At 29.5% G+C, this 218,602-nt stretch carries 199 protein-coding genes, 1 other RNA gene and 2 other annotated features; of the genes, 169 read left to right on the forward strand and 31 right to left on the reverse strand.

Annotated elements, in window-relative coordinates:
- The 4 genes from ACX6CF_RS06130 to ACX6CF_RS06145 all read left to right on the forward strand — a co-directional run.
- The coding region (locus tag ACX6CF_RS06130; RefSeq protein ID WP_458784429.1) for a DnaJ C-terminal domain-containing protein at positions 1-233 on the forward strand (233 nt) is incomplete at its 5' end.
- Between the two features lie 154 nt (positions 234-387).
- Positions 388-1,542 carry an extracellular solute-binding protein gene (locus ACX6CF_RS06135; RefSeq protein WP_458784430.1) on the forward strand — a complete coding sequence of 385 codons (1,155 nt, stop codon included), beginning with the start codon at positions 388-390 and terminating at the stop codon, positions 1,540-1,542.
- Positions 1,490-3,187 (forward strand): ABC transporter permease, encoded by a 1,698-nt coding sequence (locus tag ACX6CF_RS06140; RefSeq protein WP_458784431.1) that lies wholly within the window; start codon positions 1,490-1,492, stop codon positions 3,185-3,187. Before ACX6CF_RS06135 ends, ACX6CF_RS06140 begins: the two co-directional genes overlap by 53 nt.
- The gene (locus ACX6CF_RS06145) at positions 3,184-4,206 is read left to right on the forward strand and encodes an ABC transporter ATP-binding protein (protein ID WP_458784432.1); all 1,023 of its coding nucleotides are present in this window, start codon (positions 3,184-3,186) and stop codon (positions 4,204-4,206) included. The genes ACX6CF_RS06140 and ACX6CF_RS06145 overlap by 4 nt, the downstream gene beginning before the upstream one ends.
- Positions 4,207-4,210: 4 nt before the next feature.
- Here ACX6CF_RS06145 and ACX6CF_RS06150 read toward each other — a convergent pair whose 3' ends face one another.
- The gene (locus ACX6CF_RS06150; RefSeq protein ID WP_458784433.1) at positions 4,211-5,089 is read right to left on the reverse strand and encodes a cation diffusion facilitator family transporter; all 879 of its coding nucleotides are present in this window, start codon (positions 5,087-5,089) and stop codon (positions 4,211-4,213) included.
- A 499-nt stretch (positions 5,090-5,588) separates the two neighbouring features.
- On the opposite strand from ACX6CF_RS06150, the gene ACX6CF_RS06155 reads away from it, so the two are divergent.
- Complete coding sequence (locus tag ACX6CF_RS06155) at positions 5,589-6,674, forward strand: HD-GYP domain-containing protein (RefSeq protein WP_458784434.1); 1,086 nt, start codon at positions 5,589-5,591, stop codon at positions 6,672-6,674.
- Between the two features lie 150 nt (positions 6,675-6,824).
- Here ACX6CF_RS06155 and ACX6CF_RS06160 read toward each other — a convergent pair whose 3' ends face one another.
- A complete protein-coding gene (locus ACX6CF_RS06160) occupies positions 6,825-8,060 on the reverse strand; it encodes a 6-phosphofructokinase (RefSeq protein WP_458784435.1) in 1,236 nt (411 codons plus the stop codon).
- Positions 8,061-8,435: 375 nt separating this feature from the next.
- Between ACX6CF_RS06160 and ssrS the strand changes: the two genes are divergently transcribed.
- Positions 8,436-8,616, forward strand: a non-coding RNA gene (gene ssrS, locus ACX6CF_RS06165) — 6S RNA.
- A 43-nt stretch (positions 8,617-8,659) separates the two neighbouring features.
- Here ssrS and ACX6CF_RS06170 read toward each other — a convergent pair.
- From ACX6CF_RS06170 to hisC, 5 genes are all read right to left on the reverse strand, one after another.
- The gene (locus ACX6CF_RS06170) at positions 8,660-9,325 is read right to left on the reverse strand and encodes an SGNH/GDSL hydrolase family protein (protein WP_458784436.1); all 666 of its coding nucleotides are present in this window, start codon (positions 9,323-9,325) and stop codon (positions 8,660-8,662) included.
- Between the two features lie 91 nt (positions 9,326-9,416).
- Positions 9,417-10,697: a 3-phosphoshikimate 1-carboxyvinyltransferase gene (aroA, locus tag ACX6CF_RS06175; protein ID WP_458784437.1), complete on the reverse strand. Its 1,281-nt coding sequence runs from the start codon at positions 10,695-10,697 to the stop codon at positions 9,417-9,419.
- Positions 10,698-10,722: 25 nt separating this feature from the next.
- On the reverse strand, positions 10,723-11,817 hold the full coding sequence (locus ACX6CF_RS06180; protein ID WP_458784438.1) for a prephenate dehydrogenase/arogenate dehydrogenase family protein: 1,095 nt from the start codon (positions 11,815-11,817) through the stop codon (positions 10,723-10,725).
- The gene (gene aroF, locus ACX6CF_RS06185) at positions 11,817-12,830 is read right to left on the reverse strand and encodes a 3-deoxy-7-phosphoheptulonate synthase (protein WP_458784439.1); all 1,014 of its coding nucleotides are present in this window, start codon (positions 12,828-12,830) and stop codon (positions 11,817-11,819) included. The genes ACX6CF_RS06180 and aroF overlap by 1 nt, the downstream gene beginning before the upstream one ends.
- A 297-nt stretch (positions 12,831-13,127) precedes the next feature.
- A complete protein-coding gene (gene hisC, locus ACX6CF_RS06190; protein WP_458784440.1) occupies positions 13,128-14,210 on the reverse strand; it encodes a histidinol-phosphate transaminase in 1,083 nt (360 codons plus the stop codon).
- 765 nt (positions 14,211-14,975) lie between these two features.
- Here hisC and fusA point away from each other — a divergent pair.
- From fusA to leuS, 7 genes are all read left to right on the forward strand, one after another.
- Entirely contained in the window at positions 14,976-17,051 is a 2,076-nt protein-coding gene (gene fusA / locus ACX6CF_RS06195; RefSeq protein ID WP_458784441.1) for an elongation factor G, read from the forward strand.
- A gap of 87 nt (positions 17,052-17,138) precedes the next feature.
- Positions 17,139-17,606, forward strand: a complete 468-nt coding sequence (locus ACX6CF_RS06200; protein WP_458784442.1) for a hypothetical protein — start codon at positions 17,139-17,141, stop codon at positions 17,604-17,606.
- 153 nt (positions 17,607-17,759) lie between these two features.
- A complete protein-coding gene (locus tag ACX6CF_RS06205) occupies positions 17,760-18,212 on the forward strand; it encodes a hypothetical protein (protein WP_458784443.1) in 453 nt (150 codons plus the stop codon).
- A gap of 141 nt (positions 18,213-18,353) precedes the next feature.
- Positions 18,354-18,854: a hypothetical protein gene (locus ACX6CF_RS06210; RefSeq protein WP_458784444.1), complete on the forward strand. Its 501-nt coding sequence runs from the start codon at positions 18,354-18,356 to the stop codon at positions 18,852-18,854.
- Between the two features lie 61 nt (positions 18,855-18,915).
- Positions 18,916-19,701 (forward strand): GNAT family N-acetyltransferase, encoded by a 786-nt coding sequence (locus ACX6CF_RS06215; protein WP_458784445.1) that lies wholly within the window; start codon positions 18,916-18,918, stop codon positions 19,699-19,701.
- Between the two features lie 60 nt (positions 19,702-19,761).
- Entirely contained in the window at positions 19,762-20,730 is a 969-nt protein-coding gene (locus tag ACX6CF_RS06220) for a hypothetical protein (RefSeq protein ID WP_458784446.1), read from the forward strand.
- A gap of 101 nt (positions 20,731-20,831) precedes the next feature.
- Positions 20,832-21,056: a binding site (T-box leader), on the forward strand.
- A gap of 62 nt (positions 21,057-21,118) precedes the next feature.
- Positions 21,119-23,530, forward strand: a complete 2,412-nt coding sequence (gene leuS / locus ACX6CF_RS06225; protein WP_458784447.1) for a leucine--tRNA ligase — start codon at positions 21,119-21,121, stop codon at positions 23,528-23,530.
- A 77-nt stretch (positions 23,531-23,607) separates the two neighbouring features.
- On the opposite strand, the gene ACX6CF_RS06230 is transcribed toward leuS, so the two are convergent.
- Together ACX6CF_RS06230 and ACX6CF_RS06235 are read right to left on the reverse strand one after the other, a co-directional pair.
- Positions 23,608-23,883, reverse strand: a complete 276-nt coding sequence (locus tag ACX6CF_RS06230) for a hypothetical protein (RefSeq protein WP_458784448.1) — start codon at positions 23,881-23,883, stop codon at positions 23,608-23,610.
- 58 nt (positions 23,884-23,941) lie between these two features.
- Positions 23,942-24,475, reverse strand: coding sequence for a hypothetical protein (locus tag ACX6CF_RS06235; protein ID WP_458784449.1), 534 nt, complete (start codon positions 24,473-24,475; stop codon positions 23,942-23,944).
- A gap of 189 nt (positions 24,476-24,664) precedes the next feature.
- Here ACX6CF_RS06235 and ACX6CF_RS06240 point away from each other — a divergent pair, with 189 nt between their 5' ends.
- Positions 24,665-25,171 (forward strand): hypothetical protein, encoded by a 507-nt coding sequence (locus ACX6CF_RS06240; protein WP_458784450.1) that lies wholly within the window; start codon positions 24,665-24,667, stop codon positions 25,169-25,171.
- A 92-nt stretch (positions 25,172-25,263) separates the two neighbouring features.
- Here ACX6CF_RS06240 and ACX6CF_RS06245 read toward each other — a convergent pair whose 3' ends face one another.
- Complete coding sequence (locus ACX6CF_RS06245; RefSeq protein ID WP_458784451.1) at positions 25,264-25,455, reverse strand: hypothetical protein; 192 nt, start codon at positions 25,453-25,455, stop codon at positions 25,264-25,266.
- Positions 25,456-25,936: 481 nt separating this feature from the next.
- Between ACX6CF_RS06245 and ACX6CF_RS06250 the strand changes: the two genes are divergently transcribed.
- Positions 25,937-26,869 (forward strand): S8 family peptidase, encoded by a 933-nt coding sequence (locus ACX6CF_RS06250; protein ID WP_458784615.1) that lies wholly within the window; start codon positions 25,937-25,939, stop codon positions 26,867-26,869.
- A gap of 191 nt (positions 26,870-27,060) precedes the next feature.
- Here the strand turns inward: ACX6CF_RS06250 and ACX6CF_RS06255 are convergent, their stop codons facing one another.
- Both ACX6CF_RS06255 and ACX6CF_RS06260 read right to left on the reverse strand, forming a co-directional pair.
- Positions 27,061-27,219 (reverse strand): hypothetical protein, encoded by a 159-nt coding sequence (locus ACX6CF_RS06255; protein ID WP_458784452.1) that lies wholly within the window; start codon positions 27,217-27,219, stop codon positions 27,061-27,063.
- A 119-nt stretch (positions 27,220-27,338) separates the two neighbouring features.
- A complete protein-coding gene (locus tag ACX6CF_RS06260) occupies positions 27,339-27,536 on the reverse strand; it encodes a hypothetical protein (RefSeq protein WP_458784453.1) in 198 nt (65 codons plus the stop codon).
- Positions 27,537-27,839: 303 nt separating this feature from the next.
- On the opposite strand from ACX6CF_RS06260, the gene ACX6CF_RS06265 reads away from it, so the two are divergent.
- The 3 genes from ACX6CF_RS06265 to ACX6CF_RS06275 all read left to right on the forward strand — a co-directional run bounded on the left by ACX6CF_RS06265 (position 27,840) and on the right by ACX6CF_RS06275 (position 31,800).
- The gene (locus ACX6CF_RS06265) at positions 27,840-29,759 is read left to right on the forward strand and encodes an aconitate hydratase (protein WP_458784454.1); all 1,920 of its coding nucleotides are present in this window, start codon (positions 27,840-27,842) and stop codon (positions 29,757-29,759) included.
- A 39-nt stretch (positions 29,760-29,798) separates the two neighbouring features.
- Positions 29,799-30,941, forward strand: a complete 1,143-nt coding sequence (locus ACX6CF_RS06270; protein WP_458784455.1) for an isocitrate/isopropylmalate family dehydrogenase — start codon at positions 29,799-29,801, stop codon at positions 30,939-30,941.
- A gap of 172 nt (positions 30,942-31,113) precedes the next feature.
- On the forward strand, positions 31,114-31,800 hold the full coding sequence (locus ACX6CF_RS06275) for a GntR family transcriptional regulator (protein WP_458784456.1): 687 nt from the start codon (positions 31,114-31,116) through the stop codon (positions 31,798-31,800).
- 20 nt (positions 31,801-31,820) lie between these two features.
- Here the strand turns inward: ACX6CF_RS06275 and ACX6CF_RS06280 are convergent, their stop codons facing one another.
- Complete coding sequence (locus ACX6CF_RS06280; RefSeq protein ID WP_458784457.1) at positions 31,821-33,755, reverse strand: ABC-F family ATP-binding cassette domain-containing protein; 1,935 nt, start codon at positions 33,753-33,755, stop codon at positions 31,821-31,823.
- Between the two features lie 216 nt (positions 33,756-33,971).
- Here ACX6CF_RS06280 and ACX6CF_RS06285 point away from each other — a divergent pair, with 216 nt between their 5' ends.
- From ACX6CF_RS06285 to gatB, 17 genes are all read left to right on the forward strand, one after another.
- Positions 33,972-34,367, forward strand: a complete 396-nt coding sequence (locus tag ACX6CF_RS06285; RefSeq protein ID WP_458784458.1) for a hypothetical protein — start codon at positions 33,972-33,974, stop codon at positions 34,365-34,367.
- Positions 34,368-34,798: 431 nt separating this feature from the next.
- Positions 34,799-35,434 (forward strand): redox-sensing transcriptional repressor Rex, encoded by a 636-nt coding sequence (locus ACX6CF_RS06290; protein WP_458784459.1) that lies wholly within the window; start codon positions 34,799-34,801, stop codon positions 35,432-35,434.
- 183 nt (positions 35,435-35,617) lie between these two features.
- Complete coding sequence (locus ACX6CF_RS06295; protein ID WP_458784460.1) at positions 35,618-36,232, forward strand: hypothetical protein; 615 nt, start codon at positions 35,618-35,620, stop codon at positions 36,230-36,232.
- Positions 36,229-36,594 (forward strand): holo-ACP synthase, encoded by a 366-nt coding sequence (gene acpS / locus ACX6CF_RS06300; protein ID WP_458784461.1) that lies wholly within the window; start codon positions 36,229-36,231, stop codon positions 36,592-36,594. The genes ACX6CF_RS06295 and acpS overlap by 4 nt, the downstream gene beginning before the upstream one ends.
- A 24-nt stretch (positions 36,595-36,618) precedes the next feature.
- Positions 36,619-38,163, forward strand: coding sequence for an NAD(P)H-hydrate dehydratase (locus ACX6CF_RS06305; RefSeq protein WP_458784462.1), 1,545 nt, complete (start codon positions 36,619-36,621; stop codon positions 38,161-38,163).
- A gap of 280 nt (positions 38,164-38,443) precedes the next feature.
- A complete protein-coding gene (gene alr, locus ACX6CF_RS06310; protein ID WP_458784463.1) occupies positions 38,444-39,601 on the forward strand; it encodes an alanine racemase in 1,158 nt (385 codons plus the stop codon).
- 262 nt (positions 39,602-39,863) lie between these two features.
- Positions 39,864-40,211 carry a type II toxin-antitoxin system PemK/MazF family toxin gene (locus tag ACX6CF_RS06315; RefSeq protein ID WP_339362017.1) on the forward strand — a complete coding sequence of 116 codons (348 nt, stop codon included), beginning with the start codon at positions 39,864-39,866 and terminating at the stop codon, positions 40,209-40,211.
- Positions 40,212-40,292: 81 nt separating this feature from the next.
- Positions 40,293-41,264, forward strand: a complete 972-nt coding sequence (locus ACX6CF_RS06320; RefSeq protein WP_458784464.1) for an AEC family transporter — start codon at positions 40,293-40,295, stop codon at positions 41,262-41,264.
- Between the two features lie 42 nt (positions 41,265-41,306).
- The gene (locus tag ACX6CF_RS06325) at positions 41,307-42,665 is read left to right on the forward strand and encodes an MATE family efflux transporter (RefSeq protein ID WP_458784465.1); all 1,359 of its coding nucleotides are present in this window, start codon (positions 41,307-41,309) and stop codon (positions 42,663-42,665) included.
- 81 nt (positions 42,666-42,746) lie between these two features.
- Positions 42,747-43,475, forward strand: a complete 729-nt coding sequence (locus tag ACX6CF_RS06330) for a YebC/PmpR family DNA-binding transcriptional regulator (protein WP_458784466.1) — start codon at positions 42,747-42,749, stop codon at positions 43,473-43,475.
- A gap of 170 nt (positions 43,476-43,645) precedes the next feature.
- On the forward strand, positions 43,646-44,692 hold the full coding sequence (locus ACX6CF_RS06335) for a hypothetical protein (RefSeq protein WP_458784467.1): 1,047 nt from the start codon (positions 43,646-43,648) through the stop codon (positions 44,690-44,692).
- Positions 44,685-44,873 (forward strand): hypothetical protein, encoded by a 189-nt coding sequence (locus tag ACX6CF_RS06340; protein ID WP_458784468.1) that lies wholly within the window; start codon positions 44,685-44,687, stop codon positions 44,871-44,873. The genes ACX6CF_RS06335 and ACX6CF_RS06340 overlap by 8 nt, the downstream gene beginning before the upstream one ends.
- Positions 44,874-45,096: 223 nt before the next feature.
- The gene (locus ACX6CF_RS06345) at positions 45,097-45,279 is read left to right on the forward strand and encodes a hypothetical protein (RefSeq protein WP_193774679.1); all 183 of its coding nucleotides are present in this window, start codon (positions 45,097-45,099) and stop codon (positions 45,277-45,279) included.
- A gap of 118 nt (positions 45,280-45,397) precedes the next feature.
- Positions 45,398-47,362, forward strand: a complete 1,965-nt coding sequence (ligA, locus tag ACX6CF_RS06350) for an NAD-dependent DNA ligase LigA (RefSeq protein WP_458784616.1) — start codon at positions 45,398-45,400, stop codon at positions 47,360-47,362.
- Positions 47,363-47,550: 188 nt separating this feature from the next.
- Positions 47,551-47,838: an Asp-tRNA(Asn)/Glu-tRNA(Gln) amidotransferase subunit GatC gene (gene gatC / locus ACX6CF_RS06355; RefSeq protein ID WP_458784469.1), complete on the forward strand. Its 288-nt coding sequence runs from the start codon at positions 47,551-47,553 to the stop codon at positions 47,836-47,838.
- 24 nt (positions 47,839-47,862) lie between these two features.
- Positions 47,863-49,323 (forward strand): Asp-tRNA(Asn)/Glu-tRNA(Gln) amidotransferase subunit GatA, encoded by a 1,461-nt coding sequence (gatA, locus tag ACX6CF_RS06360; protein ID WP_458784470.1) that lies wholly within the window; start codon positions 47,863-47,865, stop codon positions 49,321-49,323.
- Positions 49,324-49,369: 46 nt separating this feature from the next.
- Positions 49,370-50,815 carry an Asp-tRNA(Asn)/Glu-tRNA(Gln) amidotransferase subunit GatB gene (gene gatB / locus ACX6CF_RS06365; RefSeq protein WP_458784471.1) on the forward strand — a complete coding sequence of 482 codons (1,446 nt, stop codon included), beginning with the start codon at positions 49,370-49,372 and terminating at the stop codon, positions 50,813-50,815.
- Positions 50,816-50,882: 67 nt separating this feature from the next.
- Here the strand turns inward: gatB and ACX6CF_RS06370 are convergent, their stop codons facing one another.
- Positions 50,883-51,053: a hypothetical protein gene (locus ACX6CF_RS06370; RefSeq protein ID WP_458784472.1), complete on the reverse strand. Its 171-nt coding sequence runs from the start codon at positions 51,051-51,053 to the stop codon at positions 50,883-50,885.
- A 99-nt stretch (positions 51,054-51,152) separates the two neighbouring features.
- Between ACX6CF_RS06370 and ACX6CF_RS06375 the strand changes: the two genes are divergently transcribed.
- The 3 genes from ACX6CF_RS06375 (at position 51,153) to ACX6CF_RS06385 (ending at position 53,254) form a co-directional block, all read left to right on the forward strand.
- A complete protein-coding gene (locus ACX6CF_RS06375; protein WP_458784473.1) occupies positions 51,153-52,331 on the forward strand; it encodes an AAC(3) family N-acetyltransferase in 1,179 nt (392 codons plus the stop codon).
- A gap of 20 nt (positions 52,332-52,351) precedes the next feature.
- On the forward strand, positions 52,352-53,014 hold the full coding sequence (locus tag ACX6CF_RS06380) for a DUF4652 domain-containing protein (protein ID WP_458784474.1): 663 nt from the start codon (positions 52,352-52,354) through the stop codon (positions 53,012-53,014).
- Between the two features lie 102 nt (positions 53,015-53,116).
- Complete coding sequence (locus ACX6CF_RS06385) at positions 53,117-53,254, forward strand: hypothetical protein (RefSeq protein ID WP_458784475.1); 138 nt, start codon at positions 53,117-53,119, stop codon at positions 53,252-53,254.
- 68 nt (positions 53,255-53,322) lie between these two features.
- Here ACX6CF_RS06385 and ACX6CF_RS06390 read toward each other — a convergent pair whose 3' ends face one another.
- On the reverse strand, positions 53,323-55,065 hold the full coding sequence (locus ACX6CF_RS06390; protein WP_458784476.1) for an Rqc2 family fibronectin-binding protein: 1,743 nt from the start codon (positions 55,063-55,065) through the stop codon (positions 53,323-53,325).
- A gap of 485 nt (positions 55,066-55,550) precedes the next feature.
- Between ACX6CF_RS06390 and ACX6CF_RS06395 the strand changes: the two genes are divergently transcribed.
- The 23 genes from ACX6CF_RS06395 to ACX6CF_RS06505 all read left to right on the forward strand — a co-directional run bounded on the left by ACX6CF_RS06395 (position 55,551) and on the right by ACX6CF_RS06505 (position 82,029).
- Positions 55,551-56,906 (forward strand): citrate/2-methylcitrate synthase, encoded by a 1,356-nt coding sequence (locus ACX6CF_RS06395; RefSeq protein WP_458784477.1) that lies wholly within the window; start codon positions 55,551-55,553, stop codon positions 56,904-56,906.
- Between the two features lie 122 nt (positions 56,907-57,028).
- Positions 57,029-57,333 (forward strand) — a binding site (T-box leader).
- A gap of 110 nt (positions 57,334-57,443) precedes the next feature.
- A complete protein-coding gene (locus ACX6CF_RS06400; RefSeq protein ID WP_458784478.1) occupies positions 57,444-59,441 on the forward strand; it encodes a class I tRNA ligase family protein in 1,998 nt (665 codons plus the stop codon).
- A gap of 406 nt (positions 59,442-59,847) precedes the next feature.
- Positions 59,848-61,119: an ABC transporter substrate-binding protein gene (locus ACX6CF_RS06405; RefSeq protein ID WP_458784479.1), complete on the forward strand. Its 1,272-nt coding sequence runs from the start codon at positions 59,848-59,850 to the stop codon at positions 61,117-61,119.
- Positions 61,120-61,180: 61 nt separating this feature from the next.
- Positions 61,181-62,065, forward strand: coding sequence for a carbohydrate ABC transporter permease (locus ACX6CF_RS06410; protein ID WP_458784480.1), 885 nt, complete (start codon positions 61,181-61,183; stop codon positions 62,063-62,065).
- Positions 62,065-62,922, forward strand: a complete 858-nt coding sequence (locus ACX6CF_RS06415) for a carbohydrate ABC transporter permease (protein ID WP_458784481.1) — start codon at positions 62,065-62,067, stop codon at positions 62,920-62,922. Before ACX6CF_RS06410 ends, ACX6CF_RS06415 begins: the two co-directional genes overlap by 1 nt.
- On the forward strand, positions 62,919-65,441 hold the full coding sequence (locus ACX6CF_RS06420; protein WP_458784482.1) for a phosphodiester glycosidase family protein: 2,523 nt from the start codon (positions 62,919-62,921) through the stop codon (positions 65,439-65,441). Before ACX6CF_RS06415 ends, ACX6CF_RS06420 begins: the two co-directional genes overlap by 4 nt.
- A gap of 32 nt (positions 65,442-65,473) precedes the next feature.
- Entirely contained in the window at positions 65,474-66,511 is a 1,038-nt protein-coding gene (locus tag ACX6CF_RS06425; RefSeq protein ID WP_458784483.1) for a LacI family DNA-binding transcriptional regulator, read from the forward strand.
- Positions 66,512-66,558: 47 nt separating this feature from the next.
- Positions 66,559-67,773 (forward strand): hypothetical protein, encoded by a 1,215-nt coding sequence (locus ACX6CF_RS06430; protein ID WP_458784484.1) that lies wholly within the window; start codon positions 66,559-66,561, stop codon positions 67,771-67,773.
- 173 nt (positions 67,774-67,946) lie between these two features.
- A complete protein-coding gene (locus tag ACX6CF_RS06435) occupies positions 67,947-68,822 on the forward strand; it encodes a YicC/YloC family endoribonuclease (RefSeq protein ID WP_458784485.1) in 876 nt (291 codons plus the stop codon).
- Positions 68,823-68,845: 23 nt separating this feature from the next.
- Positions 68,846-69,124: an extracellular matrix/biofilm regulator RemA gene (gene remA, locus ACX6CF_RS06440; RefSeq protein ID WP_458784486.1), complete on the forward strand. Its 279-nt coding sequence runs from the start codon at positions 68,846-68,848 to the stop codon at positions 69,122-69,124.
- A gap of 61 nt (positions 69,125-69,185) precedes the next feature.
- Positions 69,186-69,818, forward strand: coding sequence for a guanylate kinase (gene gmk, locus ACX6CF_RS06445; RefSeq protein WP_458784487.1), 633 nt, complete (start codon positions 69,186-69,188; stop codon positions 69,816-69,818).
- A complete protein-coding gene (gene rpoZ, locus ACX6CF_RS06450; protein ID WP_458784488.1) occupies positions 69,819-70,064 on the forward strand; it encodes a DNA-directed RNA polymerase subunit omega in 246 nt (81 codons plus the stop codon).
- Between the two features lie 227 nt (positions 70,065-70,291).
- On the forward strand, positions 70,292-72,523 hold the full coding sequence (gene priA / locus ACX6CF_RS06455; protein WP_458784489.1) for a primosomal protein N': 2,232 nt from the start codon (positions 70,292-70,294) through the stop codon (positions 72,521-72,523).
- A gap of 58 nt (positions 72,524-72,581) precedes the next feature.
- Positions 72,582-73,034 (forward strand): peptide deformylase, encoded by a 453-nt coding sequence (gene def / locus ACX6CF_RS06460; protein WP_458784490.1) that lies wholly within the window; start codon positions 72,582-72,584, stop codon positions 73,032-73,034.
- A gap of 13 nt (positions 73,035-73,047) precedes the next feature.
- Entirely contained in the window at positions 73,048-73,983 is a 936-nt protein-coding gene (gene fmt / locus ACX6CF_RS06465; RefSeq protein WP_458784491.1) for a methionyl-tRNA formyltransferase, read from the forward strand.
- A gap of 4 nt (positions 73,984-73,987) precedes the next feature.
- Positions 73,988-74,689: a zinc metallopeptidase gene (locus tag ACX6CF_RS06470; RefSeq protein WP_458784492.1), complete on the forward strand. Its 702-nt coding sequence runs from the start codon at positions 73,988-73,990 to the stop codon at positions 74,687-74,689.
- Positions 74,682-76,088: a 16S rRNA (cytosine(967)-C(5))-methyltransferase RsmB gene (gene rsmB, locus ACX6CF_RS06475; protein ID WP_458784493.1), complete on the forward strand. Its 1,407-nt coding sequence runs from the start codon at positions 74,682-74,684 to the stop codon at positions 76,086-76,088. Before ACX6CF_RS06470 ends, rsmB begins: the two co-directional genes overlap by 8 nt.
- A gap of 23 nt (positions 76,089-76,111) precedes the next feature.
- Positions 76,112-77,164: a 23S rRNA (adenine(2503)-C(2))-methyltransferase RlmN gene (gene rlmN, locus ACX6CF_RS06480; RefSeq protein WP_458784617.1), complete on the forward strand. Its 1,053-nt coding sequence runs from the start codon at positions 76,112-76,114 to the stop codon at positions 77,162-77,164.
- 37 nt (positions 77,165-77,201) lie between these two features.
- Complete coding sequence (locus ACX6CF_RS06485) at positions 77,202-77,924, forward strand: Stp1/IreP family PP2C-type Ser/Thr phosphatase (RefSeq protein WP_458784494.1); 723 nt, start codon at positions 77,202-77,204, stop codon at positions 77,922-77,924.
- Positions 77,925-77,935: 11 nt separating this feature from the next.
- A complete protein-coding gene (pknB, locus tag ACX6CF_RS06490; protein ID WP_458784495.1) occupies positions 77,936-79,849 on the forward strand; it encodes a Stk1 family PASTA domain-containing Ser/Thr kinase in 1,914 nt (637 codons plus the stop codon).
- Positions 79,849-80,727: a ribosome small subunit-dependent GTPase A gene (gene rsgA / locus ACX6CF_RS06495; protein ID WP_458784496.1), complete on the forward strand. Its 879-nt coding sequence runs from the start codon at positions 79,849-79,851 to the stop codon at positions 80,725-80,727. Before pknB ends, rsgA begins: the two co-directional genes overlap by 1 nt.
- A gap of 1 nt (position 80,728) precedes the next feature.
- Positions 80,729-81,385 (forward strand): ribulose-phosphate 3-epimerase, encoded by a 657-nt coding sequence (rpe, locus tag ACX6CF_RS06500; protein ID WP_458784497.1) that lies wholly within the window; start codon positions 80,729-80,731, stop codon positions 81,383-81,385.
- A 2-nt stretch (positions 81,386-81,387) separates the two neighbouring features.
- Positions 81,388-82,029 (forward strand): thiamine diphosphokinase, encoded by a 642-nt coding sequence (locus ACX6CF_RS06505; protein WP_458784498.1) that lies wholly within the window; start codon positions 81,388-81,390, stop codon positions 82,027-82,029.
- A gap of 296 nt (positions 82,030-82,325) precedes the next feature.
- On the opposite strand, the gene rpmB is transcribed toward ACX6CF_RS06505, so the two are convergent.
- Positions 82,326-82,511 (reverse strand): 50S ribosomal protein L28, encoded by a 186-nt coding sequence (rpmB, locus tag ACX6CF_RS06510; protein ID WP_113674750.1) that lies wholly within the window; start codon positions 82,509-82,511, stop codon positions 82,326-82,328.
- 281 nt (positions 82,512-82,792) lie between these two features.
- Between rpmB and ACX6CF_RS06515 the strand changes: the two genes are divergently transcribed.
- The 7 genes from ACX6CF_RS06515 (at position 82,793) to ACX6CF_RS06545 (ending at position 89,254) form a co-directional block, all read left to right on the forward strand.
- Positions 82,793-83,146 (forward strand): Asp23/Gls24 family envelope stress response protein, encoded by a 354-nt coding sequence (locus tag ACX6CF_RS06515; RefSeq protein WP_458784499.1) that lies wholly within the window; start codon positions 82,793-82,795, stop codon positions 83,144-83,146.
- 35 nt (positions 83,147-83,181) lie between these two features.
- A complete protein-coding gene (locus ACX6CF_RS06520; protein ID WP_458784500.1) occupies positions 83,182-84,855 on the forward strand; it encodes a DAK2 domain-containing protein in 1,674 nt (557 codons plus the stop codon).
- A 103-nt stretch (positions 84,856-84,958) separates the two neighbouring features.
- Positions 84,959-87,013 (forward strand): ATP-dependent DNA helicase RecG, encoded by a 2,055-nt coding sequence (gene recG / locus ACX6CF_RS06525; protein WP_458784501.1) that lies wholly within the window; start codon positions 84,959-84,961, stop codon positions 87,011-87,013.
- Positions 87,014-87,201: 188 nt separating this feature from the next.
- Complete coding sequence (locus tag ACX6CF_RS06530; protein ID WP_458784502.1) at positions 87,202-87,393, forward strand: small, acid-soluble spore protein, alpha/beta type; 192 nt, start codon at positions 87,202-87,204, stop codon at positions 87,391-87,393.
- 231 nt (positions 87,394-87,624) lie between these two features.
- Positions 87,625-88,182, forward strand: coding sequence for a 16S rRNA (guanine(966)-N(2))-methyltransferase RsmD (gene rsmD, locus ACX6CF_RS06535; protein WP_458784503.1), 558 nt, complete (start codon positions 87,625-87,627; stop codon positions 88,180-88,182).
- Between the two features lie 37 nt (positions 88,183-88,219).
- Positions 88,220-88,702 carry a pantetheine-phosphate adenylyltransferase gene (coaD, locus tag ACX6CF_RS06540; protein ID WP_458784504.1) on the forward strand — a complete coding sequence of 161 codons (483 nt, stop codon included), beginning with the start codon at positions 88,220-88,222 and terminating at the stop codon, positions 88,700-88,702.
- 30 nt (positions 88,703-88,732) lie between these two features.
- A complete protein-coding gene (locus ACX6CF_RS06545) occupies positions 88,733-89,254 on the forward strand; it encodes a hypothetical protein (protein WP_458784505.1) in 522 nt (173 codons plus the stop codon).
- Between the two features lie 7 nt (positions 89,255-89,261).
- On the opposite strand, the gene ACX6CF_RS06550 is transcribed toward ACX6CF_RS06545, so the two are convergent.
- Together ACX6CF_RS06550 and ACX6CF_RS06555 are read right to left on the reverse strand one after the other, a co-directional pair.
- The gene (locus ACX6CF_RS06550) at positions 89,262-90,215 is read right to left on the reverse strand and encodes a hypothetical protein (protein WP_458784506.1); all 954 of its coding nucleotides are present in this window, start codon (positions 90,213-90,215) and stop codon (positions 89,262-89,264) included.
- 75 nt (positions 90,216-90,290) lie between these two features.
- Positions 90,291-91,553 carry a nucleotidyltransferase gene (locus ACX6CF_RS06555; protein ID WP_458784507.1) on the reverse strand — a complete coding sequence of 421 codons (1,263 nt, stop codon included), beginning with the start codon at positions 91,551-91,553 and terminating at the stop codon, positions 90,291-90,293.
- 340 nt (positions 91,554-91,893) lie between these two features.
- Here ACX6CF_RS06555 and pta point away from each other — a divergent pair, with 340 nt between their 5' ends.
- The 28 genes from pta (at position 91,894) to ACX6CF_RS06695 (ending at position 117,386) form a co-directional block, all read left to right on the forward strand.
- Positions 91,894-92,886, forward strand: coding sequence for a phosphate acetyltransferase (pta, locus tag ACX6CF_RS06560; RefSeq protein ID WP_458784508.1), 993 nt, complete (start codon positions 91,894-91,896; stop codon positions 92,884-92,886).
- A gap of 40 nt (positions 92,887-92,926) precedes the next feature.
- Positions 92,927-94,117: an acetate/propionate family kinase gene (locus tag ACX6CF_RS06565; protein WP_458784509.1), complete on the forward strand. Its 1,191-nt coding sequence runs from the start codon at positions 92,927-92,929 to the stop codon at positions 94,115-94,117.
- 134 nt (positions 94,118-94,251) lie between these two features.
- Positions 94,252-94,752, forward strand: a complete 501-nt coding sequence (locus tag ACX6CF_RS06570) for a YceD family protein (protein ID WP_458784510.1) — start codon at positions 94,252-94,254, stop codon at positions 94,750-94,752.
- Positions 94,753-94,764: 12 nt separating this feature from the next.
- Positions 94,765-94,941, forward strand: coding sequence for a 50S ribosomal protein L32 (gene rpmF, locus ACX6CF_RS06575; protein ID WP_458784511.1), 177 nt, complete (start codon positions 94,765-94,767; stop codon positions 94,939-94,941).
- A gap of 147 nt (positions 94,942-95,088) precedes the next feature.
- Positions 95,089-96,090, forward strand: coding sequence for a phosphate acyltransferase PlsX (gene plsX / locus ACX6CF_RS06580; protein ID WP_458784512.1), 1,002 nt, complete (start codon positions 95,089-95,091; stop codon positions 96,088-96,090).
- A gap of 29 nt (positions 96,091-96,119) precedes the next feature.
- On the forward strand, positions 96,120-96,356 hold the full coding sequence (gene acpP / locus ACX6CF_RS06585; protein ID WP_458784513.1) for an acyl carrier protein: 237 nt from the start codon (positions 96,120-96,122) through the stop codon (positions 96,354-96,356).
- A 91-nt stretch (positions 96,357-96,447) separates the two neighbouring features.
- Entirely contained in the window at positions 96,448-97,134 is a 687-nt protein-coding gene (gene rnc, locus ACX6CF_RS06590; RefSeq protein WP_458784514.1) for a ribonuclease III, read from the forward strand.
- A gap of 195 nt (positions 97,135-97,329) precedes the next feature.
- Complete coding sequence (gene smc, locus ACX6CF_RS06595; RefSeq protein ID WP_458784515.1) at positions 97,330-100,890, forward strand: chromosome segregation protein SMC; 3,561 nt, start codon at positions 97,330-97,332, stop codon at positions 100,888-100,890.
- A gap of 57 nt (positions 100,891-100,947) precedes the next feature.
- Positions 100,948-102,102 (forward strand): signal recognition particle-docking protein FtsY, encoded by a 1,155-nt coding sequence (gene ftsY, locus ACX6CF_RS06600; protein WP_458784516.1) that lies wholly within the window; start codon positions 100,948-100,950, stop codon positions 102,100-102,102.
- A 180-nt stretch (positions 102,103-102,282) separates the two neighbouring features.
- Positions 102,283-102,654, forward strand: coding sequence for a YlxM family DNA-binding protein (gene ylxM, locus ACX6CF_RS06605; RefSeq protein WP_458784517.1), 372 nt, complete (start codon positions 102,283-102,285; stop codon positions 102,652-102,654).
- 28 nt (positions 102,655-102,682) lie between these two features.
- Positions 102,683-104,026: a signal recognition particle protein gene (gene ffh, locus ACX6CF_RS06610; RefSeq protein ID WP_458784518.1), complete on the forward strand. Its 1,344-nt coding sequence runs from the start codon at positions 102,683-102,685 to the stop codon at positions 104,024-104,026.
- A gap of 70 nt (positions 104,027-104,096) precedes the next feature.
- Positions 104,097-104,342: a 30S ribosomal protein S16 gene (gene rpsP / locus ACX6CF_RS06615; RefSeq protein ID WP_458784519.1), complete on the forward strand. Its 246-nt coding sequence runs from the start codon at positions 104,097-104,099 to the stop codon at positions 104,340-104,342.
- A gap of 18 nt (positions 104,343-104,360) precedes the next feature.
- Positions 104,361-104,591 (forward strand): KH domain-containing protein, encoded by a 231-nt coding sequence (locus tag ACX6CF_RS06620; RefSeq protein ID WP_113674772.1) that lies wholly within the window; start codon positions 104,361-104,363, stop codon positions 104,589-104,591.
- 84 nt (positions 104,592-104,675) lie between these two features.
- Positions 104,676-105,185, forward strand: a complete 510-nt coding sequence (gene rimM / locus ACX6CF_RS06625; protein ID WP_458784520.1) for a ribosome maturation factor RimM — start codon at positions 104,676-104,678, stop codon at positions 105,183-105,185.
- On the forward strand, positions 105,182-105,910 hold the full coding sequence (gene trmD / locus ACX6CF_RS06630) for a tRNA (guanosine(37)-N1)-methyltransferase TrmD (RefSeq protein ID WP_458784521.1): 729 nt from the start codon (positions 105,182-105,184) through the stop codon (positions 105,908-105,910). Before rimM ends, trmD begins: the two co-directional genes overlap by 4 nt.
- A gap of 93 nt (positions 105,911-106,003) precedes the next feature.
- A complete protein-coding gene (gene rplS / locus ACX6CF_RS06635) occupies positions 106,004-106,354 on the forward strand; it encodes a 50S ribosomal protein L19 (protein WP_458784522.1) in 351 nt (116 codons plus the stop codon).
- Between the two features lie 208 nt (positions 106,355-106,562).
- A complete protein-coding gene (lepB, locus tag ACX6CF_RS06640) occupies positions 106,563-107,099 on the forward strand; it encodes a signal peptidase I (protein WP_458784523.1) in 537 nt (178 codons plus the stop codon).
- A 192-nt stretch (positions 107,100-107,291) separates the two neighbouring features.
- Positions 107,292-108,143 (forward strand): ribosome biogenesis GTPase YlqF, encoded by an 852-nt coding sequence (gene ylqF / locus ACX6CF_RS06645; protein WP_458784618.1) that lies wholly within the window; start codon positions 107,292-107,294, stop codon positions 108,141-108,143.
- Between the two features lie 113 nt (positions 108,144-108,256).
- Positions 108,257-108,946: an HD domain-containing protein gene (locus tag ACX6CF_RS06650; RefSeq protein ID WP_458784524.1), complete on the forward strand. Its 690-nt coding sequence runs from the start codon at positions 108,257-108,259 to the stop codon at positions 108,944-108,946.
- A 155-nt stretch (positions 108,947-109,101) separates the two neighbouring features.
- The gene (locus ACX6CF_RS06655) at positions 109,102-109,863 is read left to right on the forward strand and encodes a ribonuclease HII (RefSeq protein ID WP_458784525.1); all 762 of its coding nucleotides are present in this window, start codon (positions 109,102-109,104) and stop codon (positions 109,861-109,863) included.
- 46 nt (positions 109,864-109,909) lie between these two features.
- Positions 109,910-111,469 (forward strand): flagellar hook-length control protein FliK, encoded by a 1,560-nt coding sequence (gene fliK, locus ACX6CF_RS06660; RefSeq protein ID WP_458784526.1) that lies wholly within the window; start codon positions 109,910-109,912, stop codon positions 111,467-111,469.
- Between the two features lie 23 nt (positions 111,470-111,492).
- On the forward strand, positions 111,493-111,765 hold the full coding sequence (locus ACX6CF_RS06665) for an EscU/YscU/HrcU family type III secretion system export apparatus switch protein (RefSeq protein WP_458784527.1): 273 nt from the start codon (positions 111,493-111,495) through the stop codon (positions 111,763-111,765).
- A 92-nt stretch (positions 111,766-111,857) separates the two neighbouring features.
- Positions 111,858-112,214: a YraN family protein gene (locus tag ACX6CF_RS06670; RefSeq protein WP_458784528.1), complete on the forward strand. Its 357-nt coding sequence runs from the start codon at positions 111,858-111,860 to the stop codon at positions 112,212-112,214.
- 16 nt (positions 112,215-112,230) lie between these two features.
- The gene (gene pgeF, locus ACX6CF_RS06675) at positions 112,231-113,058 is read left to right on the forward strand and encodes a peptidoglycan editing factor PgeF (RefSeq protein WP_458784529.1); all 828 of its coding nucleotides are present in this window, start codon (positions 112,231-112,233) and stop codon (positions 113,056-113,058) included.
- Between the two features lie 26 nt (positions 113,059-113,084).
- Complete coding sequence (locus ACX6CF_RS06680; protein ID WP_458784530.1) at positions 113,085-114,398, forward strand: DUF512 domain-containing protein; 1,314 nt, start codon at positions 113,085-113,087, stop codon at positions 114,396-114,398.
- Between the two features lie 13 nt (positions 114,399-114,411).
- Complete coding sequence (der, locus tag ACX6CF_RS06685; protein WP_458784531.1) at positions 114,412-115,743, forward strand: ribosome biogenesis GTPase Der; 1,332 nt, start codon at positions 114,412-114,414, stop codon at positions 115,741-115,743.
- A complete protein-coding gene (gene plsY, locus ACX6CF_RS06690; RefSeq protein WP_458784532.1) occupies positions 115,744-116,355 on the forward strand; it encodes a glycerol-3-phosphate 1-O-acyltransferase PlsY in 612 nt (203 codons plus the stop codon). It abuts the gene before it with no gap.
- Positions 116,356-116,387: 32 nt separating this feature from the next.
- The gene (locus ACX6CF_RS06695; RefSeq protein WP_458784533.1) at positions 116,388-117,386 is read left to right on the forward strand and encodes an NAD(P)H-dependent glycerol-3-phosphate dehydrogenase; all 999 of its coding nucleotides are present in this window, start codon (positions 116,388-116,390) and stop codon (positions 117,384-117,386) included.
- An 86-nt stretch (positions 117,387-117,472) separates the two neighbouring features.
- Here ACX6CF_RS06695 and ACX6CF_RS06700 read toward each other — a convergent pair whose 3' ends face one another.
- The 4 genes from ACX6CF_RS06700 to ACX6CF_RS06715 are packed head-to-tail and all read right to left on the reverse strand — an operon-like array spanning position 117,473 to position 122,560.
- Positions 117,473-118,951 (reverse strand): M56 family metallopeptidase, encoded by a 1,479-nt coding sequence (locus tag ACX6CF_RS06700; protein WP_458784534.1) that lies wholly within the window; start codon positions 118,949-118,951, stop codon positions 117,473-117,475.
- Positions 118,952-118,960: 9 nt separating this feature from the next.
- Positions 118,961-121,312 carry a DUF3160 domain-containing protein gene (locus ACX6CF_RS06705; RefSeq protein ID WP_458784535.1) on the reverse strand — a complete coding sequence of 784 codons (2,352 nt, stop codon included), beginning with the start codon at positions 121,310-121,312 and terminating at the stop codon, positions 118,961-118,963.
- A 38-nt stretch (positions 121,313-121,350) separates the two neighbouring features.
- On the reverse strand, positions 121,351-122,169 hold the full coding sequence (locus ACX6CF_RS06710; RefSeq protein WP_458784536.1) for a hypothetical protein: 819 nt from the start codon (positions 122,167-122,169) through the stop codon (positions 121,351-121,353).
- A gap of 16 nt (positions 122,170-122,185) precedes the next feature.
- Positions 122,186-122,560 (reverse strand): BlaI/MecI/CopY family transcriptional regulator, encoded by a 375-nt coding sequence (locus tag ACX6CF_RS06715; RefSeq protein ID WP_458784537.1) that lies wholly within the window; start codon positions 122,558-122,560, stop codon positions 122,186-122,188.
- Positions 122,561-122,743: 183 nt separating this feature from the next.
- On the opposite strand from ACX6CF_RS06715, the gene ACX6CF_RS06720 reads away from it, so the two are divergent.
- The 28 genes from ACX6CF_RS06720 to ACX6CF_RS06855 all read left to right on the forward strand — a co-directional run bounded on the left by ACX6CF_RS06720 (position 122,744) and on the right by ACX6CF_RS06855 (position 156,960).
- Positions 122,744-124,801 (forward strand): WG repeat-containing protein, encoded by a 2,058-nt coding sequence (locus ACX6CF_RS06720; RefSeq protein WP_458784538.1) that lies wholly within the window; start codon positions 122,744-122,746, stop codon positions 124,799-124,801.
- A 9-nt stretch (positions 124,802-124,810) separates the two neighbouring features.
- Positions 124,811-126,883: a WG repeat-containing protein gene (locus ACX6CF_RS06725; RefSeq protein ID WP_458784539.1), complete on the forward strand. Its 2,073-nt coding sequence runs from the start codon at positions 124,811-124,813 to the stop codon at positions 126,881-126,883.
- Positions 126,884-126,975: 92 nt separating this feature from the next.
- Complete coding sequence (gene spoIVA, locus ACX6CF_RS06730) at positions 126,976-128,454, forward strand: stage IV sporulation protein A (RefSeq protein ID WP_458784619.1); 1,479 nt, start codon at positions 126,976-126,978, stop codon at positions 128,452-128,454.
- Positions 128,455-128,688: 234 nt separating this feature from the next.
- A complete protein-coding gene (gene rimP, locus ACX6CF_RS06735; protein WP_458784540.1) occupies positions 128,689-129,156 on the forward strand; it encodes a ribosome maturation factor RimP in 468 nt (155 codons plus the stop codon).
- Positions 129,157-129,242: 86 nt separating this feature from the next.
- Positions 129,243-130,355, forward strand: a complete 1,113-nt coding sequence (gene nusA / locus ACX6CF_RS06740) for a transcription termination factor NusA (protein WP_458784541.1) — start codon at positions 129,243-129,245, stop codon at positions 130,353-130,355.
- A gap of 57 nt (positions 130,356-130,412) precedes the next feature.
- Entirely contained in the window at positions 130,413-130,682 is a 270-nt protein-coding gene (gene rnpM, locus ACX6CF_RS06745) for an RNase P modulator RnpM (RefSeq protein ID WP_458784542.1), read from the forward strand.
- Positions 130,675-130,971 (forward strand): L7Ae/L30e/S12e/Gadd45 family ribosomal protein, encoded by a 297-nt coding sequence (locus ACX6CF_RS06750; protein WP_458784543.1) that lies wholly within the window; start codon positions 130,675-130,677, stop codon positions 130,969-130,971. Before rnpM ends, ACX6CF_RS06750 begins: the two co-directional genes overlap by 8 nt.
- Positions 130,972-131,143: 172 nt before the next feature.
- Positions 131,144-133,123 (forward strand): translation initiation factor IF-2, encoded by a 1,980-nt coding sequence (gene infB / locus ACX6CF_RS06755; RefSeq protein WP_458784544.1) that lies wholly within the window; start codon positions 131,144-131,146, stop codon positions 133,121-133,123.
- Between the two features lie 66 nt (positions 133,124-133,189).
- Complete coding sequence (gene rbfA, locus ACX6CF_RS06760) at positions 133,190-133,552, forward strand: 30S ribosome-binding factor RbfA (RefSeq protein WP_458784545.1); 363 nt, start codon at positions 133,190-133,192, stop codon at positions 133,550-133,552.
- Between the two features lies 1 nt (position 133,553).
- A complete protein-coding gene (locus ACX6CF_RS06765) occupies positions 133,554-134,516 on the forward strand; it encodes a DHH family phosphoesterase (protein WP_458784546.1) in 963 nt (320 codons plus the stop codon).
- Positions 134,513-135,412 (forward strand): tRNA pseudouridine(55) synthase TruB, encoded by a 900-nt coding sequence (truB, locus tag ACX6CF_RS06770; RefSeq protein WP_458784547.1) that lies wholly within the window; start codon positions 134,513-134,515, stop codon positions 135,410-135,412. The genes ACX6CF_RS06765 and truB overlap by 4 nt, the downstream gene beginning before the upstream one ends.
- Before the next feature lie 12 nt (positions 135,413-135,424).
- On the forward strand, positions 135,425-136,339 hold the full coding sequence (locus ACX6CF_RS06775; RefSeq protein WP_458784548.1) for a bifunctional riboflavin kinase/FAD synthetase: 915 nt from the start codon (positions 135,425-135,427) through the stop codon (positions 136,337-136,339).
- Positions 136,340-136,608: 269 nt separating this feature from the next.
- The gene (gene rpsO, locus ACX6CF_RS06780) at positions 136,609-136,869 is read left to right on the forward strand and encodes a 30S ribosomal protein S15 (protein WP_458784549.1); all 261 of its coding nucleotides are present in this window, start codon (positions 136,609-136,611) and stop codon (positions 136,867-136,869) included.
- Between the two features lie 247 nt (positions 136,870-137,116).
- Positions 137,117-139,213 carry a polyribonucleotide nucleotidyltransferase gene (locus ACX6CF_RS06785; RefSeq protein ID WP_458784550.1) on the forward strand — a complete coding sequence of 699 codons (2,097 nt, stop codon included), beginning with the start codon at positions 137,117-137,119 and terminating at the stop codon, positions 139,211-139,213.
- 151 nt (positions 139,214-139,364) lie between these two features.
- Entirely contained in the window at positions 139,365-140,627 is a 1,263-nt protein-coding gene (locus ACX6CF_RS06790) for a M16 family metallopeptidase (protein ID WP_458784551.1), read from the forward strand.
- Complete coding sequence (gene dut / locus ACX6CF_RS06795; RefSeq protein WP_458784552.1) at positions 140,615-141,064, forward strand: dUTP diphosphatase; 450 nt, start codon at positions 140,615-140,617, stop codon at positions 141,062-141,064. The genes ACX6CF_RS06790 and dut overlap by 13 nt, the downstream gene beginning before the upstream one ends.
- A gap of 93 nt (positions 141,065-141,157) precedes the next feature.
- A complete protein-coding gene (locus tag ACX6CF_RS06800; RefSeq protein WP_458784553.1) occupies positions 141,158-142,291 on the forward strand; it encodes an aldo/keto reductase in 1,134 nt (377 codons plus the stop codon).
- A gap of 185 nt (positions 142,292-142,476) precedes the next feature.
- Complete coding sequence (locus ACX6CF_RS06805; RefSeq protein WP_458784554.1) at positions 142,477-142,947, forward strand: VanZ family protein; 471 nt, start codon at positions 142,477-142,479, stop codon at positions 142,945-142,947.
- A 686-nt stretch (positions 142,948-143,633) separates the two neighbouring features.
- The gene (locus ACX6CF_RS06810) at positions 143,634-145,574 is read left to right on the forward strand and encodes a polysaccharide biosynthesis protein (protein ID WP_458784555.1); all 1,941 of its coding nucleotides are present in this window, start codon (positions 143,634-143,636) and stop codon (positions 145,572-145,574) included.
- A gap of 104 nt (positions 145,575-145,678) precedes the next feature.
- Positions 145,679-148,165: an S-layer homology domain-containing protein gene (locus ACX6CF_RS06815; protein WP_458784556.1), complete on the forward strand. Its 2,487-nt coding sequence runs from the start codon at positions 145,679-145,681 to the stop codon at positions 148,163-148,165.
- 85 nt (positions 148,166-148,250) lie between these two features.
- Positions 148,251-148,943: a hypothetical protein gene (locus tag ACX6CF_RS06820; protein ID WP_458784557.1), complete on the forward strand. Its 693-nt coding sequence runs from the start codon at positions 148,251-148,253 to the stop codon at positions 148,941-148,943.
- A 59-nt stretch (positions 148,944-149,002) separates the two neighbouring features.
- Positions 149,003-149,791, forward strand: coding sequence for a tyrosine-protein phosphatase (locus tag ACX6CF_RS06825; RefSeq protein WP_458784558.1), 789 nt, complete (start codon positions 149,003-149,005; stop codon positions 149,789-149,791).
- A 26-nt stretch (positions 149,792-149,817) separates the two neighbouring features.
- Complete coding sequence (locus ACX6CF_RS06830; RefSeq protein WP_458784559.1) at positions 149,818-150,504, forward strand: YveK family protein; 687 nt, start codon at positions 149,818-149,820, stop codon at positions 150,502-150,504.
- Positions 150,505-150,508: 4 nt separating this feature from the next.
- Complete coding sequence (locus ACX6CF_RS06835) at positions 150,509-151,228, forward strand: CpsD/CapB family tyrosine-protein kinase (RefSeq protein WP_458784560.1); 720 nt, start codon at positions 150,509-150,511, stop codon at positions 151,226-151,228.
- 363 nt (positions 151,229-151,591) lie between these two features.
- Complete coding sequence (locus ACX6CF_RS06840) at positions 151,592-152,674, forward strand: FAD-binding protein (RefSeq protein ID WP_458784561.1); 1,083 nt, start codon at positions 151,592-151,594, stop codon at positions 152,672-152,674.
- Positions 152,675-152,706: 32 nt separating this feature from the next.
- Positions 152,707-155,073: a hypothetical protein gene (locus tag ACX6CF_RS06845; protein WP_458784562.1), complete on the forward strand. Its 2,367-nt coding sequence runs from the start codon at positions 152,707-152,709 to the stop codon at positions 155,071-155,073.
- Positions 155,074-155,078: 5 nt separating this feature from the next.
- Entirely contained in the window at positions 155,079-155,687 is a 609-nt protein-coding gene (locus tag ACX6CF_RS06850; protein ID WP_458784563.1) for a class I SAM-dependent methyltransferase, read from the forward strand.
- A gap of 67 nt (positions 155,688-155,754) precedes the next feature.
- Complete coding sequence (locus ACX6CF_RS06855; protein ID WP_458784564.1) at positions 155,755-156,960, forward strand: hypothetical protein; 1,206 nt, start codon at positions 155,755-155,757, stop codon at positions 156,958-156,960.
- On the opposite strand, the gene ACX6CF_RS06860 is transcribed toward ACX6CF_RS06855, so the two are convergent.
- Positions 156,947-157,372, reverse strand: a complete 426-nt coding sequence (locus tag ACX6CF_RS06860) for a DUF1801 domain-containing protein (RefSeq protein ID WP_458784565.1) — start codon at positions 157,370-157,372, stop codon at positions 156,947-156,949. The genes ACX6CF_RS06855 and ACX6CF_RS06860 overlap by 14 nt on opposite strands.
- A 179-nt stretch (positions 157,373-157,551) precedes the next feature.
- Here ACX6CF_RS06860 and ACX6CF_RS06865 point away from each other — a divergent pair, with 179 nt between their 5' ends.
- From ACX6CF_RS06865 to ACX6CF_RS06875, 3 genes are all read left to right on the forward strand, one after another.
- The gene (locus ACX6CF_RS06865) at positions 157,552-158,727 is read left to right on the forward strand and encodes an anhydro-N-acetylmuramic acid kinase (RefSeq protein WP_458784566.1); all 1,176 of its coding nucleotides are present in this window, start codon (positions 157,552-157,554) and stop codon (positions 158,725-158,727) included.
- Positions 158,728-158,791: 64 nt separating this feature from the next.
- Positions 158,792-159,718 carry a S66 peptidase family protein gene (locus ACX6CF_RS06870; RefSeq protein WP_458784567.1) on the forward strand — a complete coding sequence of 309 codons (927 nt, stop codon included), beginning with the start codon at positions 158,792-158,794 and terminating at the stop codon, positions 159,716-159,718.
- 15 nt (positions 159,719-159,733) lie between these two features.
- A complete protein-coding gene (locus ACX6CF_RS06875) occupies positions 159,734-160,798 on the forward strand; it encodes a dipeptide epimerase (protein ID WP_458784568.1) in 1,065 nt (354 codons plus the stop codon).
- A 53-nt stretch (positions 160,799-160,851) separates the two neighbouring features.
- Here ACX6CF_RS06875 and ACX6CF_RS06880 read toward each other — a convergent pair whose 3' ends face one another.
- Positions 160,852-161,370 (reverse strand): GNAT family N-acetyltransferase, encoded by a 519-nt coding sequence (locus tag ACX6CF_RS06880; RefSeq protein ID WP_458784620.1) that lies wholly within the window; start codon positions 161,368-161,370, stop codon positions 160,852-160,854.
- 259 nt (positions 161,371-161,629) lie between these two features.
- On the opposite strand from ACX6CF_RS06880, the gene ACX6CF_RS06885 reads away from it, so the two are divergent.
- The 25 genes from ACX6CF_RS06885 to ACX6CF_RS07005 all read left to right on the forward strand — a co-directional run bounded on the left by ACX6CF_RS06885 (position 161,630) and on the right by ACX6CF_RS07005 (position 188,912).
- A complete protein-coding gene (locus ACX6CF_RS06885) occupies positions 161,630-162,523 on the forward strand; it encodes a dipicolinate synthase subunit DpsA (protein WP_458784569.1) in 894 nt (297 codons plus the stop codon).
- A gap of 21 nt (positions 162,524-162,544) precedes the next feature.
- Positions 162,545-163,132: a dipicolinate synthase subunit B gene (locus tag ACX6CF_RS06890; RefSeq protein WP_458784570.1), complete on the forward strand. Its 588-nt coding sequence runs from the start codon at positions 162,545-162,547 to the stop codon at positions 163,130-163,132.
- A gap of 129 nt (positions 163,133-163,261) precedes the next feature.
- On the forward strand, positions 163,262-164,461 hold the full coding sequence (dapG, locus tag ACX6CF_RS06895; RefSeq protein WP_458784571.1) for an aspartate kinase: 1,200 nt from the start codon (positions 163,262-163,264) through the stop codon (positions 164,459-164,461).
- 156 nt (positions 164,462-164,617) lie between these two features.
- Positions 164,618-165,352, forward strand: a complete 735-nt coding sequence (locus ACX6CF_RS06900; RefSeq protein ID WP_458784572.1) for a ClpP family protease — start codon at positions 164,618-164,620, stop codon at positions 165,350-165,352.
- The gene (locus ACX6CF_RS06905; RefSeq protein ID WP_458784573.1) at positions 165,352-165,552 is read left to right on the forward strand and encodes a YlzJ-like family protein; all 201 of its coding nucleotides are present in this window, start codon (positions 165,352-165,354) and stop codon (positions 165,550-165,552) included. Before ACX6CF_RS06900 ends, ACX6CF_RS06905 begins: the two co-directional genes overlap by 1 nt.
- A gap of 76 nt (positions 165,553-165,628) precedes the next feature.
- Complete coding sequence (locus ACX6CF_RS06910) at positions 165,629-166,501, forward strand: undecaprenyl-diphosphate phosphatase (protein WP_458784574.1); 873 nt, start codon at positions 165,629-165,631, stop codon at positions 166,499-166,501.
- 74 nt (positions 166,502-166,575) lie between these two features.
- Positions 166,576-168,978 (forward strand): FtsK/SpoIIIE family DNA translocase, encoded by a 2,403-nt coding sequence (locus ACX6CF_RS06915; RefSeq protein ID WP_458784575.1) that lies wholly within the window; start codon positions 166,576-166,578, stop codon positions 168,976-168,978.
- A 63-nt stretch (positions 168,979-169,041) separates the two neighbouring features.
- Complete coding sequence (locus ACX6CF_RS06920) at positions 169,042-170,712, forward strand: formate--tetrahydrofolate ligase (protein ID WP_458784576.1); 1,671 nt, start codon at positions 169,042-169,044, stop codon at positions 170,710-170,712.
- 68 nt (positions 170,713-170,780) lie between these two features.
- Positions 170,781-171,632 (forward strand): bifunctional methylenetetrahydrofolate dehydrogenase/methenyltetrahydrofolate cyclohydrolase FolD, encoded by an 852-nt coding sequence (folD, locus tag ACX6CF_RS06925; RefSeq protein WP_458784577.1) that lies wholly within the window; start codon positions 170,781-170,783, stop codon positions 171,630-171,632.
- 60 nt (positions 171,633-171,692) lie between these two features.
- Positions 171,693-173,030 carry a 30S ribosomal protein S12 methylthiotransferase RimO gene (rimO, locus tag ACX6CF_RS06930; protein WP_458784621.1) on the forward strand — a complete coding sequence of 446 codons (1,338 nt, stop codon included), beginning with the start codon at positions 171,693-171,695 and terminating at the stop codon, positions 173,028-173,030.
- A complete protein-coding gene (gene pgsA, locus ACX6CF_RS06935) occupies positions 173,014-173,547 on the forward strand; it encodes a CDP-diacylglycerol--glycerol-3-phosphate 3-phosphatidyltransferase (RefSeq protein WP_458784578.1) in 534 nt (177 codons plus the stop codon). Before rimO ends, pgsA begins: the two co-directional genes overlap by 17 nt.
- A 41-nt stretch (positions 173,548-173,588) precedes the next feature.
- Complete coding sequence (locus tag ACX6CF_RS06940) at positions 173,589-174,818, forward strand: competence/damage-inducible protein A (RefSeq protein WP_458784579.1); 1,230 nt, start codon at positions 173,589-173,591, stop codon at positions 174,816-174,818.
- A gap of 297 nt (positions 174,819-175,115) precedes the next feature.
- On the forward strand, positions 175,116-176,210 hold the full coding sequence (recA, locus tag ACX6CF_RS06945) for a recombinase RecA (RefSeq protein ID WP_458784580.1): 1,095 nt from the start codon (positions 175,116-175,118) through the stop codon (positions 176,208-176,210).
- A gap of 200 nt (positions 176,211-176,410) precedes the next feature.
- Positions 176,411-177,040, forward strand: coding sequence for a regulatory protein RecX (locus tag ACX6CF_RS06950; RefSeq protein WP_458784581.1), 630 nt, complete (start codon positions 176,411-176,413; stop codon positions 177,038-177,040).
- A gap of 151 nt (positions 177,041-177,191) precedes the next feature.
- A complete protein-coding gene (gene rny, locus ACX6CF_RS06955; RefSeq protein ID WP_458784582.1) occupies positions 177,192-178,757 on the forward strand; it encodes a ribonuclease Y in 1,566 nt (521 codons plus the stop codon).
- A gap of 181 nt (positions 178,758-178,938) precedes the next feature.
- Positions 178,939-179,202 (forward strand): stage V sporulation protein S, encoded by a 264-nt coding sequence (locus ACX6CF_RS06960; RefSeq protein WP_458784583.1) that lies wholly within the window; start codon positions 178,939-178,941, stop codon positions 179,200-179,202.
- A 495-nt stretch (positions 179,203-179,697) separates the two neighbouring features.
- Entirely contained in the window at positions 179,698-180,891 is a 1,194-nt protein-coding gene (locus tag ACX6CF_RS06965) for a pyridoxal phosphate-dependent aminotransferase (RefSeq protein ID WP_458784584.1), read from the forward strand.
- Between the two features lie 388 nt (positions 180,892-181,279).
- Positions 181,280-182,659: an adenylosuccinate lyase gene (gene purB, locus ACX6CF_RS06970; protein WP_458784622.1), complete on the forward strand. Its 1,380-nt coding sequence runs from the start codon at positions 181,280-181,282 to the stop codon at positions 182,657-182,659.
- A gap of 50 nt (positions 182,660-182,709) precedes the next feature.
- Complete coding sequence (gene proC, locus ACX6CF_RS06975) at positions 182,710-183,504, forward strand: pyrroline-5-carboxylate reductase (RefSeq protein WP_458784585.1); 795 nt, start codon at positions 182,710-182,712, stop codon at positions 183,502-183,504.
- A 27-nt stretch (positions 183,505-183,531) separates the two neighbouring features.
- Complete coding sequence (locus ACX6CF_RS06980) at positions 183,532-184,074, forward strand: NUDIX hydrolase (protein ID WP_458784586.1); 543 nt, start codon at positions 183,532-183,534, stop codon at positions 184,072-184,074.
- A 203-nt stretch (positions 184,075-184,277) separates the two neighbouring features.
- Complete coding sequence (locus ACX6CF_RS06985; RefSeq protein WP_458784587.1) at positions 184,278-184,901, forward strand: stage II sporulation protein M; 624 nt, start codon at positions 184,278-184,280, stop codon at positions 184,899-184,901.
- Between the two features lie 71 nt (positions 184,902-184,972).
- Positions 184,973-185,854, forward strand: a complete 882-nt coding sequence (gene xerD / locus ACX6CF_RS06990) for a site-specific tyrosine recombinase XerD (protein WP_458784588.1) — start codon at positions 184,973-184,975, stop codon at positions 185,852-185,854.
- 273 nt (positions 185,855-186,127) lie between these two features.
- Entirely contained in the window at positions 186,128-186,760 is a 633-nt protein-coding gene (locus tag ACX6CF_RS06995) for an undecaprenyl diphosphate synthase family protein (protein ID WP_458784589.1), read from the forward strand.
- 11 nt (positions 186,761-186,771) lie between these two features.
- Positions 186,772-187,476 (forward strand): M48 family metallopeptidase, encoded by a 705-nt coding sequence (locus ACX6CF_RS07000; RefSeq protein ID WP_458784590.1) that lies wholly within the window; start codon positions 186,772-186,774, stop codon positions 187,474-187,476.
- A gap of 80 nt (positions 187,477-187,556) precedes the next feature.
- Complete coding sequence (locus ACX6CF_RS07005; RefSeq protein ID WP_458784591.1) at positions 187,557-188,912, forward strand: glycosyl hydrolase family 18 protein; 1,356 nt, start codon at positions 187,557-187,559, stop codon at positions 188,910-188,912.
- Positions 188,913-188,948: 36 nt separating this feature from the next.
- Here ACX6CF_RS07005 and ACX6CF_RS07010 read toward each other — a convergent pair whose 3' ends face one another.
- Positions 188,949-189,191: a heavy-metal-associated domain-containing protein gene (locus ACX6CF_RS07010; protein WP_458784592.1), complete on the reverse strand. Its 243-nt coding sequence runs from the start codon at positions 189,189-189,191 to the stop codon at positions 188,949-188,951.
- 234 nt (positions 189,192-189,425) lie between these two features.
- On the opposite strand from ACX6CF_RS07010, the gene ACX6CF_RS07015 reads away from it, so the two are divergent.
- From ACX6CF_RS07015 to ACX6CF_RS07040, 6 genes are all read left to right on the forward strand, one after another.
- Positions 189,426-190,418: an ABC transporter permease gene (locus ACX6CF_RS07015; RefSeq protein WP_458784593.1), complete on the forward strand. Its 993-nt coding sequence runs from the start codon at positions 189,426-189,428 to the stop codon at positions 190,416-190,418.
- 17 nt (positions 190,419-190,435) lie between these two features.
- A complete protein-coding gene (locus ACX6CF_RS07020) occupies positions 190,436-191,959 on the forward strand; it encodes a sugar ABC transporter ATP-binding protein (RefSeq protein ID WP_458784594.1) in 1,524 nt (507 codons plus the stop codon).
- Between the two features lie 57 nt (positions 191,960-192,016).
- The gene (locus ACX6CF_RS07025; protein WP_458784595.1) at positions 192,017-193,006 is read left to right on the forward strand and encodes a substrate-binding domain-containing protein; all 990 of its coding nucleotides are present in this window, start codon (positions 192,017-192,019) and stop codon (positions 193,004-193,006) included.
- Between the two features lie 73 nt (positions 193,007-193,079).
- The gene (locus tag ACX6CF_RS07030; RefSeq protein ID WP_458784596.1) at positions 193,080-194,588 is read left to right on the forward strand and encodes a sensor histidine kinase; all 1,509 of its coding nucleotides are present in this window, start codon (positions 193,080-193,082) and stop codon (positions 194,586-194,588) included.
- Positions 194,573-196,141, forward strand: coding sequence for a response regulator (locus tag ACX6CF_RS07035; RefSeq protein ID WP_458784597.1), 1,569 nt, complete (start codon positions 194,573-194,575; stop codon positions 196,139-196,141). The genes ACX6CF_RS07030 and ACX6CF_RS07035 overlap by 16 nt, the downstream gene beginning before the upstream one ends.
- A gap of 2 nt (positions 196,142-196,143) precedes the next feature.
- A complete protein-coding gene (locus ACX6CF_RS07040; protein WP_458784598.1) occupies positions 196,144-197,175 on the forward strand; it encodes a uroporphyrinogen decarboxylase family protein in 1,032 nt (343 codons plus the stop codon).
- 46 nt (positions 197,176-197,221) lie between these two features.
- Here the strand turns inward: ACX6CF_RS07040 and ACX6CF_RS07045 are convergent, their stop codons facing one another.
- The 3 genes from ACX6CF_RS07045 to ACX6CF_RS07055 all read right to left on the reverse strand — a co-directional run bounded on the left by ACX6CF_RS07045 (position 197,222) and on the right by ACX6CF_RS07055 (position 198,954).
- Positions 197,222-197,872, reverse strand: a complete 651-nt coding sequence (locus ACX6CF_RS07045) for a DUF4367 domain-containing protein (protein WP_458784599.1) — start codon at positions 197,870-197,872, stop codon at positions 197,222-197,224.
- Entirely contained in the window at positions 197,869-198,414 is a 546-nt protein-coding gene (locus ACX6CF_RS07050; protein ID WP_458784600.1) for a sigma-70 family RNA polymerase sigma factor, read from the reverse strand. The genes ACX6CF_RS07045 and ACX6CF_RS07050 overlap by 4 nt, the downstream gene beginning before the upstream one ends.
- Positions 198,415-198,543: 129 nt before the next feature.
- Complete coding sequence (locus ACX6CF_RS07055; RefSeq protein ID WP_458784601.1) at positions 198,544-198,954, reverse strand: hypothetical protein; 411 nt, start codon at positions 198,952-198,954, stop codon at positions 198,544-198,546.
- Between the two features lie 206 nt (positions 198,955-199,160).
- Between ACX6CF_RS07055 and ACX6CF_RS07060 the strand changes: the two genes are divergently transcribed.
- Positions 199,161-199,442 (forward strand): hypothetical protein, encoded by a 282-nt coding sequence (locus ACX6CF_RS07060; RefSeq protein ID WP_458784602.1) that lies wholly within the window; start codon positions 199,161-199,163, stop codon positions 199,440-199,442.
- 180 nt (positions 199,443-199,622) lie between these two features.
- A complete protein-coding gene (locus ACX6CF_RS07065; RefSeq protein WP_458784603.1) occupies positions 199,623-200,039 on the forward strand; it encodes a YjdF family protein in 417 nt (138 codons plus the stop codon).
- Positions 200,040-200,060: 21 nt separating this feature from the next.
- On the opposite strand, the gene ACX6CF_RS07070 is transcribed toward ACX6CF_RS07065, so the two are convergent.
- Complete coding sequence (locus ACX6CF_RS07070; protein WP_458784604.1) at positions 200,061-200,813, reverse strand: hypothetical protein; 753 nt, start codon at positions 200,811-200,813, stop codon at positions 200,061-200,063.
- A gap of 360 nt (positions 200,814-201,173) precedes the next feature.
- Between ACX6CF_RS07070 and ACX6CF_RS07075 the strand changes: the two genes are divergently transcribed.
- Both ACX6CF_RS07075 and ACX6CF_RS07080 read left to right on the forward strand, forming a co-directional pair.
- Entirely contained in the window at positions 201,174-202,109 is a 936-nt protein-coding gene (locus tag ACX6CF_RS07075) for a DUF4349 domain-containing protein (protein ID WP_458784605.1), read from the forward strand.
- A 323-nt stretch (positions 202,110-202,432) separates the two neighbouring features.
- On the forward strand, positions 202,433-203,026 hold the full coding sequence (locus ACX6CF_RS07080) for a hypothetical protein (protein ID WP_458784606.1): 594 nt from the start codon (positions 202,433-202,435) through the stop codon (positions 203,024-203,026).
- A gap of 127 nt (positions 203,027-203,153) precedes the next feature.
- Here ACX6CF_RS07080 and ACX6CF_RS07085 read toward each other — a convergent pair whose 3' ends face one another.
- Positions 203,154-203,699: an NADH peroxidase gene (locus tag ACX6CF_RS07085; RefSeq protein WP_458784607.1), complete on the reverse strand. Its 546-nt coding sequence runs from the start codon at positions 203,697-203,699 to the stop codon at positions 203,154-203,156.
- Positions 203,700-204,118: 419 nt separating this feature from the next.
- Between ACX6CF_RS07085 and ACX6CF_RS07090 the strand changes: the two genes are divergently transcribed.
- From ACX6CF_RS07090 to ACX6CF_RS07105, 4 genes are all read left to right on the forward strand, one after another.
- Positions 204,119-204,724, forward strand: coding sequence for a TetR/AcrR family transcriptional regulator (locus tag ACX6CF_RS07090; RefSeq protein ID WP_458784608.1), 606 nt, complete (start codon positions 204,119-204,121; stop codon positions 204,722-204,724).
- 329 nt (positions 204,725-205,053) lie between these two features.
- A complete protein-coding gene (locus ACX6CF_RS07095) occupies positions 205,054-206,220 on the forward strand; it encodes a phosphopentomutase (RefSeq protein WP_458784623.1) in 1,167 nt (388 codons plus the stop codon).
- A 72-nt stretch (positions 206,221-206,292) separates the two neighbouring features.
- Positions 206,293-207,618 carry a pyrimidine-nucleoside phosphorylase gene (locus ACX6CF_RS07100; protein WP_458784609.1) on the forward strand — a complete coding sequence of 442 codons (1,326 nt, stop codon included), beginning with the start codon at positions 206,293-206,295 and terminating at the stop codon, positions 207,616-207,618.
- Positions 207,619-207,728: 110 nt separating this feature from the next.
- Positions 207,729-208,907 (forward strand): D-alanyl-D-alanine carboxypeptidase family protein, encoded by a 1,179-nt coding sequence (locus ACX6CF_RS07105; RefSeq protein WP_458784610.1) that lies wholly within the window; start codon positions 207,729-207,731, stop codon positions 208,905-208,907.
- Positions 208,908-209,006: 99 nt separating this feature from the next.
- Here the strand turns inward: ACX6CF_RS07105 and ACX6CF_RS07110 are convergent, their stop codons facing one another.
- On the reverse strand, positions 209,007-211,256 hold the full coding sequence (locus ACX6CF_RS07110) for a helix-turn-helix domain-containing protein (RefSeq protein ID WP_458784611.1): 2,250 nt from the start codon (positions 211,254-211,256) through the stop codon (positions 209,007-209,009).
- A 384-nt stretch (positions 211,257-211,640) separates the two neighbouring features.
- On the opposite strand from ACX6CF_RS07110, the gene buk reads away from it, so the two are divergent.
- From buk to ACX6CF_RS07125, 3 genes are all read left to right on the forward strand, one after another.
- Positions 211,641-212,720 carry a butyrate kinase gene (gene buk, locus ACX6CF_RS07115; protein ID WP_458784612.1) on the forward strand — a complete coding sequence of 360 codons (1,080 nt, stop codon included), beginning with the start codon at positions 211,641-211,643 and terminating at the stop codon, positions 212,718-212,720.
- A 65-nt stretch (positions 212,721-212,785) separates the two neighbouring features.
- Complete coding sequence (locus ACX6CF_RS07120; RefSeq protein WP_458784613.1) at positions 212,786-213,688, forward strand: phosphate butyryltransferase; 903 nt, start codon at positions 212,786-212,788, stop codon at positions 213,686-213,688.
- A gap of 533 nt (positions 213,689-214,221) precedes the next feature.
- Positions 214,222-218,602, forward strand: a 4,381-nt coding sequence (locus ACX6CF_RS07125; RefSeq protein ID WP_458784614.1) for an Ig-like domain-containing protein, incomplete at its 3' end; no start/stop codon positions are given.

The following is a 218,602-nucleotide window of genomic DNA, read 5'->3' on the forward strand; positions in this document are numbered from 1 at the left end:
CTTTTGGAGCGGAAATAGAGATTAGTACTTTAGATAAAAAATTAGAAATTAAAATACCTAAGGGAACACAATCAGGAAAAAAATTCAGATTAAAGAATAAAGGGCTAAAAGGCAAGAAAAAGACAGGAGATTTTTATTTCGTAGCTAAAATAGTAATACCAGAGAAGTTAAACAGAGAAGAAATTAAATTGCTTAAGAAATGGAAAGAAATATCTGAATGGGAAATTAGATAAAGATTATACAATTAGATGAGCGCTCGTAAAAGGGTGCTCATTTTATTATGTATAGAAAATAATTCCAATATAAGCTTGACATAAGTACATACTTGTAATATACTTTAAACGAATTTGATAGTCATTATCAGTAAAAAATAGGAGGGAAAATAAGGTGAAAAATAAAATTAATATTATTATGACATGCATGTTGATAATTTCTTTGATGCTTGTAGGGTGTTCGAAAGATAATGAAAATGATGTTATCTCACAAAATCCAAAAGTAGAAAATACAGGAAATGATGAAAGTCAGGCAAAAGATGAAAATCAAGTAGGGGATGATAATAACAAAAAAGATGAAAATGATAAAGGTGAATATCATGGTAAAGAAGGCAAAATAACAGTATATTTATCTGGTCCAGAACAAATGTTAAACAAGATAGAATCTGAATTTGAGACTGTAAATGGTGATGTCTTGGATCTAGTAATATTAGGTTGTGGTCCTCTTAGACAAAAGGTATGGACTGAAAAACAAGCTGGTCAAATCCAAGCTGATGTTGTATGGGGTTCGGATCCATTATTGTATTATGCTCTTCAAGATCAGGGAAATCTAGCGCAATATAGTCCGAAAGAGATTGATAAGTTAAAAGAAGAATATAAAGTAGAAGGTAACTACTACACAATTGTTAATGAGAGATATGCTGTTATAGCTTATAACAAAGATAATTTGAAAGGTGATGAAGTACCTTCTTCATTTGAAGATCTAAAGAATGAAGCATATTCTGGAGCTGTTGTAATGGCAAATGCTAATTATTCTTCAACTGCACTAGCAATAACTTCAGGTCTATATCAGATGAGTGGCAATAATTGGGATTATATAAAAGCTCTAAAAGATAATAAATTATTCTTTGCAAAATCTAATGGTCAAGTACCTTCAAAAATTCAAGAAGGAGAATTTGATGCAGGGATAGCTCCACATGATTCCGTATTAAGATTAAAGAAAAAGGCTAAGAAAGAAAAATATAAAACACCTATAGAGATTTGCTGGCCTTCAGAAGGAGCATTAAAAATTCAGAGACCAGTAGCAATTATTAAAGATGACTCACGACCAGCACAAAATCAAGAGATAGCAGAGAAATTTGTTGATTTCCTAGTATCTAAGAAAGTCCAAAATATTACTGTTGGAATGGGATTTGTTAGTGTAAGAGAAGACGTTTCATTACCACAAGGAATTGAGGCTGAAATAGTAACCAAGGATATTGACTGGAGGTTCGCTTATGAAAACGAAAGTATACTTAGAGAGGGAGTCAAAGAAATCATGGGCAACTAAGAGTATTAACTATACATCACAGTTTTTGAAAGAAACTGTGATGTATGTAATATTATGTATAATAATTTTTATTATCATAATATATCCGTTGCTGAATTTATTGACAAAAAGTTTTGATATAAATGTTTTTATTTCTTTGTTTGGAGATAAATCAATATATAAAAGTTTATCTAATACCTTGATAATAGGTATAGGTGTTACTTTTTTTTCTATATTATTTGGAGGAAGCTTAGCTTGGTTAGTTGTAAGAACAGATTTTAAATACAAGAAATTTATTAAGATATTTGCTTTAATAGGATTTATGATTCCTTCTTATATTCTTAGTGTATCTTGGATAGAAATTTTTTCGAAAAATGGTTACCTAAGTAGGTTACTAAAAATCCTATTCAATTATGATTATAATTTTTTTCCATATTCAATAATATCTGTTATTTTAGTTCTTTCAATCCATCTATATCCTTTAGCTTTTATGGCTATTTCTAATGCTTTAGAAGCATATTCAATGGATTATGAAGATGCGGCTTTTGTATGTGGAGCAAATCGAAAAAAGATAATGAAAACTATAACCTTTCCTATGATAATTCCTAGTATCCTATCTATAGGAATTTTAATCTTTAGTCGGTCAATGGCTAATTTTGGAGTTCCGGCAGCTTTATGTTTACCTATAGGAAAAGATGTAGTAACTACAAAGATATTTAGTTACTTATCTCATCTAGAGTTAGTAAATGCTACAGTATTATCTGTAATACTAATAATAATATCAGCATGTATATATATCATTAACTCAAAGATTATAAGTAAAAGGAAATATGCAAGTAGTACCAATAAGAAGTTTCGGAATCCTAAGATGATAAAATTAGGAAAGCATAGTAAAATAGTTAATTTCTTTGCAATAGCATTTTGTATTTGTGTAACAGGCATACCTTTGGTAAGTATTGTTATAACTTCCTTTCTTAAACGATGGGGCTTGAAAATACAATTGAAAAATTTAACTATCAACAATTATATCACTTTGTTTACTAATCCTTATACTAATAAATCATTCTTAAATAGTATGGTATATGGGATAGTAGGTGCAACAGCTGCGGTTATAATAGGCTGCCTTGTATTATATTTGTTCTATATCAATAAAAATAAATTAACGAGTTCGTTCATGATCATTGTTACATGGCCAATAGCTTTTCCTAATATCGTGTTAGCTGTTGCAGCTACCTTAAGTTTCATCAATAAACCATTAAAATTATACGGTACAAAATGGATTATTATAATTACATATATTGCATTATTTATACCTATTGCAGTTAAGAATATGAGTGGAATAATTGAAAATATAGATAAAAGTTTGATAAAAGCTTCGAGAATGTCTGGAGCTAGTATATTAGGTACATTAAAAACGATAATCATTCCATTGATAGCACCTGGAATGACTTCAGCTTGGATATTATGTTTTTTGATTGCACTAAGAGAAATTCCCATATCTCTATTATTATATAGTAGTGGAACAGAAACTTTGGGTGTCATGCTGTTTACATTACAATCTAATTCTTACGGACTTGAAATGACTTCTACTTTAGCAGTAGTGATAATAATAATGAGTTTAATAGGTAATTTAATAATAAAAAAGGTTAGGAGACGAAGTAAATGATAACTGCTGAACTTAATGATATTAGCAAGAAATATGGGGAGGTAAATGCTCTGAAAGGGGTAAGTCTAGATATTCATACAGGGGAATTGTTAAGTATTCTAGGTTCCAGTGGATGTGGTAAAAGTACATTATTGTATTCTATCGCTGGTCTAGAAAAACCTGATAGTGGAAATATAAGTCTGAATAATAGAGTTTTATTTTCAGCCCATTCAAGAACATTTGTACCTCCTGAAAAAAGAAATATAGGTCTTGTTTTTCAAAATTATGCACTTTGGCCACATATGAATATTTTTAAGAATGTAGCTTATCCATTACAAATAAGAAAAGTAAAGAAAACAATTATAAAAAAAGAGGTTTTACAAATACTTGATATGGTAGGTTTAAGTGGAAAAGAAAAAAATTATCCTCATGAACTAAGTGGGGGAGAACAACAAAGAGCTGCAGTAGCTAGAGGGTTGATTATGAAACCAGATATGTTATTGTTAGATGAACCGTTTTCCAATTTGGATGCAAAATTAAGAGAAAAAATGCAGGACGAACTAAAAAGAATACAAAAGCTTACTAAACTTACTATGATTCATGTAACCCATGACCAAGAGGAAGCAATGAGAATCTCAGATAGGATTGCTATCATGAATAACGGTAAATTACTTCAGATAGGTGAACCAAGTGAAATATATGATAGACCAGAAGATGTATTCGTTGCTGGGTTTGTAGGTAAATCTAATTTGATTTCATATGAATCTATAAAATGTTATTTACCAAGAAATGTTATAAATAGAGGTGAGAAAAAACAAAAAGGAGATACAATTCTAGTTAGACCAGAAGATATACTTATCACAGAAGCAAAAAATAACGCTATAAATGGCGTTATCACTAATAAATTTAATAAAGGAAGTGTATATTTATATAATATTAAAACCAATGTTCATGAATTTGTTATACAAACAGATAATAGATGTGATTATCCTATTAATTCTAATGTAAATATTAAGATAAAAAAAGGATGTGTCATATAGTGTTTTATCTGTGGTATTGAGCAGGGTTAACGTGTACAACAACATCTTCTATATGGTCAAATTCCATAAGTGTTTTCTTTATCTGTGCTGATATGGAGTGTCCTTCGTATACTGTCATATTAGCATCAACAGATATTTTTACAATTAATATAAAATTAAGACCTATTGGTTTTGAGTTAATATTATCAACATGGTCAAGCCCTTCTATTGTCATTATCTGTTTTTCCATTTCTTTATTCACTTTTGAATCAATATTAGTATCCATCAAAACAGTATATGATTGATTAAAAATAGAAACCCCTGTATAAGCTATCCATAAAGAAATCAAAATACCTACAACTCCATCAACAAAATATATATTATAATAGCCAAGGATGACACTGAGTAATGTTAAAGACGATAAAAATATATCGTTCCTGTGATCTTGAGCATTAGCTATAGCTAATAAACTATTATATTTTCTTCCTATATTGATAGAGTAAATGAATAGAACCACTTTTACGATTATTGAAGTTAAAGCAATATATATGAGCCATGGTGAATATTCAAATTCTTGTTTATTAATTAATGAATCAATGGACATTTTAAAGATGGAAAAGGAAACAAAAAATAATGAAAAACTAATTATCATAGAAAATATATATTCAGCTTTTCCATGACCATATGGATGTTCATCATCTCCTGGTGTTGAAGATATTTTATTCCCTATAAATGTAATAGTTGAAGCAAAAACATCACCTGCACTATTAAGCCCGTCTGCAATCATAGCTTGACTCTTAGTTAAAAACCCAATAACAAGTTTTATCACTAATAAAAAGATATTACCAAAAATGCCTGACAAAGCAACATTTTTAATTTTTGTATATTTATTAATATTATTCACCAATATTACCCCATTTTTTAATTATTATATTTATATTTAGATTAGCTTATTTCCTTAGATTACCATTATATATTATTTTAAATCATTTATGCAAGCTAAAAATATATAAAATCAAGGATAATATATTGAACTCATTGAAATGGGTATATAGATGTTTGAATTTAAGATATATAGGTATAATATATCTGATAAAGTAGTAATAGAGAGCCATAGAATATTATGAATAAACCCTTATTTAATAATTTGTAAGTTATTGAATTATTAAATAATAATGTTAGTCGTTAAAATATTTATTACCATATATAATTAAAAAATTACTAAATTGACTATTGAATAAAACAATATTATGTTATAATCTATATAGTCCATTTTAACTATTCAAATTATTTAAGTTTATGCAATAATAGATATTATGGATATAAAATATATATGTTTAAACTAAAGTTGATACAATTTATATGCTAAGGGTGTATACTTCAAAGTAGGGGTGACATAATAAATGAGATTTGTACCTGTTAACGGTTTAATGGAAGGTATGTTTGTAGGTAAGAGTTTATTTGATAAAAATAATCAATTATTACTAAGCAAGGGCAGTGTTATTCAGAAGTCATATATCGATAAAATATATAATATGGGGTATCAAGGAATTTATGTTGAAGACTATATTTCTGCAGACATTGAAGTTAAGGATATAATAAGTGATGAATTACGAAGAAATACAGTTAATACTATAAAAAATGTATTTATAGAGGCTGATGATAACAAGAAATCTAATAAAAAAACAAATAATATCAATGAAACAAAGTATCTGGTAACAAATATAGTGGATCAGATACTTGAAAACAAAGATACCATAGTTAATTTAATTGATTTGAAAATGTTTGATGATTATACATTCTATCATTGCGTTAATGTAGCAGTATTATCAATAGTCCTAGGTACTTCTATTGGACTAAATAAAGAAAAATTATATAATCTGGGACTAGGTGCTATATTACATGATATAGGTAAAATGTTTATTGACAGTAATATTCTTAATAAAAAGGGAAGATTAACTGATGAAGAATACAAGCATATTCAAAAGCATTCACAATACGGATATAATTATTTGAAAGAGACATTTGAAATACCTTTGTCTTCATATATAGGTGTATTACAACATCATGAAAAATATGATGGAACAGGATACCCATCTAATAGAGCAAAAGACGATATTTCTCTATTTGGAAGGATTATTGGTATAGCTGATGTCTATGATGCATTAACTTCAACTAGACCATATAGAAAAGCCTTACTTCCTTCAGAAGCTATAGAATATATCATGGCTAATGGAGGAATTATGTTTGATGTTAATTTAACCAAGTACTTTGTTAAAAAAGTAGCGCCTTTTCCAATTGGTACTTGTGTTGAGCTTAGTAATAGATATAAAGGTATTGTGGTGGAAAACTATGAGGAAGCATGTTGTAGACCTAAAATTAAAATTGTTTTAGATGAAGATAGTAATGAAGTTGATTCTTTTTATTATAATCTGAAGGATCAAAAAGATTTAAGAAATGTTACGATTATTTCAATAAGTAATTTATGATTAAGTAATACCTAATAACTCATAAGTTAATAAAGAAATCTTGAGTAAAAGGAAAACCTTCCTATTGTTAATAAAATACATAGGAAGGTTTCTTATATTAATAAAACAATCTAGACAATTTATCATTTCTGTTTTAAAAAGATTGATATATCATTTAGATATCAAATGTCTAATATCTAAATATACAGGAAGACCATTTTTATATGGAATATTAGGTTGCCCAAATGTTAATGGAGATATATATTCTATAAGTTCTTTTGTAATATCACCATTATCGGCATATATCCAATTTGTAGGGATTAATTTCTCCTTGTTGGCTACTTTTTCAATATCTACACAATCTATTTTATATGTATATGGAATATTATTAGTTCTAATAATAGATACCATTTGTCCTGTATAACCTTCTACAGCATATTCTACTGCTTTATTTCCAACCTCACAAGCTTCATTGATATCTTGTAATGATGCACTATGCATGGCACTTCTTTGTAATACATTAAGTTCTATTGATCTAACTTTACATCCCAAAGACTTACTTACTATGTGCTCTAGAGTTTTTCCTGTACCGCTTAATTTTGCATGTCCAAAAGAATCATCTAATGAATTCTCAGAAGCTGAAATATAATTACCATCTTTATCCTTAATACCTTCTGATACTGCAACAATAATATTTTTTTTTGTTTTTTGAATACGTTTTAGGTTACTTAAGAAATCATAGATTGAAAAAGGTACTTCAGGTAGATAAATCAAATCTGGAGAAGAATTGTATTCATTTCTAGCAAGTGCAGCAGAAGCAGTTAACCAACCAGCATTTCGTCCCATTATTTCAACAATAGTAACACTAGGAATGTCATATATATATGTATCATAAGATATTTCCAGTATAGTAGTTGCTACAAATTTAGCTGCAGATCCAAACCCAGGAGTGTGGTCAGTTCCAAATAAATCATTATCTATAGTTTTTGGTATTCCAATAATGTGCACATTTTTATTTTTTAGTTTAGCGTATCTTGATAGTTTTAGAACGGTATCCATGGAATCATTACCGCCAATATAAAAGAAAAAATTAATTTTTTTACGTTCAAATATATCAAAAATCAATTTATATTCCGTTTCATCTTCAGTAAAATCAGGTAGTTTATATCTACATGAACCCAAGAACATTGAAGGAGTTGTTTTCAATATTTCCAATTTGTTTTTTGAAGTTGCAAATATTGATGTTAAATTGATTAAATTATGATTCAAAACTCCTTGTATACCATTTATAGAGCCATATACAGTATGTATATTAGGGCTTTCTATGGCTGAATCTATAACACCACTTAAAGAGGCGTTTATTACAGACGTTGGACCACCGGATTGAGCAATAAGACAATTAGACATATGTAAATCTCCTTTTATAATTTTAAAAATTTAATATGAAATATTTTCCTCACAATTTAATATAATACAATATTTAATTTAGAAAAGCAATTACTAATTAAATTGAAGAGTATAATTAACAAAAACTAATGTATAAACATAATAAATATATTAATAGGTAAAATTTGATTGTATTAGTATAAGCAGCTATGCATATAATAATATCGTGACATAGCAATGGATGATATAATATACTTGTAAAATATAAGAAACAAAAAAATAATATTTCAGCTATCATTTATAGACAAAACAAACAAAAAAACCCATAAATATTTGCTGTAATTATCTTGCAAAATTTCTTGATATATAGTATAATTAGTTCACAGCAAAGTTAGATATTTCCTGGGATGTACGATAATCCTGATATTTTGAACCTACAATAGTACTTCGGGAGTTCTATATTTCAGAGTGGATGTCATGCCCTCATTATGGCGGGGAAGACAAAAGCTTTGGTGCGGACACCCACCTAACGCGAGTTAGGGATCAAAATACAGGAAACGGCATATCTGGGTATACATATTTAATTTAAAAAATAAGTTACTATGAAAATAGTAACTTTTTTATTTATCTTCTTTACCGATTGTTCTTTCTTTTAAAACTCCTTGAAAATTAATGTATTTCGTAAATTCAGCAAAAACAGTGTCAAATAATAGATCATAGCCATCTTCATTGAGATGTACACCATCATCTGAAATATATCTTTCGTAATTGTCTTGACAAAGTACTTTGTTGTAAAAGTCAATAAGTGGACAATTATAATCTTTAGAAAGAGTCTTAATTATATGTACGTATTGATTTAAACGTGAATTGTTACGTAAAGGTTTGGCAATTTCTTCGTTAACTGGAGGTGGTGTAATCATAATAGGAATAGGCGTACAATTATTTAAACCTGTTCTATTGTTATGTTGAGTGATTTTATTAATTATATTAGTCAAATTATCTTCAAATTCTTCTAATGATCTATATTTATTATTATTAGCACAATCATTATTGCCAAATTGTACAAAAACCATATTTGGTTGATGAACCAATACAGAAGTTTCAATAGTTTGTAACGCTTCTCTAGTGGTAATACCATTCTTACTAGAATTAACGATGTTCCAATATATGGAAGGATAATAGCTAGGTATATACTTTTCAAGCCTATTGATGTAACTATGGGCTTTATTAACGCCATACCCATTCGAAATACTATCTCCAAATCCAACAATTGTTGTTTTAATCATAAGATAACCTCCAGTTTGATTTTAACATATTAGCTTTAAACTATATAATAATACAAATTAAGAGTAATTCCAATAGTTTTTTAGAAAAAACTTAGAAATCACTAATATTTTGTAATGATTTGTAAAAACCTGGGAAAGATATATCGATACATTCACTTTGGGGGATGGTTGTTGTTCCTTTTGCTACAAGACCTGCTATGGCTAAAGACATTGCTACTCGGTGGTCATTGTAACTTTTAATTGTTGCGCCTATAAGGTTTGGAGAATGAGATATTATCATACCATCATCAGTCCCTATTATATTAGCATTCATTTTACTTAGTTCATTTACCATTGTCTCAATACGATTAGACTCTTTGACCTTCAATTCTTCAGCATCTTTTATTATTGTTTTACCCTCAGCAAAACAAGCAGCTACAGCAATTACTGGGATTTCATCTATTAGAGTAGGGATGATATCTTTATCGATTACTGTACCTGTTAGTACACTGGATTTGACATGGATATCAGCAACTAATTCCCCGTTAATTTCTCTTTGGTTAAGTAAAGATATATTACCATTCATTGCTTTTAAGACCTTAATGATTCCATCTCGTGTAGGGTTTATTCCAACATTTTTAATAACCAATTGAGAATTTTTAGTAATTAAACAAGCTACTATAAAAAATGCAGCTGATGAAATATCACCAGGTATAGCAATATCTTTTGCATATAATTCTTTCACAGGGGTGTTAATTATTGTAGAGCCATTCGTTGTAATATTACCTCCAAAATAATTTAGCATTATTTCAGTGTGATTTCTAGAAAGAACAGGTTCTACTATTCTAGTATCATTCTCGGTGTACAAACTTGCTAAAATTATGCATGATTTTACTTGTGCACTAGCTACCAGGGATTTGTACGTTATATTGTGTAGTTTGGTACCAGTAATTTTTAATGGTGCTTTATTGTTATCATCCATAGATACAATATTAGCACCCATTTTGGTTAATGGTTCAATAATTCTTTTCATAGGTCTATTAATTATTGAATCATCACCAGTTATGATACAATCAAATTTTTGTGGAGCAAGTATTCCAGACATTAATCTGAGAGTAGTACCACTATTGCCGACATATAATTCGCTTTTAGGTTTTTTAAGACCATGCAATCCTTTACCAGAAACAGTGACAATGGAATCATTAACATCAATATTGATTCCCATATCTCTAAAGCAACGAATGGTACTTAAACAATCTTCACCCATTAAAAACCCTTTTATATTTGTAATACCTTTTGATAGAGCACCTAGCATGATTGCTCTATGGGAAATAGATTTATCTCCAGGTACACTAATTTCACCGTGTATGCTTTTCATAGGATGTATTATCATATTTACCTCCAGTAGTTATTGTATTCTAGACATAAACTTTATAATTCATGCCAACCAGTATTTCGATACTTTTATTTTGACTTTCAAGGTCATAGAATATTATTTCTAATACACCTTCTTGGTGCTCTCTATTATTGTTAATTCCTATGTTTTTAATATTTATATTGTTATCACTTAATAAAGATGCTATTTCTGCAATAATACCAGGTTTATCAATAATATCAACGGTAATTTTATATGATTTCATAATAAAACCAGTATTCTTATCTGAGAATGAATTTCTATAATCTCTTGATGCAGAGAAAAATGAGTGTATATTTTTGTTATTGCACTCATCTATATATCCTTTTATTAATGATAGTTCTTGTTGAAATCTATCTATAACGTTAATTATTTGTTTATTATTGGTCAAACATATTTGCTGCCACATTTCTGGAGATGAAGATGCTATTCTAGTGATATCCTTAAATCCTCCAGCCGCAAGAGTATGCATATGTTTATCTGGTGTATCCAGTTTAGATACAAGATTAACAAGTGTAGAAGCAATAATATGAGGTACGTGGCTAATCGTTGCTGTAATAAAATCGTGATTGGTTGGTTCTACTATAATCGGTAAAGCACCAATTGCAGTAATTATTGTCTGTAACATAGTTATTTTATCGTCTGTAGTAGCAGGTAGAGGTGTTAATATATAATAAGCGTTTTCAAATAGATGGCTATCTGCAGCGGTAATTCCACTTTTTTCAGATCCAGCCATAGGGTGGCCACCAATAAAACAATTGTCACAGTTCATATTTATTGCAGCATCAATAATTTTTTCTTTTGTACTTCCAACATCTGTTATAATACAATCTTTATTAATAATTGGTAATAGTTTATTTAGAGCTTCTATATTATTTTCTACAGGTGCACATAAAAAAATAATCTGGCAATCACTAAAATTATTATCGATTACAGTAGTATAATTATCAATTGTTTTTCCGTTCAAAGCTGTTTTTAGTGAAGTAGTATCAATGTCACAAGCAATTATTTTGCATGTTTTATATTGAACTTTGATAGCTTTAGCTAACGAACCACCTATTAAACCAAGTCCGATAAAACCAATCTTATCTATATTCATTATAAAGTCTTTCCAACAAGCTTAGCGAAAGGTCTTAACTCATTGCATAATAAATCAAATTCTTTAGGGGGCAATGATTGAGGACCATCAGATAAAGCTACCGCAGGATTAGGGTGTACTTCAACCATTATACCATCAGCACCTACAGCTATAGAGGCTTTTGAAAGAGGATTAACATATGCTCTTTTTCCTGTAGCATGACAAGGATCTACTATTATCGGTAAGTGACTTTTTTGTTTGATGATAGGTATAGCACTAATATCAAGAGTATTTCTTGTAGCTGTTTCAAAAGTTCTAATACCTCTTTCACATAAAACAACATTTTTATTTCCTTCACTCATTATATATTCAGCAGCATTTAACCATTCATCTATAGTTGCAGATAAACCTCTTTTTAAAAGAACAGGAGTATTGGTTTTCCCAATCTCTTTTAGTAAATAGAAATTTTGCATGTTTCTTGCACCTATTTGGAACATATCAACATATTTATAAGCTGTTTCAACAGATTTTAAACTAGTGACCTCACATACTATAGGTAAACCTGTCTCTTCACGAGCTTTTGCCATATATTTTAATCCTTCTTCTTCTAATCCTTGGAATGAATAAGGGGATGTACGAGGTTTGTAAGCACCACCTCTAAGAATTGATGCACCTGCTTTCTTGATGGCATGAGCAGTTTCAATGATTTGTTGTTCACTTTCTATTGCACATGGTCCAGCCATAATTACAAAGTTATTATTACCAATTTCAACATCTCTTACTTTAATAACAGATGATATCATATTAAATTTTTTATTTGCCAATTTATAGGATTCAGTAACGGGGACGATCTTTTCTACGCCACTCATTAATTCAATATTACATTTTGATAATTTTGATTTATCTCCAACTATACCAACGATAGTAACTTGATCTCCAGTTGATAAATGAGTTTTAAGCCCATGATCTTCAACTAAGTTTATAACATTTTTTATATCTAGTTCATTAACATTTGGTTTCATTACAATAATCATTATTATACCTCCGTTTATATGCATATCAATATAGTATTATTTTCGTTATTATAAAGTCAAGGGATTGGCTTATAATAATGTTTTTTGGTGATATATTAAATAGGATAGACTCATTTAGGTAACCAAGCCCCAAAAGGCATAGCAAAGACCCCTTTTAATATGATTTTAAGGGTCTTCATAACTAAACAGAGTCTATCCGTACAATATAGTTAATATCTAATTAGATGTACTAAAGAAAAAGTCCCTCAATATCTATAGTATACCATAATCAGCTATAAACTAAAATAAATATCAGGTTTAAATCAACTGTTCAATGGCTTGGAAAAATATATCCATTTCTTCTTTTGTACCCAATGTTACACGTTGATATGTATCCATACCAAAGAAGAAACCAGGTCTTACTATAACGCCTTTTTTCTGTAGATCTATAAATAATTCCATGCTAGGTTTTTTAAAATCTATCATCAAGAAGTTACCATGACCTTTAATATACTCGATTCCTAATTCATCAAGTCTTTTATAAGTATATTCTTTAACTGCCTTATTTGATTCAAAAGTATTCTTAACGAATTCATCATCAGCTAGAGCAGCTAGTGCGCCTTCTTGAGCTCCAGTAGTTACGTTGAATGGTCCACGTACTCTATTGATATAATCTATTATTTGTGGATGAGCAATACCATAGCCAACACGTAAAGATGCAAGACCATACATTTTAGAGAAAGTTCGTAGTATAATTAAGTTATCGTATTCTTTTAATAGTGGTAATGACTCTGGATAATTATCATCGTACACATATTCATAATATGCTTCATCAAGTACTATCAGGATATTACTTGGTATTTTTTTAATAAATTCTAATTGTTCTTTTTCTGTAATAATTGTACCTGTTGGGTTATTAGGGTTAGCTATGAAAATAACCTTAGTACGATCTGTTACCTTATCAACAATTCCATTTAGGTCATAAGTATGATTAACTAGGGGTACTTGTATTATGTTACCTCCCATAGTTTTAACAGATGCACTGTATTGCGCAAAGCTAGGTGAACATGTTATAGCTTCATCTGAGGGACTAATAAAAGTACGACCTATTATTGATAATAGTTCATCCGACCCAGCACCAAAAACAAGTTGATTAGTTTCTATATCCATTTTTTTTGCTATAGCATTTCTTAATTTTGTACAGTTTCCATCTGGATATAATGATGGTGTTTTTAATGTTTCAATGATTGCTTTTTTTGCTTTTTCAGAACAACCGTATGGATTTTCATTAGAAGCGATTTTAGTAACTTGTTCAAGATTGAATTCTTTTTTAACATCTTCTATTGGTTTTCCTGGCACATAAGCTCTTAGAGATTCAACTTCTTTTCTACAATTAACCATTTTTAATATTCTCCTTCACAATTATATTCAAATTAATATGTGTAGCCTTATACTACGTTACTAATTTTATACGTATATTCTATCATATATATTATATTTATGTTGTTAAACTATATATTTTATTGAGTATATCATTAAATAAACTTAATTATTAAAGTTAATTCTTCAACATATTAATAAGATTAATCCACAAAAAATTAATAACATTAATGATCATAAAAAGAGTAAATGTATTTTATTTACATCTTTACATATAATATACAGGACAGGTTGACTTAAAACATATAATTATATGGTTTTATATATTTTACGCTTATTAGCTTTTTATGTCAACACTTTAAAGCCGCAAAGTGAAATAATTATTTATTGGGAAATATTCAGTGATGTTTAAATATTAGAATATATAATATAAAAATAATAATAAAATTAATTAAATATTATATTTAATACAAATGTTAATTAAAATATAACACGTAATTAGTAAAATAGTTTATTTTATTTGAGTTTGAGTTAATGAAATATGCACATAAGCATTTTAAGGTTGAACTGTAAAAAATGTTGTGCAAAATTAATAAAATTAATAAATATTTTTTGAAATTATTGAAGGAATTCAATGATTATAGTAGAATATTAACTATAACACATATTTAGTGTTATAGTTTAATAATTTAATAACAACTTTATTTTTTTAATAAAAAATTGAAAAAATATTTTGTTGTATTTACTAATTTTGTAAAAAATATTCCAATGATTGGGGGAAAATCCATGAAAATCTACTCATCTGAACAAATTCGTAACGTTGCACTCTTAGGTCATGGTGGAAGCGGTAAAACAACTTTAACAGAAGCTATGGCAAACGTTGCAGGAATATCTAAGAGACAAGGAAAGATTGAAGAAGGGAATACAATAAGTGATTTCGACAAAGAAGAAATTAGAAGAGGTTTTTCAATAAACACATCCTGTATTCCTATTGAATGGCAAGATTGTAAAGTTAATTTATTAGACACACCAGGATATTTCGATTTTATGGGAGAAGCAAAAGAAGCGACTAGAGTTGCTGATAGTGCAATTATTGTTGTATCTGGAAAGTCTGGTGTTGAAGTAGGAACTGAAAAAGCTTGGGAATATGCACTAGAGATGGAAATACCTAAAATGGTATTTGTTACTGATATGGATGATGACCAAGCAAATCTGAAAAATGTCCTTGACCAATTAAGAGATATTTTTGGGAAAAGTATCGCTCCATTCCAAGTTCCTATTAAAGAAGGAGAACATTTTATTGGTTTTGTTAATGTAGTTAAGATGCAAGGAAGAAAATTTGTTAAAGACCATGTAGAACAGTGTGATATACCAGAGGGTATGACTAGTGAATTAGAGCCAGTTAGAGAAATGATTCTTGAAGCAGTTGCTGAGAGTGATGAAGAGCTTATGGAGAAATATTTCGAGGGTGAAGAATTTACACTTGAAGAAATTCAAACAGCACTTCATAATGGGGTTATCGAAGGAACTATTGTTCCTGTACTATGTGGTTCCGGTATTTTGAATACAGGAGTACAAGTATTGCTTAATTCTATAATTAAATATATGCCAGCTCCAAAAGAAGAGAATACAGTAGTTAAGGGAATAAATCCTGATACGGAAGAAGAAATAGAAGTTATTTGTGACAAAGATGAGCCAATGAGTGCCTTGATATTCAAGACAATTGTAGATCCATATATTGGACGCTTATCGTTATTTAGAGTTTATTCAGGAGTATTAAAAGCAGATTCTATTTATTTGAATGTTAACAAAGATGATATTGAAAGAATTTCACATATTTATGTATTGAGAGGTAAAGAACAGATTGAAGTAAAAGAAATTAGAGCAGGTGATATTGGGGCTGTTGCTAAGATGTCAAATACTAGTACTGGAGATACATTATGTGATAAAAAAACTCCTGTCAAATTAAAAGGAATAAATTTCCCTGAATCTCTTGCATGTAGAGCAGTATTTCCAAAAACAAAAGGTGATGAAGAAAAAATATCATCGGGTCTTCATAAATTAATGGAAGAAGATCCAACGATTAAAATTATACTAGATTCGGAAAACCATCAAGAACTATTGTATGGTATTGGTGGTCAACATTTGGATGTAATAATTAGCAAATTGGAAGCTAAGTTTAAAGTGAGTGTGGATCTTAAAAAACCTAAAGTTCCTTATAGAGAAACAATTAAGAAAAAGGTTAAAGTTCAAGGTAAACACAAAAAACAATCTGGTGGTCATGGACAATATGGTGATGTTCATATTGAATTTGAACCATCAGGAGATAGAGAAACACCTTATATATTTGTAGAAAAGATATTCGGAGGATCAGTTCCTAGGAATTATTTCCCAGCAGTTGACAAAGGGTTACAAGAATCAGTGAATCATGGAGTTATTGCAGGGTATCCAGTTGTAGGTGTTAAAGCTACATTAGTAGATGGTTCTTATCATCCTGTAGATTCATCAGAAATGGCATTCAAGATTGCTACCACACAAGCATTCAAAAAAGGAATGGTAGAAGCTTCACCAATTTTATTAGAGCCAATTTTAAGTGTTAAAGTAATAGTACCAGATGCTTATATGGGAGATATTATTGGAGATCTCAACAAAAGAAGAGGTCGTGTGTTAGGTATGAATCCTGCAAAAGGTAAGCAAGAAATTATTGCTGAGGTTCCACAATCTGAAATGTATGGATATTCAACAGATCTTCGTTCAATGACACAGAGTAGAGGATTATTTACTCAGAAATTCGAGCGTTATGATGAAGCTCCTATGGATATTCAAGAGAAAGTAATTGAAGCTAAGAAAAACGAGGAATAAAAGGTTAAATGGCTGTCCATTATTGGATGGCCTTTTTATTTCTTATGGTTACTGAAAATATAATTTGTATGTTAAGGGGGATAAATTATGTTATTTATTTTTATGGGAGAAAGCTGTACAGGAAAATCTACTGTTGCTGAAAAAATAAGAGATATGGTTAATGCTGAAGTATATAGTGGAAAAGATTATCTGAAATTAGCTAAAAATGAAAATGATGCTTGGAATAATTTTTATAATAAAATGGTTGATGCTAGTGTAGATGTGAATACTTGTGTTAACAACATCATATATGTGATAACTGAAAAAGATGTAATAGCAAAACTTGATAATATTGATTGTGTTAAAGTTAAATTTATTGCAGACATTGATATAATTAAGACTAGATTTTCAAAGAGGATGAAAGGTAATTTGCCAAAACCTATCATAAGTATGATAGAAAGGAAATCACTAGAATGGAAAGAGGTAGAAGGGGATATAGTGCTTGATACTTCTAAAAATAATATTGAAGAAAATATCAATAAAATATTAGAAGTAACTTATAAAAAGAATGATTGAGTAGAAATTAACTTATGAAGAAATATTTCATGGGAGGAACTATAGTTTTATCTGTAGTAATAATATTTTTTGAATCATTAGCAATAGCAATAAAACTAATTAAGATATTGAGTTGAAAGTAAAATTATATAATCGGAAATGGTAAGGTGAGTTATGAAAAAGATAGTTGAAATTATAATAGTACTTAATTTGATTTTTATAATATTAGTTATAATTGGAAATATAATGATGAATAATAAGAATGTTAAAAAGATTGGAATTATATCTGTTTGGTCAGATTTTGAGAATAAACAATATGCTAAAAAAGAAGAGGTAATAGTGGATGATGAAAAAACTATTAAAAAAATACTTGATTTGATAAGGTCGGGAAATATTACTAAAAATATTTGTCTAGATAGGTTACCTGCTGAATACGAGTTGAAACTATATTATAATAATCATGTTATTGATGGTTATTATTGGTATAATGAACCGAATTATAATTTGCATTTAGATAATACTGATGGAGAAATATCAATTAATGGAGAAGAGATGGATAAACTAATACTTAGTATTACAGGAGAAAGAAGCAAAGAAAAGCTAGTAAGTCCCTATGAAAATAAATAATCAATAATAAAATAGAAGTAAATATTATAATTTTATATTAATTATGATATTGATATTGTTGATTTATTAGATATAATAGTTATAAGAAACTAAAATATTATTTTATAGTGTAATATTTATAAGTGAAGGGAGTATTAACAAATGAGGAAGTTAGGTAAATTATTAATTAGGGTTTTATCATTGTATTATTTTATTAAGGCTATTATCCTATTTAAGGAAATCATTATCTTATGTGTACCTGGGATAAAAAGAACTAATAGTGCTCTGCAGAATCTTGGAGTAAACAGTTCATTATATTTTATAATTAATTTTATTGTAATCTTAGGGATAGCTGTTTTGTTATGGATTTATACAGACAAGATTGTTTCAGCTATAATAGGAAATGATAGTAATGACAGTTTAAATATCAATGTAGAGTATAGGGAGTTATTAAGTATTGTATTATTGGTTTTAGGAATTATAATTGTAATAAAAACATTACCAGTTTTACTTACTCAAATACCATATTATTTTTTGGGTAATTCTCAAGGGTACACTTTTAATTTAAGATTGATAAGGTTCTTTGAAATATTTGGACCAGTGTTAAAATTAGCAATAGGTATTTATTTGATTGTTAAAAATAGAATGAATAAAAATGTGTGAAACAATAATGAAAAATTGTTAGATTAGCTGAATTAATACATTTAATAAGGGGAGATAAAACATGAAATCATTAATCAATAAAGGAAAAACATACAAATACAATTGCTTTGAATATGTTGATGAAGAAGATTTGGAGAATTCGTTAATATATAAAGAAAATGAGGAGTATTTAATAGTATATAAAGTTTTAATAGATAAAATTCAATTGTACTGGGCATGTAATTCTAGGGATAATTTTATTAAGGAATTCAACAATTTCTTAACTGAAATGAAAGGAAATAAAATATATGTAGAGTTTATACCAGAAGATTTTGTAGATGAGATGAATAAAATAGGATTTAATATAGAAAGTGAATTTATTGATCTATGGTATAAGGATTTAACTAAGTACATATGTAAGAGCAACAATAGTGTAGAGATAAGAGAATTAAAAGAATCCGAAACACAAATAGCTAGTTTACTTACTAAATCATGCAAAGGATTATCTAGAGGTTTTAAAGGAGAAGATGAAGAAGCAATAAAAGAATGGTACCAAACAGAACACTCCAAAATATTTATTACAGAAAAAGATAATGAAATCATTGGAGTCATATTAGTGAATATGTATGGATTTGATAGTGAAAAAGGGACTGTGGTATGGATTAGATTATTGGCGGTAGACCCTAAGTATCAACATCAAGGTATAGGCAAATCACTGTTGAATTATTGTATAAAGTGGGGTATAGAGAATGGTGCTGTAAGGAGTTTTATAGCAACTGATGTAGAGAATTATAATGCTCTAAAATTATATGAAGGTCTAGGATATGAAAGAAACGAAGGAAGAGGACAAATAAATATGGAAAATTAGTATTGTTATAAAAACTCTATTACCAGTGTTATTGATTTTATAATAAAAGAGGAGAGTGTAATGAAGTATAGTAGAGTATTAAATGTATCTATAGTATTAATAATATTATCAGTTATTATTATAGGATGTAGTAATAAAAATCAAGTAAACGAAGATCAAATTGTAATCAATAATAATGAGAATCAGAAAACACAGGAGAAATTGATTAACAATCTTAAGGATCAAATAGTGAAGCTGGAAGAAGAAAATAATAAACTTAATGAACAAATTGATGCCTTAGATGTAAATAATGATAACCAAGATAAAGCTGAAAATGGAGATGAAGACCTCATATACAGGGAAGATAGATATCAAAATATTGTAGGTGTAAAATCTTATGAAAGTGATTGTTCATTAATGATGTTTCCATATTCTGATTCAGAAATTATTGGGACAAGTCCAAAAGAGGTTAGGGTCATATCAACCGGAACAAATAATCTAGACGAAAAATGGGCTCTTGTTGAAGATTTAGGTTCTATCGCATGGAATAGATACGGTTATATTAAGATAGAAGGTTTGTCTGACCAAGTAGAAGGTAAATTTGACTATGATTCTATTGATGTAAAGATGAAAATTGGAGATATAAAAATAGGTGAAATGAAAGAAAAAGTCATTTCACTATATGGAACTGATTATGCCGTCATAAAAGATGGTAACGGCTTTTTAATCACCTATAATGATGAAGAAGGAATTGGTTTGGATATCACTTTGGACAGCAGATTATCAAGAGTTATGGGTGTAAGGACGAATAAAGAAGGATATCTGACTCAAGAGGGTTTTGGTGTAGGAGATAATGCGCTAAAGGTTTGTAATCATTATAAAACTATTTATAAATATGATTTTTCAGAAGCTTTATATTTTGACCTTGGTGATATGTACATAATGATGATTCAATTTGATACTGAAGAACTTAATGAGGCTAGTAAGATTACAAGAATTGATATTTTACCAGATTGGAATGGAATATTCAATACAGATAATCAAGAATAATATTCATATTAAATAACTTATAGTTTAAATTGATTTTGTTTGCATATTATGCCTTGATTTTACTCATTCAATATGTTATGATACGTTTAATTATATAATTATAATATACAATGAAAAGGATTAGTAGATATTTTATTGGTTATAGAGAGCTGTTGGATGGTGTAAAACAGTATCAATATGTATTGAACTCGCCTTGGAGTATCCTATCTGAAAATAAGTAAGTTAGGACGGTTACTTATCGTTACAAAGACAAAGAGTATTTCACATGAATGTAAATTCTTATGAGATAAAGTAGAGTGGTACCGCGAGAATATATCGTCTCTATGCATAAATTGCATAGAGATTTTTTAATGTTCTTGATAAGAAAGGTAATAAAGGAGGAAAAAAAATGAGCGCTGTTTATAATCATAAACAAATAGAAACAAAATGGCGTAATGTTTGGCAAGAAAATCCAATCAACAAAGATGAAGAAGGTAAAGAAAAATATTACTGTTTAGATATGTTCCCGTATCCATCAGGTAGTGGATTACATGTGGGACATTGGAGAGGATATGTACTTAGTGATGTTTGGAGCAGATATAAAGTACTTCAAAACTACTATGTACTTCATCCAATGGGTTGGGATGCATTTGGGCTTCCAGCTGAGAACTATGCAATTAAGATGGGAATTCACCCTTCTAAAGCTACATCAACAAATGTAGAAAATTTCAAAAGACAATTAAAAGAAATTAGTGCTATATATGATTGGACAAAGGAAGTAAATACAACAGACCCAAAATACTACAAATGGACTCAATGGATATTTGTAAAAATGTTCAAAGAAGGTTTGGCTTATGAGAAACAAATGCCAATAAACTGGTGTCCGGATTGTAAAACAGGTCTTGCTAATGAAGAAGTAATAAATGGTAAATGTGAAAGATGTGGTACTGAAGTTACTAAGAAAAATTTACGTCAATGGATGCTTAAGATTACTGCATATGCTGAGAGATTACTTGATGATCTACAAAAACTTGATTGGCCAGCAAAAGTTATCAAAATGCAAAGTGATTGGATTGGTAAATCCTATGGAGCTGAAATTGATTTTAAGATTAATGGTATAGATGAAAGCATAAAGGTATTTACAACTAGACCAGATACTCTATATGGTTCAACCTTTATGGTTCTTGCTCCAGAACATGATATGGTTAGTAAATTAGCTACTGATGAACAAAAAGAAGAGGTAGAAAAATACGTATTTGATACATCTATGAAATCATCAGTGGATAGATTACAAGATAAAGAGAAAACTGGTGTGTTTACAGGTAGTTATGCAATCAATCCATTAAATGGAGCTAAAGTTCCTATTTGGATTTCAGATTATGTATTAGCTGATTATGGTACAGGAGCCATTATGTGTGTTCCAGCACATGATGATAGAGATTTTGCATTTGCAAAGAATTTTGACTTACCAATAATTCAAGTAATTGCTGAAGATGGAAAAGAAATAGTGGATTTACAAGAAGCATATACTGGTGAAGGCGAAATGATTAATTCAGATGTGTTCAATGGAATGAAATCATCCCAGTCAAAAGAAGCTATTGCTAATTATCTAGAAGAACATGAAATAGGTAAGAAAACAGTTAATTATAAATTAAGAGACTGGGTATTTTCAAGACAAAGATATTGGGGAGAACCAATTCCAATTGTACATTGTGAAAAATGTGGAGCTGTTCCAGTTCCAGAGGATCAATTACCAGTAACCCTTCCAGATGTTAAGTCATATGAGCCAACAGGAACAGGAGAATCACCACTTGCTGATATTGATGAATGGGTTAATACTACTTGTCCAGTATGTGGAGGAAAAGCTAAAAGAGAAACAAATACAATGCCACAATGGGCTGGTTCATCATGGTATTTCTTAAGATATATTGATGTTAATAATGAAAATGAATTAGTATCAAAAGAAAAAGCAAAAGAATGGTTACCAGTAGATATGTACGTTGGTGGAATTGAACATGCTGTACTTCACTTATTGTATGCAAGATTCTACACTAAATTTTTATATGACATGGGTGTAGTAGATTTTGAGGAACCCTTCAAACGTCTATTCAACCAAGGTATGATATGTAAAAATGGTGCTAAGATGAGTAAATCTAAAGGAAACGTAGTTTCACCTGATGATTTGGTAGATAAATATGGTTGTGATTCATTAAGATTATATGAACTATTTGTTGGACCACCAGAATTAGATTCTGAGTGGGATGATCGAGGTATTGATGGCGTTTATCGTTATATAAATAAAGTTTGGAACTTAGTTAGTGAAAATAAAGATAGAGATGTAAAAGTTACTAATGAGCTAGAGAAGGTTAGGAATCAATTAATATATGAAGTGACTAACCGTCTTGATAGTTTCCACCTTAATACGGTAGTTAGTGCATTTATGGAATATACTAATAAATTGATTAGTATATCTAAGAACAATAGTGGTGTAGACAAAGAGACATTAGAAAATCTAATAATCTTACTTTCTCCTTTTGTTCCTCATATTTCTGAAGAATTGTGGCAAATGCTTGGTCATGATGAAAGCGTATTTACTAAGGGATGGCCAACATATGATGAGAATAAAATGAAGGATGACAAAGTTGAAATGCCAGTTCAAGTTAACGGAAAAGTAAGAGCTACAATTACTATTGATGTTGACGAAGCAAAAGATAGTGTGCTTGAAAAAGCTAGAAATGCTATAGAAAATAAACTTGATGGTAAGAATATCGTTAAAGAAATATATGTACCTAATAAAATTATTAATATAGTAGTGAAATAATTATAAAATCCATATATCCTTTAATTCATAATTAACATATTAATTATAGGAGGATATATGGATTTTTTGTTGATTGATTACATCATTTCCATCATAGTTACGACCATATCAAGTTTATTTCTATCAGTAGGAGATAAATTGTTTTTCATAGAATCAATAATCAGAGATGATTCTTGCTTTGTGAACTGTAAGCCGTTTTGTTTCATTTTTACTCCATAACTAAACAGTACCCTAACTTTTTGCTCCATAGGTTTTCCTGTCATATCATTAAGCATGTCAACCATGATCTTAAGTTTTTGTGGACTTATATCTTTAAAAGTTTCGTCATTCAATATGTGAGAACTATCGCTCATCAAATACACCCTTTCCATCAGAATTATTTATAATATAATAAAAGATATGTTAATTAACTTATGTATTTTGGCTTTGCTGCATCAATTGCTTTAATTTTTTAATCAATTCATCCTGATTTAGATTATCACTTGGAATGGAGTCATTAACACTATTATCAACAGGTTGGTACGTAGATTTACTATTCATAGTAGTAATCATTGATTGTATGTTCTTTATATTCAACATAATGTCTATAATTTGTTTGTTTTTATCTGAGCATCCTGAACGCAAGGCATGTAGCATATCTCTTTTGGTTATATTTGTTCTATTCAATTCAGGAATTTCATTTATTGTAGGGTTATTATATAATTTTACAGTCTTAATAAATTCCATAAATTTAACAAGTACTGCCATATTTCTTTGATTATCAAGGTTCATATATGGTATTGCTGCTTTTACAACATTCATTTCATTACTATTTATAATGGTATCAATCTCAAAATTAGAATCTCTAGAGTTATTAGAATCATTAGAATTAGAATTTTGTTTGAGCAGTTGTAACATTGTAGTAAGTGTATTGAAATTATTGTTGTTAGAATCGTTGGAATCCAAATCTCTTTGCCCCCTAAATCTATTATCTATAATATTGTATGTGAGTAATAGTTATTAATTTACAATTACTTTAAAAATAATACTTTTATCAATTTAATTAACTTATATATATTGAACTTATATAATATGTTACCAATAATTATGATATTACATATAGTAAATTAAGGAAGTATAGGAGATATTAGTTAAATGAGCAACAATGAAAATAATAATTCAATAAGTGATTATAATAAAATCGATATGACAGATTGCCTTGATAATATTAAACAAGCCATAATAGAAATTACTAGAGAACAATTAATTAATACCCTTTCTCTTACAATAAATGAATATAAAGAGAAATCAAAAGAAAATAATAAAGATAACTTACAACTACTTGAAGCCATAAAACCATTTATGGATAATGAGGTAGTTGAAAACATAGATAGATTATCAGGGGTATTTAATGATATTGATGCTCTAAGAATGTTACTCAGCAGTTTTATGAGTGATAACAAAAAGCATAAAGAAGATACTATAACAGATACTAAGGATAAAAAGATATTAGATCAACAAGGGGATTTGATTTTTGAAGATAATACAGTATATGAGATAGATAAAGAATGTAAGCCTACAATAAAATCTCAGAGTATATCAAAAGGTATTAACAATAACAATAGTATGGTTGCTATATTTTTGTATATGTTAAGTAAATAGCCATTCCAATTTTACAAAAAAACAAATGGTAAGAGGATTACTCATACCACTTGTTTTTTCTTATAGGAAAGTTCTACTAATTAAGATAAGTACTATAATCCACCACCATCGTTGCATAACATAAGCATAAGTATCATTAATAACATACTATTGTCTCCTAGGCCTCCCATACCGCCAGAGCCACATCCACAACTATTATTACCAGACATCATAAGGAATAACATAAGAAACATCATATTATTGTTACTTCCACCTAAATAACCGTTAGGAGCTACATCACTCATAAATTGCCTCCATATATACTTTCTTAATATTTTATGTTAAAAGGCTTGTTTTCTATGAATGATTTGAGGAAAGTTAATAAATAAATCATATAGTTACGCAATTTAGAATAAAATATATTAATCCAAAGTAGGTAGGTATAATATGAAAAATATAGGAATATTTCTTTTGCCTTTTTTATTTAAACAAGGATCAAAAAGAAAACAAGATAGTACTTATAAGGGTATTGAAATAGAAAAAAAAACTAGAAGAAATAATCTGAATGTTAATAATGATGATTTACAAGATAAAAAAGTTCAAGTTATTGTCAATTGTAGTATAAATGATAAAAATGAAAATGAATTAAAAAGGTTGGGAACTGTAAAATATAAACTTCCTATGATTGATTCATATGTATTAGAATTACCTGAAAAATATGTTGGGGAATTAGAGGGGATAAAAGGCGTTGAAACAGTAGAACATGATGCTCTAATAACAGCACAAATGGATTTAGCGAGACAAACAATCAATACCATATGGGCTGACGATAGAGGTGTATCAGGTAAAGGTATTGGCGTAGCTGTTGTTGATACAGGTGTCTATCCTCATAATGATTTAGTCAAAAACAAGAATAGGCTAGTTGGGTTTAAGGATTTTGTAGAAAATAAAGAATTTCCATACGATGATAATGGACATGGAACGCATGTGGCTGGAATCATCTGTGGAGATGGTTATGAATCTAATGGCAAATATAAGGGTGTAGCTGCAGATAGTAATATTATTGGAGTAAAAGTTTTAAATAAAAAAGGCTCAGGTAATATATCTGATGTTTTAGCTGGTATACAATGGATTTTAAATAATAAAAAAAGATTTAATATAAGGATAGTCAATTTATCAGTAGGAATGAAAGATATAGAAGGAGAAAAATCTGCTCTTGTAAGAGGTGTGAATGCAGCTTGGGACAGTGGATTGATTGTTGTTACTGCAGCCGGTAATAACGGACCAGATGAAGGAACGATTACGACTCCTGGTATAAGTCGTAAGGTTATAACTGTAGGTTCTTCAGATGATGCAGAAACTGTAAAAATAATGGAAGATTTGATATCTGATTATTCTGGAAGAGGTCCTACAAAAGAGTGTATAAAAAAACCTGATGTAGTAGCTCCAGGTTCTAATATAATTGCATGTAGTACTGATAAAGCCTATTCACCAAAAGATAAATATTATCCAGACAAAGAGGCAGGGTATACTAAAAAAAGTGGTACTTCAATGGCAACACCTATGGTAAGTGGGTGTATCGCTTTATTATTGTCTAAGTACCCAGAACTTACAGGGAAAGATATAAAACTTAAATTGAAAGAGTCCACTATTGATCTAGGGTTCTCGCAGGCTCATCAAGGATGGGGACTAATTGATGTGAAAAAATTATTAGAATAGGGCTCAAGAAAAGAGGCTATGCCTCGTCTATCGTAGGAAGTTTCAGTCGTTAGGAAAGTTTCCTTGACGCATATGAAAACGTTTCTATTTCATATGCTTAATTAGTAGAACGTTCCTATAAGATAAAAAAAGCCCTAAATGATTTTGTTCATTTAGGACAAGATATTTTTCTATGAAGAGGACAAATCGGGTTAGTAGTTACCACCCATTCCGCCACCCATAAGCATAAACATTAACATGTAAAGCATCATATTATTATCCATATATGAGCCTTTTCCTCCACAGGAACCTCCATCACTAGACATTGATAAAAGTAGTAATAGTAAAAGCATATTATTATTACATTGCATAGTAGCCCTCCTTTCAGAATTAAACTTTTCTTACAATTTCCTCAGTTTGTCGTAAGTATAATATATTTTATGAAGGAGTGTTTAAATGTGTGTTTGTATATATTTTTATTATAGGATCACTAATTCAGAAATATTTCCATTAGATTAGTTAATATATCGTTATCAAGTATTGAAGTATCATTATCCATGATAAATAATACCAATAGAAGTAAAAATATATCATCAATATCCTCTTTTTTACTAGACTTAATATTTGATTTTAGAAATTCATCTGGAATATCATTTAAAGAATAGTAAGTATTTATACTTTCTATCATATAAATTTTCCTTTCAATATTGGTAGTACTATAATAGCTAACCTTTTATTTTCCTATTACAATAGTTATGAAATAAATACACAGTATATTCATTTATCTAATACATTAGTTGGAAATAAATTCTAACAAACGTTTCTAGGAGTCTAATTGAAACTAATGTCTTAATAGAAGTTGCCTACAACCTATGAAACTATTGACATTCTAGGTATAATCGTATACAATAATACCATAATTGAATATATATAAAATTTTTTGCATATATAGTAAAAAATTTACTTAAAAAATAGATAAGGAGGATTTACAATGGGTTTTAATTTAACACAAAAGATTATTAAAGATCATTTACTTGAAGGTGAAATGATTCCAGGTAGTGAAATCGGTATTAAAATAGATCAAACTCTAACTCAAGATTCTACAGGTACAATGGCATATCTACAATTAGAAGCAATGGAAATTGATAAAGTGAAAACAAAGCGATCAGTTGCTTATATTGACCATAATATGCTACAGCAAGGATTTGAAAATGCTGATGACCATAAGTACATACAAACTGTAGCTTATAAACATGGAGTGTATTTTTCTAGACCAGGAAATGGTATATGTCATCAAGTGCACTTAGAAAGATTTGGAGTGCCAGGGGAAACTTTATTAGGCTCTGATAGTCATACACCAACTGGTGGAGGAATAGGTATGCTTGCTATTGGTGCAGGTGGTCTTGATGTAGCAGTAGCCATGGGAGGCGGAACATACTATATTACAATGCCAAAAGTGGTTAATGTTAAGTTAACTGGAAAACTTAGAACATTTGTAACAGCAAAAGATATTATTTTAGAAGTTCTAAGAATCATGAGCGTAAAAGGTGGAGTTGGTAAAGTAATTGAATATACAGGAGAAGGAGTTAGTTCTCTTAGCGTTCCTGAAAGAGCAACTATAACAAATATGGGTGCTGAACTTGGAGCTACCACTTCGGTATTCCAAAGTGATGACGTAACTCTTGAATTTTTAAAAGCTCAAGATAGAGAAGGACTCTGGAAAGAATTAAAAGCTGATGAAGATGCTGTTTATGAAGAGACTATAAATATTGATTTAAATGAACTTGAACCTCTTGTTGCTATGCCTCATAGTCCAGATAACGTAGAAAAAATATCTAACATAAAAGATTTAAAAGTGAATCAAGTATGTATAGGAAGTTGTACTAACAGTTCATATCTTGATATGATGAAAGTATCTAAGATATTAAAGGGTAAGACAGTTCATCCTGAAGTGAGTTTAGTTATAGCACCAGGTTCAAAACAAGTACTTAATATGTTAGCTGCAAATGGTGCATTAGCTGATATGATAGCAGCTGGAGCAAGAATATTAGAATCAGGATGTGGACCTTGTATAGGTATGGGGCAAGCGCCAGCAACAGATGCAGTTACACTTAGAACTTTTAATAGAAACTTTAAAGGACGTTGTGGAACAATTTCAGCAGGAGCTTATTTACTTAGTCCAGAGGCTGCTGCAGTTAGTGCATTATCAGGTGAATTAACAGATCCTACTAATTGTACTACTAATATAGAAGTTGCTATGCCAGATAAATTTTATATTAATGATAATATGGTTGTGCCTCCTGTAGAGGATGGTAGTGAAGTAAAAGTTGTAAAAGGACCAAATATTAAACCTTTCCCACTTAATGAAGAACTGAAAGATACTGTGGAAGGAAAAGCTTTAATAATTGTAGAAGATAATATTACAACAGATCATATTATGCCTTCTAATGCTAAGTTATTACCTTTTAGGTCTAATATACCTCACTTAGCTAATTATTGTTTAACACCATGTGATGAAGAGTTTCCTAAAAGAGCAATAGCAAATGGTGGTGGAATGATTGTTGGAGGAGATAATTATGGACAAGGATCTAGTAGAGAACATGCAGCCCTAGCGCCATTGTATCTAGGGATAAAAGCAGTTCTTGTAAAGAGTTTTGCTAGAATCCATAAAGCTAATCTAATCAATTCAGGTATTTTACCACTTACATTTATTAATATGAAAGATTACGATACAATAAGTCTTGATGATGATCTATCAATGGATAATGTAATTGAACAAGTAAAAACAGGAAAAGTAATTATTCATAATAAAACTAAAAAAGTTGATTATGAAATGAACATAGAATTATCAGACAAAGAATTAAAAATGGTTCTTGCAGGCGGTAAAATCAATTTTATAAAGAATTTGTAAAATAATCGTATATTAAACCAAGAAAGGAATGAAATAGATATGGATTATATTAGTAAATTTGAAGAACTTATTAAAGAACAAAAAGCCAGAGTTAAAATGATGAAAAAACAAGGTGATTTTGTTAAATATGATGAATTAGATGAGATAGTGATTGGTGTTGTAGGAGGAGACGGAATCGGACCAGCTATAACTGACCAAGCTCATAGAGTATTACAATATCTATTGAAAGATGAAGTTAAGAGTAATAAAGTAACTTTTAAGATTATAAGTGGATTAACAATAGAGAATAGAGCAAAAGCTAATAAAGCTATACCAGAAGATGTTTTAGAAGAACTAAAACAATGTCATGTAATATTAAAAGGACCAACAACCACTCCAAGGAAAGGTGACCAATGGCCTAATATTGAAAGTGCTAATGTTGCTATGAGAAAAGAACTTGATTTATTTGCTAATGTTCGTCCTGTTAAAGTTCCTGACCAAGGTATTGATTGGACTTTCTTTAGAGAAAACACAGAAGGTGCATATGTTCTTGGAAGTAAAGGAATTAATATTGATGATGACATTGCGCTAGATTTTAAAGTAATAACAACTGGTGGAGCAGAACGTATTGCAAGAGCTGCATTCGAATTTGCTAAGAAGAATGGGAAAAATAAAGTTACGATTGTAACAAAAGCAAATGTTGTTAAAACTACTGATGGTAAATTCTTGGAAATTTGTAAACAAATAGGAAAAGAATATGAAGGTATTGAAGTTGATGATTGGTATATCGATATTATGACTGCTAAATTAGTTGATGAAAAAAGAAGAACACAATTCCAAGTAATGATTCTTCCTAATCTATATGGAGATATCTTAACTGACGAAGCAGCTGAGTTCCAAGGTGGAGTTGGTACAGCAGGTAGTTCGAATATTGGTAAAAAATATGCGATGTTTGAAGCAATCCATGGTTCTGCACCTAGAATGGTAGACGAAGGTAGAGATATCTATGCTGATCCATCAAGTATTATCAGAGCGAGTGGTATGCTTTTAAGTCATATTGGCTATCCAGATAAAGCTGATAAACTATATAAAGCTCTTGAAATCTGTAATACAGAGAAAGAATTTGCTATTACTGGAAGAAATACTGGAGCAACTAATGAAGAATTTACAAATTATTTAATGAAAACAATTGAAAAATTATAAATTATGTGTATAATATATATGTTGCATACGAATTTTTATTTATACTTTACATAGGATAAATATTGTAATATTATTTAAAAGAGAATTAGTGTAATATATATAGCATACACAATTAATATATGGAAGACTTCATATTAATAAGTGTATCCTATAAATAAGAGGAGGCACACCAGTGAGCGAGTATAATCTTCACGAAGAAGTAACTGATAAATACTCTTTAAGAGGTAGAGTTTTTAACAAAATACGAGAAGATATATTAAAGGGTAGATATAAGAATAATGAACCTTTAAAAGAAACACAGATATCTAGAGAATTAGGGGTTAGTAGAACACCCGTAAGAGAAGCTATAAGACAACTAGAATTAGAAGGTCTAGTAACAATTATACCAAACAAAGGTGCAGTAGTTTCTGGAATTGATGCTAAGGATATACAAGATATCTATGAAATAAGGTCGTTGATTGAAGGATTATCTGCTAGATGGGCAACTACTAACATAAATGAAGAACAACTTGAATTACTAGAAGAGATTGTTTATTTATCTGAATTTCATTATAAAAAAGGACATTTAGATCAACTTTATGAATTAGATACCAAATTTCATGAGGCGTTATACCAAGCTTCACATAGTAAAATATTAAAACATGTTTTATCAGATTTCCATCATTATGTTCAAAGAATAAGAAGAGCTTCAATTTCATCTGAGGCAAGAGCTAAAAAATCAGTTGAAGAACATAAAGCGATTGTGGAAGCTATAAAATTGGGTGATGAGAATAAAGTAGAAGAATTAACTAATCTACATGTGAAAAATACATTGAAAAATGTAGTGGATCACAAATTAATGGATATAATAGGAAAATAACATAAAAGGGAGAATTTACTCTAACAGAGTAATTTCTCCCATTTTTCATATAGATTTTCTAAATCATTTTCATAAGTAGTTTTTTCATCAAGGAGCTTTGTAGCTTTTTCAGCATTCGTATATATTTCTTCAAGACACAACTGATCATCAATTGATGAAATATCGTTTTCAAGTTGGTGTATTTCAGTTTCTAATTTTTTTATCTGATTATTAAGTTTACGTTTATTTGCTTGTTCATCTTTACTTTTTAACCAGTCTTGTTTATTAGAAGTAGCAATAGGAATGTCGGTATATTTATTATTATCTATACTATTTTCTAATTCAAGTAATCGTTGTTTTTCTTCTTCTTGTTTCTTTTCTATTAAATAATTATAATTTCCTAAGAAACTATTTAATTTATTAGGGGTTAGTTCCAATACTCTTGTTGCTATTTTATTTATAAAATAACGATCATGAGAAATGAATAGAACAGTGCCGGTATAATTATTTATAGCTGATTCAAGAATTTCTTTCGATATAATGTCCAGATGATTAGTAGGCTCATCCAGAAGTAAGAAATTAGAATTTGATAACATGAGTTTAGCGAGTATCAATCTGCCTTTTTCACCACCGCTTAGACTAGATATTTTTTTAAAGACATCGTCACCAGTGAATAAGAAAGCCGCTAATGTATTTCGTATGTGTCCTGTGTTCATATTCGGATACTCATCAGATATTTCTTCAATTAAATTATTATTTGGATTTAGCGTTGTATGTTCTTGATCGTAATATCCTGTTTTTACTTTAGCTCCAAGTGAAATTTTACCGGTGTCCCCAGTTAATTCATTGCTTATAATACGAAATAATGTTGTTTTACCTGTACCATTATCACCAATAAGTGCAATTTTTTCACCTCGTTTAATTTGAAAATCAAGGTGAGAAAATAGATGTTTATTATCAAATGATTTGGAAACATCAGTGGCAGTAAGAACATCATTACCACTTATAACTCTGGGGGATAACTTAAGATTCATCTTATCATTAATTAATGTAGGTTTATCAATCATATTAATTTTATCTAGTTGTTTTTCACGACTTTGAGCTCTTTTGATTAGCTTATCCCTACCATGAGATCTAAGTTCACGAATTACCTCTTCTTGCCTTTTTACTTCTTTTTGTTGCTCTATATAATGTTTGACGCTAATATCTTGATTAATGGCCTTGTGCTTTATATAAAAGCTATAATTACCGTTATATATATGAGAATGAGTGTTATCTATTTCAATAACTTTATTCACTATTTTATCAAGAAAATAACGGTCATGTGAAATAATTATAACAGTACCTTGATAATTACATAAAAAACCCTCTAACCATTCACATGCGTTAATGTCTAAATGGTTAGTAGGTTCATCTAACAGTAATATATCTGGCTTTTCTAGAAGTATTTTTGCTAGGGCTACTCTTGTTTTCTGTCCTCCAGAAAGGATTGATATATTAGAGGAGAAGTCTTCTTCACAAAAGCCAAGACCTTTTAACACACCTTTTATATTACTTTTGTAGCCGTATCCATTATTGATTTCGAAAGTATGTTGAAGATCAGAATATGATTTCATAAGTGCATTTAGAGCTTCGCTACCATCATCTAATTCAGACATTTTGACTTCATAATCTCTTAGGGTATTTTCCATTTGGATTATTTCTTTACAGGTTAGCAGCATTTCATCATAAATAGTCTTCTCAGAAGATAGAGTACTATTTTGTGATAGATATCCAAGTTTGGTTAAACTATTAACTATAACTTGTCCAGAATCTGCTTCTAATTCATTGGTGATAATCTTAAATAGTGTTGATTTTCCAGCACCGTTAATACCTACAATAGCTGCTTTATCACCTTTTTCTAACCAAAAATTTATATTATCGAGTACTGTATTCGTTACAAATGCTTTGCATATATTTTTACATGATAAAATCATAGTTGCCTCCTATTAATATTAAAATTACCATACTATGATACCATTAATCACTAGTTTTGAAAAGTTAAAGGGTTTAAAATCAGAGGTTTTTGGTTAGTATATTAATAATTATGTGATTATTAAACGAGGTTTAACCTCTTTTGTTCATACATAAGAATAAATTTCTTTAGGACAACATATATATGATAAAAGAACTTTTCTAAAGGGGATGATGACTTGAGTCGTAATGCAGGTTATATGAAAAAATTGAGAAAAGCTCGTGTAGAGAGAAAACAATGTATAAGATGTGGTAAATCTTTATCACAAGAATCACTTATTAGAGGTGTTAAACAATGTGAAAAATGCCTTGATTATCAACGCAAAAGGAAATTAGGACAGATTAGTTCAAAAGTAAATACAACTTATTTCTATAATAGACAATATAAAAAGGATGAGATAAAGAGAAAAGAGTTAGGGAATTATATGGTTGAAAATAAAATAACCATTAAGGATCTAGCCAAAGAATCTAATTTATCTCAAAGAACTATACAAAGAATATTATATACTGATGCAAACTATACAAAAAAAACTAAAGATGCTATTAATAGATATCTAGGGAAAGAACTTTTATAGATAATAATAGTAGAACTGAATTCTATTTTTAAAATATATGGATAGAAATGTTTTTATATGCGCTGATAAGACTTTTTAAAGTACAAATTCGTTATACGAAATGAGGCGCAGCCTCTTTTGTTCTTTTATTACAATAAATATGTATGAATTTTAGGATATTAAAATTTTTTATAAGTACAATTTTCTAGAAAAAGCTGTAAAATATCAGGGTTTTGTGATATAATTTATAAAATATAGATTGAATACAAAAAACATTTAATTGTTTTTAACTATATTTACTAAATATAGGATTTGTGTTAATGATTTTTACTGTGATAATACATAAAGAATAAGGGTTTATCCGCATTTGATTATTTGACATAGATTTAACAACCATATATAATTATTTGTATAAAAGTTCCAAAATAGTATCAGGATTGGGGATTGATTATATGATACAAAAGAAAATATCAACGGCGGTAATTAAAAGATTACCAAAATACTACAGATACTTAGGAGACTTATTGGAAAACGATGTTGTAAGGATTTCCTCTAAAGAATTAAGTAACAGAATGGGTGTAACAGCTTCACAAATCAGACAAGATTTAAATAATTTTGGAGGGTTTGGTCAACAAGGTTACGGCTATAATGTTGAATATTTATATAACGCTATAGGTAAAATACTTGGTCTAGAGAATAAATATAATACAATTATTGTTGGAGCAGGGAACTTAGGTCAAGCCCTTGCTAATTATACTAATTTTGATAAAAGAGGTTTCGAAGTTAAAGGGCTTTTTGATGTTAACCCGAGGCTCGTTGGTATAACTGTAAGAGGTATTGAAATCAAAGATTTAGATGAAATGGGAGATTTCATAAAACAAAATAGCATTGATTTAGCAATTTTAACATTACCAAAACAGAAAGCACCAAAAGTTGCTAATGATTTAGTTAGTTATGGGATAAAAGGAATATGGAATTTTGCTCCTATTGACCTAAAATTATCTAATGAAAATGTTATTGTAGAAAATGTACATTTGTTAGACAGTTTGATGACTCTCTCATATAATATCAAAGGAGAATATAATTAAGCGTCTGTAATTTATGTTCCTTAAGAATGAATAACTATTCGTAGAGGTTATTAGGTACTCATGTATTTGGGTACCTTTTAATTATATTGTGCTATAGAATATTATATTTTGTTACGATATAATTAATATAGAAAAAATTTTATTATATGACTAGGTATATATAAATAATGAGGACGTGAATATATGTTTTTTGCAAAACAAAAGATTGAAAAGCCAATTAATATAGAAAAAAAAGTACATATCCTAACATTGGATAATAGATGGCATGAACTTTTTAAAAGCAATAATAAACCAAAAAAAATAGCTGATCTTGAAAAAAAGCTTAATAAACTAATTGGCGAACAAGGACAACTTACAAATGATCTGAAAGAATATACGTTACTTAAAAAGAAAATGATGGTGGATATAGTTGATAATATGAAAGAAGCCATTGAAGATGAAGATGATAAAGCCATAGGCGAAATGGAAAAAAGCAAGAAATACATCAATGACATTAAGGTTAAGCTAGATAAGATGGAATCTAGAATGGAAAACGTACCTAAAGAAATTGAAACCATCAATAAAGAATTATTAGAATATACCATGCAAGATTGTTATATGAGAATGTATAATACAAAAAATGAATTAGACGAATTACATGAATGGATTGAAAAAGTCAGGATAGAGTTGAAAGAAAAAGCTGTTAGACAGACTGAGGCAAAAGAAAAATATGATAAGATATATTCTTATATGCATGATTTAGTAGGATATGAAGTCATTGAATTATATGATAAAAAATATCTAGGAGGAAGTAAATGATAAAAGGAATAGGTAATGATATTGTTGAAGTTGATAGAATAGAAAAGGCTATTCACAATAAAAGATTCCTAGAAAAATTTTTTACATCCGATGAAAATAAATTATTTGCAGCTAAAAATTATAGAGGTGAAACAATAGCAGGCAATTTTGCTGTTAAGGAATCAGTTTCTAAGGTTCTTGGTACAGGTTTTGTACATTTTGCTCCTATAGATATTGAAGTCTTACGTGATGATAAGGGTAAACCTTATGTAATTTTATATAATGGTGCTAAAGATTTAGCACGACAACTTGATATTTCTATGATACATGTATCCATATCACATTCAAAAGATAATGTAATAGCTATAGCCATAGGGGAGTAACTTAATTAAAAGGAGATGCTTAAGTTGAAAGTTGTCAAGAGTTATGAAATGAAAGAAATTGATAGATATACAATTGAAGAAATTGGTATCCCTGGTATTGTTCTAATGGAGAACGCAGCAATGTCTGTTGTAAGTGAAACCATACAGATACTTAAAGGAAGTAGACATGTTGTTATTTGTTGTGGAATAGGAAATAATGGTGGAGACGGATTTGCAATAGGTAGAATATTAAGCTGTAATAATATAAAAGCGACTATAATCATAATAGGTGATTCTAGTAAAATCAAAGGTGATGCCAAAATAAATTATGATATCGCTAGAAAACTTGATATTGATATCTACGAATATAAGACCGAAAAACAGAGGTCTGAGATTAAAAAACTTATTAATGATTGTGATGTAATATATGATGCTATTTTTGGAACTGGGTTATGTAGAGAAATAACTGGACAGTACCTAGAAGTTATTAATATGATGAATTCTACTAATGCCTATAAAGTTGCGGTTGATATACCTTCTGGAGTGAATGCTGATAATGGCCAGATTTTAGGAACTTCTGTGTGTGCAGATAAGACAGTCACATTTTGCCTGCCTAAGGTTGGCTTGCTTTTATATCCAGGAGCTAACTATGTAGGAGATTTGGTTGTAGGGGATATCGGAATTCCAAATATATCAGTAGATAGAATTAATTCGGGTACTTCAATAATGGATGATAATCTAGCAAAATACTTTATGCCTAATAGAGTTAAAATGTCTCATAAAGGAACGTATGGTAAAGTATTAATAATTGCAGGTACTAGGAACATGATAGGGGCAGCAGTCATGACTTCTTTAGCGGCTTATCGTACTGGAGCAGGATTAGTTAAATCATTTATTGAAGAATCAGTCTCTAATGTTATAACAACAAAAGTACCAGAGGCAGTTATTGATACCTATAATAGAGATAATGACAAATTGTCTAGGGAAGATAAGGGTAAGTTGTTAGAAATGCTTAAATGGGCTGATACCATTGCCATAGGACCTGGATTAGGTAATGATAATATAACGAGAGAGATGCTTGAAATAGTAATTAGTAATTTTGGTAAAACGGTAGTTATAGATGCTGATGGAATTAATGCATTATCAAAAGATGTAGATATATTAAACAAACGAAATTGTGAGGTAATAATTACTCCTCATCTAGGTGAGATGTCTAGACTTACCAATTATGATATAGATGAAATAACAAACAATACAATAAAAGTTGCACAAGAATTTAGTAAAGAGTATAAAATTACATGCATCTTAAAAAGTGCTAGAACAATAATTTCTTCACCTAATGGTATGATCAATATTAATATCTATGGTAATTCTGGAATGGCTACAGCTGGTTCTGGAGACGTTTTAACAGGTATTGTTGTATCGTTATTAGGGCAAGGAATAAATGTTTCAGATGCGGCAATATTAGGTGTTTATATCCATAGCAAAGCTGGTGACAGGGCTAAAGATGATAAGGGAGAATATGGTCTTATTGCAAATGATCTAATAGGTAACATACCTTATGTAATGAAATCAAGTCTTAGTGAATAATAATATAATATAAAGTTTTATAATAAGTTAGGAAAGTAATAATACTATCCTAACTAAATTTTTATCATGAACTATACCATGGATGAATATTATATTTGTAAATAAATTAAGGTATACTATTATAAGTTTATAGTCTATAATACTAGCTAAGTTTAATTTATTAAGCTGGAGTCAACATTGCTGGCTTTAAATTAGAATAAGTAGTATAATATTAATGTTTTTATGTAATAAGATAAAGACTGTAAACTATATAAGTTGAATATATGGAGGAAGTATGAATATGTACAAAAGAGTATATGCCCGTATAGACTTGGATGCTATAATACATAATATTACTAATGTCAAGAATAGAATATCATCAAACAGTATATTAATGCCTGTTGTGAAGGCAGATGGTTATGGTCATGGTGCGGTTCCTATCTCAAAAGAACTAATTCATTGTGGAATTGACAGATTTGCTGTTGCAACTATAGAAGAAGGTATCAATCTAAGAAAAAGTGGTATTGATAAAAAGATACTCATTTTAGGATATACACCAATCGATTTAGCTGACAAACTGGTTGAATACGATTTGATTCAGACAGTATATAACTATACAGCAGCTAAAAACATATCAGATATAGCTTCAGAATATGGTAAAAAAAGTAGTATACATATTAAATTAGATACTGGGATGGGTAGAATAGGTTTTGTACCTAATGACGAATCTCTAAGTATAATAAAAAAAATATATAATTTACCTAACATCAAGATTGAAGGCGTTTATACTCATTTATCTAAAGCAGATGAACTAGATAAGACTTTTGCAAATAATCAATTAGAGATTTATAAGAGGTTCGTTGGTAAGTTAGAGAGTAATGGTATCTATATACCAATTAAACATGTTGCTAATAGTGCAGGAATAATTGACTTAGATAACACACATTTGGATTTAGTAAGACTTGGTATATCATTATATGGATTATATCCATCGGATGAAGTAATTAAAGATAATGTTAAATTACAGCCTGTTTTATCACTAATCAGCCATATTATACATATAAAAGAAGTAGAGGAAGGTACACCTATCGGTTATGGAGGGACATATATTACAAAAAGAAAATCCAAAATAGCAACTATTCCAGTTGGTTATGGAGATGGTTATGATAGGTTATTATCTTCAAAAGGGAGAGTATTGATTGGTGGGCAATTTGCGCCGATATTAGGTAGAATCTGTATGGACCAATTTATGGTTGATATTACAGATATACCTAATGTGGAAGACTTGGCTGAAGTGATTTTGATTGGTAAGCAAGGGCATAATGAAATTACGGCAGATGATATTGCTAAGATTAAAGGTACAATAAATTATGAAGTTGTTTGTCAGTTAGGTAAAAGAATACCAAGAGTGTATTATAAAAATAATAAATACATTTCAGCTATTGATTATTTTGATTAGACACTTTGCTGCTGATTATATTCCATTAATAATTTTAAAATTTACGTATTAATGTATATTAATAAAAATTTTGGTGATAATGGTAATATAAGAAAATAGGAGTTGAACTTTTACATAAAGTACGGTCTATTATAATGATAAATATATTAAGAACGTATTCGAAACTGCAAAGATACACATAAAGATAAATTATTATGAAGATGTGTTGTTATTTGAAGGTGAGGTTAAGAAGTTCAGCGAGATTTAGCGGAGAGTGAGTAATGTGGTAGTAAAACGTGGGGATGTATTTTATGCAGACTTAAGACCAGTAATTGGTTCTGAACAAGGCGGTATACGTCCAGTGCTTATCGTTCAAAATGATATAGGAAACAAATATAGTCCAACAGTTATATGTTCGGCAATAACATCGCAAATAAATAAAGCTAAGCTTCCAACGCATGTTGAAATAGAAGCAAAAAAATATGATTTAGTAAAAGATTCAGTTGTTTTGTTAGAACAAATTAGAACTATTGACAAAAAAAGATTGAAAGAAAAAGTGTGTCATTTGGAAGATAAAGTGATGGAAAAAGTAGATAAAGCATTAGTAGTTAGTTTTGGCGTTGATACATAGTTAAGAGACTTCCGAAAGGAAGTCTTAATTATTTGTAATTCTATAAAAATATCTCTTGCCTTTTTTGAGGATTTGTATATAATGGTAGATAATGATTATAGCAAATATATTTTAGCGAGAGGTCACATCATGGATTTTAATGCGATTATTAATCAAATACTAGTGCTGTTTATAGTGCTTTTTTTAGGTTATTTTATAAGAAAAATTAATATTATTGATGAACATGCAAGTAAAAAGATAGCTAGTCTTGTTGTCAAGGTAACTGCACCATGCCTTATCATTAATTCAATGATGAAGAAGACGGAACTTGGGAATAAAGAAATATTAGCGATGCTTGGATTATCTATTGCAGTGTACATATGTATGTTCATCATGACTTTTATAATACCTAAGTTATTAAAGATAGAAAAAAATAATATTGGTGTATATAGATTTATGATTATGTTTTCAAATGTTGGGTTTATGGGATTCCCAGTTATTGAATCCATTTTTGGTAAAGAAGCTGTGTTTTATGGGGCAATATATAATCTCCCGTTTTATGCACTTGTATATACATTGGGAATTTATTTGATTTCTATGGATAATCAGAAAAATATAAAGTTTAAGATAAAGGACATTTTTAACCCTGGTGTATGTGCTGTAATAATAGGGTTAATTATTTTTTCTTTTAAGTTGACATTACCTTATGTTGCAACAAAAACTATAGATATGATTGCTAATCTTACAACACCATTATCTATGATTGTTATAGGAGCATCATTAGCGGGTATTAGTATCAAAAATATATTTTCTAATACTAAACTATATATTTACAGTTTACTAAAACTTTTGGTTTTCCCAATTATCATTTTCATAATTGTTAGGCAATTGGGATTTAGTGGTATTATGGCTGGTGTACCAGTGGTTATTACTGGAATGCCTGTTGCTGCTAACGCTGTAATCTTAAGTAAAGAATATGAGGGAAATGACATTCTTGCATCGGAGGGTGTGTTTATAAGTACTATATTATCAATAATAACTATACCGATATTAGTATTTTTATTAAGCAATTAATCAGATATCAAAGAATTTGTTAATTATAGAGGTGATTGGAAAGTGGTTAACCGTATTATAAAAAATGACAAACATTTTTATTCTAAATTATTTGCAATAGGTATTCCTATTGCATTTCAAAACTTGATAACATCAGCACTTAATATGATTGATGTATTTATGATCAGCTCTTTGGGAGTCACTGCTGTTGCAGCTGTTGGTGGTGCCAACAAGCTATATTTTTTACTTAATCTATTCCTATTTGGAACCAGTAGTGGTACTGGTATTTTTTCTGCCCAATATTGGGGTAAAAAAGATGTTAAGAACATTAAAAGAATATTAGGAATATGTTTGATAATAAGTGTTTCGGGTGGAGCATTATTTTCTATAGTAGCTATATTTTTCCCCGAGATTGTTATGCGCTTTTTTTCTACTGATACAATAGTTATCATAGAAGGAGTAAAATACTTAAGAATAATTGGATTCAGTTACTGTTTTACAGCTATATCATTTGCATATATATTTGTGTTACGAGGTATGAATCAAGTTAAAGTTCCAATGTGTATAACTGTTATTAGTATACTTATTAATACATTTTTGAATTGGGTGTTGATATATGGTAATCTTGGATTTCCATCAATGGGAGTTAAGGGAGCTGCAATAGCAACTTTGATAGCAAGGACAGTAGAATGTTGTTTATTAGTTTCGAGTGTATATATATTGAAATTACCTATCGCAGGTAAAATCAAAGAAATATTTGATATAAGCAAGAGCTTCGTTTCAAAATATTTACATACAGTTGCACCAGTTATGTGTAATGAGATTATGTGGTCTCTTGGAGTAGCTATGTATTCTTTTGTATATGGTAGGATGGGTGAGGATGTTATGGCGACAATGACTCTGAATCAGACTATTGAACAGCTGTTTATGGTTCTGTTCTTTGGAATATCTAGTGCCTGTGCTGTGATATTAGGCAACGAAATAGGTAATAATAAGTTAGAAAGAGCTTATGAGTATAGTAAAAAATTCATTAAGATAACTGTTATGATATCTATTTGTATGAGTGTGCTTATCATAGGAACTTCTGGATTTATTGTGAGTCTATTTGATAATCTGACCGATGTAGTTAGATATAATTCTAGGTTGTGCTTAATTGTTTTTGGTTTATTTGTACCATTTAAATCACTGAATCTAATATTAGTAGTTGGTGTTCTGAGAAGTGGTGGAGATACTAGATTTACTATGTTTCTAGATATGGGTGGTGTATGGTTAATAGGAGTTCCATTAGCTTTTGTGAGTGGGCTAGTGTTTAAATTGGATATCCAATATGTTTATGCATTCATATTATCAGAGGAATTTTTCAAAATGATTTTTGCAGTAAAACGTATGTATTCTAAAAAATGGTTAAATAATCTTGTTTAGTGTATTCTAAAAACCTGGATTTGTAATATATTAGAAAACGTGATAAAATATTTGTGAAATTATTTTAAGGAGTGAATTTTTATGTCAGGCCATTCAAAGTTTGCGAATATAAAACATAGAAAAGAAAGACAAGATGCTAAAAAGGGAAAAGTTTTTACTAAAATTGGTAGAGAGATTGCAGTAGCAGTAAAAGAAGGTGGTTCTGATCCATCACTTAATTCAAAGCTTAGAGATATAGTTTTAAAAGCAAAAGCTAATAATATGCCTAATGATACTATTACAAGAAGTATTAAAAAAGCTTCTGGTGAACTTGGTAATATTAATTATGAGCATATTACATACGAAGGCTATGGACCAAGTGGGGTAGCTGTTATTGTAGATTGTTTAACAGAAAATAAAAATAGAACAGCTGCTAATATAAGACATGCTTTTTCTAAAAACAGTGGTAATCTAGGTACAACTGGTTGTGTCTCCTTTATGTTTGACAAAAAAGGTCAAATAATTATTGAACGTACAGAAGACATAGATGAAGACGAACTCATGATGTTAGCTCTTGACAGTGGAGCTGAAGATTTTGTTGCCGGAATTGATTTTTATGAAATTATAACAACTGAAGAAGAATTTAATACTGTAAACACAGCTGTTGAGGAAGCTTCAATTAAATCAGTATCAGCAGAAATTACAATGATACCACAAACAACTACTAATCTAACAAGTGAAGATGATATTAGCAAAATGGACAATTTAATTGATTTACTTGAAGAAGATGATGATGTTCAAAATGTATGGCATAATTTTGATGAAAATTAGAATTTAATAAAATAGTAAGTCATTTGCCCTTATATCTTTAAGATATGAGGGCTTTTTCTATTTTGCGCAATAATTAGACATCAGCTAAAAAATTTGTCTTAATAAATAATTAATTTAATATTTAAAATTTTATAATAATATGTTATAATAAAATTGGGGAGGGGTAGTATATGAAAATTTGTATGGTTTTTGTATTATGTGGACTGATTTATGGTGTATTTGTTGCGATTCTCTTCTGCCAAATAAGTGATAAAAGAAGAAGTATTGCATCTTTTGGTATCGGTTGTATAGTGAGTGCGTTTTTAGCTATATACAATATCTTTACTGATGAACATGCTATTAATAAAACGGATGTATTCATTTGGTTTGTATTATTTTTCATAATTGGTTTTATAGTATGTTTTGGAATATACATATATTGTTTAAATATACAGGAAGATAGAAAATATAAAGTAAAACCTATTGATATTCTTATGAATAACTATAATATACTTGAAGCACAGTACAAGGATATGGAATCAGAGATAGAAAGCAGAAATGATTTGAAGATTAAAGAATTATTAGCTAAAGAAACGGAAATACAATTGGCTAAGAAGGAATTAAGTACGCTAGATAGAAAGATAAGAGATCAAATAAATCAAGGTATATACATAAACATAGATAAACAAATTCCTATAACACAATATTTTATTGATAGACTTCCTGAATATGTTGAGAATGTAGCAAATTATACTATTGAACTATATGAAAAAACAAATATGTTTATTAAGAATTATTATAATCATAAAAATAATAAGGAGCAATTTGTACAAGGGTTTATATATGCAGTAGCTGTAATTACCTGTAAAGTTTTATTTGATACGAACAAAGATGTTAATGTCTGTATGAAATATTTTGCTAGAGAAGTTAACAATAAAGTGTTTACGGATGTTAGTAAAACTGAAAACATATATAAGGTAACAGGGGATAAAGCGGTATTTGCTAAGGGTGATGAAAATGTCAGTGCTAATTTTGGTAACTATGAAGATATTATGGTCATAGAATTCAATAAAGTGCATATAATTAGAATGGAGATAATGATTAGAAATAATTCGAAATATAAAGAGTTCACATGTTTCTTGAAGTATTGTAAGATTGACCAAATCATACAATTTTTCTTACTAGAATTTATTGATGCATGTGACATTATAAATAAAAGGGAGGCTAATAATGGCTAAGATTAACACAGTAGAGGCATTTATAAAGGCTTCTAAAATTATAAGCGAGACAAATGACCCTGTTATACTTCAAAGAATAAATAATATCTTATATCGTTCATTGAAACATAATGATGTATCCGATAATGCAGATTATATTTATTTAACTAGAGAGGAAAAGAAAATTTTTAGTTCTAGATGAATCAACTATAATTATGTTGGAATGATTATTACTAAAAAGTTATAATTAACTAACATAATTTACTAATTATGTAAAAATATTGATAAAATACCAATATTTGAATAGGTAATTAGACCTATTTGGTTAATTACTTGACATATTTTTCTAATAATTGTGTATAATTAATATATAATAATATATAAATTAAAGTACAGAGAAAGAAATAATTGGGATGGGTGTGGTCGTGATGTATGTAAATGACTTCGAAGTTAAAACTTTGGTTGAACTTACAGAACATTTTATTGACTTCTTGGACGTGCTATATAAAAAAGGAACCATAACAGAAAATCAATTTTTAGAAATGACCGAAAAGAAAATTGAATTTATTAATAAGATGAAAAATAATAATATTTCCTTAAAAGCATAGTCGTAATATACGACTATTTTTTTGTATAAAATAATGGTAATATATAAGTTGAATTAAATAATTAGAGTCAGAAAATATTTTGAAAAATTATTAACTAATATATAACAAGGAGATTAATATTATGAATCAACTAAACAGAATGAAAGAATTAGTTCAACTGTTAAATAAGGCAGGCAAAGAATATTATCAGAAGAATAATGAAATCATGAGTAATTATGAGTATGATAATCTATATGATGAATTAATCAAGCTAGAAGAAGAGACAGGAATAACAATGAGTGATAGTCCAACAATTAAGGTTGGTTATACTCTTTTAAGCTCCTTGCCAAAAGAAAAACATAAAACTAGAATGTTATCACTTGATAAAACTAAGGAAATATCCGCATTGAAGGAATGGATAGATGATAAAAAAGGAATGTTATCATGGAAATTAGATGGTTTAACAATTGTCTTAACATATAAGGAAGGTAAACTTGTCAAAGCAATCACAAGAGGAAATGGAGAGGTTGGAGAAGTAATTACTAATAATGCTAAAGTATTCAAAAACATACCTCTTAATATTTCTTATAAAGATGAATTAATTATTAGAGGAGAAGCGGTAATCAAGTATTCTGATTTTAAAATTATCAATGAGCGTATTATTGATAAAGATAAATACAAAAACCCTAGAAATTTATGTAGTGGGACTGTGAGACAGCTCAACAATGAAATTACAGCTAGTAGAAATGTACATTTTTTTGCTTTTACGTTGGTACAAGCAGATGAGGTTGATTTTGATGATTCGAAAATTAATCAATTAAAATGGTTACAATCTTTAGGTTTTGATACAGTGGAATACAGTATAGTAAGTAAAGAAAATATCGAGGATACAATAAAATTGTTTGAAGATAAAATTCAGCATAATGATTTTGGTTCTGATGGTTTGGTACTAACTTTTGATTCTATTTCATTTTCGAAAAGTCTTGGACAAACAGCTAAATTTCCAAGACATTCAATAGCATTCAAGTGGAGTGATGAAGTGAAAGAAACAAAACTTATGTATATAGAGTGGAGTGCTTCTAGAACTGGTGCCATTAACCCCATCGCAGTATTTGAACCTATTGAACTTGAAGGTACTACCGTAAAAAGAGCAAGTCTTCATAACCTTAGTATATTAGAGCAGCTGGAATTAATTGAGGGTGACTCGATTGAAGTTTACAAAGCTAACATGATTATACCACAAGTGGCTAATAATCTATCCAAAGAAAGTAAGGATAATACATCAAGGGAAGTCTTAATTCCTGGAGAATGTCCAGTTTGCGGTGGTGAAGTAGAAATAAAGCAAGTGAACGATGTAAAAGTTCTGTATTGTATTAATGAAGAGTGTCAAGCTAAGAAAATTAAGTCTTTTACTCATTTTGTTGGTAGAGATGCTATGAATATTGAAGGTTTATCTGAATCTACAATACAAAAATTTATTGATGAAGGTTTTATAAAAACTTTTGCTGATATATATAGAATTGAAAAATATAAAGATGTAATAATAACTATGGAAGGATTAGGTGAAAAATCTTATATTAATCTAATTAACTCCATTGAAAAAAGTAAAAAGGTATTACTTCCTAACTTTATTTATGCACTAGGAATAATTAATGTAGGATTAAGTAATGCAAAATTGATCTGTAAATATTATGATTATAATTTAAGTAGTATATTATCTGCTTCTGAAGAAGAATTAACGCAAATTGAGGGTTATGGAAGTATTATTGCTAAGTCGTTAGTTAAGTATTTTAGTAATGAAAAGAATATGGAAATAATTAATGATCTACTTAATTATATTAATATAGAAAAGGTAGAAAGTAGTGATAACAATATTTTGGAAGGTAAGACGTTTGTTATTACTGGAAATTTGACCAAATATGATAGTAGAAAAAAATTAAAGGAATTGATCGAAAGCTTAGGAGGCAAAGTTACAGGTAGTGTTACAGGTAATACTGATTATCTGATTAATAATAATGTTGCATCATCGTCTTCTAAGAATAAAAAAGCTAAAGAGTTAGGTGTACCAATTATAGATGAAGAAACTTTTGAATCTTTATTATAATATGTAGAAACTCAAAGAGTAATAAAGTATTGTGTTAAAGCATGCCTTATGGTAGAATATTATTTAAGAAATTTGTGACAATTATAGTTATAAATTCTTGTATGCTATATGTAGGTTTAATTGACTAGCTCATATGGTATATAAGAATTTTTACTTATATAGATATATCCAAAAAGGGAGGAATTAATGTGAAGATTACGAAAGAACAAGTTGAACATGTTGCTAATCTCGCCCGTTTAAATCTTACGGAAGAAGAAAAAGAACAAATGACTACAGATATGGAAGTTATTATTGAATTTGCAAATAGGATTAATGAAATAAATATAGATAATATAAATCCTACAGCTCATATTATACCTATTAATAATGTATTTAGAGAAGATATAGTTAATCCTTCTTTTTCTAGAGATGAGTTATTAAGTAATGCACCTAATAGGGCAAATGGATGTTTCAGTGTTCCAAGAATCGTTGAGTAAATTGAATAGTAGGGAGGCAAAACAATGGATTTAATTAAAATGACAGCCCATGAACTTAAAAATAAATTAGAATCAAAAGAAATATGTAGTGTAGATATCACTAAATCCTATATAGATAGAATTGATAAAGTAGAAAGTAGTGTAAATGCGTACATTACATTGACTACTACCCAAGCTTTAGCTAGAGCAAAAGAGATAGATGAAAAAAGAGCTAAAGGTGAGTCTTTGGGTTCGTTGGCAGGGATTCCTATTGGAATCAAAGATAATATGTGTACAAAAGGTATAAAGACAACTTGTGCATCTAAGATGCTTGAGAATTTTGTACCACCTTATAATGCAACTGTAACCCAGAAGTTACATAATGAAGGTGCAGTTTTATTAGGTAAGCTTAATATGGACGAATTCGCTATGGGTTCATCTAATGAAAATTCATATTTTCATAAGACAATGAATCCTTGGGATTTAAGTAGGGTTCCAGGTGGTAGTTCGGGTGGTTCTGCAGCAGCAGTTGCAGCTAATGAAGCCGTTTTTACTCTTGGTTCTGATACTGGAGGGTCTATTAGACAACCAGCTCATTATTGTGGAGTAGTAGGTATGAAACCTACATACGGAACAGTATCTCGTTATGGTTTAGTTGCATTTGCATCATCACTTGACCAAATAGGTCCTTTGACCAAAGATGTTGAAGATATGGCTCTTGTACTAAATACAATTACTGGATATGATAAATTGGATTCCAGTTCTTATAATAAACAATATGAAGATTTTGGTGAAGACCTTAAAAAAGATATAAAAGGAAAAAAAGTTGCACTTCCAAAAGAATATTTTTCTGAAGGAGTTCAATCTGAAATAAAAGAAAAAGTTATGAATGTAGCTAAAAAACTGGAAGAAATGGGTGCTATTGTTGAAGAAGTCAGTATGAACATGACTGATTTAGCATTACCTGCATATTATTTGATTTCTTCAGCTGAAGCGTCATCTAACTTAGCTAGATTTGATGGTGTGAAATATGGATATAGAGCTAAAAATTATGATAATCTAGTAGAACTGTACAAGCAAACTAGAGATGAAGGTTTTGGAAAAGAAGTTAAGAGACGTATTATGCTTGGAACATATGCATTAAGTTCAGGATACTATGATGCATACTACAAAAAAGCTCAGCAGGTAAGAACATTAATTAAAAATGAATTTGATAAGATATTTGAAACATACGATATAATACTAACTCCAACAGGACCATCTACAGCATTTAAAATAGGTGAGAAAATGAATAATCCTATAGAAATGTATATGAATGATATTTGTACAGTTCCTATTAATATTGCTGGAGTACCAGCGTTATCAATAAACTGTGGATTTGATAGTAATAATATGCCAATTGGTGTACAATTCATATCAAAAGCATTTAATGAAAAAACTATATTGCAGATGGCATATGCTTATGAACAAAATAGAGATTTACCTAATATGACACCACAGATTTAATTGTAGAAAAACAATAAATAATAGATTCTTAATAGAGGTGAAGAGATTGAGCTATTCAGATTATGAAGTAGTTATAGGATTAGAAGTACATTCCGAGCTAAAAACGAAAACGAAAATATTTTGTAGCTGTACAACAGAATTTGGGGGAGAACCTAATACCCATTGTTGTCCTATATGTACAGGAATGCCAGGTACATTGCCAAAACTTAACGAAAAAGTTGTTGAATATGCTATAAAAGCTGGATTAACAATGGATTGTAATATTAATGAATTCAGCAAACAAGATAGAAAAAATTATTTTTATCCAGATCTTCCTAAAGCTTATCAAGTATCACAATATGATCTTCCGTTATGTTACGAAGGTAAAATTGAGATAGAAGTTAATGGAGAGATGAAGAAAATCCGAATTAATAGGATACATATAGAAGAGGATGCTGGAAAACTTATTCATGAATCAGGAGAAGGTTCCATAGTAGATTATAATAGATGTGGAGTTCCACTCATTGAGATTGTTACTGAACCTGATTTCAGATCTTCAGATGATGTTAGAGTTTTCTTGGAAAAATTAAGAACGATTCTTTTATATGCTGATGTATCTGATTGTAAAATGAATGAAGGTTCTCTTAGATGTGATGTCAACTTATCAATTAGAAAAAAAGGTGATACTGAGTTAGGGACACGTACTGAGATGAAAAATATGAACTCTTTTAATTTTGCTGTTAAGGCTATTCAATATGAGGCTAAACGACAAATAAAAGTTATAGAAAATGGCGATAAAGTCGTTCAAGAAACAAGAAGATGGGATGAATCAAAAGGTATAACAGTTTCTATGAGAAGTAAGGAAGAAGCCCATGATTATCGTTATTTCCCTGAACCTGATCTCATGCCTATAATTACATCAAAAGAAAAAATAGAAGAAATAAGGAATTCATTACCTGAAATGCCAGATAGCAGAGTTAATAGATATGTAAAACAATATAAGATAACAGACTATGATGCTAGATTAATAGCTGCTTCAAGAAATATGGCAGATTATTTTGAAAAGGCTGTTATAAATGTTGAGAATAAGAAAGCGGTTGCCAATTGGATTATAACGGAAATATATAGTAGATTGGATGAAGATCAAAAAGAACAGGCTAAGATACCTTTTGGTCCTGATATTTTATCAGAACTCGTTAATTTAATCGAAGATGGTACTATTAGTAATAGTATCGGTAAAAAGGTTTTTGCTGAATGCTGGGATACCGGTAAACGTCCGGGTGAAATTGTTGAGGCGAAGGGGCTTAAACAAATTAGTGATGATGGTCAATTGCAAGGGTTGGTTCAAGAGGTTATAGAAGCTAATCCAAAAGCTGTCAATGATTATTTAAGTGGAAAACAAGCGGCACTAGGATCACTAGTTGGTCAAATGATGAAAGCTACTAAAGGTAAAGCTAATCCTAAGATGGTTAATGAGTTATTAAGAGAGGCAATTGGTAAGCTGAATAATTAGTAAAAATTGAAAAGGTGCTGTTCATAATGCATAAACAGTACCTTTTCTTATTCTGTGAAACTTTTGGTTAAGTACTAATAGAAGATTCTTTATCAATATCTTCTTCTTTTGAAATGTAATAAGGACAGTCAATATTGACGTTTTTGTTATTACTTATGTTGTTAAGAGTTACAGAAACAGATAAATTGCATTTTCCTTCTATTTGATAAATGCAGTTATGTGTGCAATTAATATCCATATAATAAATGCACCTCCTGTTATGGTATTTTATCCATAATTATTGAAATTAAACCAAAAATCATAGTTAAATATTTAAAAATTATAAAAGGTGATAAATATGTTAATATTTGGATGGGGACATAAAACAATTAAAAAATATGGTATTATCGGTAAAAGTAAATGTAACATTTGTAAGTTGGTAACCAATTGGCAATTAGTGAAGGTTACTACTTGGTTTACACTATTTTTTATACCTATTATACCTGTAAATGTAAAAAGAATGATTATATGTACTAATTGTAATGGTGGACATATAGTGGATAAACAAACTTTTGAAAAATTATTCAATATTATGAAATCCAATAAAGATAATATTAATCTACAAGATCTACAATATTATAATAAGACAGAAACACAAAAAAATTATTTGAAAGAGATGGAAGAGTTTAGAAAAAGTAAAGATAATAAAGATAAACAAGACGCAGATAAAAAGTATACAGTAAAAGATATAATAAATGAGACTAGCACACCAAACACAAGAAAGTCACTTAGAACACAATTTGAAGGTATGGGATTACAAAAAGGAATGACAGTAATTATACACTCTTCAATGAGTAAGATCGGGTGGATAAGTGGAGGACCTGTGGCGGTTGTACAAGCGTTAATGGATGTTATAACCAGTGAAGGAACTATTATTATGCCTGCACATACATCAGAGTATTCAGATCCTAAAGAATGGGAAAATCCACCAGTACCAGAAAGTTGGATTCCTGTAATAAAAGAGAATATGCCTGCTTTTGATAAATGTATCACACCAACTAATCAAATGGGGAAAATAGCAGAAACATTCAGAACTTTTCCAGGTGTATTACGAAGTGATCACCCACAAGTTTCATTTACTGCTTGGGGCAAATACGCAAAAGACATTACTAGGAATCACTCACTGGAATATGGTTTAGGAAGTGAATCACCATTAAAAAAAATATACGACTTAGATGGAATGGTTTTACTACTTGGTGTAGATTATGACAATAATACTTCATTTCATTTAGCTGAATATATGATTAGTAAAATCAAAGAAGAAAAATTAGGAGCACCTATACTTTTAGAGGGTAAAAGAAAATGGGTTGAGTATAAAGATATAGAACTTGATGTAGATGACTTTGATAAAATAGGAAATGAATTTGAAAAAATTGAGGATGTTATCACATATAAGATAGGGCGAGCAGAGTCCAAGTTATTCAGTCAAAAACTAGCAGTAGATTTTGCAAAAGATTGGATGGAAAAAAATAGATAATAATTAAGGAGTTATGTAGAATGAAATATATTAAGATGTCAATATTTCTTATGACACTTATTGTTACCACGGGTTGTTCAAAGCAAGTTGTCAAGGTAGAAGAAGATGTATACAATAAATCGCAGCAAATTCTTCCCGATGATACATACAAAATGTTTGATATTAACGATGATATTTCTCTTGTATATGGAGAAAGTAAAACAATATATATAAAAGTGGATAATGAATATATAGAAGTATGTAAAACTCTATGTTCATATCCTAAAATTGCACCTAATGAATCAGCAATGGCTTTTGTTACAGGTGAACCTGATTATCCAGGTGAATTATATCTCTATAATTTGAAGAATAATGAAAAAACAATGTTGTTAGGCAATGATGAAGGTAGCAATACCCCAAAAGATGTGGAATGGCTAGATAATAAAAGATTATTAGTCATCAAAGGGTATGGACATGGAACAGTTAGATTAGGTGGGGAAATATGTATTTATGACATTGATAAGAAAGAGGTTACCCCTTTATTAATGCCTGATGAATTATCCGAATATAGATCTATTATAAAGAAAGATGATTCCTTTGAGATTGAACAAGCAACATGGGAAGACGATACATTTAATAAAACAAATTCAAAAATCATAATATATAAAATATCAGAAATTGAAAAATTAGCTGATAAAGAATAAGAGATATAACATATAATCTTAATAAAAAAACTTAATATACATATAATAATGTTAATAGTATGAAATAAATTAGCTAGAATCACTAACAGAAAGGTAGATACCATGAAAAAATTTATTATGTTACTATTAATACTAGGTACTATGATTACATGTATAGGTTGTAATGGAAATAAAGTAGATAATGATACTTACAATAAAACTAAAGGCGTTTTCCAAGAAGAAATCTATCCAAGACAATAAAAATATAGTTGGTCGTACATAGCCCCATCCGTTAGGAGTTAAGGCAAGTAAAACCAACTATATTTTTTTTATATTAATGTAACTTTTTCATCACTAGGATTGACATACATAGAAAAGTTAGTATGATAGATAACATAACCAGGTACAGAGCCAGCTGGTTTTTTAATATGCTTTCTTAAGGTATAATCAACTGCTACTTTAGTTGAGTTATTAGCTTTACTGTAATAAGCAGCAAGTGCCGCAGCTTCTTCATAAGCTGTATCACTTAACTCTCTACCATCAGTTTTAACAATGACATGAGAACCAGGAACCTCTTTTGTATGAAACCACCAATCAATAGAACTAGCAGTTTTCATAGTCAATTCGTCATTTTGTAAGTTGTTCTTTCCTACATAGATGTCAAAACCATCAGATGATTTGTAATGGAAGGGTTTTGATTTCTGTAGTGCTTTTTTATTCTTGTTTTTTCTGAATCTAAGATAACCGTACTCCATTAATTCTTGACGTATTAAATGCAAATCTTCTTCAGCTTCAACAAAATTTAGCGAGTTTTGTATAGATTCAAGATGAGCTATTTCACTTTGGGTATCTTTTATGTGCTCAGTCAATGCATGGAACGTTCTTTTTAATTTATTATAACGGTTATAATATTTAGCTGCATTTTCCGATGGGGATAAATTAGGTTTTAGACTAATAGTAGTATCTTCATTAGTATAATAATTAAATGCTTTTAATTCTTTGTCTCCTTCTTTGATCGCATAGATGTTAGCAGTAATCAATTCACCTTTGATTTTATATTTATCTCTTGTTTCTGTGTCTTTTATTTGTTTTAATTGCAAATCTAATTTTTTATAACACCTTTCAAGATTGGTTGTGATTATTTTCTTTATATCACTTGATTTTTGACTGATTCTTGAGGTGTTAGAGCTTTTGGCATAATAATTATCTAAAACTCTAGATATGGATTCCTCTGGTATGGTTTTATAACCTGCATAGCTGTTTAACTTGATTGAAGAAAACTCTTTATAGGTTCCCTCTTCATCAGTGAGAATATTAGGGGTATAGCTATGTGCTTTAATTAAGTTAATCACTGATTGGAAGTTAGTATATAAATTATTAAAATCACTATCAGTCAACTCGCTGGTTGCGGTAGAACTATTGATACCAGCTTGATAGCATATTTCCTCTGAAATCATTGGACTTATGCCGTTAAAAGTAAAATAGAGTGCTTTGTGAACAATGGTATTCTTTTCGTTAAGTATATTAATAAACTCTTTCAAAGTAATATCGTCTAAAGGATTTATCTTATTTTTAGCTGGAGGATAAGTATATGTTCTGTTAGGGAGTACCTCTCTAACTGAACTGACATTAAGTGATACATGTTTTATACTATCTAATATTCTATTATCATCTTCACAAAAAATTATATTACTATGTCTACCCATTATTTCGATAATTAGCTTTTTAGTACATAGATCGCCTAATTCGTTAAGGTGTTCTAGATATATCTCTACTATCCTTTCAAAATTAGGTTGAGTTACATTTATTATTTTACCTCCAATGATATGTTTCCTTAATAACATACAAAAATTAGGAGGATTCAATGGATTCTTTTTTTGTATTTCTGTTAAGTGAATACGTGGCATATTAGCTAAAGCTGATAATAATAATTTATATGAATTTTTGTTATTTCTTATTGATATAATTAATTCGTCATTTTCAGGCTGATAAATCTTATCAATTCTTCCACCTATTATTAACTGATTAAGTTCGGATACAATATTGGAAAGTACTATTCCGTCTAGTGCCATAAATTAATCATTCCTTTCTTAGTATTATATTGAAGCAATTATAATCATCAGTATAACACTAAGTATATTAAAAAGGAAGTAATAGCTTAAATATATGGTTATGAGAAGCTTTTTATAAGTAATAAATTAGTGGGTATAAATATGCTGATAACTATTTATACATATAACAGAAAATTATGACAAATAAATTACTTTAAAATATTTAATTCGTTTTTATTATTATAGCTTGCAAAGTACGGCGTTTTATATTACAATAGTATACAAGTATAAAATTTATAGCGATTGTATTTTACAGGGATTAGTGGCTTCTAGAATATTTTGTATGATTGTATACAATTTATTGATGGCTGAAGTGAACAAGATACATTTGGTCATTTCAAGCAAATAAAAACCAATTACTTCTGCGGAACCAATTTTAATTTGTTAATATTTATGAATAAGAAATTATATTAATACAAAATTATATTATACAAGGAGTTGATATATTGAGTGATAAAGAAATATACAGGAGAATATTAAAATTTGCTAATTTAGCTGAAAATAATAACAAGATTGATTTTGAACTATATGATAAATTTGGAGTAAAAAGAGGATTAAGAAATAAGAATGGAACTGGTGTTTTAGCTGGTTTGACAGAAATTGGAGACGTAATTGGATATAAGTTAGAAGATGGTGAAAAAATTCCTGCAGAAGGACATTTGCTTTATAGAGGAATTGATGTTGAAAATATAGTTGATGGTTTTCAGTCTGAAGGAAGATATGGATTTGAAGAAGCATGCTATCTCTTACTATTCGGTTCTCTACCTACTGAAAGCGAATTGAGGGAGTTTAACGAAATTCTGGGAGAAAGTAGAGAAATACCAGAAGGTTTTACTGAAGATATGATATTAAAAGCTCCAAGTCCTAATATCATGAATAAATTAGCTAGAAGTGTTCTAGCAACTTATTCTTATGATGATAATCCAGATGATACAAGCATAGAAAATATGTTAAGACAATGTATAGAGTTGATAGCAAGATTCCCAATATTGGTTGCATATGCATTCCAAGCAAAATCACATTATTATGATAATAAAAGTCTCTATATTCACAATACCACAAGAAATCTAAGCACTGCTGAGAATTTCTTGCATATGTTACGTGCAGATAATAAATTCACTAAGTCAGAAGCTGAATTACTTGATCTATGTCTAGTATTACATGCGGAACATGGTGGTGGTAATAACTCAGCATTTACAGCCAGAGTAGTATCTTCTTCAGGGACAGATACATATTCTGCTATAGCAGCAGCAATCGGGTCACTAAAAGGACCTAAACATGGTGGAGCTAACAACAAGGTTAGACAAATGATGGATGATATCAAGGATAATATAAAAGATTGGGAAAATAAGAAAGAGATAGAGGATTATTTGACCAAGATATTAAAAAAAGAAGCAAATGATGGATCAGGTCTCATTTATGGAATGGGTCATGCAATCTATACAATATCGGATCCAAGAGCTGTTATGCTTAAGAAAAAAGCTTATAAATTAGCTATTGAAAAAGATATGATGAAAGAATTTAATCTATATGAAGCTATTGAGAATTTGGCTCCAGAAGTTTTTGCAAAAGTAAAAGGTTCTTCCAAAGATATATGCGCTAATGTTGATTTCTATTCTGGATTTGTTTATAGCATGTTACAAATTCCACCTGAATTATATACACCAATATTTGCTATTGCAAGAATTGGTGGATGGTGTGCACATAGAATAGAAGAATTCTATGGGGCTAACAGGATAATAAGACCTGCATATAAGAATATTACAGAGCCTAGAGAATATGAAAATCTAAATAAAAGATAATTATTAATAGCTGTCTCATGATATCATTTGGCTAACGTATTTTGAGACAGCTATTTTGATTTCTGAAAGCAATACAAAATAATCCTTGACAAAACCTTTATCTTTTAATATACTTTTAGAAAATAAAGGCGATGAAGAGAAGAGTAATTGATTAGAAGCTTACAGAGAGTTCCTAGTGCTGAGAAGGAATAGTGAATATTTAATGAACCAAGCCTCTGAGCTGCATACGGATCTTATTTACAATGCAGAATAGTATTTCTTTCCCTGACTTAGAATTTATCATACTACGAGTACACAATCTGCTATAATAAGTGATGATATGACGTTTGTTCACGTTATAGAACTAAAGTATAATGAGTACTTGATAAGATTAGTATGGTGACATATTAATGAATTAGGGTGGTACCGCGATAAAATCGCCCCTACGATTATTGTAGGAGGTGCTTTTTTTATGAGCTTTTTTCCACGAATTTAGCTTGGAAATAATCCTAAATAATAAGTATGAATAAAATAAAAATTATTAGAAGGAGTTTGCTTATGAAAGACAATAGAAGACAAAGACCAAGGCCAGAATTTCCTAAAAAAGCTGTTGTAACAGCAGGAATGCCTTACGGTAATAAAGAATTACACTTTGGACATGTAGGTGGAGTATTTGTTCATGCCGATACCTATGCAAGATTTTTAAGAGACAGAATCGGTAAAGAAAATGTTATATTCGTATCAGGAACAGATTGTTATGGTTCTCCAATATTAGCTAGTTATAGACAGCTTATAGATGATAACAAGTTTAATGGGTCTTTAGAAGATTATGTTAGACAAAATCATAACAAACAGAGTGAAGTATTAGAAAAGTATGAAATGAGTCTTAACTTATATGGAGCTTCAGGATTAGACAAAGCAGGGGAGTCTCACAAAGAAGTTTCGGAAGATATATTTAATAAATTGTATGAAAATGGGTATCTTACAAAACTATCTACACCACAATTTTATGATCCAGAACATAAAGTATTATTAAATGGTAGACAAGTAGTTGGTAAATGTCCTATAGAAGGATGTAACTCAGATAAAGCATATGCAGATGAGTGTTCAATGGGACATATGTACATGCCTAATGAATTAATAGATCCTAAAAGTATTCTATCAGGAAAAACACCTGAACTTAGAGAAGTGACTAACTGGTATTTTAAATTAGACGAGTACAATGATGTTTTGAAAGAGAGGGTTCAATACTTAAAACAACATTCTAATTCTCGTAAATATTTATTAAAGACTATTGAAGAATTTTTGAAGCCGCCAATAATATATGTTAAAAGAAAACAATTAGAAGATAATTTGGCGGATATAGTAGATAAGCTTCCAAAACATACAATAATTGATGAACCTAAAAAGCCTTCAATAACATTTGTGTTTGAAAATTTACAAGACAGAGATTCTGCTAGAGAAGTATTTGATAAACTTGGAATAAGATTTAGGACTGGTAAGACTTTAGTTCCTTTCAGATTATCAGGAAACATTGAATGGGGAATCAAAGTGCCTGAAAAAGAAGAGTTAGAAGATTTGACATTCTGGGTATGGCCAGAATCCTTATGGGCACCTATTTCTTTTACTAAGACTTATTTAGAATCGATTGGAGAAGATAAAGAACAATGGAAAGATTGGTGGGAGTCAAAAGATTCAAAAGTATATCAATTCATTGGAGAAGACAACATTTATTTTTATGGTATTGCTGAGATGGGGATGTTTTTAGCGTTACGTGGTGTTAATAATGAGAGTTCATTAGATTGGGAAAACATCAATCTTCCTCATTTAATACCTAATAATCACGTATTATTTATGGATAAAAAGGCAAGTAGCAGTAGTGATATCAAACCACCAATGGCAGCGGAATTATTAGATCATTACACAGCAGAACAATTAAGAATGCATTTTCTAAGTCTAGGATTGGCTAAGAAAAGTGTAAGTTTCACTCCTCAAGTATTCATGAAAGAAGAAGATAAACAAGGACCAGATACTGTTTTGAAAGATGGTAATTTACTTACTAATGTATTTAATAGACTTATTAGATCTTGTTTCTATACAGCTCAAAAATATTTTGACTCTAAAATTCCAAAAGGAGAAATAGATGAAAAAGTATTAGAAGAATCCAAGGAAGCAATACTTAATTATGAAAAACACATGTATAATCATGATTTTCATAGGATTGTATATGTACTTGATAGCTATATAAGGACAATGAACAAGTACTGGGTTAATAACATGAAAAAAGCTGAAGCAGATGAAGACAATGAGCTTAGAGAACGAGTATTAATAAATGCTTTTCATGGAGTACGTACTGCTATTACATTGATACATCCTATTGCTCCAAATAGTTGTAAAATGGTTAGGGAATATCTAAATGTTAATGAAAATATCTGGAATTGGGAATATATTTTTGATGAAATATATTCATTTATTGATGACTATGATAATCATAACATCAAATATTTGGAACCTAGAATAGATTTCTTTGAAAAACATGAAAGCCAATATAAATAAAGTGATTGCAAGTTAGTCAGAAATTTTTTATTTTGACTGGATTTTGCAAAACAGTATATGTATATACATATACTGTTTTGCTTTCTAATATTATTCAATATAATCAAAACATCATAGGTTTTTAAAAAGGGTATTGACACTAATCTAAAAAAGGAGTAATATTATTCCATAATCAATTTCTGCCATCATTGGCAGAAAAAAATGTAAATAGATATTTTTTTATTTTATTTTTTGTGCTAACGATGGCAGAAAAATTATTTTTTATGGTAATTGCCAACGATGGCATAAGGTGACAGGTTAGTATTTAATTATAAACAGGAGGTGTTTTATTAATAACGATAGGTGTGTAATTAGTTATCTAATCTAGAAATAATAAACTATAAATTATATGAAGGAGAAAATTAAAATGAAAAGAAAAATAATAAGTGTAATTTTAATAATGTGTTTAGTTGTTATATCAGCAGGATGCAAAGCTGATAAAAGTGATGATAAAAAAGAGGTAACTTTAAATTATTATTCACATGTTGATGAAAATGGAACACTTACAAATATAATAAATAAATTCCATGAAGAAAACCCTAATATCAAGGTTAATGTTGTTGAATTACCAGCTGATACTAATAAAAAGTTGCAAATGATTAGTACAGCATTACAAGCTGAAGATGATTCACTAGATATGTTCGATGCAGATGTAACATGGCCACCAATTTTTGCATCAGCAGGTTGGGTAACTGATCTGACAGATGAATTAACACAAGATGAAAAGGATAAATATCTACCTGGTGCAATAAATGCAAATATATATCAAGGAAAATTATGGGGATTACCATATAGAATAGATGCAGGTATGCTTTATTATAGAAAAGACCTATTGGAAAAATATAATAAGACTGTTCCAGAAACTTGGGAGGAATTAGTTGAAACAGCTACATACATAATGGAAAATGAACCAGACATGAAAGGATTAGCTGGATCATGGAAACAATATGAAGGTTTAACATGTAATTTGATGGAGTATGTATGGAGTTATGGTGGAGATGTATTTGATGAAAACGGAAAAGTGATTTACAATTCACCTGAAACTATTAAAGCTACTAAGATGATGGTTGATATGATCAATACTTCAAAGATCACTCCAGAAGGAATTATTAACTTTGGAAGTGGTGACGCAAGAGCTCCATTTTTTACAGGAAAATTAATATTTTTAAGAGATTGGCCAAGTGGATGGAATAAATCACAAGACGCTGATAAATCACAAGTTGTTGGAAAAGTTGGTATAGCTGAATTACCAAAAGCAGATAAGAATGGTAAAAGTTATTCTACTCTTGGTGGATGGCAGATCATGGTATCCAAGTTTTCAAAGAATCAAGAAGAAGCAATAAAATTTGCTAAGTATATGGCTGGAGAAGAAGCTGAAAAAATCGAAGCCCTTGGACTAAGTCATTTACCATCAATTAAGTCATTATATGAGGATAAAGAAATTCTTGAGAAAATGCCATTTGTTGAGAAGATGTTACCAGTATTTATGAATGCTAATCCAAGACCAAAATCACCTTATTATTCAGAAATATCCAATGTGCTTCAATTGCAAACACAATTAGCTTTTATAGAAGACAAAACAGTTGAGGATGCTGTTAAAGATGCTGATAAAGAAATTAAAAAGATTATAGGACAGTAATAAATAATCTGATTGAACGATTAATATTACTAGAAAGAATATAAATTAGGAGTGACCGAATATGCAAAAAGAGAAGGCTAAAATGGGTTATATATTCATAATACCTTCAGTTGTGTTAGTATTAGTTTTTATAGTATATCCTGTTATTAATACAATCAATATGAGTCTTTATGATATCCGTATTCAGACTTTAACAGAGGGGAAAAAATTTGTTGGGTTTGATAACTATATCAGATTATTTAGTGATAGTACTTTTATGGCGAGTTTGAAGTTTACATTATTGTTTACAGTCATTGCTGTTACATTAGAAACTATAATAGGTATGATGTTTGCGTTGATCATGAATAAAGCAATTCCAGGACAGGGTATTATCAGAACTGCTGTCCTTGTGCCTTGGGCTATACCTACTATAGTTTCAGGACTTATGTGGCAATTCATGTATAGTGATCAATATGGAATCATCAATCTTATACTAAGTAAACTTCATCTTATTCAAGATTATATACCATGGCTCATTGAAAAAAATACAGCCATAATAGCAGTTATTATTGCGGATGTATGGAAAACTACACCTTACATGTCGCTGCTTATTTTATCAGGACTTCAAACAGTACCTGAGAGTCTTTATGAAGCTGCTTCACTTGATGGAGCTAATAAGATACAGAGATTTTTCAGAATTACACTACCAATAATTAAACCAGTAGTAGTAGTAGCTATTTTGTTTAGAGTGCTTGCTACATTTAGAATATATGATTTAGTAGTTGCATTAACAAGTGGTGGACCCGCTAATGGAACTCAGAGTTTATCTTTATATACGATTAAGACCTATTTCAATTTTGGTAATCTAGGATATGGTGCAACTTTAGCTGTAGTAACGTTTATAATTTCTCTCTTGATTAGCTTTTTATTTATGGATGCATTGAAGACCAAAATGGAGAAGGTGTAATGATGAAGAAAAATACTAAAACAATAAAACTAAAAAAATATATAAAAAGGTTTTTATTTGCCATATTTTTTATATTTTTTGTTGGTGGAATCATTTTTCCTTTTGTATGGCAGTTACTTAATTCATTCAAGAATCAAAAAGATCTGTTCAGTATTCCGCCTACATTTTGGCCATCAGAGTGGACGTTACAAAATTATATAGATGTTTTTGAAAGGCAGCCTTTTTTACTATATTTAAAAAATAGTACAGTAATTTCATTAGTAAGTACAGCATTATCTGTGTCAATAGGATGTTTAGCCAGTTATGCTGTTTCAAGAACTGACATTAAAGGGAAAAAAATATTTATGTTGGTACTTCTAAGCATAACTTTACTGCCACCAATAACAATTATTAATCCTATATATAAGATGATGAAAAATCTTAGATTACTTAATTCATACTGGGGGTTAGCATTGGCTATAACAACGACACAGTTACCAATGGCGGTTTGGTTTTTATCTACTTTTTTCAAATCAGCCCCTAATACTTTAGAAGAAAGTGCAATGATTGATGGAGCGTCTATTTTCAAATGCTTTTATAAAATTATTATGCCTCTTGTAGCACCAGGGCTATTTACCGTTAGCATATTGGTATTTATAACTGCCTGGAATCAATATTTATTTGCACAAGTGCTGAACCCATTGAAGATCAGGCGTACAGTAACAGTAGGAATCACCCTATATCAAACTGATTATACCGTCCCTTGGGGAACGATGTGTGCAGCTTCTATTGTTATTACAGTACCACTAATAATTGTTGTTCTATTACTCCAAAGAAAAATTATATCAGGTATACTTGATGGAGGAGTAAAAGAATGATGATCTATAAAAAGTGTTATGTTGCAGGAGCTTACAAAAGAAAATTGACAAAAGGTTATTTTCAATATCTAAGATATAATTACGGTACAGTTAAGGTAGATAAGGCAAAAGGGAATGAAGTAATAGTTGATTATGACTTGGATTTAGCATATGGTAATAATGAAATTGATTCATATCGTTATAAATTATACTATAATAAGCTAAAAGATTATTTTATGGATTTTACTCTTTTAGAAGATTATACAGACGAAGAAATATATGGTGATATACATATTATCAGACAAGAAATATTTGACATAGATATGAAAAGAATCTTTTGCAAGTATAGTTCCAATAAAGAGTATGTTCCAGCAAAAAGTTTGAAAAAATTGAATTTCAATGATGCAATAATGAGTTTAGTATATAGTGGTGTGCCAAGAAAACTAAGATATGAAACAAGTGTTATCAATCAATTGGAGCTTCTGAAATCAAAGATAACAAGTGCAGAAAAACTTATATTCCTAGTAGGTGATAGAAAGCAATTATTTAGTCTATTGCAGTTAATAAGTAATAAAGTTATATTGGAGTTTAATGAAAAAAAAGTAGTTATCTATGTTAAAAATAATAGTATTCATGATGAGGCAACAATAGATGATTACCATGACATAATAAAAGATCAATGCATTATTGGATTGAATGACTTAATAAATAGTAAAGAAATATTAATAAGAACATATGATAATATTTCTGTAGGAATGGACTTTAGGAAATTGAATGAAGAGGATATTATATTATTTGAAGAAGCTGCCTGTAATAGATCACTTGTTATAGGATTAGGAGAAAAACATATATTTTCACTAAAAAATGTTTCTTTTGATTATTTTATATTGACGACTGTTAAGAATGTAGTTGTCTCAAGATATACTAATATCTATAGAAATGGTAGTAGTAATATTCCTTATATAATTAGTTATGTTATTAAAGAGTTTGATAGTAATTATGATTTTACAGGTAATGAAAGAATAACTATGAGTTTATTTCATTATAATTGTTTGTTAAATGAAAATGGTATAGATCGGTGCAGGAATTTATTTCAATCTGATGAAGATATTAATAATTTACTACCTACTAAATATATGAATTTCTATTCAACCAGTATGAAAGCGGATGATTTTCCTGAACTTATAATTGAAAAACAAGAATATAAAGATGATTATATATCTATTGAAAAAGAGAAAGTATGTGGATTTATAAATAATCATTTTAATGGGAAATATACTATGTATTATTATAATGCAGACAATAGTGAGAAGATAATAGATTTTGGATGTAATTATATAAATGATAGAAATGTACTTGTTACAGGACTTTTATTTGAAGATGATATTTCATTAAAAGTTTTAGAAGCAGAGAAATTAAATAAAAGTTTGATTTCACCAAGGGAGTATTTTGAAAAGGATAAAGAATGCAATATGAAATATTGCTGTAACTTTTTATATTTTGCCACTGAAAATATAATTGAGGTTTATAATTCTGTAAGAGAACAACGACCACATGAAAAAATTGATGTTGGCAAGATATTTCTTGGTTACAAATATGAAAATCAGAACACTAAAAAAAGAAAAGAATATTTCCCATTATATAATAAAGCATTCATGGGTTATACAAAATCTGGTCATGTAGTTTTCGGTAGAAGAACATTACAAGGTGGTAAATTAATAATTAACAATGAAGAAATTACGTGGAATAGAGAAAATGTGAACAGTGATAAAGGTCAAGTTAGTATTATTACACCATATATAGATAATAAGGATTTGTGCTCCTATAATAAAGATTATAGAAATTTTTGTTATTTATATGGTAAAGCTAGGCTAAATATTGTTATAATAAATAATAAAATAGTTTGTGTGAGATATGGAGAAGTTTCAATCCCTAGTATTGGAGTTGTTCTTTCCGTAACAGGTGTTTATATGCAAAAATTAGTTGATGTACTTGGATTAATTAGGATTAATGATTATTATTATAAAGTTACGAAACCATATAAACTAGATGTATTTCTTGAAAAACCTGATGATATGACTCAAGAACAATGGGATGATATTAGCTGGATCTATGGAGGAGCTACATTACTAGTCGAGAATGGTAAAAACTTGGTCTCTAATAATTGTATACAAACTGAAGCTTTTAAAAGAGAAGGATGGTTTCATCCACTATCAATGCAGACGCAAGAAACACAAGTACAAGATTGGGTTAGAGGTCCAAGAACCGTTGTTGGTTTAACTGAGACAAATGAATTTTTTGTGTTTGTTTTTTCTGGAAGAACAAAAGAAAGCTGTGGAGCTAATTTTGATGAAATTGTCTGTATCTTGGAAAAAGAAGTTGGAGCAGTTAATTGGGCAATGAATCTAGATGGTGGAGCTTCCAGTTGTTTAAGTATGGTCTATAAGAATGAATTAATTGAGTTGAGTTATCCATGTGCATCGGATCTTTCATCAGCAGGGATGATTAGACCAATAAATTCAATGTTAATTATTGAATAGAATAATTTTTTCCAAAAGAAAGAAGGGAAGAAATGGGGAAAAATAATTTAACCATCAAGGATATAGCAAAGAGGACTGGATTTTCAGTTAGAACTGTATCTAGAGTTATTAATAACGGACAGTATGTGAAAGAAGAAACTAGAAAGAAAATTAATGAGGTTATCCAAGAAACTGGTTTTGAAACAAATATATATGCAAAGAGTCTGAGGAAAAAAACAGCTAAAAATATTATACTGGTCATTGAGAAGCAACAAGACCTTTATCCGGGACAATGGTATTCCAATATGTTTCAGAATATAATCAATCAAGCTTCAGCTTATGAATATAATGTATTCATGTTCCAGTTCAATATGGATGATGAAGAAGAGAATAAAAAAAACATACATCTTCTTAAGTCAGGTTTTGTTGATGGAGCTGTAATCCTTAATATACAGAAAGATGATAATAAGATAAGATTATTCCAAGAACTAGGTATTCCCTATGTAACTATAGGTAAAAATTATAATTATCCTGAAAATCCATTTGTAGAGATTGATAATTATAAAGCTTCATATCTTGTTACGGACTATCTGATTAAAAGTGGATGTAAATCTATTCTTTTTTTCCTTGGTAGTAATAGATATATTTCTAATGAAGAAAGAAGAGAAGGATTCTATACAGCAGTCGAAGATAATAAATTGGAAAAACAAAATTTTACTATATATGAAGGTATTAAGTCATATAAAGAAGCTTATACTGCTAGTAATAAAATAATTGAACATAATAAATTACCGGATGCTATATTTGTCTCTGGAGATGAAAAAGCTTTTGGTGTATTAAAATCTCTTAATGAAAAGGGTATAGCTATTCCAGAAGAAGTACAGGTTGTAGGATTTGATAATATACCTATATCAGAATTTACTGTTCCATCTTTAACTACAGTTGAGCAAAATGCTAATGATATTGCATCTAAGGCAATAGAGATCTTAATTGGTATGATTAATGAAGAAGATGATTATCATGGTGATTCAAAAATTGTTTTTGAGCCAAAAATAATATATCGTCATACTACTAAAAAATCTAACGAATAACCTGAGATAGTACAAAACTTCATTACATGAAAGGAAATGTTAATAATATGAATTTTGCTATGGTAATTAATGTTTACGTTGATACTAATAGAGAAAAAATAAATGTGTTTGATCATCCAACTGATTTGGAAGATTTTAAAACACATAATACTTTGATTAATACAATTAGAAGTGTTAACCAATTGAAAATAGATGATAACGATAATCTTAAAATATATGTATTTGCGATAGCGGCTAATGGAGATACAACAAAAGATAGTAATATTAGAGATGAAGTAGCAGAAGTAATGCATGAGTGCAAATTTACAAATCTAATATATACTAATACAGATATTATACATTATAGAGAAATTACGCAAAATGAATTTTTCTCTGTTAAGGGATATCCCGAAATAAGGACGCTGGGTTTTATGATTCCTTATTTACTCAATGAAGATATAATTATTCAGATTGATGATGATGAATTATTGAGAACGGATTATATGATTTATCTAAAAGAAGTGTTGAAAAATAATGAAGACAAATATGTATTTACTGCACCTTATGAAAAGAATGATACTATAAGGATAAGGACAGAAGATAAATTGAAAAGTTGGAAAAAGTTTTCATCCATGGATAACGATATTGTACGTCTTACCAAGGATGACAGTGTAAAGGAAACTCTGTTTGGATTTGGCGGAAACATGATAATTAGAAGAGAATTTGCAGGGAAAATGTTCTATCCCGAAGATGTACCAAGAGGTGAAGATTTTTCATTATTGTTAGCTAGTAGATTAATATATTCTAATGGTAATGAAGAAGCTGATATACATAAACAGAATCCTATGTTCAAAGCATATTTTTTGACAAATGAAGCTGTAACAATAATTCATGAACCACCAGTAGAAGCTAAGGCTGATTTCTTATTCTATCTAGAGAAGAATCTAAAAAGGTTTATCATGGAATGGAATATGTTCACTAATCAAAAAGCTATTGATAGAGAAGATTTGGCACAGCTATCTGATTATATGAGTGAAATGATTGGTTATGATAGTATGACAGATAAAGTCAACGAAATTCTAAACGAGGTAAAAAACCTCAATGAATTTGCTATAAAAGATGTAGAAGAATTAAGATACAAACTATTAGAGTATATTAAGGAGTATAAGAAAGTAGATAGATTTACATTATTTAAAACTAAGCAATATAAATATATTAAATATATGGATGAATTAAAAAAGAATACGGTATTTATTAATGAATTAATAAATAATAAAATATAATTTTAATTAGGCTTCTTTCAGATATGAAAGAGCCTTTACTATTTTAGAGATTTTTGGTTCTGTATTGTTGACTAGATATTTATAGTAAGGTATAATACCATAAGGATAATACCAATAAATATGAATTAAAATTTAATTAATTTTAGCTCATATCCTAGAAATGAGTGATTATAATGGTAAAAAGTATGACAGGCTTTGGTAGAGGTGAATATGTATCTAATGATAGAAAAATGACAGTTGAAATTAAATCTGTTAATCATAGATATTGTGATATCAATGTTAGAATGCCAAAGAAAATAAGTTTCCTAGAAAATAACATCAGGACTTTTGTTAAAAAGAGAGTATCTAGAGGAAAGGTTGATATATTTATTTCTTATGAAGATAACTCTGAAGGTAATGAATGTATTAAACTCAATGAAGATTTGATAGGACAATATCTAAAATACTTTGATATTATTAGTGAAAAATTTGAATTAGATAATGACATAAAAGTATCCAATATTACTAGATATCCTGAAGTTATAACAATAGAAGAACAAGATGTTGATGAAGAATTGTTATGGAATATAATGGAGAAAGCATTAAGTATAGCTATAGATAAACTGATCGCTACAAGAACAACTGAAGGTGAATTATTAAAAAGTGATATAATAAAAAAATTAGATACAATCAATAATCTAGTTGCAGGTATCAAAACTAGGGCACCTTATGTTATTGAAGAATATAAAGTTAAATTGGAAAATAGAATAAATGACTTATTGAATAGTACTATTGATGAAGCGAGACTTGCTGTCGAGGTTGCTATATATGCAGATAAATGTTGTGTAGATGAAGAAATAGTTAGGTTAGAAAGCCATATAGAACATATGAGACGTACTCTAAATAAAGATATTCCTATTGGAAGGAAATTGGATTTTCTTTTACAGGAAATGAATAGAGAATCTAACACTATTTTGTCAAAGTCAAATGATATTGAAGTTTCTACTAATGGTTTGGAACTAAAAACCGAAATAGAAAAAATTCGTGAACAAATCCAAAATATTGAATAATTATAGTAAGGGAGATTAATATAATGATTCAAATGGTTAATATTGGTTTTGGAAACATTATTTCTGCTAATAGAATTATTGCTATTATAAGTCCAGAATCAGCGCCTATAAAAAGAGTTATACAAAATGGCAGGGATGATGGAAAATTAATTGATGCAACTTACGGAAGAAAAACAAGAGCTGTTATTATAATGGATAGTGGGCAAATCATATTATCTGCTATTTTACCTGAAACAGTAGGACAAAGACTTATAAAAGATAATTTGGATATAATGGAAGAAGACAAAAAAAGTATGCTATAGCATAAATGCAATTATATATAAGACAAAATAAATTATAAAAAACATAATTAAAGGTGATTAGATGAATAAAAAGGGCATACTCATAATTATATCAGGTTTTTCAGGTGCTGGAAAAGGTTCAGTAGTTAAAAAACTTTTATCAAAAGGAGATTATATTCTGTCTATATCTTCTACAACTAGAGCACCAAGAGAATATGAGAAACATGGAAGAGAATATTTTTTCGATAGCCGTAAAGACTTCGAAAAGATGATAGCAGATAATGAACTTATAGAATGGGCATCCTATTGTGATAATTATTATGGTACACCTAGGAAATTTGTGGAAAATAATCTAGAGCAAGGTAAAAATGTAATTCTTGAGATTGAGATGCAAGGAGCTCTTGATGTAAAATCACAATATAATGAGGCAGTATTAATTTTTGTTACAGCTCCTAAGGCAGCTGATTTGAAAACAAGATTAGAAAAAAGAGGAACAGAAAGTTCTGATATCATTAACAAAAGACTTAAGAGATCATATGAAGAAACAGAAGTTCTGAATCAATATGATTATATTGTTGTTAATGATGATTTGCAAGAATGTGCTGAAGATATTATCTCAATAATTAATGCAGAACATAAAAGAGCCAATAGAAGTGTTGAACTAAAAGAAAGATTGAAAAATGAATTTAAAGAACTCTTGAAAGGAGAGATATAGATGTTACATCCATCTTATACAGATTTAATGGCAACAATAAATGATAGAATGAGTAGTGATGAAGAAAAACTAAAAAGTAGATATTCAATAGTTGTAGCTTCAGCAAAACGAGCTAGGGAGATTATTGGAGGGGACGAAATATTATCTACTAAGAATTATACTAAACCATTATCAAATGCTGTAAACGAACTTTATGAAGGCAAGATTGATATAGTATCACATGATTTAGAAGAGGATGACCAATAAGTAAGGGGGATACCCCCCCTTTTTTTGTGCTATATAAAAGATATCTTATGAGAAGTCTATTACATTGTTATATGGTTATTCATATGTTATAATAAGAAAATAATGGTATGATTATATATAAGTTGAATTAAGGAAAATATGTTGAACTTATTGAAGTGTGTGTATAGATGTTTAAGGTCAATATATAGTTGTTTTATATATTTAGCTTTACATAAAAGGAAGATTATATGAATAAATATGCAGATATTATTGTTGATATATCTCATTCAAAGTTAGATAGAGTATTTCAATATCATGTTCCCGACAATTTGCTGGATAAGATTCTAATTGGAACAGTTGTTAATATACCTTTTGGCAAAGGAAATAAAAATTTAAAAGGATATGTTATAGGGTTTACTGATAAACCTAATTTTGACGTGGATAAGATTAAAGACATTACAGGTGTAGCGACAATGAATATGTCCATAGAAGCTCATTTGATTAAATTAGCTGTGTGGATGAAAGAACGATATGCATGTACCATAATATCAGCGCTTAGAACATTAATCCCAATTAATAAAAAGGTTACTGAAAAGACCCAAAAAGAGATTGTTAGAAAAGTTAATGTTGATGAATTGAAAGCATACATTGATATATGGGATAATAAAAATTACAAGGCTTTAAGTAGAGCGGGAAATTACTTGTTGACCAATGAAAAATTCAAACAGAGTACAATAGTCAATAAAGCTGATATTTCTCCAGCTGTACTACTGAATCTGGAGAAAAAAGGAATTATACAAATTAATTCGGAACGTATTTATAGAGAACCATATAATGTTAATAATATAAAAAGAAGTAAAAACAAATTACCTAATATGGAACAACAACAGATAATTAATATAATTTCTAATAAATTAAAAGAGGAAAGTCAAGTTTATTTAATTCATGGTATAACTGGTAGTGGAAAAACAGAAGTATATATGCAAATAATTGAAAAAGTCCTAGCAAAAGGGCAACAGGCTATAGTATTAATACCTGAGATAGCTTTGACTCCTCAAACAGTCAGGAATTTCATATCAAGATTCGGTGACAGGGTAGGAGTAATGCATAGTAAATTATCTGCCGGTGAAAAATATGATGGGTGGAGAAGAGCAAGAGACGGTAATATATCTATTATGATAGGTCCTAGATCTGCAGTTTTTACTCCATTCAAAAACCTTGGTATCATAATTATTGACGAAGAACATGAAATGAGTTACAAGTCAGAGGTATCACCTAAATACCATGCTAGAGAAGTGGCAATTAAAAGAGGTGAAATGACAGGTGCTGATGTTGTGTTAGGCTCTGCTACACCATCTTTAGAAACATATTACTTAGCTAAACAAAGTAAATATACTTTATTAGAATTAAAAGAAAAAGCCGCTTCAACTAATAAATTGGATGTTCAAGTTGTTGATATGCGCGAAGAATTAATAAATGGTAATAAATCGATATTTAGTGATGCTTTAAGAAACCAAATACAGGATAAATTATTTAAAAAGGAACAGATTATTTTATTTCTAAATAGAAGAGGTTATTCAAGATTTGTATCTTGCAGACAATGTGGATATGTAGTTAAATGTAAAAGTTGTGATATACCCTATACATATCATGCTTATGGTGATAAACTTATTTGTCACTATTGTGGTGATACGATAAATATGGTTGATAAATGTCCTTCTTGTAATTCAAGATACATTAAACAATTTGGTATAGGTACTCAAAAAGTGGAGTCATATGTAAAAAAAGAATTCCCTATGGCAAGGATACTAAGAATGGACCTTGATACAACTACAAGAAAAAATAGTTATGATAATATATTAGGGAAATTTAGAAATGGTGAAGCAGATATATTAATAGGTACTCAAATGGTTGCGAAAGGTCATGATTTTCCTGATGTTACACTAGTTGGTGTAATAGCAGCTGATTTATCACTCTATATGAGTGATTTCAGAGCTTCAGAGAGAACGTTTCAATTATTGACACAGGTTACAGGTAGAGCTGGTAGAAGCAGTCTAAAGGGAACAGCCATAATTCAGTCCTATACTCCAGAACACTATAGCATAACGAAATCCAAGGAACAAGATTATATAGGATTCTATGAAGCTGAGATTAAGTATAGACAAGTCATGAATTATCCGCCATTTTCAAATTTATTAATATTGTTGATTCAATCGACTAATGAAAAAGAGATTATAAAAAGATCCTTTGAATTAAAAAACGATATATGCTTAGTGGCATCTAAATTGGGATTTGAAGTTATTGGACCATCACCAGCTAATATATCTAAAATAAAAAATAATTATAGAAGAGTTATACTATTAAGAAGTAATGGGTATAAGGAGTTGATGCAATTCATTAATAGGTATATGGGTAGATTAAGTGTTAAATATAAAGATATTTCAATACATGTTGATATAAACCCATTGATTTCATATTAAGATTAAATGTAATATAATAAAAACTAATATAAATTGTAAATAAAGGAGTGTTCTGATAATGGCTTTGAGACAAATAAGAGTTGAAGGCGACGAAATTTTAAGAAAAAATTGTAAAGAGATAAAAGAGATTACAAAAAATATAAAAGTATTAGCTGAAGACATGATAGAAACTATGAGAAGTGCTAATGGAGTTGGTCTAGCAGGACCACAAGTAGGGATTTTAAAACAAATAGTAGTAATTGATATTGGTGAAGGACCAATGGTTCTAATAAATCCAAAGATAATTAAAACAAAAGGTGAACAAATCAATCCAGAAGGGTGTTTAAGTATACCTGGTAAATCTGGAGAAGTTAAAAGACCTTCATACGTTAAAGCGGAAGCAATGAATTTGGATGGAGAAAAGATTATTATTGAAGGAAGAGAATTATTGGCTGTAGCATTATGCCATGAAACAGACCATCTCAAGGGTAGATTATTTATTGATATAGCTGAAAACATAGTACAAGATTAAAGAGGGTGATAATTTGAAAGTAGTATTTATGGGAACTCCTGATTTTTCGGTACCGACTTTACAGGAGTTAATTAATTCTGAACACGAAGTGGCTGCAGTTGTCACAAAACCTGATAAACCAAAAGGTAGAGGTAATAAGGTTTTATTTACCCCTATCAAAGAAGTAGCCATCAGTAATAATATAAAAGTATATCAACCACAAAAATTAAGTGAAGAAGATTTTGCCAAATCTATGGAAGATATTAATCCAGATGTTATAGTTGTTATAGCCTTTGGTAAAATATTACCAAAACGTATTCTTGATTTACCGAAATATGGTTGTATTAATGTTCATGCTTCCTTATTGCCGAAATATAGAGGTGCTGGACCTATTCAATGGTCAATAATTAATGGTGAATCTGAAACAGGAATAACAACTATGTATATGGATGTTGGACTAGATACAGGTGATATTCTACTAAAAGAAGTAGTAGAAATAGAAGATACAGATACAGGTGGTTCATTGCATGATAAATTATCTGATGTTGGTGCAAAATTATTGGTTAAAACTTTGAAAGAAGTACAAAATAATACTATAAATAGAGTTAAGCAGAATTCAGATGAATCAACATATGCACCTATGCTTGAAAAAAGCTTAGGGAATATTAATTGGGAAAATGAATCATATAATATAGAATTGCTTATTAGAGGATTGAATCCTTGGCCTAGTGCTTATACTTATCTTGGTAACAAAATCCTTAAGATATGGGCGGGTAAGGTAGTAGATGATTCATATAAAGGTAAATCAGGTGAAATTGTTGATATTCTAAAAGATGGATTCATCGTAAAATGCGGAAAACAATGTATTTTATTAAAGGAAGTTCAGCTACAAGGTAAAAAAAGAATGTCAGCTGATGCTTTCTTAAGAGGATATAAACTAGAGGTAGGAGAAATATTAGGAAGGAGATGATAACATGAGGGGAATCGGCACCTATGGTCTTTTTTATGATCCTACATTCATAATATTAATACCTGCCATGCTTTTATCTTTATATGCTCAATCCAAAGTAACATCAACATTTAAAAAATATTCTGGGTATAGGAATTCTCGAGGGTATACTGGTAAAGATGTTGCAGAAATGATTCTAAGACAAGCTGGAATATATGATGTAAAGGTAGAGCATGTAAGTGGTAGATTAACAGATCATTATGATCCGAGATCAAAAGTATTAAAGTTATCTGACGCAGTATATAATAATCAATCTATTGCAGCAGTTGGAGTTGCAGCACATGAGTGCGGTCATGCTATTCAACATGACACAGGATATACCTTTTTGAAAATTAGACATGCTATCTATCCTGTTGTAAATATATCATCTAAACTTGCATTCCCTATAGTACTAGTGGGTCTTATTGCAAATATATTTTTCCTCAAATTGGGTATTATATTATTTGCGGCTGTAGTATTATTTCAATTAGTTACCTTACCAGTTGAATTTAATGCATCTAATCGTGCCATAGGTATATTAGAGTCCAGTGCATATCTCTCTTATGATGAGATAGTACCAGCAAAAAAAGTTCTATCAGCTGCAGCTCTTACTTATGTTGCGGCGGCAGCAGCTTCAATATCTAGTTTGTTAAGATTGCTATTGATAGCTGGAAGAAGAAATGACTAAAACAAAGAGTTCGTCGGGGGTAGATATGACAAACGGTAGTAATAACAAGGAAAATAAGATAAATGCTAGAAACGTAGCATTAGATATCATCACAAGTATATTTGATGATAAAGCATATACTAATATAGCTATTGATAAATATTTCAACAGTAATAATGATATATCAAAAATAGATAGAGCTTTTATTACTAGAATTGTTGAAGGTACAGTTGAACATGTAATAACTATAGATTATGTAATTGATAAGTTTTCAAAAACAAAGACAAAGAAAATGAAAAAGATCATATTATATATTTTAAGATTATCTGTTTATCAGATTAAATATATGGATAAAGTACCAGTCTCAGCTGTTTGTAATGAAGCTGTTAAATTAGCTAAAAAAAGGAAATTTAATAACCTGTCTGGTTTTGTGAATGGTGTTCTCAGGAATATAGCAAGAAATATGGATGATATCGAATATCCTAAGGAAAATGATGAACCAATCAAATATTTATCTATAATTTATTCTTTTCCAATATGGATTATTGAATTATGGTTAGAACATTATGATTATGAAACTGTTAAACAAATGTGCATTAATAGCAACAAAGTGGCTAAAACAAATATTAGATGTAATTTAACAAGAACAAGTGTTAGGGATTTAAAAAAGCGGTTAGAAGATGATGATGTAAATGTAGAAGATGGCAATCTTCTTGATTATGCTTTGAAGATTAATAACTATAACAATATTAGAAGTTTAAAAGCTTTTAGTGATGGTGATTTTACAGTTCAGGATGAAAGCTCCATGTTAGTGGCTCATTTAGCAAAGCCAGATATGAATAGTTTCGTCATTGATGTATGCGCTGCACCAGGTGGAAAAACAACCCATTTTGCAGAAATACTGAATGATACTGGTAGAGTTGTTTCTAGAGATATATATCCTAAGAAATTACAACTAATAGAGGAAAATGTAAAAAGATTACAGCTCCATAATGTTGATGTAAAAGAGTATAATGCATTAGAGATTGATGAGTCACTAATAGAAAAGGCTGATATAGTTATAGCGGATGTACCGTGTTCAGGACTTGGAATAATAAGAAAAAAACCTGATATAAAATATAATATAAAAAGAAAAGATATAAGTAATCTAATTGATATTCAAAGGAATATATTAAAAGTAGTTTGCAAATATGTAAAAACAGGTGGTATACTTATGTATAGCACATGTACAGTTAATCCACAAGAAAACATACAAAATGTTAAATGGTTCATTGATAATTTTCCTTTTGAATTAGTTGGTTTTGAGGATGTTTTACCAAATACGGTTAACAATAATGAAGAAGGGTATATTCAATTATTGCCTGGATATTATGATACAGATGGTTTCTTTATCGCGAAACTAAAAAGAATAGGAAAATAGACCATATATGGAAGGAATAGTAGATTTTGAACAATAAGATTGATATTTTATCAATGTCCATAGATGAATTAATAGAATTTATGGATAAAATGGGAGAGAAGAAATTTAGAGCTAAACAGATATATGGGTGGCTACATGAAAAAAGAGTAGCATCTTTTGCAGAAATGACTAATATATCTAAGGCTTTACAAGATAAATTAGCTGCAACGTGTAATATAGCAACACTTCATGAAGTTAAAAAACTAGAGTCAAAAGATGGAACAATAAAGTATTTGTTTGAATTGCATGACCATCATGTTGTTGAAAGTGTTCTAATGTCTTATAAGCATGGGAACTCAGTATGTATATCTTCTCAAGTAGGATGTAGGATGGGATGTAAATTCTGTGCATCCACCATTGGTGGATTAAAAAGACATTTAACAGTTTCTGAGATGCTAGGACAAGTATATGAAATGAACAGAATAAGTGGTAAGAGGATATCTAATATAGTGATCATGGGTACTGGTGAACCTTTAGATAATTATGATGTTCTTGTTAAATTTATTAAAATCATTAACTCGGAAGAAGGCATGAATATTAGTCAAAGAAACATTACTGTATCTACATGTGGAATCATAGAAAAGATATATGAATTGGCTGATGAGAACTTTAAGATTACTTTAGCAATCTCATTACATGCTCCTAACAATTCCGTAAGAAAAAAAATGATGCCCATTGCAGAGGTGTATGGCTATAGTTTATTAATTGAAGCATGTAAAGATTACGTTAAGAAGACTAAGAGAAGAATTACATTTGAATATAGTTTGGTAGATGGTGTTAATGATTCAATATATTGTGCTAGAGAATTATCCAAAGTATTAAAAGGAATTTTATGCCATGTTAATCTAATACCAATTAATCAAGTAGAAGAAAGAAATTATAGACATAGTAAGAGAGAGACTATTATTGCATTTAAAAATATATTAGAAAAACATAAAATACCTACTACGATAAGACGTGAATTGGGAAGCGACATTGATGCAGCTTGTGGACAGCTTAGAAGAAGTTACACCAAAAATGAAAACAAGGAAGTATAATTAAATTTATTATAATGGTAATACTATAGGAGGTTATATGAAAGCTATAGGAAAAACACATAAGGGGAAAATAAGAAATATAAATCAAGATAGTTTTTACATTTCTAATGAAAAAATTGGAAATCTTCCTAATCTATATATAATTGCTGATGGGATGGGAGGACATAAAGCAGGAGAGTATGCTTCAATGTGTGCTGTTGAAGAATTTGTTAGTTATGTTAAGACTAGTGAATACGCACATATTTCAGATGCTTTCATTAATGGAATAAATTACATAAATGAATTAATCTATAATAAATCATTAGCAGATGAGAATTATTCTGGTATGGGAACAACATTTATTGTTTGTTCGGTAGAAGATGAGAAATTATATGTTGCTAATGTAGGTGATAGTAGATTATATCTAATTAATAATGCTATCAATCAAATTACAGAAGACCATTCATTAGTGGAAGAAATGATTAAATGTGGTAAACTATCAAGAGGTCAAGGTAAAAATCACCCAAATAAAAATATTATTACTAGAGCTGTTGGTGCTGATGAAACTGTAAAATGTGATATATTTACTTTGAACATAACTAGTGAGGAATTTATCCTAATGTGTTCAGATGGTTTGACCAATATGTTAGAAGATGATACAATTCTCCAAGTAGTTGGTTCTAATAAAAAACTTGAAGAAAAGCTTGATGAATTGATAAAACTCGCTCTTCATAATGGAGGAACTGATAATATAGCAGCTGTATTAATAAAAGGGGAATGAGGTGACATGGTATGTTGCAGCCAGGAGTAATTTTAAGTGGTAGATATGAAATAATTGAAAAAGTTGGTTCAGGCGGTATGTCTATAGTCTATAAAGCTAAATGTAATAAACTAGAGAGATATGTAGCAGTAAAAGTTTTGAGAGATGAATTTTGCTTAGACGAAGAATTTGTTAGAAGATTTAAAGTAGAAGCTCAATCTGCAGCTAGTTTATCACATCACAATATTGTTAATATATATGATGTAGGAAATGATAAAAATATTTATTATATAGTAATGGAATTACTAGATGGAATAACCCTAAAAGAGTATATTAAGAACAATGCGCCTTTATCTGATGCTGAGACTATAAAAATTGCTGCATCTATTGCTTCAGCGTTAGAACATGCACATGAAAATCATATTATACATAGGGACATCAAGCCACAAAATATTATCATCACAAAAGATGGTAATGTAAAAGTAGCTGATTTTGGTATTGCTAGAGTAGCTACAGATAAAACTATTGTAGCCCCTACTAATGCAAGTGGTTCAGTTCACTATATTTCTCCAGAACAAGCCAGAGGTGGCTTTTGCGACGAGAAAAGTGATTTGTACTCTCTAGGTATCACTATGTATGAAATGGCTACAGGAACATTACCTTATCAAGCTGAAAGTCCGGTTTCAGTAGCGCTTCTTCATATAAATGAAGATTTACCAAGTCCAAGAGAAAAAAATCCTAATATAACTAAATGCCTAGAATCAATAATAATTAAAGCAACTTTAAAGAAAACTGAATTCAGATATTCTAGCGCAGATGAGTTAATGGGAGATCTAAAAAAAGCGAATATATCACCAGAAGATGATTTTGTTGATATTAAAATACTTGATGATTCACCTACTCTTTTTATGTCTGACAATGATATGAAAAAGATATGGAAAGAAAAAGAGAATGATGTTGTTACTGAGAAAAAATCAACTCTTGAAAGGGTTGTAGTTTTTCTAGGAGTAATATCTGCTATTATTTTAGTATCAATAGTTTCGTTTTTTGTGTTTAATAGTATAAAAGATAGATTACAGCCAGTAGAAGTATTAATACCTGATGTACAGGGTATGTTGCTTCCTGAGGCAAAAGAATTATTAGATGATAAACATTTAACGGTTGATATTACTGAAAGAACCTATGATGATACTTATGATGTAGATGAAATCATTAAACAAAGTCCAGAAAAAAATACAGTAGCAAAAAAAAATCAAATTGTAAGTTTAACAGTTAGTAAAGGAATAGAAACTTTTCTTGTTCCGGATGTTTTAAGTATTAAATTTACAACTGCACAGAGTATTATACAAGGCAGAAGTTTAACTTATAAAATAGAAAGAGAATATCATGATTCCATACCTTTAGGGATTGTTATTAGACAATATCCAGAAGTAGGAACTAACCTAAAAAAAGGTGAGGTAGTTACTATTTATGTAAGTAAAGGCAAGGAAGAAAAAATGGCTATTGTACCTGATTTAAAAGGTTCAACAGAACAACAGGCTAGAAACAAGTTAAGTGAAAAAAACTTGGAGTTAGGGAATATAACACGAATAAATCACAACACAGTAGCAAAAGGTATAATCATTAGTCAAACTGTTGATCCTGGTGACGAAGTTAAAGAAAACTATGTCATTGATATTGCAGTTAGTTTAGGTAAAAAAGCCCTTATAACCCATACAGAACAAGTTAATGATTTATTTGATATTAATCAAACAGAAGGTCAAGTTAAAGCGATTCTTGTTAGCAATGGTAAGGAGAGTATTGTATTTAACAAGTTAGTAAAAAGTGAAGAGTTTCCTGTGTCAATTATGGTTTCCGGAGAGGGAGATGCAGTTATTAAAATTTATCTGAATGATGTGTACCAATATGAAAATCCTTTTGTTTTTAAAAAAGAGGAGGCTAATTAATGATAGGTAAAATCATTAAAGGAATAGCAGGATTTTATTATATACATGTACCTGAAAAAGGTATATATGAATGTAAAGCTAGAGGTATATTCAGAAATAAGAAAATAAAGCCTCTAATTGGTGATAATGTGAAGATTGATGTACTTGAGAATGAAGACATGAAAGGTAATGTCTTGGAAATTTTACCTAGGAAAAACAGTTTGGTTAGACCTACAGTTGCTAATATTGATCAAGTTGTTATAGTCTTTGCAGTTGAGAATCCAAAACCTAACTTTAATCTACTGGATAAATTTTTGATAATGGCCGAGAGAGAAGAAATACATGTAGTCATATGTTTTAATAAAGTCGATACTATGTCTGATGAAGATTTAGAGGAGATAAGAAAAATATACAAAGATACAGGGTATGATGTGCTTTTAACCAGTGCAACTAAAGACATAGGAATATCACCCCTCAGGAATATATTATATGATAAAACTACGGTATTTGCTGGACCTTCAGGTGTAGGGAAATCATCTATACTTAACCTCATTCAATCAGTGGAGATGCTTGAAACGGGCGAAGTTAGTGAAAAGATTAAAAGAGGTAAACATACTACCAGACATGCAACCCTATTAGCTTTTGATAAAGATAGCTATGTTGTAGATACACCTGGTTTTAGTTCTCTGTATATTGATGAAATTGAAAAAGATGATCTCAAAAATTATTTTATTGAGTTTAAAAGATATGAAGATAGCTGTAAATTCTATGGGTGTAGTCATATAAGTGAACCTAATTGTGCAGTGAAAGATGCATTAGAAAACGGTGAAATAAGTAAACTTAGATATGAAAGTTATAAATTATTATATGATGAATTAAAAGATATTAGGAGATGGTAAAATGATAAAGATAGCACCTTCAATCTTAGCAGCAGATTTTGCGAATTTGGGACGTGATATTAAGAAAATTGATGAAGCAGGATGTGACTATGTACACATTGATGTTATGGATGGCTCATTTGTTCCTAATATTTCATTTGGTGTACCTATTATTAAAAGTGTAAGGGATTATACTGATAAAGTATTTGATGTACATTTAATGATTGAAGAACCTAGTAGGTATATAGAAGACTTTAAAGAAGCAGGAGCGGATATAATAACAGTACATGCTGAAGCTTGTAAGCATCTACATAGTACTGTTTCTCTGATAAAGAGCTATGGTCTAAAGGCAGCAGTATCGTTAAATCCTGCTACCCCTATTAGTGCTCTAGAATATGTTATTGATGAACTTGATATGGTTTTGCTTATGTCTGTAAACCCAGGTTTCGGAGGACAAAAATTCATAGAGTCTTCACTACACAAAATTAGTGCAATAAAAGATGTTATTTGTGGTAGAGGATTGAAATGCGATATTGAAGTGGATGGAGGAATATCACTAGATAACGTAAAAAAAGTAGTTAATGCAGGAGCAAATGTAATCGTTGCGGGTTCAGCAATATATAAGTCAGAAAATATAGAAAAAACAATCAAAGATTTTAGAGAGGTTTGTGAGAATTAGATATGAAAACATTAATTGTTACAGGGGGAACTGTCAATTTAACTTTTTTAAAAAGTTTTATTGCTTGTAACGAATATGATTATATAATAGGTGTAGACAAAGGATCTGAATATTTATTCAATGCTCAGATACAACCTAATCTAATAGTTGGAGATTTTGATTCAATTAGTCCTGTAGTTATTAATCAATTAACTAATAATCCAAAAATAAAAGTGAATAAATTTATTGCTGAAAAAGATGAAACAGATACTCATCTAGCAATAATTGAATCAATCAATATGGGTAGTACCCATATTGATTTATTTGGTGGAATCGGTACTAGAATTGATCATACTCTAGCTAATCTTCATATTATGATGATACCCCTTAAAAAAAGAGTCAAATGCAGAATTATAAATAATAATAATATTATCAGTCTTATTGATAAAAGTACTTGTTTTCATAAAAATGATTATAAATACATATCTTTGATGCCTTTAACCAATACAGTTACAGGGGTATCCACTAAGGGATTAAAGTATGAATTAAATGGCTATACTATGAAACAAGGGATTTCAATAGGTATTAGTAATGAATTTATTAACGACAAGGCTATAGTCAGTATTGATGATGGTATTTTAATAGTGATTCGTTCAAGAGATTAAATTGAAAAAAACATTTTATGTTTTAAAATATAATTTAGAAGTTCTATAGAGTATTAGTTATCAAATGGGTATGTTAAACATATAATGTAATAATAAATAATGTATGGTGAAAGAAATGTGCTTCCGAACTAAATTGATAGGAGTCATATTAGTATCTATATCTTTAGGAATGCTTTTAATATCTATATTACCTAAAGGAGCTGTAGGTGTCATTCTTTCACTTACAAGTTTATGTATAGGTATTTGGTTGCTAAAATGTTAAAATACAAAAAAATAATCCCCGAATGGGGATTGTTTTATGCACGTTCTACCGCACCAGATTTTAAACACTTAGAACAAACATTAAGTCTTTTTGGTTGACCGTTAACAATTGCTCTAACTCTTCTAATATTAGGTTTCCACATTTTGTTAGCTCTTTTATGGGAATGGCTTACTTGAATTCCAAAAGATACGCCTTTATCACAAATATCACACTTAGCCATACTTGCACCTCCTTAATCTACGTACATGTTTACAACAAAACAATTTTAACAAAAAAGTGGACATAATGCAAGCATTAGATTATAATTATTTAAAGAAAAGAAAAAAATATTGTAATAATAGTATAAAAAATGGTATAATGCTTAGTGATTTAATTAATAGATTAATCAACAATTATATTATGTGAAAGCATGTTGTTGGATTATTATTTAACTATGAAAAATACTTTATGACGATTAATAAGGGAGATTAAAATATATAATAAAAAAAGGAGGTTTGTTTTATGACTGGGAGATTTGGAACGAATATTGGTGATATCACCATTGATAATGAAGTAATAGCAAAAGTTGCTGGATTAACAGCTATTGAATGCTATGGGATAGTTGGTATGGCTTCAATAAATGTAACTAACGGTTTTGTTAGATTGCTTAAGAGAGAAAGTTTAACAAAAGGTATAAAAGTTGAGATTGAAAGTAATATTATTACAATAGATTTTCATGTAATTATTGAATATGGAATTAATATAAGGGCAGTTGCAGATAATTTAATTAGTACTGTAAAATATAAAATCGAAAAATTCACTGGAATGGATGTTGGAAAGATTAATATCTTTGTAGAAGGCGTTAGAGTTGATTAAGCCTTATGAAAGTATTATATTAAGGAGGAAAAGTTGTGGCTATAGAATATATTGATTCAAGTACTTTAAAGAAAATGTTTGTTTCTGGAGCTAAACATTTAGAATCTAAGAAAGCTTATGTAGATAAATTAAATGTTTTTCCAGTTCCTGATGGAGATACAGGTACAAACATGTCTTTGACAATATTATCAGCAGCTAAAGAAGTAAGTAATTCTAATTATAATAATATGAAAGAGGTAGCTAAGGCTATTTCCTCAGGTTCTTTAAGAGGAGCTAGAGGAAATTCAGGAGTTATTTTATCTCAGTTACTTAGAGGTTTTGCTAAGGTAATTTCAGAACATGATAAAATAGATACTCTAATACTTGCTAAAGCTTTCCAAAAAGGCGTTGAAACAGCATATAGAGCAGTTATGAAACCAAAAGAGGGTACTATATTAACTGTTGCAAGAGAGACTGCAGAAAGAGCGGCTATGCTGGCAATTGATTCTAATGATATTGAATTTGTTATTAGAGAAAGTATCAACTATGCGAAAGAAGTTCTTGAAAAGACACCAGATATGCTAGATGTATTAAAACAAGCTGGTGTGGTTGACGCAGGTGGTCAAGGTCTAGTATATGTTTTTGAAGGTGCGTTCATGTCACTTCAAGCAGGAGAAGAATTAGATTTTGATATAGTCACTGATATTGATACAGATGTCGAAATAGATAATTCTAATCTAGCAAAAATATCAACAGAAGATATAAAATTCGGTTATTGCACAGAATTTATTATAAATGTTAATAACTCAGACACTACGGAAGAAGATAGTTTTGTTTTTAGAGATTATTTAGAAACTATTGGTGATTCTATAGTTGTAGCAGGGTATGACGATATTATTAAAGTTCATGTACATACTAATGACCCTGGACTTGCAATTCAAAAAGCGTTGGAACTAGGAGAATTAGTGAATTTGAAAATTGATAATATGAGACAGCAACATACATCAAAAGTAATTTCACAACAAGATACTGTAAGTTCAAATACTGAAAAGATTTCTAATGAACCTAGGAAAGAAGTTGGCTTTGTAGCCGTATCCATCGGTGATGGATTAAAGGATATTTTTAATAGTCTAGGTGTAGATTATATTATCCAAGGTGGACAGACAATGAATCCTAGTACAGAGGATGTATTAAATGCCATAAAACAGGTTAATGCTGATAATGTATTTGTTCTTCCTAATAATAAAAATATTATATTAGCTGCTAAACAAGCAAGCGAATTATGTGAAGATAAAAATGTAATAGTTATCCCTTCAAAATCAATCCCTCAAGGTATATCAGCGATGATTAGCTATGAACATGAAAATAGTGTTGATGATAACATAAAAAATATGGAAGACTCAATGACTGATGTATCAACTGGTCAGCTTACGTTTGCTGTTAGAGATACTAGTATAGATGAGAAAGAGATTAGAGAAGGAGATATACTAGGGATAGGTAATGATAAAATACTCACTGTAGAAAAAGAGCTAGATACTGCTGCCAAAGAGTTGGTGCAACAGTTAGTCAATGACGATAGTGAATTAGTTATTATTTATTATGGTCAAGATGTTGACGAAAATGTAGCAGATAATTTTGGAAAATATATTGAAGAGAGATTTGAAGATTGTGATGTTGAAGTGCATTACGGTGGTCAACCTTTATATTATTATATTTTATCAGTAGAGTAGAATTAATATAAATATTGCATTAATTATCCTAGCTAAAGAATATAATTCTTTAGCTTTTAGTTTTACTATAGAAATTTATTAAAAAGATTAAAGGGTGGCTTTTATGAATACTAATTTACCTGTTGTTGTTTTAAAAGGTATAGGAGAAAAGAAAAGTAGTTTATTAAATAAAATGGGGATAAAAACTGTAGGTAATTTATTAGATTATTATCCAAGAGATTATGAAAGAAATATGCCTATAACTAAAATATCAGATATCAAGATGGATGAAATCAATGTCATTGAAGGAACAATATGTTTTCCAACTCAAAATATCAGGAAAAGAAATATGGTATTGACTAAAACTAAAATAAGGGATAATACAGGTGAAATATTTGCGATATGGTTTTCTATGCCCTATCTTAAGAATAAATTGAAAATAGGAGCTAAATATGTTTTTAAGGGTAAAATTCAATATAAATACAATATAGTTCAGATGAGCTCTCCATCAATAATAGAGATTAATAAATACAGCGAAAGTATTAATCATTTAGAGCCTATTTATCCCCTTATAAAAGATATATCAATGAACTTTATAACCAGTATCATACAACAGGCCATCAACTACACTGAAAATCAATTAAAAGAATTCTTACCTGATGAAATTAGGGTAAAATATAATCTAGCTGAATATAACTATTCTATCAGACAGATTCATAATCCGGATAACTATGAATCACTAGAGGTAGCTAGAAAAAGGCTTGTTTTTGATGAATTCCTATTATTTGCTTTAGGGCTTAATTTAATTAAAGAACATACAAATGACGTAATTAATGGATTTAGGATAAAAGATATTCCTAATGAAAGTAAATTACTTGAATCATTACCATATAGTCTTACAGGTGCTCAACAAAAAGTATGGTCTGAGATAAAGAATGAGTTGAAATCTAATAAAACGATGAATAGACTTGTACAAGGTGATGTTGGTTCAGGAAAAACGATAGTAGCTGCTTTAGCACTATTGTATATAGCAGATAATAATTACCAAGCATGCATGATGGCACCTACGGAGGTATTAGCCAAACAACATTATAATTCAATAACTGAGTTGCTTAATCCTATGGGTGTAAAGGTTGAGCTTTTAGTAGGTTCCATGACTAAAAAACAAAAAGATGAAATTTATAAAAACTTAAAAAATGGTGAAATTGGTATATTAATTGGTACACATGCTCTGATACAAGAAAAAGTTGAATTTAAAAATTTAGCATTAGCAATTACTGATGAGCAACATAGGTTTGGTGTGAAGCAAAGAGAAAATTTATCAAACAAGGGTAATTCACCCCACATACTTGTAATGAGTGCAACACCGATACCAAGAACACTTGCACTTATAGTATACTCAGATATGGATGTTTCAATTATTGATGAAATGCCTCCAGGCAGGCAAAAAATAGAAACTTATACAGTTAATACTTCTTATAGAGAGCGTATATATTCTTTTATAGAAGGAGAAATTAGTAATGGTAGACAAGTTTATATTATCTGTCCTATGGTTGAAGAATCTGAAACACTAGAACTAGAATCTGTCATTTCATATACTGAAAAGATAAAAGAAAAAATTGACAATAAAATAAGAGTGGAATATATACATGGGAAAATGAAAGCAAAAGAAAAAAATGATATAATGGAAAGATTTGGCAATAATCAGATTGACATTTTGGTTTCTACTACTGTAATAGAGGTAGGAGTAAATGTTCCTAATGCTACATTAATGATTATTGAAAATGCTGAAAGATTCGGATTAGCTGGTTTGCATCAATTGAGAGGTAGAGTAGGTAGAGGAAAGTATAAATCATACTGTATACTTATTACTGATTCCAAAAATAGTATAACGAAAAAAAGAATGGATATCATGTGTAAGCATACGGATGGTTTCGTTATATCTGAATATGATCTGAAATTAAGAGGTCCGGGTGATGTATTTGGGTTAAAACAACATGGACTGCCCGAGTTTATTATAGGAGATATATTTAGAGATATTGACATTCTAAAAGAAGCAAATCTATTAGCAAAACAAATATTATCTAAAGATAAGATATTGGAGTCAGATGAATATAAACATCTAAATGATAAAATGAAAAAATACTTCACAAAAAGAATAGAACAGATATCTTTATAATTCTATAATTTATCAAAAATGCATAATTATGGTTAATGCATTAATTACTAGAAAAGATTAGATTTTAAAACAATATTTGCTAGTGTATTATTATTAAATATACACATAATAATATCGTAACCTAATTAAACAACTCTTCGAAGAGGCGTATAAAAAAAATTACATTGTAAGAATTGGAGGGTCTAGTAATGGCTAAAAACGTAGTTCCAGAAGCAAGAGAAGCATTATCAAAATTTAAATATGAGGTAGCAAGCGAAATAGGAGTACCTTTAAAACAAGGATATAATGGTGACTTAACATCATATCAAAATGGTTCAGTTGGTGGATACATGGTTAAAAAAATGATTGAAAAAGCTGAACAAAGTTTAATGGGTCAATAATAAGAGATATTTAATATTAATGTACAATATATGAAAGATGGGCTAGTGCTCATCTTTTTGTTTTATTTATTGCAATAAATTTTTGATTAAGACATAATACTTATTGACAATTATTGTTAATGGGTTAAAATAATAATGTGTAACTTTTTTTATCTTATAGGAAAATCCCCTTTGGGGAATGAGGTGTAGCCTCTTTTGTTAGCGCTATTATATAATTAGGAAGGATTACATATGAGAGTAATATCAGGAAAAGCAAGAAGAATTAATTTAATAACTCCGATAGGTTTAGATGTTAGACCAACTACGGATCGAACAAAAGAAACGTTGTTTAATATAATTAATGTAGATGTATATGATAGTGAATTTTTAGATTTATTTAGTGGAAGTGGAGCTATTGGGATAGAAGCTCTCAGCAGAGGTGCTAAAAGGACAGTTTTCGTTGAAAAGAGTATTGATTCACTGAAATGTATTCAAGAGAATTTGGACAACACCAAATTAAGTGATATGGCTCTGATTTATAGAATTGATGTATTGAAGGCTCTTGATAAAATTTATGTTAATAAAGATAAATTTGATATAATTTTTATGGATCCTCCTTATGATCAAGGTTGGGAGAGCAAAGTGATTTCCCTAATAGAGCAAAATGATTTACTTGACAAAGATGGTATGATAATATGTGAAAGTTCTATAGGTACAGCATTTGATTTTATTGATGGAACGAAATATCATATAATTAATGAAAAACTTTTTAGAACTAACAAATTTACATTTATTAAACATAATCACTAAGTAAGTTAGAAATTATTTTTTAAGGAGTGGTCTAATAGTGAGAATTGCAGTATATCCAGGAAGTTTTGATCCTGCAACTAATGGACATTTAGATATAATAAAAAGAAGTGCTAGACTAGTTGATAAGCTTATAGTTGGAGTTTTGAAAAATAATTCTAAACAACCTTTGTTTTCAAATGAAGAAAGAGTAGAGTTATTAAAAAAATTAACAAAAGATATGGAAAATGTAGAAGTTGATAGTTTTTCTGGGCTCTTGGTAGATTTTTTGAAGGAAAAACACGCTACAATTATTGTAAGAGGTTTTAGAGCGGTATCTGACTTTGAATATGAGCTGCAGATTGCGCAGACCAATTATAGTCTTGATAATAATATAGAAACAATATGCTTGATTACCAGAGTAGAATATTCTTTTTTGAGTGCTAGTATTGTGAAAGAAGTTGCTATGTATGGTGGTGATATAAGCAAAATGGTTCCACAGGAAACAGCTGTTTATATGAATAAAAAATTTAAAGACAAATAATCATGATTTATATAAGAGGGGGTATGTAAAATGAGCAGTATAATGGATTTAATAAACGAAATGGAAGATTATTTTGAAAGTTGTAGTAAAGTGCCTTTTTCTAATAAAATAATGGTGAATCCAGAAGTCATTTACGAGTTAATGACTGATATGAGATTAAAATTACCAGAGGAAATAAAACGTTGTCAAAGAGTAATAAGTGAAAAAGAAAAAATTATTTTGGATGCTAAGAAGAGTGCTGAAAATGTTGAAAAAGAAACTGAAAATAAGATGATGGAACTAATCAACGAGCATGAAATAATGCAACAAGCTTATTCAGAAGCAGAAATTATCCTTACAGAAGCAAAAAATACTTCAAGAGAACTTAAACTAGGTGCATATGAATATGCAGATGAAATAATTGGTAAGATTGAAGAATCTACAAAAGAAACATTATTTGAAACACATAAAGTATATGAACAATTAGAAGAATTCATGAAAATACAGTTAGAAACATTAATTGAAAATCGGCAAGATCTTCAAAATAGAAAAGTGAAGAAAAAAAGTACATAGTATGTGGTTATTTTAATAGTGGAGTTATTAAGAGTGCTGTAATAAATGTTATTACAGCATTTATTATTTTGGATAAAATATATTTATTTATATTTAATTTAGTGTTAGTTAATACACTTGCTGTTTGAGCATGAACAGAGAAAGAACCAAAAGATACTAAGGTACATAACAAAACAAAAGTAACTTGAATGGAAGAGTTACAACCTACTAGTATCTTAGAACCATTGGACAGTTCAATTAAACTGAATAAAAAATTTTTTATTATACTATCTTTTATTGGAATAAGATAAAAACAATTTAGTATTATTGAAAAGAATATTATATAACCTCCTATTTTTACTACAAGACTTATTGCATTCATTATACAATCATCAAAAAGAGAAAAATTAATTGATTGATTTACTTTTGATTTTGATGTTGAGTTTTTTATTGCTGGTAGATCTTTCCCATATATGATTCTATAAATAAAAGCATTTATTAAGTTAGCTAGATATATAGTTATCAACATAAAAATACCAATACGGGAATTATCCAGCAAACCTGTAGCTATGAATCCAATTATAAACATAGGGCTTGCATTATTACAAAATGTTAACATATACTGCGCTTGAGTTAGGGTTATAGCCTTTTTATTCAGCAAGTCAGCCGTAATCTTAGCGCCTACTGGATAACCAGACAATAATCCTGTAATTAAAGCATATCCAGCAACTCCAGGTAAATGAAATAATCTAGACATTACCCCGGTAAATATATAATTTATATAATTAATTATATTAGTATTAATTATCAAATTAGATAAAAGAATAAAGGGGAACAAAGTTGGTATTATAACATCAAACCATAATAAAAGACCGTTTTTAGCGGCTTCCATAGAAGTTTTTGGAAGTATTAGAATGGTTATTAATAGTATTATTAGCGAAATATTTATTATAAAACTTTTTGATATTTTTTTTGTTTTCATATATACCTTTTATAGCTTATTATTAATACAAGTATATTTACAATATATAATATTTAGAATAAAAAAGTAGCAATTTCATATTATTATTAAGGGATGACTATAATCATTTTTAGAAGATTTACCATATTTATCACCAACAATGATATTATAGATATCACTGCACTTAATTTCATCTTTCAACATTTTAAGTCCTGTATCATTAAGGGTATTGATACTATCTTTGACATTAGAGATAATTGGTAGATTACAATTATTCTTTAATGATTTCAATAACTCACTACTATCTTTTCTGAAACCAAGTATTTTTACATATTGTGCAAATCCCGTATCTACAAATTTCCAAAAATCCTCTTTGTGAAGAGATAATAGAATGTGAAGTAATGTTCTTTGTATTCTAGAAATGGGGTATCTTCTAGTACGTGTGTAACCAATAATATCACTTATTGAACTATAATTGATAACAGCCTTCTTAAATCTATTTTCAATTCCTTCACTGACATCAATACAATTTTCCATCTGAGCTTTAGTTGAAACTTTTAATTTATAATTAATCAATGAGGAACAATCATCAAAAAATATGGGACCTTCTTGATTTTTAATTGATGTTTCCATTAGTTCATAAGCTGAAGAGGGCATATGTCTAATAAGCATATTTAGGTCGTTTGGTGTTTTTTTCAATACTTTTCTCATAGCTGAAGCAGAAGATAAATTATCACTGATATTATCTCCATGATATGAAGCACCTACTCTTTTGATAGTATAAGGTTTTATATCGCTATTTAATTTTAGTAATGATTTCATATATTCTATACCCAATATATTATTTGGGGATTTAATTATTGAGGTTATTTCATCTTTGGATATATCTAATATATGGTTGTCGGTCAGATAATCTGTCAAGGCATTAGAACGGGCTGTGGCAAAACTAAATCCTTTTTTTAAGTACATACTTAAATTTTCTTTGAAGTGAATTGGTTCGTTGCATAATATTGATGCTATTTTTCCTAATTCATAACTATTACCGAGTTCACTCCCAAAGCATAAATTATCAATGATACCAAGATCATTTAATAATTTTACCGAGGCAAAGGAAAAGAATTCAGCACTGGAAGTAGAAAAATGAACTGGCAATTCAATTACAAGATCGGCACCATTTAAAAGTGCCATCCTAGTTCTAGTCCATTTATTCACTATGGAGGGTTCGCCTCTTTGAACAAAATTACCACTCATAATGACAACACAATGTTTTGCTCCAGTGATTGTCTTTGCTTGTTGTAATTGATAAGAATGACCATTATGGAATGGATTATATTCTGCAATAATACCTACTGTACTCATGTTAATATCACCTACTTAATTTAATAATAAGAGCACTCCAAATTATGATTAGTTAATTATTTAATCCAACTTATTTAGTACTCATTTTAATATTAAAGTAAAATATGTGTTAAATCAAGTCTAATGGAGAAAATATATATTCTAATATTTATGGCATGTTTGTGGAAGGATATATTACAAATCAGTTCATCTAATTAAGTTAATTATGATTAGTTTTTTAGAAAAAAAACAAAAAAACTTAAAAAAACACAAAAAACATATTGTATACAATGAACAATAATATTATAATAGGGTAAGGTAGATAATATTTTAGTTAGAGAACTGAAAGGAGTTTATTAAATTGAGTTTTATAAACAACATTAAAAACAGAGCAAAAAATTTAAATCAAACAATTGTATTACCTGAATCATTAGAAAGAAGAACAGTAGAGGCTACAGCAAAAATTCTTGATGAAGAAATAGCAAATGTAGTTCTTATTGGTAATAAAGGAGAAATAGAAAAAGTCGCAGAGGGATTGGATATTTCAAAAGCTATTTTTGTTGATCCTGATTCATTCGAGAAGATGGATAAATACGTTAACGATTTAGTAGAACTTCGTAAAAATAAAGGTATGACTGAAGAAAAAGCAGAAGAATTATTGAAAAATGACCCATTATATTTAGGTGTCATGATGGTAAAAGAAGGTATGGCTGATGGTATGGTTGCTGGAGCAGTGAATGCAACAGCAAATGTATTAAGACCATCACTACAAATATTAAAAACAGCTCCAGGTACTAAATTGGTTTCTGCATTCTTTGTTATGGTAGTACCTAATTGTGAATATGGTGCAAATGGAACTTTCTTATTCGCAGATTCTGGATTAAATCAAAATCCTAACTCAGAAGAATTAGCAGCTATAGCACTTAGCTCAGCTAAATCATTTGAAGATTTAGTACAAGTAGAGCCTGTAGTAGGTATGTTATCACACTCAACAATGGGAAGTGCAAAACATGCTGATGTTGATAAAGTAACTCAAGCTGTAAAATTAGCAAAAGAACAAAATCCAAATGTTAAATTAGATGGAGAATTCCAATTGGATGCTGCTATCGTACCAAGTGTTGGAGCTTCTAAAGCACCAGGTAGTGAAGTTGCTGGGAATGTTAATGTACTCGTATTCCCTGATCTTGATTCTGGAAATATCGGATATAAACTTACTCAAAGATTAGCTAAGGCTGAAGCTTACGGACCTATTACACAAGGGATTGCAAAACCTGTTAATGATTTATCTAGAGGGTGTACTGCAGATGATATCGTAGGAGTAGTTGCTATTACAGCAGTACAAGCATCACTATAATAATAAAAATAAAAAATTACATTAAAAGGAGATTGTTAAGTTGAATATATTAGTATTAAATTGTGGTAGCTCATCACTTAAGTACCAATTGATAAGTATGGAGAATGAAGAAGTATTGGCAAAAGGTATTTGTGAAAGAATTGGAATTGATGGTTCAAGAATTAAACATACTAAAATTGGTAGAGATACTATAATAATTGAAGGGGATATGCCAAGTCATAAAGATGCGGTTAAATATGTTATTGATGCTTTAGTTTCAGAAGATCATGGTGTAATTAAGAGCATGGATGAAATTAATGCAGTTGGACATAGAATTGTACATGGTGGAGAAGAATTTGCAAGTTCAACAGTAATTAATAGTGATGTAATAGCGGCTGTTAAGAAGTGTTCTGATTTAGCTCCTTTACATAATCCAGCTAATTTAATCGGTATAGATGCATGCAAGCAAATTATGCCTAATGTTCCAATGGTAGGGGTATTTGATACTGCTTTCCATCAAACAATGCCTGCAAAAACATATTTATATGCATTACCATATGAATATTATAGAAAATACAAATTAAGAAGATATGGTTTCCATGGTACATCTCATAAATACGTATCTAATAGAACTGCTGATTTCTTAGGTAAAGATATTAAAGATATGAAAATAGTAGTTTGTCACTTAGGTAATGGTGCTAGTGTTTGTGCTGTTGATGGAGGAAAATCAATAGATACTAGTATGGGACTTACACCATTAGAAGGATTAGTAATGGGAACAAGATCAGGAGATATGGACCCAGCTATCGTACAATTTTTAGCTGATAAAGAAGGATTATCAATTGATGAAATTAATACTATCTTAAATAAAAAATCAGGTGTTCTTGGTATTTCAGAAATATCAAGTGATTTTAGAGATTTAGAAAATGCTATAGAAAAAGGTGACAAAAGAGCAGAACTTACAATGAATGTATTCTCTTATAGAGTTGCAAAATATGTTGGTGCTTATGCAGCTGCGATGAATGGAATTGATGCTATAGCATTTACTGCTGGTCTTGGTGAAAACAATGCAGAGGTAAGAGAAGAAATCTGTTCATACCTTACATTCTTAGGAGTTGAAATTGATAAAGAAGCTAATAAATGTAGAGGCGTAGAAAAAGATATATCAACAAAAGATGCTAAAGTTAAGACAGTAGTAATTCCTACAGATGAAGAAATGACAATTGCTAGAGAAACTGCAAGACTTGTTTAGTTAAAAATTGAATTAATGCATATTCTACCATAATTTTGTTAAAAATGTTGACAAAAGTATAATTGATATGTATAATTACATGTGGTTATTTTATACGTTTCCCTTTCAAAATAAATTATGATTGGGGTGTTGATATGAAGTTTAATTTAACTGATTTATTATCCAATGATGGGATGAATAAAAAAATATCTACTGATGTAAGCATCAAACAATTTAATTTTGGTGGAATTACTTACCGAATAGTTGACCTTATCTATATTGACTTAGAGATAACAAATCTTAGTCATAGAAAAGTTAATTTAAAGGGTTTAGTTAAAGGAACACTTAAGATTCCTTGTGATAGATGCATGGAAGAAGTAGATTATAAGATCGAAACTAATTTTTCTAAAGACATCAATTTTGATGATGTTAACGAAGAAAAAGTTCAGTATATTGATGGATATAATCTTGATTTAGAGAAATTAGCTTTAAATGAATTAATCATTGATTTACCTATGAAAATATTATGTAGTGATACATGTAAAGGCATTTGCAATCAATGTGGAGCTAATCTTAATAAGGTTACATGTAACTGTGATAACAGTGATATCGATCCTAGATTAGCAGTATTCAAAGATTTATTTAAAGAGTTTTAAGGAGGTGTCAATATGGCAGTACCAAAAAGAAAATCATCACAAGCTAGAAGAGATAAGCGTAGAGCTAACTGGAAATTAACTGCTCCTAACTTAGTTAAATGCAGTAAATGTGGGGAATTAATTATGCCTCATAGAGTTTGTAAGTCATGTGGAACATACAAGAATAAAGTAGTTATTGAAACTGAATAATTAGAAGGCAGCGTATGCTGCCTTTAATTATTTCAATTGCTATTGCCTCAATTACTATAAGCTATTCTAAAAATTTTAAAAAATATATTGAAAATATGGTGAAAATTTAGTATAGTATTTTTAGAATGTAGATTAGAGGGTGTAATGATGCAAAAAATGATAACTGTTGCGGTAGATGCAATGGGTGGCGATAATGCTCCAAATGAAATAATAAAAGGTTGTATAGAATCAATTAATGATGATAGTAACATAAAGGTTTATTTAGTTGGTAATAATATTATCATAAATGAACAACTTGCTAAGTACACATATAATAAAGAACAACTAGAGGTAGTGGATGCGAAAGAAACTATTGATACTTGCGAATCTCCTGTTATGGCTATACGAAGGAAGAAAGATTCTTCATTAGTGAAAGGTCTTAATCTAGTAAAAGAAAAAAAAGCAAATGCTTTTGTTTCTGCTGGTAGTACTGGTGCAATACTAGCTGGAGGAACTTTTATAGTAGGAAGAATTAAAGGTATTGAAAGACCCGCTCTTGCCCCGCTTATCCCTCATAAAGAAGGTGTATCATTATTAATAGACTGTGGTGCGAATGTAGATTCTAAAGCAAGTTATTTAGTTCAATATGCTAAAATGGGTTCTATTTATTTTGAGAATGTATTAGGAGTGAAGAATCCTAGAGTTGCTCTAATTAATATTGGTGAAGAGGAATCTAAAGGCAATAACTTAGTAAAAGAGACTTATGCATTACTAAAAAATGAAGATATTAATTTTATTGGTAATATTGAAGCTAGAGAAATACCTGAAGGTAAAGCTGATATACTTGTTTGTGACGCATTTGTTGGTAATATAATTCTAAAGTATACTGAGGGGTTTGCTTTAACTATGTTTAGTATGCTCAAGAAGTATTTACTACAAAATTTTAGATCTAAAATTGGGACAGTTTTATTAAAACCAGCATTGAGAAATTTCAAAAAAAGCTTTGATTATACTGAGTATGGAGGAGCTCCATTACTTGGGTTAGAAGGGTTAGTTGTTAAAACCCATGGTAGTTCAGACGCAAAAGCGATAAAAAATACCATATTGCAATGCAAGAAATTCTCTGACCAAGAAATTAATAAAAAGATAAAAGAAAACATGGAAATTTAATTAGTATAAGAATAAAGGGGGCATTTAAAATGGAATTTGAAAAATTGGTTTCAATTATATCTGAATTTACAAGTGTGGACGAAGCACAAATTAAAAAAGATACAAAATTTGTAGATGATTTGAACGTTGATTCTTTAGACTTAGTTCAAATAATTATGGCTCTTGAAGAAGAATTTGATATTGAAATTGATAATGATCAGGCAGAAAAAATTGTAACAGTAAATGATGCAATTGAAGCTATTAATTCAAGAATCAATAACGACTAATGGAAGCCCTTACATTTAAGGGCTTTGCTTTTTAGAATAATAAAGGCACTAGCACTTTATTTAGTAAACCTTAACGAAGGAGGAGAACATATTGAGAAATAAATACAAAAATTTAAACGAATTTCAAAAAGTCATTAATTATAAGTTTAAAAATGTCAAGTTATTATCTCAAGCATTAACACATAGTTCATATGCTAATGAACATAAGATGTCTAAGTTTGAAAACAATGAAAGACTAGAATTTTTAGGTGATGCAGTTCTTGAAATCGTAACTAGTGATTTTTTGTTTAGGAATTATACAGATATGCTTGAAGGAGAATTGACTAAGTTTCGAGCAAGTATTGTATGTGAACCAACATTAGCTAATTTTTCTAATGAGATAAATTTAGGGGAATTCATTAGACTTGGAAAAGGCGAAGAGAATTCAGGTGGTAGATTTAGAGCTTCAGTTTTATCAGATGCTGTAGAAGCGTTAATTGGATCTATTTATTTAGATGGTGGTTTAGAAGCTGCAAGACAATTTATTATAAGTACATTACTAAAAGATGTTGAAAAAAGGAAATTATTTATTGATAGTAAAACTCACTTACAAGAAATTATACAAAAGACTAGTGAAGAACCAATAGAATACATAATTGTCAAGGAAAAAGGACCAGATCACAACAAATTGTTTGTGGTAGAGGTAAGACATGACGGGAAAGTAATAGGTTATGGAAGAGGTAGAAGTAAAAAATCTGCTGAACAAGATGGGGCGTATGATGCAATTAAGAATATCTAGTTATATTCAATTGACAGTGTACAATTGACAACTATCAAAAACAATAAATTTGAATTAATAATTGTCCATTGTTCATTGCCAATCATTTTACATTTAATGATAGTTAAACATAAGGAAGATTAAGGAAATTTATCTTATCCAATAAATCTTTAGTGCATAAGTCTATAATTATTTTGCACGAGGTAAGGAGATAGTATGTACTTAAAAAATATTGAATTACAAGGATTCAAATCCTTTGCTAATAAGATTAATTTTGAATTTAATGAAGGAATAACTGGAATTGTTGGTCCTAATGGTAGTGGCAAAAGTAATATTGCTGATGCAGTACGTTGGGTTCTAGGGGCTCAGAGTGCTAAACAGCTTAGGGGTTCCAAGATGGAAGATGTTATTTTTGCGGGTACAGAAAATAGACGTCCTGTGGGTTACTCACAAGTGGATATTACTATTGATAACCATGATAAAAGAATGGCTATAGATTATCTTGAGGTAACTATATCAAGACGTGTTTATCGTTCGGGAGAAAGTGAGTTCTATATTAATAAAACTGCATGTAGACTAAAGGATATTCACGAACTGTTTTTAGATACAGGGGTAGGTAAAGAAGGATATTCAATAATTGGACAGGGTCAGATTGATAAAATTCTAAGTACTAAACCAGAAGATAGAAGAGACCTATTTGATGAAGCGGCTGGTATCGTTAAGTTTAAAAGAAGGAAATCAGAAGCTTATAAGAAATTAGAACAGGAAAAACAAAATCTTCTTAGGATAAATGACATAATTAAAGAATTAGAGGGACAAAAAGGTAACTTAGAAGGACAAGCAGAAGTCGCAAAAAATTATCTTTCATTAAAAGAAGAATTGAAAAAGTATGAGGTAAACATTTTCATAACTGAATATGAAAAACTTGATAAAAATGTTAATGATATTAGTGTTAAAGAAAAAGATACCAATGAAGAAATTGTTTTAGTAAATAACAAGTATGAAGAAATAAAATTAAAATATAACGACTTGAATATGGAAACAGAGAATATAGGTATTAAAATAGATAATAAAAAAGATGAAATCTCAACTAACAATCTTGAGAAAGAAAGAATAGAAAACAATATTAATATTAATAATGAACGTATTAGTTCTATTAAAGTCGCTAATGAACGGATAGATGAAAATATAAATGAATTAGATTCTAAGCATGAGATTAATTTTGCCGATGTAAAAGATATTGAAGAACAAATTATTGATTTGAAATCAAATATAGAGTCACTAGCATTAGAACTTAAGGAAAAAGAAGACCGTTTTACAGTAGTTTCTGATGAAATAAATAGTGCTGAAACAACTATTGAAGAAATCAAAACCAATATTATTGAAAGACTCAACGAAATAACAGTAGTAAAAAGTAAAATTCAAAGATATAGTACTATGCTTGAAAACATTGAAAGCAGAAGGAATTTTTTAATTGATAAAATTGATAAAACACATAATGAATCGATTATATTCAACAATAATAGAGAACAATTAGAAGAAAAAATTATTTTTACGGAAGAAAATCTACAACAAACAAAAAAAGAAACAATCATTACTACAGATAAAATAAAAGAAACTAATGAATCAAAACATAAGATAGAAGAAAATTTAAATATACATAATCAACAAATAAATCAATATAAATCTAAATATAATGCTTTGAATGACATAACTGAACATTATGAGGGTTATAATTATAGCATAAGAAAAGTTATGGAATTAAAAACAAAAAATAATATTAATTCTGTATTAGGTGTTGTTGCAGATATCATAAAGGTGGATAAAAAATATGAAATTGCAATAGAAACAGCTCTTGGTGGTGGTGTACAGAATATTATCACTAAGGATGAAGAAACTGCAAAGAAGATGATTAACTACTTGAAAACCAACAAATTCGGTAGAGCTACTTTTTTACCTTTAACTAGTATTCGAACAAATCAAAACCATAATCCTATTAGTAATGAAAAAGGATTTATAGGATATGGAAAGGATTTAGTTAAATATGATAATATGTATAATAACATAATTAAGTATCTGCTTGGTAGAGTTGTTATAGTTGATGACATCGACAATGCTGTAATACTTGCAAGGAAATTCAATTATAAGTTGAAAATTGTTACTTTATCTGGTGAAGTATTGAATCCAGGAGGTTCTTTAACAGGAGGAAGCTATAAAAACAAAGCAAATAATTTTCTTTCTAGAAAAAGAGAATTGGATGAATATAAAATCAAGATAAAGGAAATTACAAAAGAAATTAATATAGCTAATGAAGAAAAAGCAAAAATAATAGCAGAAAGAAATGATCTATCAAATAAATCAAAAGAATTAATATCAAAAGAACATAATCTTAATATTAAAATGAATTCATTGCAAATCAATATGAATCAGATTATTAAAGATATAAAACAGAAACAACAAGAAATAGACGACAGCCAAGTAGAATTAAATGAATTGGATACTCAAAATACTGAGTTGAAAGCTACTACAGATCAGTATAATGCAGAACTTTATGGAACTGAAAGTGAAAATACAGAGGCAGAAGATAAAGTATTAAAACTTACGGAAATAATACAAAAAAAGAAGGTAATTAGAAATACTTTAACAGAAGAAATTACTAACTTAAAAATTAAAATAACATCTATAAAACAAAAATTAAATAGTTCTAAGGAAAATACCCTGAGATTAAATAATGAGATACAAGTAATAAATAAGCAAAAAGAAAAATTAGTAGAAGAGTTACAAAGTAATAATAGCAATATTGGACTAAAGATCAGTCTAATCAACAAATATCAAAAAGATGTAAAAGTGATCCTTAATAGTATTGGGTTGATGCACGCTGAATTAGAAATATTGAATAAGAACAAAGAAGAGATTTCAATAAAACAAAATGCTCTATTTGAAGAAAGAGAAAACCTAAGTGAAAAATCTAATTTGCTAGAAAAAGAACTTATGAGACTTCAAAATGTTAGAATGAAATATGAATTGCAAAAAGAAAATATCACTAATTATATGTGGAATGAATATGAATTAACTTTTAATATGGTAATTGAATATAAAGATGAGTTAGGTACTATCTCTCAACTTAAAATTAAGGTTAAAGAATTAAAAGAAGCAATAAAAGTATTAGGTGATGTTAACGTTAATGCTATTGAAGAATACAAAGAAGTTATAACAAGATTTGATTTTTTATCTGAACAAAGAGAAGATTTGATAGTAGCTGAACAAAAATTAATTAGAATCATTAATGAACTTGATAAAGAAATGATTAAGCAATTTAGAAATAAATTTAAAGAAATACAGATTCAATTTGATCTAGTTTTCAAAGAATTATTTGGTGGTGGTAAAGGGTTGCTTTTTTTAGTGGATGAAGATAATGTATTGGAATCAGGAATCAACATTATTGCACAGCCACCTGGTAAGAAATTACAGAGTATGATGCTATTATCTGGTGGAGAGAGAGCTTTTACTGCAATAGCCTTATTATTTGCAATACAAAAGTTAAAACCATCTCCATTCTGTGTTCTTGATGAGATAGAGGCAGCACTTGATGATGCTAATGTGGAAAGATTTGCTAAATATTTAAAAAAATTATCAAATAATACTCAATTTATAATTATTACTCATAGAAGAGGAACAATGGAAGCTGCAGATGCACTATATGGTATTACCATGCAGGAAAAAGGTATATCTACAAGAGTTTCTGTGAAATTAATCGAAAGTGAATTAACAGGATAAATACAGACATACGTATGTGAACTAAAGTTTGACATATGGATAGGAGGAAATAAAACTATGGGCTTATTTAGCTGGAAGAAAAATAAAACAAAAGAAGAGCAAACAGAAAATATTACAGAGAATGAACAAGAAGTGGTTGATATTGAAGCACAACAAGAAATAGAAGAAGATGTAATTAATGAAGAAAATAATAGTAATGAAAATGTTGATATAGCAAGTGAAGATGAAGTTGTTGAAGATAATGATGAGGTGGAAGAAGAAACCCAGATTTCACAAGAACAAGAAGAAGGTAAGAAAAAAGCAGGATTTTTTGGGAAATTAGTGAAAGGTCTTACTAAGACAAGAAATAATATTCTTGGTGGAGTGGATCAGGTACTTAGCTCATTTACTAAGATAGATGAAGATTTTTATGAAGAATTAGAAGAGGCGTTGATAGTTGCTGACTTAGGCGTTAATACTGCTATGACTATTATTGAAGACCTAAGAGTGAGAGTGAAAGAAAATAAAGTGAAAGATACAACTGGTGTCAGAGAATTACTAATGGAAGAATTAAAAGAACTTATGAAAAATGAAGATAATCTCTATGAATTTACAGAGAAGAAATCGGTTGTTCTTGTAATTGGTGTAAATGGCGTAGGTAAGACGACTACCATTGGTAAATTGGCTCATCAATACAAACAGGATGGGAAAAAAGTGATACTTGCTGCGGCTGATACTTTTAGAGCGGCTGCCATAGATCAATTAAATGAATGGTCTAATAGAGCAGGGGTAGAACTTATTTCTCAACAAGAAAACTCTGATCCAGGAGCAGTTGTATTTGATGCGGTTCAAGCAGCTAAAGCAAGGAATACAGATATATTAATATGTGATACAGCAGGGAGACTTCATAATAAGAAAAATTTAATGGAAGAATTAAGAAAAATTTTCAAAATCATTAATAGAGAATATCCAGAAGCGCATAAAGAAGTTCTACTAGTTCTTGATAGTACTACAGGACAAAATGCACTACAACAAGCTAAACAATTCAAAGATATTGCAGATATTACAGGAATTGTTCTGACCAAGCTTGATGGAACAGCAAAAGGTGGTATTGCTGTTGCAATTCAAACAGAACTTAATATTCCAGTTAAATATATAGGTGTAGGTGAAGGAATTGATGATATGCAGCAATTCAATTCAGAAGAATTTGTTAGAGCTTTATTTGAAGGATAGATTTTAAATATAGCTGAAAATATATTTGAACTTATTGAAATTAGGTGTATAGATGTTTAAGTTCAATATATATAATCAAGAAAGTTTAAGCATATCAAGTAAAAAGACTTGACAAACATAATAAAGTATCATATAATACCACCTGTAAAGTAAATAACCTTTACAGGTGGTGATTTAATTTTGAGTAATATTTTTAAGAAAACATTACTATACGATTTCTACGGTGAATTATTAACAAAACACCAAAAAGAAATATATGAATTATATCATTTGAATGATTTTTCTCTAGGAGAAATAGCGGAACAGTTGAAGATTAGTAGGCAAGGTGTTCATGACACATTAAAAAGATGTGAAAAACAACTTGAAAATTATGAGAGCAAGTTACAATTGGTTGATAAATTTCTAATAAATAAGCAGAATGTAGAAAAGATTTGTAATTATGCAAGTGAAATTTTTGATAGTTTTAAAGAAGATAAGAAAAGCCAAGAAATAGTGGCTGATAGAATAGCTGATATACAGGAAACTTGCAATAGAATATTAGAAAATTTATAGAAGTATTAATCGAGTGGGAGGTTAGTGTATGGCATTTGAAAGTTTGACGGATAAGTTCCAAAATATATTTTCTACCCTTAAGAAAAAAGGAAAACTTAGTGAACAAGATGTAAAACTAGCGTTAAGAGAAGTTAAACTAGCATTACTCGAAGCAGATGTTAACTTCAAAGTAGTTAAAAAATTTGTTAAAGATATAAAAGAAAGAGCTGTTGGTTATGAGGTTATGGAAAGCTTAACACCAGGTCAACAAGTAATTAAGATTGTTAATGAAGAATTAGTTAAATTGATGGGTGAAGAAAAATCTGATTTAACTTTTTCAAAAGAACCTCCAACAGTATATATGATGGTTGGTCTACAAGGTGCAGGTAAGACAACTACTACTGCTAAATTGGCAGGTAGTCTTCAAAAAAGTGGTAAGAAGCCGCTATTAGTTGCTTGTGATGTATATAGACCAGCGGCAATTAAACAGTTACAGGTTGTTGGTGGGCAGATAGATGTACCAGTATTTACAATGGGTGATAAGAATAAACCAGTTAATATTGCAAAAGCAGCAATTGAGTTTGCAGAAAAAAATGGCAATAATGTAGTTATAATCGATACAGCTGGTAGACTCCATATAGACGAAGGTATGATGGGCGAACTTATTGAAATAAAAGAGATCATAAATCCTCAAGAGATATTATTAGTAGTAGATGCTATGACAGGACAAGATGCAGTTAATGTAGCTGAAAATTTTAATGAAAAAATAGGTATTGACGGTGTCATCTTGACTAAATTAGATGGTGATACAAGAGGTGGTTCTGCACTTTCTGTAAGAGCGGTAACTAATAAACCTATAAAATTTGCATGTATAGGAGAAAAACTTACTGATATTGAGGTTTTCCATCCTGAAAGAATGGCATCAAGAATCCTTGGAATGGGTGATGTTTTAACATTAATTGAAAAAGCTTCTGAAGCGATTGATGCTAAAAAAGCCGCTGAAATGGAAAGAAAATTTAGAAAAGCTGAATTTACCTTTGACGATTTTCTAGAGCAAATGCAGCAAGTAAAAAAACTAGGTTCTATTGGCGATATTATGTCGATGATTCCTGGTATGAATAAACAGATGAAAGATGTTGAAATAGATGATAAAGAGTTATCAAAAGTGGAATCCATGATATATTCTATGACGCTTGAAGAAAGGTCTAATCCAGATTTGATTAATCCTTCAAGAAAAAGAAGAATTGCTAATGGTTCAGGTAATCATATCCAAGATGTAAATAGATTCATCAAACAATTTGAGCAATCCAAGAAGATGATGAAACAGTTTAGTGGTATGATGAAAGGTAAAGGTAAAAAAGGATTATTTAATAAATTTCCTTTTATGGGCTAGTTAGAAGTAATCAAATGTTTTAATTAGTCTAATATAGATATTTTAATATAATATGGGAGGTGAAACGCAAATGGCAGTAAGAATGAGATTAAAGAGAATGGGTGCAAAAAAAGCTCCTTTTTATAGAATTGTAGTTGCTGATTCTAGATCACCAAGAGATGGTAAGTTTATAGAGCAAGTTGGCTACTATAATCCAACAAAAAATCCTACTGATTTAAAGATAAATGAAGAAGTTGCTAACAAATGGTTAAGTAACGGAGCTCAGCCTTCTGATACAGTTAAAAGATTGTTGAAGCAAGCTGGAGTTGTAAAGTAATTGTTGGAGGTGTACAACATGAAAGAATTAGTGGAAGTTATCGCTAAAGCATTAGTTGATAATCCAGATGATGTTAAAGTAAATGAAATTGAGGGAGAACGCTCAATTATATTAGAGTTAAAAGTTGCACCTGACGATATGGGAAAAGTAATAGGAAAACAAGGTAGAATTGCTAAGGCTATAAGAACTGTAGTCAAGGCTGCTGCAACAAAAGAAGAGAAAAGAGTTGTTGTAGAAATTCTACAATAAGGTTAGGGATTCCCTAGCCTTTTTATAATATTATAAGAAAATCATAAACAAGATATATCTAAAAAATTATTTGTAGGTGAGTGTATGGAGTACTTCAATATTGGCAAAATAGTTAATACACATGGTATTAGGGGCGAAGTTAAAGTATTATCTTTAACTGATGATCCTAAAAGATTTGAATTACTGGATTATGTGTATATTGATAATAATAAAAGTCTAGAAAAATATACGATTAAAAATATAAAATACTTTAAAAATATGATTATCATTAAATTTGAAGAATTACAAGACATGACTAGTGCAGAGAAGTTGAAACAATCAATGGTTAAAATACCTAGAGAACTAGCATTACCTTTAGAAGATGACGAATATTATGTACAAGACCTTATGGATATAAAAGTGAGTACTGATGATTGTAAATACCTAGGTACTATAAAAGATATTATATTTACTGGAAGTAATGATGTATATGTAATTGAAACTGAAGACAAAAAAGAAATTTTAATACCTGCGCTAAAGCAATGCATAAAACAAATAGATATGAATAGTAAAACAATGATAGTTTCATTACTGGAAGGATTGATTGATGAGTGAAGTTTAACATAATGACATTGTTTCCAGACATGATTAAACAAGGACTTAATTCAAGTATTATTGGTAAAGCTCAGGAAAAAAACTTGATTGAAATAGATACTATCAATATTAGAGATTATGCTTATAATAAACATAAGCAGGTAGATGATTATCCTTATGGTGGGGGTGCTGGTATGGTAATGCAGCCAGAACCTATATATGAGGCTTATAAGGGAATTGTAGATGGATATAATAGTAAACCTAGGGTTATATATTTAACACCTCAAGGAAAAACATTTAATCAAGAGATGGCTATGGAATTATCTAAGGAAGAAGAATTAATATTTTTATGCGGTCATTATGAAGGCATAGACGAAAGAGTTATTGATATGATAGTTACAGATGAAGTATCCATAGGAGATTATATATTAACTGGTGGTGAACTAGCTGTAATGGTTATGGTTGATGCCATATCAAGATTAATACCTAATGTTCTATCTAATGAAGTATCTGCAGAAACAGAATCCTTTGATGATAATTTATTAGAATATCCTCAATATACAAGACCTGCGTTATTTATGGATAAAAAAGTTCCTGATATATTATTATCCGGACATCATAAAAATATTGATGATTGGAGAAGAGAACAATCATTGATAAGAACATACAAGAAGAGGCCTGATTTATTAGAAAAAGCTAATCTATCAGAAAAGGATAATAAAATTTTAGATAGATATTGCAAATAATGAGGAAGTATGATATAGTAATTTAATGTGAGTACGGATGGTCCTCTGTTACGAAAAATGTATTAAGAACATCTAGATATTAGGAGGAAACACATGAACGATATAATACGTAAAATTGAACAAGATCAATTAAGAGAAAATACTTTAACAGATTTTAATGTTGGTGATACTATAAGAGTATATGCTAAAGTTAAAGAAGGAAACCGTGAAAGACTACAGATGTTTGAAGGTGTAGTTATGAAAAGACAAAACGGTGGCAATCGCGAAACATTTACAGCTAGAAGAATTTCTTATGGTGTAGGTGTTGAAAAAACTTGGCCATTACATTCACCAATTATCGACCATATTGATGTCATAAGACGTGGTAAAGTTAGAAGAGCTAAACTTAACTACTTAAGAGACAGAATTGGTAAAGCTGCTAAAGTTAAAGAATTAATTAGATAATTAAATTATTTCAATATGCAGTTTAACTAAGAATTAACTATAAAGTTACATGGTATAGTTTGCAGATAGCTGTTATGATGATTAATTTGACTAGTGAGGGACTTAGTACTATGTATTAGTCCCTTTTTGTTTATTTTAGTACGTTATATGCATATGATAAAACAACTTTATGCAATGTTTTTAGTCTTATGAAAGAAGGGTGTAAAGCATGAAGAACACAACTTTGGGAAGAGAAATATTAAGTTGGGTACTTGATATAGGAATTGTATTAGTTGCAGTATTACTTATAACAACATTTGTATTTCAGAAGACAAATGTTATTGGACAATCTATGGAACCGACACTTCATAATGGCGATCACGTAATTATTGACAAAATTAGTTATAGATTTGTAAATCCTAAACAATATGATATTGTAGTTTTTCCTTATAAAAAGAATCCATCCCAAAATTATATTAAAAGAATTATTGGATTACCTAATGATGAAGTTAATATAATCAATGGACAAGTATATATTAATAAAGAAAAATTAGACGAAGATTTTGATATTATTGATGATAGTAAGTTAGGTAATAGAGAATTCCCATTTACTGTTCCAGAAGGTGAATATTTTGTAATGGGTGATAATAGAAATAATAGTTCAGACAGTCGTTATACTGATGTTGGAACGATTAGCAAGAAAGATATAATTGGGAAAGCTGGACTTAGAATATGGCCACTTAAAGATTTTGGATTTGTTAAGTAAGCCTTACAAAACAGAAAATTTATAAGGAGCAATGTTGCTCCTTATTTTCCTATAGGAAGCATCCATTTAATAAATATATAATATATAATGAATTACCTAATGGATATATTCCATATACTAATGGAGTGACTAGATAGTGACTAGATAGAAGAAATTCTTATGGAATTATGTACAATGAAAGGAAAGAATGATATGAATATACAATGGTACCCAGGACACATGACCAAAGCTAAGCGTATGATGCAAGAAAATATCAAGCTTGTGGACGTCATAATTGAGTTAATTGATGCAAGAGTACCAATAAGCAGTAGAAACCCCGATATGGACAATATAGCAAGGAATAAACCGAGAATTATTGTGTTTAACAAAATAGATTTAGCGGATAGAAGTAAAACAGAAGAATCTATAAAGTGGTATGAAAATATGGGTTTAAGTGTTGTATTGGTTAACTCTAAAAATGGAAAAGGGATTAATCAAGTAATTAATAAATCATCTGAGCTATGTAAAGAAAAAATTGAGAGAAATAAAAAAAGAGGTTTAATTAATAAACCTATAAGAGCAATGGTGGCAGGTATACCTAATGTTGGTAAGTCTACTTTTATTAATAAATTAGTTGGAAAAGCAAGTGCAAAAACAGGAAATAAACCGGGAGTTACAAAAGGTAAGCAATGGATTAAATTAAAGAAGGACATGGAACTTCTTGATACACCGGGAATCCTATGGCCGAAATTTGAGGACCAACAAGTTGGAATTAATTTGGCTTTAATAGGGTCAATTAAAGATGATATATTAAATATTGAAGAATTGGCATTGATTTTAATTAACTATCTGAAAGAGAATTATTTGGATAGGCTAGTAACTAGATATAAATTAACTGATGCTAATAATTTAGAATCTATTGAAATATTAGAAAATATTGCAAAAAATAGAAATCTGATAAAAGCTGGTAATGTATTAGATTTAAATAAAGCAGCAATTATTTTAATGGATGAATTTAGAAATGGAATACTTGGTAAAATTACTATAGAAACAGTTGGATTATAAAATCTAGCTGTTTTTAAAATTTAGTAGTTGTAATTTATTTATATCCATTTAACTTAATAATATATTTAAATAAGGTAAAAATATTATTAAAAATATTATTAGGAGTTGAGTACATGAATAATCTTATTGAACTATTTGAAGAATTTGATTTCCATTTATTAAATGATATAAGACCATCAGAGTATTTTAATAATCTGTTATTGCATGAAAAAGAATATAATAATACTTATCCTGTGAAAATTTTATTAGATTTAAAAAAAATTGAGCAAAATCCTATGTATCATCCAGAAGGTAATGTATATAATCATACTATGGAAGTAATTGATAGAGCAGCAAAGATAAAAGGATTAAGCGAAGATAAAAAAGTGTTTATGTGGGCTGCCCTTTTACATGATGTTGGTAAGATAACTACCACAAAAATCATAAAAGGACGCATAACTTCATATGACCATGATAAACATGGAGAAGATATCGCTAGGAATTATTTACTAACATTTTTAGAGGATAATTTATTTGTAAACAAAGTTGTTAAATTAGTAAGATGGCATATGCAGCCATTATTTGTTTGTAAAGAACTACCTTTTTCACAAATCGGAAAAATGATTAATGAAACTTCTGTAACTGAAATAGCATTATTATCTTTATGTGATAGAACAGGCAGAGGTAAAATATCTAAAGAAGAGGAAAATAAACAAATTATGTTTATTATAAAGTTTTTAAATATTTGTAAGAAGAAAGTTAAACACCAACCGGAAAGACGTAGAATCGATGAAATAAAAAACGGTTTGATTAATGGATATTGATAATAGAATTATGATGAAATGTAGATATAGATAGTTAATACGATATTTATGAATAAGATATAATAATTTTAAATACAGTTAAGAATCAGAGTTATAATTTTAATTAGATTTTATGAATGATAGCTTGTTTCGTTGAAAAGGAGAATAAAAGTATAATGACAAATATGACAATTTCCGATATAAAAGATATATTGAGTAACTTTCCCATATGTAATTTAGAAGATAAACTTAATGAATTAAAGTCTGATGAACGATCAGGCGTAAAAAAATTAATAGATAAATACGAAAAAAAGATTGTAGCTTATGAAAAAGAAGTTGAACGTATTATACAAATGAGAGCTTACGAAAATAAGTATCCTGACAAAAAATACATATGCGGAATAGATGAAGTTGGTAGAGGACCCCTATCTGGACCAGTTGTTAGTGCTGCTGTAATTCTCCCTAAAGATGTGAATATATTATACGTAAATGATTCTAAGAAATTGAGTGGAGCAAAAAGAGAAGAACTATATGATATTATAATGGAAAAGGCTATTGCAGTTAGCGTAGGTATGACTAATGTAGATGTTATTGATGATATTAATATTCTTAATGCAACTTATGAATCTATGATATCAGCAATTGATAGCCTTGAAATAAAACCAGATATGATATTAGTGGATGCAGTAACAATTCCAAGGATTAAGATACCTCAAGAACCTATTATAAAAGGTGATGCCAAAAGTATTTCAATTGCAGCTGCAAGTATAATTGCTAAAGTATATAGAGATAGGTTAATGAAAGATTATGATCAGCTTTTCCCTGAATATAAATTCGCTAAAAACAAGGGATATGGTACACAAGAACATATAGAAGCACTTAAAGAATATGGACCATGTCCAATACATAGAAGATCTTTTATTAAGTCTATATTATAAATATCAAGCTGCAAACCACCACTTTTATGTGAAAGGATGAGTGACCTTGCGGATTAATTATAATAAACAAATCGATAAAAGGATAAACATTCCTAAAATATCCAAAGTTAATATTAAAGATTTTAAGAAAGGTGAAACACTTAAAGGAGAAATACTTGATATAAAACAAAAGAATATATTAATAAAGTTAGCCAATGGGGCTGAACTTACAGCTAAGTTAACTGATCAAATGGAATTTAACATTGGTCAGAAAGTTTTGTTTCAAGTAAAGGAATCTAATCTAGAGCAAATTCTTCTAAAGCCTATAATAGATGAAGGCCATAGCCCTAAAAGTAATAAATTATATCAGATATTAGAAGAAGCAGGAGTTACAATAAATGAGAAAAATGCTGAAATAGTAGACAAATTATTAAATAATAATATGCCGGTAGATAAAGAGTTTATAAATAAAATTCTAACATTATCAAGGCAATTTAAGGGAACTGGTATTGATGATTTGATTTTACTCGTGAAAAACAACATACCTGTTACTGAGGAGAACATTAATCAGCTAGCTAATTACACAAATAATAATCAATCAATTAAGCAAGAGATAATTAGTTTAACTAATCAAATAGTTGATAATACAGATATAGATGCCAAGTATAGATTATTAAATATTCTTATGAATAATGAAATAGATAGTGTAATAGGTAATAGAGTTATTGATGAGAGCGATAATTCTAACTTACCAAAAGGAAATGAAATAGTTAATAATGAAATAAATGAAGAAAATGGTAAGAGTGGGGTAACTATTAAATTAGGGGATGTTTTACCACAAGAAGCTATCCAAGAACTAAAAAGAGAATTGAATAGTACATATTTGATAAAAGATAATAATACATTAAATCTATCTAAAGATTTACCATTACAGAGACTACTGGAAGAAATATATTCTCTTGAAATTCAAGATAAAGAAAAATTTGATCTTAATAATGTTATTACTAACAAATTATTAAAAACTGCAGTAGATAAAAACATCTATCTTAATAGAGGAGCATTACAGAATCCCAAATTGATAAATGATTATTTTAACAATGTCTATGAAAAAATTCTTAATATCATTAAGCTAACTCAAGGGGTAACAGAAGGTAAAGGTAATGGTATTACAAAAGACGCTACTAAGATAAAGAATAATATAGAGTTTATAAATAATCTTAATAATAATTTTAATTACGTTCAATTACCTTTTAAATTTGGAAACAAGTTATTGAATAGTGAATTATATATATTTGAAAATAAGAAAGAATTAAAAAAAAGAAATAATACTAATTCTATATCAGCATTACTTAGACTTGATTATGTTAATCTTGGTCATATTGATGTTTATATTAATAAACAGGGGAATAATGTTGAATGCAAATTCTATGTGGAAGATGAAGAAAAGAAAAAAATTGTTGATGACCATATTATTAATTTGCATAAGAGAATTAGAAGCTTTGATATAAACGTGACTGGACTTAGTGTTATCAATAATAAAAAGGATTTTAATTTTGTAGAAGATTTCATGAAAAGGAAAAATAATGCTAACGCTGTTAAAAGATATTCATTTGATATGAGAGTATAGAATTAATTAAGGTTGGTGGTACAGTGGATAAAAGAAGAATTAAAAAAGTTGCTGCAATAAAATATGATATGAATGAAACTGCCCCAACAGTTATTGCTAAGGGTAAAGGAATAGTAGCTGATAAAATTCTTGAAAGAGCGAATGAACAAGAATTACCTGTTTATAAAGATGAGAAATTGGTTGAAAGTCTAACTAAATTGGATATAGGAGATATGATACCGCCTGAACTCTATCAAATAGTTGCGGAAATTTTAGTGTTTGTAAGTGATTTAGATGATATTTATAAATCTATTTAATCTTATATGAAACTTCCACTTTTTAAACAGATGAAATAGAAGTTGCGAGAATAACGCGAAATAGTCGCCTTTCTTGTAGTTAGGTGGTTTTTATGGGAAACAATAATAACAGAGCTGTTGGCAGTAGAGGCGAAGAAATAGCTGCAAAATTTTTAGAAAAACAAGGGTATAAGATTATTGATAGGAATTATAGATGCAGGTTCGGTGAAATAGATATAATTGGAATGGATTTAGATTATCTAACATTCATTGAGGTAAAGTATCGTAGAAATGTTGATACAGGATATCCTATAGAAGCTGTAGGATATTATAAACAGAAACGGATAGTTAAAACAGCTATGTATTATGCAAAAGCCAAACGATTGTTTAATGTGGATATCAGGTTTGATGTAGTAGAAATTATCGATAAGCGAATAAGGGTAGTCAAGGATGCATTTAAATGTAATTAAGAAAGGTTGTGTGATATTGAAATCAAAAGTTTTAAAAATTAATCGAATAGACGATTTAGAGTATTTTACAATTCCTGCTTTTGAAAGGGCAGGAATCACTAACCATTGTTTTAGTACTAGATTAGGCGGTGTTAGTAAAGGAATATATGAGAGTATGAATCTTGGGTTTAATAGAGGAGACTTAGACGAAAACGTTATAAAGAACTTTGAGATATTGTGTAGTAGTGTAGGTATTGATTATAAAGACTTGGTTTTTTCTGACCAAGTTCATAGAGATGTTATTAAAGTTATAACAAGTAAGGATAAAGGCAAAGGTATTTTTAGAGAGAGTGATATTGAAGGTGTTGATGGATTAATAACTAACGAGTCTAAGGTTCCTCTAGTAACTTTCTATGCCGATTGTGTACCTATTTATTTTTTGGATCCAGTTAAAAAAGTAATAGCATTATCACATTCAGGATGGAGAGGCACAGTACAAAAGATAGCTTCTAAAACGGTTACAAAAATGGTTAGTGAATTCAGTTCAAATGTTAAAGATATACTTTGTTGTATTGGTCCATCTATTGGACCTTGTTGTTTTGAAGTAGGAAGTGAAGTAGTTGACGAGTTCAAAAAAATATTTGACATTGAAGAACAAAATGAGATTATTCATGAAAAAACAAAAAAAAAATATTTAATTGACTTATGGGCAGCAAATAAGTTAATATTACTAGATGTAGGAATTAATAAAGAAAATATCACTATTACAGATATCTGTACTAATTGCGATAAAGATGAGATGTTCTCACATAGAGGAACTGATGGCAAGAGAGGTAGTTTAGCAGCGATAATGGAACTGAAGTAGTGTTATGACTGAAAGGAATGTTTTTAATGAAAGATAAATTTCATAAGGTTATGCATGTGAAAAATGATAGCATAGCTTATGAACTTGGAATACAGCCCGGAGATAAATTGATTTCTATTAACGATCAATTTGTTGAAGATGCTCTTGATTATCATTTTTTGGTGGATGATGAGTATCTAGAAGTTTTAATTCTAAAAGATAATGGTGAAGAATGGCTTCTTGAAATAGAGAAAGACTATAATGAGGAATTAGGAATAGATTTTGAAAATGATTTAATGGATGAGTATAAGTCTTGTAGTAATAAATGCATATTTTGTTTTATTGACCAATTGCCAAAAGGCATGAGGGATACACTTTATTTTAAAGACGACGATTCTAGGTTATCATTTTTACAAGGCAATTATATAACTCTAACAAATATGAAGGATAAAGATGTTGACAGGTTAATTAAGTATCATTTGTCTCCAATTAATATTTCAGTACATTCAATGAACATGGAACTTAGAAAGAAAATGTTGAATAATCGTTTTGCTGATAGATTAGTTGGCTATATGAAGAAATTTTATGATGCTGGTATCACAATGAATGGGCAAATAGTACTGTGTAAGGGAATAAATGATGGTAAAGAGCTAGATTATTCTATTGACAGCTTAAGAAAATTCATTCCTCATATGCAAAGTGTTTCAGTTGTTCCAGTAGGACTGTCTAGGTATAGGGAAGGTCTTTTTGAACTTGAATTATTTACTAAAGAAGATGCAGTAGAAATCCTTGATATTATTCATAAATGGCAAGATATCATCTATGAGGAGACAGGTACACATTTCATTCATGCAGGTGATGAATTTTATCTACTAGCAGGAAAACCATTTCCCAATGAAGATAATTATGATGGATATCTTCAATTTGAAAATGGTGTAGGTATGTCAAGGTTATTGCTTGATGAGTTTATGTTGTGTTATAATGAATTAAATACCGATGAAAAATTGGTAAGAAATGTATCTATAGTTACTGGGACATTAGCTTGTAACATGATTAAGGATATGATAGATAAATTAGAAGAAAAATTCCCAAATATAAAAGTAAATATTCATCCAATTATTAATAATTTCTTTGGGCATAATATAACCGTATCAGGACTGCTTACAGGGAAAGATATTATTGAGCAGTTGAAAGATAAAGAATTAGGTGATGAATTACTTTTACCTTGTAATTTACTTAGAAGTGGAGAAGAAACTTTACTAGATGATATTACGGTAACGGATATAGAAAATACTTTACAAGTAAAAGTTACTGTTGTAAAATCAACTGGACAAGAATTTATTAGGAATATATTAGGATAAGGAGTACTTATTTATGAGTAGAGAAGTAGTAGCCATAGTAGGAAGACCCAATGTAGGAAAATCTACTTTATTTAACAAACTAGCAGGTGCTAAAATTTCTATTGTAGAAGATACACCAGGTGTTACAAGAGACAGAATATATGCTGATGTAGAATGGTTGAAGTATGATTTTACTATAATAGATACAGGAGGTATTGAGCCCACTACAGATGATAAAATGCTTTCTTACATGAGAAACCAAGCTGAAATCGCTATTGATACTGCTAATGTTATTGTTTTTGTAGTAGATGTTAAATCAGGACTTACTGATGCAGATTATAAAGTTGCAGATATGCTTAGACGTGCACATAAACCTGTTGTATTATGTGTTAACAAAGTTGATAATAGAGATAAATTACAATATGATGTATATGAATTTTATAATCTTGGATTAGGTGAACCTTTTGCTATATCTTCTGCCCAATCAACAGGTATAGGTGATATGTTGGACGAAGTTGTATCTCATTTTGATGAGGATAAGGGTGATAGTAAAGATCTTGATTTACCTAGAATAGCAGTAATTGGTAAGCCTAATGTAGGAAAATCCTCATTAATTAATAAGCTTCTTGGAGAAGAACGTGTTATAGTAAGCGATATAGCAGGGACAACAAGAGATGCGGTTGATACAATCGTTGAATATAACGGTAATGAATATATTTTTGTTGATACGGCAGGGCTTAGAAGAAAAAATAAAATAGAAAAAGAAGGACTAGAGAGATACAGTATAATAAGAACAGTAACAGCTATTGATAAATCAGACATTGTTGTATTATTAATTGATGCTGTTGAAGGTATAACAGAACAAGATGCAAAGATTGCAGGAATAGCCCATGAAAGAGGTAAAGGGGCTATTATCGCTGTTAATAAATGGGATGCTATAGAAAAAGATGATAAAACTATGTACAAGTACCTTAGTAATGTAGATACGACTCTTAGTTATATGACTTATGCTCCCAAAATTTTTATTTCTGCTTTGACTGGGTTAAGGATTAACAAGTTATTTGAGAATATTGATATTGTAATTCAAAATCATGCTCTTAGAGTTTCAACTGGTGTTCTTAATGATGTTTTATATGATGCAACGGCAATGAATCAACCTCCTTCAGATAAAGGTAGAAGGTTGAAACTATATTATATGACTCAAATTTCTATCAAACCACCTACTTTTATTATATTTGTGAATGACAAGAGTTTGATGCATTTTTCGTATAAGCGATATATTGAGAATAGAGTAAGAGATTCATTTGGTTTTAGGGGGACTCCTATTCATTTTATTATAAGAGAAAGAAAGGAAAAGGGTAAATAGATGAAGATAATTGCTAGCTTATTAATTGGTTATCTTATTGGATGTTTTCAATCAGCTTATATTATTAGTCGTATCAAAGGACGATTAGATATAAGGAAATATGGAAGCGGTAATGCAGGAACCACTAATGTTATTAGAGTTATGGGCTGGAAAGCAGGTATAATTACATTCTTTATGGATGTAATTAAAGCTGTTATTGGAGTATTGGTTTGCTCCCTTATCTTTGATGATGTCCTTATGGGATATTATGCAGGTGTGGGTGTTGTTATTGGTCATAATTGGCCTGTTTTCTTAGGGTTTAGAGGTGGAAAAGGAATTGCAGCTACTATAGGGTTATTAGCTGCAGTTGATATAAGGATAGGTTTAATTGTTATTGGACTAATGGCAGTAGTAATTTTTATATCAAGATATGTTTCGCTTGGATCAATATTAATGGCAATTTCTATTCCTATTCTAATGGCAATATTTTATACTGACAAACCACAATATATTATATTAGGCGCTATACTGATGAGTTTTGCACTGTATAATCATAGAGCAAATATAAAAAGATTACTTAATGGTACAGAAAATAAGCTAGGACATAAAAAAGATTTATCTAAAAGTGAATGAAATAATTATTTAATTTATGTGAGGTGATTAACATGGCCACTGTATCTGTTTTAGGTGCAGGAAGCTGGGGAACTGCTTTAGCTATATTACTAAGTAATAATGGACATGAGGTTACTCTTTGGTCAATTATAGAAGATGAAGTAAATTTATTAAATGACACTAGAGAAAACAAGTCAAAACTTCCAGGAATACATATTCCAACTGAGATTATTATTACCAATAATCTTAAGGAAGCTATCTTAGGCAAAGATATGCTTGTTATGGCAGTTCCATCAAAATTCGTAAGGAATACAGCAAAGATGATGAAAGAATACGTTACTACAGAACAAATTATTGTTAATGTAGCGAAAGGATTAGAAGATGATTCACTTTATACATTAGCTCATGTTATAAGTGATGAGATGCCAGATAATTCTGTGGCAGTATTATCTGGACCAAGTCATGCCGAAGAAGTATCAAGAAATATACCTACAACTTGTGTTGCAGGTTCAGAAAATCATGATACAGCAAAAAAAGTTCAAGACATATTTATGAACTCTGATTTTAGAGTATATACCAGTTCTGATGTAATGGGTATAGAAATGGGAGGAGCTCTGAAAAATGTTATTGCTCTAGCTGCTGGTATCTCAGATGGAATTGGATTTGGTGATAATACTAAGGCTGCACTCATGACAAGAGGTATAACAGAAATAAGCAGACTTGGTGTAGCTATGGGAGCTGATGAACAAACTTTTAGTGGATTATCAGGTATTGGTGATTTAATTGTAACATGCACAAGTATGCATAGTCGTAATAGAAGAGCCGGTATTTTAATCGGAAAAGGATATAGCTTACAAGAAGCACTTGATGAGGTAAAGATGGTAGTTGAAGGTGTATATACAGCAAAGGCAGCCTTTGATTTATCAAAAAAATATCAAGTTGAAATGCCTATTATTAGAGAAGTAAATGAGGTTTTGTTTAAAGGTAAAGATACTAAAAAAGCTGTAGAGGATCTAATGATACGAGATAAAAAAATTGAATATAGAAAGTGATATTATTACATTGTTTTACAAAAAGCTTATTTTAGTATTAATTAATATTAAAATAAGCTTTTTTTGTTGTGATTTCTAACAATTGGTTATTTCCAGCTAATATAGAATTTGTGCTTCCCATCCATGATATGATTAATCTTATAATTATCTATAATAGTTTCTTCTGTATTTTGCGAGTTTTTAATGCTGTAATTTTGAGTTATAAAGTTTGTAATGTTATCATTATTGAATAATGAGTCCAGGACATCTGTAAATAATGGCATATAGTACTTTTTTGCTGAAGGAGTATTTTCTAATTGTTCTATGTAAATAGCACATTTTTTTGGAACACCATCAATGTCCATAATTCTGATACTAAATAAATTAGTATGTTGTTTAATTGAATCTGTTTTACAATCATATTTTATAAGAATTTCATTATCAGTATGGGTGGTGGATATATAACCAATATCAGCTTTATCTAATATATTAATTATTTTTTTAGCTTCAGTATTTAATATAGTTCCTGTTTCTTGTTCTATTCTATCCGCTAATAAAGAGGTATCTGTTTTAGCAGAAGTCATTAGAGTGAATGCCATAATAAAAGTTATTAAACATCCAATAATTCTAGTTTTACGATTTTTGCTTTTTTTATAGGCTATATTCAATACTCTTTTCTTGATGTATTTTTTATTGTTTATGAAGCTGACTGCCTGAATTGGTAATTTGAAATCTTGATCATATGATGCTAAGTCTATTATTAGATTACCATAAGCAATATTATCGGCAGAGCTAATAAAATTAACAACTTCATTATCACAGTATAATTCACCATCTTCATCTAACTTTTTTAGTCCTAACCATATTAATGGATTAAACCAATATATGGTTGTTAAAAGCAGATAGATACCTTTTATAACATTATGTCTTAATTTTAAATGCATCAACTCATGTATTAGTAAAAGTCTGACTTCTTTTTTCTCTTTATTAGCCAAGATAGATTTTGGCATAATAATAACTGGACGTATTATACCATATAGCGAAGGAACATTAATAAAATTTGAAACTATCAATCTCACATTTTGTGTAGGAGCTATAACTGTTTTACAGCTAGTGAATAAATATTCTAATTGTAAATCATTACACTTACATTTTTTGAATTTATGTATTAGTTTTAGGTTGAAAATCAAGTAGTATAAAGTTATAATTATAAATCCTATGAACCAAATGACATATATCAGCTTTCTAAGTGTGAGTACATTTTCTAGTTTAGACGGCTGATATGATTTAGTATCCAAGTCAAATGAATTCTTATTAGTTTCATCAATACCTACTAGTTTATTATAGTCATTATTTAAATAGGTACTGCTATCATGATTATCATAGGTAAAAAGATTATATATGCTTAAGTCACTTTTAATTGACATGGGAATAAGCAATTGTATAATTATTAATAGCCAAACGTAATAATTCCATCTTACAGATAATTTCTTGCCTAATAGTGTTTTTATTATCATAATGGTAACTATCAATATTGAAGATGTAATAGTCATATATAGTAGTTTATCTATTATCCAATGAGACATTATATCACCTTATTCCCAATTTACTTCTTGTTGTTTGCACTCAACATTATTTTCTTCTTTTGATTTGAAAGAATAAACCCACTCAGGTTGTTTTGGTAGAGAAGGGGATGGTTCACCGGTGTTAAGCATATAGAAGTCTATATGATCTTCTCCATATTGTTCTTTTATTACACCTAGTTTTTCCTGCCATTCATCATCTGTAAGCCTGGTATCGCTTAAAAACTCATGATATCCATATACGGCACCTCTTGATAGGTATAATTCTTCACCATCTTTGATGACTACATAAATTTCATTTGGCAGTTCAGTACCAATTTCAAGACAGCTATTTTCAACTGTTGCTATATCGGCAATTATTGCAGAACAACTTAATTCATAACCGCCAGTTTGGGATAATATAGCATAGTTTATAGAATCGATTTTTCCACCTATAGTATTTAATTTGCATTTTATATCTTCAGTCAGAGTTTCATTATTTAGCTCTTTTATTGAACAATCTCTTAATAATTCTAATAATTCGATTATTTTATTTGAGATATTTTCAAACTCCTGTGACAATAATCCTCTTTCTCTAAGATTAGTTGAAGAATACTCAGTAAGCCATAATAATTTGGAATAAACCAAGACGTTAGGTTCTACATAATGATGATATATATAATCAGCACCTCCGCATTCAGCAACTGGTTGTTTAACATATAATATTGTATCATGTTTTAATTCTGCATAACTTCCTAGAGCAGAGCTGATAGATTTATCTGTCCAAGCTTTATTTTTCATGAACATTGGAGCTCCATTTACGTCCTCAAAAGGTTCTTGTATTGAGGATATGGTATCTAGCCAACCGTTATACATATTTGATTTCCAGTCTTTGTCATCAACTTTTGATATTTTTTCTTTCATTGCCATAAATTTATTTTCATACTCAGGCCAACTTTTTTGAGGTTCATAATATTTATCTAATAATGTTTTAGCACGCCTGCTACCTAATACAGCTGCAACATCTAGTCCAGAGGGTACAGGTCTTTTATAAGGTTCCATTAATTCTTGGAGTATTTCTCCATCAAAAGTATATCTCTGGCCCATAAATCTAAATTGTTTTCCCACATGGACATTCTGTAAGGTTATTTTATTTTTGATACCAGGGTCCGGCATTTTTTTAGCTTCTTCTAATAATTTATCATAGTATTTCTCATTTCTAAAATCATTCAAATTTACGTTTTCTCCAAAAACATTAAGAATCAAATCTTTGTATTGAAATAAATTCAGATCATCTGATTGACCAACGTAAAAATTAGTTGGCATATAAATTTTATCCCATGATTTTAGGTCATTATTATTGTTTTGCATAAAAGCGGTATATGTCATGATTAATGCTTTTACTGTTTTATCTTCGCATAATACTTCTTCCTCATTAACTACTTCAGTAAGTGGAAGTGAAATTTGTCCATACCACATCATTGCCCTAAAATATGATTCAAGATTATCATCATTAGTATAGTGACCCCTTACCTTATATTGACTATAATCAATATCTTGTGGAGCTAATAGAGAAGATTTTTTATATCCATCTGCATTCAGAATGTTAGTAACTTCTTCATCTGCAATTACTTTTAATTCTTCTGGTAATTCTCCATATTCATTAGTTAATAATTTTTTTGCAACAGCAAAGAAGATTACGTTGAATTTTATATCTTCTTTAATTGGTTCATAGCTATTATCATTATATAGGTAAATAGTTTTTTCCAACATACTGTTAGTTAGTTTAATAAGTTCGTCATACAAATTATTTCTTTCCAAAATTTTTAAAGAACTATTGAAGAAGTTATGATACACGTGCATAACATTATCAACAGTAACAAAATTAGGGATGCCTTTGTACTCGTTAACTTCATATATAGTATTCATTTTTATAAATGCATTATTGCTATTACTAGGCAATACTACAAATCCATTATCAATGATTTTATTTAGTTGTTCATTAGTAAAACCAGAAAAACTGTCCATATTTTTGATATTAGACAAATCAGAGTTTATAGTGTAATTAGGTACCTTATAATTAACTTCTGGCATTATGTAAGGTATGTCAATTGGTGTAATTTCATTTTTGTCTTGCCATACAAGATTATAGTTGGTATTATTATTAGCACTTATTTTTACATCCTTACCTTCAGGATTAATAGATTCTCTCTGTAGATTGTTGTCGTTATCATCAGTATTATTATTGTCATGTAGATTGGAGTTTTCATCCTCCGTTATATTAGATTTTCCAACTTCTTCAGGTTTGTTATTGCAACCAGATAATAGAACCACTATTATCATACTTATTCCAATGCATCTAAATATTATATTTTTATATTTCAATTTATACCCTCCTAATAAATATCATCAATAATTAATGATTAGTCTAAACTAATGTTTTCTATGAATTTATTTCCCTCTAAATGTAACTTTATATGTTTTTGTCTACCTAGATTTAGTGATATATATTTTATGTCATCTTGTGTTATAAAGCTAATATCTTTTATGTTATAGTAACTGTTGCTTTCAGCAAATTTAATAAATCCGAAATTAAACCAATAATAAATACTAACTACTTCTTTAGTGTTTTCGAGTTTTTCTACAACTATCATTTCTTCGTTGGAATTACCTATGATATCAGAAAAATATACGCTTTCTAGAGGATGTTCTAACTTTGAACCAGTCCATTTCTTTGTAAGTATTTTGCCATTCCAGTTAAAGAAAAAAGGTCTGTTTTCCACTTTGTCAAACATAGGTGTTGATTTGTATACTCCTATATATATATCTTTGTTATTATCTCCGTCCAGATCACATAATTTTATTTCCCATGGCTTGATATTTGTGAAATCATTTTTATATATTTCATTGAATTTGATTGTTTCATTCTCTATAATTATTGTATAGATTATTAAGTCATTGCCATACTTTTTTCCTTTTTCCGAAGAAAGTAGTAGTATTTCATCTGTGTCATCATGATCTAAATCACCCGTAGTCATACATAGTATAATTTTATTATCTGGAATATTAATGGTATTATTATAATGTTTATCTTCTTTTTCATCATATAAAAAGATTGTATTATTTTCAAAGCTATATGTATAAGACTTTTTATTAATTATAATTTCCGACTCTAGATTATTAGTGTGTTTCATGTTAAGACTAAGTAAGAAGATAAAAATTAAAATTAATACTCTCTGCATGCTTGACCTCCTGATATTACTTTTGTTCTGTAGGATTATTATTGATTATTGATTTTAATTCAGCTATTTCTTCTTTAGATAGACGTTGATTCTTAACAAAGTTGGTTAGGAACATTTGTAGAGAGCCATTATACACTTTTTCTAAAAAAGTATTTGTTTCTTCTATCTGACAATCTGATTTTGAGATACAAGGTGAATATTCATAGTATTTATTTTTCTTTGCTATATTGATTACACCTTTATTAGCTAGTCTGCTAATAAGGGTATGGACTGTTTTTCTGCTCCAATCATTTTCTTCTAAGACATAATCAACAATCTCTTTGGAAGTCAAGGGATTCTTATCCCATAAAATTTTCATTACCTTCCATTCGGATTCTGATATTTTAGCCATTTTATTAACCACCTTCCTACACTTGTAGTACACAAACCATCTTACAACTGTAGTACGGATTTGTCAATTAAATATTTATTAATTAAGTATTAAATAATATTACTTGTTGGACTAATAACCATATGTTATTATGAAAAGACATAACATCAGTTAATAATATAAAGAATATTTGAGGAGGATTTTATGAAAAAAAAGATATTATCATTACTAGTATTAATAATAATGTTTTTTAGCATATTTAATAACGCATATGCTAGTAAATATCACATTGAAAGATTATACCAATACTATGAAGATTATGCAGTAGCAGGAGTATGGGAAGGAGTATGGAAATATGGTTATATTGATAAGTCAGGTAATTGGATTATAGAACCCAAATATTATTATGCTGATAATTTTTACGAAGGAGTCGCTGGAGTAGGAATTAGAAAAGATAAGGATTCTCCAATTAAATATGGCTATATCAATAAAGAGGGTGAATATTTAATATCACCTGAATACGATTGTGTTAGTAACTTCGACGAAGGCTATGCTGTAGTAGGGATTGGGGAATATGGTAATAGAAAATGTGGATTAATTGATGAAAATCAAACATTCATTTTAGATTTAAAATATAAGTATATTAGTGGTTTTAATCATATTAATAAATTTGAGAAACAAAATATAATAAAGGTTACAAACGAAGATAATAAGGTAGGATTGTATTTTATGCAACAAAAGAAATTGATTGAGCCTAGTTACGATAAATGCCTAATGTTAGATACTTATATTAGAACAAGTAAAAAAATAAATGGAAAAGATAAAAAAGGTATGATTTTTTTTGATGGTAAAGTTATTGAACCAGTATTTGATAGTGTTAGCGGTATTTTTGAACGTATATATAATGATTTTGGAATTGAAAGTGATTTAAAACAAACTTACTTAAAAGTAGGTAAAGATGGAAAATATGGTATTATTGATTATTCTGGATACTACATATCGGATGTAATATATGATGATATTAGAATTTATACTTGTAATAATTCTTTTATTGTCAAATCTAATGGAAAAGAACAGGTTTTACAAAAAGATGGTACATATTTAAACAATGAAAAATATGATGATATAATTGTGAATAGAAATAATTATTATGTAATGAAAAACGGAAAAAAAGGTATTATTAAAAAAGATGGTAGTATTCTAATAATTCCCAAATATGATGATATAGCATACTTTGGTCCAGATGGATATGCAAAAGTATTTCTTAATAATAAACAAGGAATCATTGATAAAAGAGGAAATGAAATACTAGAACCAGTTTATGATTATATTGATAGAAATTATTATCAAAACCAAATAGTAGTAGAAACAATTGGTAATGATGGAATTAAGACATGTATGTACGAAGATGATACAAGTACTCCACCAGTAGTAAAAGTCAAAAAAAATGGAAAAGAGTCATTTTTAAATAATGATTTTACGCCAATTCAGAATGATAATAATGTAGTTTGTGATTATGATTCAATAGGAATATATGAAGACGAATTGGCTAGAGTTACTAAAAAAGATAAAGTTGGTTATGTAAGGCTTGATCAAAGTTGTTTCATTAAGCCGGTATATGATAATGCTTATAGGGCTTACTCAGGTAGTACTAAACAGAACTATTTTGAAATTTTAAAAGATGGTAAGTATGGAATAGTATTTATGGATGGAACAATAATTGATCCTATTTTTGATAATTCACCTATTGTGAGTGAAGATATAGTTCTTGGAAAAGTAAATGATATATACAAATTTATTGATAAAAATAATAAAATTATTAATGATGAAGTATATAAAGTAGCGAATGCATTTAGTGAAGGAAAAGCATTAGTTGGTAAGAAAGTTGATCAGTTACATTTTATAGACAAAAATGGAAATAAGGTAAGTGATATTTATAAAGAAGCTACAAGTTACGGTGAAGGTCTAGCATATGTGAGTAATGGAGAAAATGGTAGATACATAGATCATAATGAAAAAACGGTTATAGGCGATAATATTTCTCTATGGCAAGGATTTCCATTTCAAAATAGTATCGCACCAGCAGGTGGCTATAGTTCAGATTTCTTAAATAAATTTTATGGCATATTAAAAAAAGATGGAACATGGCTTGTAGAACCTGTTTTTGACAGAATATCAAATCTAAGTAATGGTAAATATAAATATTACCTTAAAGATAAAGAAGCAGAAGTAACTTCAAATGGCGAAATAATTTGGAAGTAGGAGAATGATATGAAAAGAATAAATATAACGTTGATATGTACAGTAATGTTAATGCTAATATTTTCACAATCAATATTTGCAAATGATGATTATAACCAGTATGCAGAGAGACTTAATGAACTTGGACTATTCAAGGGGACTAGTAAAGGATATGAACTTGATGAAGCGCCAACAAGAACAGTTGGTGCAGTTATGTTAATTAGACTTTTAGGAAAAGAAGAAGAAGTTTTGAATGGCAGTTATTCACATCCTTTTACAGATGTACCATCTTGGGCAAATAACTATATAGGATATATGTATGAAAATGAATTAACAAAAGGATTAACAAAAGATAAATTTGGAGCTAACGATTTATTAGATGTTAAAAGTTATATGACTTTTGTTTTACGTGCTTTGAGGTATGATGATTCTAAAGGAGATTTTAATTGGAGTACATCGTTGGAGAAAGGGAAAAGCCTCAATTTGATGACAGATAGTGAGGTAAATAAAATAGCAAATTCTCTTTTTCTAAGAGGTAATATGGTCCGCATTTCTTATATGGCTTTAAATGTAAAGTTAAGAAATGAAGATAGATCTCTTAGAGAAAAACTATATGAAGATGGTGCTATTACAACTAGATTGATTAATGGTGCTGACACAAATTTGCATTTGAAATATGATGAAAATACGGGACTTTATGGATATGTAGATAAAAAAATGAACTGGATAATTAAGCCCAAATTCTTTAGTGGAAAAGAATTTAACGAAGGATTAGCTTTTGTTGTAGAAGGAAATGGTGATAGAGGATATATATCAAAAGAAGGAAAATATGTATTTGAACATAATTTCGAAATAGGAACTAATTTTTCTAATGGAAAGGCGATAACAGAAATATATGATAAGAAAGATGGTAAAAAGAATATATGTGTAATTGATAAGGAGGGAAGCATTGTACAAAAAATAAAAGTGCCTAATAGTATTGAAGAAGATGAATATGGATTGAAGTATTATAAATGTAATATAGATTCTGAGAATGCGAAATATTATTTTACTCTAGATAGTAGGTTGATAGATTATCCAATTGGTAACATTCTTGAAGTGCATAATGAAGATATAATATTTTCAAGGAGAGAACCTAGTGTTCATAAAGGTTTGTTTAATAAAAACACAGGGAAAGTAGTAATAGAATTTACTGATAAAAATGGTGAATTGTATCCATTTCAAGAGATTGAATATTCCGAGGGAATATATAGAGTGCAATTTAAAAAATTAAATAAGAAGTATTATGCTTTTTATAATAGTAACCTCAATTTAATAATTAACGAAGCATTTAGAAAGGCAAAAAACTTTAGTGAAGGGGTAGTTGCAGTTGGAGTTAAAAAGGATGAAAAGGCTTTAGATAAAACTATTAGATTTGGCTATTTAGATAAGACTGGAAGCTGGTTTATTAAACCACGGTATATAGAAGCAACATCATTTAAAGATTCAATCGCAATAGTTAGAAATATAGAAACGTGTGAAGTGATAAATAGAGATGGGACATGTAAAGTTGAATTTGAAAGGATAAATACTGCTGGACAAACAAATATGACTCAAGAAGAGTTAGATTATGTTAATAATGAAGCAGATAAAGTTATTAATAAAATAATAAATGAGTCAATGAATGAATTAGAGAAAGTCAAAGCTATAAATAAATATATCGTTGAACAAACGAAATACGATAATGAAAATTATTCTGTAGATATTGAAAAACTTCCACGTATATCAGGTACGCCATATGGTGTCTTTAAGTATGGTATAGCAGTTTGTGGAGGTTATGCTTTAGCAACCAAACTATTATTTGATAAAGCAGGTTTAGAGAATAAATATATTGTTGGAAGGAGTTCTAAAGAACCTCATGCTTGGAATTTAGTAAAAGTTGATGGGAAATATTATCATATTGATACGACTTGGAACGATAGTAGTGCTTCTAATGGATGTAATGCATTTTTTCTGGTTTCCGATGGTTACATGACTTCATTTGGTAATAGAGCGTGGAATTTTTCCGAATATCCTATTGTTCCTGAAGGTTACTTTAATGATGAGCCCCAGCCACATAATTAAATTACGAATATTAAATAATATATAGGCTGTCATATTCCAATATCTATATCATATATTTATATATAAGAATACTTATAGGGAGGATATAGATGTTGGGAGAATACGATATTTATAAGGATATTAGAGCTAGAACAAACGGAGAAATATATATGGGAGTGGTTGGACCCGTTAGAACAGGTAAATCTACATTTATTAAGAGATTCATGGATTTATTGGTGTTGCCTAATATAGAAAATGTACATAGTAAAGAAAGAACACTAGATGAGCTTCCACAAAGTGCAGCTGGGAAAACAATTATGACTACAGAGCCAAAGTTCATTCCCCAAGAAGCTGCAAGAATAACTTTGTCAGATGATGTAGAATTTAGTGTTAGGATGATTGACTGTGTTGGTTATATGGTGGAAGGAGCAACTGGACATTTAGAGAATGATGAAGAAAGAAAAGTAAAAACACCTTGGTTCAATTATGATATTCCATTTACTCAAGCAGCTGAAATTGGAACTAAGAAAGTTATTAATGACCATTCGACTATAGGAATTGTTGTGACAGCTGATGGTTCATTTGGTGAAATACCTAGGGAAAATTATATTGAGGCAGAAGAAAGGACTATTGATGAGCTAAAAAAATTATCCAAACCATATGTAGTGATACTTAACTCACTTAGACCTTATTCAGACGATACAATCTTAACAGCAACCGAATTAGAAGATAAGTATAATGTACCTGTTTTGCCAGTTAACTGTGACCAGTTAAAAAAAGAAGATGTCATTAAGATTCTTGAGAGTGTATTGCTTGAATTTCCATTATCAGTAGTTAATTTCAATGTACCAAAATGGATTGAGATGTTAGATAATGACCATTGGTTGAAATCCTCATTAATTGATTCAGTAAAAGATATCATGGATTCAGTTGATGCTATCAGAGATCTTAAAAAAGAAGAAACTCTGACCGTAGAAAATGATTATATAACTAAAGTTAAATTAGATAAAATTGATCTCTCTAGTGGTTGTGCCAATATTGATATCAACTTCAATGATGATTACTACTATGATATTTTAAGTGATTTAATGGGAACTGAAATAAAAGGTGAATACCAATTCATGTCCCTGATCAAAAAACTAGGTAAAGTAAAAGAAGAATATGATAAAGTATCTACAGCATTGAATGAAGTTAAGGCTAAAGGATATGGAATCGTTACACCTATGGTAAGTGAATTATCGTTGCAAGAACCAGAGATTGTCAAACAGGGTAATAAATTTGGTGTTAAATTAAAAGCAAGTGCACCAACTATTCATATGATTAAATGTGATATTCAGACAGAAGTATCACCATTAGTGGGAACAGAAAAACAAAGCGAAGAATTTCTTAGCTATTTACTGGGTGAGTTCGAAAGTGATCCTGCAAAAATATGGGATACCAATGTTTTCGGAAAATCATTACATGATCTAGTTAATGATGGGCTTCAAAACAAGATTTTTAGAATGCCGGAAGATGCTAGAGATAAGTTACAAGAAACATTACAAAAAATAGTTAATGATGCTAATGGAGGGCTTATTTGTATTATTATCTAATTATCGGTTATAATAATAAATATAGCAAGGTACTAATTAATTAATAAATACTTGAAACTTAGGGTGTCAACATAAGTAAGATTTCCTAGCTGTTAATTTATAACAAGTATTTTCTTGCAAATTAGATGTTTAGGTGGTATAATAGTCTCAGATATAATAATGAGTACTAGAAAGAGTGGACGAAAGTCCACTCTTGTTATGTATATAAGCTAATAGAAAGAAGGGTGATATAAGTTGTCATTTAGAGAACATGTGGAAACATTAGTAGAAGAAATATTGATTCCAATTCTAGAAGAAAATAAATTTGAACTTGTAGATGTTGAATATATAAAAGAAGCTTCTAATTGGTATCTAAGAATTTTCATTGATAAAGACGGTGGAATTACAATAGATGATTGTGAACTTGTAAGCAGATCTTTTGATAGTGAATTTGAAGATAAAGACCCGATTAAAGAGCCATATATACTAGAAGTTAGTTCACCTGGGCTTGATAGGCCGTTAAAAAAAGATAAAGATTTTGCTAGAAGTTTAGGCGAAAAAGTAGAAATTAAATTATATAGATCTATTAATAAGAGTAAAGAATTTGTAGGTTTGTTAAAGAGTTATGATGACGATAGTATTACACTTGAGTTAGAGAATGGTGAAGATTGGTCTATTGCAAGGACTGATATAGCAATTATTAGACTGGCAATATTATTTTAAATATATTTTGAAATGAGAACGCTTTTAATGTCATTTGCTAAATTAAAGAGTTTTCCTATTAGATAAAAATACTGAGGAGGATTAAAATGAATGCTGAATTTATTGAAGCATTGAACCAAATTGAGAAAGAAAAGGGTATTAGTAAGGATATATTAATTGAGACAATTGAAGTTTCTTTAGTTACAGCATGTAAGAATAACTTTGGTACTGCACAAAATATAAAAGTTGAGATTGACCGTGATAGAGGTGATGTTACGGTTTATGCTGAAAAAGAAGTTGTAGAAGATGTAGAAGATAAACACCTTACTATTTCGTTAGAAGATGCTAAGAAAATAAATCCAACTTATAAGCTTGGTGATATAATAAATATTGAAATAACACCTAAAAACTTCGGTAGAATTGCAGCTCAGAAAGCTAAGCAAGTTGTTGTTCAAAAAATAAGAGAAGCTGAAAGAGAAGTTATATTCAATCAATATATAACTAAAGAAAAAGATGTTATTACTGGTATTATCCAAAGACAAGTAAGAGATAATGTAATTATTAACTTAGGAAAAATAGACGCTATTTTAGCTGATAAAGAACAAGTACCAGGCGAGAGATATTATCCTAATGAGAGATTTAAAGTTTATGTTCTAGAAGTAAAAGAAAGTACTAAAGGACCTAAGGTGTATGTGTCAAGAACGCATCCTGAACTTATTAAAAGATTATTTGAACAAGAAGTTCCTGAAGTTCATGATGGTATTGTAGAAATAAAAGGTATTTCTAGGGAAGCAGGTTCTAGAACAAAGCTAGCAGTAAATTCAACTAATCGAGATGTAGATCCAGTAGGATCATGTGTTGGTCATAATGGTGCGAGAGTATCAATAATTGTAAATGAACTTAGAGGAGAAAAAATTGATATTATTCCTTGGGATGAAGACCCAGTGAAATTTATATCAGCTGCTCTTAGTCCTTCAAAAGTAGTGAAGGTTATTGTTAATGAACAAGATAAGAGCGCTAAGGTAGTTGTTCCAGATTATCAATTGTCACTAGCAATTGGAAAAGAAGGGCAAAATGCAAGACTAGCTGCAAAACTTACTGGTTACAGAATTGATATTAAAAGTGAGACACAAGCTAAACAGACTAATTTTATAACTGAAGAAGAGACTCTTGGAGCACTTTTATCAAGAAACTCTTTAGATGAGGAAGAACTTTACTAGTATTTACTTCTTTCATAACCATTCTTAATAAAAACAATGAAGAAGGGAATGATGAAAATGGCTAGGAAAATACCTTTAAGAAAATGCACAGGTTGCCAAGAAATGAAGGATAAAAGACAATTGATTAGGGTTGTTAGAACAAAAGAAGGTAATATATCCATTGATAGTACTGGTAAAATAAATGGTAGAGGTGCATATATATGTCCATCTATAACATGTCTTGAAAAAGCTATTAAGAACAAAGGATTAGAACGTTCTTTTAAAGCAAGTATCCCAAGCGATGTGTATAGTGCCCTTAAGGAGGAATTAAGTAAAATAAATGGATAAAAAAGTTTATTCTCTAATAGGACTATGTAAGCGGGCTTCACTGCTGAGTTCAGGAGAATTCATGACTGAAAAAGCTGTAAAGAATGAAACTGCTAAGCTAGTGATAATAGCAACTGATTCTTCTAAGAATACAAAAAAACTATTTAATAATATATGCTTTACACATAAAGTGAAGCTTATAGAGTTTGGTACAAAAGAAGATTTGGGTAAAGCTATTGGCAAAGATATCAGAGCATCTATAGGTATTCTAGACGATGGATTTGCCAATGCTATTGAAAAAAAATTATAAGATTTTTATTCAAGTAATAATTCCAATTTTGAGGTTCAATAACTATATATACCTTGAAAATTAATAGACACACAAGTATTGTGATTAGATTTACTAAAAAGTATATAATGTCAGTAATAAAATCTAACCACTTGTTACTAATTTCAAGACTTAAATTTGCGGAGGTGGTAATATGTCAAAAGTTCGCGTATATGAAATCGCTAAACAACTTGGATTAAGTAATAAAAAATTACTTAACACGTTAAAAGATTTTAATATTGAAGTGAAAAATCATATGAGCTCATTGACAGACGAGGAAGCACGTATTATAAATGAATACTATGCTCCTGGTAATGATAATAAGAATAAAGAGGTAGTAGATACCAATATGGAAACTGTAGAAATAGAAAACGACGAAGATTTAGAAGTAATATTAATACCAACTAATATAACTGTAAAAGATTTAGCAGAGAAACTTGATAAACAATCATCTGATATAGTAAAATCCCTTATGTTAAAAGGTATCATGGCTACTGCTAACCAAGAAATTGATTTTGAAACAGCAAGTTCTGTTGCTTTAGAATTTAATGTTATTACTCAAGAAGAAGAAGAGATAGATATAGTTGACGAATTCTTTGCTGAGGAACCAGATGATGAAAAAGATTTAGTTACTAGATCTCCTATTGTTGTTGTTATGGGTCACGTTGACCATGGTAAAACATCTTTATTAGATGCTATACGTGAAAGTAATGTTACATCAAGAGAAGCTGGTGGAATAACTCAGCATATTGGTGCATCAGTTGTAACTATAAATAATAATGATATTACATTTTTAGATACACCTGGTCATGAGGCTTTTACAGCAATGCGTCTTAGAGGTGCTATGGCTACAGATATAGCAATACTTGTTGTTGCTGCAGATGATGGAGTTATGCCTCAGACTGTTGAAGCTATAAACCATGCAAAAGCTGCGAATGTGCAAATAATTGTAGCTATTAATAAAATTGACAAACCAGGTGCTAATCAAGATAGGGTTAAACAAGAATTAGTAGAATATGGTTTAGTAGCAGAAGACTGGGGTGGAGATACTATTTGTGTACCAGTCTCAGCGGTAGAAAAAACAGGTCTTGATCAACTACTTGAAATGATTCTTCTAGTAGCTGAAATGGAAGAATTAAAAGCTAATCCTAATAGAAAAGCTAGTGGTACGATTGTTGAAGCACAGCTTGATAAAGGAAGAGGTCCTGTAGCAACTGTTCTTATTCAGAATGGTACAATAAAGGTTAGTGATGCTATTATTGCAGGTACTGCATATGGTAAGATTAGAGCCATGATTGATGATAAAGGACGAAGAGTTAAACAGGCAGGTCCTTCTACGCCAGTTGAAATATTAGGATTATCAGAAGTTCCTGTAGCTGGAGATGCTTTCTATACTGCTAAGAATGAAAGAGAAGCTAGACATGTAGCTGAAAAAGTAATCAGAAGAGATAGAGAAAAACTTATTCAGAATACACCACAAAAGGTTACTCTTGATGACCTATTCAGTCAAATACAAGCTGGTAATATGAAGGAACTTAATATTGTTGTTAAGGCAGATGTACAAGGATCTGTTGAGGCAGTAAAACAAAGTCTTGTCAAATTATCTAATGAAGAGGTTATGATAAAAGTTATTCATGGTGGAGTAGGTGCAATCAACGAATCTGATGTAATGCTTGCATCCGCATCAAATGCTATAATTATAGGATTTAATGTTCGTCCAGAAGCTAGTGCAAAAGCTGTGTCAGAAAGTGAACAAATTGATGTGCGTCTATATAGAGTAATATACAATGCTATTGAGGATATTGAAGCTGCTATGAAAGGTATGCTTGATCCAGAATATAGAGAAAAAGTTATAGGTCATGCTGAAGTTAGACAGACTTTCAAAGTATCAAGTGTTGGAACAATTGCAGGTTCTTATGTACAAGATGGTAAGTTTACAAGAAATGCAAAAGTTAGACTTGTTCGTGATGGAATAGTTGTATACGAAGGTGAACTTGAATCACTCAAGAGATTCAAGGATGACGTAAAAGAAGTTAATTCTGGATATGAATGTGGTATTATGCTTAACAAATTCAATGACCTAAAAGAAGGGGATATTGTTGAAGCATATGTTATGGAAGAGATACCTAGATAATAAGCTATATAATAATCAGGATATATTATAATATGTATTGCTCATAATATAAGAAGGTGAGTAGAAATGAAGAAAAGAAGTAATAGAATTATTAAAATTAATGAAGAAATTAGAAAAGAAGTAAGTAGTATCATAAACAGAGGATTAAAAGATCCCCGAGTTAATCATATGACAAGTGTCGTAAGTGTAGATACTACTCCAGATTTAAAATTTTGTAAGATATATGTTAGCGTTCTTGGAGATAAGACGTCTCAAAGTGATACTTTGGAAGGTTTAAAATGTTCTACAGGATTTATTAGAAATGAATTAGCTAAAAGAATAAATCTGAGGAATACTCCAGAAATAACATTTGTCGTAGATCAATCTATTGAATATGGAGTTAATATGTCAAAATTAATTGACGAAGTTAATAAACCAAAAGGTGAATAATATGAATCTACAAGAAATAATTAATATATGTGATGGTTACAAAGATATTATAATATCAGGACATATACATCCAGATGGAGATTGCGTTGGTGCATGCTATGCATTAGCATCGATTCTCCATAAAAAAGGAATTAATGCTACGGTTGCTTTGGAGAATGTACCTGATACATATGATTATCTAAAAGGCAACAATTATTTACTAACAACAATCAAGAAAGATACTCAAGTTTTTATCTCTCTTGATTGTGGAGATAAAGAAAGACTTGGAGTGTATTCTGAGCTTTTTGATAAAGCTACTACAACTATTAATATTGACCACCACATCAGTAATACAGAATTTGCTGATTATAACTATGTTTCAGATGTTAGTTCTACTTGTGAGATGATATATGAGATACTTGAAGGTTCAAGAGATACAGAGTTATTAGATAAAGATATATGCGAAGCATTGTATACAGGAATTATCTATGATACTGGAGCATTCAAACATAGTAATACTTCTAGTAGAACTCATGAAATAGCTGGTGAATTGATTAAGTATGAAATAGATTTTACTGATATTACTAATAGACTTTTATATTACAAATCATACAAATCATTGAAAATCTTAGGAACAGCTATTAAAAACACTGAGTTTTATAGTGATGATAAGGTAATACTTACATCCTTAAGTATAGATGAACTTAAGGAGCATGATTGTAGTAAAAAAGATACAGAAAGCATCGTACAAATATTAAATGAAGTGATAGAAAGTGAATGTGCAATATTTATTATACAAAATAGCGGTAATGATTATAAAGCAAGCTTAAGATCACGAAAAGATATAGATGTATGTAAAATAGCTAAAAAATTTGGCGGTGGGGGACATATAAAAGCTTCAGGATGTACAATGTCCGGTAATTTAGCCGAAATAAAAGATGAATTGATTAGTGCAGTAGAAGAGCAGATAAAGGATATCATATGAATGGAATAATTAATATTTACAAAGAAAAAGGTTATACATCATTTGATGTAGTAGCAATTCTTAGAAGAAAATTAAAAATTAAAAAAGTAGGGCATACAGGTACACTTGATCCAGAAGCGGAAGGTGTACTTCCTGTATGTATAGGAAAAGCTACAAAAGTAGCTGATTATATTACAGATACAACTAAGACATATTTAGCTACAATGACCCTTGGAATAGAAACAGATACTGAGGATCATACCGGTGAAGTTATTAGTAAAAAAGAAGTGACAAGTTCTAAAGAACAAATTGAAGAAGCTGTTAATTCTTTTATAGGTGACTATAGTCAGGTACCACCTATGTATTCGGCTCTAAAGGTAAATGGCAAAAGATTATACAAGTTAGCAAGGCAAGGAAAAACTATTGAACGTAAAGCTAGAAACATATACATTTATAATATTGATATAATAAAAATTGATGGTAATAATATTGATATGAAAGTAGAGTGTTCAAAAGGTACATATATTAGGACACTTTGTGCTGATATTGGAACTAAGCTTGGTTGTGGAGCACACATGAGTAAACTAATAAGAACAAAATCAAGTTTATTTAGTATTAATTCTAGCATTAAGTTAGAAGAAGTGGATTATTATATCGAAAATAATAAATTGAATGAAATAGTTACTAGCATAGATCAAGTTTTTCCGAATTATAGTAAATTAGTTATTCATTCAAGATACGATAAATTTCTTTATAATGGGAATAAATTAAAAGTGGAATCTATAAAAGGGAACGAAGATATAATCAATCAAATGCAGTATAGAATATATGATGAAAACAACAATTTTATTGGCGTATACCAATCAATGATAAAAGATGAAAATATGATATTAAAGCCTATTAAATTGTTTTTGTAAGGAGATTGTCAGATGCAATACATTAAAGATACAAAAGAGTTTACATCTCCTCCTTCCGTTGTAGTCCTAGGCAATTTTGATGGAATACATATCGGTCATAGAAAACTAATATGTAAGGCATTGGAGCTATCTAGAGAACTTGGTCTAAAATCATTAGTTCTTACTTTTGACCCACATCCAAGTTTTGTATTAGCGAATAAAGAACCTGTTGACCTTATATACCTAAGCTGTGAAAAGGAAAGACTTTTAAGTAATATAGATATATTTATTGAATATCCTTATGATTTAGTTACAGCAAAGATGACCCCAGAGGATTTTGTTGAAAAAGTTATCTGCAAACAACTAAACGCTAAATTTATTGTAGTTGGAAAAGATTACAGATTTGGGCACAAGAGAAAAGGAGATATTAAGTTATTAGAAAAATTATCTTCTGAATATGGATATGAACTAATTACAATCCAAAAAATTGCATATAACAATAATATTGTAAGCAGCACTTGGATTAGGCAAGAGATAAAAGAAGGTAATATTGAATTAGGGAATAAATTATTGGGTGTTAATTTTAGTATAACAGGAAAAGTTGTAGAAGGTAAAAAAAATGGAAGAAAATTTGGATTCCCTACAGCTAATATAATACCTCATAGATGTAAAATATTACCACCTAATGGTGTTTATTATTCGAATATATATGTTAATAATAAAAAATATGACAGTATCACTAATGTAGGAGTCAATCCAACAGTAAATGGACAAAAAAAAGTTGTAGAGACACATATATTAGGTTTCGATGAAGATATTTATGGACAAGTTATAGTTGTAGAATTTATTAAATTCATTAGACGAGAAAAGAAATTTGATTCTATTAATGAATTAAAAAGAGAAATCTCAAATAATATAAAATATGTTATGAACTTAATTGATAAATAGTAATTGAGGGTTTAGTTGAAGAAATAATGTGCGTTTTGTATTTTTTTAGGTGAAAATGTTAAAAATATCAAGTATAGAAGATATAAGCTACTTTGGTTTTTGAATCTAGAATTGTACAAAATAAATAATTAAATGCCATATAAAATAATTTGTTTACAAAAATATCTATTTATGATAAAATTTATTGATGGAAGCCATTGCTCAGAAACTTGGGATACTCCGACCCTTTCTTAGCAATCGGTGTTATCTAAAATTATGGAGGTAAGAAAATGGAAAAGACTAAAAAAGAAATAATCGTAGAATTTGGAAGAAATGCTAATGATACTGGTTCACCAGAAGTTCAAATTGCATTACTTACTGAAAGAATCAATCATTTAACAGAGCATTTAAAGATGCACAAAAAAGACCATCACTCAAGAAGAGGATTACTTATGATGGTTGGTCAAAGAAGAGGTCTATTACAATATCTTAAAAATAAAGATATTGAAGGATATCGTAGCTTAATCAAAAGATTAGGATTAAGAAGATAGTTATAATCTTATTTGATTGAAACCTAGAAATTATGTTTTTAGGTTATTAAAGAGCGGAGAAATCCGCTCTATAATTTTAAATTAGGAAGATATGAGTAAGAAGTTTTATGTCTTTAGTACTAGCAAAGTTAACCTTTAGTCATTAGTTTTTGTTTTTTAATATAACAAAATTGGAAGATGAAAACTAACGACTAAGGATCTAGACTAAAGACAAACCAAAATTATTTTTTCGAAAGGAGATTGTTAAATGTCTAGAGTATATTCATTAGAATTAGCAGGTAGAACGCTATCTGTTGAAATTGGAAAAGTTGCAGAGCAAGCAAATGGAGCCGCATTAGTTAAATACGGAGATACAGTTGTATTAACTACAGCAACAGCTTCAGAAAAACCACGTGAAGGAATTGATTTCTTTCCATTAAGCGTTGATTATGCAGAACGTTTATATTCAGTAGGGAAAATTCCAGGAGGATTTATTAAAAGAGAGGGAAAACCTACAGAAAATGCTGTACTTACTTCAAGGGTAATTGATAGACCTATCAGACCTTTGTTTCCAAAAGATTACAGAAATGATTGTGCAATTGTTAATACAGTATTATCAGTTGACCAAGATTGCCAACCAGAATTAGTTGCTATGATTGGTTCATCTATAGCATTATCTATATCAGATATACCTTTCCAAGGACCAATAAGTTCAATTATGATTGGACATGTTGATGGAGAGCTTGTTGTCAATCCTACAGCAGCACAAAGAGAAAAATCAAAACTATCATTAACAGTTGCATCTACTATAGAAAAAGTTGTTATGATTGAAGCTGGTGCAGATGAAATATCCGAAGAAATTATGGTAGAGGCAATATTTAAAGCACATGAAGAAAACAAAAAAATAGTTGAATGGATAAATGGTATTGTTGAAAAAGAAGGTAAAGAAAAACATGGTTACCAACAAACTGATGTCCCTAGTGAAGTTTATGAAGCAATTGTAAACTATGTTGGTGACGAAAGAATGGAAGACGCCGTATTTACTGATGAAAAACAAGTGAGACAACAAAGAATCACTGAGATAACAGATGAACTTACTGCGAAATTTGAAGAAGAAAATGAAGAGTGGATTAAGTATATTGGTGAAGCAATATATAAATATCAGAAGCAAACTGTAAGGAAAATGATATTAAAAGACCATAAAAGACCAGATGGTCGTGCTCTTGATGAAATTAGAAAATTAACTTCAGAAGTTGATTTATTACCTAACACACATGGTTCAGCATTATTTAGTCGTGGACAAACACAAGTTCTTACAATTACAACATTAGGTCCACTAGGAGAAGTTCAAATGCTTGATGGTTTAGATGAACTTGAAACATCTAAGAGATATATACATCATTATAACTTCCCATCATATTCTGTTGGTGAAACAAGACCATCAAGAGGACCTGGACGTAGAGAAATAGGACATGGTGCCTTAGCTGAAAAAGCATTATTACCAGTAATCCCATCAGAAGAAGAGTTCCCATATGCAATTAGACTTGTATCTGAGGTACTTAGTTCTAATGGTTCAACTTCTCAAGGAAGTATTTGTGCAAGTACTTTATCACTAATGGCATCTGGTGTACCAATTAAAGCACCAGTAGCAGGAATATCAGTTGGACTAGTAACAGGTGAAACTGATGATGATTATGTTATGCTTACTGATATACAAGGTCTTGAAGATTTCTTTGGAGATATGGATTTCAAGGTAGCAGGTACTCATAAAGGTATTACAGCAATACAAATGGATATCAAAATACATGGACTTACTAATGAAATTATTGAAAAAGCTATATATCAAACTAGAAGAGCAAGATTATTTATTTTAGATGAGGTTATGTTAAAAGCTATTGACAAACCAAGACCAGAGTTATCAGAGATGGCTCCAAAAATTGTTCAAACTAAGATTAATCCAGAGAAAATCAGCGAAGTCATTGGACCACGTGGAAAAACTATTAATAAAATTATTGATGAAACTGGGGTTAAGATTGATATTGAAGATGATGGAAGAATCTTTATCTGTGGTGTAGAAAGAGAAGCTACTGATAAAGCCCTAAAAATTATTGAATCTATTGCTAAAGATATAGAAGTTGGTACAATCTATACTGGAAAAGTAGCAAGAATCACTAAATTTGGTGCATTCGTAGAAATTGCTCCAGGTAAAGATGGTCTTGTGCATATATCAAAATTAGCTCATGAAAGAGTAGCTAAAGTTGAAGATGTTGTCAGCGTTGGAGATGAAATTCTAGTTAAGGTAACAGAGATAGATAATCAAGGAAGAATTAATCTTTCTAGAAAAGATGCATTACCAAAAGAATAATATTATTTTATAATTATTAAGGTATGAATTAAAGGAGGGTATGTACCCTTTTTTAATTCATCTGTTTATTTATAGCATAAATACACATAATGTATTTATAAGTATTAAAAATAATATGATTATGGATAAAGCGATTTTTGGAGGATAAAATATGGTTAAAGTAAAGACTATGGACAATGGATTATGTATAGTTGGTGAAGAAAATTCATTTGTAAGATCCGTTGCACTAGGTATATGGATCAAAAATGGGTCAATAGATGAAAATAAAAATAATAATGGTATATCCCATTTTATAGAACATATGATGTTTAAAGGAACTAAAACTAGAACAGCAAGAGATATTGCTGATGAAATGTCAGAAGTAGGGGGTAGGATCAATGCATTTACAGGTAAAGAATATATGTGTTACTACGCTCATACCCTTGATAACCATATAGATGTAGCTCTTGACGTTTTATCTGATATGATACTTAATTCTGCTATGAAAGACGAAGATATGAAAAAAGAAAAAGGTGTCATAATTGAAGAATTAAATATGTATGAAGATTCACCAGAAGAGATTGTTCATGATTTAATTCAGGAAGAAGCTTGGAATGGTTCAACTCTAGGTTATAATATTCTTGGAACAAAAGAATTAATTAATAATTTTACTAAAGAAAATATTAAAGAGTATATGTCTAAACACTATGTACCCGAAAATATTGTGATTTCAGTTGTTGGTAAATTTGACTTTGATGAAATGTTTGAAAAGATTAATAACAGATTTTCTGTTCTTGAAAGCAAAGCTAAAGTTCAGAGAATAGAAGAAGTCAATTATAAAAAATGCTTTGTAACAAAAGATAAAGATATAGAACAAGTTCATCTATGCATGTCTTTTCCTAGTATTCCATATAAATCAGATGAGATTTATATATTATCCATATTAAATACTATTCTTGGTGGAGGTATTAACTCAAGATTGTTCCAATCTATCAGAGAAGAAAAAGGATTAGCATATTCAATCTATTCTTATGTAGAGACTTATAATATTGCAGGAATGCTCAATATATATGCAGCCACTAATCCAACTCAGATAGAACCAGTTATTCAAGGTGTTATAGAAGAAATTAATCTATTACTTGAAAAGGGAATAGATGAAAAAGAACTGAATCAGACAAAAGAGCAATTGAAAAGTAATCTTATAATAGGTTTGGAAAATATGAATTCTAGAATGTCCAGTTATGGTAAAACAAAACTTATGATAGATAGAATAAAATCACAAGATGAAATGATAGAAGGTATTAATGCGGTTAATCTAGATAGTTTCATTAAATTTGCAAAGAGAACATTTAATTACAATGAGATGAGTACAGCCTTAGTTGGAAGACACAAAGATATTGATATTGAAAGGATTAAGAGCTTATGCACAAAATAAAAGTCTATGTAGAGCAGACTGAAAGTGGAAAGATATTACCATTACCCAAGTACATGAGTGAAGATGCGGCTGGTATGGATTTATATGCTTGCTTAGAAGAGGAGGTATTATTAGAAAAAGGTAAAATAAAATTAATACCTACTGGTCTAAAAATAGCTTTACCTTCAGGCTATGAAGCACAGATTAGACCAAGAAGTGGTCTAGCTCTTAAGCATGGTATTAGTTTAGTTAATACACCAGGGACTATAGATGCAGACTACAGGGGTGAAATAAAAGTTATAATGATTAACTTTGGTGAAGATGATTTCACTATAAAACATGGTGAAAGAATTGCTCAGATGGTTATTAATAAAATTGAGCAAGTAGATCTTGAAGTAGTAGAAGGTCTAGAAAATACGGAACGAGGATCTGGTGGCTTTGGTCATACAGGAAAATAGAACAAACTTATATATGCCTTATGATAATATCATAAGGCTTTAATATTATTATAATTAATGCTATACTAAAATAATTTAATGAGGTGGTTTATAATGCAATATAAGCTATTTGGAAAAACTAATGAAAAGGTTTCAAGACTTGGTTTCGGTTGTATGAGATTTCATACAAACAATAATGACAATAAGGATATTATTGAAGAACTGGCGATTGAACAAATTCGTCATGCAATTGATGGTGGCGTCAACTATATTGATACAGCATATAATTATCACGGTGGAGAAAGTGAAAAATTAGTGGCAAAAGCGCTCAAAAACGGTTATAGAGAAAAAGTTAAAATAGCAACTAAACTACCATCTTGGTTAATAAAATCAAGGGAAGATATGGACAAATATCTAAATGAGCAGTTAAAAAAATTACAGACTGATCATATTGACTTTTATCTTTTACATACATTAAATAAGAAATTATGGAAGAATTTAACAGACAATAATGTTTTTGAATTCTTAAAGAGCATTATTGCTGATGGAAGAGTTAAAAATGTTGGATTCTCTTTCCATGATGATATTAAGTTATTTAAAGAGATTGTGGATTCTTATGATTGGGATTTTTGTCAAATACAATATAATTTTTTAGATGAAAATTACCAAGCTGGTAAAGAAGGACTAAGATATGCCAAAGAACGTGAGCTTGGGGTAGTTATTATGGAACCCTTAAGAGGTGGAAGTCTCTCAAAGAATATTCCTGATGATATAAGTGCCGTATGGAACAAGGCTGATATAAAAAGAACTCCGGCTGAATGGGCGTTTAAATTCATATTGAATCATCCTGAGGTAGATGTAGTTTTAAGTGGAATGAATGAAATGGAACACATCAATGAAAATATTAGAATTGCTACAGAAACAAAGCCTAATTCTTTAACAAACCAAGAAAAAGAATTGATAGATGAAGTTAAAGATATATACGATAGTAAAATAAAGGTAAGATGTACCAAATGTGCTTATTGTATGCCGTGCCCGAAAGGTGTAGATATACCAGAATGTTTTGCATTATACAATGAATCATCAATGTTTGAATTTAATATTGCTAAAGAAGAGTATACCAAGCATATGAAGAAAGAGAGTAAAGCTAGTATGTGTATTGAATGTGGACAGTGTGAAGAAAAATGTCCGCAAAATTTGGAAATAAGAGAAAAATTAAAAGAAGTTGTAGAGACTTTTGAAAGATAAAAGATGCCATGGCTACCATGGCATCTTTTTTATATACAATAAGTAATATATATATTACTTATTGTCGCTTATTAGAATAAAATACATTTTTAGTGTGAATTTTATTGTAATATATAGAAAAATTTGGTATAGTATACAAGGATGCAAATTACTAAAATGGGACTACAGAGGATGTGCAACATTTTATGAACTACAAAAAAATACTAGGAATAATAATTATAATATTCTTGATGATTGGAATAAATTTATTTTCTTCTCAGACAGCCACGGAATCAGATAAATTATCAACTAAAATTGCAAAAGTCATTGTAGTAAAATTAGGAATAATATCAGAAAATGAAGCCAATGATGATTCGCATGCAATTATCAGACAAGCTGATCATATTATTAGAAAGACAGCACATTTCGGTATCTATTTTATCTTTGCTTTGATTTTATTTATATTTATATACTCTCAAATAAAAAATCCCTTAAAAACATTTTTTATATCGTGGATAGTTGCGACTATATATGCTATGTTTGATGAATATTATCAAACTTTTATTGATGGTCGAGGTGGGCAGATAAGAGATGTGATTATTGATAGTTTGGGAGCGTTATGTGGAATATTGGTATGTATGGCAATTATAACAATGAAATTTCGTAAAAATAAATAAAGATGACATATTATATCAAAAAACATCAATAACAGATAAGTGTTGACAAATAATGTTAATGTTGTATAATGATATCCGGAACATTGATAGAATGCACTAAAGAAATAAAATCTTCAGCTGTGGGAGAAGAGGCTGGTGCCAGAATAATAAAGAGCTTACAGGAAAAGAGTGCGTGGCATTAATTAATCCGATTTGGCGTTAATTAATAATAAGTGGTTAGAAATTCAAAAACAGGCAAAATACAAACTTAAAAATCTTTTAACTTATTTCCTTGTTGGTATTTCTAAAAGTGATAAAATCAAGAAGAAAAAATATCTTCTGAAAATACTCTTGAAAGTGTAAATTTAGTAATACCAGTAATAGAAAAAGGTATGGTGCTGATTCGTGTGAATTCATTGAGTATATGAATTTTCATATTGAATTAGATATGTATTATGGAAAAGACCTATACATAACATACTGCTATATGTGTCGTTCAATCGATAGAGAATTAGACAACCAGTATTTATATAATTAAATAATTGATACAAGAATAATTTTGAGAAAATATTAAAATTGCTATTATTTGCATTGTTAATATCTTAGGTAGTTTCTTGATTGTGTATGTTATGGAATATTTGTTATGTTATGCCTAAAAATAATTTAATATTAAATTAAATAAATTTAGAAGTTAAGAGGCGAACTAAATGTATAAAAGAATAAGAATAGTGTATTTAATTGTTATGGATGTAATATTAGTACAATTAGCATATTTTTTATCATGCTATATTAGATTTGAGGGAGTTATTGATAAGCAATATATCAATATATACTTAACTAATATTATTACAATAACAGCTATAAAAATATGCATATTTTACATATTCAAGCTATATCAGAGTTTATGGAAATATGCTAGCATTGAAGAAGTATTGCAGGTAATAGGTGCGGTTATATGTGCTAATGGAGCATTTATAGCTTATATGTATCTTAAACAGCAACATTTACCAAGATCAATCTATATGTTGACAATAATTCTTGAAATAATGTTCATAGGTGGACTAAGATTCGGATATCGAATTATAAGAAGAATTAAACATAGTGATATATTATCTAATGAAGAGAAAAATAGGGTAATGATTGTTGGTGCAGGTGATGCAGGGGCCATGGTCATAAAAGAAATTAAGAATAACCCTAAGTTTAATGGTAAGCCTGTAGCCTTAATAGATGATAATATAAAAAAACAAGGACAAGTTATTAATAATATTCCAGTTTTGGGACAGAGATTAGATATAGCTAGCGTAGCGTATAAAAAAGAGATAGATGAAATTATAATCTGTATTCCATCAGCTGATAAAGAAGAGATAAAAGAGATTATAGAAGAATGTAAGCGTACTAAGTGTAAGTTGAAAATTTTACCAAGAATAGATAAAATTATTAATGGAAAAGTGAAGTTGGCAGATATAAGAAATGTGCAGATAGATGATTTACTAGGACGTGAACAAGTTGACCTTAACATTAATGGAATCAATAATTACCTGAAAAACAAGAAGGTGATTGTAACAGGTGGGGGTGGTTCCATTGGTTCAGAATTATGTAGACAGATTGCAGAATTTGGACCAAGAGAATTGGTTATTGTAGATATTTATGAAAATAATGCTTATGATTTACAAAATGAATTGATTAGAAAGAACAATGTTGAGCTTCAAAATATAGATAGCATTAAAAAAACATATAGTAAAGTAAAAATAAATCTTAAGGTGATAATAGCATCAGTTAGAGATAAAAAGAGAATTGATAAAATATTTAATGACATTAGACCAGATGTGGTATTTCACGCTGCAGCGCATAAACATGTACCATTGATGGAAGACAATCCTTCAGAAGCAATAAAAAATAATGTGTTTGGTACTTTAAATGTTGCACAATGTGCCGATAAATATAATGTTAAGAAATTTGTACTTATTTCTACAGACAAAGCAGTTAATCCTACGAATGTAATGGGAGCAACTAAGAGATTATGTGAATTGATTATTCAATCAATAGATAAGGAAAGTAAAACTGAATTTGCAGCTGTTAGATTTGGTAATGTATTAGGAAGTAATGGTAGTGTCATTCCTTTATTCAAAAAACAGATTGCAGAGGGAGGTCCAGTGACAGTAACTCATGAAGATATTATAAGGTATTTCATGACTATCCCTGAAGCTGCTAAACTAGTTATTCAAGCTGGAGCTATAGCTAAGGGGGGAGAAACCTTTATATTAGATATGGGTGATCCTGTGAAGATTATTGATTTGGCAAAGGATTTAATAAAATTATCTGGGTTGAAACCTTATACTGATATACCAATAGAAATAACAGGGCTAAGGCCAGGAGAAAAACTATATGAAGAATTACTTATGGCTGAAGAAGGTATGACATCAACAGATCATAACAAGATATTTATTGGAAGACCTTCTGATATTGATTATACTAAACTTTTAAAATCTCTAGATGAGTTAAATAACATAATAAATAAAGACAACCATGTTATTATTAAGAAGAACTTAGCTAATATAGTGCCTACATATAAGACAGAAAACAAAGTGATTAACGGAGAGTTTATGCAGCGTATGGCTAAGAGAGAAATTGCTGTTGCTAAGGGATAAGACACTATTATAGGATTATACTACAGAAAGTAAGATATAGAGAATAATATATAATTCTATTCTGTAGATAACAATAATTTATGCAAAAGAAAAGGAGAGATAAAATGAAGTACTTTCAAGATTTCAAGAGAATTTTAGCTTTAGCATTGGTTTTAGTGCTAATGGCTGTACCTGTTAATATTAATGCAAGTGGAACACAAGCTAACTTAGATGATATAAATGGTTTGCTTAGAAGTTTGACTGATGAGATGTTTAAAACAGGATATGCAGATGAAACTGCTAATCTAGTACAAGCTATTTATGACATTAATAACAAGGAAGCGTTTATAAGTGCTTTTAATAGTGCATTTGCGGAACTAGATGGAACTAATCAAGAATTAATTAATGAATTCAATATTTCTATGAATGCAATACGTACATTTGTTACATTTGTACAAGACAATCAAGGATCTATAAGTATTAGTAATTTGACAACATACATTAGAAACAGACAAAGATCTGAATTTATTAATGCTTTATTAAATCATCAAGATGAGATTAATGCTTTATTAATTAATACTGGTGTAACAGAAGAAATTCTTCATAGCGGTTATAATAAATTAGATACAATATTTTCTCTATATGATGATGCTGAAAGATCAAATACAAAATTTTTCACATATAACACTCAAACAAAGCAACTATATTTAAGAGAATCAGAAGTGAATTCAGCTATTGCCAAAATTAATGCTATTAAAGATTATTTTGATGATGTTAATAAAGTAATTGACTCACTTAACGTTTTTGTTACTTATTATAATGATAGTGCTAATGATAGTGATAAGACTACAGCACTAAATTATTTAATGAGTACTGGATTAGTTAAAAACTATACACCTTCTTCAGGTGGTGGTGATGATAATAGCGGTAACGGTGGCGGATATCTACCATCCACTGGTGATGGGGATACATCTCCAACCACTAATGAAAAATTAGATGATATTGCTAATCAATTAAAGACTGGTAAGTTATCAGAAGAAGAAACAGCTACTATGGTTGAAGAGGTAGTGAGTAAATTAGCTGATGATTTAACTAAGGTTAAAGATCAAGCTGGAGCATATAAAGCTCTAAAATCAGTATCACAAGTGTTGACTAGTACTGAAAAAGTTATTGAAAAACTTCAAGAGCCTGAAGCTAGAAAAGCTGTAGTAGAAGAAATCGAAAAAACACTTGATAATACTAAAGCTGTGTTAGATATGATAAGTAATTCTTCTACAGTAAGTCTTAAAGCAAAAGCTTTAATTAAAGATGTAGCAGGTATTAATAATGCCTTAAAAGATAATGTTGAAGAATCTAAACAATTACAACAAGCTGCTGTAGAGATAGCAGAATTAGCTATTAACAAAGCAGGTACACTTAAAGTTTCTTCAAGCAACATAAAAGTTAGTAATGGAAAAGCAACAGCGGATTTATCTAAGCTTAATTATAAAAATCAAATTAAGAAAGCAAAAGATGCTAAAAAAGATATGGATAAAGTTCTAGAAGATAATAAAATTACTGGAACTAAAGAAATGGATATAAAAATTACCTTAGAAGTTCCAACATCAAAGACTACAAAAGAAGTTAATGTAACATTACCTAATTTAACAGATGCGTTTATATCAGTTGATAAAGTAACTGTTGAGTCTGATATAGCTTCTTTTGAACTTAGCGCAGGAACATTCGGCATTGAAGAGACTGCTGAAGTGAAACTTAGTGCATCCAATATAAATGTAGATACTTTAACAAATGATCAAAAAGTGGCTTTACCAAGTGGGGTAGAAACAGTAATTGATTTAGATGCTCATGTTGATGGTAGTCAAGTATCTGAATTCAATAAGCCAATACAAGTTGCAGTACCATATGAATTGAAAAAAGATGAAGATCCAGAGAGAATCTCTGTTTACTTATTAACAGATAATGGAGATGTTGTTAAAGCTGCAGGTAGATATAATCCTTTAACAGGTAAAATCTCTGTAATGAGAAAACACTTTAGTAAGTATTTTGTAAGTGCTTCAACTGATACATTTAGTGATTTATCAGCATATAGCTGGGCTGAAAAACCTATTGAAATATTAGCGGGTAAAGGTATAATTAATGGAAAAGATGAAGGCAAATATGATCCGTCAGCGAAAGTAACAAGAGCAGAATTCGTTTCTTTAATAGCTAGAATGTATCAATTAGATGCTAATGATGAAGCACAACCATTTGAAGATGTATCAGCCGATATTTGGTATGCAAAAGATGTTGCAGCTGCTTATCAAAATGAAATAATCAATGGTGTTTCCAAAACAGAATTTGCTCCAAATAATACAATAACTAAACAAGAAGCAGCAAAAGTTATTATGAACGTCTTAAATAGCTTAGGATATAAAGAGGAAGCAGATAGTAATCTTATCAAAGAGGTATTTGTAGATTATGATAATATTGCATCATGGGCTAAAAATGCCGTTTCAACAACAGTTAGAGAAGACATTTTTACTGGAAAATCTGGTGATGAATTTAATCCAAAAGAAGAAATAACAAGAGCTCAAGCAGCAGTTATGATTTATAACCTTTATTTAGTGGATTAATATATTAATTAGTGATTACTACTACCAGCGCCATTATAAATGGTGGCTGGTAGTATTTATGAATATGAGGAATAGAGGTGTATCAATGAAAAAAAACAGAATTATTATTTTTATTTTATCAGGTACGCTGATTGCAATATTTATTATTATTGGAATTAATGTTCTTACATTTAATAAAAAATTACAAGATTATGAGGCAGATAATAATTATACTTCCAATAACGATATTTCAAATGATGTTAAGAAAAAATCAAAAATTGATGAAGTTTCAAAAGATGTAAATGATATTACAGAGCCAAATAAAGACATTGAACTAAATGATATTAATGATGAAACTGATGAAAATACAGATATAGAAGAATCTAATGATAGTAAATCCTTTACTCAAGAAGAGGTTAAGGGTGATATAAAAGATAGTAGTCAAATTGTAAGTAGTCAAAATGACGAAGATGATAGTAGTCAAAATAATAATGAAAATAATAGTAATACCAATATAGAAAATATACCCGAAAAATTAGATCAGGAATATACTAATCATGAGTGGGTAGATGAAAAAATCAATGAAAATAGAGAAGATATTGCTGATAATGATTTAGAAGCGGGATTATCACTTGGAGATAAAATTGACGACGACATATTATTAGGATATTTAGAAGATGGATTGACAAAAGAAGAGAAAGTCGATTTGCAAGAATATCTAGAAGTTGTTTTAACTCCTGAAGAATGTAAAGAGTTAAATGTGCTATTTGAAAAATATAATTATATTTTTGATAAATAAAACACACATATGTAGTGATAAAATGTTCCTAAATATATAGTAAGGAGGGACAGGACGGTATGATAGATATTCACAGTCATATATTATATGGAGTTGATGATGGTTCACCTACAATACAGGAAACAATAAAAATGCTGAAAATTGCTGTAGATGAAGGTATTGAATCAATAATTGCAACGCCGCATTATATTATAGGAGCTAATAAATATTCAAAAGAAGAATTATTGATAAGGTATGAAGAAGTTTGTAATGTTATACAAAAGGAAAATATACCGATTAAACTTCTATTAGGTAATGAATTATTTGCTGATGCAATGTTGCCAGATAAGATAGTAGATGAAGACTGTTTTTCATTAAGTAACAGTAAGTATGTTTTAGTGGAGTTTTCACCAAGAACAGCAAAATATAGTGTTAATAATTTGATCTATAGTATTAGTTTGAAAGGATATATACCTATAATTGCTCATCCAGAGCGTACTTTTGCAGTTAAGGATATTGATGACATTTTAATTGAATTGATTAAAAAAGGATGTTTCTTACAGCTAAATTCAGGATCAATTACGGGAATATATGGTGAAAAAGTTAAAAAAATGGCATTGGAGTTATTAGAACGTCATATGATTCATTTTATTGCAACAGATTCACATTCAAGTAGAAGACGTTCTCCGAGAATTATAAAAGCGTATAAATTTGTTGAAGATAAATATGGAAAAATATATGCCAATCAGCTATTTAATGATAATGGTTTAAAAGTATTGAATAATAGTCATATTGAATACGAAGAACCAAAAATTAAAACAAACAATGGGCTTATACATAAATTGAAATATATTTTTAACATGAACTAATGGACAAGCCAAAAGGAGACTAGCTAATGGAAAATGAGTATCAAGAAATAGATTTGAGAGAACTTATACGTGTTATACTTAGGAAATGGTGGATAATTGCAATATTTCTTGTGATAGGTACGGTATCAACTTATCTCGTTACAACCTATTATATGAAACCCGTTTATGAAGCTAAGACGTCCTTATTTATAGGTAAGGAAAAAGGTGATATAGGAAGTATTTCTTTAGGAGACTTACAACTTAATAGCAAATTAATTACAGATTATAGAGAAATTGCAAAGAGTAGATTGGTAGCCGATGAAGTAATTAATAATCTTAATATTAATATGGATTTAAAAGCTTTTAGGTCTAATCTATCTATTAGTACGGTAAAGGATTCAAGGTTATTTACTATTAACGTTCAACATACCAATCCTAAGTTAGCAACCGATATAGCTAATGAAATAGCTAATACATTAGTAGTAAAAGTGTCAGAGATTATTGAAGTTAAGAATGTTCAAGTTATTGACAAAGCATTAGTTCCTACTAGCCCGGTTAAACCTAATAAGAAATTAAGTGTTGCAATAGCAGGAATACTAGGATGTATGATTGGATTATTCATAATTTTTTTAATGGAATACTTTGATAATACTTTTAAAGCAGAAGAAGATGTAGAAAAACATCTAGGATTAACTGTAATTGGGGTTATACCTAAGTTCAAAGGGGAGGAGTAATAATATGGCTGATAATCTAATAACATTTAAAGAACCCAAATCACCTATATCTGAATCATATAGAATGCTACGAACTAATCTTCATTATCTTAATATAGATAAGGAAAATAAATCTATTGTAGTAACTAGTTCTAACCCTGGTGAAGGTAAGACCACGACTATGGCTAATTTAGCAATTACAATGTCACAAGCAGGTCAAAAAGTTCTATTAGTAGAGTGTGACCTGAGAAAACCAAGAGTTCATAAGACATTTGGTATAGATAATAATCAAGGATTAGTTAATATAATTGTTGAAAAGAAACCGGTAAAAGATATTATACATAATCTAGAATCTATTCCTAATCTAGATATTATTACTGCGGGTCCTATACCGCCAGATCCTACAGAATTACTTGAATCGAGCATTATGAAAGAGCTAGTTAATAAGTTCCGAGAAGAGTATGATGTAGTTTTATTTGATGCACCGCCTGTATGCAGTGTTACAGATGCAGCTATATTATCGAGCTTAGTTGATGGTGTTATATTAGTTATAGCTTCTGGAGAAACTAATATTGAATCAGCTAAATTAGCTAAAAAATTACTAGAAAAGGTTAATGCTAGTATTTTAGGAGTAGTGTTATCAAAAGCGGATATATCAAAATCTGGAGGATATTATTATCATTATTATGAGTATGGAGAAGATAATGGTAATAAGAGAAGTAAAAAAAGAAAAATTAAACATTAATAAATAAGTTATCTCTGTTAATAAATAGTATATAAAATAAAATTTATTTGCCAATCGTTATTCGATTGGCATTATTTATGTAATAGTTTCAGTTAATCTTAACTATACGCCATTGGATTTATCAATACATCTTGATATTCCTGACATATTCTGAATCATACCTAGCAGCATCAAATCTTTTTCTGAATTCCTAGGATGTATATTGGAAATAGGACATAATCAATTGTGATACACTAAGACATTATCATAAATCAACCATAATATGTAAAATGATGCTCCTTAGCTATATTGACATGGCTATACAACAAAAGTATAATAAGTATAAATATAATCGACTCTAGATAGTAGCAAAGGAGCAAATGAATGTATGATATAGTAATAGTAGGAGCTGGACCTGCAGGGGCAACTCTAGCTAGAATGTTAGACAATAAATATAAGATTTTAGTAATTGATAAGAGAAATCTTAATGAAGATATAGAATATAAGAGAGAAAAATGCTGCGGAGGTTTAATTGCTCCAGATGCCCAGAAAATGTTAGCGCATCTTGGATTAGGCATTCCAAAAGATGTATTAACTGGACCACAGATGTTTAGTGTGAAATCAGTTGATTTTGATAATAAAATGGAGAAACATTATCAAAGACATTATATTAATATTGATAGGGAGAAATTTGACAGATGGTTAGTATCTTTGATACCTTCTACAGTTGAGGTTAAATTCAACTGCTTATTTACTTCTCATAAAAAACAAAATGACTACATAGAAGTAAAATATAGAGAGGGTAATGAAGAATTTGTTGTTAAAACAAAAATATTAGTGGGAGCAGATGGAGCAACTTCAAAAGTCAGGAAACAGGCATTTACAGATTGTACTATACCAAACACATACATATCCATACAAAAATGGTATAAAACCAATAATGAAATGCCTTATTATACTTCAATATTTGATAGAGAAATAACAGATTTTTATTCTTGGATTATTCAAAAAGGAAACTATATTCTAATAGGATCAGCCATACTAGATAATACTGGAGCTAATGAAAAATTTGACTTACTTATAGAAAAACTTAGAAATTATGGTTTTGATATAGGTGAAGAATATAAAAAAACTGGAACTTTAATAATGAGAACAAGAAAAGTTAGGCAGATTAATCTAATCAGAGATAATGTTGTATTAATTGGTGAGGCAGCAGGTTTTATAAGTCCTAGTTCAGCTGAAGGTATAAGCTATGCATTAAAAAGTGGTACTATGTTAGCTCATAGTATAAATAAAAACAATGTGAAATTTGCAAAGAATTATAATAAACATATCAAGAAGATTAAACTTAATATTATCATAAAAAATTTGAAAGCATGTATTATGTACAATAAATTTCTTCGTAAATTAATTATGAAGTCAAGGGTGTTAAGTATGGATATAAAAGACATTGATCAAAGAAAATGATAATAAAAAATATTACTTAGTGAGGTGTGTATATGAAGGGGTTCAGTAAAATTTTTATATTAATAGGGATGACATTGTTAATATTCAGTTATAGCAGCATGATTACTAATGCTATTAATGATGAAGAAAAGAATGAACAATACATTGAAATAGCTAAAAATCTACAAATAATTTCGGAGGCTGATGATATTCAATATGATAAATTTATTACTAGAAAGATGTTTTGTTCATTAATAGTAGATATTTATGAAAAGTTATCTGGTAGTACACTAGATGCCACAAGGGAGACATCTTTTTCAGATATTCGGGAAGAATGTATTTATAAAGCAATTAATACTGGTATTATGCAAGGAAAGACTAAATCGCTTTTTAAACCGGATATCAAAATGACTTGGAAAGAGGCAATTACCATTGCCACAAATACCATGAAACTATTGGAAAAAGAATTAAATCGAAAAATTATTTGTAATGATGATTATGAATTAGAAGAAAACAATAATGTTATATTATATGATAAACAGATGATAGAACAAATCGAAAGTGCTCTATCTACTGATTTGATAACTGGATTTGGTAAAAAAATAGAGTTGAAAAATAAAATAACTACAGAAGAAGCTATTGTCTTACTAGTTAAGATGACTACCATTGTACAAAACTCTAAAGATGATTATTTTTTGGATAAAGGGAATTATGTTGTGGATGGAGAATGGTGGCATTTTAACAAAGAAAGAAAGTTTGTCAAGGATTCTACATATAATAATGTTTTTCAAGCTTATAGTGGCTTTGTACTAAAGAAAGATGGTAGATTATTTATAGATATAGCTCCATACGCTTCTCCACCATATTATGATTCTGATGGACGTGAAATAATAAAGAATGCAGATTGGAAACTTTTTGAACTGGAATGTATTACAAGTATACATCCGTATAATTATGGTGATTTACTCATAACTTGTCTGGATGGAAGTGTTTGGCTGATAGATGATTATAAATATAAGTATAAAAGAATACAATTCCCAGAAGCCATTAAAGATATAAAAGGTGATGAAGAAATTTTGATGGCTCTTGGAAACTCAAGCAAAGTTTATTTTTTCGGTGAAATACCTTTACAACAAGAAAAAGTAGATAATATTATTAAAATATCTAGCAGAGATAATGTTTATAGAGGCTTAGATGTAGATGGTATTGTATGGGAATGGAGCAGTAAACTCTTATCTGATGAGTATTCAATTAATAAACCAGTGATTAATAAGAAGATAAAAAGTAATGAATTGGATTATTATAATATTTGGGATTTGGATTTGACAAAATTAGAGGAAAATAATACTATTATTGAAGCAGATGATACTTATTATAATGGATGTTTGGTATTGAACCAAAAAGGTGATATTCTATTTAATAATAATTCAAATCAACGATATGAAGTGCTTCCTTTGCCAGTAAAACAGTTCAAGAAATCAACTGTACTAGATAAGGAAGGAAAAGTATGGTATATGAATACATTATCTAGAGCAGGAGGGTATCAATGGATGGAACCTGTTCTAATACCAGGAATGATTAATGGAATGCTTATAGATGACAAAGCATGCTTACGAGGGGATGGAAGTATATGGAGCTGGGAACGTGATGGTTTCATAGAACCAACATTTATTGAACATAAATTAGGATTTTTACCTACTGAAGTTAAACCCACAGAAGTTATTAAAATAATCAGATATAGTGAGTATATTTTGATATTAGACAATAAAGGAGTTTGTTGGTACATCTATACATATGAAAAGAAAAAAGAATTAGCATTGTCAAAACTTCAAGAAGCTAGACCATTATTTCAAAATATTAAAGATATAGGATATGGTTTCGTTTTAAAAGATAACGATAGTGTTTATTGGTTTGATATTAAAAGTAAAGATGAAAAAGATAATATACAACTTAATTTTATAATGGATAACATTAAACAATTGGTTTCAAGTGATGATGATTCGCTAGTACTTGATAATCAGGGTGAAGTATTTGATATTGGTGAAATATATTTTTATTTAGAAACTACTCAAAATGATAGAGAATTACCCATAAAAATAAATAATATACCTCAAATGACTAGATTATGGGACTCTTCTGCATTATTTTTCACTGTAGGTATAGGAATAGATATAAACGGCGATTTAATCGGATTTTCATTATGTAATGATCCAGAAGTTAAACTGACTTTTAACAAATTAGTTATTAAAGAGTATTATGACTTAGCATTTGCTTATAACCATATTATTGTAATAAAGGATAACGGAAAATCAAAATCATGGCTTATTACTCCGGATTCGGTTAATGTAAAATGGCTTAATAAAGATAGTGTCGTTGGTCCAGAAAGAGATTTTATAAAAATTCTTAGGGGTGAAAAATAGGTTTTATGGATAATAATATTAAAAAAATAATAAAAGAAAGTTATGATAAAAATGCCAAACTAAGAAGTACTGTAATTCCTGGTTGGAAGCAAAATGAAGTAAATAAATTCTTATCATATGTGAATGATAATCATATGGAATTACTTGACCTTGGTGCTGGTTCAGGAACATTTGCAGAGTATTTCACTAAAAAAGGATTGGATGTTTATTGTATCGACATTTCAAAAAATATGATTTATATATGTCGGTCGAAAAATCTAAAAGGAGAGGTAATGGATTTCTATAACTTAAGTTTTGAGACAGAACAATTCAACCTTGTTTGGTCTATGAATACGTTATTACATGTACCTAAAAAAGACATTAATATTGTTTTAGGTGAAGTTAAGAGAATACTAAAGAAAAACGGTATATTTTATTTAGGTATGTATGGTGGAGTGTCAACAGAAGGCATATATGAGGAAGATATATATGTACCCAAAAGATTTTTTGCTTCTTATACAAAAGATGAGTTATTAGATATAGTTAGCAACCATTTTGAAGTAGAAGAGAGTGACGAAATAATTTTTGATGGAGACCGTAATTTTCTATCCTTAATATTAGCCAAGAAAGAATAGAACAATTAATAAGTTATGTACCAAATAGATTAAAGCATAATACATGTAAAGAAAGAGGAAAAAATATATGAAGAAATTAATCATAGTAACTTGTTTAGCATTTTTAGTACTAGTTGGATGTCATAATAGTAATGAAGAAAAAGGTGGTATAGCACAAGTAGATAATGGTACAAATGAAGATAAATTACTAGATGTTGAAAATACGGAAAATAATATGTTAAATATTAATATAGAGGATTTGTTAAACAATGAAAGTGTGAAACTTACAATAAGCCAAGACAACAGTGAGTTCATTCCTGCTTCAGAAGAGTTCTCTAATAAGGTTATAGAACTGATTTCTAGACATGGTGATTCTATTTGGAGAGATTGCAATATTGATAATTACGATGTGATATTGAGATATGATGGATTCAAAGATATTCATATGAATCAAGAATGTGGTTCGTTTTGGTTTGAAGATAGTGAAGAATTATACACGTCTCCATTACCTGATAGATGGAATAATTACATTATAAAAATAATAAACGGTAAACCAATGTATAATTCATTCAAAGAAACAATATTAGATAAGATACAGTTGCAAAATAGTATGGATGAAGCGGTTTTATTTTATGATGGTGATGTTAGATTGCAAGTAAATAACTCGGAAGTACTTATTGATGATTATTTTAGTGAAAATGATTTATTTAGTGAGTATAATCCAGTAAAATATGAGCTTACCAATGTTGATAATAAAGATTTAATCTCAATTACAAGACATTCATATGATCAAACTGATGAATTAATAAATCAATATCTTTATAAATATGAAAATGAACAACTAGTAGATATATGGTCCACTGATAGTATTGATTGTGATGTAGACTATATTGATGTAAATAAGAAATTACTGTATATTAACTTTCCATCCTTTAACCAGAAATATCAAATTAAATTAACTCAAGATGAAATAAAAGAGGTGAAAAGATTAAAGAAACAATTAGAAGAAGAAGGAATAATTATTGATGAAGACTTCTATAAAAACACTTCAGATAACTTAATTTGTGTTTCTAGACAGACTCATATAATGGATATAGATAATAATGACATCAATGAACTTGTAATTACTATTCAATTTGATAATGTTGGCATGACAATGAACCCTATACCATCAATGAATGCTAAAGCTATTGTTATATTTAGCATTCAAGACAACAATATAGTGTACAGAAATATTATTTTTGAAAGGGACAATGTCAATAAAGATTTAGATTATTTATTTAAGAGTAATTAATAGGTTTTTTACTCTTAATATATTCAATAGAATTAGTTATTAATTCTTTTAAAACATCAATATTAATATCTTCTAGTCTACTGATGTATAAACAAGATTTTCCTAATTTATGTTTTCCTAATTGGGCTAGAAGATCTTCATACATTGTGAATCCATTCATGATGTATATAGTTAGATTTTGTTTTCTAGGGGAAAAACCTATCATCATCCAATCATGAGTTCCAGAAGTGTTTTTGTATTCCATTTTACCGAATCCAATAATACTGGGTCCCCACATTTTTGGTTCTTCATTTGTTATGTTTTTCATGATTTCTAACAATTCTATACTATCTTCTCTTCGCTTCTTATTTTCTACTTGCAATAAATATTCCATAGGATTACTATCGTTAATTTTAGTTTTTAACTCTGCCATAAATCTCACCTCGATATTAGTATGTCCTAAAAAGTAATATAACTTTATTATATTATAATTTATTTGAATTTGCCAGTATATAAGTTGAAATATAATTTTATATATGATACCATATATATGAAATTATATTTCTTAATTATAAAAGATTAATACTATATTAAGCTAAAGGAATGGTGACTTTGATAGATAAACTACAAAAAATAATTAATAAAGATAAAAAAATTGCTATAGGATTAATGTCAGGAACTTCACTTGATGGTGTGGACGCTGCTCTTGTGGAGATTGAAAAATCTTCAATAGAAACTAAGGTAAAACTTTTAGCATTTGACACACTTAATTTTAATATAGAAGAGAGAAACAAAATACTTGATATATGTGCCAATAAGACCTCAACCGTTGAAAATATATGTAAGATGAATGTATATCTAGGTGAGAAAATGGCAGATGCTGCTATACAAGTTATTAGTAAAGCAAAAATTGACAAATCTAATATTGACTTCATTAGTTCTCATGGTCAAACAATTTATCATAGTCCTGAATATTTTGCTACATTACAAATTGGAGAATTAGCTGTTATAGCAAATAGAACAGGTCTAATTACAGTAGGAGATTTTCGTCCAAGTGATATGGCTGTTGGTGGGCAAGGAGCCCCATTAGTTCCATTCGTAGATTATCTACTATTTAATAATAAAACTAAAGGTCGAGCATTAATAAATATAGGTGGTATCAGTAATGTATCTCTAATAGAAGCTGATGCAAACCCAGAAGAAGTAGTTGCTTTTGATATGGGACCAGGTAATATGCTAATAGATGCTGTAGTCTCTATAGGAACTAATAATAAAAATACATATGATGCCAATGGTGATTTTTCTTCTAAAGGAGAAGTCTGTAATAATTGGTTGGATGCTATTATAAATAATGATAGTTTTTTAACTAAATTACCACCTAAGAGTACAGGTAGAGAACAATATACATTTGAATTAGCACAGAATCTATATAATGAGGGTATTTCTAGAAATTTGGGATTTGAAGATATTGTTGCAACAATAACAGCTTATACTACTAGGTCAATAATAATGCATTTCAATAATTATATTGATGTTCATCATAATATAGATGAGGTAATTGTTAGTGGTGGAGGTGTCTACAATAACACTATTATGAAAGGTTTGAAAGATGGACTTAAACAAGAGGTAACAATAATGGACCAGTGGGGATATTCATCAGATGCAAAAGAAGCCATTGAATTTGCAGTACTTGGAAATGAATTCTTACACGGTAATAATAATAATTTACCTTCAGCAACAGGTGCTAATAAAGGAATTAGCATGGGTAAATTAGTGTTACCATATTAAATGAATAATTCAACTTATATAGTAATATAATGCATTGAGTTCAATTATTAAATAGATTTGAGGGGTGGTTAAAATTATTAGACCAAGCAATCTAAAAACTGGAGATGTCATTGGAGTTATTGCTCCTGGAAGTCCTACAACCCTTAATAATGTTAATTTGGCTAAAAGAAAATTAGAAGAACTTGGGTTTGGAGTAAAAATGGGTGATAGTTGTTATAGCAAAAATGGATATTTGGCTGGTGAAGATGAATTAAGGGCTAAAGATGTCAATAATATGTTTTTAGATGATAAGATAAAAGGTATTATATGTTTACGAGGTGGTTATGGGACAACTAGAATACTTGACTTGATTAATTACAAATCCATAAAAAAACATCCAAAAGTTTTTGTTGGTTATAGTGATATAACTGCTTTACATATAGCTATTAATCAAATATGTAAGATGGTTACTTATCATGGACCCATGGCAGGCGTAGATATGCTAGATGGAATGGATGATTTTACTAAAAAAAGTTTTTTCTCATGCTTAGGAACAAAAGGTAAACTAAATATTAAAAATCCTCCTGGTATTCCTATAAAATCTATGTGTTCTGGTACTGTAAAAGGTAAGTTGATAGGGGGTAATTTATCACTGATTGTATCAACGCTAGGTACACCTTATGAAATTGATACAAGAGGTAAAATACTTTTTATTGAAGAAGTTGGAGAAAGACCTTATGTAGTGGATCGTTCACTCACACAATTAAAAAATGCTGGAAAATTAAGAGATGCAGAAGGTGTTGTTTTAGGAGATTTTAAAGATTGTATACCACTTGAAAATGAAGATAGCCAAAGCCTAGATGAAGTATTTGAAGATATCATAAAACAACTTAACAAACCTACTATTTTTAACTTGAAAGCTGGACATTGTGTACCTATGATAACATTACCAGTTGGATTAGATACCTACTTGGATGCTGATAAGTGTCAATTGATTATTAATAATAATTAGTTATGGGGGAATTGATTGAAAATATTAGATATTAGAACAAACAGGTTATCTATAGGATTAAAAAAAACTTTTAAAACTGCGCTTAGAACTTTAGATCATATAGAAGCCATTGTTGTGGAGATTATTACCAAAGAGGGTAGAGGTTATGGTTCTGCATCACCGACTGCTGTAATTACAGGGGACACCGAGAATTCAATCATTGGTGCAATAGAATATATTAAACCATTTCTTTTGGGAAAAGATATAAGTAATTTTGAAGAAATAATGGTGACTCTGAATAATTGTATAGTTGGTAATACGAGTGCAAAAGCCGCTATAGATATAGCATTATATGATTTGTATGGAAAATTATATAATGCTCCAGTATATAAGCTATTAGGTGGTTATAGGAATAAGTTAACTACTGATATCACTATAAGTCTAAACTCTCCTGATGAAATGGCAGCCGATAGTTTAGAAGCTGTTAACCAGGGATTTACATATCTAAAAGTAAAAGTTGGTAAAGATTCCCAATTGGATATCAAAAGAATGCAAGCCATTAGAAAAGCTGTAGGAAATGAAATTAATATTAAGGTTGATGCTAATCAAGGATATACGCCAAAAGAGGCAGTCTATATTATAAAAAGAATGGAACAAAAGGATATCGATATTTATCTTATGGAACAACCAGTTTACGCAAAAGATATAGATGGATTAAAGTATGTCACTGATAACGTTAATATACCTATATTAGCAGATGAAAGTGTTTTTTCTCCTATAGATGCTATGACTATCATTAATAAAAGGGCTGCTGACATAATAAATATTAAGCTAATGAAAACAGGGGGTATATATAATGCTCTTAAAATTATTTCTTTGGCAGAAATAGTTGATATGAAATGTATGATTGGTTCAATGATGGAAAGTAATATAGGAGTTACTGCAGCGGCTCATCTAGCTGCTGCAAAAGAAAATATTATGGAGGTAGATTTGGATGTGCCTCTATTATGTAGTGAGAACCCAATAAAAGGTGGAATATCATATAATAAAAGTAATATATTATTTAACCAAGAATCGGGGTTTGGGTTTGGTAAGATGTAGATTTAATAAGATAGACTTTATTTAGCGCTAAATAGAGTCTATCTTACTGAAGTTCATGAAGCAGATTCTCTGTTGACTGCTCTCATGATATACATATCTTGATCATTTTTTTCTATGAAAGAATTTATCTTATACCCACATTTAACATATGTTTCAACAGCTGGTCTATTACTGCAATCAACTGTTAGATAGGAATATCTACAACCTAACTTATTAAATATAATTATTTGTACCAGTTTCATTACTTTTATACCGTAACCTTTATTTTTTGCATCTTTCTCACCAATAATATACCCACCAAATTCTATATTATCATCATCTATCATACGAAGTACTACAGTACCTATAGGCATACAATAAGTATTTTTTTCTTCAATTATATAAATAAGTGATTCACATTCATTCTTGTAGTTTTTATACCATTTTTTAGCGCTGATTCTATTTGTCGAATTATTGGAAAGCGAAACAGTTTCATTACTATTTTTATACCATTTTTTTATTAAATTGTAATCTTTACGCTTTATCTCACGAAATTTGAATTCTTTATTTTCTATTATGGAATATCTTTTTATAAAATCACCTAATTCCCTTAAACCGTTTAAGCAACAGTTAAAATTATTTTACATTATGAAATCTCTTTTTAATATTTATATATAGAATCCCATCTTATACAATAGTTAATACAATATATGTGAGGTTAATTCAATGGGTACATTGTCTATTAATTATATATTTACGTATAGTACATGCAAATTTGGTTTTCTGCGGTCACATATAGCCTGTAAAAAACATATTTTATTATTAAAGTACGATAGTTAGTGATGATAATATATGAAAAACAAAATAGCAGTAATTGGTGGAGACTTAAGACAGGTATATCTATCAAACATATTTTCTAAGAACAATCAAGTTTTTATTTTTGGCAACGAGCATAAGGAGTTATCTATTAATGTACATCGAGCATCATCTTTAGAAGAAGCAGTAAAAGATGCATGTTTTATAATTTGTCCAATACCTTTTTCTAAGGATAAAAAACACATATTTGCTGCTAATTCTAAACAAAAAATATTATACAAAGATTTATTCAATCTAATTACTTCAGAGCAATATATTTTTTCGGGCCCATATACAAAAGAGGTAATAGCATATGCAGAAGATAATAATATTCACTTATTTGATATTGTAGCTGAAGATGAGTTTGCAATACTTAATTCAATACCTACAGCAGAAGGCGTGCTTAGTATGATGATAGAAAATGTAGGAATCACTCTTGCCAATAATAAGTGTCTAGTATTAGGTTATGGAAGATGTGGTATGGCAATAACAGACTTAGCAAAAAAACTGAATATGGATGTATATGTGGCTTCTACCAATAATGAAGAATTAATAATAGCTACAATAAATAAATTGAAAACAGTTAAAATACAGGATAATAAATTGTTAAGAGTAGATTATTTAACTAGAGATTTTCTAGATGATAGTAATTTTATTATTGATCTAGAGAAATTTAACTATGTAATTAACACAATTCCTGTAGCACTTATTGATATTAATTTATCAAAAAAACTTGATGATTATATTTTTATAGATATTGCAAATATCTATGAAAATAATGTGAATAAATTCATAAATGCTCGAGGAATACCTGGGAAATATTCACCAAAAACAGCAGCTGAGATTATTAGTGGTGTTATTGAAAAAGAGATATATGGGAGGAAACTATAAATTAGGAAAGGAGTAGGTGATTTGAAAGAATTAGAAGGTAAAAAAATAGGTTTCGCTTTATGTGGATCATTCTGTACTATAGCTAGAGTATTTGAGCCAATGAAACAATTGATAGATAATGGCGCTGAAATATTTCCAATAATGTCAAGTAACGCTTATTCAATTGATACAAGGTTCGGTAAGGCACAAGATTTTGTTGAGAAGCTTGAAGAATTGACTGGACATAAAGTTCAAACTAAAATTGAGGAAACAGAACCAATCGGTCCTAAAAGACTTTATGATATGTTAGTTGTTGCACCATGTACTGGTAATACGTTAGGGAAGTTATCTAATGCAATTACTGATACAGGAGTATTAATGGCTATGAAGGCAACTCTTAGGAATTGTCAACCTGTAGTTATTGCTATAGCTACCAATGATGGATTGGCACTTAATCTTAAAAATTTCGGGACCCTAATGAATACGAGAAATATTTATTTTGTACCATTTGGGCAAGATAATCATGTAACTAAGAAAAATTCATTAGTAGCTAAGATGGATTTGATTTATGATACAGTTCTTGAGGCGTTCAAAGGAAAGCAAAAACAACCTGTACTTATACAGTATTAGTAGACAAAATCCTTTTCAAAATAGCGAGTATATGGTATATTTAGTTAAAAGATATAGAAGAAAAAGATAATTTCAAGGATGCTATAATCAATATAAAAATCCTTGAAATATTAATTATGGGGTGAATATATGGAAATATTGATTCAAAAATTCGGCGGTACATCTATGGCTACAGAAGAAACAAGAAAAAATGTTATTGATAAGATCAAAGAAGCAAAAAAAATATATGATAATGTTGTAGTAGTTGTATCAGCTATTGGTAGATTAGGTGCACCATATGCTACTGATTCACTACTTCATTTAGTAAATTATAAGAACACAAAATTATCTTCAAAAGAAATAGATTTGCTTATGTCAGTTGGTGAAACAATATCTTCTCTTGTCATAACTAACACATTACTTGAAAGTGGAATAGATGCATGTGCATTGACTGGTGGTGGTGCAGGTATACTTACTGATGATACTTATAATAACGCTAATGTTATTGATATTAATACAGAACATTTAATGAAATTATTAAACGAAGGTAAAGTTCCTGTTGTAGCTGGATTCCAAGGTGCTACAAGAGATAATAATGTGACAACTTTTGGAAGAGGAGGAAGTGATACAACAGCCTCTTTACTTGGAGAAGCATTGAAAGCTAGTGAAATAGAAATATATACAGATGTTGATGGTATAATGACTGCTGATCCTAGAATATGTAAAAGTGCAAAAATAATTGATGAGATAAGTTATAATGAAGTTTTTCAAATGGCTGGAAGTGGAGCAAAAGTTATACATCCAATAGCTGTTGAAGTTGCAAGAAGAGCAGGAATACCATTAATTATCAAGAATACATTTAATAATTCAAGAGGAACAAGTATTAATAGACATATTGGTATTGATAGAAAGAAAACTATTGAAGATAAGTTAATAACTAGTATCGCTCATAAGACTAATATAATTCAGTTTTCTATCCACGGAGAAATTGATGATGAAAATTTCTTCACAGAGCTTGCTAAAGAAAATGTAAGTATTGATATTATTAATATTTTTCCTGAAAGAAAAGTATTTACAATAGATGACATATGTAAAGAGAAAGTTATAAAGCTGATTGAAAGATACAATGCACCGTATACATTTATTGATGATTGTTGCAAAGTTACAGTTGTTGGAGAAAAAATAACCGGTGTTCCAGGAGTAATGGCAAAAATTATTCGTTGTTTAAGTAAATCATCAGTTGAGATATTACAAACAGCTGATTCATTATCAACCATAGCTTGTCTGATAAAAGAAAAAGATTTAGTAATGGCAACCGAAGCTCTTCATAAAGAATTTATGCTTGGATAATTAAGTTAATTATTTTGATTGATATATTGAACTTAATGATGAAAAAATGATACGTTAAGTTCAATATATAAATTCGCCTAAAATAGTATGAATGAAATTTTATATTTATTCGCATAATATATGTACAAATATAAAAATATCGAAGGGCGAAATAGAATGGATAAAAATATAAAGACTAATGAACAAAATAAAAATGATGAAAAAGCTGATCCACAAGAAGTTAAGGAATATGGACAAGTTACAATTGATAAAGAAGATGATAGAATACATTGTTTAACTATTATTGGTCAAGTAGAGGGACATGTTTGTTTACCTCAGCAAAATAAAACAACTAAATATGAACATGTATTGCCACAACTTGCATCTATTGAAGAAAGTGACAGTATTGATGGTTTGTTATTACTTCTTAATACAGTCGGAGGAGATGTAGAAGCTGGATTAGCTATAGCAGAAATGATAGCTTCTCTTAGTAAACCTACGGTTTCTATAGTACTTGGCGGAGGCCATTCTATTGGTGTACCACTTGCTGTATCAACTAAATACTCTTTTATAGTACCAAGTTCAACAATGACTATACATCCTGTAAGAATGAGTGGAACAGTAATCGGGATTCCCCAGACTTTTGAATATTTTGATAAGATGCAGGATAGAATAGTAGATTTCATTACTAGAAATTCAAATATAAGTAGAGAAAGATTTAAAAGACTTATGCTTGATACTGGGAAATTAGCTAAAGATGTTGGAACAATAATTGTTGGAGAAGAAGCTGTAGAAGAAGGTATAATTGATGAATTAGGAGGTATTGACAAAGCAATTAAAAAATTATATGACATGATAGAAGAGTATAAAAGCGAAAACCAAAGCGAAAATAATAAAGAAGGTGAGTCTTGATGTATTATTCTTTAATACCTTATGAACAATTATTCCCTACTACGGAAGATGATTATAAATATGAAGAAGTGTCTTTTGAAGGTAATACCGTTCAAGTATATAAAAAAGATGACAAATATATTGTGAAAAGAGTCATATCTACTGATTTAAAAGTATATCTTAATAAAGAACTAAGTCCTGGTAGTGAATTAAAAATGTAGCTGTGTCTTATTCATGGTTGAAATAATGTGTTAAAAGGGTTAAAATATAACATGCATAGATATGAGGGGGATTTTTATGTCATTTTTTGAGGCAATTCTAATGGGAATTGTTCAAGGGTTAACTGAATTTCTACCTATCAGTAGCTCGGGTCATTTGGCTATCTCAAGACATATATTAGGCTTGCAACTTGATAACATTCTATTTGAGGTTTTATTACATATAGGAACACTTATAGCAATTATAGCAGTGTATTATAAAGATATAATTGTTTTAATAGTTAGTGGGTTAGAATTAATAGGTTGCTTATTCAAATACATAATTATTAACTTAGGGAATTTGATTTATAAGAATAATAAAAAAGTTCCACCAATTATTAACAATGATAATAAGAAATTTGTTATGCTTATCATTGTAGCAAGTATACCAACAGCAATTATTGGACTGATATTAGAGAAAAAGATCATTGAATCTTTTGATATATTATTAGTACCAGGAATCTGTTTGATAGTTACAGGATTTTTACTATATTCAACCATAAAATTAAAATCGGGTACTAAAAAAGAAGGTAAAACTTCTTATAAAGATGCTATTATAATAGGTACTTTCCAAGGGTTTGCTGGGCTTCCAGGTATATCACGTTCTGGTTCTACCATTGTTGCTGGTTTACTTAGAGGGCTCAGTAGAGAATTTGCTGTGAAGTTTTCTTTTTTGATGTCTTTACCAGCAGTGATTGGAGCAATGATATTACAATTAAGAGACTTAAAGGGAGATACACTTTCTACTGTTATAACAGCACCTTATGTGGTAGGAATGGCTGTATCTGCTTTTGTTGGATATTTCTGTATCAAATTTTTAATCAAGTTAATTAAAGACAACAAGTTGCATTATTTTGCGTATTATTGTTTTGGCGTTGGTTTAATAATTATTATTTCACATTTTGTTATATAGATAAGTTCAATTGAATACATAATAATATTTAGGAGTTTGTATACAAATAAACATAAAGAAGAGGGGGTAGTGATATGGCACCTAAGAAGAAAACGACTACTAAATCACCTAAGAAAAAAACTACAACTAAAAAATCAACAACAAAGAAAAAAGACGAAGATATAATCTCAAATGATATAAAATATGAAATAATAGCTTTAACATTTTTTTCTTTTTCATTACTCATGTTTGTTAGTGTTTATTTTAATAAAGCAGGAGCATTGGGAAGAATTATCAACAATCTGTTCTTTGGATTATTTGGAGTGAGTGCATACTTAATACCAATAATAATACTTATGGCTTCATTTTTTAAGATATTTAATAAAGGAAATAAATTACTAAATAATCGAATTTATCTAGGTTGTATTTTATTATTGATAATATCCATATTTTCACATGTTATATATATAAAAGGAACTCAGGTTTTAAAAGTTAGCGGCTTAGAAGCTTTTTTCCCAGCGCTGGCAAATTATTATAAATTATCTACAACTAGAGTGGCTGGGGGATATTTAGGTGGATTATTTGGCGATTTACTTATTTTATTTATTGGCAAGATAGGTACTTATATACTACTTATATTAATAAGTATAATTCTTGTTATATTACTATCACAAAAATCATTATTCAAATTCATCAAGAATATAGGACTAAAATTAAAAGATAGTAGTAAAAATGCAATTGAGAAATCTAGAGAAGCTAGAGAAAGTATGATTGAAGAGTACAGGGATAATGATGAAGGTGAAGAGGAAACAGAAAATAATAAAGACAAGATTAGTTTCCTTAGCAAGGTATCACTTAATATTGATGATAAGCCTATTGAGAATTTTTTGGAAGAAGAAAAAGAAGTAGAAGTAGTACATAAGAAGGTTGAAGAAAAATATGTTCCACCAAAAGAAGAAGCTAAGAAAACAAAACCGACAGAGGTAATACAACCAACAGAAGAAATTATCAAAGAAGAAACATTGAAAGAAAAACCGGAGAATATAGAATATAAATTCCCACCTATTGATTTATTGAAGAAAAACCCTTTAGGCGGTAACAAAGGTTCTAAAAGTGCTATACTGAAAAACGCTGATAAGCTAGAGAAAACTCTTGAAAGTTTTGGCGTTAGAGCTAAAGTACTTAATGTTAGTTGTGGTCCAACAGTAACTAGATATGAGTTGCAACCTGAACAAGGTGTAAAAGTGAGTAAAATAGTATCTTTGGCAGATGATATCGCATTAAATCTTGCAGCGTCTGGTATAAGAATTGAAGCGCCAATTCCTGGTAAATCAGCAGTTGGTATAGAAGTACCAAATAAGGAAGTTAGCTCAGTATATTTACGAGAAGTTATAGATACAGAAGATTTTAAGCAATTCCCTTCCAGTGTTGCATTTGCCCTTGGTAAAGATATAGCTGGTAAAGTAATCGTTGCTGATATCGGACGTATGCCTCATATGTTAATAGCTGGTGCAACTGGTTCTGGTAAAAGTGTATGTATAAATACTTTAATTACAAGTATTATCTATAAATCAACTCCAGAACAAGTGAAATTAGTAATGATTGATCCAAAAGTTGTTGAACTTAGTGTTTACAATGGCATTCCACATTTATTAATACCTGTTGTAACAGATCCTAAGAAAGCAGCAGGTGCACTTAACTGGGCAGTAAGTGAAATGTCAGATAGATATAAATTGTTTGCTGCATCGAATGTAAGAGATGTAAAAGGTTATAATAAACTTGTAGTCAAAAATGGTGAAGGAACAAAACTACCTCATATCATAATTATAGTTGATGAATTAGCGGATTTGATGATGGTTGCTCCAAATGATGTAGAAGATGCAATTTGTAGATTGGCTCAGATGGCAAGAGCAGCAGGTATACATTTGATTATTGCTACACAAAGACCTTCTGTAGATGTCATTACAGGACTAATTAAAGCCAATATACCATCAAGAATAGCTTTTTCAGTATCTTCAGGTACTGATTCAAGGACTATTATTGATATGAATGGTGCAGAAAAACTTTTAGGTAAAGGTGATATGCTCTTTTATCCAGTAGGAATACAAAAACCTTTAAGAGTACAAGGAGCATTTATATCTGATAAAGAAGTTGAATATATTGTAGAGTTCTTGAAAGAAAGCAGGAAAACAATTTATAATGATAAGATTATAAGTCAGATATCAGCTGATAAAGCTGTTCTTGGTAAACAAGACGATAAAGATGACTATTATAATGAAGCATTAGAATTAGTTATTGAAAAGCAGAAAGCCTCCGCATCAATGATACAAAGACGATTTAGAGTTGGTTATAATAGAGCTGCTAGAATTGTTGACCAATTACATGATTCAGGTATTGTAGGTGGTGAGGAAGGAAGTAAACCTAGAAAAGTTTTAATAACTAAAGCGGAATATGAAGAAATGAAAAATCAAGTATCTGCAACATCAGAAGACGGGTAGTAACTAAAAGTTATAAATATTTACTTTAATAATGACTAATTTTTATTAGAAGGAGAAATGAAAATGAAAACAGATATTCAAATAGCTAATGAAGCTACAATGGAACCTATTAGTGTAATAGCTAGAAAATTAGGTATGACAGAAGATGACATTGAATTTTATGGTAAATATAAAGCTAAAGTAACTGATGAGTTATATAAGAAAGTAGAAAATAATGAAGATGGAAAACTTGTACTTGTCACAGCTATAAATCCAACACCAGCTGGTGAAGGTAAAACTACAACAACAGTAGGACTTGGCCAAGCAATGGGAGAATTAGGCAAAAATGCTATTATCGCACTTAGAGAGCCTTCATTAGGTCCTTGTATGGGCATAAAAGGCGGTGCTGCTGGCGGTGGTTATGCACAAGTTGTACCTATGGAAGATATAAATTTACATTTTACTGGTGACATACACGCAGTTAGTATCACTCATAATTTATTGTCAGCAATGCTTGATAATCATTTGCAGCAAGGTAATACTTTAGGTATTGATCCAAGACAGATAGTATGGAAAAGAGTTGTTGATATGAATGATAGAGCTCTTAGAAGTATTGTTGTTGGTCTAGGTGGTAAGATGCAGGGAGTTCCGAGAGAAGATGGATTCATGATTACTGTTGCATCAGAAGTAATGGCTATTTTATGTCTAGCTAGTGATTTGGAAGACCTTAAGAATAGATTAAGTAGAATTGTAGTTGCCTATACATATAATGGCGCTCCAGTAACTGCTGGTGATTTAAATGCACAAGGAGCTATGACTGCATTATTAAAAGATGCTATAAAACCTAATCTTGTTCAGACATTAGAAAATACACCAGCTCTTATGCATGGTGGACCTTTTGCGAATATTGCTCATGGTTGTAATAGTATTAGAGCAACAAAACTTGCATTAAAGCTTGGTGATATTGTTATTACAGAAGCTGGATTTGGTGCTGATCTAGGTGCTGAAAAATTCTTAGACATTAAATGTAGAAAAGGCAATCTAAAACCTGATGCTATCGTTATTGTAGCAACTATAAGAGCTCTAAAGTATAATGGTGGAATAAGTAAACAAGAGCTTGGGACTGCTAATGCCTTGGCAGTAGAAAAGGGTTTTGTTAATCTAGAAAAGCATATAGAAAATCTTCAACAATATAATGTACCTATTGTTGTAACCCTTAATTCTTTTGTTACAGATTCTGATGAAGAAATATCGTTAGTAAAAGAAAAATGTGAAGCAATGGGATGTGAATTCGCTATCTCAGAGGTATGGGAAAAAGGTGGTAAAGGCGGTATAGAATTAGCCCAGAAAGTTCTAGAGACTCTAGAAACAAAACAAAGTAATTTTACACCTTTATATGATGAAAATGATAGTATAGAAGATAAAATCATGTGTGTAGCTACTAAAATATATGGAGCAGATGGTGTTAATTACACACCAAAAGCAAAAAAATCCATCAAAAAAATTATTGATATGGGACTTGATAAATTACCTGTTTGTATAGCTAAAACACAATATTCATTTTCTGATAATGCTAAGTTATTAGGTAGACCAGAAGGTTTTGATATTACTGTTAGAGAAGTAAATATATCAGCTGGAGCAGGATTTATAGTAGCTATAACTGGAAATGTTATGACTATGCCAGGATTACCTAAAAAACCAGCGGCAGAAAATATTGATGTAGATGAGACTGGAAAGATAAGCGGATTATTCTAGACAAGAAAAGAGGCTATGCCTCGTTTTATGTAGGATTTTCCTATAAGATAAATAAGGAGGAATCACTAATGAATACTGTCATAATTGATGGAAAGAAAACATCTAAAGATATTAAGGATGAGCTTATTGTTGAAATAAAAGAATTGAAAAATAGGGGTGTAGAACCTACTCTTGCAGTTGTTTTAGTTGGTAAAGACCCTGCTTCACAAGTTTATGTAAAGCATAAGAAAAAAGCTTGTGAATACGTTGGAATGAGATCTTTATCTTATGAACTAGATGAAAAAACTACTGAAGAAGCACTTCTTGAGTTAATTAGTGAATTAAATAGTAGAGATGATGTACATGGGATTTTAGTACAGCTACCATTACCTAAACATATTGATGAAGAAAAAATTCTTCTAGCTATAGATCCATCTAAAGATGTAGATGGTTTCCATCCGTACAGTGTAGGGAATCTTAGTATAGGTAGAGATGGTTTTGTTTCATGTACCCCAGCAGGTATTATAGAGCTGATTAAGAGGTATAATATAGAGATAGAAGGAAAAACTTGTGTAGTTATAGGTAGAAGTAATATTGTTGGTAAACCAGTATCTATGTTATTATTAAAAGAAAATGGTACTGTAACAATATGTCATTCTAGAACTAAAAATATTAAAGAAATATGTAAAAATGCTGATATTCTAGTTGTTGCAATAGGTAGAGCTAACTTTGTTACAAAAGAATTTGTAAAAGAAGGTGCTACAGTTATTGATGTAGGAATGAATAGACTTGATAACGGCAAACTATGTGGCGATGTTAAATATGACGAATGTTCAGCTATTGCAGGTGCAATAACACCTGTGCCAGGTGGTGTTGGTCCTATGACGATAGCGATGCTTATGAGTAATTGCGTAAAATCAGCAAAAAGTATGATAAAATAATAGTTATCTTCTATGGCACAGATTATATAACTTGAAAACAAAGGAGTGTTCTTATTGAACATAAAAATTTCATTTATTTCACTTGGTTGCGATAAAAATCTTGTGGATAGTGAAGTAATGTTAGGATTATTAAGAGATAAAGGATATACATTAATAAATGATGAAACAGAAGCAGATGTTATAGTTGTTAATACATGTGGATTTATTCAAGATGCAAAAGAAGAGAGTATTGGTACGATTATAGAGATGGGGCAGTATAAAGAGAATGGTAAATGTAAAGCTTTGATTGTAACAGGCTGCCTTGCTCAGAGATATCAAGATGAACTTATAAAAGAAATGCCTGAAATAGATGCTATTCTAGGAGTTTCTAATTATGATAAAGTAATTGAAGCAGTTGAATCAGTACTTGATAATAAGAAATATATTGCCTTTGAGGATAATGACCGTCTTCCTGAAGACTATATTAACAGAGTAATTAGTTCAGGAGGATATTCTACTTATCTTAAAATCGCAGAAGGATGCGATAATCATTGCACATATTGTATTATTCCTAAGATAAGAGGAAAGATAAAAAGCAGAACAATAGAAAGTCTTGTTGAAGAGACTGAATACTTAGCTAAAAATGGTATTAAAGAATTAATTCTAGTAGCTCAAGATACCACAAAATATGGTATTGATATTTATGGAGAAAAGAAGTTACCCACTTTGCTTAGACAATTGTGTAGAGTGGATGGAATAGAATGGATTAGATTATTATACTGTTATCCAGAAGAAATAACAGACGAATTAGTCGAAGTAATTAGAGATGAACAAAAAGTTCTTAATTATTTAGATATGCCTATTCAACATGCTAATAATGATATATTAAGAAGAATGGCAAGAAAAGGCACAAAAGAAATGATTAATGAAGCAATATCAAAGCTTAGAAAAGCAATACCAGACATTTGCCTTAGAACTACACTTATTACAGGTTTCCCTGGAGAGACTAGAGAGCAATTTGAAGATATGAAAAAATTTGTACAAGATGTTAGATTTGATCGTTTAGGAGTTTTCTCATATTCGCCAGAAGAAGGGACACCAGCTGCATTATTTGAGGACCAAATAGAAGAGGATACAAAAGAAGCTAGAAAAGATGAAATAATGGCTCTGCAACAGGGAATATCTAAGTCTATTAATGAAGAATTAATAGGTAAAACGTATTCGGTCATTATTGAAGGATATATGCCAGAGGATAGGGTGTATTGTGGAAGGACTTATCGTGATGCTCCTGATGTAGATGGGATGATATTCGTAAGTTGTCCTTACGAATTAATATCGGGAGATATAATTAATGTTAGAGTTAGTTCATCTAATGAATATGATTTAATAGGAGAGATTATCAATGAATATAGCGAATAAGTTAACTTTGTTTAGGGTTATATTAATTCCATTTTTTTTACTGTCACTATATATAATTGAAGCACCATATGGCAATATAATAGGTGTTATAATATTTATTATTGCTAGTTTAACAGATTTTCTTGATGGATATTTAGCTAGATCAAGAAACCTTGTAACAGATTTTGGAAAATTTATGGACCCTCTTGCTGATAAATTATTAGTAGCTTCAGCACTCATTTATTTAGTAGAAGTTAAAGAATTAGCTGCATGGATTGTTATAATAATAATCAGTAGAGAATTCATTATCAGTGGAGTTCGCCTTGTTGCTGCTAATAAAGGTATTGTTATTGCAGCAGGATGGTGGGGAAAGATAAAAACCATGACTACAATGATTATGATTATAGTAATTCTATGTAATTTTAATTTTGAAGGCATAGTTGTTGTTGAACAAATACTTATATACGCATCTTTATTGTTTACAGTGATATCTGCGCTTGATTATATAACAAAAAATATAAATTTATTTCATGAATAAATATATTTATGATTAATTGGATACTGAAAGGATGAAACCATATGACTGCTGAAATAATAGCCATTGGAACAGAATTATTACTTGGAGATATTTTAAACACTAATGCAAGGTACTTATCAAGACAATTAGCAGATATGGGAATCTCTGTTTACTACCAATCAGTTGTAGGCGATAATGTTGATAGATTACAAGAAACATTAAAAAATGCTATGAATAGGACTAGCATCATTATCACAACTGGGGGGTTGGGGCCTACAACTGATGATTTATCTAAAGAAACTATTGCCAAAGTATTGGATTTACCTCTTATTGAACACGAAGAGTCAAAAAAGAGGATAATTGATATCTTTAAACAACGTGATATATATATGGCAGAAAACAATTTGAAACAGGCATATATACCAGAAGGTGCTATTGTTCTTGAAAATGATAATGGAACAGCTCCAGGATTTATTGTCAAAACCAAAAAGAATATAATTATCGTTTTACCTGGTCCGCCTAGTGAAATGAAACCTATGTTTGAAAATGGAGTTAAAAAAGAATTAGAAAAATTGAATGAAGGTGTCATCTATTCAAGGACTGTAAAATTATGTGGTATAGGAGAAAGTACAGTCGCAAAGATATTACAAGATTTAATAGATAAGCAAACTAATCCTACGATTGCACCTTATGCAAAAGATGGAGAAGTTCATCTTAGGATAACTGCTAAAACGAATGAAGAATCTGAAGCTATCAAATTAATTGATGATATGGAACATAAAGTCGCTGATTATGTTTCAGAATATATCTATACTAATGATGAAAAAACTCTAGAAGAAACAATAGTAGATATACTTAAGAACAAGAATCTTACTCTATCTGTGGCAGAATCATGTACTGGTGGATTGCTAAGTGGTAGGATTATTAATTGCTCTGGAGTATCTGATGTATATAAGGAAGGTTTTATTACCTACTCTAATGAAGCCAAAATGGAATATTTGGGAGTTAGTAAAGATACACTTGATAAATATGGTGCGGTAAGTGAAGAAACTGCTATAGAAATGGCTGAGGGACTCATCAGAAAGTGTAATACATCTGCTTCTATATCTATTACAGGAATTGCAGGACCAACTGGAGGTACAGAAGATAAACCAGTAGGGCTTGTTTATATAGGTGTAAGTTATGATGGTGTTACTACTGTCAAAAAATGTATCTTTTATGGTAATAGACAAAAAATCAGAACGAGAGCTGTAGTAGAAAGTCTTATAATGTTATGGAATAGAATTAAATAATAATAGATTGAACTTATTGAAATGGGCGTATAGATGATTAAGTTCAATATATATAAATTAAGCTTATGATTAACCATAGGCTTAATTTATAGTATAGAAAAGTTTTATGATTTAACATTTTCAGCAAAAATATTATTAATACATAGGAAACTTTTCTGTAAAAAGAAATATAAAACATTCTAAATTGAAATATTTGTAAAAATGTATTGACGTGGTATAAATTATATATTATAATTATAAACGAACATAAGTTCGGTTTTTTAATCTGAAAGGGGGAACCTAGTTAATAGGGCATATATGAAAGAAGATAAAAAAAGAGCATTAGAAGCGGCGATATCCAATATTGAGAAACAATATGGTAAAGGTTCAATAATGAAGTTAGGTGAATCAAGGGAGAATATGAACATTGAAACTATTCCTACAGGGTCACTTAGTTTAGATATAGCACTTGGTGCTGGAGGTCTACCAAAAGGAAGAATTGTGGAGGTCTATGGACCAGAATCTAGTGGTAAAACAACTGTTGCACTACATATGGTAGCAGAAGCACAGAAAAAGGGTGGTATAGCAGGTTTTGTTGATGCTGAGCATGCATTAGATCCAGATTATGCAAAAAAAATAGGTGTGGATATTGATAATTTATATATATCACAACCAGATAATGGAGAACAGGCACTTGAGATTACGGAAACTATGGTTCGTTCAGGTGCAATTGATATGGTTATAATTGACTCAGTTGCTGCACTTGTGCCAAGAGCAGAAATTGAAGGAGAAATGGGAGACTCTCATGTAGGACTTCAAGCAAGACTTATGTCTCAAGCATTAAGAAAACTTACAGGATCTATAAATAAATCAAATTGTATTGTTATCTTTATCAATCAGTTACGTGAAAAAGTAGGAGTAATGTTTGGGAGTCCTGAAACTACAACTGGTGGTAGAGCACTTAAGTTCTATTCATCTATTAGACTTGATGTTAGAAGAATTGAAACATTAAAACAAAGTACTGAATTCATTGGAAATAGAGTCAGAGTTAAAGTTGTTAAGAATAAGATAGCCCCACCATTTAAAACAGCTGAATTTGATATTATGTTTGGAAAAGGTATATCAAAAGTAGGTGATACATTAGATTTAGCAACTCAAGAAAATATTGTTAATAAAAGTGGTGCATGGTATTCTTATAATGAAATAAGATTAGGGCAAGGTAGAGAAAATGCAAAGCAATACTTAAGTGATAATCCTGAGTTATTAAAAGAGATAGATACTTTAGTAAGAAAACATTTTGATATTCCAGTAGATGGGGTACAAGATGAAGGCAATAAGAATAGTGATTCCAAAAAAGAAAAAGACAAAGAAAAACAAAAAGAAACGACTGATTCTAAAAAGGCTAAAAAGTAATTAGTTTTGTTTTACTAAATTTATCTAAGAAGTTAAATTATCATGGTAGTGAAAAGGGGCTTCTCATAATCCGTTTTTATATCAATATAGTAGACAAATAGTTGTTATCTACATATTGATAGTCAAAAAAATAGATTATAAGACAGCCTCTTTTAAATAAAAGATATATAATGACTAATGTGTCCTAAGAAAGGATATTTATGATTATTACAAATATTTTTCAGAATAAAAGATTTAAAAATTATTATGATATTTATATAGATGGCGAATACATGTTTTTTATCACTTATAAAGAACTGAAATATTTGAAATTAAAAGAAAATGATTCTTTATCAGAAGAATTATTACACAAAATAAATCAAGACTATGTTTATCCAAGAGCGAAGAGTAGGGCTTTTAGACTATTACAAAGAAGAGATATGCCTAGAAAAGAAATTATAAGAAAATTGAAAGATACAGGCTATAATGAATATATAGTTAATAAAGTTGTTTCGTTTTTAGAAGAATACAATTTTATTAACGATAGGCAATATACAGAAAAATATATTAATTATAACAAAGAAAGAAAAAGTTTGAAACGAATCAGTATGGAACTTATAAAAAAAGGAGTATCTAAAGATATATTTAATGAATTGGCAGAAAATACAGAAATATGTGAAGAAGAGGTTGCATATAATTTGTTATATAAAAAATATAGAAATGTAGGTACTATAGATAATATAATCAAAAGAAGAATGATAGGTTATTTAATGAGAAAAGGTTATAATTACGGTTTAATTAATAAAGTAATTAACCAATTTATACAAAATAAAAAGTTAATGAATACATGATAAATATGTAAAAAAAGTTATGGAATATGTATATTATTTAAAAGAGTTTTTATTAAAACTTGACATAATATCTAAAACGTTATAAAATTTATATGTTATGGAAAATAACATCATGCACAATGAAAAATAAATAATGAGGAGGTGTTACCATTTGAACGTTACTATAAATATAATATTACTAGTAATATTAATACTTGTCGTTGCAGTTGTAGTTGGAGTAATAACTTTTAAGCTTGGTGTTTCTTATAGAAAGAAAGTAGCAGAATCTCAATATGGATCAGCTGAACAAAAAGCTAGAAAAATTGTTGATGATGCTATAAAAGAAGCTGAATCTATTAAACGAGAAAGTCGTTTAGAGATTAAAGAAGAAACTTATAAAATCAAAAGTGATTTAGATAAAGAAGTTAAAGAGCGAAGAAATGAATTACAACGCCTTGAGCGACGACTTCTTCAAAAAGAAGAATCTCTTGATAAAAAAGCTGAAAGCTTTGAAAGAAAAGAAAATCAGTTAGTATCTAGAGAAGAGCAATTAGTAAAAATGAAAGCAGAAGTATCTGAATTACAGAAAAGACATGTCAAAGAGTTAGAGAAAATTTCTGGCCTCACCTCCAATCAAGCAAAAGAGTACCTTTTAAAATCTGTTGAGAACGAAGTGAAACATGAAACAGCAATTTTAATTAAAGAATTGGAAGTAAAAGCAAAAGAAGAGGTTAACAAGAAATCAAAAGAAATATTGGCAAACGTAATACAGAAATGCGCAGTTGATCATGTGGCTGAAACTACTGTATCAGTAGTACCTCTCCCAAGTGATGAGATGAAAGGAAGAATAATAGGTCGAGAAGGAAGAAACATTAGAACCTTAGAGACTTTAACAGGAATAGATCTTATTATTGATGATACGCCTGAAGCGGTTATACTTTCTGGATTTGATCCAATAAGAAGAGAAGTTGCAAGAATTGCACTAGAAAAATTAATTGTTGATGGAAGAATCCATCCTGCAAGAATTGAAGAAATGGTAGAAAAAGCTAGAAAAGAAGTTGAGAATATTATTCGTGAAGAAGGTGAAATGGCTACTTTCGACACAGGTGTTCATGGATTACATCATGAATTAACAAGATTGTTAGGTAAGATGAAATTTAGAACAAGTTATGGACAGAGTGTTTTAAAACATTCAATTGAAGTATCTCATTTAAGTGGATTAATTGCTGGTGAAATCGGAGTAGATGTAAGAGTAGCTAAACGTGCTGGTTTATTACATGATATTGGTAAATCAGTTGACCATGAAATGGAAGGTTCACATGTTTCCATAGGTGCAGACTTATGTAGGAAATATAAAGAATCAGAAGTGATTATAAATGCTGTTGAAGCACATCACGGTGATGTAGAACCTACAAGTCTAGTTGCTGTCATTGTACAAGCAGCTGATGCTATATCTGCTGCAAGACCAGGTGCACGACGTGAAACATTAGAAACATATATTAAAAGACTTCAACGTCTTGAAGAGATTGCTGATGAATTTAAAGGTGTCGATAAATCTTTTGCTATTCAAGCAGGTAGAGAAATTAGAATCATGGTTATTCCTGACCAGACAAGTGATGAAGAAATGGTATTACTTGCAAGAGAAATTTCTAAGAAAATAGAAGATGAATTGGAATATCCAGGACAAATTAAAATTAATGTTATAAGAGAAACAAGAGCAGTTGAATATGCTAAATAATAAAAAGCGTGAGAAATCACGCTTTTTTTGTGTTTTAGTTAATTTTTTGTAGAAATTTTGTGTTTTATATTAATTGAAAAAAATAAAAATTAATATTGTCCATAAAAATTGATTGAAAAAAAGGAAAAAAGAATTTCTTATTGAATTATTAACTATAACCAAAAAAAGGGGGTCTTTTAAAGTGGAAGTTTTAAAAGTTGCTGCAAAATCTAATCCCAATTCGGTAGCTGGTGCTCTTGCTAATACAATCCGTGAACAAGGCGGTGCTGAATTACAAGCAATCGGGGCAGGTGCATTAAATCAAGCAGTAAAAGCAATAATAATTGCAAGAGGATATGTGGCGCCATCTGGTATCGATTTAGTTTGTATTCCAGCTTTCACTGATATTGATATTAATGGAGAAGAAAGAACAGCGATTAAATTAATCGTTCAATCAAAAAATTAGTTTAAAAGTGTGCATGTCACACTTTTCTTTTTTTCCTCTTTTTATGGATATAATTCAGAAAATTAATCCTGTCATATGATATTCTATTTATTCTATTGAGTTTATCATAATTTCCTTGATTTTATAAATTTTTAATGGTTTAATATATTCGAATGAAGTAGAGTCTTCTCAATTTTACTATGCTAATATAAGATTATTCTTTACTACATCACATCAATAAACTACTATAGATTATTAACACATTGCAAAACATTGAATTTATTTTCAAAAATGATGTATATAAATTAGAGATAACAAAAAAATAATTGTAACAATGGTTATGAAATGAAGATATTTATATTTGATATTGCAAAAATAATTGCTAAATGTTAATTTGTATTAAAGAAAACATTAAAAAACGAATAAATTCAAAACAGAACTTGCAAAATTACATAAAATATATTACAATATGTTTAATTGCAAAAAGTAATAATAATAAAAGGGTGGTGTTTGTACATGATATTATCGAGTAAAGGTCTAGATATAAAACCTTCATCAACATTAGAAATTACAGCAAAAGCCAAACAAATGAAAGCTGATGGTATAGATGTGGTAGGATTTGGTGCAGGCGAACCAGATTTCGATACACCAGATCATATAAAACAAGCTGCTATAGAAGCCATTAATGAAGGATTTACTAAATATACACCTGCTTCAGGTATACTTCCTTTAAAAAAGGCTATATGCAGTAAACTGGAAGAGGACAATAATGTTTCATACAACCCAAGTCAAATTGTTGTAAGTAATGGAGCAAAACATTCTTTAACTAATACGTTCATGGCGATATTGAATCCGGGGGATGAAGTTATTATACCAGCCCCATTTTGGTTAAGTTATGTTCAAATGGTTAAAATAGCAGATGGTGTACCAGTTGTAGTAAAAACAAGTAAAGAAAATAATTACAAAGCGACTATAGAAGATTTGAAAAATGCATTAACAGATAAAACAAAAGCTATTTTGATTAATAGTCCAAGTAATCCAACAGGTATGGTATATTCAGAAGAAGAACTTAAAAAAGTAGCTGAATTTGCAGTGAAAAATGATTTGTTCGTCATATCTGATGAAATATATGAAAAACTTATTTATGGTGACGAGAAGCACATAAGTATCGCTTCATTTAGTAAAGATATCTATAATAGAACAATAGTAATTAATGGTGTTTCGAAAAGTTATGCTATGACTGGTTGGAGAATCGGTTATGCTGCTGCTCCAGTAGAAATAGCCAAAATTATGTCTAATATTCAGAGCCATGCTTCTTCTAATCCTAACTCAATAGCTCAAAAAGCTGCTTTAGCTGCTATTAGTGGTTCGCAAGAATGTGTGGATAAAATGAAGACTCAATTTGATAAAAGAAGAGAATATATGTATGATAGGGTATCTAGAATGCCATATGTATCTGCAATCAAACCACATGGTGCATTTTATGTATTTGTTGATTTAGATGGTGCATTAGGAAAGAAATATAAAGGCGAAGTTATTGAAAACGCTAATATTTTTGCAAAGCTATTATTAGATTATGAGAAGGTTGCTGCAGTACCATGTACCGATTTTGGTTATGATACTCACTTTAGACTATCGTATGCTATATCTATGGACAATATAGAAAAAGGATTGGATAGAATAGAAGAATTCCTTAATAATTTACAATAAGATTGAATTTTAATAAAAGAGCTGTTTCAATTTAATTTTTGAAGCTGCTCTTTTTTGTGATTTAGTCTATTTTTTTGATTAAAAAACAAAACTTTTTACTTGCCTAACTTAACTTTTTATTTTATGATATAATAAGTTAGAAACTTGTAATATCAAGGAAAATATATTGAACGTATTGTAATGGATACACAGATGATTAAGTTTAATATATTTAATAACTTATGAAAGATTTGTTATGAAACAAATCATATAAATTCAATGTTTGTAATACACATAATACAATCAATTGACGAAAATGATTAATTGTATTAATAAATATACTGAAAGGATGATATAGTTGAATAACGTTTATGAAACACCATTGGGAGCTAGATATGCAAGCAAAGAAATGTTATATCTCTTTTCTCCAGATAAAAAATTTAAAACTTGGAGAAAGTTATGGATAGCACTTGCGGAAGCTGAAAAAGAATTGGGTATTGATATTAGTGATGAACAGATAAATGAATTGAAAAAGTATCAAGATGATATTAATTATGAAGTAGCAAAAGAAAGAGAAAAAGTTGTTCGCCATGATGTTATGTCCCATGTATATGCTTATGGGTGTCAAGCTCCAACAGCTAAACCTATAATTCATCTAGGGGCAACTAGTTGTTATGTAGGAGATAATACAGATATAATAGTTATGACAGAAGCACTAAAATTGATAAAAGATAAATTGGTTAATGTTATAGATAAATTGGCTAACTTTGCAATTGAATATAAAGATATGCCTACACTAGGATTTACCCATTATCAACCAGCTCAGTTGACTACTGTGGGTAAAAGAGCTTGTTTATGGTTAGAAGACTTATTAATGGATTATGAAGACGTTGAACACCAATTAAATAAAGCTAAACTCAGAGGAGTAAAAGGTACTACTGGAACTCAAGCCAGTTTCCTTAATCTTTTTGAAGACAATCATGAAAAAGTTAAAGAATTAGATAGACTAGTTTCATCAAAATTAGGTTATGGAGATACTTTTCCTGTAACAGGACAAACTTATCCAAGAAAACTAGATTCACAAATGCTAAATGTATTGAGTACTATTGCTCAATCAGCATATAAATTCAGCAATGATATTAGATTATTACAGAATCTAAAAGAAATAGAAGAACCATTTGAAAAAAGTCAAATTGGATCATCCGCTATGGCTTATAAAAGAAATCCCATGAGAAGTGAAAGAATATCATCGTTAGCTAGACACATTATATGTAATGCTCTTAATCCGGCAATTACAGCTTCAACACAATGGTTTGAGAGAACACTTGATGATAGTGCTAATAAAAGGTTATCAGTGCCAGAAGCCTTTTTGGCTACAGATGCAGTATTAGAGATATTTATGAATGTAGTTGATGGTCTTGTAGTATATGATAAAGTAATTCATCAAAGAATCATGAGTGAATTACCTTTCATGGCTACTGAAACCATTCTAATGGAAGGTGTTAAACGTGGTGGGGACAGACAAGAATTACATGAAAAAATAAGAGTATTATCAATGGAAGCTGGTAAACAGGTTAAGATGGAAGGTAAGAAAAATGATCTAATTGAACGTATATTAGCTGATGGAACATTTGGGATGAGTGAAGAGGAAATAATATCTATCTTAAGACCAGAAAATTTCATTGGAAGATCACCACAGCAAGTTGAAGATTTCATTACTGAATATGTAAAGGTTATATTAGATGAAAATAAAGATGTATTAGGTAAAACTGCTAAGCTAAGTGTTTAATAATTGCTTAGACGAAATATAGTTAATGGTACATGGAAAAGAGGTTGGGTATGAGTAAAGTAGGTTTTATTGGTACTGGAAATATGGGCTATGCTATGATGAAAGGAATTGTAGATAGTCTAAAGGACGTAGAATTATTATATACAGATGTTAATAAGAGTAGATTAGAAGAAATCAAGTCAGATATTGGGTTTAATTATGTGAATAGTAATGGGGAGTGTGTGGAAAAATCAAAGTATGTTATATTAGCTGTAAAACCACAGTATTATAGTCAAGTACTTAATGATATTAAAGAAGTTATTACTGATCAGCATATAATTATATCTATAGCACCTGGTATTAAGATTGATGATCTGAAAAATAAACTTGGTAATGAAACAAAAATTGTTAGAGCTATGCCTAATACTCCAGCATTAGTTGGACAAGGTATGAGTGCTATAAGTTTTTCAGATGATCCCTATGAAGCTGATGAAAAAGACATGGTAACTAATATTTTTAAATCATTTGGTGAAATGGTAGAATTACCAGAACATCTTATGAATGCTGTCGTAGCAGTATCAGGAAGTTCACCTGCATATGTATATATGTTTATTGAAGCTATGGCTGACGCAGGAGTGTTATTTGGATTACCTAGGGATACATCATATAAATTAGCAGCTGGTGCGGTTCTTGGCTCGGCTAAAATGGTCTTAGAAACAGGTAAACATCCTGGAGAGTTAAAGGATGCTGTGTGTTCACCAGGAGGAACGACTATAGAAGCTGTATCAGAGCTTGAAAAAAACGGTTTTAGAAGTGCAGTAATCGAGGCTATGAAGTCATGCTATAACAAAACAATGTCATTTTAGATTAAGCAAAGATTGAGAGATGAGACAATGGATAAAAAAATTAAACGATTAGATAGAAAAGAAGTATTTAATGGAAAAAGAGTAAGATTGGTTATTGATAAGTTAAGAATGCCTAATGATAAAGAAGTCAATTGGGAACTTATTACACATCCAGGTGCAGCAGCAGTGATACCTGTTGATAATGATGGTAATATAATTATGGTTAGACAATATAGAAATGCTGCAGATGATTATGTACTGGAAATTCCAGCTGGTGGGGTAGAAGAAGGTGAAGATCCAAGTATATGTGCTACAAGAGAGTTGGAAGAAGAAACAGGTTATAAGTCTGATAATATTGAGTATCTGTTAAAATTTTATTCAAGCATTGGAATAACTGATGAAATGATTAGTATTTATGTGGCAACAGATTTGAAGGAATCAGTCCAAAATCTTGATGATGATGAATACGTTACTATCGAAAAATATAAGCTGGATGAATTGATTAATATGATTTATTCAGGAGAGATTACAGATGGTAAAACAATATCAGGATTGTTAGCTTATAAATGCAAAATTAATGATATGAAATAATAATATTGAATTATTTTTAAGAGTCTTAGAGTATTAATATAATTAGGTTTATATTATTCTAAGACTTTTTTGCTATAAAAATGAATATATTAAATTTATATTTTCTAAGTACAAGCACTCATATAATTTATTTTCTGTTCATATATTAGTTTATATATAGAATAAGATAATATAAAAGTAAAATATATTAAGGAGTGATTTAGATGACTAATGTATTAGGAAAATATAGAAAGAAAATAAGTGTTTTTAAAATACAGTTTATATTATTTTTGTTTGCTATTATTGTTGGATCGTTATTTGCTAATAATTTAAGTGGTAATCGAGTTGAAGAATACAAATTATTATCAGGATATTTTATAACTAAATTTCCATCTAGCGACTATCTTAATATAGAATTATTCAAATTCATAATATGGAAAAGAATTAAATTGATTCTTGGGATTTGGATATTAGGATTTACTTTCTTTGAAATCATCATAAATTATATGTTAGTTATATATTTTGGTTTCAGTATTGGGTTTATATTTTCCATAGGGCTTATGACTAATGGATTCAAAGGTTATCTAATGTATATAATACTTTTATTGCCTCAATACATATTTTATATTCCTGTAATGATATATCTGATAGTGAAAAGCACTAATTTTTGTTCTAATTTATACAGTCATAGGAATAGAACAAGAGGATTTAATATAAATAAACAAATGTTTATAGAATATTTTTTCGTCCTAATAATATGCATTATATTCACTATTGTAGGCGGTATTATGGAAACTTACGTAAACCCTCAATTAGTAAAATGGTACATTTCTGCCATAAATTTGTAAAAAATATTCGACTTTTGGAGTAAAATATATTATAATCAAATGTATATGAAGTACTGCAAAGGAAGAAAATAATGAGAGATACGGTATCTAAGTTCTTAGACTATTTAAAAACTGAAAAAGGATCATCCCAAAATACTATAGCATCCTATGAAAGGGATGTTAATAATTTGATTAACTACCTAGAATCCAATTCTTTAACCATTGGCAAAATAACTAATACTAATCTTAATTCTTATTTAATTAATTTAGAAAAGATGGGCAGAGCGCCATCTACAATATCTAGGAATGTTGCTTCAATCCATAGCTATTTTAGATATTTATACAAGAATGATATGATAAATCAAGATCCTTCTAGTAAGTTGCTTTCTCCTAAGATAGAGAAAAAATTACCAGAAGTATTGACTATGGAAGAAGTAGATATTTTGTTAAGTCAGCCAAATGATAATGACTGCAAAGGTATACGTGACAAAGCAATGTTAGAAGTTTTATATGCAACAGGTATACGTGTATCTGAATTAATTAACTTAAAGCAAAATGATGTTAATATTAACTTAGGTTACATCAAGTGTATTGATAAGAAAAAAGAACGTATTATTCCTATGGGACAAGTATCAAAAGATGCTCTTATAAATTATTTGGAACATGCAAGAAAAATAATGATAAAAGATCCTGGTGACGATGTTTTATTCGTTAGTTGCTTAGGTCATCAAATGAGCAGACAAGGATTTTGGAAGATAGTTAAATCATATGCAAATAAAGCTGGTATATACAAAAAGATTACACCACATATACTTAGGCATTCTTTTGCTACGCACCTTGTAGAAAATGGAGCTGATCTCCGTTCTGTACAAGAAATGTTAGGCCATTCAGATATATCTACTACTCAGATATACGCTAAGATGTCTAATAATAGATTAAAGGAAGTGTATTCAAAAGCTCATCCTAGAGCTTAGATATATGATTGTAGACATACATACGGCTACCGAGAGGTGGCCTTTTATTATCTATATGAATAACTATCTAATTACTTTTTATCTTGATAATACTAAATATATTTGATATGCTTATTAGGTAACTGTGATCTAAGAATTATCAACTATTTTATAATCTTAAGTTTAGTTTCTATGTATTATCTAATCTTTAATTATAAATAACTGAGTTTATGAATAGATATTAGGCTAAATGTAAATATTTTTATAATAGAGATTAATATAAGGAGCTAAACGATGAATAAGGATATTTTAAAGAGAGTACCAAAGCATATAGGGATTATACCAGATGGTAACAGAAGATGGGCTGTAGGGCATAATATGGACAAAAAAGACGGATATTTTTATGGCATAGACCCAGGCTTTCAATTATATGAAATAATGCTGGAGCATGGTATTAAAGAAGCTACATTTTATGGTTTCACCCAAGATAATACCAAAAGACCATCCAATCAAAAAGCAGCTTTTATAGAAGCATGTGTAAGTGCTGTTAATAACCTAGCTAATAGAGATGCTAATTTATTAATAGTCGGTAATAGTAAATCAGACGTATTTCCAAAAGAATTATTGAAATATGCTAATAAAAGAGTGAAATTCGGTAAAGGTCTAATTAATATCAATTTCTTAGTTAATTATGATTGGAAATGGGATCTCAATAATGGTATTAGTAATATCGCTTCTTCTGATATATCTAGAATAGATTTAATTATTAGATGGGGAGGTAGAAGACGTTTAAGTGGTTTTTTACCAGTACAATCCGTATATTCAGATATATATGTTATTGATGAGTATTGGCCAGATTTCAAGAAAGACCATTTTAATGAAGCTCTTAAATGGTATCAAACGACAGATATTACATTAGGTGGTTGAGGGAGAGAACAATGGAATTTTATTATGATTCAAGAAAGATTGAATATAACATCAACTATAGTAAGCGTAAAACAATTGCTATTCATATAGAACCATCAAACAATATCATTGTAAAAGCTCCTATAGGTATTGATAAGAACAAGCTTATGGAATTAGTGGAGAGTAAAGGTAAATGGATTATAAACAAATTAGATGAAACACATGAGTACAGAATTCAAGAGAAAACATATGAAAATGGTGAATTATTTTTATTCCTAGGTAAAGAGTATCCGTTAGATATAATCATAGATGAAACAATTAATCTTATGAGCATAGAAATTATAAATAATTCACTTAGAATAATTACCAATACTGAGGATAAAGACTGTATTAAGAATCTCATAGAAGAGCTTTATAGAAAGCAAACTAAAATAATTATAAAAGATAGAATTGAATATTATCAAAAATATTTTATTGTTAGACCTAATAATATTAGAATTAAGAGACAAAAAACAAGATGGGGAAGTTGTAGTTCGTTGAAAAATCTTAATTTTAATCTAAAATTATCAATGGCTGAACTCTCCGTTATTGATTACATAGTAGTTCATGAGATGAGTCACTTAGTACATCTTAATCATTCAAAAGAATTTTGGAATTTAGTAAAAAGCATTTTACCTAATTATAATGATGAAAAAGAATGGTTAAAACATAATGGTAAAAAACTTACATTAAATTAAATAATACTACCTATTATTAGGATATAAGCATATTATAAAAAAACAACAAAAGAAAATGATTGAAGGGGAGCAATAATAATATGATTAAAAGAGGTTTAAAGGTTATTTTAACCATTGTATTGATTACATGTATGTTACCTGTTAGCATATCTAATGCAAAAGGTTTATCAGGGTCTATAGAAGATTTTATTGAAACATATACTATAACAAATGAAGATATAAATGAAGAAATACCTAGTATTGAGTATGGAGATAAAGTATTTATACCAATTCAAGATGTGGCACGCTTATTAGGTAGAGAGATAGTTACTAAAGATAAAACAATTAAGGTTGTTGATAAAATACAAGAAGATTTTAAATTGAAAGATGAATTTATATTACATGGTTTTTATGCATTGAATTCATATAATCAGTTTGATGAACTACGTAGAGGTAAAACATTATCAAATTTTGATTCTTTATCTTTTGGTTGGAGTAGAATAGATCAAGTTGATAATGGAGTGAAATTAATTTTTGATGGTAGAGATTTTCGTGTTCCAGATGCTTATGATGAGACATTGCATAAGATTAATGAGATACCTAAACAGCTAATGGTATTTGCTGATGATAATAGTAATAGAAATGATTATTTCAAAGCTGTTTTTAAAGATATGGATAGGATACTTAATCAGATAGCTGATACAGTTAATGGCAAAAATAGTCTCTATAAAAAATTATCATTTGATGGTGTGACAATAGATTTTGAAACTGTCAATAAGGAAGATCAAGACAGCTTTATCGTTTTTTTAAAGAAGCTAAGAACAAAGATAGGTAAAGATAAAAAAATATATGTAGCACTGCCATCTGTAAAATATTATAGTTATTATAAGTATAAAGAAATTCTAGAAATAGTTGATTACGTAATACTTATGGAACATGATTTTGATTTGAAAGTTAAGCAGACTAATTATAATAATATAACTAAAAGTCCACTAAGCCCTATTAAACTTATTGAGCAAGATATAAAGACATTAGTACAAAAAGTTGGTGAAGACTATAGAGATAAAATATTATTGCAGATTAGTTTTGGTAGTTCTCAATGGATAAGCAACAAAGATAACAGTTTTAGAAGGGTGACACCGCCACCTTCATATAGTCTTATATATAATCGGATTTGTACTGAATTAGATAATAAGGTTAGTGAAGAAGATTTATTATTCTATAATAAATCATATGAAAATCCATATTTGATATATGTTAATAATAAAAAAGAAAAAAACTATATTTGGTACGAAAACTGGGATAGTGTATTTGCTAAGATAAAATTAGCTAGTGATTATAACCTAGGAGGAATTTCTCTATGGAGATTGGGTACAGTTCCTAACTATTACAGTAAGTATGGAAAAGAAGCTGGATTTGATATCTGGTTTAGATTAAGTAATTTGTTTGACAAATAAATATTGTGTTAAAAGATATAACCTCTTAAGTAGATATTAATACTTAAGAGGTTTATTATTATTGTAATCATATGAATAATTGATGTCATGACCCATTGATTTGATGCATTCTATTATATCTTCTTCCGTTGAAGGTGGATTATAAGTTACTTGTATGGCTCTATTAACCGAATTGACTGCTATTTCCCCAACACCTTCTATTTTCTCCAGTGCATTTTTAATTTGCTTTTTCTCAATATCATTTCTTATACCATCTACTCTTATATTTAAACTTTGCAAATTGATTCATCCTTTCAATAAAATCTCTAACTTTATTTTGAACTATATTGTAAATATTATACTTCTTTTTTATGATTTAGTAATATTTTGCTATCATGACAAGATATTACTAATAACATCTAACAACACAACAAAATTATAACAAAAAATGCAAGATATTACTAAAGATGGAGAGCTGAATTTTACAATTGGATGGTATAATTGAACAGAAAAATAAAGGTAAAGGAGATAAAAATGGTAAAAAGCAATAAAAACACAACTGTGAGAGGTTTCTTGCAAATATTTTTAGCAAAACAAGAAAGTAGCATAATTATTGCTACAGTAATTTATGCAGTTTTTGTAACCATGGTAAATGGTACATTCTTTACGTCGGGTAATATCTTTAATATATTTCGTTCTACTGGTTTTACTCTTATAACAACAGTTGGTATGACATTTATATTAATTACGGCAGGTCTTGATCTTTCTGTAGGTTCAGTATTAGCACTTGGTGGGGTAGTAACTGGATTAGCATTCAAAGCAGGCATGCCAGTTCCAATAGCAATATTAGCTGGTTTATCAGTGGGAGCTGTTATTGGAGCCATTAACGGAGCAATTATTGTAAAAGCAGGAATTCCACCACTTATTGTGACATTAGGTATGCAATATGTGGCAAGAGGATTAGTTTCAGTAATAACCCAAGGAGTACCAATATATCCTTTGCCAGAAAACTTTCAAAGATTAGAACAATCAAAGTTTCTTGGGATTTCATTAGTAATTTATGTAGCTTTTATAATAGCTATAATAGGACATTTAGTACTTAAAAGAACTGCTTTTGGACGTTCAATATATGCAGTTGGTGGGAATACAGAAGCAGCACGTATATCTGGAATAAATACTAAGAAGGTTAAATTTAGTATTTATGTAATAACATCTACGCTGGCTGCACTTGCAGGAATATTAATGGCTGCTAGGTTAGGTTCAGCAGAAGCTGCGGCTGGAACAGGATATGAATTAACTGTTATTTGTGCATCTATCATTGGAGGTACATCTACTTTTGGAGGAATGGGCTCAATTGTTGGGGCAACCGTGGGAGCTCTGTTTATGGAAATATTAACTAATAGCTTAACTTTAATGAGGATTTCAGTTTATTGGCAAAATCTGGTAGTGGGAGTTATTTTAATTCTTGCTGTACTACTAGATCAATACAAGAGAAATGCTATGTTAAGAAAATCAATCAAGAAGTGATGAAGGGGGCGTTTTGATTGTCACAACAAGATATTGTATTGTCAATGAAAAATATAACAAAGAGATTTACAGGCACGATCGCCCTTGATGATGTATCTATAAATCTGTATAAAAATGAGATATTAGCTGTAATGGGTGAGAATGGAGCTGGTAAATCTACACTTATGAAAGTTCTAAGTGGGTCTTATTCATGTAGAGAATATGACGGAACGATTATATGTAATGGGGATGAGTGTAAATTTTATACTACCCATGATTCAGAAAATGCAGGTATAGCTATGATTCATCAAGAATTAAATCTTGAACTTGATTTAAGTGTAGCTGAAAATATTATGCTTGGACGATTACCCATGAATAAATTAGGTTTTATTGATTGGAAAAAGACTAAACAATGTGCGAAAGAAGCACTAGACATGTTAAAAGCTAATATTGATGTGGATGTGACTGTCAGAAGTCTCAGTCCATCAATGCAACAACTAGTAAGTATAGCAAGAGCATTAGTAAGAAAACCTCGAATTTTAATATTAGATGAACCAACATCAGTTCTCACTGAGGGTGAAACTAAAAATCTAATGAGTATATTAAGGTCTCTGAAGAAACAAGGATTGTCATGTATATATATTTCTCATAAATTAGCAGAAGTTTTTGAGCTGTGTGACAGAATAGATGTTATGAGAGATGGACGTTATATAAACACATATTTTAAGAGTGAAGGTTACAATAGTGAAAATATCATAAGTGATATGATAGGAAGAAAATTGGATGTAATGTATCCAAGGATTGATAAAATTATAGGGGAAGAGATAATGAAAGTAGAGCATTTTAAAGTACCTCATCCTTATGCTTATGGTAAAAACATTATTGAAGATGTAAGTTTTACTCTGAAAAAAGGAGAGATAGTAGGACTTGGAGGTTTGGTTGGTGCTGGAAGGTCAGAATTGATTAATGCGATTTTTGGTGTAATACCTAAGATTCAAGGGAAAGTCTATATGGAAGGTAAAGAAATCAATATTAAAAATCCTTGGGATGCTAAATCTTATGGAATAGGATTACTAACTGAAGATAGAAAGAAAAATGGTTTCATATATTCAATGAGCATCAAAGAAAATATGACTCTAACCATAATAGATAAGTTGGTAAGAAAAATATTCATAGATAAAAATAAAGAAAACAAAAAGGCCAAAACTTATTATGATGCTCTGCAAGTTAAAGCTCCCGATATGGATACTCTGATAACTTCGTTATCAGGAGGTAACCAGCAAAAAGTTATTTTGGCAAAATGGCTTATCACTAATCTGAAAGTTTTGTTTCTTGATGAACCTACGAGGGGAATAGATGTAGGTACTAAATCAGAAATTTATAAACTGATAGGTGAACTAGCTAAAAAAGGTATAAGTATAGTAATGATATCGTCAGAGTTACCAGAGCTTATTGAGATATGTGACAGAGTCATAGTACTAGCAAATGGTGAAGTCATGGAAGATATACCCAAGAAAGAGTTGAGTGAAGTGAGAATATTGAAGTCTGCTTCCAATACTTAATATATTCTAAAAATAGCATATCCATGCTATAATATAAAAGAAGAGGAGAATTTAATTATGAAAAGATTTCTAGCGTTAATATTATCGTTAACTATGATAGTTGCAATGGTGAGTGGTTGTACTAAAAAATCAGAAACAACATCTAAAGAGGAAGATAAAAATGACAATGAACTTTTCTTTGTTTACGTATCTCCATTATTAGCACATCCTATCTGGCTTATAGCTAAAGAAGGATTTGACGTAGCTGTTGAAGAACTTGGAATAAGAGGTGATTGGGTAGGACCACAAAACATATCACCTGAAGAAATGGCAAAACTAATTGAAACAGCTATTGCACAGAAAGCGGATGCAATAATAACTCAAGGTCTAGTACCTACAGGACCGCTGAAATTGGCAGAAGAAGCAGGGATACCAGTGCTAATAGTAGATTCTGATGTACCTGATGCAGAAAAATTAGCATATTTTGGTAAAGATGAGATTCGTCAGGCTGAACTTTTATTGGAAGCTGCTGAAGAGAAATATGGAAAAGATACTAAATTAAATATTGGAGTAATGGTTGCTGCACTTAACTATAAGATAGCACAAGATCAAATAAGTGCTATAGAAAAAGTATTCGAAAAACATCCAGGAGGATATAGTATAGTTAATAGAGCAGAATCTAAATCAGATAAAATGAAAGCAACAACTGAATGGCAAAATACATTCAAGGCATATCCAGAAATCAATGTTGCCATTAATTTGGCTGCGGAAGCAGGACCAGCATGTGCTAAAGTTGTGCAAGAAATGGAACTCTCAGACAAAGTAGCTGTATTTGGTGTTGACGATGTTGAAGAGACGCTTGATCTTGTAAAAAGTGGTGAAATTGATGGAACCATCGTAACATCATTTTATAATTATGGGTACCAAGCAACTTATTGGTTATATCAGCATGTAACTGAAGGCAAGACACCAGAAAATACACATAATGATGCAGGAACCATAATAGTCACTAAAGAAAATGTTGATACTTATGGTGATGCTCTTAGAGAAAAAGTAGATCTTAACTAACATATGTTTTTATAAACAGTATAGGTATAACGCCTATACTGTCCTATTTAAATAAATCTTTGAGGTGATAGACATGAATACGATTGTACATAATTTAAAAGCTAGATTAAAACCATTCGATAGTATTAAGAATAAATTAATTATGTATGTTACAATTGTATTCATTTTGGTAATAGGAAGTATATTATTGGCAAATATTAATTTTGCTACTTTTTTTGGTGAGTACAATAGTTTATATGATAAATACAATGCTTTAAATAGCTTTTATAGTAGTGTAAATGAATCTACAGAACATATGAAGCATTACTATTATAATAGGGATAAAAATGATTTGGACAGTTATTGGACAAGTATTTATACAGCTACTACTAAGATAAACTACTTGCAATCTACGTCAGTTGATGAAGATACTAAATGGGAATATAAAAAATTATCTAATATGCTTGATACATATAAAGAAAAAATTGAATTAGCCCTTGAAGATAGTTTTGCAAATAATATAATACATTATGAAACAGTAGTAAACATCAACGATTTGATAAATAGAACTATGATAAAATATTATAATGTTATAATAGATGAAATGAATACCAGTGGAGAAACATTACAATCAAATTGGCAAAAACAACGATCTACTACGTTACTAATTATCTTGATACTAATTCTTTTCTGCATTGTTTTTTCAATTCTTTTAATTCGTGGAATTAATAAATCAATAGGACAACTTGTAAAAAGCGTTAAAAAAATTTTACATGGTAACTATAATATTCCTAAGATAAAAGGTGGAGGCGTTGAAATTGAAATTTTAGCTAATGCCTTTAACAAAATGGCTTCAAGTCTAGGTTATTATGTTAGAGAAATGCAAGAGAAAGCAAAACTTCAAGGACGATTATTAGAACAAGAGAATGATAATCTCAAAATGCAACATATTATAAGAGAAACGGAGTTGCGTGCTCTACAAAGTCAGATGAATCCTCATTTTTTATTTAATACATTAAGTATTATCAGTAAAATGGCTTATATTGAAAGTGCATCAAAAACTTGTGAATTAATGGAGGCTACCACAGAATTACTTAGATATAATATTGATAAAAGTAGTAAAGTGTCTGATCTTGAAAGCGAAATTCAGTGTCTGAGGAACTATTTATATATACAGCGTAAGAGGTTTGGTGAAAGAATTAAATTTGAAATTGATTATGAAAAAGATTTACCTAATGTGAAAATGCCTGCTTTAATCATTCAACCTATTGTTGAGAATGCTATTGTACATGGAGTTGACAACATGGTAAGTGATGGATTAATAAGTATTAACATATTTATGGTAAAAGATATTATTTGTATTAGTGTTGAAGATAATGGAATAGGTATAGATAGTGAAAAAATTGATAGTATTTTATCATTTGAAAAAGATGATGAAGATAGTTCTGGAATTGGAGTAATTAATGTAAAAAAACGTCTTGAGATGTTTTTTGGCATAAAAAGGGTTTTTAATATTGAAAGTAGTTCTGGATGTGGAACTGTTGTTACAATAAATTTACCATTAACTGCAAATTCGGAGGAATTATCATGTATAAGATTATGATTGTTGATGATGAACCAATTGAAAGAGAAGCATTTGCTCTTGTTATAAAAAACAATATCACTGACTTAAAATTGGTAGGTAAAGCTTCTAATGGATTTGAGGCGATTGAACTCAGTGAAAAGGTGAAGCCGGAGATAATTGTCATGGATATTAAAATGCCTGGACTTACAGGGCTTGATGCAATTAAAGAAATCAAGAAAAAACTTCCCTCTGTTAAGTTTTTGATATTGTCTTCATATAATCAATTTGAATATGCACAACAAGCATTGAAGCTTGGAGCGGAAGATTTTATAGTTAAGCCTGCCAAGATAAATGTGCTTGTTGAATCAATTAATAATATTATCAATAAATTAGATAATGAACATGATAAAAGAAATGTAAATACGGCTTTGCAAAATAGAGTAGAAGCTATAAAACCTATTGTAGAAAATGACACTGTCTATTCTATTATTTCAGGTTGCAATGATAAAGAACTCAATAAGCTATTAGGTTTTTTTGAAGTTAATCTGAACAGTGCATTCTGTATGGCTGTAATAGGAAAAACAATTAGTGATATAATGGTTACTAGAATAAGGAATAGCTTTTTAAGTATAGGTATTAAAAGTATTGGTGCCCAAATTAACAACATGATTATATTTTTTATTCCATGTTCTAAGGGTGACGAAAAAAAATATATTAATGAAGTTGCTATGTATGTCAAAAATACTCTAGATTGCAGTAATATGCGAAATTTGATGATTGGTACAGGGAATCTTCATTGTACAAGCATAGGTTTAAAAGATTCTTATATTGAAGCAGTAGAAGCATTGAGAACAGCAGAAACTCTAGAGAAAAATTATATACATTACAATAATATTGATAAGAATATAGTAACAAACAAGATAGATATTAATGATTGGTCAATACAATTCTACGATAGCATTTGTAAAGGGAATGTTAAATCTACAATAAAAATGGTTGATACATTTTTAGGTGAATTATCTTCAGTTTATCAAGAAAATGAAACATCACTAAAAGATAAAGTTTATCAATTAATGGTTTTACTGGATAAAAATCTAATGGATATCATAGGTAATATAAAAGTTAGTTATGAATTAACTTCAATATTAGAAGAGATAACTGAATTGTCTCATGCTAAGGAATTAAGGTATTGGATGATTATTCGTATGCAGAATTATATTGTTAAGATTAATGATAATAAAAATATTACAAGTTCTAAAACTATAGTTTTAGAGGCAATAGATTTTATTAATAACAACTATGCTGAAAATATAACTTTAGATTATGTAGCAGAAAAATTGAAGATAAGTCCGTACTATCTAAGTAAAATATTAAAAAAACACACAAATAAGAATTATACAGATATAGTTGCTGAAACACGTATTAATAAGGCTAAAGAAATGCTTTCCAACAATCAATATAATATTAAGGAAATTACATATAAGACGGGATTCAACACTCAGAATTATTTTTCTAAAATATTTAGAAAGATAGTAGGGGTAACACCTACAGAGTACAAAAATATGCAATATGAGAAAAATACGGAGGAATAGATATGAACGGATATGAAAGAATTATAAAAGTTCTTAATGGTGAAAAATCTGATAGAGTTCCAATGATGTTACATAATTTTATGTCAGCGTCAAAAGAGTTTGGATATACAATGAAAGAATTTAGATCGAATCCAAAAGTAATATCAAAGGTGTTTGTTGATGCGGCGGTTAAATACGGGCTAGATGGTATATTAACAGACCTAGATACTGCTATTGAAGCTCATGCTATGGGCGCATTAGTTGATTTTCCAGAAGATGAGCCAGCGAGAGTGATTGGTCCAGCTGGTAAAAGCTTTGATGAGATTTTTGCTAAGGTTACTCCTGAAAAATTGATAGCTGATGAAAGAGTACAAATATATCTTGAAGCTATTAGACTTATGAGAAAACAAGTCGGTGGTGAAATCCTTATAAGAGGAAATGCTGATCAGGGACCTTATAGTTTGGCTATGCTAATATACGGTATGGAAAATTTTCTTATTGATCTAATGGATGAAGAGAGAAAAGAATATATAATTAAATTGATTGATAGATGTTATGAGGTACATTTGACTTTTCATAAATTAATAATAGATGCAGGAGCTGATATCACAAGTTTTGGTGATAGTTCTTGTGGACCAGATTTAATTTCTAGAGATATGTATATGACTTATGCTAACCCATATCATAAAAAACTTAGAGATGATTTATTAGATGATAGGATAAAATGTATTTGTCATATATGCGGGAACCTTGACAATATCTTACCTGATGTGGCTAACGTTAAGTTTGCCGGTATTGAGGTGGATTACAAAACAGATATACCAAGGGCACATGATATATTAAAAGGTAAATCAGTAATGTCAGGTCCTATTGACCCATCGGGTGTTTTTGCTTTCGGAGATACTAATACAGTTATAAGTGAAACTGAAAAAATTCTTAATATTTTTAAAGATGGTAATTTGATAATTGGAGCAGGATGCGCCTTACCAAATATAACATCAGAAGCTAATATTAGGGCTTTTGTGGATACGGTGAAAGAAAAGGGAAGGTATTAGATAATAAAAATCAAGTAGTCAGCATTTTTGCTAACTACTTGATTTTTTACTCTATATTTTCAATAATATTGATTACTTGATCTTGTGATAGTCCTTGATCAGAATAAATAGAAAATACTTGTTCATCGTAATTCCAGGATACAAGGTGAATCTTATTATCATTACCTTTTAAAGTAATATTTTTAGTATCTATTTCAATTTGATTGACATCTTCATAATTAGTAAAATCACCACTAATTTCATCGTTTCCTTTAGAAGTTCTATACGTTATTTTTTCAGAAACAGTTTCATAATTGATAGATAAAATATTATTATCAATTATTACAATATTAGAAATAGTATAATCTTCAGGTATAATTGTAGGTATCATGATATCATAACCTAATATTTCTTCAGCAGATTCAATATCATTATATTCTATATAAGGATTAACAATTTCGGTAGGTTGAGATATATTATTATTATGTTTGGGAGTAGAAATACCTATGCTTAATACCAGTACAAAGCAAGCAGCTACAAGTCCAGATGCAATTTTCCATTTAAAGAGCGGTCTTACTACTTTTTTAGAATTGATTTTGTCTAATTCTAATTTATGAATCTTTTGTAGTTCATCTTTACTAAGTTCCACTGAATCAATCTCCATTTCATCTAAATAGTCTAATAAATCATTATTTGAATTAGTATCAATTTTTTTCATAATGTTATACCCCTTTCAATGAGCTGCTTTCTTAACTTTTGTTTTCCTCTAAAAAGTTTGTTATCAACAGTTTTTATAGTTATTTGCAATTTATTAGCTATATCTTTTACTTTTTCAAATAGGAAAAACCTTCTAATGAATATTTCCTTATCTGGTTCACCCATATCATTTATAAGTTCTTGCAAAATGGCTATATCACATTCCCTAGCTATTTGATCCTCTAAATCTTCTTCAGATATAAAATCCCTATTTTGTATATAGTCAGTTTGTTCACGTTTTAATTTATTATAGCGGTTAATAGCAGTATTTCTTGCTATAGATGCAATATAACCTTTTAATGACCCTTTATCTATATCAATAGAATCTACATTTTTCCATAGATTAACAAAAGTGTCTGCTACACATTCTTCTATATCTTCGGTACGATCATGTAATATCTTTATGGATATACCTTTAACAATACCTCCATATTTTTTGGTAGCTTCGTATAGACCTTGAGAAGTGTCAGTTTTCAATAATAAAATTATAGTATTATCTTCCATGTTTTCTCCTTTCCGAAAGGCTTTATGTATATATACAATGGAAAAACTATTTTCACTCACTTATTTTAACAAAAAATCATGAATTTAAGTATAAAAACTCAAAATTCATGATTAATATTATTTTTTTGCTTAGCCTAATACATTCATAAACCAATTGAGAATACCATCAAAGAATGTACCGATAGTACCAAAAATTGTTGTTGAGTTACTTGTATTATTCTCGTTTCCTTTATCAGCAGTATATGGATTAGGGGCTAAAAGCATACCATTATCTGGAGCCTCATCATAGATTTTGAATATATCTTGTAATTCTTCATCATTTGCATAAGGGTCTGTTTCAGATTCTGAATCAGCAGTATAAGGATTAGGAGCTAAAAGCATACCATTATCTGGAGCCTCATCGTAGATTTCAAATATATCTTGTAACTCCTGATTGTTTGCATAAGGGTCTGTTTCTGCTGCAAGAGCAGAAGTTGATAGAGTTAGTGCCATAAGTCCTACTAGTGTTAATCCTTTTAATTTACTTATTTTATTTTTCATTATTCATCATCCTTTTATATTTTTTATAGGGCATAGTTAGATAAAATATTCGTACGCTATATTTTGGGGTTAACTTTGCCTGTCATATAAATATACAATTCAAAAATAGTTTTCACTCAAAAAATGATATAATAATTGACATTTTATTTAGAAGTTATTAATTTGTATTACGATAGGAGGATAATAGTAATGGAGATACTGATTTTGTGCTTTTTAATGGAGTAGACATTTTTAGTACAGAAGCAAAATTATTAGTTAAGTACATATCTGAATATGGAAAATATGACGAAACGGATGCTGAATTAGGATATTCTTATAGTTTCAAAACGTTGGGAATAGGATTATGGAGACCAGTGATTTTTGAATATGAGATGATTGATAGCAAAGAATTTAGAGAATTAGACGAAGAAATCCAACTTGATGATATTAAGCATTTATATTTTGAATCAGTTTGTGTATTTCAAGAAAATTATTATAATGAAGATTAATAGCTATATATAAAATCTTTGACATTTTAGAAATTTAGAGTAAAATATATTTATAAATAAAATATTGAAGATAAAAACACAGTTTTGGTTGGTAGTCCAGACGTATCATATTATGATATCAGTAACCTGCCCCCCCTGGGGTTGTCCTTTCTTCAGAATAATATTACAGGGGGAATTATCATGGAAATTAAGTTAACAGTATTATTTAAAGATTCTTTTTGGATAGGAATCTTCGAAGAAAATTTAGATGGTAACTATTCGGTATGTAAATATTTATTTGGAAGTGAACCAAAAGATTACGAAATATATGAAATTGTATCTAGAGAATTTTATAACTTGAATTTTTCTAAACATATTAAAGATGTAAAAAAATTTAATGCAAGTAAAAAAATAAGTCCTAAACGAATGCAAAGATTAATAAAAAAAGAAATCAATGATGTTGGTATTGGCACAAAAGCTCAGCGAGCCATGAGTGCTGAAAGAGAGTCTAATAAAATTGATAGGAAAAAAATTTCTAAAGCTAGAAAAGAAGAATTAAATAAAATACAATATGATAAAAAACAACTCAAGAAGAAACAGAAAAAAAGAGGGCATTAAACAACAGAGGCAAATGATTTATTATTCATTTGCCTCTTGCATGTGTAATTTTGACTGTTCAACAAGTCCTAACTTATTGCCATTATCTATAACGTATTGGAAATTTTTATGTGCATCTTCTATATATCCTTCTTGTTCATTGATTAACGCTAATATATATATTAGCGAAATTTTTTGACGTGTGGAAAGATAAGGAGATTTTAATAACAATGATAATTTTTCTTTCGCTTTTATATAGTTTTCTTCGGCATAGTATTTTTCAATTATCATAATTTCAATGGCAGTAACTAATCTTTTGTTTATTGGAGATAAGGTACTTATTTTATTATCAAACAAGTCAATTGCTTTTTCTTTTTCATCTAACTCATGGTAACAGCCTATGAGGTTGATATAATATGCAAGTAGTATACCATTTTTAGTTGATAGGTGGGATATATCAATACAGTCTAAAACAATTAAAGCTTCTTGATACTTTCCTAAACTCATTAAACCAGCAGCTTCGTCTATATCAAAAGCAGCATTTATTCTTTTGTTTTTGCCAGTTATTTTCCTTTGTTTAGCTGTTTGAATTAAAAAAGCTTCTGGATCACAGTATTCTTCTAATAGATTAATTCTTTTCTTATGTCTATGAAAGCTGATTACTATATATAAAGTAAGTACTGTAATTACAGTTAATAACCATGATAATAAAGGATTTATCCCTAGCATTAGTAACCCTATAATTAATATGATAGTAATTAAATAGAAAACAATGTTGTAGCCAAATCGGTTCATCGATAACTCTCCTTCATTTAAAGTTTGTAAAAAAATTATATCATATTATTTCAATTAGGTGTAAAATTTTTTGCTTTGTTTTTATATTGGTGAATATAATATTTATTAAGTGAAATATTGCAAAAAATATATTTGTATAATATTATTAAGATAATATATTTAAATTATTTCATTAGATAGGTTAAGGGAGGAACAGCATAATCTTGTTGTGGAGGCAATTGTTGAGTTAATGGAATTAGAGCAAGATAAGTAGTCCTAATTCTTATGGAAAAATGGTGCTTAAAATGGTACAATATAGAAGAAGTATACAGAATTCTTAGTAAATTGATAAATGAAGTATTGAAGGAGAGGATGGAGGAAATGAAAAAAAATAAAAAAGCGATATATATAGTTGGAGTTTTACTTATAATATTGGTTTTTAGTGGTTGTAGTGCTAAAAAAAGTATAGAAAACACAAAGGATAATTCAACACAAGACAATGGTAATATGGTAAATGATACGGGTTTTAGTAAAGAAAACGAGGCAACAGCTAATACAGAAAAGAAAACAAGTGATAAAATTCAAGCTAAAATTATTCAAAATAATAATATATCCATGGAAACACTTGTATTTGATGAATGTACAATGAACTTAGAAAAAGAAATACATAACTTAGATGGTTACATTGAAGAATCTAATGTTGAGGGAAAACGAATTAATGATTATGGAGAGATTCAACTGAGAAATGCATACTACACTTTTAGGGTACCAAAAGATAATTATATGGTTTTCTTGAAAAGTATAGGTGACTTAGGAAATATTATAAGTGAACACAAAACAACAGAGGATATAACATTAAGATATTTTGATAATGAAACACGACTTGAAGCAAAAAGAATTCATAAAGATAGATTATTAGAATTATTAAAGGAAACAAAAGATGTTGATCAATTATTAGCTGTGGAGAGTGAATTAGCTAATATTACTTATGAAATAGAAGCTATGACAACCGAACTTCGAAAATGGGACAATTTGATTGATTATGTAACGGTGAGAGTGTCGGTAGAAGAAGTTGTCAAAGTAACTCCAGGAGTAGTGAAAGAGGATTCATATGGTAGTAGATTTACAAATAGTATAAAAGATTCATTGGACATTTTCACAAAGGCAATTGGAAATTTAATAATTGGAATTGTATACTTGGTACCATATTTAGTTATACTTGGTCTTATAGTTTTAATTATAATTAGAGTCAAAAAAATATTAAAAAAAGAAAAGAAGATAAAACAAGATAAACTAAATCGTAAAAAGAATAAATAAGAAAATTTCATATAAAAATTATCAGATATGAGAAAAGCAACATTTTGGAAAGAAGGGTATTTATGGGTAACTATTTATTTGTAATTTTTTATTTTATTGCTATAGGTATAGTTTTATCTAAGATAGCAAGATACTTAGGTTCAAAGATTCATTCATTTTTAAGTAAATAACAAAAAGAATATTTATAGTAAAGATTTAATCCTTTAAGACTATTTAAGTACGGGGGAGGATATGGTAATATGAGGAAGCGGAGTAATTGAGAATAATAGTGCTATGGATATCCTATTGATATGCAAATATTGAATTAATAAAGGAGTTATAATATGGAAAAACAACAAATTACTATCCAGGTTAGTAAGGAACTATTAAAAGAATATGATAAATATTATTCAGATGTGTATAAAGGGTTAGAGCTAGGTATAAATGCATGGATTAGTATACGACGTGATACTATTAATGAAATGAATGGTTTTTTTACAAAAGATGAAGTGAAATTTCTAATAGAATTTGTGAAAGATATTGATCATATAGAATGTTATTATGATTTACCTATTAATCTTATAATTACAGAAGAAGAATTGTCTTGTAGAGACATAGAAAGTATAGCAAAAAGGCACAATATAAATTATCATGATTTTTGTGATAAAGTGCGTAATATTGGAATGGGTAAATCTACGGCAATACTTGATTGGGCAAACGCATATTGGTCCAATGGGATTTTTAGAGAAATAACTATGGATGACTATATAAAAATTCTCACTGAAAAATCCAAAGGGAGTAAAGTTTTAGACAAAATAGATAAGGTCTATTTTGATAATAAGAATCTAGAAGAAAGTGAAACAAATAAACGATTGAAGGAAGCGGTTTCAGAGAGTGATATAAATACGCTGCTTGATGAATTACATATGAATGACTAGCGGTTATAAAGTATTCAATATTTTGGATTAGCGGTAGATATCTAGATGTACATCTAGATGATATTAGTGATTAAAAAACAAGCCCGTAACCCTTAAAAATAAAGGTTAGGGGCTTGTGTATCTACTCTTATCCAAAGTACCTTTCAAGTAATCCCTTAAAAGCCATACCATGTCTCGCTTCATCTTTACACATTTCATGAACTGTATCATGAATAGCATCATAGCCTAATTTTTTAGCTTTTGTTGCTATTTCTTTTTTACCAGCACAAGCACCATGTTCTGCATCAACTCTCATTTGAAGATTAGTCTTAGTGTCATCTGTAACAACTTCTCCTATTAGTTCAGCAAATTTTGCAGCATGTTCTGCTTCTTCCCAAGCAATACGCTTATAAGCTTCAGCAACTTCAGGATATCCTTCTCTATCAGCTTGTCTAGCCATAGCAAGGTACATACCTACTTCGGTACATTCCCCCGTAAAATTCATTTTAAGACCTTCTAAGATCTCAGGGTCAACATCTTTAGCGACTCCAATTCTATGTTCATCAGCCCAAGTCATTTCTGTATCTGTTTGTTCTACAAACTTACTAGCTGGCGCATTACATTGTGGACATTTCTCAGGTGCACTATCTCCTTCGTGAACGTAACCGCATATTGTACAAATAAATTTTTTCATATCTAATATCCTCCTTGGAATTTATATTAATAATAATTGTTATTGGATAATTATTATCTTATGGTAATATTATAACATAAAAAAATTGGTTGTCAATAAAAACAATAAAATAATTTGAATAATTTTTTTCCGTATGGGTATTATAATTTTGTGAGTAATAATTACTCGCAAATACTTGTAAGTGAATATTTACCGTTTAGCATCATAATTTCTGACAAGTAAGTCTTAAATGAGAGGTGTGGTTAGGGTGAAAGGACATTTATAAGTAATATATGATAGAGACTAGTAGCCGTTAGGTTACTAGTCTTTTGACTAATCTAAATTTTTATTACCATTAATTGACTAATATGGTCAAATAGATATATAATTAAACTGAACATATTTTAAGTAAGTTTTTATAAAATATAGGAGAGGTTATTATGTACGAAGCTTTCAATAAAATAAAAAAAGAAAAACAAGAGAAGATAGTAAACAGCGCATTTGATGAATTTAGTAAATATGGGTATGAAAAAGCGTCAACCAATAATATAGTAGCCAATGCTAATATTTCAAAAGGTTTGTTATTCCATTATTTTGGTAGCAAACAAGGATTATTTGATTATTTAACAAATTATAGTTTGGAAATAATGATTAATGAAATAAACGAAAAAGTGAAATGGGAAGAATTAGATATATTTGAACGTTTAAAAAAAATATTTATGATAAAAATGAAAGTATCTCAAAGATATCCTCGTATTTTTCACTTTTTTAATATTATGTTGGAAAATAAAAGTGTTGAAGAAATAATGAAAGAAGAGAGGATACGTAATTTATTGTCTAAAATATATCATCAAGATATTGATTACACGAGATTTAAAAAAGATATTGATCCAATAAAAGCTATAAATATTATTAAATGGACTTTTGAAAAATATGGTGATGAAAACCTAAAAAAATTCCAGAGTGAGGGGTTAATTGATTTTGACAAATTATCAATTAAAATAGATGAATATATTAATATACTCAGATTATCATTTTATAAATAGGTTGAGGTTAATATTTTTTATTAACCTTGATTTTATGTTGTTAATATATAATGTTATCTATATTATTAGTAATAACTTATATGCAAGTTTTTGAAAAAATTTCATGATTATAAATGAAAAATTTGGTATAATATACTATGGTATTGTTTTTTCTTTCTCCTTACAGATTTTTCATGCATCATATACGATATTTTTTTGAACAAAAAACAGACATGTGTCGTTTATAAGTCATTATCTGTATTATATAATTACCTTAAGGTAGGTTTAATATCTACAATAAGTATTAAATAATATAAATAATTCAATATAATAAGGAGGCTTTTATTATGATAAACAGAGTAATATGGATAATTTTAGACAGTGTAGGTATGGGTGAATTACCAGATGCAGACAAATTTGGAGACATAGGGAGCAATACTATAGGTAATATTGCTAAAGAACTAAAACTAGATGTGCCTAATATGAGAAAACTTGGTTTAGCTAACATAGAAGGAATGGTTAATTTAGAAAAAGTAGAAGAGCCTGAAGGTGTTTATGGTAGAATTGGTGAAATATCTAATGGAAAAGATACAACTATTGGTCATTGGGAAATGGTAGGTATCTATTCTCCTATTGCATTCCCAACATATCCAAATGGATTTCCTGCAGAAGTTACTGATAAATTTGAAGATTTTGTAGGTAAAAAGATATTAGGAAATAAACCAGCATCTGGAACCGCTATATTAGAAGAATTAGGTAAAGAACATATGGAAACAGGACGTCTTATTGTTTACACTTCAGCAGATAGTGTGTTTCAAATTGCGGCTCATGAAGAAATAGTACCCGTAGAAAAATTATATGATATATGTAGAGAAGCTAGAAAAATATTATCTAATGAACATGCTGTAGCAAGAGTAATTGCAAGACCGTTTCTAGGAGAGCCTGGATCATTTTATAGAACAGCTAATAGAAGAGATTTTTCATTAGTTCCACCAAAAGACACTTTACTTGATATCCTAAAACAGAGTGGTAAAGATGTTATAGGAGTTGGTAAAATAGAAGATATCTTTTCTGGAAAAGGTATAACAGAAGCTATCCATACAAAAGACAATATGGATGGAGTAGATAAGACTATTGAGTATATGAATAAAGATAATGAAGGATTAATCTTCACTAACTTAGTAGAGTTTGATTCTAAATGGGGACATAGAAATAATGTAGAGGGTTATGCAAAAGGATTAGAAGAATTTGACTTAAGACTTCCAGAAATTATTGAAAACATGAGAGATACAGATGTAATTATGATCAATGCTGACCATGGTTGTGATCCTACAACACCAAGTACTGACCATTCTAGAGAATATGTACCTTTCTTAGCATATGGAAAAAATCTTAAAGAAAATACTGATTTGAAAACTAGAAAAACATTTTCAGATATCGGACAAACAATAGCAGACATTTTAGACGTAAATCAACTTGAAATTGGTGAAAGCTTTTTAAGAGATATTAAAAAATAATTAGCTATTAAAATAAATTAATTTGCAGCTATTATATAAACCAATTATCGTCATAGAAGGGATGATGTTATCATGAGAATGTATGATTTAATAGAAAAGAAAAAATTAGGTATGGTGCTATCAGAGGATGAAATAAATTATTTTATTGAAAATTATACTCAGGGGAAAATACCTGATTATCAAGTTTCTGCATTATTAATGGCTATATATTTTAGAGGAATGAATGAACAAGAAACTTTAGCGCTAACACTAGCTATGGCTAAAAGTGGTGATATGTTAGATCTATCTGATATTGATGGTGTCAAAGTTGATAAACATAGTACAGGTGGAGTAGGAGATAAGACTACTTTAGTTATTGCACCAATGGTGGCAGCATTAGGGATTCCAGTAGCTAAGATGTCTGGTAGAGGACTAGGTCATACAGGTGGAACTATTGATAAACTTGAATCATTTGACGGATTTAGCACAAAAGTTGAGAAAGAAACTTTTGTTAATAATGTTAATCGTATAAAGATTGCAATAGCTGGTCAGACAGCTAATCTAGCTCCTGCGGATAAAAAGATATATGCGCTTCGAGATGTAACTGCTACAGTTGATAATATATCTTTGATTGCTAGTAGTATTATGAGTAAAAAGATTGCATCAGGTGCAAATGCTATTGTTTTAGATGTGAAAACTGGTAGTGGAGCATTTATGAAGAAAGAAAAAGATGCTTTTGAACTAGCAGAAGAAATGGTGGAAATTGGTACAGGATTAAATAGAGATGTAGCAGCTATTATCTCTGATATGGACCAACCGTTAGGAAGAGCAGTAGGTAATAGTTTGGAAGTTATAGAAGCAATAGAAACATTAAAGGGTAACGGACCAGAAGATCTCCTTGACTTATGTTTGACTCTTGGTAGTTTTATGGTTAAAGCAGCTGGAAAAGTAAAAACAGCAGAAGAAGGAAGAATATTACTTGAAGAGACAATTAGTAAAGGTACAGCTATTGAAAAATTTAAAGAATTAGTTGAAGCACAGGGTGGTAACAAAGCTTTTGTTGATAATACAGATTTATTTAAAAAAGCTAGAATTATAGAGCCTATAAAAGTTGATAAATCAGGATATGTAAGTCATATTGAAGCTGATGAAATAGGAGTTGCTTCTATGATTCTTGGTGGTGGACGTGAAACAAAAGAAAGTATTATTGATATAAGTGTTGGTATAGTCATTGAGAAAAAAGTAGGAGATAAGGTTTCAGAAGGTGATGTTTTAGCTTATATTCATGGAAATGATGAGTTGAAAATTAAACTTGCAACAGAAAAAGTTCTTTCAGCATATGATTTTTCTGATGAGAAACCAGAGTATAGTAAATTTATTAAGGGAATAATTACCAAAGATGGAATAATTACCAGTTAGAATAAAGGTATATTTTTCTTCTAAAAGCTTACTCTAATAGTAAGATAATTGAACTAGATGTAGCAGTTCCTTTAGTAAAAGATTATGTGAGTAGAAGGAGTGAGCAATAAGTGAAGAAAAGAGTATTTTGTTATTTACTTTCTCTAGCATTATTTATAGGAGGTACATTTAATGTATATGTACGTGCAGAGGAAGAACCAAAAGACAAGTTAGAATTAACAGCTAAATCAGCAATATTAATGGAACCAACAACAGGTAAAATACTGTATGAAAAAAATTCACACGAAAGATTAAGACCAGCAAGCATAACTAAAATCATGACCTTGCTATTAATGTATGAAGCCATTGAAAATGGCAAAATAGGATGGGAAGATGAGGTAGTTGTAAGTGAGCATGCTTCTAGTTTTGGGGGATCTACTATATTCTTGGAAACTAATGAAGTCCAACCTGTGAAAGAATTAGCAAAAGGTATCGCTATTGCCTCTGGTAATGATGCGGCAGTAGCTATGGCAGAACATATAGCTGGAACCGAAGGCGAATTTGTCAATATGATGAATGCAAAAGCCAAAGAACTAGGTATGGAAGATACTACCTTCGCTAATGCCTGTGGACTTGATGCAGATGGTCATTTGACCAGTGCTTATGATATTGCCATTATGTCAAAAGAACTTACAACTAAATATCCACAAGTATATGATTTGACTAAAATATGGATGGATAAGATAGTTCATCAAAGAAAAGATGGAGAAGAAATAAGTGAATTGACAAGTACCAATAAATTACTGAAGTGGTATCCAGAATATGCTACAGGATTAAAAACAGGATCTACAAGCTTAGCTAAATACTGTTTATCAGGTACCGCTAATAAGGATGGTTTGAATCTAATAGCTGTAGTAATGGCAACCCCTAATCATAAAGAACGTTTTAGAGAAGTAATGAAAATGTTAGATTATGGTTTTGCCAATTGCAAAATGTATAAAGACAGCATAAAAGATAAAACATTGGCTAATGTACCAGTGAAAAAAGGTAAGCTTGAGAGTATTGATTGTGTTGGTGCTGAAGATTTTACTTGTATTTTAGACAGTAAAGAGCAACAAGAAATCACTAATGACATTCAAGTAGAAGAATTTGTTGAAGCGCCTATTGCTACTGGTGATAAAATAGGAGAGATAGTCTATAAATGTGGTGAGAAAGAAGTAGGAAGAGTTGATTTGGTAGCTGCTAATGAAGTTCCGAAAGCTACTTTGAAATTTTATCTTGGTAAAATTTTTAAAATGTTTTTTCATTAAAATTGTAAAATATTTAAATAAATATAAAAAGGTTTTTCACAATACATTTTCCTTGGGTAAATATCAAGGGTAAAAAATATATTATGAAAATAGCCTTTTTTATTTTTTGATTACTTCAATTAATCTAACCTCATTAAGTTTTATTGAACTTTCAAGATGTAAAGAATCTTTAGTAAATATATTATTGACACTGATTCTCATATTTTCTTTGCTTTTCAAAAATCTTATATCTTCTTTATCAGTTTCTATAGGTGAACCCATATTCATCCATTCACTAAAAATACAACCATTCTCTTCATTTAATAAATAGGTTCTAACCTTATAATGACCTTCTGTTAATTTGAGATTAACATAAACAATAGTAGAAATACTAGTCGCTAGCTGCTTGGAGAAAGAATTATAATTAAGGTCTTTATTACAATTAAACATATTACCAATTTCTTTGTTGTAGTAATAGAGAAGAATATAATATCTATCATGATTTTTAACTACAATATAATAATCACCTTGGTCTATTATATCCCCCTTTACTTTGTTTAATAAATAGTACGTGTTATAAAGTGGCTTTTTGAGACCATTAAATGTTAAGAGACCATCTTTTCCATTAAACATTTTAGAATTAATCATAGGGTCTATAAGTGGTACAATCAAGTTAGCGTTCTTATATATATGTAAATGATTATAAATAAAATAGTTAGATATAAAACACGTATCATATAATTCATTGATGATCCGATTTTGATATATATATGTATCAATATGTCTTGTTTTTAACCATTCAACTATTTGATTGATTGCTTGTGCATTCTTCCAATAATATTTGTCATTAATCTCTATAGTAATAAAATCAAGATGCGAAAAATCATAGTTATTAATAATATTTTCTGATGTAAAATATTTATTTAAGTTTATCAAAATACCTATCTTGAGATCTTTATAAATAGTAATCATTTTCTTAATTACATTATTGTAGAGATTGATAAATTTATCATAATAAGCTGATTCACAACTAATCTCTAATTTCCAGTTGCGTACATGATAGATGCCATACTTCTCAAGGCAATGATTAATAAAACTTTCTACAATAATATGCCAATGTTTCAGTGTAAAATATTTCTCATTATAAGAAAGCTTTATAAAAGGTTTTAGACCTAAGCTAATTAATTGTTCTAATAAATTATCTATATAAAACCAATTTAAACTCTTATCATCGTTTATGAAATTGATGGTTTTGTCAAAAATATTTCCAAATCTTATGTAATCAATATGGAGTTCATTAGCTATACTTTTAAGATTATTTTTAAATATAGTATTTATTCCATTGATAGGATAGTCAATTTGAAGTATATTTTTCTTTGCTATAACATCGGTACTTTTATTAAGCACATTAACTGTAAGATAATATACTTGATTAAGATTTCCAGATAAAAAATCTTTAGCTAGAAGTTGAATGTAATTATGTAATATAGCTCTGCTATTAAAAGTGACTGATGTATTTTTTTTCTTTGGTGATAGATTCGACAAATATTTTTTCCTAAAGGAACTAGGAGTTTCTTTGTAAGTTTCCTTAAATAATTTTGTATAGGCTTTAACACTTGAGAAACCATGTTCTAATGCAATATCTATAATCATTTTATTGGAATTAAGTAAATCATTCATAGATTTGTTAAGCCTAAAAAGATTAAGATATTTATTGAACCCAATACCAACTTTAGTTTTGAAAAATTTAGATAAGTAATGGATACTTATATATTCTTGCTCTGCAATCTGGGATAAAGTAAGTTTTTTATTATAGTTCTTATTAATATTTTCAATTATAGATATTAACCTTTGTTGTGAACGGTCATTATGATTTCTATCATTAACCATAGTTTTTTGGAAATTTCTTAGCAATAATTCAACTAATGCAAGTGATTGTTTTAAAAGCTTTATTTGATATGTATTCTCTTTGTTTAATCTATACCACATCATGATGACTAAATTCTCTTTTATGGTGTTATATGTATTGGCATCTTTATTGAGCATGGTTGAATTCATATGAAATATTATTTCTGTAAAACCTTGATAGTATTTTTGATAGAAATAAGGGTCAAGTTGAAATACTAAAATTATTATATCTTCTCCAAGAGGGGTTATTTCATGCATTTCATAACTATTTATTAGAATGATATTGTCTTGATGTACAACATAACTATTATCTCTTATTTTGACACGAACAGAGCCTTTTAGTACAAATAAGATTTCTATTTCTTTATGCCAATTCATTGGATATACACGTTTACTTTCATGTAAAAAAATGCTAAAAGGTAAATTACCACTGTGTTTTATAATTTCAAATTTTGTATTCATAAGAAATCACCCTTCTTTTTAAAATATATTAAATCATCATTTGACTAAATTTTATGAACTTAAATATATATTTTTTTTATAAATTAAAGTTTAAAAATAATACCTTATAATATTTAAAAATTGTAGTTTGAACATTGATAAAATCAATATTAAGATCTGTTTCTTAATATAATGATCTTACCTTAATATTATCTTCATCTTGATAAAAAGTCAATAATATATAGTGCAAAAAAAGCATGTTATAGGGTATAATAATTGACATATAATTTTATGATATTGAAAGTTGACAAAAAAAGGTCATCATTTAACCAAAAGGAGCACCGAGAAAAAAACTCAATGGTGTTAATCTATAGACATGAAATATGAAAGGAAATGGTATCTAATATGGAAAGCAAATTTAGGATATTAGTAATAAATCCAGGTTCGACTTCAACAAAGATTGCAGTATTTGATAATGAACAACAAATATTCGAAGAAACACTTAGACATTCGACAAACGAACTTGAAGTATTTGATACAATACTAGAACAGTATACATTTCGTAAAGAGGCAATAATTAGTGCTCTAGAAGAAAGAAAGATTGAATTATCAAGTTTAAGTACTATTATAGGCAGGGGAGGAATTCTTAAACCTATTGAAGGTGGTACATATATCTTAGAAGATAATTTGATTGAAGCTTTAAGAGTTGGTGCTATGGAAAAAGGACATGCATGTAATTTAGCTGGTCTTATCGCTGATGAGATTGCTAAAGAACTAGATATAAAAGCTTATATAGTTGATCCACCATGTGTAGACGAATTAAAAGATATTGCAAGAATTACAGGGTTAGAAGGTACTAGTAGAATTAGTATGTTCCATGCTCTTAATCAAAAGGCAGTTGCAAGAAGAGTTGCTAAAAAAATAGGTAAAAGATATGAGGAGTGTAATTTTATTATAGCTCACGTTGGCGGAGGTATATCTATTGGTGCGCATAAAAAAGGAAAAGTTATAGATGTTAATAATGCGCTGGATGGAGACGGACCATTTTCACCAGAGCGATCAGGTGAATTGCCAACAGGTGAACTCGTTGATTTGTGTTTCTCAGGGAAATATACCAAACAACAAGTTAAGAAGTTATTAGCAGGTAAGGGTGGTATTGTTAGTTATCTTGGAATAAATGATGTTAGAGTTGTTCAGGAAATGATAGAAAATGGAGACAAAAAAGCAACTCTTATATATGAAGCAATGGTTTACCAAGTTGCAAAAGCTATTGGCGCAATGGCAACAGTTTTGATGGGTGAGTATGATAGGATAGTATTAACTGGTGGTATTGCTTATTCAAAAATGTTCAGCGAGAAATTAAGAAATAGAATTAGCTTTTTAGGTGATTTCGAGGTTTTTCCAGGAGAAGATGAATTAATTGCATTAGCTGAAGGTGGTCTTCGTATACTTACAGGTGAAGAAAAAGCAAAAATATTTAAGTAAACTATTGAATATTTCTAATAATCTATGTAAAATAAAAAAATCAGTATAAAAAAGGGATTGATTGGATGATTTGTAAATTAGAAGATATAATAGAATTAGCCAAAACAAAGGAACCAAAAATACTTTCAGTTGCTGTAGCACAAGATATAGATGTATTGATTTCAGTAAAAATGGCAATTGATGAAGGAATAATAAAGGCGATTCTTGTAGGGGACAAAGAAGAAATAATCAAGATTGCAAAACAGATAGATTTTAATGTTGATGATGTAGTGATAATTGATGAAAAAGATAAAGTAGAAGCTTGTAATATTGCTGTGAAAAAGGTAACAGATAAAGAAGCAGATATGGTGATGAAAGGTATTATTGATACAGCTGTCATTTTAAAAGCTATTTTGAATAAAGAAGCTAATCTAAGAACAGGTAGGGTGTTAAGCCATGTTGGTGTTATGGATATACCTGGTTATGACAGATTGTTATTGATATCTGATGCTGCAATGAATATAGTGCCAGACCTTATGACTAAGAAGCAGATTATTGACAATTCTGTTATTGTAGCAAGGAGTATAGGTATTGATGAACCCAAGGTTGCTATGTTATGTGCAAAAGAAAAAGTAAATCCCAAAATGCAAGCCACAGTTGATGCAAAAGAACTTGAAGAAATGAATAAGAGAGGGGAAATACATAATTGTATAGTAGGTGGTCCTCTAGCTCTAGATAATGCAGTATCAATAGAAGCTGCTAATCATAAAAAAATTGATAGTCCAGTTGCTGGAAAAGCAGATATTTTGATAGTACCTTCTATTGAAGCAGGTAATGTATTATATAAATCATTGGTTTTCTTAGCTAATGCAAAAGCGGCTGGTGTTATAGTGGGTGCAAAAGTACCAATTGTTGTAACATCAAGAGCTGATACTGAAATATCTAAAGTTAATTCTATCGCGTTAGCTATGTTAATGACTTCAAAATAATTATGATGAAATGATTATAATTGAATAGGTGGTTTTAGCGTCAAACCTTAAAACGTTCTTACTTAGTAAGAACGTTTTTTTATGTAGGTTTTCTCTATATTTATGAAAAAAAATATGTAATAAAATAAATAATAGTATAATAACTTATAAAATAGTGGAGCTATTTAGGCTAAAAATAAAATTGTATAGTAAATTTTGACAGGTAATTAAAATGTAAAAATATGTAGGTATATATTACTATATATGGTAAAAAAGGGTATAATGTTTAATTAATGTAAATTAGTACTTAATACCTAAAAAGTCCTTTTTTTAATGACTAGTAGATGGTATAATAAATTTATTGGAAAAATATATTTATAATCACCTCATTGAAATCATGAAATATTCATAAATAAATAGGTTGAAAATAGTATATGTATTAATAAATAAAACATAAACAAAAGATATTATTTGTTTGTGATTATCATAATACTGAAAAGATTGACAAAATAATAATGGTATAAAAAGAAATGAATAAAGGAGGAGAACTAATCATGAGAAAGTATAAGATTTTAAAACAATTATTTGCTATTATACTTGCAATAACGGTTACTGTTACAGGAATTCCAATCAATTCTTATGCAAATGATACTGAAACCAAAGTGCAGACCATTGACAGTGAACAAGCTTTGATGGAAATGACAGAAAATGATAATTTTCCATTGGAGAATGAAAACATAAATAATACTGGAGATAAAGAACTAATAAAAATTAGTCAAGATGATGAAAATAATACTAAACAAGAAAATGAGAACGATGATCTAAATATTGGTGTTAATGCTGATGAGGATAGTAGAAATAAAGATGTAAAAGAAAATGAAGATGATAGTAATAATGAAGATAGTAAATCAAACAAAGAAAATGATGATGAGACTAGTGACTTAGGTCAAGATGAAAATAAAATCAATGAAGATAATATTTTGGATAATACTAATGAAAAAGATGATTTACATAATGATGATGAATTGAATAATAAAAAACAAGTTATTGAAGTTTCTAGTGTTATTATTAGTAATGTTGCAGGTAGAAGCATAGTCAATATATATATTGAAGATGAATTTATTGAGCAATTAGATGGTAAAACATCTAAAAATGTGTCAATTAGTGAACCAAAAGGAACAAAAATCAGACTAGAAGCTATTGATTATCCAGGTGCTGATCCAACTCATATATTTAATTGTTGGTTTGTTCAATCACAATTCAGTAATACTTATATAGCAAATAGTATTATTGAATTTAATATTGAAGACTATATAAAAGTAACACCATGGCATAATGCTAATCTAAAGCCAGAAGAAAAAGAAGTAATAATCAGTGGAGATAGTGTGATAGAGATTCCTTATAAAAATGATGTCACTAAAAATTATACTGCAAAGGTATATGATGAATCTGGTAATATCATTGAAGATTCAACTGTTTCATGGTCTTTAAAAAATGAGTCAGTTGGAGTGAATATTGATCAAACAGGTGTAGTTACTGTTAATAATGAAGCAACAGTCGGTAGTTTTACTATAATGGCTGTTACTCAAATTGGGACTAAAGGAGAAATGTTGATTCAACTTAGTCCATTTGCTATACCAGATGCTCCTCAACTAATGATAGATGATATTAATAATATAATTACAGGTCAAGATGCAAGTAGAGAAAATATGGAGTACACAATAGTCGATAGTGATAATTGGGAAGTATATGATTCTAATAATCCTCCCGATTTAACAATGGATGTTGTTATCAAGCTTAGGTTTATCGGTACAGAAACAATACCACCAAGTAATATAACAACATTACAATTCAATTATAACTATAGTGAAAATTTTAATGATGATAAAGAAATATTTACTGACATTCAAAGTGATAATAGAGGATATTTAAGTGTAAAACATTACGATCTCTCTAATGAATCACAAGTTGATGAAAATGATCGGATTAAGATGTTTGGTGATGAAAGATACCTAGACTTCATTATTCAGACTCCTATAGAATCAACAAATGGAAATTACTACAATATGTATAACGAAAGTCAACAAGGTTCATTATATTTTGAAGCCAATTATAATAATAACTCTCATGAAGCTTTTGAAAAAGCTATAGTGATGTGGGGATATTTTGTGCCAGAAAAAACTGGTGAATATGAATTATATGCGTATTCAGATGATGGAATATATGGTTCTTTGACAGTTGGAAATGAAGATAAAGTATTTGTGGACAAATGGCAGTATCAATCACCTTCTACAAGAGGTAATGGTACTGTGTACCAGATGCAAGAGGGTAAAATATACCCAATATATATGAATTTCTTTGAAAACAAAAAGAGTCAATCTGCATTTAAATTACAAATGTCTTTTAAGGGTAATACAATTGATGATGTACCAGGTACTTATTTATATCCAAGCTCTAAGAATTTGGCTTATAATAATAATGTTCCAGTAATGGGTATTAATATGGAACCTGAATCAACTATAATTAATTTAGATGAAAATGATAGTATAACACTTAATGCAACAATAGAGCCGATAAATGCAACTAATAAAAATATAAATTGGACTTCTAGCGATGATAGTATTGCAACTGTTGATTCTAATGGTAATGTAACACTTAATAAAGTTGGTGTTATAACTATAACAGCTACAACGGAAGATGGAAACTATGAAGATAATTGTGTAATAACTATTAAATCAAATATTACAGGAGATTCAGATGATTTCTTTTATGCAAGTGATAATATAGGAACTTTGGTAAAATACTACCCATATAGGAATTCAAATAAAACAGATAAAATTGCTTCAAATATAGATGATTATAGAGATATAGCAACTTTACCTGATGGAACTTTGGTAGGTGTAACCCAAAATGGTAATCTTTATAAGAATATCGAGTTGGGTATAAATGAAAGAGAAAAAATTGGACCTAGTCTTTATACTAATAACTATGATAATTTTTCCTATTTCAATGATTTTTATGGAGTTAATGCATTAACTTCGGATTCTAATGGTAATCTATATTATGTTGAAGAAAATTATGGAATAATTAGAAAGTACGATATTACAAATAACGAAATTACTGATGTTGTAGCTACAGGATTGTCTTCTGCAGGAGATATTGTCTTTCTTGATGCTAACACAATTTATTATACTGCTTATAATTGGAAAAACTATTATCTAGTTAAAGTTAATATTGCAACAAATGAAGTCAAAAAAATTGCTCGGTTGTCAGGTATACCTTATGGTATAGCATCGCTCAATGACAATTTATTTGTAACTTATGCGAACGATAAGAAAAGCTATGTTGATGTATATGATACAGAAGGCAATAAGTTAAATGATAGATCTGATAAAATTAATCATTTGAAAAAAGTGTTTGGAGCTGCACAAGGAATTGGAAAAATAGTATCAAACCCACCTGTTGCCAAAGATGTGCGAATTGAAGGTAGTGCAAAAGTTGGAAAAGAACTTACTGGATCATATACATATGAGGATACAGAAGGTGATGAAGAAGGTAATTCTAGGTATCAATGGTATAAATTAGAAGGTGTCTCAAGTAGTTATATACCAATCAATGGTGCTACTAATAAGAAGTTATTGATAACTGAAGATTTAATTGGATGCACTATAAAATTTGAAGTAACTCCAATAGCTAAGACAGGTACTTACCTTGAAGGTGATGCTGTAAGGTCAAATCCTACAGAGAAAGTTGTACTCTTACCTTTTGAATTAATAGGACCATATGATTATGATTATTTTTATTTAAATGATAGAAATGGAAAAATAATTAAATATTATCCTGAAAGTAATACTTATGAACAAGTTGCTCATACCAATAAAACATATTTAGATATTGCCAATTATAATGATGATATTATAGGGATAAGGGGCGGTAAATTATACAAGAATATAATAACTGACCCTATAAAGATTAAAGAAATTAGTGATAACGCAATAAATTCACTTACTTATAATAATGGATTATATTATTATGTTGACGGTACGCAGCTATATGCTTATAACCCAAATACTGAAATATTTTACGAGTTGAAAGATGTTGGATATAATTCTAGTGGAGATTTAGTAGCGCTTGATGGTGATATGTATTATTTAGGTGTTACTGAGAATGGATATTATACAAAACTTATAAAGATAGATTTTGATAATAATTATTCCACATCAGTTATTGGCGAATACTATAGTAGATATTCTATGGGTATAGCTGTAGCAAATGAGACTCTATTTGTTGGTTATAGTAATAGAATGGCAAAAGTTAATTTACAAAATGGATATTTATACGATGAAACTATAATAAGGTCACTAAATAATATATATGGTGCAGCTCAGGGTGGGTATTTAAATCCAGTATCTTCGGAAGCAGGACTACATTCACTATTACCAGTGGATGAACCAGTATTTAATTCTAGTACTACAAGCTATATAAAATATTTAGAACCAGGCACAATAATTAGACCAGATGTAGTATATGAAACTATTGATAGTAATGCAACTGTAGAAGTAGTTAAAGATAGTCAAACAGAAGTTGAAGGTATAACAACAGTAATTGTAACAGCAGAAGATAGAACAACAACTATGACGTATACAGTTGAGTTTATATTACATCATAAGCCAGTAATTGAGATAAATGGTGATAAAATAGTAGTTGTTGATTACAATGGTTCATATACAGATGCAGGAGCAAAAGCTATTGATATAGAAGATGATAATGATACATTAACTAAAGAGATTGTTACAACTGTTACTAAACCAAATGGAACAATAGTACCTTACGTAGATGGTATTATTGATACTAAAATTTCAGGTAATTATACAGTACATTACAATGTAACAGATTCTACAGGTTACATGGCTGAAGAAGTAACAAGAACAGTAG

This window comes from Vallitalea sediminicola, assembly GCF_054408565.1.

Excerpts from the sequence above, each read along its gene's own strand:
- ACX6CF_RS06430 (WP_458784484.1), top strand. The coding sequence starts at position 66,559 with ATGAATTTTGCTATGGTAATTAATGTTTACGTTGATACTAATAGAGAA.
- ACX6CF_RS06765 (WP_458784546.1), top strand. The coding sequence starts at position 133,554 with ATGAATCTACAAGAAATAATTAATATATGTGATGGTTACAAAGATATT.
- infB (WP_458784544.1), top strand. The coding sequence starts at position 131,144 with ATGTCAAAAGTTCGCGTATATGAAATCGCTAAACAACTTGGATTAAGT.
- ACX6CF_RS06550 (WP_458784506.1), bottom strand. The coding sequence starts at position 90,215 with ATGAAAACAAAAAAAATATCAAAAAGTTTTATAATAAATATTTCGCTA.
- ACX6CF_RS06775 (WP_458784548.1), top strand. The coding sequence starts at position 135,425 with ATGCAATACATTAAAGATACAAAAGAGTTTACATCTCCTCCTTCCGTT.
- acpS (WP_458784461.1), top strand. The coding sequence starts at position 36,229 with ATGATAAAAGGAATAGGTAATGATATTGTTGAAGTTGATAGAATAGAA.
- rsgA (WP_458784496.1), top strand. The coding sequence starts at position 79,849 with ATGATAGGTAAAATCATTAAAGGAATAGCAGGATTTTATTATATACAT.
- plsX (WP_458784512.1), top strand. The coding sequence starts at position 95,089 with ATGCAAAAAATGATAACTGTTGCGGTAGATGCAATGGGTGGCGATAAT.
- ACX6CF_RS07030 (WP_458784596.1), top strand. The coding sequence starts at position 193,080 with ATGAATACGATTGTACATAATTTAAAAGCTAGATTAAAACCATTCGAT.
- ACX6CF_RS06860 (WP_458784565.1), bottom strand. The coding sequence starts at position 157,372 with ATGGCAGAGTTAAAAACTAAAATTAACGATAGTAATCCTATGGAATAT.
- ftsY (WP_458784516.1), top strand. The coding sequence starts at position 100,948 with ATGGGCTTATTTAGCTGGAAGAAAAATAAAACAAAAGAAGAGCAAACA.
- priA (WP_458784489.1), top strand. The coding sequence starts at position 70,292 with ATGAATAAATATGCAGATATTATTGTTGATATATCTCATTCAAAGTTA.
- ACX6CF_RS07055 (WP_458784601.1), bottom strand. The coding sequence starts at position 198,954 with ATGAAAAATAAAATAAGTAAATTAAAAGGATTAACACTAGTAGGACTT.
- ACX6CF_RS06850 (WP_458784563.1), top strand. The coding sequence starts at position 155,079 with ATGGATAATAATATTAAAAAAATAATAAAAGAAAGTTATGATAAAAAT.
- ffh (WP_458784518.1), top strand. The coding sequence starts at position 102,683 with ATGGCATTTGAAAGTTTGACGGATAAGTTCCAAAATATATTTTCTACC.
- ACX6CF_RS06845 (WP_458784562.1), top strand. The coding sequence starts at position 152,707 with ATGAAGGGGTTCAGTAAAATTTTTATATTAATAGGGATGACATTGTTA.
- ACX6CF_RS07005 (WP_458784591.1), top strand. The coding sequence starts at position 187,557 with ATGATTAAAAGAGGTTTAAAGGTTATTTTAACCATTGTATTGATTACA.
- ACX6CF_RS06320 (WP_458784464.1), top strand. The coding sequence starts at position 40,293 with ATGGTAGATAATGATTATAGCAAATATATTTTAGCGAGAGGTCACATC.
- ACX6CF_RS07110 (WP_458784611.1), bottom strand. The coding sequence starts at position 211,256 with ATGAATACAAAATTTGAAATTATAAAACACAGTGGTAATTTACCTTTT.
- ACX6CF_RS06470 (WP_458784492.1), top strand. The coding sequence starts at position 73,988 with ATGAGGGGAATCGGCACCTATGGTCTTTTTTATGATCCTACATTCATA.
- ACX6CF_RS06340 (WP_458784468.1), top strand. The coding sequence starts at position 44,685 with ATGGCTAAGATTAACACAGTAGAGGCATTTATAAAGGCTTCTAAAATT.
- buk (WP_458784612.1), top strand. The coding sequence starts at position 211,641 with ATGGAAAGCAAATTTAGGATATTAGTAATAAATCCAGGTTCGACTTCA.
- folD (WP_458784577.1), top strand. The coding sequence starts at position 170,781 with ATGAATACTGTCATAATTGATGGAAAGAAAACATCTAAAGATATTAAG.
- ACX6CF_RS07025 (WP_458784595.1), top strand. The coding sequence starts at position 192,017 with ATGAAAAGATTTCTAGCGTTAATATTATCGTTAACTATGATAGTTGCA.
- ACX6CF_RS06570 (WP_458784510.1), top strand. The coding sequence starts at position 94,252 with ATGAAGTTTAATTTAACTGATTTATTATCCAATGATGGGATGAATAAA.
- ACX6CF_RS06885 (WP_458784569.1), top strand. The coding sequence starts at position 161,630 with ATGAAAAACAAAATAGCAGTAATTGGTGGAGACTTAAGACAGGTATAT.
- ACX6CF_RS06900 (WP_458784572.1), top strand. The coding sequence starts at position 164,618 with ATGGATAAAAATATAAAGACTAATGAACAAAATAAAAATGATGAAAAA.
- ACX6CF_RS06655 (WP_458784525.1), top strand. The coding sequence starts at position 109,102 with ATGACAAATATGACAATTTCCGATATAAAAGATATATTGAGTAACTTT.
- def (WP_458784490.1), top strand. The coding sequence starts at position 72,582 with ATGGCTTTGAGACAAATAAGAGTTGAAGGCGACGAAATTTTAAGAAAA.
- recA (WP_458784580.1), top strand. The coding sequence starts at position 175,116 with ATGAAAGAAGATAAAAAAAGAGCATTAGAAGCGGCGATATCCAATATT.
- rsmB (WP_458784493.1), top strand. The coding sequence starts at position 74,682 with ATGACTAAAACAAAGAGTTCGTCGGGGGTAGATATGACAAACGGTAGT.
- ACX6CF_RS06290 (WP_458784459.1), top strand. The coding sequence starts at position 34,799 with ATGATACAAAAGAAAATATCAACGGCGGTAATTAAAAGATTACCAAAA.
- ACX6CF_RS06910 (WP_458784574.1), top strand. The coding sequence starts at position 165,629 with ATGTCATTTTTTGAGGCAATTCTAATGGGAATTGTTCAAGGGTTAACT.
- dapG (WP_458784571.1), top strand. The coding sequence starts at position 163,262 with ATGGAAATATTGATTCAAAAATTCGGCGGTACATCTATGGCTACAGAA.
- fusA (WP_458784441.1), top strand. The coding sequence starts at position 14,976 with ATGAAAATCTACTCATCTGAACAAATTCGTAACGTTGCACTCTTAGGT.
- ACX6CF_RS06545 (WP_458784505.1), top strand. The coding sequence starts at position 88,733 with ATGAGCAGTATAATGGATTTAATAAACGAAATGGAAGATTATTTTGAA.
- rsmD (WP_458784503.1), top strand. The coding sequence starts at position 87,625 with ATGAGAGTAATATCAGGAAAAGCAAGAAGAATTAATTTAATAACTCCG.
- ACX6CF_RS06370 (WP_458784472.1), bottom strand. The coding sequence starts at position 51,053 with ATGGATATTAATTGCACACATAACTGCATTTATCAAATAGAAGGAAAA.
- alr (WP_458784463.1), top strand. The coding sequence starts at position 38,444 with ATGTACAAAAGAGTATATGCCCGTATAGACTTGGATGCTATAATACAT.
- ACX6CF_RS06555 (WP_458784507.1), bottom strand. The coding sequence starts at position 91,553 with ATGAGTACAGTAGGTATTATTGCAGAATATAATCCATTCCATAATGGT.
- ACX6CF_RS07075 (WP_458784605.1), top strand. The coding sequence starts at position 201,174 with ATGAAAAAAAATAAAAAAGCGATATATATAGTTGGAGTTTTACTTATA.
- rpsP (WP_458784519.1), top strand. The coding sequence starts at position 104,097 with ATGGCAGTAAGAATGAGATTAAAGAGAATGGGTGCAAAAAAAGCTCCT.
- ACX6CF_RS06700 (WP_458784534.1), bottom strand. The coding sequence starts at position 118,951 with ATGTCTCATTGGATAATAGATAAACTACTATATATGACTATTACATCT.
- ACX6CF_RS07100 (WP_458784609.1), top strand. The coding sequence starts at position 206,293 with ATGAGAATGTATGATTTAATAGAAAAGAAAAAATTAGGTATGGTGCTA.
- ACX6CF_RS06255 (WP_458784452.1), bottom strand. The coding sequence starts at position 27,219 with ATGCAATGTAATAATAATATGCTTTTACTATTACTACTTTTATCAATG.
- ACX6CF_RS07000 (WP_458784590.1), top strand. The coding sequence starts at position 186,772 with ATGGAATTTTATTATGATTCAAGAAAGATTGAATATAACATCAACTAT.
- ACX6CF_RS06915 (WP_458784575.1), top strand. The coding sequence starts at position 166,576 with ATGGCACCTAAGAAGAAAACGACTACTAAATCACCTAAGAAAAAAACT.
- ACX6CF_RS07085 (WP_458784607.1), bottom strand. The coding sequence starts at position 203,699 with ATGAAAAAATTTATTTGTACAATATGCGGTTACGTTCACGAAGGAGAT.
- ACX6CF_RS06715 (WP_458784537.1), bottom strand. The coding sequence starts at position 122,560 with ATGGCTAAAATATCAGAATCCGAATGGAAGGTAATGAAAATTTTATGG.
- ACX6CF_RS06420 (WP_458784482.1), top strand. The coding sequence starts at position 62,919 with ATGATGATCTATAAAAAGTGTTATGTTGCAGGAGCTTACAAAAGAAAA.
- ACX6CF_RS06530 (WP_458784502.1), top strand. The coding sequence starts at position 87,202 with ATGGCTAAAAACGTAGTTCCAGAAGCAAGAGAAGCATTATCAAAATTT.
- lepB (WP_458784523.1), top strand. The coding sequence starts at position 106,563 with ATGAAGAACACAACTTTGGGAAGAGAAATATTAAGTTGGGTACTTGAT.
- ACX6CF_RS06160 (WP_458784435.1), bottom strand. The coding sequence starts at position 8,060 with ATGTCTAATTGTCTTATTGCTCAATCCGGTGGTCCAACGTCTGTAATA.
- ACX6CF_RS06180 (WP_458784438.1), bottom strand. The coding sequence starts at position 11,817 with ATGAATATAGATAAGATTGGTTTTATCGGACTTGGTTTAATAGGTGGT.
- ACX6CF_RS07090 (WP_458784608.1), top strand. The coding sequence starts at position 204,119 with ATGTACGAAGCTTTCAATAAAATAAAAAAAGAAAAACAAGAGAAGATA.
- rpmF (WP_458784511.1), top strand. The coding sequence starts at position 94,765 with ATGGCAGTACCAAAAAGAAAATCATCACAAGCTAGAAGAGATAAGCGT.
- ACX6CF_RS06415 (WP_458784481.1), top strand. The coding sequence starts at position 62,065 with ATGATGAAGAAAAATACTAAAACAATAAAACTAAAAAAATATATAAAA.
- acpP (WP_458784513.1), top strand. The coding sequence starts at position 96,120 with ATGGAATTTGAAAAATTGGTTTCAATTATATCTGAATTTACAAGTGTG.
- ACX6CF_RS06485 (WP_458784494.1), top strand. The coding sequence starts at position 77,202 with ATGAAAGCTATAGGAAAAACACATAAGGGGAAAATAAGAAATATAAAT.
- purB (WP_458784622.1), top strand. The coding sequence starts at position 181,280 with ATGTTATATCTCTTTTCTCCAGATAAAAAATTTAAAACTTGGAGAAAG.
- ACX6CF_RS06670 (WP_458784528.1), top strand. The coding sequence starts at position 111,858 with ATGGGAAACAATAATAACAGAGCTGTTGGCAGTAGAGGCGAAGAAATA.
- ACX6CF_RS06335 (WP_458784467.1), top strand. The coding sequence starts at position 43,646 with ATGAAAATTTGTATGGTTTTTGTATTATGTGGACTGATTTATGGTGTA.
- ACX6CF_RS06720 (WP_458784538.1), top strand. The coding sequence starts at position 122,744 with ATGAAAAAAAAGATATTATCATTACTAGTATTAATAATAATGTTTTTT.
- gmk (WP_458784487.1), top strand. The coding sequence starts at position 69,186 with ATGAATAAAAAGGGCATACTCATAATTATATCAGGTTTTTCAGGTGCT.
- aroF (WP_458784439.1), bottom strand. The coding sequence starts at position 12,830 with ATGATTATTGTAATGAAACCAAATGTTAATGAACTAGATATAAAAAAT.
- ACX6CF_RS06815 (WP_458784556.1), top strand. The coding sequence starts at position 145,679 with ATGAAGTACTTTCAAGATTTCAAGAGAATTTTAGCTTTAGCATTGGTT.
- ACX6CF_RS06400 (WP_458784478.1), top strand. The coding sequence starts at position 57,444 with ATGAAAGACAATAGAAGACAAAGACCAAGGCCAGAATTTCCTAAAAAA.
- ACX6CF_RS07045 (WP_458784599.1), bottom strand. The coding sequence starts at position 197,872 with ATGAAAAAAATTGATACTAATTCAAATAATGATTTATTAGACTATTTA.
- ACX6CF_RS06695 (WP_458784533.1), top strand. The coding sequence starts at position 116,388 with ATGGCCACTGTATCTGTTTTAGGTGCAGGAAGCTGGGGAACTGCTTTA.
- ACX6CF_RS06905 (WP_458784573.1), top strand. The coding sequence starts at position 165,352 with ATGTATTATTCTTTAATACCTTATGAACAATTATTCCCTACTACGGAA.
- ACX6CF_RS06950 (WP_458784581.1), top strand. The coding sequence starts at position 176,411 with ATGATTATTACAAATATTTTTCAGAATAAAAGATTTAAAAATTATTAT.
- ACX6CF_RS07070 (WP_458784604.1), bottom strand. The coding sequence starts at position 200,813 with ATGAACCGATTTGGCTACAACATTGTTTTCTATTTAATTACTATCATA.
- ACX6CF_RS06145 (WP_458784432.1), top strand. The coding sequence starts at position 3,184 with ATGATAACTGCTGAACTTAATGATATTAGCAAGAAATATGGGGAGGTA.
- xerD (WP_458784588.1), top strand. The coding sequence starts at position 184,973 with ATGAGAGATACGGTATCTAAGTTCTTAGACTATTTAAAAACTGAAAAA.
- ACX6CF_RS06265 (WP_458784454.1), top strand. The coding sequence starts at position 27,840 with ATGGGTTTTAATTTAACACAAAAGATTATTAAAGATCATTTACTTGAA.
- ACX6CF_RS06245 (WP_458784451.1), bottom strand. The coding sequence starts at position 25,455 with ATGAGTGATGTAGCTCCTAACGGTTATTTAGGTGGAAGTAACAATAAT.
- aroA (WP_458784437.1), bottom strand. The coding sequence starts at position 10,697 with ATGATAATACATCCTATGAAAAGCATACACGGTGAAATTAGTGTACCT.
- ACX6CF_RS06390 (WP_458784476.1), bottom strand. The coding sequence starts at position 55,065 with ATGGCACTAGACGGAATAGTACTTTCCAATATTGTATCCGAACTTAAT.
- ACX6CF_RS06855 (WP_458784564.1), top strand. The coding sequence starts at position 155,755 with ATGAAGAAATTAATCATAGTAACTTGTTTAGCATTTTTAGTACTAGTT.
- ACX6CF_RS06385 (WP_458784475.1), top strand. The coding sequence starts at position 53,117 with ATGAAAAAATTTATTATGTTACTATTAATACTAGGTACTATGATTACA.
- ACX6CF_RS06805 (WP_458784554.1), top strand. The coding sequence starts at position 142,477 with ATGAACTACAAAAAAATACTAGGAATAATAATTATAATATTCTTGATG.
- rpe (WP_458784497.1), top strand. The coding sequence starts at position 80,729 with ATGATAAAGATAGCACCTTCAATCTTAGCAGCAGATTTTGCGAATTTG.
- remA (WP_458784486.1), top strand. The coding sequence starts at position 68,846 with ATGATTCAAATGGTTAATATTGGTTTTGGAAACATTATTTCTGCTAAT.
- ACX6CF_RS07120 (WP_458784613.1), top strand. The coding sequence starts at position 212,786 with ATGATTTGTAAATTAGAAGATATAATAGAATTAGCCAAAACAAAGGAA.
- rbfA (WP_458784545.1), top strand. The coding sequence starts at position 133,190 with ATGAAGAAAAGAAGTAATAGAATTATTAAAATTAATGAAGAAATTAGA.
- pknB (WP_458784495.1), top strand. The coding sequence starts at position 77,936 with ATGTTGCAGCCAGGAGTAATTTTAAGTGGTAGATATGAAATAATTGAA.
- ACX6CF_RS06725 (WP_458784539.1), top strand. The coding sequence starts at position 124,811 with ATGAAAAGAATAAATATAACGTTGATATGTACAGTAATGTTAATGCTA.
- ACX6CF_RS06965 (WP_458784584.1), top strand. The coding sequence starts at position 179,698 with ATGATATTATCGAGTAAAGGTCTAGATATAAAACCTTCATCAACATTA.
- ACX6CF_RS06375 (WP_458784473.1), top strand. The coding sequence starts at position 51,153 with ATGTTAATATTTGGATGGGGACATAAAACAATTAAAAAATATGGTATT.
- ACX6CF_RS06405 (WP_458784479.1), top strand. The coding sequence starts at position 59,848 with ATGAAAAGAAAAATAATAAGTGTAATTTTAATAATGTGTTTAGTTGTT.
- ACX6CF_RS06515 (WP_458784499.1), top strand. The coding sequence starts at position 82,793 with ATGACTGGGAGATTTGGAACGAATATTGGTGATATCACCATTGATAAT.
- ACX6CF_RS06215 (WP_458784445.1), top strand. The coding sequence starts at position 18,916 with ATGAAATCATTAATCAATAAAGGAAAAACATACAAATACAATTGCTTT.
- rpsO (WP_458784549.1), top strand. The coding sequence starts at position 136,609 with ATGGAAAAGACTAAAAAAGAAATAATCGTAGAATTTGGAAGAAATGCT.
- ACX6CF_RS06380 (WP_458784474.1), top strand. The coding sequence starts at position 52,352 with ATGAAATATATTAAGATGTCAATATTTCTTATGACACTTATTGTTACC.
- nusA (WP_458784541.1), top strand. The coding sequence starts at position 129,243 with ATGAATGCTGAATTTATTGAAGCATTGAACCAAATTGAGAAAGAAAAG.
- recG (WP_458784501.1), top strand. The coding sequence starts at position 84,959 with ATGAATACTAATTTACCTGTTGTTGTTTTAAAAGGTATAGGAGAAAAG.
- ACX6CF_RS07040 (WP_458784598.1), top strand. The coding sequence starts at position 196,144 with ATGAACGGATATGAAAGAATTATAAAAGTTCTTAATGGTGAAAAATCT.
- hisC (WP_458784440.1), bottom strand. The coding sequence starts at position 14,210 with ATGGTTAATTGTAGAAAAGAAGTTGAATCTCTAAGAGCTTATGTGCCA.
- gatA (WP_458784470.1), top strand. The coding sequence starts at position 47,863 with ATGGATTTAATTAAAATGACAGCCCATGAACTTAAAAATAAATTAGAA.
- ACX6CF_RS06330 (WP_458784466.1), top strand. The coding sequence starts at position 42,747 with ATGTCAGGCCATTCAAAGTTTGCGAATATAAAACATAGAAAAGAAAGA.
- ACX6CF_RS06840 (WP_458784561.1), top strand. The coding sequence starts at position 151,592 with ATGTATGATATAGTAATAGTAGGAGCTGGACCTGCAGGGGCAACTCTA.
- ACX6CF_RS06825 (WP_458784558.1), top strand. The coding sequence starts at position 149,003 with ATGATAGATATTCACAGTCATATATTATATGGAGTTGATGATGGTTCA.
- rimM (WP_458784520.1), top strand. The coding sequence starts at position 104,676 with ATGGAGTACTTCAATATTGGCAAAATAGTTAATACACATGGTATTAGG.
- ACX6CF_RS06785 (WP_458784550.1), top strand. The coding sequence starts at position 137,117 with ATGTCTAGAGTATATTCATTAGAATTAGCAGGTAGAACGCTATCTGTT.
- ACX6CF_RS06280 (WP_458784457.1), bottom strand. The coding sequence starts at position 33,755 with ATGATTTTATCATGTAAAAATATATGCAAAGCATTTGTAACGAATACA.
- ACX6CF_RS07080 (WP_458784606.1), top strand. The coding sequence starts at position 202,433 with ATGGAAAAACAACAAATTACTATCCAGGTTAGTAAGGAACTATTAAAA.
- rpoZ (WP_458784488.1), top strand. The coding sequence starts at position 69,819 with ATGTTACATCCATCTTATACAGATTTAATGGCAACAATAAATGATAGA.
- ACX6CF_RS06250 (WP_458784615.1), top strand. The coding sequence starts at position 25,937 with ATGGATTTAGCGAGACAAACAATCAATACCATATGGGCTGACGATAGA.
- ACX6CF_RS06790 (WP_458784551.1), top strand. The coding sequence starts at position 139,365 with ATGGTTAAAGTAAAGACTATGGACAATGGATTATGTATAGTTGGTGAA.
- ACX6CF_RS06260 (WP_458784453.1), bottom strand. The coding sequence starts at position 27,536 with ATGATAGAAAGTATAAATACTTACTATTCTTTAAATGATATTCCAGAT.
- der (WP_458784531.1), top strand. The coding sequence starts at position 114,412 with ATGAGTAGAGAAGTAGTAGCCATAGTAGGAAGACCCAATGTAGGAAAA.
- dut (WP_458784552.1), top strand. The coding sequence starts at position 140,615 with ATGCACAAAATAAAAGTCTATGTAGAGCAGACTGAAAGTGGAAAGATA.
- ACX6CF_RS06940 (WP_458784579.1), top strand. The coding sequence starts at position 173,589 with ATGACTGCTGAAATAATAGCCATTGGAACAGAATTATTACTTGGAGAT.
- rplS (WP_458784522.1), top strand. The coding sequence starts at position 106,004 with ATGAACGATATAATACGTAAAATTGAACAAGATCAATTAAGAGAAAAT.
- ACX6CF_RS06425 (WP_458784483.1), top strand. The coding sequence starts at position 65,474 with ATGGGGAAAAATAATTTAACCATCAAGGATATAGCAAAGAGGACTGGA.
- pgsA (WP_458784578.1), top strand. The coding sequence starts at position 173,014 with ATGAATATAGCGAATAAGTTAACTTTGTTTAGGGTTATATTAATTCCA.
- proC (WP_458784585.1), top strand. The coding sequence starts at position 182,710 with ATGAGTAAAGTAGGTTTTATTGGTACTGGAAATATGGGCTATGCTATG.
- ACX6CF_RS06200 (WP_458784442.1), top strand. The coding sequence starts at position 17,139 with ATGTTATTTATTTTTATGGGAGAAAGCTGTACAGGAAAATCTACTGTT.
- ylqF (WP_458784618.1), top strand. The coding sequence starts at position 107,292 with ATGAATATACAATGGTACCCAGGACACATGACCAAAGCTAAGCGTATG.
- ACX6CF_RS06710 (WP_458784536.1), bottom strand. The coding sequence starts at position 122,169 with ATGCAGAGAGTATTAATTTTAATTTTTATCTTCTTACTTAGTCTTAAC.
- ACX6CF_RS06680 (WP_458784530.1), top strand. The coding sequence starts at position 113,085 with ATGAAAGATAAATTTCATAAGGTTATGCATGTGAAAAATGATAGCATA.
- ACX6CF_RS06410 (WP_458784480.1), top strand. The coding sequence starts at position 61,181 with ATGCAAAAAGAGAAGGCTAAAATGGGTTATATATTCATAATACCTTCA.
- ACX6CF_RS06230 (WP_458784448.1), bottom strand. The coding sequence starts at position 23,883 with ATGAGCGATAGTTCTCACATATTGAATGACGAAACTTTTAAAGATATA.
- ACX6CF_RS06435 (WP_458784485.1), top strand. The coding sequence starts at position 67,947 with ATGGTAAAAAGTATGACAGGCTTTGGTAGAGGTGAATATGTATCTAAT.
- ACX6CF_RS06170 (WP_458784436.1), bottom strand. The coding sequence starts at position 9,325 with ATGATTAAAACAACAATTGTTGGATTTGGAGATAGTATTTCGAATGGG.
- ACX6CF_RS06155 (WP_458784434.1), top strand. The coding sequence starts at position 5,589 with ATGAGATTTGTACCTGTTAACGGTTTAATGGAAGGTATGTTTGTAGGT.
- ACX6CF_RS07065 (WP_458784603.1), top strand. The coding sequence starts at position 199,623 with ATGGAAATTAAGTTAACAGTATTATTTAAAGATTCTTTTTGGATAGGA.
- ACX6CF_RS06820 (WP_458784557.1), top strand. The coding sequence starts at position 148,251 with ATGAAAAAAAACAGAATTATTATTTTTATTTTATCAGGTACGCTGATT.
- ACX6CF_RS06270 (WP_458784455.1), top strand. The coding sequence starts at position 29,799 with ATGGATTATATTAGTAAATTTGAAGAACTTATTAAAGAACAAAAAGCC.
- ACX6CF_RS07035 (WP_458784597.1), top strand. The coding sequence starts at position 194,573 with ATGTATAAGATTATGATTGTTGATGATGAACCAATTGAAAGAGAAGCA.
- ACX6CF_RS06205 (WP_458784443.1), top strand. The coding sequence starts at position 17,760 with ATGAAAAAGATAGTTGAAATTATAATAGTACTTAATTTGATTTTTATA.
- rnpM (WP_458784542.1), top strand. The coding sequence starts at position 130,413 with ATGGCTAGGAAAATACCTTTAAGAAAATGCACAGGTTGCCAAGAAATG.
- ACX6CF_RS06920 (WP_458784576.1), top strand. The coding sequence starts at position 169,042 with ATGAAAACAGATATTCAAATAGCTAATGAAGCTACAATGGAACCTATT.
- ACX6CF_RS06980 (WP_458784586.1), top strand. The coding sequence starts at position 183,532 with ATGGATAAAAAAATTAAACGATTAGATAGAAAAGAAGTATTTAATGGA.
- ACX6CF_RS06650 (WP_458784524.1), top strand. The coding sequence starts at position 108,257 with ATGAATAATCTTATTGAACTATTTGAAGAATTTGATTTCCATTTATTA.
- ACX6CF_RS06995 (WP_458784589.1), top strand. The coding sequence starts at position 186,128 with ATGAATAAGGATATTTTAAAGAGAGTACCAAAGCATATAGGGATTATA.
- smc (WP_458784515.1), top strand. The coding sequence starts at position 97,330 with ATGTACTTAAAAAATATTGAATTACAAGGATTCAAATCCTTTGCTAAT.
- truB (WP_458784547.1), top strand. The coding sequence starts at position 134,513 with ATGAATGGAATAATTAATATTTACAAAGAAAAAGGTTATACATCATTT.
- rpmB (WP_113674750.1), bottom strand. The coding sequence starts at position 82,511 with ATGGCTAAGTGTGATATTTGTGATAAAGGCGTATCTTTTGGAATTCAA.
- ACX6CF_RS06220 (WP_458784446.1), top strand. The coding sequence starts at position 19,762 with ATGAAGTATAGTAGAGTATTAAATGTATCTATAGTATTAATAATATTA.
- ACX6CF_RS07015 (WP_458784593.1), top strand. The coding sequence starts at position 189,426 with ATGGTAAAAAGCAATAAAAACACAACTGTGAGAGGTTTCTTGCAAATA.
- ACX6CF_RS06750 (WP_458784543.1), top strand. The coding sequence starts at position 130,675 with ATGGATAAAAAAGTTTATTCTCTAATAGGACTATGTAAGCGGGCTTCA.
- leuS (WP_458784447.1), top strand. The coding sequence starts at position 21,119 with ATGAGCGCTGTTTATAATCATAAACAAATAGAAACAAAATGGCGTAAT.
- ACX6CF_RS06810 (WP_458784555.1), top strand. The coding sequence starts at position 143,634 with ATGTATAAAAGAATAAGAATAGTGTATTTAATTGTTATGGATGTAATA.
- ACX6CF_RS06830 (WP_458784559.1), top strand. The coding sequence starts at position 149,818 with ATGGAAAATGAGTATCAAGAAATAGATTTGAGAGAACTTATACGTGTT.
- ACX6CF_RS06835 (WP_458784560.1), top strand. The coding sequence starts at position 150,509 with ATGGCTGATAATCTAATAACATTTAAAGAACCCAAATCACCTATATCT.
- ACX6CF_RS06800 (WP_458784553.1), top strand. The coding sequence starts at position 141,158 with ATGCAATATAAGCTATTTGGAAAAACTAATGAAAAGGTTTCAAGACTT.
- ACX6CF_RS06140 (WP_458784431.1), top strand. The coding sequence starts at position 1,490 with ATGAAAACGAAAGTATACTTAGAGAGGGAGTCAAAGAAATCATGGGCA.
- ACX6CF_RS06210 (WP_458784444.1), top strand. The coding sequence starts at position 18,354 with ATGAGGAAGTTAGGTAAATTATTAATTAGGGTTTTATCATTGTATTAT.
- ACX6CF_RS06240 (WP_458784450.1), top strand. The coding sequence starts at position 24,665 with ATGAGCAACAATGAAAATAATAATTCAATAAGTGATTATAATAAAATC.
- ACX6CF_RS06505 (WP_458784498.1), top strand. The coding sequence starts at position 81,388 with ATGAAAACATTAATTGTTACAGGGGGAACTGTCAATTTAACTTTTTTA.
- ACX6CF_RS06295 (WP_458784460.1), top strand. The coding sequence starts at position 35,618 with ATGTTTTTTGCAAAACAAAAGATTGAAAAGCCAATTAATATAGAAAAA.
- ACX6CF_RS06985 (WP_458784587.1), top strand. The coding sequence starts at position 184,278 with ATGACTAATGTATTAGGAAAATATAGAAAGAAAATAAGTGTTTTTAAA.
- ACX6CF_RS06620 (WP_113674772.1), top strand. The coding sequence starts at position 104,361 with ATGAAAGAATTAGTGGAAGTTATCGCTAAAGCATTAGTTGATAATCCA.
- ACX6CF_RS07050 (WP_458784600.1), bottom strand. The coding sequence starts at position 198,414 with ATGGAAGATAATACTATAATTTTATTATTGAAAACTGACACTTCTCAA.
- plsY (WP_458784532.1), top strand. The coding sequence starts at position 115,744 with ATGAAGATAATTGCTAGCTTATTAATTGGTTATCTTATTGGATGTTTT.